At 72.2% G+C, this 229934-nt stretch carries 204 protein-coding genes, 2 tRNA genes and 4 pseudogenes (2 of these 210 cut by a window edge); 122 read left to right on the plus strand and 88 right to left on the minus strand.

Annotated features, from left to right (window positions below; all coding sequences use genetic code 11):
• On the minus strand, positions 1–95 hold the 5' end (the start) of the coding sequence (locus GA0070608_RS15020; RefSeq protein WP_091628374.1) for an SgcJ/EcaC family oxidoreductase. Its footprint begins 328 nt before the window's first position; the window shows 95 of its 423 coding nt (coding positions 1–95); it begins with the start codon at positions 93–95; the stop codon falls past the left edge of the window.
• Positions 96–264: 169 nt separating this feature from the next.
• Here GA0070608_RS15020 and GA0070608_RS15025 point away from each other — a divergent pair, with 169 nt between their 5' ends.
• On the plus strand, positions 265–1668 hold the full coding sequence (locus GA0070608_RS15025) for a chitinase (RefSeq protein WP_091635143.1): 1404 nt from the start codon (positions 265–267) through the stop codon (positions 1666–1668).
• A gap of 184 nt (positions 1669–1852) precedes the next feature.
• Here GA0070608_RS15025 and GA0070608_RS15030 read toward each other — a convergent pair whose 3' ends face one another.
• A complete protein-coding gene (locus tag GA0070608_RS15030; RefSeq protein WP_091628376.1) occupies positions 1853–2521 on the minus strand; it encodes a DedA family protein in 669 nt (222 codons plus the stop codon).
• A gap of 86 nt (positions 2522–2607) precedes the next feature.
• Complete coding sequence (locus GA0070608_RS15035; protein ID WP_091628378.1) at positions 2608–3210, minus strand: DUF1349 domain-containing protein; 603 nt, start codon at positions 3208–3210, stop codon at positions 2608–2610.
• 205 nt (positions 3211–3415) lie between these two features.
• Between GA0070608_RS15035 and GA0070608_RS15040 the strand changes: the two genes are divergently transcribed.
• Positions 3416–4756, plus strand: coding sequence for a M23 family metallopeptidase (locus GA0070608_RS15040; RefSeq protein WP_245715795.1), 1341 nt, complete (start codon positions 3416–3418; stop codon positions 4754–4756).
• Positions 4757–4871: 115 nt separating this feature from the next.
• Entirely contained in the window at positions 4872–6524 is a 1653-nt protein-coding gene (locus GA0070608_RS15045; protein ID WP_091628382.1) for an alpha-amylase family protein, read from the plus strand.
• Between the two features lie 209 nt (positions 6525–6733).
• Here GA0070608_RS15045 and GA0070608_RS15050 read toward each other — a convergent pair whose 3' ends face one another.
• Positions 6734–7729 (minus strand): helix-turn-helix domain-containing protein, encoded by a 996-nt coding sequence (locus GA0070608_RS15050; protein ID WP_218107514.1) that lies wholly within the window; start codon positions 7727–7729, stop codon positions 6734–6736.
• Positions 7730–7906: 177 nt separating this feature from the next.
• On the opposite strand from GA0070608_RS15050, the gene GA0070608_RS15055 reads away from it, so the two are divergent.
• Together GA0070608_RS15055 and fabG are read left to right on the plus strand one after the other, a co-directional pair.
• Complete coding sequence (locus GA0070608_RS15055) at positions 7907–10888, plus strand: S8 family serine peptidase (RefSeq protein WP_091628385.1); 2982 nt, start codon at positions 7907–7909, stop codon at positions 10886–10888.
• A gap of 152 nt (positions 10889–11040) precedes the next feature.
• Positions 11041–11799, plus strand: a complete 759-nt coding sequence (gene fabG, locus GA0070608_RS15060) for a 3-oxoacyl-ACP reductase FabG (RefSeq protein ID WP_091628387.1) — start codon at positions 11041–11043, stop codon at positions 11797–11799.
• A gap of 178 nt (positions 11800–11977) precedes the next feature.
• On the opposite strand, the gene GA0070608_RS15065 is transcribed toward fabG, so the two are convergent.
• Both GA0070608_RS15065 and GA0070608_RS15070 read right to left on the minus strand, forming a co-directional pair.
• Entirely contained in the window at positions 11978–12400 is a 423-nt protein-coding gene (locus GA0070608_RS15065; protein WP_091628389.1) for a hypothetical protein, read from the minus strand.
• Positions 12393–12788, minus strand: coding sequence for a hypothetical protein (locus GA0070608_RS15070; protein ID WP_091635152.1), 396 nt, complete (start codon positions 12786–12788; stop codon positions 12393–12395). The genes GA0070608_RS15065 and GA0070608_RS15070 overlap by 8 nt, the downstream gene beginning before the upstream one ends.
• A gap of 220 nt (positions 12789–13008) precedes the next feature.
• On the opposite strand from GA0070608_RS15070, the gene GA0070608_RS15075 reads away from it, so the two are divergent.
• Entirely contained in the window at positions 13009–13914 is a 906-nt protein-coding gene (locus GA0070608_RS15075) for a Gfo/Idh/MocA family protein (RefSeq protein ID WP_176733963.1), read from the plus strand.
• Between the two features lie 502 nt (positions 13915–14416).
• On the plus strand, positions 14417–15214 hold the full coding sequence (gene erm, locus GA0070608_RS15080; protein ID WP_091628392.1) for an ErmE/ErmH/ErmO/ErmR family 23S rRNA (adenine(2058)-N(6))-methyltransferase: 798 nt from the start codon (positions 14417–14419) through the stop codon (positions 15212–15214).
• Positions 15215–15336: 122 nt separating this feature from the next.
• Here the strand turns inward: erm and GA0070608_RS15085 are convergent, their stop codons facing one another.
• Positions 15337–15528: a DUF2795 domain-containing protein gene (locus GA0070608_RS15085; RefSeq protein WP_091628394.1), complete on the minus strand. Its 192-nt coding sequence runs from the start codon at positions 15526–15528 to the stop codon at positions 15337–15339.
• Positions 15529–15656: 128 nt separating this feature from the next.
• Here GA0070608_RS15085 and GA0070608_RS15090 point away from each other — a divergent pair, with 128 nt between their 5' ends.
• Complete coding sequence (locus GA0070608_RS15090) at positions 15657–16913, plus strand: erythromycin esterase family protein (protein ID WP_091628396.1); 1257 nt, start codon at positions 15657–15659, stop codon at positions 16911–16913.
• Positions 16914–17015: 102 nt separating this feature from the next.
• On the opposite strand, the pseudogene GA0070608_RS34295 reads toward GA0070608_RS15090, so the two are convergent.
• From GA0070608_RS34295 to GA0070608_RS15110, 5 genes and pseudogenes are all read right to left on the minus strand, one after another.
• Positions 17016–18152: pseudogene (locus tag GA0070608_RS34295) on the minus strand (MMPL family transporter); the annotation flags it as partial.
• 101 nt (positions 18153–18253) lie between these two features.
• Positions 18254–19265, minus strand: a pseudogene (locus GA0070608_RS34300) (MMPL family transporter); the annotation flags it as partial.
• A 38-nt stretch (positions 19266–19303) separates the two neighbouring features.
• Positions 19304–19849 carry a TetR/AcrR family transcriptional regulator gene (locus GA0070608_RS15100; RefSeq protein ID WP_091628400.1) on the minus strand — a complete coding sequence of 182 codons (546 nt, stop codon included), beginning with the start codon at positions 19847–19849 and terminating at the stop codon, positions 19304–19306.
• Between the two features lie 194 nt (positions 19850–20043).
• Positions 20044–20424, minus strand: a complete 381-nt coding sequence (locus tag GA0070608_RS15105; RefSeq protein WP_176733728.1) for a YccF domain-containing protein — start codon at positions 20422–20424, stop codon at positions 20044–20046.
• Between the two features lie 160 nt (positions 20425–20584).
• Entirely contained in the window at positions 20585–21019 is a 435-nt protein-coding gene (locus GA0070608_RS15110; protein ID WP_091628404.1) for a winged helix-turn-helix transcriptional regulator, read from the minus strand.
• A 166-nt stretch (positions 21020–21185) separates the two neighbouring features.
• On the opposite strand from GA0070608_RS15110, the gene GA0070608_RS33430 reads away from it, so the two are divergent.
• From GA0070608_RS33430 to GA0070608_RS15120, 3 genes are all read left to right on the plus strand, one after another.
• Entirely contained in the window at positions 21186–21359 is a 174-nt protein-coding gene (locus GA0070608_RS33430; RefSeq protein ID WP_245715796.1) for an isocitrate lyase/phosphoenolpyruvate mutase family protein, read from the plus strand.
• Between the two features lie 31 nt (positions 21360–21390).
• Positions 21391–22350, plus strand: a complete 960-nt coding sequence (locus tag GA0070608_RS15115) for a DNA polymerase domain-containing protein (RefSeq protein ID WP_091628407.1) — start codon at positions 21391–21393, stop codon at positions 22348–22350.
• Between the two features lie 208 nt (positions 22351–22558).
• Entirely contained in the window at positions 22559–24784 is a 2226-nt protein-coding gene (locus GA0070608_RS15120; RefSeq protein WP_091628409.1) for an outer membrane protein assembly factor BamB family protein, read from the plus strand.
• A 62-nt stretch (positions 24785–24846) separates the two neighbouring features.
• Here the strand turns inward: GA0070608_RS15120 and GA0070608_RS15125 are convergent, their stop codons facing one another.
• Positions 24847–25299 (minus strand): rhodanese-like domain-containing protein, encoded by a 453-nt coding sequence (locus GA0070608_RS15125; RefSeq protein ID WP_091628411.1) that lies wholly within the window; start codon positions 25297–25299, stop codon positions 24847–24849.
• A gap of 71 nt (positions 25300–25370) precedes the next feature.
• On the opposite strand from GA0070608_RS15125, the gene GA0070608_RS15130 reads away from it, so the two are divergent.
• Positions 25371–26378: a helix-turn-helix domain-containing protein gene (locus GA0070608_RS15130; protein WP_091628414.1), complete on the plus strand. Its 1008-nt coding sequence runs from the start codon at positions 25371–25373 to the stop codon at positions 26376–26378.
• Positions 26379–27067: 689 nt separating this feature from the next.
• Here GA0070608_RS15130 and GA0070608_RS15135 read toward each other — a convergent pair.
• The 4 genes from GA0070608_RS15135 to GA0070608_RS15150 all read right to left on the minus strand — a co-directional run bounded on the left by GA0070608_RS15135 (position 27068) and on the right by GA0070608_RS15150 (position 29961).
• Positions 27068–27142: transfer RNA gene (locus GA0070608_RS15135), tRNA-Arg, on the minus strand.
• 429 nt (positions 27143–27571) lie between these two features.
• The gene (locus tag GA0070608_RS15140) at positions 27572–28264 is read right to left on the minus strand and encodes a winged helix-turn-helix domain-containing protein (RefSeq protein ID WP_091628417.1); all 693 of its coding nucleotides are present in this window, start codon (positions 28262–28264) and stop codon (positions 27572–27574) included.
• A 201-nt stretch (positions 28265–28465) separates the two neighbouring features.
• Positions 28466–29131 (minus strand): DUF305 domain-containing protein, encoded by a 666-nt coding sequence (locus GA0070608_RS15145; RefSeq protein ID WP_091628420.1) that lies wholly within the window; start codon positions 29129–29131, stop codon positions 28466–28468.
• Between the two features lie 8 nt (positions 29132–29139).
• A complete protein-coding gene (locus GA0070608_RS15150; protein ID WP_091628422.1) occupies positions 29140–29961 on the minus strand; it encodes a thioredoxin-like domain-containing protein in 822 nt (273 codons plus the stop codon).
• Positions 29962–30061: 100 nt separating this feature from the next.
• On the opposite strand from GA0070608_RS15150, the gene argS reads away from it, so the two are divergent.
• The 9 genes from argS to GA0070608_RS15195 all read left to right on the plus strand — a co-directional run bounded on the left by argS (position 30062) and on the right by GA0070608_RS15195 (position 47858).
• Positions 30062–31726: an arginine--tRNA ligase gene (gene argS / locus GA0070608_RS15155; protein ID WP_091628424.1), complete on the plus strand. Its 1665-nt coding sequence runs from the start codon at positions 30062–30064 to the stop codon at positions 31724–31726.
• 117 nt (positions 31727–31843) lie between these two features.
• Positions 31844–33256, plus strand: coding sequence for a diaminopimelate decarboxylase (gene lysA / locus GA0070608_RS15160; protein WP_091628426.1), 1413 nt, complete (start codon positions 31844–31846; stop codon positions 33254–33256).
• An 8-nt stretch (positions 33257–33264) separates the two neighbouring features.
• A complete protein-coding gene (locus tag GA0070608_RS15165) occupies positions 33265–34578 on the plus strand; it encodes a homoserine dehydrogenase (protein WP_176733964.1) in 1314 nt (437 codons plus the stop codon).
• Positions 34579–34794: 216 nt separating this feature from the next.
• Entirely contained in the window at positions 34795–35844 is a 1050-nt protein-coding gene (gene thrC, locus GA0070608_RS15170; RefSeq protein WP_091628431.1) for a threonine synthase, read from the plus strand.
• A gap of 157 nt (positions 35845–36001) precedes the next feature.
• Entirely contained in the window at positions 36002–39307 is a 3306-nt protein-coding gene (locus GA0070608_RS15175; RefSeq protein ID WP_091628434.1) for an efflux RND transporter permease subunit, read from the plus strand.
• Positions 39308–39419: 112 nt separating this feature from the next.
• The gene (locus GA0070608_RS15180; protein WP_091628437.1) at positions 39420–40664 is read left to right on the plus strand and encodes an MFS transporter; all 1245 of its coding nucleotides are present in this window, start codon (positions 39420–39422) and stop codon (positions 40662–40664) included.
• A 79-nt stretch (positions 40665–40743) separates the two neighbouring features.
• Entirely contained in the window at positions 40744–41688 is a 945-nt protein-coding gene (gene thrB, locus GA0070608_RS15185) for a homoserine kinase (protein WP_091628439.1), read from the plus strand.
• A 296-nt stretch (positions 41689–41984) separates the two neighbouring features.
• Complete coding sequence (gene rho / locus GA0070608_RS15190) at positions 41985–44201, plus strand: transcription termination factor Rho (RefSeq protein ID WP_091628441.1); 2217 nt, start codon at positions 41985–41987, stop codon at positions 44199–44201.
• A gap of 159 nt (positions 44202–44360) precedes the next feature.
• Positions 44361–47858: a phosphodiester glycosidase family protein gene (locus GA0070608_RS15195; protein WP_091628443.1), complete on the plus strand. Its 3498-nt coding sequence runs from the start codon at positions 44361–44363 to the stop codon at positions 47856–47858.
• 60 nt (positions 47859–47918) lie between these two features.
• On the opposite strand, the gene GA0070608_RS15200 is transcribed toward GA0070608_RS15195, so the two are convergent.
• Positions 47919–48815, minus strand: a complete 897-nt coding sequence (locus GA0070608_RS15200; RefSeq protein WP_091628445.1) for a phosphatase domain-containing protein — start codon at positions 48813–48815, stop codon at positions 47919–47921.
• A 298-nt stretch (positions 48816–49113) separates the two neighbouring features.
• Here GA0070608_RS15200 and rpmE point away from each other — a divergent pair, with 298 nt between their 5' ends.
• Both rpmE and prfA read left to right on the plus strand, forming a co-directional pair.
• The gene (gene rpmE / locus GA0070608_RS15205) at positions 49114–49338 is read left to right on the plus strand and encodes a 50S ribosomal protein L31 (protein ID WP_091628448.1); all 225 of its coding nucleotides are present in this window, start codon (positions 49114–49116) and stop codon (positions 49336–49338) included.
• A 96-nt stretch (positions 49339–49434) separates the two neighbouring features.
• Positions 49435–50523 carry a peptide chain release factor 1 gene (gene prfA / locus GA0070608_RS15210; protein ID WP_091628450.1) on the plus strand — a complete coding sequence of 363 codons (1089 nt, stop codon included), beginning with the start codon at positions 49435–49437 and terminating at the stop codon, positions 50521–50523.
• A 13-nt stretch (positions 50524–50536) separates the two neighbouring features.
• Here prfA and GA0070608_RS15215 read toward each other — a convergent pair whose 3' ends face one another.
• Positions 50537–52087 (minus strand): GGDEF domain-containing protein, encoded by a 1551-nt coding sequence (locus GA0070608_RS15215; RefSeq protein ID WP_091628452.1) that lies wholly within the window; start codon positions 52085–52087, stop codon positions 50537–50539.
• 43 nt (positions 52088–52130) lie between these two features.
• Between GA0070608_RS15215 and prmC the strand changes: the two genes are divergently transcribed.
• The 4 genes from prmC to GA0070608_RS15235 all read left to right on the plus strand — a co-directional run bounded on the left by prmC (position 52131) and on the right by GA0070608_RS15235 (position 56592).
• The gene (prmC, locus tag GA0070608_RS15220) at positions 52131–53108 is read left to right on the plus strand and encodes a peptide chain release factor N(5)-glutamine methyltransferase (protein WP_091635158.1); all 978 of its coding nucleotides are present in this window, start codon (positions 52131–52133) and stop codon (positions 53106–53108) included.
• Positions 53108–53752: an L-threonylcarbamoyladenylate synthase gene (locus GA0070608_RS15225; protein ID WP_091628454.1), complete on the plus strand. Its 645-nt coding sequence runs from the start codon at positions 53108–53110 to the stop codon at positions 53750–53752. Before prmC ends, GA0070608_RS15225 begins: the two co-directional genes overlap by 1 nt.
• Entirely contained in the window at positions 53753–54364 is a 612-nt protein-coding gene (locus GA0070608_RS15230; RefSeq protein ID WP_091628456.1) for an arsenate reductase/protein-tyrosine-phosphatase family protein, read from the plus strand.
• 116 nt (positions 54365–54480) lie between these two features.
• A complete protein-coding gene (locus GA0070608_RS15235; RefSeq protein ID WP_091628458.1) occupies positions 54481–56592 on the plus strand; it encodes a transglycosylase domain-containing protein in 2112 nt (703 codons plus the stop codon).
• A gap of 13 nt (positions 56593–56605) precedes the next feature.
• Here the strand turns inward: GA0070608_RS15235 and GA0070608_RS15240 are convergent, their stop codons facing one another.
• On the minus strand, positions 56606–58099 hold the full coding sequence (locus tag GA0070608_RS15240) for an SDR family oxidoreductase (RefSeq protein WP_091628460.1): 1494 nt from the start codon (positions 58097–58099) through the stop codon (positions 56606–56608).
• A gap of 35 nt (positions 58100–58134) precedes the next feature.
• Between GA0070608_RS15240 and GA0070608_RS15245 the strand changes: the two genes are divergently transcribed.
• The 13 genes from GA0070608_RS15245 (at position 58135) to GA0070608_RS15305 (ending at position 69074) form a co-directional block, all read left to right on the plus strand.
• Positions 58135–59421, plus strand: a complete 1287-nt coding sequence (locus GA0070608_RS15245; RefSeq protein ID WP_091628462.1) for a serine hydroxymethyltransferase — start codon at positions 58135–58137, stop codon at positions 59419–59421.
• Positions 59418–59849, plus strand: coding sequence for a hypothetical protein (locus tag GA0070608_RS15250; protein ID WP_091628464.1), 432 nt, complete (start codon positions 59418–59420; stop codon positions 59847–59849). The genes GA0070608_RS15245 and GA0070608_RS15250 overlap by 4 nt, the downstream gene beginning before the upstream one ends.
• A 165-nt stretch (positions 59850–60014) precedes the next feature.
• Entirely contained in the window at positions 60015–60236 is a 222-nt protein-coding gene (locus GA0070608_RS15255; RefSeq protein WP_091628466.1) for a hypothetical protein, read from the plus strand.
• Complete coding sequence (gene atpB / locus GA0070608_RS15260) at positions 60237–61058, plus strand: F0F1 ATP synthase subunit A (protein WP_091628468.1); 822 nt, start codon at positions 60237–60239, stop codon at positions 61056–61058.
• A 92-nt stretch (positions 61059–61150) separates the two neighbouring features.
• On the plus strand, positions 61151–61378 hold the full coding sequence (gene atpE / locus GA0070608_RS15265) for an ATP synthase F0 subunit C (RefSeq protein WP_091628470.1): 228 nt from the start codon (positions 61151–61153) through the stop codon (positions 61376–61378).
• A gap of 31 nt (positions 61379–61409) precedes the next feature.
• Positions 61410–61937: a F0F1 ATP synthase subunit B gene (locus GA0070608_RS15270; protein WP_091628472.1), complete on the plus strand. Its 528-nt coding sequence runs from the start codon at positions 61410–61412 to the stop codon at positions 61935–61937.
• Positions 61937–62758, plus strand: a complete 822-nt coding sequence (locus GA0070608_RS15275; protein ID WP_091628473.1) for a F0F1 ATP synthase subunit delta — start codon at positions 61937–61939, stop codon at positions 62756–62758. The genes GA0070608_RS15270 and GA0070608_RS15275 overlap by 1 nt, the downstream gene beginning before the upstream one ends.
• 92 nt (positions 62759–62850) lie before the next feature.
• A complete protein-coding gene (atpA, locus tag GA0070608_RS15280) occupies positions 62851–64500 on the plus strand; it encodes a F0F1 ATP synthase subunit alpha (RefSeq protein WP_091628475.1) in 1650 nt (549 codons plus the stop codon).
• 10 nt (positions 64501–64510) lie between these two features.
• Positions 64511–65440, plus strand: a complete 930-nt coding sequence (locus tag GA0070608_RS15285; RefSeq protein WP_091628477.1) for a F0F1 ATP synthase subunit gamma — start codon at positions 64511–64513, stop codon at positions 65438–65440.
• Entirely contained in the window at positions 65440–66876 is a 1437-nt protein-coding gene (gene atpD, locus GA0070608_RS15290) for a F0F1 ATP synthase subunit beta (RefSeq protein WP_091628480.1), read from the plus strand. The genes GA0070608_RS15285 and atpD overlap by 1 nt, the downstream gene beginning before the upstream one ends.
• Before the next feature lie 213 nt (positions 66877–67089).
• Positions 67090–68232 (plus strand): LCP family protein, encoded by a 1143-nt coding sequence (locus GA0070608_RS15295; protein WP_091635161.1) that lies wholly within the window; start codon positions 67090–67092, stop codon positions 68230–68232.
• 89 nt (positions 68233–68321) lie between these two features.
• Positions 68322–68606: a F0F1 ATP synthase subunit epsilon gene (locus GA0070608_RS15300; protein ID WP_091628483.1), complete on the plus strand. Its 285-nt coding sequence runs from the start codon at positions 68322–68324 to the stop codon at positions 68604–68606.
• 12 nt (positions 68607–68618) lie between these two features.
• A complete protein-coding gene (locus tag GA0070608_RS15305; RefSeq protein ID WP_091628486.1) occupies positions 68619–69074 on the plus strand; it encodes a DUF2550 domain-containing protein in 456 nt (151 codons plus the stop codon).
• A gap of 362 nt (positions 69075–69436) precedes the next feature.
• Here GA0070608_RS15305 and GA0070608_RS15315 read toward each other — a convergent pair whose 3' ends face one another.
• Positions 69437–70009 (minus strand): cob(I)yrinic acid a,c-diamide adenosyltransferase, encoded by a 573-nt coding sequence (locus GA0070608_RS15315; protein WP_091628488.1) that lies wholly within the window; start codon positions 70007–70009, stop codon positions 69437–69439.
• On the opposite strand from GA0070608_RS15315, the gene murA reads away from it, so the two are divergent.
• Positions 70008–71450, plus strand: coding sequence for a UDP-N-acetylglucosamine 1-carboxyvinyltransferase (gene murA, locus GA0070608_RS15320; RefSeq protein WP_091628491.1), 1443 nt, complete (start codon positions 70008–70010; stop codon positions 71448–71450). The two genes, GA0070608_RS15315 and murA, sit on opposite strands and share 2 nt — an antisense overlap.
• 87 nt (positions 71451–71537) lie before the next feature.
• Positions 71538–72386: a 3-hydroxyacyl-CoA dehydrogenase family protein gene (locus GA0070608_RS15325; protein WP_091628494.1), complete on the plus strand. Its 849-nt coding sequence runs from the start codon at positions 71538–71540 to the stop codon at positions 72384–72386.
• A 33-nt stretch (positions 72387–72419) separates the two neighbouring features.
• On the opposite strand, the gene GA0070608_RS15330 is transcribed toward GA0070608_RS15325, so the two are convergent.
• Positions 72420–73604, minus strand: a complete 1185-nt coding sequence (locus GA0070608_RS15330) for an MFS transporter (RefSeq protein WP_091635164.1) — start codon at positions 73602–73604, stop codon at positions 72420–72422.
• Between the two features lie 118 nt (positions 73605–73722).
• On the opposite strand from GA0070608_RS15330, the gene GA0070608_RS15335 reads away from it, so the two are divergent.
• Positions 73723–74616 carry an ArsR/SmtB family transcription factor gene (locus GA0070608_RS15335; protein WP_245715797.1) on the plus strand — a complete coding sequence of 298 codons (894 nt, stop codon included), beginning with the start codon at positions 73723–73725 and terminating at the stop codon, positions 74614–74616.
• 77 nt (positions 74617–74693) lie between these two features.
• Here GA0070608_RS15335 and GA0070608_RS15340 read toward each other — a convergent pair whose 3' ends face one another.
• Together GA0070608_RS15340 and GA0070608_RS15345 are read right to left on the minus strand one after the other, a co-directional pair.
• Positions 74694–75539: an ABC transporter permease gene (locus GA0070608_RS15340; RefSeq protein ID WP_091628500.1), complete on the minus strand. Its 846-nt coding sequence runs from the start codon at positions 75537–75539 to the stop codon at positions 74694–74696.
• Entirely contained in the window at positions 75536–76384 is an 849-nt protein-coding gene (locus GA0070608_RS15345) for an ABC transporter ATP-binding protein (protein ID WP_091628503.1), read from the minus strand. Before GA0070608_RS15345 ends, GA0070608_RS15340 begins: the two co-directional genes overlap by 4 nt.
• Positions 76385–76534: 150 nt before the next feature.
• On the opposite strand from GA0070608_RS15345, the gene GA0070608_RS15350 reads away from it, so the two are divergent.
• On the plus strand, positions 76535–78541 hold the full coding sequence (locus tag GA0070608_RS15350; protein WP_091628505.1) for a protein meaA: 2007 nt from the start codon (positions 76535–76537) through the stop codon (positions 78539–78541).
• Positions 78542–78622: 81 nt separating this feature from the next.
• On the opposite strand, the gene GA0070608_RS15355 is transcribed toward GA0070608_RS15350, so the two are convergent.
• Both GA0070608_RS15355 and GA0070608_RS15360 read right to left on the minus strand, forming a co-directional pair.
• Complete coding sequence (locus GA0070608_RS15355) at positions 78623–78925, minus strand: DUF1540 domain-containing protein (protein WP_091628508.1); 303 nt, start codon at positions 78923–78925, stop codon at positions 78623–78625.
• Positions 78926–78984: 59 nt separating this feature from the next.
• Positions 78985–79908, minus strand: coding sequence for a polysaccharide deacetylase family protein (locus tag GA0070608_RS15360; RefSeq protein ID WP_091628512.1), 924 nt, complete (start codon positions 79906–79908; stop codon positions 78985–78987).
• Positions 79909–80590: 682 nt separating this feature from the next.
• Here GA0070608_RS15360 and GA0070608_RS15365 point away from each other — a divergent pair.
• Entirely contained in the window at positions 80591–81184 is a 594-nt protein-coding gene (locus GA0070608_RS15365; RefSeq protein WP_091628514.1) for a hypothetical protein, read from the plus strand.
• A 147-nt stretch (positions 81185–81331) separates the two neighbouring features.
• Here the strand turns inward: GA0070608_RS15365 and GA0070608_RS15370 are convergent, their stop codons facing one another.
• Positions 81332–81949 (minus strand): DUF4126 domain-containing protein, encoded by a 618-nt coding sequence (locus GA0070608_RS15370; protein ID WP_091628516.1) that lies wholly within the window; start codon positions 81947–81949, stop codon positions 81332–81334.
• 71 nt (positions 81950–82020) lie between these two features.
• On the opposite strand from GA0070608_RS15370, the gene nucS reads away from it, so the two are divergent.
• On the plus strand, positions 82021–82680 hold the full coding sequence (gene nucS / locus GA0070608_RS15375) for an endonuclease NucS (protein WP_091628518.1): 660 nt from the start codon (positions 82021–82023) through the stop codon (positions 82678–82680).
• Between the two features lie 28 nt (positions 82681–82708).
• Here nucS and GA0070608_RS15380 read toward each other — a convergent pair whose 3' ends face one another.
• Both GA0070608_RS15380 and GA0070608_RS15385 read right to left on the minus strand, forming a co-directional pair.
• Positions 82709–83386 (minus strand): class I SAM-dependent methyltransferase, encoded by a 678-nt coding sequence (locus tag GA0070608_RS15380; RefSeq protein ID WP_091628520.1) that lies wholly within the window; start codon positions 83384–83386, stop codon positions 82709–82711.
• Positions 83387–83454: 68 nt separating this feature from the next.
• Entirely contained in the window at positions 83455–84951 is a 1497-nt protein-coding gene (locus GA0070608_RS15385; protein ID WP_091628522.1) for an aldehyde dehydrogenase family protein, read from the minus strand.
• 275 nt (positions 84952–85226) lie between these two features.
• Between GA0070608_RS15385 and GA0070608_RS15390 the strand changes: the two genes are divergently transcribed.
• The 7 genes from GA0070608_RS15390 (at position 85227) to GA0070608_RS15420 (ending at position 91625) form a co-directional block, all read left to right on the plus strand.
• Positions 85227–85691, plus strand: a complete 465-nt coding sequence (locus GA0070608_RS15390) for an FHA domain-containing protein (protein WP_091628524.1) — start codon at positions 85227–85229, stop codon at positions 85689–85691.
• A gap of 99 nt (positions 85692–85790) precedes the next feature.
• On the plus strand, positions 85791–86849 hold the full coding sequence (locus GA0070608_RS15395) for an alpha/beta fold hydrolase (protein ID WP_091628527.1): 1059 nt from the start codon (positions 85791–85793) through the stop codon (positions 86847–86849).
• A gap of 133 nt (positions 86850–86982) precedes the next feature.
• Entirely contained in the window at positions 86983–88773 is a 1791-nt protein-coding gene (locus tag GA0070608_RS15400) for a 3-hydroxyacyl-CoA dehydrogenase family protein (protein WP_091628529.1), read from the plus strand.
• Positions 88774–88813: 40 nt separating this feature from the next.
• Positions 88814–89308, plus strand: coding sequence for a SigE family RNA polymerase sigma factor (locus GA0070608_RS15405; protein ID WP_091628531.1), 495 nt, complete (start codon positions 88814–88816; stop codon positions 89306–89308).
• The gene (locus GA0070608_RS15410; protein WP_091628533.1) at positions 89305–90357 is read left to right on the plus strand and encodes a hypothetical protein; all 1053 of its coding nucleotides are present in this window, start codon (positions 89305–89307) and stop codon (positions 90355–90357) included. The genes GA0070608_RS15405 and GA0070608_RS15410 overlap by 4 nt, the downstream gene beginning before the upstream one ends.
• Before the next feature lie 65 nt (positions 90358–90422).
• Positions 90423–90749 carry a hypothetical protein gene (locus GA0070608_RS15415; protein WP_176733730.1) on the plus strand — a complete coding sequence of 109 codons (327 nt, stop codon included), beginning with the start codon at positions 90423–90425 and terminating at the stop codon, positions 90747–90749.
• Positions 90750–90815: 66 nt separating this feature from the next.
• On the plus strand, positions 90816–91625 hold the full coding sequence (locus GA0070608_RS15420) for an alpha/beta hydrolase (RefSeq protein ID WP_091628537.1): 810 nt from the start codon (positions 90816–90818) through the stop codon (positions 91623–91625).
• A gap of 21 nt (positions 91626–91646) precedes the next feature.
• Here the strand turns inward: GA0070608_RS15420 and GA0070608_RS15425 are convergent, their stop codons facing one another.
• From GA0070608_RS15425 to mce, 5 genes are all read right to left on the minus strand, one after another.
• Positions 91647–92882, minus strand: a complete 1236-nt coding sequence (locus GA0070608_RS15425) for an AI-2E family transporter (RefSeq protein ID WP_245715798.1) — start codon at positions 92880–92882, stop codon at positions 91647–91649.
• Between the two features lie 269 nt (positions 92883–93151).
• Positions 93152–95404, minus strand: coding sequence for a coiled-coil domain-containing protein (locus GA0070608_RS15430; RefSeq protein WP_091628540.1), 2253 nt, complete (start codon positions 95402–95404; stop codon positions 93152–93154).
• A gap of 175 nt (positions 95405–95579) precedes the next feature.
• Positions 95580–96842, minus strand: coding sequence for a DivIVA domain-containing protein (locus GA0070608_RS15435; protein ID WP_091628543.1), 1263 nt, complete (start codon positions 96840–96842; stop codon positions 95580–95582).
• Positions 96843–97130: 288 nt separating this feature from the next.
• Positions 97131–98495, minus strand: a complete 1365-nt coding sequence (ccrA, locus tag GA0070608_RS15440; RefSeq protein WP_091628545.1) for a crotonyl-CoA carboxylase/reductase — start codon at positions 98493–98495, stop codon at positions 97131–97133.
• Between the two features lie 286 nt (positions 98496–98781).
• The gene (gene mce / locus GA0070608_RS15445) at positions 98782–99255 is read right to left on the minus strand and encodes a methylmalonyl-CoA epimerase (RefSeq protein ID WP_091628548.1); all 474 of its coding nucleotides are present in this window, start codon (positions 99253–99255) and stop codon (positions 98782–98784) included.
• 60 nt (positions 99256–99315) lie between these two features.
• Between mce and GA0070608_RS15450 the strand changes: the two genes are divergently transcribed.
• Both GA0070608_RS15450 and meaB read left to right on the plus strand, forming a co-directional pair.
• Positions 99316–100515, plus strand: coding sequence for an acetyl-CoA C-acetyltransferase (locus GA0070608_RS15450; RefSeq protein ID WP_091628551.1), 1200 nt, complete (start codon positions 99316–99318; stop codon positions 100513–100515).
• A gap of 137 nt (positions 100516–100652) precedes the next feature.
• On the plus strand, positions 100653–101588 hold the full coding sequence (gene meaB, locus GA0070608_RS15455; RefSeq protein ID WP_411970832.1) for a methylmalonyl Co-A mutase-associated GTPase MeaB: 936 nt from the start codon (positions 100653–100655) through the stop codon (positions 101586–101588).
• Between the two features lie 45 nt (positions 101589–101633).
• Here meaB and GA0070608_RS15460 read toward each other — a convergent pair whose 3' ends face one another.
• Entirely contained in the window at positions 101634–102278 is a 645-nt protein-coding gene (locus GA0070608_RS15460; protein WP_091628555.1) for a TetR/AcrR family transcriptional regulator, read from the minus strand.
• Positions 102279–102436: 158 nt separating this feature from the next.
• Here GA0070608_RS15460 and GA0070608_RS15465 point away from each other — a divergent pair, with 158 nt between their 5' ends.
• The 5 genes from GA0070608_RS15465 (at position 102437) to GA0070608_RS15485 (ending at position 109542) form a co-directional block, all read left to right on the plus strand.
• Complete coding sequence (locus tag GA0070608_RS15465; RefSeq protein ID WP_245715799.1) at positions 102437–104575, plus strand: ABC transporter permease; 2139 nt, start codon at positions 102437–102439, stop codon at positions 104573–104575.
• 163 nt (positions 104576–104738) lie between these two features.
• Positions 104739–105152, plus strand: coding sequence for an Asp23/Gls24 family envelope stress response protein (locus GA0070608_RS15470; RefSeq protein ID WP_091628561.1), 414 nt, complete (start codon positions 104739–104741; stop codon positions 105150–105152).
• A 106-nt stretch (positions 105153–105258) separates the two neighbouring features.
• The gene (gene icmA, locus GA0070608_RS15475; protein ID WP_091628564.1) at positions 105259–106947 is read left to right on the plus strand and encodes a coenzyme B12-dependent isobutyryl-CoA mutase large subunit; all 1689 of its coding nucleotides are present in this window, start codon (positions 105259–105261) and stop codon (positions 106945–106947) included.
• 270 nt (positions 106948–107217) lie between these two features.
• Positions 107218–108138, plus strand: coding sequence for a tetratricopeptide repeat protein (locus GA0070608_RS15480; RefSeq protein ID WP_091628567.1), 921 nt, complete (start codon positions 107218–107220; stop codon positions 108136–108138).
• An 87-nt stretch (positions 108139–108225) separates the two neighbouring features.
• Positions 108226–109542 (plus strand): arginase family protein, encoded by a 1317-nt coding sequence (locus GA0070608_RS15485; RefSeq protein WP_141719470.1) that lies wholly within the window; start codon positions 108226–108228, stop codon positions 109540–109542.
• 685 nt (positions 109543–110227) lie between these two features.
• Here GA0070608_RS15485 and GA0070608_RS15490 read toward each other — a convergent pair.
• Positions 110228–112192, minus strand: coding sequence for a penicillin-binding transpeptidase domain-containing protein (locus GA0070608_RS15490; RefSeq protein ID WP_091628570.1), 1965 nt, complete (start codon positions 112190–112192; stop codon positions 110228–110230).
• A 289-nt stretch (positions 112193–112481) separates the two neighbouring features.
• Here GA0070608_RS15490 and GA0070608_RS15495 point away from each other — a divergent pair, with 289 nt between their 5' ends.
• Positions 112482–117557, plus strand: a complete 5076-nt coding sequence (locus GA0070608_RS15495; RefSeq protein ID WP_091628572.1) for an NAD-glutamate dehydrogenase — start codon at positions 112482–112484, stop codon at positions 117555–117557.
• Positions 117558–117659: 102 nt separating this feature from the next.
• On the opposite strand, the gene GA0070608_RS15500 is transcribed toward GA0070608_RS15495, so the two are convergent.
• Together GA0070608_RS15500 and GA0070608_RS15505 are read right to left on the minus strand one after the other, a co-directional pair.
• On the minus strand, positions 117660–118346 hold the full coding sequence (locus GA0070608_RS15500; protein ID WP_091628574.1) for a class F sortase: 687 nt from the start codon (positions 118344–118346) through the stop codon (positions 117660–117662).
• 1 nt (position 118347) lies between these two features.
• The gene (locus GA0070608_RS15505; RefSeq protein WP_091635173.1) at positions 118348–119421 is read right to left on the minus strand and encodes a hypothetical protein; all 1074 of its coding nucleotides are present in this window, start codon (positions 119419–119421) and stop codon (positions 118348–118350) included.
• Between the two features lie 566 nt (positions 119422–119987).
• Between GA0070608_RS15505 and GA0070608_RS15510 the strand changes: the two genes are divergently transcribed.
• On the plus strand, positions 119988–121766 hold the full coding sequence (locus GA0070608_RS15510; RefSeq protein WP_091628577.1) for a glycoside hydrolase family 6 protein: 1779 nt from the start codon (positions 119988–119990) through the stop codon (positions 121764–121766).
• 111 nt (positions 121767–121877) lie between these two features.
• Here GA0070608_RS15510 and GA0070608_RS15515 read toward each other — a convergent pair.
• The 5 genes and pseudogenes from GA0070608_RS15515 to GA0070608_RS15535 all read right to left on the minus strand — a co-directional run bounded on the left by GA0070608_RS15515 (position 121878) and on the right by GA0070608_RS15535 (position 126152).
• Positions 121878–122233 (minus strand): annotated as a pseudogene (locus tag GA0070608_RS15515) (hypothetical protein).
• A gap of 88 nt (positions 122234–122321) precedes the next feature.
• Entirely contained in the window at positions 122322–122618 is a 297-nt protein-coding gene (locus GA0070608_RS15520) for a hypothetical protein (RefSeq protein WP_091628579.1), read from the minus strand.
• Positions 122619–122640: 22 nt separating this feature from the next.
• The gene (locus GA0070608_RS15525) at positions 122641–124299 is read right to left on the minus strand and encodes a sodium:solute symporter family protein (RefSeq protein ID WP_091628582.1); all 1659 of its coding nucleotides are present in this window, start codon (positions 124297–124299) and stop codon (positions 122641–122643) included.
• A gap of 244 nt (positions 124300–124543) precedes the next feature.
• On the minus strand, positions 124544–125548 hold the full coding sequence (locus tag GA0070608_RS15530; RefSeq protein ID WP_091628585.1) for a hypothetical protein: 1005 nt from the start codon (positions 125546–125548) through the stop codon (positions 124544–124546).
• 10 nt (positions 125549–125558) lie between these two features.
• Complete coding sequence (locus GA0070608_RS15535; RefSeq protein ID WP_091628587.1) at positions 125559–126152, minus strand: hypothetical protein; 594 nt, start codon at positions 126150–126152, stop codon at positions 125559–125561.
• A 155-nt stretch (positions 126153–126307) separates the two neighbouring features.
• Between GA0070608_RS15535 and GA0070608_RS15540 the strand changes: the two genes are divergently transcribed.
• The 9 genes from GA0070608_RS15540 (at position 126308) to GA0070608_RS15580 (ending at position 137141) form a co-directional block, all read left to right on the plus strand.
• A complete protein-coding gene (locus tag GA0070608_RS15540) occupies positions 126308–126727 on the plus strand; it encodes a Fur family transcriptional regulator (protein ID WP_091628590.1) in 420 nt (139 codons plus the stop codon).
• 32 nt (positions 126728–126759) lie between these two features.
• Positions 126760–128250, plus strand: coding sequence for a catalase (locus GA0070608_RS15545; RefSeq protein ID WP_091628592.1), 1491 nt, complete (start codon positions 126760–126762; stop codon positions 128248–128250).
• Between the two features lie 230 nt (positions 128251–128480).
• On the plus strand, positions 128481–130994 hold the full coding sequence (locus GA0070608_RS15550; protein ID WP_091628595.1) for a sensor histidine kinase: 2514 nt from the start codon (positions 128481–128483) through the stop codon (positions 130992–130994).
• On the plus strand, positions 130994–131413 hold the full coding sequence (locus GA0070608_RS15555) for a roadblock/LC7 domain-containing protein (RefSeq protein WP_091628598.1): 420 nt from the start codon (positions 130994–130996) through the stop codon (positions 131411–131413). Before GA0070608_RS15550 ends, GA0070608_RS15555 begins: the two co-directional genes overlap by 1 nt.
• Positions 131403–131792 (plus strand): DUF742 domain-containing protein, encoded by a 390-nt coding sequence (locus GA0070608_RS15560; protein ID WP_091628601.1) that lies wholly within the window; start codon positions 131403–131405, stop codon positions 131790–131792. The genes GA0070608_RS15555 and GA0070608_RS15560 overlap by 11 nt, the downstream gene beginning before the upstream one ends.
• A complete protein-coding gene (locus tag GA0070608_RS15565; RefSeq protein WP_091628604.1) occupies positions 131773–132375 on the plus strand; it encodes a GTP-binding protein in 603 nt (200 codons plus the stop codon). Before GA0070608_RS15560 ends, GA0070608_RS15565 begins: the two co-directional genes overlap by 20 nt.
• Positions 132376–132507: 132 nt before the next feature.
• Positions 132508–133545, plus strand: a complete 1038-nt coding sequence (locus GA0070608_RS15570; protein WP_091628606.1) for a lactonase family protein — start codon at positions 132508–132510, stop codon at positions 133543–133545.
• Positions 133546–133687: 142 nt separating this feature from the next.
• Positions 133688–135448: a substrate-binding domain-containing protein gene (locus tag GA0070608_RS15575; protein ID WP_091635177.1), complete on the plus strand. Its 1761-nt coding sequence runs from the start codon at positions 133688–133690 to the stop codon at positions 135446–135448.
• Positions 135449–135659: 211 nt separating this feature from the next.
• Positions 135660–137141 carry a sugar transferase gene (locus tag GA0070608_RS15580; protein ID WP_091628608.1) on the plus strand — a complete coding sequence of 494 codons (1482 nt, stop codon included), beginning with the start codon at positions 135660–135662 and terminating at the stop codon, positions 137139–137141.
• A 12-nt stretch (positions 137142–137153) separates the two neighbouring features.
• On the opposite strand, the gene GA0070608_RS15585 is transcribed toward GA0070608_RS15580, so the two are convergent.
• Positions 137154–138275 (minus strand): PP2C family protein-serine/threonine phosphatase, encoded by a 1122-nt coding sequence (locus tag GA0070608_RS15585; protein ID WP_091635180.1) that lies wholly within the window; start codon positions 138273–138275, stop codon positions 137154–137156.
• A gap of 96 nt (positions 138276–138371) precedes the next feature.
• Here GA0070608_RS15585 and GA0070608_RS15590 point away from each other — a divergent pair, with 96 nt between their 5' ends.
• Positions 138372–138905 (plus strand): MarR family winged helix-turn-helix transcriptional regulator, encoded by a 534-nt coding sequence (locus tag GA0070608_RS15590; RefSeq protein ID WP_091628610.1) that lies wholly within the window; start codon positions 138372–138374, stop codon positions 138903–138905.
• 85 nt (positions 138906–138990) lie between these two features.
• Here GA0070608_RS15590 and GA0070608_RS15595 read toward each other — a convergent pair whose 3' ends face one another.
• A complete protein-coding gene (locus tag GA0070608_RS15595; protein WP_245715800.1) occupies positions 138991–140229 on the minus strand; it encodes an ROK family protein in 1239 nt (412 codons plus the stop codon).
• Positions 140230–140305: 76 nt separating this feature from the next.
• Here GA0070608_RS15595 and xylA point away from each other — a divergent pair, with 76 nt between their 5' ends.
• From xylA to GA0070608_RS15615, 4 genes are all read left to right on the plus strand, one after another.
• A complete protein-coding gene (gene xylA, locus GA0070608_RS15600; protein WP_091628613.1) occupies positions 140306–141493 on the plus strand; it encodes a xylose isomerase in 1188 nt (395 codons plus the stop codon).
• Between the two features lie 11 nt (positions 141494–141504).
• Positions 141505–142971, plus strand: coding sequence for a xylulokinase (xylB, locus tag GA0070608_RS15605; RefSeq protein ID WP_091628615.1), 1467 nt, complete (start codon positions 141505–141507; stop codon positions 142969–142971).
• Between the two features lie 40 nt (positions 142972–143011).
• Entirely contained in the window at positions 143012–144112 is a 1101-nt protein-coding gene (locus tag GA0070608_RS15610; RefSeq protein ID WP_218107515.1) for a DUF5925 domain-containing protein, read from the plus strand.
• 108 nt (positions 144113–144220) lie between these two features.
• A complete protein-coding gene (locus GA0070608_RS15615; protein WP_091628619.1) occupies positions 144221–145645 on the plus strand; it encodes an MFS transporter in 1425 nt (474 codons plus the stop codon).
• Positions 145646–145710: 65 nt separating this feature from the next.
• Here GA0070608_RS15615 and GA0070608_RS15620 read toward each other — a convergent pair whose 3' ends face one another.
• The 5 genes from GA0070608_RS15620 to GA0070608_RS15640 all read right to left on the minus strand — a co-directional run bounded on the left by GA0070608_RS15620 (position 145711) and on the right by GA0070608_RS15640 (position 151987).
• Positions 145711–147387: a glycoside hydrolase family 13 protein gene (locus tag GA0070608_RS15620; protein WP_091628621.1), complete on the minus strand. Its 1677-nt coding sequence runs from the start codon at positions 147385–147387 to the stop codon at positions 145711–145713.
• Positions 147388–147448: 61 nt separating this feature from the next.
• Positions 147449–148492: a LacI family DNA-binding transcriptional regulator gene (locus GA0070608_RS15625; RefSeq protein ID WP_091628623.1), complete on the minus strand. Its 1044-nt coding sequence runs from the start codon at positions 148490–148492 to the stop codon at positions 147449–147451.
• A gap of 66 nt (positions 148493–148558) precedes the next feature.
• On the minus strand, positions 148559–149527 hold the full coding sequence (locus GA0070608_RS15630; RefSeq protein ID WP_091628625.1) for a carbohydrate ABC transporter permease: 969 nt from the start codon (positions 149525–149527) through the stop codon (positions 148559–148561).
• A gap of 1 nt (position 149528) precedes the next feature.
• Complete coding sequence (locus GA0070608_RS15635; RefSeq protein ID WP_091628627.1) at positions 149529–150578, minus strand: carbohydrate ABC transporter permease; 1050 nt, start codon at positions 150576–150578, stop codon at positions 149529–149531.
• A 68-nt stretch (positions 150579–150646) separates the two neighbouring features.
• On the minus strand, positions 150647–151987 hold the full coding sequence (locus GA0070608_RS15640; protein ID WP_091628629.1) for an ABC transporter substrate-binding protein: 1341 nt from the start codon (positions 151985–151987) through the stop codon (positions 150647–150649).
• 249 nt (positions 151988–152236) lie between these two features.
• On the opposite strand from GA0070608_RS15640, the gene GA0070608_RS15645 reads away from it, so the two are divergent.
• Positions 152237–153010 (plus strand): M23 family metallopeptidase, encoded by a 774-nt coding sequence (locus GA0070608_RS15645; RefSeq protein WP_091628631.1) that lies wholly within the window; start codon positions 152237–152239, stop codon positions 153008–153010.
• A gap of 161 nt (positions 153011–153171) precedes the next feature.
• Here GA0070608_RS15645 and GA0070608_RS15650 read toward each other — a convergent pair whose 3' ends face one another.
• The 5 genes from GA0070608_RS15650 to GA0070608_RS15665 form a co-directional block, all read right to left on the minus strand.
• Positions 153172–153666: a TspO/MBR family protein gene (locus tag GA0070608_RS15650; protein WP_091628633.1), complete on the minus strand. Its 495-nt coding sequence runs from the start codon at positions 153664–153666 to the stop codon at positions 153172–153174.
• A gap of 159 nt (positions 153667–153825) precedes the next feature.
• On the minus strand, positions 153826–153969 hold the full coding sequence (locus GA0070608_RS32640) for a GPGG-motif small membrane protein (protein WP_007464364.1): 144 nt from the start codon (positions 153967–153969) through the stop codon (positions 153826–153828).
• Entirely contained in the window at positions 153960–154736 is a 777-nt protein-coding gene (locus tag GA0070608_RS15655; protein WP_091628636.1) for a metallophosphoesterase family protein, read from the minus strand. The genes GA0070608_RS32640 and GA0070608_RS15655 overlap by 10 nt, the downstream gene beginning before the upstream one ends.
• A gap of 9 nt (positions 154737–154745) precedes the next feature.
• Positions 154746–155021 carry a hypothetical protein gene (locus GA0070608_RS15660; protein WP_091628639.1) on the minus strand — a complete coding sequence of 92 codons (276 nt, stop codon included), beginning with the start codon at positions 155019–155021 and terminating at the stop codon, positions 154746–154748.
• Positions 155018–155602 carry a nucleotidyltransferase gene (locus GA0070608_RS15665; RefSeq protein ID WP_091628641.1) on the minus strand — a complete coding sequence of 195 codons (585 nt, stop codon included), beginning with the start codon at positions 155600–155602 and terminating at the stop codon, positions 155018–155020. Before GA0070608_RS15665 ends, GA0070608_RS15660 begins: the two co-directional genes overlap by 4 nt.
• A 156-nt stretch (positions 155603–155758) precedes the next feature.
• On the opposite strand from GA0070608_RS15665, the gene GA0070608_RS15670 reads away from it, so the two are divergent.
• The 4 genes and pseudogenes from GA0070608_RS15670 (at position 155759) to GA0070608_RS15685 (ending at position 160016) form a co-directional block, all read left to right on the plus strand.
• Positions 155759–156472, plus strand: coding sequence for a dTMP kinase (locus GA0070608_RS15670; RefSeq protein ID WP_091628643.1), 714 nt, complete (start codon positions 155759–155761; stop codon positions 156470–156472).
• Between the two features lie 261 nt (positions 156473–156733).
• Positions 156734–157647, plus strand: a pseudogene (locus tag GA0070608_RS15675) (MurR/RpiR family transcriptional regulator).
• Positions 157644–158600: an N-acetylmuramic acid 6-phosphate etherase gene (gene murQ / locus GA0070608_RS15680; RefSeq protein WP_091628646.1), complete on the plus strand. Its 957-nt coding sequence runs from the start codon at positions 157644–157646 to the stop codon at positions 158598–158600. Before GA0070608_RS15675 ends, murQ begins: the two are co-directional and overlap by 4 nt.
• A gap of 432 nt (positions 158601–159032) precedes the next feature.
• The gene (locus tag GA0070608_RS15685; RefSeq protein ID WP_176733731.1) at positions 159033–160016 is read left to right on the plus strand and encodes a sigma-70 family RNA polymerase sigma factor; all 984 of its coding nucleotides are present in this window, start codon (positions 159033–159035) and stop codon (positions 160014–160016) included.
• Positions 160017–160088: 72 nt separating this feature from the next.
• Here GA0070608_RS15685 and GA0070608_RS15690 read toward each other — a convergent pair whose 3' ends face one another.
• Positions 160089–161063: a C40 family peptidase gene (locus GA0070608_RS15690; RefSeq protein WP_091628650.1), complete on the minus strand. Its 975-nt coding sequence runs from the start codon at positions 161061–161063 to the stop codon at positions 160089–160091.
• A gap of 544 nt (positions 161064–161607) precedes the next feature.
• Here GA0070608_RS15690 and GA0070608_RS15695 point away from each other — a divergent pair.
• Entirely contained in the window at positions 161608–162090 is a 483-nt protein-coding gene (locus tag GA0070608_RS15695; RefSeq protein WP_245715801.1) for a DUF6232 family protein, read from the plus strand.
• Between the two features lie 6 nt (positions 162091–162096).
• Here the strand turns inward: GA0070608_RS15695 and GA0070608_RS15700 are convergent, their stop codons facing one another.
• Both GA0070608_RS15700 and GA0070608_RS15705 read right to left on the minus strand, forming a co-directional pair.
• Positions 162097–162426 carry a DUF3817 domain-containing protein gene (locus GA0070608_RS15700; RefSeq protein WP_091628654.1) on the minus strand — a complete coding sequence of 110 codons (330 nt, stop codon included), beginning with the start codon at positions 162424–162426 and terminating at the stop codon, positions 162097–162099.
• Positions 162427–162452: 26 nt separating this feature from the next.
• Entirely contained in the window at positions 162453–162890 is a 438-nt protein-coding gene (locus tag GA0070608_RS15705; protein WP_091628658.1) for a hypothetical protein, read from the minus strand.
• A gap of 121 nt (positions 162891–163011) precedes the next feature.
• Here GA0070608_RS15705 and GA0070608_RS15710 point away from each other — a divergent pair, with 121 nt between their 5' ends.
• Genes GA0070608_RS15710 through GA0070608_RS15720 form a run of 3 tightly spaced genes read left to right on the plus strand, consistent with a single transcriptional unit; the run spans position 163012 to position 164228 of the window.
• Positions 163012–163338, plus strand: coding sequence for a DUF6158 family protein (locus GA0070608_RS15710; protein ID WP_091635183.1), 327 nt, complete (start codon positions 163012–163014; stop codon positions 163336–163338).
• Positions 163338–163658 (plus strand): hypothetical protein, encoded by a 321-nt coding sequence (locus GA0070608_RS15715; RefSeq protein WP_091628662.1) that lies wholly within the window; start codon positions 163338–163340, stop codon positions 163656–163658. Before GA0070608_RS15710 ends, GA0070608_RS15715 begins: the two co-directional genes overlap by 1 nt.
• A 33-nt stretch (positions 163659–163691) precedes the next feature.
• Positions 163692–164228, plus strand: a complete 537-nt coding sequence (locus GA0070608_RS15720; RefSeq protein ID WP_091628665.1) for a DUF1360 domain-containing protein — start codon at positions 163692–163694, stop codon at positions 164226–164228.
• A 116-nt stretch (positions 164229–164344) separates the two neighbouring features.
• On the opposite strand, the gene GA0070608_RS15725 is transcribed toward GA0070608_RS15720, so the two are convergent.
• The 3 genes from GA0070608_RS15725 to GA0070608_RS15735 form a co-directional block, all read right to left on the minus strand.
• Entirely contained in the window at positions 164345–164554 is a 210-nt protein-coding gene (locus GA0070608_RS15725) for a hypothetical protein (protein ID WP_091628667.1), read from the minus strand.
• A 26-nt stretch (positions 164555–164580) separates the two neighbouring features.
• The gene (locus GA0070608_RS15730) at positions 164581–164835 is read right to left on the minus strand and encodes a hypothetical protein (protein ID WP_091628669.1); all 255 of its coding nucleotides are present in this window, start codon (positions 164833–164835) and stop codon (positions 164581–164583) included.
• Between the two features lie 562 nt (positions 164836–165397).
• On the minus strand, positions 165398–166480 hold the full coding sequence (locus tag GA0070608_RS15735; RefSeq protein WP_091628671.1) for a 3-deoxy-7-phosphoheptulonate synthase: 1083 nt from the start codon (positions 166478–166480) through the stop codon (positions 165398–165400).
• Between the two features lie 303 nt (positions 166481–166783).
• Between GA0070608_RS15735 and GA0070608_RS15740 the strand changes: the two genes are divergently transcribed.
• The 10 genes from GA0070608_RS15740 to GA0070608_RS15785 all read left to right on the plus strand — a co-directional run bounded on the left by GA0070608_RS15740 (position 166784) and on the right by GA0070608_RS15785 (position 176645).
• Positions 166784–166999, plus strand: a complete 216-nt coding sequence (locus GA0070608_RS15740) for a hypothetical protein (RefSeq protein WP_091635187.1) — start codon at positions 166784–166786, stop codon at positions 166997–166999.
• Positions 167000–167112: 113 nt separating this feature from the next.
• Positions 167113–168405, plus strand: coding sequence for a M16 family metallopeptidase (locus GA0070608_RS15745; RefSeq protein WP_091628672.1), 1293 nt, complete (start codon positions 167113–167115; stop codon positions 168403–168405).
• Positions 168405–169751, plus strand: coding sequence for a M16 family metallopeptidase (locus GA0070608_RS15750; protein ID WP_091628673.1), 1347 nt, complete (start codon positions 168405–168407; stop codon positions 169749–169751). The genes GA0070608_RS15745 and GA0070608_RS15750 overlap by 1 nt, the downstream gene beginning before the upstream one ends.
• Before the next feature lie 258 nt (positions 169752–170009).
• Entirely contained in the window at positions 170010–171035 is a 1026-nt protein-coding gene (locus GA0070608_RS15755; protein WP_091628675.1) for an aspartate-semialdehyde dehydrogenase, read from the plus strand.
• 121 nt (positions 171036–171156) lie between these two features.
• On the plus strand, positions 171157–171597 hold the full coding sequence (locus GA0070608_RS15760; protein WP_091628677.1) for a PPOX class F420-dependent oxidoreductase: 441 nt from the start codon (positions 171157–171159) through the stop codon (positions 171595–171597).
• A gap of 345 nt (positions 171598–171942) precedes the next feature.
• Positions 171943–172359 (plus strand): CBS domain-containing protein, encoded by a 417-nt coding sequence (locus GA0070608_RS15765; protein WP_091628679.1) that lies wholly within the window; start codon positions 171943–171945, stop codon positions 172357–172359.
• A gap of 293 nt (positions 172360–172652) precedes the next feature.
• Positions 172653–173213: a hypothetical protein gene (locus GA0070608_RS15770; protein ID WP_091628681.1), complete on the plus strand. Its 561-nt coding sequence runs from the start codon at positions 172653–172655 to the stop codon at positions 173211–173213.
• Between the two features lie 137 nt (positions 173214–173350).
• Positions 173351–173728, plus strand: coding sequence for an SCP2 sterol-binding domain-containing protein (locus tag GA0070608_RS15775; protein WP_091635192.1), 378 nt, complete (start codon positions 173351–173353; stop codon positions 173726–173728).
• Positions 173728–175788 (plus strand): amylo-alpha-1,6-glucosidase, encoded by a 2061-nt coding sequence (locus GA0070608_RS15780; RefSeq protein ID WP_091628683.1) that lies wholly within the window; start codon positions 173728–173730, stop codon positions 175786–175788. Before GA0070608_RS15775 ends, GA0070608_RS15780 begins: the two co-directional genes overlap by 1 nt.
• Positions 175789–175895: 107 nt before the next feature.
• Positions 175896–176645, plus strand: a complete 750-nt coding sequence (locus GA0070608_RS15785) for a lysophospholipid acyltransferase family protein (RefSeq protein ID WP_091628685.1) — start codon at positions 175896–175898, stop codon at positions 176643–176645.
• A gap of 274 nt (positions 176646–176919) precedes the next feature.
• Here GA0070608_RS15785 and GA0070608_RS15790 read toward each other — a convergent pair whose 3' ends face one another.
• The 5 genes from GA0070608_RS15790 to GA0070608_RS15810 all read right to left on the minus strand — a co-directional run bounded on the left by GA0070608_RS15790 (position 176920) and on the right by GA0070608_RS15810 (position 181775).
• Positions 176920–177645 (minus strand): hypothetical protein, encoded by a 726-nt coding sequence (locus tag GA0070608_RS15790; RefSeq protein ID WP_091635197.1) that lies wholly within the window; start codon positions 177643–177645, stop codon positions 176920–176922.
• A gap of 73 nt (positions 177646–177718) precedes the next feature.
• The gene (locus GA0070608_RS15795; RefSeq protein WP_091628688.1) at positions 177719–178432 is read right to left on the minus strand and encodes a response regulator; all 714 of its coding nucleotides are present in this window, start codon (positions 178430–178432) and stop codon (positions 177719–177721) included.
• On the minus strand, positions 178405–179547 hold the full coding sequence (locus GA0070608_RS15800; RefSeq protein WP_091628690.1) for a hypothetical protein: 1143 nt from the start codon (positions 179545–179547) through the stop codon (positions 178405–178407). Before GA0070608_RS15800 ends, GA0070608_RS15795 begins: the two co-directional genes overlap by 28 nt.
• A 22-nt stretch (positions 179548–179569) precedes the next feature.
• Complete coding sequence (locus GA0070608_RS15805; RefSeq protein WP_091628693.1) at positions 179570–180748, minus strand: sensor histidine kinase; 1179 nt, start codon at positions 180746–180748, stop codon at positions 179570–179572.
• Positions 180749–180890: 142 nt separating this feature from the next.
• Positions 180891–181775 (minus strand): septum formation family protein, encoded by an 885-nt coding sequence (locus GA0070608_RS15810; protein ID WP_091628696.1) that lies wholly within the window; start codon positions 181773–181775, stop codon positions 180891–180893.
• A 244-nt stretch (positions 181776–182019) separates the two neighbouring features.
• On the opposite strand from GA0070608_RS15810, the gene GA0070608_RS15815 reads away from it, so the two are divergent.
• Positions 182020–182631: a hypothetical protein gene (locus tag GA0070608_RS15815; protein WP_091628698.1), complete on the plus strand. Its 612-nt coding sequence runs from the start codon at positions 182020–182022 to the stop codon at positions 182629–182631.
• 26 nt (positions 182632–182657) lie between these two features.
• On the opposite strand, the gene GA0070608_RS15820 is transcribed toward GA0070608_RS15815, so the two are convergent.
• Both GA0070608_RS15820 and GA0070608_RS15825 read right to left on the minus strand, forming a co-directional pair.
• A complete protein-coding gene (locus GA0070608_RS15820; protein ID WP_245715803.1) occupies positions 182658–183416 on the minus strand; it encodes an aminoglycoside adenylyltransferase family protein in 759 nt (252 codons plus the stop codon).
• Positions 183417–183791: 375 nt separating this feature from the next.
• Positions 183792–184934, minus strand: coding sequence for a trypsin-like serine peptidase (locus GA0070608_RS15825; RefSeq protein ID WP_141719471.1), 1143 nt, complete (start codon positions 184932–184934; stop codon positions 183792–183794).
• 92 nt (positions 184935–185026) lie between these two features.
• Between GA0070608_RS15825 and GA0070608_RS32645 the strand changes: the two genes are divergently transcribed.
• Positions 185027–185338, plus strand: coding sequence for a hypothetical protein (locus GA0070608_RS32645; RefSeq protein WP_176733732.1), 312 nt, complete (start codon positions 185027–185029; stop codon positions 185336–185338).
• 221 nt (positions 185339–185559) lie between these two features.
• Here the strand turns inward: GA0070608_RS32645 and GA0070608_RS15830 are convergent, their stop codons facing one another.
• A complete protein-coding gene (locus GA0070608_RS15830; protein ID WP_091628703.1) occupies positions 185560–186027 on the minus strand; it encodes an SRPBCC family protein in 468 nt (155 codons plus the stop codon).
• Positions 186028–186575: 548 nt separating this feature from the next.
• Between GA0070608_RS15830 and GA0070608_RS15835 the strand changes: the two genes are divergently transcribed.
• The 4 genes from GA0070608_RS15835 (at position 186576) to GA0070608_RS15850 (ending at position 188383) form a co-directional block, all read left to right on the plus strand.
• Positions 186576–186926, plus strand: a complete 351-nt coding sequence (locus GA0070608_RS15835; protein ID WP_176733733.1) for an ArsR/SmtB family transcription factor — start codon at positions 186576–186578, stop codon at positions 186924–186926.
• Positions 186926–187384, plus strand: coding sequence for an SRPBCC family protein (locus GA0070608_RS15840; protein WP_091635210.1), 459 nt, complete (start codon positions 186926–186928; stop codon positions 187382–187384). Before GA0070608_RS15835 ends, GA0070608_RS15840 begins: the two co-directional genes overlap by 1 nt.
• Positions 187381–187722: a hypothetical protein gene (locus GA0070608_RS15845; protein ID WP_091628705.1), complete on the plus strand. Its 342-nt coding sequence runs from the start codon at positions 187381–187383 to the stop codon at positions 187720–187722. Before GA0070608_RS15840 ends, GA0070608_RS15845 begins: the two co-directional genes overlap by 4 nt.
• A 142-nt stretch (positions 187723–187864) precedes the next feature.
• The gene (locus tag GA0070608_RS15850) at positions 187865–188383 is read left to right on the plus strand and encodes a pyridoxamine 5'-phosphate oxidase family protein (protein ID WP_091628707.1); all 519 of its coding nucleotides are present in this window, start codon (positions 187865–187867) and stop codon (positions 188381–188383) included.
• Between the two features lie 134 nt (positions 188384–188517).
• Here GA0070608_RS15850 and GA0070608_RS15855 read toward each other — a convergent pair.
• A tRNA-Arg gene (locus tag GA0070608_RS15855) sits at positions 188518–188590 on the minus strand.
• A gap of 165 nt (positions 188591–188755) precedes the next feature.
• On the opposite strand from GA0070608_RS15855, the gene GA0070608_RS15860 reads away from it, so the two are divergent.
• Positions 188756–189457: a hypothetical protein gene (locus GA0070608_RS15860; protein ID WP_091628709.1), complete on the plus strand. Its 702-nt coding sequence runs from the start codon at positions 188756–188758 to the stop codon at positions 189455–189457.
• Between the two features lie 54 nt (positions 189458–189511).
• Here the strand turns inward: GA0070608_RS15860 and GA0070608_RS15865 are convergent, their stop codons facing one another.
• Positions 189512–190549 carry an alpha/beta hydrolase gene (locus tag GA0070608_RS15865; protein WP_091628711.1) on the minus strand — a complete coding sequence of 346 codons (1038 nt, stop codon included), beginning with the start codon at positions 190547–190549 and terminating at the stop codon, positions 189512–189514.
• Between the two features lie 128 nt (positions 190550–190677).
• Complete coding sequence (locus GA0070608_RS15870; protein ID WP_091628715.1) at positions 190678–191094, minus strand: HPF/RaiA family ribosome-associated protein; 417 nt, start codon at positions 191092–191094, stop codon at positions 190678–190680.
• 378 nt (positions 191095–191472) lie between these two features.
• Between GA0070608_RS15870 and ssb the strand changes: the two genes are divergently transcribed.
• The 3 genes from ssb (at position 191473) to GA0070608_RS15885 (ending at position 195714) form a co-directional block, all read left to right on the plus strand.
• The gene (ssb, locus tag GA0070608_RS15875) at positions 191473–192231 is read left to right on the plus strand and encodes a single-stranded DNA-binding protein (protein WP_091628717.1); all 759 of its coding nucleotides are present in this window, start codon (positions 191473–191475) and stop codon (positions 192229–192231) included.
• A gap of 835 nt (positions 192232–193066) precedes the next feature.
• Positions 193067–194173 carry a cobalamin biosynthesis protein gene (locus GA0070608_RS15880; protein WP_091635215.1) on the plus strand — a complete coding sequence of 369 codons (1107 nt, stop codon included), beginning with the start codon at positions 193067–193069 and terminating at the stop codon, positions 194171–194173.
• Complete coding sequence (locus GA0070608_RS15885; RefSeq protein ID WP_091628719.1) at positions 194170–195714, plus strand: cobyric acid synthase; 1545 nt, start codon at positions 194170–194172, stop codon at positions 195712–195714. The genes GA0070608_RS15880 and GA0070608_RS15885 overlap by 4 nt, the downstream gene beginning before the upstream one ends.
• Positions 195715–195855: 141 nt before the next feature.
• On the opposite strand, the gene GA0070608_RS15890 is transcribed toward GA0070608_RS15885, so the two are convergent.
• The gene (locus GA0070608_RS15890; RefSeq protein ID WP_091628723.1) at positions 195856–196257 is read right to left on the minus strand and encodes a rhodanese-like domain-containing protein; all 402 of its coding nucleotides are present in this window, start codon (positions 196255–196257) and stop codon (positions 195856–195858) included.
• Positions 196258–196504: 247 nt separating this feature from the next.
• Here GA0070608_RS15890 and GA0070608_RS15895 point away from each other — a divergent pair, with 247 nt between their 5' ends.
• The 4 genes from GA0070608_RS15895 to GA0070608_RS15910 all read left to right on the plus strand — a co-directional run bounded on the left by GA0070608_RS15895 (position 196505) and on the right by GA0070608_RS15910 (position 200670).
• Positions 196505–197128 carry a uridine kinase family protein gene (locus tag GA0070608_RS15895; protein ID WP_091635218.1) on the plus strand — a complete coding sequence of 208 codons (624 nt, stop codon included), beginning with the start codon at positions 196505–196507 and terminating at the stop codon, positions 197126–197128.
• Between the two features lie 190 nt (positions 197129–197318).
• Positions 197319–198671, plus strand: coding sequence for a dipeptidase (locus tag GA0070608_RS15900; RefSeq protein WP_176733966.1), 1353 nt, complete (start codon positions 197319–197321; stop codon positions 198669–198671).
• A 77-nt stretch (positions 198672–198748) separates the two neighbouring features.
• Complete coding sequence (locus tag GA0070608_RS15905; protein ID WP_091628727.1) at positions 198749–198955, plus strand: hypothetical protein; 207 nt, start codon at positions 198749–198751, stop codon at positions 198953–198955.
• A 140-nt stretch (positions 198956–199095) separates the two neighbouring features.
• Positions 199096–200670, plus strand: a complete 1575-nt coding sequence (locus GA0070608_RS15910) for an ATP-dependent DNA ligase (RefSeq protein ID WP_091628729.1) — start codon at positions 199096–199098, stop codon at positions 200668–200670.
• A gap of 27 nt (positions 200671–200697) precedes the next feature.
• Here the strand turns inward: GA0070608_RS15910 and GA0070608_RS15915 are convergent, their stop codons facing one another.
• On the minus strand, positions 200698–201525 hold the full coding sequence (locus GA0070608_RS15915) for an SURF1 family cytochrome oxidase biogenesis protein (protein WP_176733735.1): 828 nt from the start codon (positions 201523–201525) through the stop codon (positions 200698–200700).
• A gap of 210 nt (positions 201526–201735) precedes the next feature.
• On the opposite strand from GA0070608_RS15915, the gene GA0070608_RS15920 reads away from it, so the two are divergent.
• Together GA0070608_RS15920 and GA0070608_RS15925 are read left to right on the plus strand one after the other, a co-directional pair.
• The gene (locus tag GA0070608_RS15920; RefSeq protein WP_091628736.1) at positions 201736–203157 is read left to right on the plus strand and encodes a cobyrinic acid a,c-diamide synthase CobB; all 1422 of its coding nucleotides are present in this window, start codon (positions 201736–201738) and stop codon (positions 203155–203157) included.
• Entirely contained in the window at positions 203154–203723 is a 570-nt protein-coding gene (locus GA0070608_RS15925; RefSeq protein ID WP_091628738.1) for a GNAT family N-acetyltransferase, read from the plus strand. Before GA0070608_RS15920 ends, GA0070608_RS15925 begins: the two co-directional genes overlap by 4 nt.
• A 109-nt stretch (positions 203724–203832) precedes the next feature.
• Here the strand turns inward: GA0070608_RS15925 and GA0070608_RS15930 are convergent, their stop codons facing one another.
• From GA0070608_RS15930 to GA0070608_RS15950, 6 genes are all read right to left on the minus strand, one after another.
• Positions 203833–204594, minus strand: coding sequence for an ABC transporter permease (locus GA0070608_RS15930; protein ID WP_091628739.1), 762 nt, complete (start codon positions 204592–204594; stop codon positions 203833–203835).
• Entirely contained in the window at positions 204591–205409 is an 819-nt protein-coding gene (locus GA0070608_RS15935; protein WP_091628741.1) for an ABC transporter ATP-binding protein, read from the minus strand. Before GA0070608_RS15935 ends, GA0070608_RS15930 begins: the two co-directional genes overlap by 4 nt.
• Positions 205409–205546, minus strand: a complete 138-nt coding sequence (locus GA0070608_RS32650) for a hypothetical protein (protein WP_176733736.1) — start codon at positions 205544–205546, stop codon at positions 205409–205411. Before GA0070608_RS32650 ends, GA0070608_RS15935 begins: the two co-directional genes overlap by 1 nt.
• Positions 205547–205577: 31 nt before the next feature.
• A complete protein-coding gene (locus GA0070608_RS15940; RefSeq protein WP_091628743.1) occupies positions 205578–206417 on the minus strand; it encodes a DUF4097 family beta strand repeat-containing protein in 840 nt (279 codons plus the stop codon).
• Positions 206418–206493: 76 nt separating this feature from the next.
• On the minus strand, positions 206494–207027 hold the full coding sequence (locus GA0070608_RS15945) for a YlcI/YnfO family protein (protein WP_091628746.1): 534 nt from the start codon (positions 207025–207027) through the stop codon (positions 206494–206496).
• Positions 207028–207135: 108 nt separating this feature from the next.
• Positions 207136–209268, minus strand: coding sequence for a transglycosylase domain-containing protein (locus tag GA0070608_RS15950; protein ID WP_091628749.1), 2133 nt, complete (start codon positions 209266–209268; stop codon positions 207136–207138).
• A 121-nt stretch (positions 209269–209389) separates the two neighbouring features.
• On the opposite strand from GA0070608_RS15950, the gene cobC reads away from it, so the two are divergent.
• Genes cobC through cobA form a run of 3 tightly spaced genes read left to right on the plus strand, consistent with a single transcriptional unit; the run spans position 209390 to position 212983 of the window.
• Positions 209390–210484, plus strand: a complete 1095-nt coding sequence (gene cobC / locus GA0070608_RS15955) for an Rv2231c family histidinol phosphate aminotransferase CobC (protein WP_091628751.1) — start codon at positions 209390–209392, stop codon at positions 210482–210484.
• The gene (locus GA0070608_RS15960; RefSeq protein ID WP_091635224.1) at positions 210484–211653 is read left to right on the plus strand and encodes a nicotinate-nucleotide--dimethylbenzimidazole phosphoribosyltransferase; all 1170 of its coding nucleotides are present in this window, start codon (positions 210484–210486) and stop codon (positions 211651–211653) included. The genes cobC and GA0070608_RS15960 overlap by 1 nt, the downstream gene beginning before the upstream one ends.
• Positions 211654–211699: 46 nt before the next feature.
• Complete coding sequence (gene cobA / locus GA0070608_RS15965; RefSeq protein WP_091628754.1) at positions 211700–212983, plus strand: uroporphyrinogen-III C-methyltransferase; 1284 nt, start codon at positions 211700–211702, stop codon at positions 212981–212983.
• Between the two features lie 145 nt (positions 212984–213128).
• On the opposite strand, the gene otsB is transcribed toward cobA, so the two are convergent.
• Positions 213129–215690, minus strand: a complete 2562-nt coding sequence (gene otsB, locus GA0070608_RS15970) for a trehalose-phosphatase (RefSeq protein ID WP_425413250.1) — start codon at positions 215688–215690, stop codon at positions 213129–213131.
• 38 nt (positions 215691–215728) lie between these two features.
• Positions 215729–217129, minus strand: a complete 1401-nt coding sequence (locus GA0070608_RS15975; RefSeq protein ID WP_091628759.1) for an alpha,alpha-trehalose-phosphate synthase (UDP-forming) — start codon at positions 217127–217129, stop codon at positions 215729–215731.
• Between the two features lie 338 nt (positions 217130–217467).
• Here GA0070608_RS15975 and ettA point away from each other — a divergent pair, with 338 nt between their 5' ends.
• The 4 genes from ettA (at position 217468) to GA0070608_RS15995 (ending at position 221071) form a co-directional block, all read left to right on the plus strand.
• The gene (ettA, locus tag GA0070608_RS15980) at positions 217468–219144 is read left to right on the plus strand and encodes an energy-dependent translational throttle protein EttA (RefSeq protein ID WP_091635229.1); all 1677 of its coding nucleotides are present in this window, start codon (positions 217468–217470) and stop codon (positions 219142–219144) included.
• A gap of 21 nt (positions 219145–219165) precedes the next feature.
• A complete protein-coding gene (locus tag GA0070608_RS15985) occupies positions 219166–219612 on the plus strand; it encodes an acyl-CoA thioesterase (protein WP_091628762.1) in 447 nt (148 codons plus the stop codon).
• Positions 219609–220334 carry a DUF8185 domain-containing protein gene (locus GA0070608_RS15990; protein WP_176733737.1) on the plus strand — a complete coding sequence of 242 codons (726 nt, stop codon included), beginning with the start codon at positions 219609–219611 and terminating at the stop codon, positions 220332–220334. The genes GA0070608_RS15985 and GA0070608_RS15990 overlap by 4 nt, the downstream gene beginning before the upstream one ends.
• 149 nt (positions 220335–220483) lie before the next feature.
• Positions 220484–221071: a type III secretion system chaperone family protein gene (locus GA0070608_RS15995; protein ID WP_091628764.1), complete on the plus strand. Its 588-nt coding sequence runs from the start codon at positions 220484–220486 to the stop codon at positions 221069–221071.
• Between the two features lie 52 nt (positions 221072–221123).
• Here the strand turns inward: GA0070608_RS15995 and GA0070608_RS16000 are convergent, their stop codons facing one another.
• From GA0070608_RS16000 to GA0070608_RS16010, 3 genes are all read right to left on the minus strand, one after another.
• A complete protein-coding gene (locus tag GA0070608_RS16000) occupies positions 221124–221552 on the minus strand; it encodes a globin (protein WP_091628767.1) in 429 nt (142 codons plus the stop codon).
• Between the two features lie 58 nt (positions 221553–221610).
• Complete coding sequence (locus GA0070608_RS16005; protein WP_091628769.1) at positions 221611–223005, minus strand: MFS transporter; 1395 nt, start codon at positions 223003–223005, stop codon at positions 221611–221613.
• Between the two features lie 230 nt (positions 223006–223235).
• On the minus strand, positions 223236–224288 hold the full coding sequence (locus GA0070608_RS16010) for a mechanosensitive ion channel family protein (protein ID WP_425413232.1): 1053 nt from the start codon (positions 224286–224288) through the stop codon (positions 223236–223238).
• 319 nt (positions 224289–224607) lie between these two features.
• Here GA0070608_RS16010 and GA0070608_RS16015 point away from each other — a divergent pair, with 319 nt between their 5' ends.
• A complete protein-coding gene (locus GA0070608_RS16015) occupies positions 224608–225621 on the plus strand; it encodes an RNA polymerase subunit sigma-70 (protein ID WP_091628775.1) in 1014 nt (337 codons plus the stop codon).
• Positions 225622–226284: 663 nt separating this feature from the next.
• Positions 226285–226818 carry an HNH endonuclease gene (locus GA0070608_RS16025; protein WP_091628780.1) on the plus strand — a complete coding sequence of 178 codons (534 nt, stop codon included), beginning with the start codon at positions 226285–226287 and terminating at the stop codon, positions 226816–226818.
• 59 nt (positions 226819–226877) lie between these two features.
• Here GA0070608_RS16025 and GA0070608_RS16030 read toward each other — a convergent pair whose 3' ends face one another.
• From GA0070608_RS16030 to GA0070608_RS16040, 3 genes are all read right to left on the minus strand, one after another.
• On the minus strand, positions 226878–227729 hold the full coding sequence (locus GA0070608_RS16030; RefSeq protein ID WP_091628783.1) for a class F sortase: 852 nt from the start codon (positions 227727–227729) through the stop codon (positions 226878–226880).
• Between the two features lie 12 nt (positions 227730–227741).
• The gene (locus GA0070608_RS16035; RefSeq protein WP_091628785.1) at positions 227742–228266 is read right to left on the minus strand and encodes a hypothetical protein; all 525 of its coding nucleotides are present in this window, start codon (positions 228264–228266) and stop codon (positions 227742–227744) included.
• Between the two features lie 88 nt (positions 228267–228354).
• Positions 228355–228810, minus strand: coding sequence for an Lrp/AsnC family transcriptional regulator (locus GA0070608_RS16040; RefSeq protein WP_091628787.1), 456 nt, complete (start codon positions 228808–228810; stop codon positions 228355–228357).
• 181 nt (positions 228811–228991) lie between these two features.
• Here GA0070608_RS16040 and GA0070608_RS16045 point away from each other — a divergent pair, with 181 nt between their 5' ends.
• A complete protein-coding gene (locus tag GA0070608_RS16045) occupies positions 228992–229891 on the plus strand; it encodes a tryptophan 2,3-dioxygenase (RefSeq protein ID WP_091628789.1) in 900 nt (299 codons plus the stop codon).
• Between the two features lie 20 nt (positions 229892–229911).
• Positions 229912–229934, plus strand: partial view of a kynureninase gene (kynU, locus tag GA0070608_RS16050; RefSeq protein ID WP_091628791.1) — the beginning only. It continues 1285 nt past the right edge of the window; only the first 23 of its 1308 coding nucleotides appear in the window; it begins with the start codon at positions 229912–229914; its stop codon lies off the right edge, out of view.

The following is a 229934-nucleotide window of genomic DNA, read 5'->3' on the forward strand; positions in this document are numbered from 1 at the left end:
GGGTCGATCTGTGCCTCCTGGGTCCGCGCGACGAGTTCGCGGATCTTCTTCTCGTCGGCCTCGTCGATGGGGGGAGCGGAGTTCGTGATGTCCATGGGGACAACCTAGAACCTGAACTTAGGTTGAGATCAACCCCACTTCCACCCGGACGGGGACAGTCCTGCCACGTCTGTGGCGGCGGGCCCTGGACAGAAACAGTTAACACTCCTAATAATGGGCGTCAATGTTGATGCCGGTGGATGCCGTCGGGGTGTGGAGGATGTCGTGAAAAGATCCAGGTCTCTGGTGTTCTCACTGGTCACAGCCGTGGTTGCGGCGCTCGGTGCGGTGTGGGTGGCGATGCCCGCGTTCGCTGCCGGAGTGACCGCCAGCTTCGTCAAGACGGCCGACTGGGGCTCGGGCTGGGAGGGGAAGTACACGATCACGAACGGGGGCGGGGCCACGGTCGACGGCTGGAATGTCGTCTTCGACCTGCCTGCCGGCACCACCGTCGGCAGCTACTGGGACGCCCTGCTGACCTCGTCGGGCCAGCGGCACACCTTCACCAACCGGTCCTGGAACGGCCGCATCGTTCCGGGCGCCTCGGTCTCGTTCGGCTTCCTCGGCAACGGGCCGGGCGCGCCCACCAACTGCCAGTTCAACGGCGTGCCGTGCGGCGGCGGTCCCACCCCCACCACCGCGCCACCCACCACCGCGCCGCCGACGACCGCGCCGCCGACCACCCCGCCCCCGACCACCCCGCCCCCGACGACCCCGCCACCGAACACCGGCCTGCCGAAGCACATCCTCACCGGGTACTGGCACAACTTCGACAACCCGGCGGTCGAGCTGCGGCTACGTGACGTGCCGGCCGAGTACGACCTCGTGGCGGTCGCCTTCGCCGAGGCCACCGCCACCCCCGGCGCCGTCACCTTCGCCGTCGACCCCGGCCTGTCCACCGCGCTCGGCGGCTACACCGACGCCGACTTCTCCGCCGACGTGCGCGCCCTACAGTCCCGGGGCAAGAAGGTGATCATCTCGGTGGGTGGCGAGACGGGCCGGGTGGCGGTCAACGACGCCGCCTCCGCCGCCGCGTTCAGCAACAGCGTCCACGCGCTGATCCAGCGGTACGGCTTCGACGGGGTCGACATCGACCTGGAGAACGGGCTGAACCCGACCTACATGGCGCAGGCGCTGCGCTCGCTGCGGGCCAGGGTGGGCGCCGGACTGATCATCGCCATGGCCCCGCAGACCATCGACATGCAGTCCCCGGGCGGCAGCTACTTCAAGCTGGCGCTCGACATCAAGGACATCCTCACCGTCGTGAACACCCAGTTCTACAACTCGGGCGCCATGCTCGGCTGCGACCAGAACGCCGCGTACGGCCAGGGGACGGTGAACTTCATCGTCGCGCTGGCCTGCATCCAACTGGAGGCCGGGCTGCGCCCGGACCAGGTCGGTCTCGGCCTGCCGGCCGGTCCCGGCGCGGCCGGTGGCGGCGTCGTCGCGCCCAGCGTGGTCAACGCCGCGCTGGACTGCCTGTCCCGGGGCACCAACTGCGGCAGCTTCCGCCCGCCGCGCACCTACCCGGGCATCCGTGGCGCGATGACCTGGTCGGTCAACTGGGACGTGACCAACGGCAACAACTTCGCCCGCACGATCGCCCCCCACCTGAAAACCCTCCCCTGACCCACCCTGACCCACCCTCGGCCCAGGCCCCCTCGGGGTCCTGGGCCGAGGCCGCCGCGCGATCTTGCAGTTGCGGCCCTGGCAAAAGCCGCATGTGCGGTCATACCCAGGACCACAACTGCAAGATCGCGCGGCGGGGGAGCCTCGCCGAAGGAGCCAGGGCGAGGGGGCCGCGGCGAGGGGGTCAGGGGGTGGCGTCGGCGTGGTCGCGGGAGTGGGTGCGGCGGCGGCGGGTTTTCTTGATCGCCCACCAGGCGATCGTGACGACGAAGATGGCGATGATGCCGTAGTCGAACCACTTGCTGTACTGCTCGATCTGCTGCCAGCGGGAGCCGAGGGCGTATCCCAGGCCGACGAAGAGCGCGTTCCAGATGCCGCTGCCCAACGTGGTGAACGCGATGAACTCCGGCAGCGGCATCCGGTTGGCCCCGGCGGGGACGGAGATCAGGCTGCGTACCACCGGCATCATCCGGCCGAACAGCACCGCCCACCGGCCGTGTCGCTCGAACCAGCGGTCGGCCTTCTCCAGATCGTCGCGGTCGACCAGGGGCAGCCGGTCGAGCCAGCGCTTGAGCCGGTCCTCACCGGCAGCCGCGCCCAGCCAGTACAGGACGAGTGCCCCGGCCAGGGAACCGACGGTGGCGGCGACCCACACCAGGACGACGTTGAACCGTCCCTCGCTGGCCAAATAGCCGGCCATCGCCAGGACGATCTCGCTCGGGATCGGCGGGATGATGCTCTCCAGGGCGACCAGCAGGGCCACCCCGATGGCGCCGGCGGCGTCGATGACTCCCGCCACCCAGCCGGTCAGGCCGCCGAGTCGGGTCGGGTCGACGTTCTCGGCGAGTGCCATCGCGATCCTTTCGGCCGGGTCCGGATCAGATTCTTCTACCCTGCGGCCCGGCCGTCACACCTGCCCGTGAGCCGGCCCACCCCGGTTCAGCCCTCCGCGTGCAGCGTCGCGTCGGCCGGCCCCCGGCGCCAGCCGGTGAACCGGACCCGCAGGCCCGCCCGGGTGGGGGAGCAGCAGTACGGCCCGGCCGTCGCCACCGCCTCCGGCGCGAGCGGGGCGAGCCGGACCAACCGCCACGGCTGGTCGTCGGGCCGGGCCCGGACGGTGAGCGCGTCGCGGCCCCGGCTGACCCGAACGGTCACCTCCCGCCCTGCCCACAGCGGCACCGGTGCGACCGACCAGTCGGATACCTCCCGGGTGACCACGGCGCCGACCTGCGGTTGGCCGTCGCTGACCTCCACCCCGGCCTTGACCCAGTTCCGCTCGTCGACCCGCACCAGCACGCCGGCCTGGTCGAACTGCTCGCCGTAGTCCAGGTTGAAGGCCACCTCCACCGCCTCGCCGACGGGAAGTGGCGCGAGCAGCGCCGGGGCGTCGTCGTGCACGAAGCCGTACGAGGTGTGCCGCCACAGGTCACTTCCGCCGGCCGGCTGCACCAGCAACTCGCCCGCCGGCCCGCGCTCGACCCGCACCGGCTCGTTGCACCACTCACCCTCGGCCCAGTCGACCGCTCGCTCCGCGTTGCCCATGCCGGCGACGGTACCGGTGGTGACCCACTGATCGCGCTGCGCGCCCGTTCGCTCTCGACAGGCGAGTGCTCCTGCCCGGGTCACCTTTTACCTGACTTGACGGGTTTCGGGATCACGTTGAAGGTAAGGCCCGACCGGGCCGAGCATGTTTGTCTATGCCGTGGATGTCCTGCCGGCGCCGGGACAGTAGAGAGAAGGGCATGGCGTGACTGGAGAGATGACGTGGAGGCGGCTGCGGGCGTTCGTGGTCGCCGCGGTCGTCCTGTGCGGACTGGCGCTCGTGCCGGCGCAGCCGGCGTCCGCCCAGAACGGCGCGATGATCCAGCCGGTGGGCGGGCGGGTCACCGGAGTGCTGGCGAGCAGGTGCGGCAGCATCGACAGTGACCACTACGGGGTGGACATCGCGGGAAACAACGGGATGGCGATCGGCGCCGCCTACCCCGGCACCGTCGTCGTCGCCGGCTGGGTCTCCGGTGGAGGCAACATGGTGACGGTCTCCCACGCTGGCGGCTACCAGACCCGATACCTGCACATGGCGCAGCAGCCCGCGGTCGTGGTCGGGCAGCAGGTCGGGCAGGGGCAGGTCCTCGGGTACGTCGGCAGCACCGGCAACTCCACCGGCCCCCACCTGCACTTCGAGATCCGGCGCAACGGCGCGGTGTACAACATCGCCCCGGCCTACTCCTGCGGCGGCACGGTCACCAAGGGCGCGGTCATCAACCTGTCGTTCCCGGACCTGGCACCACCGGCCGAACCGGTTCTCAACCGGTTCGCGTTCGTGAATTCGGCGGGTGTGTTGTACGTGAAGGATGGCGCGTACTCGTCGTGGCAGGCGGTCAATTCTGGTGGGGCGTCGAAGGTGGCGCTCAGTGGTAACTGGATCGGTTGGGCGCAGGGCGGGAACTTCTATGCCAAGGACGGTATCTACGGCGAGTGGCTCACCCTGGCCAGTGGTGGGCAGGTGCGGGACATCGCGGTGAGTGGCAACCGGTTCGCGTTCGTGAATTCGGCGGGTGTGTTGTATGCGAAGGATGGCGCGTACTCGTCGTGGCAGGCGGTCAATTCTGGTGGGGCGTCGAAGGTGGCGCTCAGTGGTAACTGGATCGGTTGGGCGCAGGGCGGGAACTTCTATGCCAAGGACGGTATCTACGGCGAGTGGCTCACCCTGGCCAGTGGTGGGCAGGTGCGGGACATCGCGGTGAGTGGCAACCGGTTCGCGTTCGTGAATTCGGCGGGTGTGTTGTATGCGAAGGATGGCGCGTACTCGTCGTGGCAGGCGGTCAATTCTGGTGGGGCGTCGAAGGTGGCGCTCAGTGGTAACTGGATCGGTTGGGCGCAGGGCGGGAACTTCTATGCCAAGGACGGCATCTACGGCGAGTGGCTCACCCTGGCCGGAGGCGGGCAGGTCGGCGACATCGCGGTCAGCGGTCACGACTGGTTCGCGTTCGTCGGCGGCGGGAACTTCTTCGCCAAGCAGGGCCTCTACGCCGGGTGGCTGACGATGGGCAGCGGCGGGCAGGTCGGCGACATCGACATCACCACCTGACGGCCACCCGACCGGGCGGGTGCGGGCGAGGGTGTGCCCGCACCCGCCCGGTCGGACGTCGCGCCGCCCGGCCCCGGTGTTTGCCGAGCGCCGGGATCGGAGACATAACCCCGGCATGGCTGACAGGTGGTACTCGGAGGCGGTCGTCTACTGCCTCGACATCGACACGTACGCGGACTCCGACGGCGACGGGGTCGGTGACATCAGGGGGCTGATCGGCCGGCTGGACTACCTCGCCCGGCTGGGCGTGACCTGCCTCTGGCTGCATCCCATCCACCCGTCGCCCAACCGCGACGACGGCTACGACGCGACCGACTTCTACAACATCGACCCGCGCTTCGGCACCCTCGGCGACTTCGCGGAGCTGCTGCACCAGGCGCAGAACCGTGGCATCCGGGTGATCATCGACCTGGTCGTGAACCACACCTCGAACGAGCACCCGTGGTTCCAGTCCGCCCGTTCCTCGCCGGACTCGCCGTACCGCGACTGGTACGTCTGGGCCGACCACGAGCCGAGCGACCGGCACCAGGGCATGGTCTTCCCCGGCGAGCAGCACGAGACGTGGAGCTACGACCGGACCGCCAAGGCCTGGTACTACCACCGGTTCTACAAGTTCCAACCGGACCTGAACTTCACGAACCCGGCGGTCCGCGAGGAGGTCAAGAAGATCGTCTCGTTCTGGCTCCAGCTCGGCGTCTCCGGCTTCCGGATGGACGCGGTGCCGTTCATCATCGAGCTGACCGAGCCGGGCAACCCGAACTCGCCGAAGGACTTCGAGTACCTCACCGAGCTGCGCCAGCACGTGCAGTGGCGCCGGGGCGACGCCGTCCTGCTCGCCGAGGCCAACGTCGAGCCCGACCAGCTGCCGACCTTCTTCGCCGACAGCGGCGGCTCGGGCAACCGGCTGCACATGCTCTTCGACTTCATGCTCAACGGGCGGCTGATGCTGGCCCTGGCCCGGCAGGACCCGGAGCCGATCATCGAGGCGCTGCGGGACACCCCGGCGCTGCCCGAGGGCGGGCAGTGGGCCACCTTCCTGCGCAACCACGACGAGATCGACCTCTCCCGGCTCACCGCCGAGCAGCGCAACCAGGTGTACGCGGAGTTCGGCCCGGACGAGAACATGCGCATCTACGACCGGGGCATCCGTCGTCGGCTCGCCCCGATGCTCGGCAACGACCGCCGCCGCATCGAGCTGGCGTACGCGTTGCAGTTCTCGCTGCGTGGCACGCCGGTGCTGCGCTACGGCGAGGAGATCGGCATGGGGGAGGACCTGTCGCTGCCCGGCCGGGAGGCGATCCGCACCCCGATGCAGTGGTCGTACCAGCCGAACGCCGGCTTCTCGACGGCCGACCCGGAGAAGCTGGTCCGCCCGGTGATCGACAAGGGCGAATTCTCGTACGAGAAGGTGAACGTGACCGCCCAGCGCGGTGACCAGAAGTCGCTGCTCGCCTGGTTCGAGCGGATGATCCGTACGCTCCGTGAGGCCCCCGAGGTGGGATCGGGCTCGACCACCCACATCGACGTGGCGATGCCGCCGGGGGTGCTGGCGCACCGGGCCGACGGTCGCACCGGCACGATGCTCTTCGTACACAATCTCGGTCCCGACGACGCCGAGGTGGATCTCAGCATGCTGGAGCCCGAGGCGGACCTCCCCGTCGACGTGCTCGTCGACCGCAACTACGGCGAGGTCGGCAAGCTGGACCGCCTCAAGGTGGCCGGCTACGGCTACCGGTGGATCCGCCTCTGCCGCGGTCGCGGCCTGTAGGAAGGGCTCCGTCCAGGGGGCCCGGTCGTCGTGCCGCCGTCCCCGGTCACCGGGCGGCGGCCGGCTGGTCGCCGTTCCCGGTCGCCGGGCCGGCTCGTCGCCGTCCCCGGTGGCCGGGTCGGCTCGTGGCCGTCCCCGGTCGCCGGGTGGCGGGTCGGCTCGGCCTGTCCCCGGTGGCCTCGCGAGGCTCGGCCGGCGGCGTCCGGGCGTCAGAGCCAGCCGCGGGCGGACGCCTCGGCGCCGGCCTGGAACCGGGTGGTGGCGCCCAGTCGCTCGATGACGGCGGCGATCCGGCGGGTGGCGGTACGGGCGCTGACCCCCAACTGGCGGGCGATGACCTCGTCCTTCAGGCCGGCCTTGAGCATCTGGAGCAGCAGCAGGTCCTCGTCGCTCGGCTTGTCGTCGGCCGGCGGGCGGGCGCCGCCGAGGGGCGTGGCCCGACCCCAGTAGGCCTGGAACAACTCGATCAGCGCGTCGAGCAGCCCCGAGGGATGGATCAGCGCGAGGTTGTCGTAGCCCCCACCGGTGAGCGAGATCGCGGCCACCCGCAGGTCCATGATCCGTAGCTTGAACGGCAGGCTGGGGAGCATCCGGGCCTGCTCGCCCGCCTCGACGAGCCTGCTCAGCACCTCGAAGCGGCCGGGGCGCCCCATCGACTCGGGGCAGTAGACGGTGCGGATGTCCACCCCCCTGGCGATCAGGTCCTCGGTCTCCGCGATCTCCACCTCGTTGGTGTCCGGGGTGCCGTGCACGTGCTTCATGTAGGGCGGGCGGTCGAGCACCCACAGGTGCGTGCGTACGGACGAGGTGAGTTCGTCCATCCGGCGGTCGACCGTCTCCCAGCCCGACAGCACCTCGACCCAACGCCCCGGATCGCGCAGCCGGGCTGTCTGGAACAGCTGGGTGAAGTCCGCGACGGCGGTCTGTACGCCGTCCAGCGCCGCTTCCGTCTCCAGCCGCCGCCGGGCGACGAGCGCGGTCAGCGCCGCCTGCGGACCCGTGGCCTCGTACCGGCCGGGCGCTGTCCGTCTCAGCAGGCCGAGCGTGTTCAGCCGGGCGACGGCGTTGCGTAGCCGGGCGGTGGTGACGCCCAGGGCGCCGGCGCTCTCCGACAGTGGTTGGTCGGGCTGGATCAGCAGGAGACGGTAGACCTGTTCGTCGAAATCGCTGATGCCCAGCGCACCCAGCACCGGATCGTTGCGCACATCCCACCTGCCCGTGACCATGTCGCCGACACGTGACGCGATTCGCCACGTGGCCGAAGACGTCATGAAGATATCTCGACTTCTTTCGGGCTGAGACGTTCACTACTCACCATCCCACCTGGCGATCTTGCCGGCGTGGACAGGCTCTCTCCGTCTCCAGCCCCCCAATGAGGAGCAATGGCCCGTAGGAAGCGACACATCTCCCGCTACGGCGCCGCGGTAGCCGCCGCGGCCCTGGCGATCACGATCAGCCCGGTCCAGGCATCCGCCCAGCCGACGCCTCCGGCGTCGCCGAGCGTCCTGCCCTCCGGTGCGAGTGGCAGCGGCACCTACATCGTCACCCTGGCCGACAAGCCGCTGGCAACCTACGAGGGCGGAGTCGCCGGAATCGCCGGCACCAAGCCCGGCAGGGGCAAGAAGGTGGACGTGGGCGCCGCCAACGCCCAGCGCTACCGCAGCCACCTGAAGGACAAGCACAACAAGGTGGCGCGAAGCGTGGGCGCCGAGGCGCTCAAGAGCAACTCCGTGGCCTCGAACAGCTTCGTCGCGGAACTGACCCGGGCACAGGCGGTGAAGCTGCTGATCACCGGTGGCGTGCTCTCCGTGGTGCCGGACCGGCTGCACAAGACCACCGACGACCGCAACTCCGTCGACTTCCTCGGTCTCTCCGGCCGCAAGGGCGTGTGGTCCACGCTCGGCGGCACGGCCAACGCCGGCAAGGGCGTCGTCGTCGGTGTGATCGACACCGGGGTCTGGCCGGAGAGCACGTCGTTCACCGCGCCGGCGCTCGGCGCGACCGCGCCCACGGCGGCCGACCCGTACCGGCCGTACCGTCAGGGCGCGACCACCGTCATGCACAAGGCCGACGGTGGCACCTTCACCGGCACCTGCCAGACCGGCGAGCAGTTCGCGGCGACCCTCTGCAACGAGAAGGTCATCAGCGCCCGCTACTTCGGGGACTCCTGGATGAAGTCCGTCCCCGCGGAGAAGCGGAAGGACTACGTCTCCCCCCGGGACGCGCAGGGGCACGGGACGCACACCGCAGGCACGGCGGCCGGGAACACCGCGGTCCCGGTCACCGAGCAGGGCGTCGACTTCGGGAAGATCTCCGGAGTCGCGCCGGGCGCGGCGATCGCGGTCTACAAGGCGCTCTGGCAGGGCACCACCGACCAGACGACCGGCGGGCACACGTCGGACATCATCGCCGCCATCGACCAGGCTGTCGCCGACGGCGTCGACGTCATCAACTACTCGGTGGGCAGCGGGTACGAATCGTGGCCCGACGACCCGACCCAGCTCGCCTTCCTCAACGCGGCGGCGGCGGGCGTCTTCGTCGCCGCGTCCGCCGGTAACTCCGGTCCGGACGCCTCCACGATGGACAACACCGCGCCGTGGAACGTGACGGTCGGCGCCAGCACGGTCGCTCCGTACCCGGCCAGCGTGCAGTTGGGTAACGGTGCCCGCTTCAACGGCACCAGCACCACGGTCGCGGCGGCGTTCGGACCCAAGCCGCTGGTCTCCTCCCGGGCGGCGAAGGCCGCCAACGTCACCGAGGCCGACGCCGACAACTGCATGGCCGACAGCCTCGACCCGGCGAAGGTGGCCGGCAAGGTGGTCGTCTGCCTCCGTGGCGTCATCGCCCGGCCGATCAAGTCCGCCGAGGTCGCGCGGGCCGGCGGCGTCGGGATGGTGCTGGGGAACCCGACTGACCAGGACCTCAGCGGGGACCTGCACAGCGTGCCGACCGTGCACATCAACTCGCCCGACACGCAGGCCGTGCTGGACTACGCGGCGACCGCGGGGGCGCAGGTGACCCTGCTGCCGACCGGCCCGAGCATGCCGTACCCACAGGTGGCGGCGTTCTCCTCGCGCGGTCCCTCGGAGCGCCACCCGGACCTTCTGAAGCCGGACATCGCGGCTCCCGGCGTCGCGATCCTCGCGGCCGTGGCCCCGCCGGGTGCCCAGGGGAAGAACTTCGACTTCTACTCCGGCACCTCGATGGCCGCGCCGCACATCGCCGGTCTGGCCGCGCTCTACCTCGCCAAGTACCCGGACTGGTCACCGGCGCGGGTCAAGTCCGCGATGATGACCACCACGTACGACACCAAGACCGCCACCGGGAAGCGGAGCAGCGACGTCTTCGCCCAGGGCGCGGGCCATGTCGACCCGGCCCGGATGCTCAACCCCGGCCTGGTCTACGACGCCTCGGAGCAGGACTGGCTGGGCTACCTGGAAGGGCTGGGCGTCCGGACCGGTTCCGGGGTCAAGCCGATCCAGGGCAGCGACCTGAACTACCCGTCCATCGGCGTCGGCAAGCTCTTCGGCACCCGGACGGTCACCCGCAAGGTCACCGCCGTCACCCCCGGCGTGTACCACGCCAAGGTCGACCTGCCCGGGTTGAAGGTCAAGGTGAGCCCCTCCACCCTGCGCTTCAAGAAGGCGGGGGAGACCAAGCAGTTCACCGTCACCATGGAACTCAAGTCGGCCCCCGCCGGCGTGCCGACCATCGGCTCGCTGACCTGGAGGGGCGGCGGCACCGCCGTACGCAGCCCGATCGTGGTGACCCCGCAGAGCGTGCTCGCGCCGGCCGAGATCCGCGGCACCGGCCCCGCCGGCTCGGCGTCCTTCGAGGTGACCCCGGCGCTCAAGAAGTTCCCGATCAATACCTACGGGATGGTGTCGGGGCCGTCGACGCCCGGCACGGTGAACATCAGCGACGTCTGGGGCAAGGACTTCCCGGTCACGGTGGCCCAGGGCACCAAGGCCGTCGAGTTCATCGCACGCGCGGACAACCCTCAGGCGGAGGTCGCCTTGATCGTCTTCCGGGTGGTGAACGGCAGTCTGGTCTTCCATGACTGGACCGTGCCGGCCAACGAGGCGTACCTCACCTTCGCCAGGCCGGAACCCGGCCAGTACCAGATGACGATCATCACCCTGGCGGACCTGCCGGGAACCACGGAAACGCCCTTCAAGGTCAAGGCGAACCTGGTCACCGGCAAGGGTGGGGTCGGCAAGCTGGCTGTGTCCCCCGAGAAGCCCAAGGTCACCCCGGGCACCCCGCTGACGCTCACGGCCACCTGGTCGGGACTGCCCACCGGGCGGCACACGGGCTACATCGAGTACCCGAACGGTGCCGGCACCGTGGTGAGCGTCAACTGACCTGACACCGTACGGGCGGCGGGGCCGGACAGCGATTGTCCGGCCCCGCCGCCATGTCGTCACCGCCCGGTTCCGGCCTCCCGCGTCCGGCCGGGACGGCGTACGGCTGGGTTAAGCTCCTTCGATCGAATGCAAGTTACCGGGAGGTAGGCATGTCGGAGGGGCAGCGGGTCGCCATCGTCACGGGGGCGGCGCGGGGGATCGGGGCGGCCACCGCCCGCCGGCTCGCGGCCGACGGCCTCGCGGTCGCCGTGGTCGACATCGAGGAGTCGGCGACCAAGGAGACCGTGGACGCCATCGCCGCAGCCGGCGGCCGGGCGCTCGGCGTCGGCGCCGACGTGTCCGACCGGACCCAGGTCGAGGCGGCCGTGCAGCGGGTCGCCGCCGAGTTGGGTGCCCCGGCGGTCCTGGTCAACAACGCCGGCGTGCTCCGCGACAATCTGCTGTTCAAGATGACCGACGCCGACTGGGACACGGTCATGGGCGTGCACCTGCGCGGCGCTTTCCTGTTCAGCCAGGCCGCCCAGAAGCACATGGTCGAGCAGAAGTGGGGCCGGATCGTCAACCTGTCCAGCACCTCGGCGCTGGGCAACCGGGGCCAGGCGAACTACGCGGCGGCGAAGGCCGGCCTCCAGGGCTTCACCAAGACCCTCGCCATCGAGCTGGGCCCGTACGGGGTGACCGTCAACGCGGTCGCGCCCGGCTTCATCGTCACCGACATGACCGCCGCCACCGCCGCCCGGATGAAGGTCGACTTCGAGGCGCTCCAGAAGCACGCCGAGTCCGAGATCGCGGTACGCCGGGTCGGCCGGCCCGAGGACATCGCGCACACCATCTCGTTCCTGGCCAGCGAGGGCGCCTCCTTCGTCTCCGGCCAGGTCATCTACGTCGCCGGCGGCCCCAAGTCCTAACCCCACCCCCGCCCACCCTGCCCCGCCCACCCTGTCCCCGCTCCCCGCCCCGCGCTCTCCTCGTCGATCTTGCAGTTGTGGCCCTACCTTTGCCGGCTTTGTCGCCTTTGCGGGGGCCGAAACTGCAAGATCGACGGGGTGGAGGGGTGCGGGGGCGGGGGTGGCGGGGGGTTGGGGGTCAGCGTGGGGTGGGGCGGCGGGTGTGCCAGAGCCAGAGCAGGCCGAGCACCGGCAGGACCAGCGGGATGTAGCCGTACCCGCTGCCGAACCGCGACCAGACCGTCTCGTCCGGGAAGAGTTCCGGGTCGGCGAGGCTGAGGATCCCGACGCCGAGCACCCCGGCCAGCTCCACGGCGCAGCACGCCAGGGCGACCCGCCGGCCGGCGGAACCGGCGCGGGCCAGCCCCACCGCCGCGACGATGTAGATGGCCGCGGCGAGGGCCGAGAGCAGGTACGCCACGGGTGCCTCGTCGAACTTCGTGGCGATCTGCAGGCCGGCGCGGCTCGTCGCGGCGATTGCGAAGAGCAGGTAGACCGCGATCAGCAGCCGTCCCGGGCCGGCGTTGGTCCGCTTCTGTTCCGGGGCGCGTACGTCAGCCACCCAGCACCTCCCAGGTCTGCTGGAGCCGTACGACGACCACCGGTGTGACCAGACAGACCGCGCAGACGATGGCCGAGCCCCAGCGCGTCGGCTCCATCCGGGCCAGCACCCAGGCCAGCGGCGGCAGGCAGACCAGCGTCGTCAGGTACCCGAAGAAGGCCCCCGGCTCGCCCGGCCGCTCGCCCCCGCCGAGGGCGACCAACGCCACCACCGCCAGCGCGAGCAGCGCCACCTCCAGCACGGCCAGGCCGGCGAACTGCAACCGGTCCGGCGCGCGGTGCCGCAGCGTGGCGACCAGTGCCCAGGCGGCGACGAGGAGCGACGACACGATCGAGGCGGTCGCGAGGAGCCCGTCCACCGGCGAACCCGCAGTAGCTGCGCTGGTCATCGGGGCCACCCGGGGCGCGGTTCGGTCACCGGCACAGCCTACTAACCCGTGTAGTACACCCTCTCACCCGCCGCCCCGTGACTGCCTTCCCGTTGCCTTCCCGTGACTGCCGCCCCGTGACCGCCGCCCATCGGTGTCGGGCGGGCGGGCACGGGAGCGGGCGACTAGCGTGGACCGGGGCCGCGGGTGCCGTGGCGTGACGACGACGGTGGGGGTTCTCGTGGTGCGGTTCGGGTTGTTCGGCACCGGTCACTGGGCGGCGAAGACACACGGTGCGGCGCTGTACGCGCACCCGGAGATCGAGTTCGCCGGCGTGTGGGGCCGGGATCCGCGCAAGGCCGCCGCGCTGGCCGAGCGCTACGGGGTGCCGGCGTTCGCCGACGCCGACGCGCTGATCGACGCCTGCGACGCGGTCGCTGTGGCCCTCCCGCCGGACGTCCAGGCCGACCTCGCGGTTCGCGCGGCCACCGCCGGCCGGCACCTGCTGCTGGACAAGCCGCTCGCGTTGAGCGTCGCCGACGCCGACCGGGTGGTCGACGCCGCGCAGGCGACGGGCGTCGCCTCGGTGGTCTTCTTCACCGGCCGCTACCAGCCGGACGTCGCCGGTTTCCTCGCCTCGACGGCCGCCGCCGGTGGATGGCACACCGCCAAGGCGATCCGGTTCGGGTCCATCTTCCAGCCCGGCAGCCCGTACGGGGCCTCGCCCTGGCGCCGCACGCACGGGGCACTGTGGGACATCGGCCCGCACGCGCTGTCGCTCATCCTGCCGGTGCTCGGCCGGGTCACCCGCGTCGCCGCGATGGACGGGCCGCGCGGGATCGTCCACCTGCTCCTCACCCACGACGGGGGTGCGACCAGCACGGTCTCGCTGACCCTGGACGCGCCGCAGGAGGCGGTGAGCCGGGAGTTCGTCTTCTACGGCGAGAACGGCGTCGAGAGCGTCCCGGACGGCGAGGGCGACTCGGCGACCGCGTTCGGAGTGGCGATCGACCAGTTGCTGGAGGAGATCGGGTCGGGCACCCGGGACCACCGCTGCGACGTGCGCTTCGGCCGCGAGGTCGTCGCCGTGCTCGCCGCCGCCGAGACCGCCCGTACCGAGGGTCGCACCGTCGACCTGCCGGGCTGAGGTGGGACGGTCGACCTGCCGGGCTGACGGTGGGAGAGTCCGCCTGGCGTCGCCGAGTGGCAGCGCCGTCGAGGCGGAAAAGCGGTCGCCTCCCGGGGCGGGCGCGGCTAGGGTCGCCGCATGTCCGCGTACGCTGTGATCGAAGAGGCCGGCACGCCGGCCGCCTTCGGGCCGCTGCTGGTGGCCCGCCCGCGAGTCCGGCGTCCGGCCCTGGCCGGCGCGACCCGCGACTGACCCCGCACCGCACCCGCGGCGCCACCGCACCGGCATCCCCGGGCGTGGCACCGCCCCCGCCACGAATCCTGGTGCCACCCCCGGGCTGAGTGCCGCCCGTCGGCGCCACCCCGGTCGTCCACCCGCCGTGGCGGGTCGCCGTGCGCCACCCTCTCCGCGTTCCGCGTCACGCACAGGGCCGTCCGAGTCCCCGAACCACTCGGACGGGCCCCGCTTGCGGCTGCCTGTCCGCTCCGTCGCCGCACGGCGACAGACAGGACGACGACACGTGGCGTCACGCCATACCCGAGCAACCGAACGCGACCGGTCCCGTCGCGTACTCTCCCAGAACTTCCTCGCCGACCCGGCCGCGATCGCCCGGCTGGTCGACGCCGCCCGTCCCGGGCCCGACCGGCTCCTGCTGGAGGTGGGCGCCGGCCGGGGCCAGCTCACCCGGCCGCTCGCCGCCCTCTGCCGGCACCTGACGGCGTACGAGGTGGACCCCGCCACCGGTGCCGAACTGGCCAGGGTCTGCGCGGCCCTGCCGAACGTGACGCACCGGCAGGTCGACTTCCTGACCGTCACGCCGCCACCCGAGGAGTTCGATGTGGTCGGCAACATTCCCTGGTCGCTGACCTCGGCCGTGGTGCGCTGGTGCCTGGCCGCGCCCGGCCTGCGCGTGGCCACCCTGCTCACCCAGTTGGAGTACGCCCGTCGGCGCAGCGGCGACTACGGCCGGTGGACCCGGCTGACCGTGCTGACCTGGCCGGAGTTCGGCTGGCGGCTCGCCGGACGGGTGCCCCGCACCGCGTTCCGCCCGGTACCGAGGGTGGACGCCGGCATCCTCCGGGTCCAGCGGCGGCCGGAGCCGCTGCTGGCCGCGTCGGCGCTGCCGGCGTACCGCCGGATGGTGGAGATCGGCTTTGACGGGGTCGGCGGCTCGCTCGCGGCCTCGCTGGCCCGGCATTATCCGCGGGCGCGGCTGTCGGCGGCGTTGCGGGCGACCCGGCTCGACCCGGCGACCCCGGTCGGGCACGTCTGGCCCGAGCAGTGGCTGGTGCTGTTCCGGCTGCTGCATGCCCGCTGACCGGCGGTCGTGCCGTGCCTACCGTCGCTGGCGCCTGACTCGCCGGCCGCCGTAGCGGGGCCGCCCGGCTCGGCTCTGGCGCCTCACTCGCCGGCCGCCGTGGCGGAGCTGTCCGGCTCGGCTCAGGCCAGCGGGTTCAGGGCCGCACCCAGCTCGGCGGGGGAGTCGAACTCCTCCGCCGGCAGGGCCCGGAGCGCCTGGAGCAGCTCCGTGCCGACCCCGTTCTCCTGGCCCCAGCGGACCAGATCCTCCCGGGAGACCGGGTAGTCGAGCCCGGCCAGATACTCCTGTAACTGCACGCCGGTGACGGTCATGCCGGCGGGCTACCCGCTCAGCCCGCCGGCACACCGCCCGCCCGGAGGTTCGCCCGAGCGGGCGGCAGGCTCGCCCACCGATCGACGGTCGGCGGTTTGTCCGGCGGCGCGCCGGGTAGCCGCCCGCCATGCTGGTTCAGCGGCTCGGCGCGCCGAGCGACTTCGACCCGTTGCTGGAGCGCGTACGAGACGCCCGGATCGTGATGATCGGCGAGGCGACGCACGGCAACTACGACTACTACCGGCTGCGCGAACAGCTCACCCGCCGGCTGATCGCCGAGTGCGGGTTCTCCTTCGTCGCCGTGGAGGGGGACTGGCCCGACTGTGACCGGGTGCACCGCTCGGTGATCGCCGCTCCGGGCGGGGCCGTCGACCCGCGTACCGCGCTGGAACGCTTCGAGCGCTGGCCGACCTGGATGTGGGCGAACGCCGAGGTGTCCCGGTTCTGTGCCTGGCTGAGGGCGTGGAACGTCGAGCGGCCCGAGGACGCCCGGGCCGGCTTCCACGGCCTGGACGTCTACAGCCTCTGGGAGTCCATGCAGGCGATCTTCGACTATCTCGGCGAGGAGGACCCGACGTCGCTGGAGGCGGCGCAGGACGCGTACCGCTGCTTCGAGCCGTACGGCAAGCGGGTCGAGGAGTACGGCATGGCCAGCCGGTTCGTCTCCGCCCGCTGCGAGGAGGAGGTCGTGCGGCTGCTGGCACGTACCCGCGAACAGGCCGCCGCCGACGGCCCGGACAGCTTCTCGGCCTGGCAGAACGCGGAGGTGGTGGCCGGCGCGGAGCGCTACTACCGGGCGATGGTGCACGGCGGGCCGGAGTCGTGGAACATCCGGGACACGCACATGACGGACACCCTGGACCGGCTGCTGGAACGCTACGGTCCGGGCGCGCGGGGGATCGTCTGGGCGCACAACACGCATATCGGCGACGCCCGGGCCACCGAGATGGCCGCCGACGGGATGGTCAACATCGGCCAACTGGCCCGCGAGCGGCACGGCGCGGACGAGGTGGTCCTGGTCGGCTTCGGCGGCTACCGGGGCACGGTCACCGCCGCGCCGCGCTGGGGCTCGCCGGCCGAGGCGATGGTGGTGCCACCGGCCCGCCCCGGCTCGGTCGAGCACCGGCTGCACGAGCTGATGCCCGAGCGGGCCGTGCTGGTCTTCGGCGGCGACGACCAGCCCGACTGGGTCACCGGGACCGCCGACCACCGGGCGATCGGGGTGGTCTACGACCCGTCCTTCGAGTCGTGGGGCAACTACGTGCCTACCCGGCTGGGGGAGCGCTACGACGCCTTCGTGTGGTGCGACGAAACCACCGCCCTGCACCCGCTGCCGGCCCTGACCACCCCAGGCGAAATGGAGACGTACCCCGCCGGCGTCTGACCGCGCTGCGGCCCCCGGCCTCGGTGATCATGCAGTTGTGGTGCCCGTTCCAGCCGGTTTCACCGGTGGTGTGGGGCACCACAACTGCATTGATCGAGTGGGTCAGGCCCGGGTTCCGACCTTCTCGTCGAGGTGGGCGCGCAGGCCCTCGCCCTCGATGTCGACGTTGGGCAGCGCCCTGTCCAGCCAGCGCGGGAGCCACCAGGCCCGCTTGCCGAGCAGTGACATCACGGCCGGCACGATCGTCATCCGGACCACGAAGGCGTCGATGGCGACGCCGACGGCGAGCGCGAAGCCCATCGACTTGATGACCGGGTCGTCGAGGAAGACGAAGCCGCCGAACACCGCGATCATGATCAGCGCGGCGGCGGTCACCACCCGGGCACCGTGCCCCATCCCGTTGATGGTGGCCTGCTGCGCGGTGTCACCGTGTACGAAGTCCTCCCGCATCCGGGAGACCAGGAAGACCTCGTAGTCCATTGCCAGGCCGAACAGGATGCCGATCAGCAGGATCGGCAGGAAGCTGACCAGCGGACTGGGCGTGTCCAGGCCGACCAGGTCGGCGAGGTGGCCCTGCTGGAACACCGCAACGGTGATGCCGAAGGTCGCGGCGACGGTGAGCAGGAAGCCCAGCGCGGCCTTCACCGGCACCAGCAGCGAGCGGAAGACCAGCATCAGCAGCAGCACCGAGAGCCCGACCACCAGCAGCAGGTAGACCGGCATGGCGTCGGTGAGTTTCTCGGAGACGTCGATGCCGACCGCGGTCGCCCCGGTCAGCAGCACGTCGACGTCGCGGAACTCGCCCACCGCTCCCCGGACGTCGTTGACCAGGGTCTCGGTGGCCTCGTCGGTCGGGCCGGTCTTCGGCACCACCCCGAGCAGCGCGGTACGGCCGTCCGGGCTGAGCTGCGGCGGAGCCACCGCGAGCACGTTGTCGGTGCGCTGGATCAGCGCGGTGACCTGCGGGACGGCGGCCGAGGTCGCCTGCGGGGTGTCCCCGGCGACGACCACCGCGAGGCGGCCGGTGAAGCCCGGCCCGAAGCCCTCGGTGATCAGGTCGCTCGACTCCCGGGCCGGCGAGCCGACCGCCGCCGCGCTCGCGTCGGGCAGCGCCAGCCGCATGTCGGGCGCGGGCAGCGCGAGCAGCCCCAGGCCGATCAGCCCGACCAGGATGGCCGGCACCCGGAACCGGGTGACGGCACGCGCCCAGCGGAACCCGAAGCCCGACCGGTCCTCGGCCGGCGAAGTGACCGCGCCGTTGGCGCCGTCCGCCTTGTCCCCGGCAGCTTTGTCCCCGGCCGCCTTGTTCCCGGTCGGTCCGTTCTCGGTCGGGATCGTCGAGCGCAGCTTGCGGGGGAGCACCCGGCGGCCGGCGAAGCCGAGCAGCGCCGGCTGGAGCGTGATCGCGACCAGCACCGCGATGGTGACCGTGCCTGCGGCGGCCAGACCCATCACGGTCAGGAACGGGATGTTCACCACGGCCAGCCCGGCCAGCGCGATGACCACGGTGGCGCCGGCGAAGACCACGGCCGACCCGGCGGTGCCGACGGCGCGGCCCACCGCCTCGTCCGGTGGCAACCCCTCGATCAGGTTCTGCCGGTAGCGGGAGGTGATGAAGAGCGAGTAGTCGATGCCGACCGCGAGGCCGAGCATCAGGGCGAGGATCGGCGCGGTGCTGCTCAGGTCGACCACGCTGCTGATCGCGAAGAGGCCGGCCATGCCGACGCCCACGCCGATCAGCGCGTTGAGCATGGTCATCCCAGCCGCCACCAGCGAGCCGAACGTGATCACCAGGACGATCGCGGCGACCGCGACACCGATCGCCTCGGTCGAGCCGACCTCCGGCGCGCTGTTGAGCACCTCGCCGCCGGGTGCGATCTCCCAGCCCTGGGTCTCGGCCCGCTCGCCGACCTTCTCGTACGCGTCGCGCTGGGCGTCGGTCACCTCGTCGGCGCCGGTGGCGAACTGGACCTGGACCAGCGCGTACCGGCCGTCCGGGGAGACCGCCCCCACCTGGAACGGGTCGACGGCGCCGACGACGCCGGGCAGTGTCGCGGCCTCCTGGGCGAGTTCCTTCACCACGGCCTGCCCCTGCGGACTGGCGAGCGCGCCGTCGGCGGGTGCCTTGACCGCGATCGTGCCGGTCGCGCCGCTGGCCGCCGGGAACTGCTCGGCGAGCAGGTCCAGGGCACGCTGCGACTCCGTGCCGGGCATGGTGAAGTTGTCGGCTATCGGGCCGCGCAGGGTCGCGGCGCCGAGGCCGAGACCCACGAGTACGACGAGCCAGATCGCCGCGACGAGTCGCCGCCGGCGCATCGAGCCCCGGCCGAGCCGGTATAGCAGGGTGGCCATGAGTTCCTTGTCCTCGGTCGTGGATGGTTGGGTACGGGTCAGTCGACGGGCTCCAGCGCCCGCCCGGTCAGTGCCAGCAGCGCAACGCGCAGTTCCTCGTCGGGTACGTCGATGAACTGCCCGCAGGTCTCGGAGATGCCGGCGAGCAGCACCAGCGCCGTGATCCGGGCGGACGGGCGTTCCGGGTGCCCGGCGAGCGCGTCGACCAGCCGCTCGGAGATCCGCTGGATGTGCGCGAAGGCGGGCTGCTGGAGCAGTTCCGGGAACTCGCCCCGGAGCAGGGCGATCTCGCGCCGGAACCGGACCGCGAGGTCGACGAAGCCCTCGGCGGCGACCCGCTGGGCGGCTGCGCCGCAGTGCGCGGAGATCCGCTCGTCGAGCGCCTGGAGAACCGCGATCGCCGGGGCCATCAGCTCGGTGAGAATGGCCTCCTTGTTGGCGAAGTGGTAGAGCACCGTCGCCTTGGAACAGCCCACCTCGCGGGCGATGTCCTGCAACGAGGTGCCCCGGTAGCCGGTCGCCGCGAAGCGTCGAGCCGCCGCCGCAAGGATCTCGTCGTGCGTCTCCGGAACCATCCGCGCCATGCCGGCCCACCTCCCCGACCAGCATGCCTGACCGATCGGTCAGCCCCTGACCGATCGGTCAGATCGATAGCGTGGCGTTCCCCACAAGCGCCTGAGGTTTAACCCTCCCCGGCCGCGTTGATCATGAGGCTATCGCCTGCGGAAAGCGCTCTCCAGGCCGATAACCTCATGATCAACGCAGTGGTGGGTGGGTGTCAGGGCGCGTCGACGACCTCGCGTCCGAGCGGCCAGAAGGCGGCCGGTACGAGTTTGAAGTTGGCGATGCCGAACGGGATGCCGACGACCGTGACGCACAGGGCGATGCCGGCGGCGATGTGGGACAGGGCGAGCCACCAGCCGGCCAGCACCACCCACAGGAGATTGGCCAGGCCGGAGGGGGCGCCGGCACCGGGCCTCGGCACCAGGGTCCGGCCGAAGGGCCACAACGAGTACACGGCCAGGCGCAGCGAGGCGACGCCGAAGGGGATGGTGACGACCAGCAGGAAACAGATCAGCGCGGCGAGACCGTAGCCGGCGGCGAGAACGAGGCCACCGCCGAAGACGAGCCACAGGACGTTCAGTACGAAGCGAATCACCCTTCCAGGATGCCCACGCCGTGCCACCCCGCGGCTGCCCCCGCCCTGCCCTGCCCCGGCCGTACGCCGAGGTGGGCGTGACGGGTCGCACGGTGGAACGTCACGGGTGCCTTCGGTCGCCGGTGGCACCCGTGACATTCCACCGGAGGCCGTCGGTGCGTCAGTCGGCTGCGCCGCGCGCCCGGTCGTACGTGGCCCGGGCATCGGCGATCGCGCTGCGGTGCCGTTCCGCCCAGTCGGTGAGGGCGACCAGCGCCCCGTGGAGTTCCAGCGCGATCGGCGTCGCCGTGTACTCCACCCTCGGCGGGACGGTCGGGTGGACCGTCCGGTGCAGCAGCCCGTCGCGTTCCAGGTTGCGCAGGGTCAGGGTGAGCATCCGGCGGCTGATCCCCTCCACACGTCGCTCCAGTTCCGTGAAGCGCACCGGGCCCTGGGAGGCGGCCACCAGGATGCCGATGCTCCACTTGCCGCCCACCCGGTCGAGCACCTCGCGTACCGTGCACGCCTTGGCCTGGCCGGGGGCGCAGGGCTCGCCGGCCGGCCCGCACGCCTGCGACGCCTGGCCGACGGTCACCTCGTTGTTCTCCTGGGACATGAAGGTGCCTCCTCTCGACACCGAAGGCGGCCCAGTCCATCGGCACCGGACTGGAGCTTAGAGCCGGGCCCCGGTCGGCCGAGATTCGGCGTGTGACCGACGACCTCGCCAGTCGGGCGACGGCGCTGCGTGGCCAGGACCGCCTGCGCGCCGTCCCGGACGTGGTGTGCGCGGCGGCGTGCTGCACCGGCCCGGTGACCCGCTGGTCCTGCCCAACGCCTGGGACGCCGGCTCCGCCTGCCAGGTCGCCGCCGCGCGGGGGCACCCGCGACGGCTGCTCGACGCCGTACGGGCCGGCGGCGATCCGTTCTTCGCGGATCGCCCCGCCGCGTCCGGTTGACCGCCGGCCCCCGGGCCGCGAAGGTGGTCGGATGAGTGGCGCTGACGAGACCCGTGACGGGGTGTCGCTGACCAACCTCGACCAGCCGCTGTTCGACGGGGCCGGCGCGACCAAACGGGACCTGGTCGACTACCTCGACGCGGTACGCGAGCGGATCCTGCCGCCGTTGCGCGGCCGGCCGCTGTCGGTGATCAGGGTACGGCCGGGGCAGCCGCCGTTCATGCAGAAGAACCTGCCGAAGTACACCCCGGACTGGGTGCCCCGCACGCCGGTCTGGGCCGAGGCGTCGCACCGCGAGATCTCGTACGCGCTCTGCGACGACCGGCGCACCCTGCTCTGGTTCGCCAACCAGCGCGCGGTGGAATACCACCCCACCCTGGCCACGGTCGACGACCTGCACCGCCCCACCCACATGGTGCTCGACCTCGACCCGCCGGAGGGCGACTCCTTCGGGCTGGCGGTTGCCGCCGCACGGCTGGTCCGGCAGGCGCTCGCCGACGCGGGGCTCGCCGGTGCGGTCAAGACCAGCGGGGCCAAGGGCGTGCACGTCTTCGTGCCGGTGGCGGAAGGCGCCACGGTGGAGGACATGGCCGCCGCGACCCGGGCCGTGGCGGCCCGCGCCGAACGACTGGACCCGGCGCTGGCCCCCACCGCCTTCATCCGCGAGGACCGGGGCGGCAAGGTGTTCGTCGACTCGACCCGGGCCGGCGGGGCGACCGTGGTGGCCGCCTACAGCCCCCGGCTGCGACCGGGCGTGCCGGTCTCCTTCCCGGTGGACTGGGCCGACCTGGGCGACGTCACCCCGGCGGACTTCACGATCCGTACCGTCCCGGCGCTCGTCGCCGACAGCGACCCGTGGGCCGAGCGGCTGCCCGCGCCGCAGCAACTCCCGGCGGACCTCGTCGCCCAGGGGCACACCATCCCGGTCGCCCGGGTGCAGGCCATGCACGAGGGCAAGCGCCGGGCCCGCGCCCGCCGCGCCGCCGGCTGACGTACGCGCGCCGCCGACCGCCCGGTCGGGACCGCGTGCCAGCCTGCGTGGGTACGGTGGCCAGATCATGCAAGGAATCGATCATTAAGTTCGTCATATTGACGATCCACTGCGGGATTTCCGGAGATGTGCAGGAGAACCGTTGGTTCGGCGGTTGGGGCCGTGCCAAACTCCCCGGCATTCTGACGGTCTCCGGAAGGAACAGAAGATGCCATCGCTGCCCGCCCCCGAACCTGCTCGCCTTCCGCTGGACCGCCGCAGGCTGCTCGGCCTGGGCGTCGGTGCCGTCGCTGCGGCGGCCACCGGCGCGGTGACCGGCGGTGCGCCCGCGGTGGCCGGCCCGCCCGGACACGGTGGACCGTGGTCTGCGGGGTTCGCACTGCTGGGTGACACGCAGATCGACGTGGACCTTCCTGAGCGGACCGAGGGCGTGCGCTGGGCGTACGAGCAGATCGCCGCTCGGAACCCGTCGATCGTCTGCCACGTCGGGGACATCGTCGAACACGGCTCCGTGGCCGAGTACGACACCTACTTCGGCACCATCCCGGTGGCGTTGCGTCCCAAGATCCGGCACGTGCCGGGCAACCACGACTGGCGATGGGACAGCACCGCCGGCGAGCGGTACGGCAAGCTGTTCGGGCCGAGCCGGTACTCGTTCGACTTCGACGGCCTGCACTTCGTCGCGCTGGACCCCAGCCACCTGCTTCAGGAACCGGGCGGGTTCGGCGAGTCCGGCATCCGGTGGCTGACCCGGGACCTGGACCGGGTCGCGCCCGGGGTCCCGATCATCCTGCTGTGCCACTTCCCGTTCGGCGGCGACAACTACTACGTCTCCGACCAGGAGCGGCTGCTGGAGCTGCTCGACCGCTACAACGTGCGGGCGGTGTTCGCCGGGCACGTGCACGCCGAGCAGGTGCAGCGGTTCAACGGGGTGACCCAGCTGGCGGTCGACGACACCCGCGGCTCAGCGATCTACTACTGGGTGCAGCGCACGGCCGGCCCTGACGGCCAGGTGCTGAAGGTGACCGCCGTACAGCGGGGCGCCGACGGCAGCGCCGAGTCCCGGTCGGTGCTGGACATTCCGGTCAGCGGGCCACGGACCGCCATCGCGCAGCGGCCCCAGGCGGTCTCACTCGACCCGGCCGGCGCCGCGCTGGCCGTGTCGGTGCGGCTCGCCCCGCACGTCCGCGCCGCCAACGTGAAGGCCCAGCTCTACCCGCAGCACACGTACGGGCTCAAGGACGCCGGCCAGTGGCGGAACCTGGCCTCCGACGGTGCCGGCCGCCGCTTCTCCGGCGGCCTGGACCTCACGTCGCTGCCGCCGGGCGAGCACCGGATGACCGTACGGGTCACCGACGCCGACGGTGCCTGGTACGAACAGACCCGCACCTTCGACCTTCCCGACACCGCCCGCCGGCTGCGCTGGAGTGAACAGCTCGGCGCGCCTGTGCAGGCCGGCCTGGCCGTCCGGGACGATCTGCTGGTCGCCGCCACCACCGACGGGACCGTGATCGGCGCCCGGCCCACCCGACGTGGGCTGTCCCGGCGCTGGCGGGAGCGGATCGGCCCGGTGCACGGCCGGCCGGCGTTCGCCCCCGACGGGAGGACCGTCTACGTCCCCTCCGACGACCACCGCCTCTACGCCCTCGACCCGGCCACCGGCCGGCGCCGGTTCACCCACGATGCCGGCGCACCGGTGCTCGGCAGCCCGCTGGTGACGACGGTCGACGGTCGTAGCGTGGTGGTGCTCTCCGCCGGGGCGACCCGGCAGGTCATCGACGCACGGACCGGCGGCACGGTCTGGAACGTGGCCGGAAAGGGCATGTTCGCCGGGCGCGCGGCCAGCGACGGCACCCGCGTCTACGCCGGCGCCGGGGACGGAAACGTCTACGCCCACGACGCCCGCACCGGTGCCGTGCTGTGGTCGTTCTCCACCACCACCCGTGCCACCGTCTACAGCCGCCTCATCTACGGCCCGTGGGCGGACAACCTGGAGGTGCTGCCCAACGGCCTGGTCCTGGTGTCCACCGTGACCAGCGCGTTCGCGCTGGACCCCGCGACCGGGGAGCTCCGCTGGTCGGTGGCCGGCTCCTACATCTACGCCCCGAAGCTCCTGCTCGACAACGGCGACGTGGTGATGTTCGACGACGGCGGTCGCACCGCCTCCCGGGTGGACCCGGCCACCGGCCAGGCCCGGTGGACCACCGGCCTCGGCGCCCGTCCGGTCAGCACCGGCGCGGCCATCCACGACGGCGTGGCGTGGATTCCCACCACCACCGGCCTGGTGGTCGCAGTCGACCTCACCACCGGATCGGTCCGGACCCGGTTGCAGCTGACCACCAGCGCGTACTGCTACAGCCCGCCGGTGGTCATCGGTGACATGCTCATGGTCGGCGACCAGGACGGCTTCCTGCACGGCATCGCCGTCAACTGACGCCCCGGTGGTCGCGGCACCGCCGCTGCCTGGTGCCCGCGTGGACGGCGGAGGCGGGTGCCTCAGCAGTCACACGAGGTCCCGACGGCAGTGAGATCGTCCACCGGGCGGCGGCGGATGCCGCTGGCGGTTCGCACGGGGAAACCCTCGCGGACCCAGTACTCGTAGCCGCCGAGCATCTCCTTGACCGGATATCCGAGCGTGGCGAAGGCGAGGGCGGCCCGGGTGGCGCCGTTGCAGCCGGGCCCCCAGCAGTACGTGACCACGGCGGTTCCGGCGGGGACCAGCAGTGCGGCCCGCGTCGGGATCTCGGCGGTCGGTAGGTGTACCGCGCCGGGCAGGTGCCCGCCCCGCCACGCGGCGGCGCCCCGGCTGTCCACCACCACGAGCCCGTCCACGCCGGCCTCCAGGTCGGCGTGGACGTCGCTCGCGTCGGTCTCGAAGCGCAGTCGGGTGGCGAAGTGGGCAACGGCCTGCTCGGCGGGCGCGGGAGGGACGGCGAACGCGTTCGACATGGAAGTGATCCTCGATCGGCGGACCGGCGCTGGACAGTGGCCCCCACGCCGCTGTCCGCTAACATCCCGCCATGCCTCCGCTCCGCCGTCCCGGCCCCGCCGTGTCGGTGCTCGCCTACGAGGGGATGTCGGCATTCGAGCTCGGCATCGTCACCGAGGTCTTCGGCCTGCCGCGCCCCGAGTTCGACATCCCGTGGTACGAGCTGACAATCTGCGCCGAAGAGCCGGGTGCGGTGCGGGTCCTCGGCGGGGCGAGCCTGCACACGCCACACGGCCTGGAGGTGTTCGCGGCGGCCGGCACGGTCATCGTGCCCGGTGTCCCCGACGTGTCGGCCGACCCGTCACCCGGGCTGGTCGCCGCGCTACGTCACGCGTGCCACCGGGGCGCCCGGATCATGTCCATCTGCTCGGGTGCCTTTGCCCTGGCCGGGGCGGGGCTGCTCACGGGCCGGCGCGCCACCACCCACTGGCGCTACGCCGAGCGGTTCCGTCGCCGCCACCCGGGTGTCGCGTTGGACCCCGACGTGCTGTACGTCGACGACGGCGTGGTGCTCACCAGCGCCGGCAGCGCGGCCGGGCTCGACCTGCGCCTGCACGTCGTCCGGCGCGACCACGGGGCGGGCATCGCCAACGCGGTCGCCCGGCGCCTGGTGACACCACCGCACCGCGACGGTGGGCAGGCCCAGTTCATCGAGGCCCCGGTGACTGCCGACCCGGCCGACGACCGCATCGCCGGGAGCATGGCGTGGGCGGTGGCGCACCTGCCCGACACCATCACCGTCGACACCCTCGCCGGCAGGGCGCACATGTCGGCCCGCACCTACCTGCGGCACTTCGCCCGGGCCACCGGCACCACCCCGATCAGATGGCTGATCAACCAGCGGATCCAGGCCAGCCTCGCCCTGCTCGAAACCACCACGACCCCGATCGAGAAGATCGCCGAGGCGGTGGGCTTCGACAGCGCGGTCACCTACCGCCACCACTTCGCGCACACCATGCGGACCTCGCCGTCGGCGTACCGGCGGGCGTTCCGCACCGGCGAGGCGGCGGGCCGGCGACCGTCATCGCGTACCGGCTGAGGTCCACCGCCCCTACGGGCGCGAGGCACAGCGGCTGGTGGTAGCTGCGCAACCAGTTGACCCAGAAGGGCAGAAAGGCCACGCCGACCGACCCCGAGCCGAACCGACCCCGAGCCGACGAGCAGGAGCCGCCGGGCGCTGAACGGTGGCGGCGCGGCGCGTTGCCGCGCCTGGTCCGCGGATTCGGGCGTACCGGTCACGGCGGCGTCCCCTGTGCGGCTGCCCTGTCGCAGGCCTGGGCCCGCAGCGCCCGCCGGAGGCCGGCCCGCCGGGTGCTGAGCAGCCCACGCAGCTCGGCGGGGCGGGTCCGCCTCGGCGGCGGCCGTCGCCCAGGTCGCCATCGCCGCCGGCCCCGGCGAGGTAGCGGTCCGTGCGGGCCACCGCGTCGTCGCGCACCTGGGTGCTCGGGTAGAGCGAGACCACCCGCATCTGCGCCGGTTCCGGCACGCGGGCGTGCCACAGACACTCAACGACGCTTCAGCGGGAGCGCCGCGAGGCGACCGGGACTGACGCTGCTCGAAGAGGGTCTGCTGGCCCACACCCCCGACGGGGCGCCGTGACAGCTGCCGGCCGAGTATGTGCCGGGACTGGCCGATCGTGGCCGCGGAAACGTCGGTGACGGCCGGACAAACGAACGAAGCCCCTGACCGTGATCATGCAGGTCAAGAGCTTCGTTTGGCTGGTTGTACTGGTGCCCCCGGCAGGATTCGAACCTGCGCCCCCGCCTCCGGAGGGCGGTGCTCTATCCCCTGAGCTACGGGGGCTCAGCGACTGGAGAAGACTAGCAAACGCCTTCCCGGAATGCCGAATCGGTATCCTGCGCCTGCCCTCGTGTCGCCCGCACCCCCGTGCCGCCCGCGCCTGACGCCACTCGGGCGGAATAGCGGGAGCGGCTACGCACGTAGTGGGCACGGGTGGAACACCATGGTTGTCTCCCGACGTGGGAGACAACCATGGTGTTCCACCCGTCAACTCCCGCCGGAGGTGGCTGGGAGTCCGGTCGGCTCCGGCTGCCACGCTCGGCTCCGTGCCTGGCATCCGGGCCTGGCATCCGTGCCCGGCATCCGTGTCCGGCATCCGGCGCCGGAGGGTGCAGGGTGCAGGGCGGTCAGCCGGCGGCAGCGGGGCGGTCGGGTGCGCGGCCGGCCGACCGTCGTGCCACCGCTCACCGTCAGGCGGTGACGGCGGGGCGGTCAGGCGGCGACGGCGCGGCCGCAGCTGGGCAGTGGGTGCAGCACGATGCGGCGGGGCAGGCGCCGGGGCCACTCGTTGCGGGGCCAGGAGCCGTCGACGATCAGGTGGACGGTCCGCTGTTCCTCGCCGCTGAGCCGCAGCACGAAGTCGCGGGGGAGGGGAGGGTCGACCGACGGCGTGGTGATCATGAAGCGTACCCGGCCACGGGACGAGACGGCGGAGATGATGTCCGCCGCCGGCATCGTGCCGCGCAGGCGTACCCGACCGATCCAGTAGACCTCGGCGAGGTGCTCCTGCCCGGCCCTGGTGATGGCCGGGTACTCGCTGCGCACCCAGCGCTCCACCGCGCCGACGCACAGCCCGCAGGCTCGCTCCCGGGGCTCCCGCGGACCCAACCCCCAGGCCCGCAGGTACGCCCCGACCGCCCCGGCGTCCATCGGCAGTTCGAAGCGGCGCTGGATTAGGGCGTGCAGGCTCTGTCGCGTCCACAGTTCCTCGTCCAGGCCCAACTGGTCGGGGTGGACGCCCCGCAGGACGTCGATGAGTTCGAGTTCCTGTTCGCGGCTGAGCGTTCCCGGCTCGCCCTGCCGCTGTCCGCGACGGACGGCTGCCACCGCCCCGTCACCGCCGATGGTGTGGCGCCGGCACCAACTGGTGACCGAACGCCGTGCGTCTCTCAGTGCAACCCCCACGTCCTGCGCAACGAGCCCGAATCGCAACTGGTCACGATATGTATGGAGAAAACTCTCTTAGTGTTGGAATCGGGCGGAAGGTGCATAAGGCTACGGACCCGAATGGACCGGACGTGGAGTGGTCGGAACGGCGAGAGGTCCGCGTCGGCCGGTGAAACCGGCGGCGACGCGGACCTCTCGACGGGCAGTGGCGGGGGCGGTTCAGCCGCCCAGCCGCTCCAGCGCGTGCTGGAGATTGGTGAGATCGTTCTGCTGGGTGTTCTTCATGGTTTGCGCGGTCTTGACCACGTCAGGCTCGTCGCTGACGTCGAGGATGCCGTCGATCATGTGGATGCCGCCCAGGTGATGCTTGATCATCAGTTGCAGGAAGAGGACGTCCAGCTCCCGGCCCTCGGCCGCGTGCAGCTTCGCCATCTCCTCGGGAGTGGCCATGCCCGGCATCAGCCCGTTCTTGACCAGGCCCGCGCCGTCGGACATCCACGACATCGACGGCTCGCTGCCCGACGGGTCGAGCCCCCACAAGCGCAGCCAGGTGTGCATGGTGCCGATCTCGCCCTGCTGGGCGGTGGCGATGTCGCCGCCGATGCTGCGTACCGCCGGGTCCGCGCCCTCGTCGAAGGCGATCAGGCCCATCTCCACCGCCTGCGCGTGGTGGGTCATCATGTCCCGGGCGAAGCCCGCCTCCGCGGAGGCGTCGCCCGGCCGGGTCAGCCGGGGCGTCAGCATGCCCCCGGCGTACCCGAGGAGCAGCCCGACCACGACGGCCAGGGCCAGCGCCGCGGTGCCCCAGCGGCGCGCGGATGGTCGCCGCTCCTCCGGAGCCGGGCTGGCCGGCTCGCTGGTTTCGATCGCGGTCGGGATGCTCATCGTTCTCCTCAACCCTGCGGCATCTGGGGGGCGTCATCGCGCGGGGTGGTGCCGGTGGCGGTGATGCCCTGGCTGCACAGCGCGGTCGGGCCCTCGACCGAGGCGTTGACCTTGAGCGCCTTGACGAACTCGTCGATCCGGGTGTCGTCGGCGTTGTCGACCTTGAGCTGGTAGCCCCACGCCTGGAGCGAGATCGGCTTGTCCAGCCCCTCGAACGGGCTGAGCATCATCTTCTCCTTGCCCCGTACCTTCTCGGCGAGCTTCGTCACCTGGTCGGCGGGCAGGTCGGGGCGGTAGGTGATCCAGATCGTGCCGTGCTCCAGGCTGTGCACCGCGTGCTCGTTGGCGATCTGGGCGGGGTAGACGTCGCCCATGCAGTTCTGCCAGGCCGCGTTGTGTGGCCCGGCCACCGGCGGGAGCACCGTGTAGGTGACGGGCCCCGTCGTGTGGTTGCCGCCCGAGACGAGCTCCTTGTCCTTCTCGCGGAAGTTGACGATGCCCTCGATCGCGTCCGCCCGGTCCTCCCAGGGCTTGGAGCCCTGGAACGTCGCCCAGGCGCCGTAACCGATGATCGACACGGCGAGCACTCCCACGGCGACGAAGAGCGCGATGGGACCCCAGGAACGGCCCTGGCTCACCTTCACCGGGGTGATCGGCTTGCGGCCCTTGCCGCCGGCACCGGGCCGGGAACCCGTCGGCTTGCCGGACCCGGTCTTGGCGCTGCCGGACCCGGCCTTGCCGCCGGCAGCCGGCCGGCCCGCCGCCGGCTTCTTGCCGGTGCTGACCACGGTCGGGCGGCGCTCGGGGCCACCCGGTGTGCTGATGCTCATGGTGCCTCGTCAGGTCGGTCGGTCGGGGGATCCGGCGGGCCGGTCTCACACACTGGGTCGCCGCCGCGGGTGCCGAGTCTACCCCCGATAACATGGATCGGTGACTCCCGCAGAACTCGCCGAGGTCGTCCTCTCCGCAGCCCACGCCGTCTTCACCGAGCGTGGCCTGGACCGCTCCGCCCTGCCGGAGGAGACGGTGGTCGAGCGACCTCGCAACCCCGAGCACGGCGACTACGCCTCCACGCTGGCACTTCAGCTCAGCAAGAAGGTGGGCGTCCCGCCGCGCGAGCTGGCCACGGCCCTCGCCGAGCAGCTCGGCCGGGCCCCGGGGATCAAGTCGGTGGAGATCGCCGGGCCGGGCTTCCTCAACATCCGGCTCGACGCGGCCAGCGCCGGCCAGCTCGCCCGGACGATCGTCGAGGCCGGCGAGGCGTACGGCCGCAGCGACCGGCTCGCCGGCCAGCGGATAAACCTGGAGTTCGTCTCGGCGAACCCGACCGGCCCGGTGCACATCGGTGGCGTCCGCTGGGCGGCCGTCGGCGACGCGCTCAGCCGGCTCCTGCGCGCCACCGGCGCCGACGTCGGCACGGAATACTATTTCAACGACGCGGGCTCGCAGATCGACCGGTTCGCCCGCTCGCTGCTTGCCGCCGCGAAGGGCGAGCCGGCCCCGGAGGACGGGTACGCCGGGGCGTACATCACCGAGATCGCCGACGCCGTCCGGGGGATCCGCCCCGACGTGCTGGAATTGGACGACGCCGCCGCCCAGGAGGTCTTCCGGGTCGAGGGCGTGACGCTGATGTTCGCCGAGATCAAGTCCTCGCTGCTCAGCTTCGGCGTCGAGTTCGACACCTACTTCAACGAGAAGGACCTGCACGACCGGGGCGAGCTGGACCTCGCCCTCGAACGGCTGCGCGAGCAGGGGCGGGTGTTCGAGTCCGACGGCGCGACCTGGCTGCGCACCACCGACTTCGGCGACGACAAGGACCGGGTGCTGCGCAAGTCCAACGGCGAGTGGACGTACTTCGCCGCCGACTGCGCCTACTACCTCGACAAGCGGGAGCGCGGCTTCGAGCGGGTCGTGATCATGCTGGGCGCCGACCACCACGGCTACATCGGCCGGATGAAGGCGATGGCCGCCTGCTTCGGCGACGACCCGGAGCGCAGCCTGGAGATCCTGATCGGCCAGATGGTCAACCTGGTCCGCGACGGTGCCCCGGTCCGGATGAGCAAGCGGGCCGGCACCGTGGTGACCCTGGAGGACCTGGTCGACGCGATCGGCGTGGACGCCTCCCGGTACGCGCTGGCCCGCTATTCCAGCGACTCCCCGATCGACATCGACGTCGAGCTGTGGACCCGGGCCAGCCGCGACAACCCGGTCTACTACGTGCAGTACGTGGCGGCCCGGACGGCCAGCGTGGGCCGCAACGCCGCCGAGGTGGGGCTGACCCGCGGCGACGCCGCCGCGTTCCACCCGGAACTGCTCGGCCACGAGAAGGAGAACGAGCTGCTCAAGGCGCTCGCCGAGTTCCCCGCCGTGGTGGCCGCGGCGGCCGAGCTGCGCGGCCCGCACCGGGTGGCGCGCTACCTGGAGGAGCTGGCCGGGGCCTACCACCGGTTCTACGACGAGTGCCGGATCCTGCCGCGCGGCGACGAGGAGACCACCGACCTGCACCGGGCCCGGCTCTGGCTCAACGACGCCACCCGTACCGTGATCGCCAACGGCCTGCGCCTGCTGGGCGTCTCGGCCCCGGAGAGGATGTAGACGGCTGATGCGAGCGCGAGGAGTGAGCTTGCGAGCCCCGCAGTCGCGAAGCGGAGAGGGTCTGCGAGCGCGAGGAGTGGGCCTGCGAGCCCCGCAGTCGCGAAGTGAGGACCGGTAATGCGGGCTCACGAGGCCGGTGCGCTGCACGGTGACATCGGCAGCCGGGGGCCGGCGTGGCTGCGTACCCCGGCCGACGTCAACGCCCTGGTGCCGCAGCTGTGGCCGCGCAACGTGGCGCGCGGCGCCGACGGCGCGCTGACCGTCGCGGGCCTTGGCGTCCGCGACATCGCGGCCGAGTTCGGCACCCCGGTGTACGTCCTCGACGAGGACGACCTGCGCTCGCGCTGCCGCGACTTCCGCAGCGCCTTCGACGGCGTCGACGTCTACTACGCGGGCAAGGCGTTCCTCTGCCGCGCGGTGGTCCGGATGATCGCCGAGGAGGGCCTGAGCCTCGACGTGTGCACCGGGGGCGAGCTGGCCACCGCGTTGTCGGCCGGGATGCCGCCCGAGCGGATCGGCTTCCATGGCAACAACAAGTCGGTGGCCGAGCTGACCCGGGCGCTGGACGCCGGGGTGGGCCGGATCATCCTCGACTCGTTCGACGAGATCGACCGGCTCACCGCGCTCGCCCGGGAGCGGGGCGTACGCCCCCGGGTGATGATCCGGGTCACGGTCGGCGTCGAGGCGCACACCCACGAGTTCATCGCCACCGCGCACGAGGACCAGAAGTTCGGCTTCTCCCTCGCGGGCGGGGCGGCGGCCGAGGCGGCCTTCCGGGTGCTCGACGAGGGCGTGCTGGAGTTGCGCGGCCTGCACTCGCACATCGGCTCGCAGATCTTCGACGCCAGCGGCTTCGAGGTCTCCGCCCGCCGGGTGCTCGCCCTCCAGGCGCAGATCCGCGACGCGCGCGGGGTGGAGTTGCCCGAACTGGACCTCGGCGGCGGCTTCGGCATCGCGTACACCACCCAGGACGACCCGGCGGCCCCGCAGGACCTGGCGAAGCGGCTGCGCCGGATCGTCGAGTCCGAGTGCGCGGTGGAGCGGCTGGCGGTGCCGCACCTTTCGATCGAGCCGGGCCGGGCGATCGTGGGGCCGGCCGTGTTCACCCTCTACGAGGTGGGCACGGTGAAGTCCGTGCCGGTGGGCGCGGGCGGTGACACGGCCGACGGGCGTCGTGCCTACGTGAGCGTCGACGGGGGGATGAGCGACAACATCCGCACCGCCCTCTACGACGCGTCCTACTCCGCGACGCTGGCGTCCCGGGCGTCGGCCGCCGGGCCGATGCTCGCCCGCGTGGTGGGAAAGCACTGTGAGTCCGGGGACATCGTGGTGAAGGATGAATTCCTGCCCGCCGACGTGCAGCCCGGAGATCTTGTCGCGGTGCCGGGCACCGGCGCCTACTGCCGGAGCATGGCCAGCAACTACAACCATGTGCCCCGGCCGCCGGTGGTCGCGGTGCGCGACGGCCGGGCGCGCCTGATCGTCCGGCGGGAGACCGAAGAGGACCTGCTGGCATTGGACGTGGGATGACATCACCTGTGCGCCTGGCACTGCTCGGCTGCGGCACGGTCGGTAGCGAGGTGGTCCGGCTGCTGCACGAGCAGGCCGCCGACCTCGCCGCCCGGATCGGCGCCCCGCTGGAGATCGCCGGCATCGCCGTACGCCGTCTCGGCCGCGACCGGGGCGACCTGCCCGTCGACCCGGCCCTGTTCACCACCGACGCGCTCGGCCTGGTCAAGCGCGACGACGTGGACGTGGTCATCGAGGTGGTCGGCGGCATCGAGCCGGCGCGGAGCTGGCTGGTGGAGGCGCTGCGTGCCGGCAAGAGCGTGGTCACGGCCAACAAGGCTCTGCTCGCCGAGGACGGCGCGGCCCTGCACGACGCGGCGGCCGACGGCGGTGGCGACCTCTACTACGAGGCGTCCGTGGCGGGGGCGATCCCGCTGCTGCGCCCGCTGCGTGAGTCGCTGCACGGCGACCGGATCAACCGGGTCACCGGCATCGTCAACGGCACCACCAACTTCATCCTCTCCGCCATGGACGCCACCGGCGCCGGCTTCGCGGAGGCGCTGGAGGAGGCCACCGAGCTGGGCTACGCCGAGGCCGACCCGACCGCCGACGTCGAGGGCTTCGACGCGGCGGCCAAGGCCGCCATCCTCGCCTCACTGGCGTTCCACACCCGGGTCGGCGCGGCCGACGTGCACCGGGAGGGCATCACCGAGGTCACCGCGGCCGACGTGGCCAGCGCCAAGGCGATGGGGTGCACCATCAAGCTGCTCTGCATCGCCGCCCGGGGTGCCGACGCCGCCGGCCGGGAGACGGTCAGCGTGCGGGTGCACCCGGCGATGATCCCGCTGAGTCACCCGCTGGCCAGCGTCGGCGACGCGTTCAACGCGGTCTTCGTCGAGGCCGAGGCGGCCGGGCCGCTGATGTTCTACGGCCGGGGTGCGGGCGGCGCGCCGACTGCCAGCGCGGTGCTCGGCGACGTGGTGGCGGTCTCCCGCAACCGGCTCGCCGGGGTGCGCTCGGCCAGCGAGAGCGCCTACGCCGACCTGGCGGTGCGGCCGATGGGGGAGGCGCTGACCCGCTACCACATCAGCCTGGACGTGGCCGACCGGCCGGGTGTGCTGGAGGCGGTGGCCGGGGTGTTCGCCCGGCACGACGTGTCGATCGCCACCGTGCGGCAGGGCCCGGCGGGCGGCGGCGCGGCCGGCCGGGGCGATGATGCCGACCTGGTCATCGTCACCCACGTGGCACCGGACGCGGCGCTCGCCGCCACCGTGGGCGAGCTGCGCGGGCTGGACATCGTCCGCTCGGTGGCGAGCGTGCTGCGGGTGGAGGGCGGCCTGTGACCGGCCGGCTCGCGGCCCAGTCGGTGTAGGCGGGCCGGCTCGCGTCCGGCGGTGGGAGCCGGCCGGTGACCGGCCGGCTCGCGGTCCCGGCGGGGCGGGCGCCTGCGTGTCTCGCCTGGTGGTTAACTGCGGGTGCGCCGGCGGGGACCCGGCGATGCTGGTCCAGGCTAACGGCGTACCCGGCTCGGCGGGGCGGTAGAGGCGAGGGAGAGCGACATGTGGCGGGGTCTGATCGACGCGTACCGGGACCGGCTGCCGGTCACCGACGCCACCCCGGTCGTGACCCTGCACGAGGGGAACACCCCGCTGCTGCCGGCGCCGGTGCTCTCCGCCCGGCTCGGCTGCGACGTGCACCTGAAGGTGGAGGGCGCGAACCCGACCGGCTCGTTCAAGGACCGGGGCATGACGGTCGCGGTCTCCAAGGCGGTCGAGGCCGGCAACAAGGCGATCATCTGCGCCTCCACCGGCAACACCAGCGCCTCCGCGGCGGCGTACGCGGCCCGGGCCGGCCTGACCTGCGCGGTGCTCGTGCCACAGGGCAAGATCGCGCTGGGCAAGCTGGCCCAGGCGCTCGTGCACGGGGCGAGGCTGCTCCAGGTGCAGGGCAACTTCGACGACTGCCTGGCGCTGGCCGCGAAGCTCGCCCAGGACTACCCGGTCGCCCTGGTCAACTCGGTCAACATCGACCGGCTGCACGGCCAGAAGACGGCCGCGTTCGAGATCGTCGAGGCGTTGGGCGACGCCCCCGACATCCACTGCCTGCCGGTCGGCAACGCCGGCAACGTCTCCGCCTACTGGATGGGCTACTCGGAGGAGCTGCGGGACGGCAACGCCACCCGGGCCCCGAAGATGTACGGCTTCCAGGCGGCCGGGGCCGCCCCGATCGTCAGCGGCCAGGTGGTCCGTGAGCCGTCCACGATCGCCACCGCCATCCGGATCGGCAACCCGGCGAGCTGGACCAGGGCGCTCGACGCCCGGGACTCCTCCGGCGGTCTGATCGCCGCCGTCACCGACCGGGAGATCCTGGCCGCGTATCGGCTGCTGGCCCGCGAGGTCGGGGTCTTCGTCGAGCTGGGCAGTGCGGCGAGCGTGGCCGGTCTGCTCCAGCAGGCCGCCGCCGGTCGGATCCCGGCCGGTTCGACGGTGGTCTGCACGGTCACCGGCCACGGCCTGAAGGACCCGGAGTGGGCCATCTCCACCGCGCCCGTACCCATCACCATCGCCAACGACCCGTTGGCCGCCGCCCGCTGTCTCGACCTCGCCTGACGTTTCCGGCGGGCGGTACCGGTCGACCTCGACGGCCGGGCCGCGGCGGGTGAATCCTGTGCGTCGGGCGGGGCGGGGCCGGCAGGGGGCGGTCAGGAGGGGTGGGGAAGAATCCATACCCCCGCCAATCGTCCTTTTCCAGGAGTGAGTCACGCCGATGTCGCTGCTCGCCAGATTCAGCCTCGCCAATCGAGGGCTGATCGCCCTAATCGCGGTGGTGACCACGCTGTTCGGGGCGTTCGCCGTACCGTCACTGAAGCAGCAGCTCCTGCCGTCGCTGGAGTTGCCGGCCGCGTTCATCGTGGCGGTCTACCCCGGCGCCGGGCCCGAGGTCGTCGAGTCACAGGTCACCGAGCCGATCGAGAACAGCCTCCAGGCCATTCCGGGGCTGGACAAGGTCACCTCGACCTCCCGTGAGGGAGCGGCGACCGTCCAGGTCCAGTACGAGTTCGGCACCGACCTGGACGACATCGTCAACAAGATGCAGACCGCGCTCAACCGGATCGACGCGCAGCTGCCGGAGGGGGTCGACCCGCAGGTCATCGCCGGCAGCACCGACGACCTGCCCGCGGTGGTGCTCGCCGCCTCCGGCGGTGCCGACCAGCGCGTACTCGTGGAGAAGCTGCGCGCCACGGTCGTGCCCGAGCTGGAGGCCATCGAGGGGGTGCGGACGGTCGACCTGACCGGCGCCCGCGACGACATCGTGGTGGTCACCCCGGACCCGGCCAAGCTGGCGGCGGCGAAGCTCCAGCCGACCGCCCTCGGCGCGGCGCTGAAGACCAACGGCGTGACGGTGCCGGCCGGTGCGGTGACCGACGGCACCCGCGCGCTTCCGGTGCAGGTCGGCACCCGGCTCGCCACGCTGGACGACCTGCGTGGCGTCGTGGTCGCGCCGGCGGCGGGCCGGGCGGCCCCGGTCCGCCTCGGCGACGTGGCCACCGTCGAGCAGCAGCTCGCTCCGGCCACCGCGATCACCCGTACCAACGGCAAGGACAGCCTGGGCATCGCGATCACCGCCTCCCCGGACGGCAACGCGGTGGAGATCTCCCACGAGATCCGGGACCGGCTCGCCGACCTGCGGGGGGCCTCCGGCGCCGAGCTGACCGTCGTCTTCGACCAGGCGCCGTTCGTCGAGAAGTCGATCGAGAGCCTGACCACCGAGGGCCTGCTGGGCCTGGTCATGGCCGTTGTGGTCATCCTGGTCTTCCTGCTGTCGGTACGCTCCACCGTGGTCACCGCGGTCTCCATCCCGCTCTCGGTGATGGTGGCCCTGATCGCCCTCTGGATCGGCGACTACTCGCTCAACCTGCTCACCCTCGGCGCGCTCACCATCGCGGTCGGCCGGGTGGTCGACGACTCGATCGTCGTGTTGGAGAACATCAAGAGACACCTGGAGTACGGCGAGCCGAAGCGGCAGGCGATCCTCACCGCCGTCCGCGAGGTGTCCGGCGCGGTGACCGCGTCCACCCTCACCACAGTCGCCGTGTTCGCGCCGATCGCGCTGGTGGGCGGCTTCGTCGGGCAGCTCTTCGCGCCGTTCGCGATCACCGTCACAGTGGCCCTGCTCGCCTCGCTGCTGGTCTCGCTGACCGTGATCCCGGTGCTCGCGTACTGGTTCCTGAAGCCCTCCGGCGGCACGGCGGACGACGCCGTGGTGCGCCGGGAGGCGGAGGAGAAGGAGCTGCGCAACCCGTTGCAGCGGGCGTACCTGCCGGTGATCAACTTCGCGACGCGCAAGCGGGCCACCCGGTGGATCACGCTGGGGCTCGGCCTGCTCGTGCTGTTCGGCACCTTTGGCCTGTCCCGTCAGCTGGAGACCAACTTCATCGACGACTCCGGCCAGGACACCCTGAGCATCACCCAGGAGTTGCCGGCGGGCACCGGGCTGGCCGGCACCGACGCGGCGGCCCGCCAGATCGAGGCGGTGCTGGAGCGCACCGAGGACGTCGAGACGTACCAGGTCACGGCGGGCGGCGGGGACAACCCGTTCGCCGGCGGCGGCAACAACGTCGCCAGCTGGTCGCTGGCCCTCGGCGACGGGACCGACGCCCAGCAGATGCGGGAGAAGCTGCGCCGGGAGTTCGACGCGCTGGGCCCGGGCGTCGGCGAGGTCAGCTTCGGCGCCGGTCAGGGCGGGGCGGCCGCCAACCAGATCGAGGTGGTCGTCCAGGGCGCCGACCCGGAGGCGTTGACCCGGGCCGCCGAGGAGGTCCGCTCCGCGATGGCCGGGCTGGCGGGCGTGGAGGACGTCTCCACCAGCCTCGCCACCCGGGTGCCGCGCGTCGACGTCACCGTCGACCGGGTCGCCGCCGGCCGGGTCGGGCTCACCGAGGCCGCCGTCGGCCAGGTGGTGGCCCAGGCGTTCCGGGGCGCGCCCCTGGGGCAGGTCACGCTCGACGACGGGCAGCGGGACGTGGTGCTGCGGTTCGCGGGCAAGCCGCCGACCACCGTGGAGGAGTTGCGCGCGATGCCGGTCGGGCCGGTGAGGCTCGACGCCATCGCCGACGTCACCCAGACCGAGGGCCCGCAGCAGGTGAGCCGGATCGACGGCGAGCGCAGCGTCTCCGTCACCGGTACGGCCACCGGCTCGAATCTCGGTGCCATCACCCAGGAGTTGCAGAAGAAGCTGGACGGCATCGACGTGCCGGGGGCGACCTTCGCCATCGGTGGGGTCAGCGCCGACCAGGCGGAGGCCTTCGCCGACCTGGGCCTGGCCGTGCTGGTGGCCATCGCGATCGTCTTCCTGATCATGGTGGCGACGTTCCGCAGCCTGGTCCAGGCGCTGATCCTGCTGATCTCCATTCCGTTCGCGGCGACCGGCGCGATCGGCCTGCTGCTGGCCACCGGCACCCCGATGGGCGTGCCGGCGCTGATCGGCGTGCTCATGCTCGTCGGCATCGTGGTGACCAACGCGATCGTGCTGTTGGACCTCGTCAACCAGTACCGGGCCCAGGGCATGGGGGTCCAGGAGGCGGTGGTCGAGGGCGGCCGGCGCCGGCTGCGGCCGATCCTGATGACCGCCGTGGCCACCATCTTCGCGCTGCTGCCGATGGCGCTCGGCCTCACCGGGGAGGGCGGCTTCATCTCCAAGCCGCTGGCGATCGTGGTGATCGGTGGTCTGCTCAGCTCGACGCTGCTCACCCTGATCCTGGTGCCGACGCTCTACGCGATGGCGGAGAACACCAAGGAGTGGTTCCGGTCCTGGCGGGCCCGCCGGTCCGGCGGGCCGGTCCCGGCGGCTCCGGCGGGTGACGGCGATCCGGCCGGCGCCAGCGGTCCGACGCCCGCCGCCGACCCGGTCCCGGTGTCCGCCGTGGGATCCGCGTCCGCCGCCGGTGCGGAGGCTGCCGACGCCCCGGCGTCCGGGCACCCGCCGTCGGGTGCGCTGTTGGACGGCACCGACCAGTTCGAGGTGCTGCGGCTACCGAAGAGCCGCAGGTCCCCGCTGCCGCCGACCGAGTAGCGGTACGTCCGCGAACGCCCCCGACGGGTCCCGCCCGCCGGGGGCGTTCGCGTTCGGTCAGGTACCCGCCGTACGCCCGGCCCGCCAGTCGCCGGCCGGTAGGGTCCCGAACGTGCCGTCCACCGTCTCGGTTCTCACCCGCAACCGAAACTTCCGCAACCTCTTCCTCGCCGAGCTGGTGGTTTTCGGCGCCGACTGGTTCGTCATGGTGCCGTTGCTGGTGCTGTTGCCGGGCCTGACCGGAAGCGGCGTCTGGGGTGCCCTGGTGCTCGCCGTCGACACCGGAATCGTGGCGTTGCTGCTGCCGTACACGGGCACGGTCGCCGACCGGTTCGACCGGCGGAAGATCATGATCATTTCGAACGTCGCGGCCCTGCTCGGCGTGCTGATGCTCTTCGGCGTGCGCAGCGCCGGGACGGCCTGGCTGGCGATAGCCGGGATCGGTGTGGTGGCGGTCGCCAAGGCGTTCTACTCCCCGGCTGCCCAGGCGGCCCTGCCCAACGTGCTCGACCCCGACGAACTGGCCGCCGGCAACGCCGTCGCCGGTTCGGCCTGGGGCACCATGACCGTCGTCGGCGCCTCCCTCGGCGGCGTGCTCAGCGCCGCCGCCGGCCCGTACGCCTGCTTCTGGGTGGCGGCCGTGGGCCTGGTGGTCGCCGCGGGCCTGACGACGCTGATCCGCCGGCCGTTGCAGGCTCCCCACGACGTCGATCGACCGGCGCAGCGGACCTGGCCCGCGATCCGCGAGGCGCTGGGCTACATCAGGCACCGGCCGAGGGTGCTGGCGCTGGTCACCGTCAAGTCGGCGGTCGGCCTCGGCAACGGCGTGCTGACGGTGTTTCCGCTGCTCGCAACGCTGTACGGCGTGGGCCCGGTCGGCACCGGGCTGCTCTTCGCGGTCCGTGGTGCGGGGGCACTCGTCGGGCCGATCCTGATGCGCCGGGTGCTGACCAACCGGGCCTGGCTGCTGCCCGGGCTGGCGCTGTCCATGTCCCTCTACGGCCTGGCCTACCTCGGCACCTCGGTCGCGAACTGGTTCCCGCTGGTGCTGGTCCTGGTCTTCGTCGCCCACTTCGCGGGCGGCAGCAACTGGGTGATGTCGAACTTCGCCCTGCAGGGCGAGGTGCCGGACCGGCTGCGGGGGCGTGTCTTCGCCACCGACATGATGCTGGCCACCCTGGCCATCTCGGTGAGCCAACTCGCGGTGGCCACCGTGGTGGACACGGTGGACGAGCGGGTGGTGCTGGCCGGTTGCGGCCTCGTCACGGTGGTCTACGCGGTCGGCTGGCGCATCGCCACCCGCCGGCTCTCGCTCACGGACCCGGCGCCTCAGCCGGCATCGAGCGTCGCCGGCTGACCGGCCGGCACCGGCGCGCCGTCCCGCCCATCCGGCGGGCGGAGACCGCGCCGTCGGTGCGGAGCCCTAGCATGAGCCCGTGCCGACGAACTTCACCTCCGGCCCGGTCCGGGTCCGGGTCCCCGCCACCAGCGCCAACCTGGGGCCGGGGTTCGATGCCCTGGGGCTCGCCCTGGCACTGCACGACGACGTGGCCGCCGAGGTGACGACGGAGGGCGTCACGGTGGCCGTGACCGGGCAGGGCGCCGGGGAGTTGCCGGCCGACGACCGGCACCTGGTCGTGCGCGCCATGCGGGCGGCCTTCGACATTCTCGGCGGGCAACCGCCGGGACTGGCGGTGGAGTGTGTCAACCGCATCCCGCAGGCTCGCGGGCTGGGCTCCTCGTCCGCGGCGATCGTCGCCGGCGTGCTGCTGGCGCGCGCGCTGGTCACCGACGGCGAGACCCGCCTCGACGACGACGACGCGCTGCGGCTCGCCGCCGAGATCGAGGGCCATCCGGACAACGTGGCGCCGTGCCTGCTCGGTGGCTTCACCCTGGCCTGGACGGAGCCGTCCGGCGCCCGGGCCGTGTCGCTGCCGGTCGCCGACGGCGTACGACCGATGGTCTTCGTGCCGGCGGAGCGTGGCCTGACGGCGACCGCACGCGCCGCGCTGCCGGCCACCGTGCCCCACGGTGACGCGGCGCTGAACGCCGGCCGGGCCGCGCTGCTGGTGCACGCGCTGACCGCAGACCCGGGTCTGCTGCTGCCGGCCACCGTCGACCGGCTGCACCAGGACTACCGTGCCGTCGGCATGCCGGGCAGTGCCGGCCTGGTGAAAGTGCTGCGTGCGGCGGGTGTGGCCGCTGTGATCAGCGGGGCGGGGCCGACCGTCCTGGCTCTGACCGAGCCGCCCGGGGGTTTCGATCCGGGAACAGGTTGGCAGGTCTGGCGGTTGGATCCAGACGGGCGCGGAGCACAGGTTGCCCGGGGTAGACTGGGACACGCAGAGCGGGACCCTGTTGCCGCAGGTCGGAAGAGTTGATTACGCTCTAGACTTAGCACAGCCGCGAAGCACGCGATCTCCCTGCGGGTCGGCGCACCCCCGAAGCTATCGGCGGTCAGCCCGTCACCCCTGCCTAGGCCCACGCCGCACCGCAGTCTTCACAGGTCGCCGCAGGCGGCGAGACCTGCTCACCGACGTTGGTGAGTCGGGAAACCGACCAGCTGCTGTGTCACAGACTCCCGCGACGCGTCCATGCGAGGCGGGTGCACCGAGGCCGCCCGGCCACCTAGCTTTTCGACTCCGGGCAGTCCCGGCCTATCGAGGGAAGGAATCCATTGAGCGACACCACCGACGTGACGTCGGATGTTTCCAACGTCGCTGGCGATGCCACCACCGCTGCCGCCCCCGCCCGTCGTCGGCGCAGCGGCACCGGCCTGTCGGCGATGCTGCTGCCGGAGCTGCAGAGCCTGGCCGCGTCGCTCGGCATCTCGGGTACGGCTCGTATGCGTAAAGGCGAGCTGATCAGCGCGATCTCCGAGCGGCAGGGCGCCGCCGCCGGGACCCCTCGACCGCGGGCCGAGGTCGCTGCCGCTGCCGCTCCCGCCCGTGGAGAGGTCCACGCCGAGGTCCGCGAGACCACCGAGCGGCCGAAGGCCGCACGGCGCACCGCGGAGCAGGCTCCGGCCGAGCCTGCGGCGGGCGAGACCGAGCCTCGTGGCCGGACCCGGCGCAGCCGGGCCGCCGTTGCCGAGGCTCGGGCCACCGAGGCTCGTCCGGCGGAGGCTCGGGCCACCGAGGCCCGTCCGGCGGAGTCGCACCCGGCGGAGGCTCGGGCCACTGAGGCTCGTCCGGCGGAGGCTCGGGCCACCGAGGCTCGTCCGGCGGAGACACGGGCCACCGAGGCTCGTCCGGCGGAGACGCGCACGGACGAGGCCGAGGCCACCGAGCGCGCCGACCGGGGCGAGAGCCGCGGGCGTGAGCGCGGTGACCGGGGCGAGCGTGCCGACCGCGGCGACCGTAACGAGCGGGGCGACCGTAACGAGCGGGGCGAGCGTGCCGACCGGGGCGACCGTGCCGACCGTGCCGACCGGGGCGAGCGTGCCGACCGGGGCGACCGCAACGAGCGTGCCGACCGGGGTGACCGTGCCGAGCGCGGCGACCGGGGCGAGCGTGCCGACCGGGGCGACCGTAACGAGCGCGGCGGCGACCGGGGCGAGCGTGCCGACCGGGGCGACCGCAACGAGCGCGGCGGCGACCGGGGTCAGCGCGTCGAGCGTGACAACAACAACGACGACGACGACGAGGGCGGCGGTCGGCGCGGTCGGCGCAGCCGGTTCCGGGACCGCCGGCGCGGCCGCGGTGAGCGTGTCGAGGGTGGCGGCGGCGACGGCGGGCGCGAGCCGCAGGTCGGCGAGGATGACGTGCTCGTTCCGGTGGCCGGCATCATCGACGTGCTCGACAACTACGCCTTCGTGCGGACCACCGGCTACCTGGCGGGCTCGAACGACGTCTACGTCTCGATGTCGCAGATCAAGAAGTACGGTCTGCGGCGCGGCGACGCCATCACCGGTGCGGTACGCGCCGCCCCGCGCGACGGCGAGCAGCGGCGGGACAAGTACAACCCGCTCGTGCGGCTGGACACCATCAACGGGATGGAGCCGGACGAGGCGAAGCACCGGCCGGAGTTCTACAAGCTCACGCCGCTCTACCCGCAGGAGCGCCTGCGGTTGGAGACCGAGCCGCACATCCTCACCACCCGGGTCATCGACCTGGTCATGCCGATCGGCAAGGGCCAGCGGGCGCTGATCGTGTCGCCGCCGAAGGCGGGTAAGACGATGGTGCTCCAGGCCATCGCGAACGCGATCACGCACAACAACCCGGAGTGCCACCTGATGGTGGTGCTGGTGGACGAGCGGCCCGAAGAGGTCACCGACATGCAGCGGTCGGTGAAGGGTGAGGTCATCGCGGCGACGTTCGACCGTCCGCCGCAGGACCACACCACGGTGGCGGAGCTGGCGATCGAGCGGGCGAAGCGCCTGGTCGAGCTCGGGCACGACGTCGTCGTGCTGCTCGACTCGGTGACCCGGCTCGGTCGGTCGTACAACCTGGCGGCGCCGGCCAGCGGCCGGATCATGTCGGGTGGTATCGACTCCACCGCGCTCTACCCGCCGAAGCGCTTCCTGGGTGCGGCCCGCAACATCGAGAACGGCGGCTCGCTGACCATCCTCGCCACCGCGCTGGTGGAGACCGGGTCCATGGCGGACACGGTCATCTTCGAGGAGTTCAAGGGCACCGGCAACGCGGAGCTGAAGCTGGACCGGAAGATCGCCGACAAGCGCACCTTCCCGGCCATCGACATCAACCCGTCCGGTACCCGTAAGGAGGAGGTCCTGCTCGCGCCGGAGGAGCTGGCCATCCTCCACAAGCTCCGCAAGGTCCTGCACTCGCTGGATTCGCAGGCGGCGCTGGACCTGCTGCTCGACAAGCTCAAGCAGACCCGCACCAACATCGAGTTCCTGATGCAGATCGCGAAGTCGACGCCGGGGGAGTGACCCTTTCCGGGTGAGACGATCGAGAAGGGCACGGCCACGAGGCCGTGCCCTTCTCGCGTCCCGCCTGCGGCGCGGACGGCCACCGGACAGCTGGAGTTTTCCTTCGGTTTGGCCGATGGGTATTGAAACTTCTATTCACTGTCCGGTTGACTGTCGCCCATGCGTACCCGCAGACGATCCGCCCGGCTCGCAGGCGTCCTCCTGCTGACGCCGTTGCTCACCCTGGCCGGCACCGTGCCGGCGACCGCCGGTGCGCCGACTTCGGCCACCGACCCCTTTGCCACCGCGGCCGAGGACGCACCGAGTGCCTCCTCGCACCCCACGGACTCCGTCACGCTCGCCGCCGATCCGGCCGCGGGCAGGTCGGCTGCCGCAGCCCCGACCGGCCTGGAGCCGGCCGGCGGGTTGGAGACCGCGAAGACCACCCGCCCGGTCGCCCCGGGTCTCGCCCTGACCTCCTTCGACCGGTACGACGCCGACGGCTGGCTGCGCGCCGACGCGCTCACCGCCGACCTCACCGGCGGCCTCACCGTGGACTACGTCAACTCCGGCGCGGTCAGCCGGGCCGAGCCGCTACGCGGCGCCGTCGATAAGGCCCGCGCGGTAGCCGCGGTCAACGGTGACTTCTTCGACATCAACAACTCCGGTGCGGCCCAGGGCGTCGGCATCCGCGACGGACAGCTGGTCCAGTCCGCGGTCAGCGGCCACCGCAACGCCGTCGCGATCACCACCGAGGGGCTCGGTCGGGTGATCGAGGTGAACTTCGACGGCACCGCGACGCTGCCCACCGGGCCGGTGACGGTGACCCAGTTCAACAACATGATCCAGGCGAACGGGATCGGCGTGTTCACGGCGCTCTGGGGGTCGTACACCCGGGAACGTGCGGTCGACGGCGCCGCTCGCGTCACGGAGGTCACGGTGGTCGACGGCCGCGTCGCCACCGTCGGTGGCACGGCCGGAAGCGGGCCGATCCCGGCCGGCACCACCGTGCTGCTCGGCCGTGACGCCGGCGCGGACGCCCTCGCCGGCCTGCGCCCCGGCGACCCGGTGACGGTCGCCTACCAGCCCAAGGCGTCCGACGGCAGCAGCCTGCACGCGGCAGTCGGGGGCAGCCATGTGCTGGTCCGCGACGGCGTGGTGCAGAGCATCGCCGACGCGTCGCTGGCCCCGCGTACGTCGGTCGGCTTCTCTGCCGACGGCCGTCGGATGATCATGATGACCGTGGACGGCCGGCAGGTCGACAGCCGTGGCGTCACCCTGACCGAGATGGGCCGGATGATGGCCGAACTCGGCGCGCACCACGCGCTCAACCTCGACGGCGGCGGCTCCTCCACGCTGCTCGCCCGGGAGCCGGGCGCGGCGGCCGTGCAGGTGGAGAACGGCCCGTCCGACGGCAGCGAGCGTGCCGTGCCCAACGGCCTGGCCATCTACGCGCCCAAGGGCAGCGGCCGGCTCACCGGCTACTGGCTGGAGACCGCCAGTGACCCGACCAGCGCCCCGGGCGTGGCGCCGGTGCGCGGCGGCCGGCCCGATCGCGTCTTTCCCGGCCTGACCCGACGGCTCACCGCCGCCGGCCACGACGAGACGTACGGCCCGGCGGCCGGCGCGCCGACGTGGCGGGCCAACCCGGCGGTGCACGGCATCGTCGACAGCAAGGGCCGCTTCCGGGCCCTCCTGCCCGGAAGCACCACGGTCACCGCCTCGCGGGGCGCGGCCCGTGGCACCCTCGACCTGACCGTGCTCGGGCCGCTGGCCCGGGTCGACTCCACGGTGGACCGGGTCGGTCTGACCGGCACGGACGGCAGCGCGCTGTTCGGCGTGGTCGGCTACGACGCCGAGGGCAACACCGCCCCGATCGAGCCCGCCGACCTGAAGCTCGACTACGACAAGGACCTGCTCCGGATCGCCCCGACCGCCGACGGCAACCTCGCCGTCACCGCCCTGCGGGACACCGGTTCGGCGCTGGTCACCGTCCACGTCGGCCGGAGCAGCACCGTCCTGCCGGTCACCGTCGGGCTCACCGACGTGCCGGTGGCCGGCTTCGACGACGCGGCGGCCTGGAAGTTCAGCCAGGCCCGCGCCAGCGGCGCGGTCGCCCCCGCGCCGGGCCGCACCGGCACGGGCCTGAAGATGACGTACGACTTCAGCCAGTCCACCGGCACCCGGGCCGCGTACGCCGACCCGCCGGCCTGGATCGAGGTGGCCGGCCAGCCGCAGGCGTTCGGCATGTGGATCCACGGCAACGGCACCGGGGAGTGGCCCAGCCTGCACCTGCACGACGCGCAGAACACCCAGCACGTCCTGCGCGGCCCGCTGATCACCTGGACGGGCTGGAAGTACGTCGAGTTCGCCGTGCCTGCCGGAGTGCAGTACCCGGTGCGGATCCGCCGGTTCTACGTGGCGGAGACCAACGCCGCCGCGCAGTACCGCAGCGAGGTCGTCATCGACGACCTGGTGGCGAAGGTGCCGCCGACGGTCGACGCGCCGGCCGAGACGCCGCGCACCGACCGGGTGGTGCTCCGCGACGGCACGGTCGACGGCGCGCCCTGGCGCTTCGCGGTCATGTCCGACGCGCAGTTCGTCGCGGCGAACCCGGACAGCGACCTGGTCGCCCAGGCCCGCCGTACGCTCCGCGAGGTCAAGGCCGCGAAGCCGGACTTCCTGATGATCAACGGCGACTTCGTGGACACCGCCTACCCGGCGGACTTCGCGCTGGCCAAGCGGCTGTTGGACGAGGAACTCGGCGGGGAACTGCCGTACTACTACGTGCCCGGCAACCACGAGATCATGGGCGCCCCGATCGCCAACTTCCGGGCCGCCTTCGGCGACACGGAACGGACCTTCGACCACCGGGGCACCCGGTTCGTCACGCTGAACTCGTCGACCGGCTCGCTGCGAGGCGGCGGCTTCGACCAGGTGCGGATGCTGCGCGAGGCGCTCGACTCGGCGGCCGGTGACCCGGCCGTCGGCTCGGTGGTCGTGCTGCACCACCACCCGCCGCGCGACCCGAGCCCGGCCAAGGCCAGCCAGCTCGGTGACCGGAAGGAGGCCGCGCTGCTGGAACAGTGGCTGGCCGACTTCCAGCACCGCACCGGCAAGGGGGCCGCGTTCGTCGGCGGGCACGTCGGCACCTTCCACGCCGACCGGGTCGACGGGGTGCCGTACCTGATCAACGGCAACTCGGGCAAGAACCCCTCCACCCCCGCCGACCAGGGCGGCTTCACCGGGTGGACGGAGTTCGGGGTGGATCCGGTGAGCCCGGCCGAGGCCGACCTGGCCCGGCGCAACCCGCTCGTCGAGGGCCCGCGCTGGGTCGCCGCCGAGTTCCACGCACACGTCGACGCGCTCACGCTGGCCGCCCCGGCCAGCGTCGCGGTCGGCGCGCCGGCGACGGCCACCGCCACGGTGACCCAGCCCGGCGGCCGTACGGTGCCGGTGGCGGCGCCGGTGAGCGCGGACTGGTCCGCCTCGCCGAACGTGCACATCGGCTCGATCCTCGGGCTGAGGCCCTGGCACGTGGCCCGCTTCGACCCGGCCACCGGCCGGCTCACCGCCCTGCGCCCCGGCGCGCAGGTCAAGCTGGCCGTCGCGGTCAACGGCACCACGGCCGAGGCCACCGTCACCCTGACGGCCGCCACCGCGGCCCCCGCCGCCTGAGGTGTGCGGAAGGGCACCTTCCTGATGCCTGGTGCACAGGAAGGTGCCCTTCCTACAACTTCAGAAGTCGCCCTCGGCGACCTGGAAGACGGTGAGGCCGAGGGCACGCCACATTCGCACCACCTGCTGGCGGTCGTCGAAGACGCCGACCACCCGGTAGCGGTTCCTGATCTCGTGCTCGTAGATCTCCCCCTTGACCACGGAGTCCTTTCGGTTGTCGCCGACGGCGCGCAGGTGCAGGTCGAGGTAGGGGACCTGGACGTGCCGGGCCAGCCACGCCTCGGTGGCGGCACGGGAAGTGGCGTCGCGGCCCGAACAGAACACCACCCCGTACCCGGCGTTGTGCATCGCCCGGATCGCCGCGATCACCGCCTGGTTCGGCTCGTCCTCGGCGACCCGGGTCATGTCGTACGGGCTGCGCGAGACGTTCAGCGCGACCGTGCCGTCGATGTCGACCAGGACGATCTCCGGTGGTTCGGTCGACGAGGCGTGCACGGTGGCGGGCCGCCCCGTTCGGGCCTGCGGCACGGGCAGCGGCAGCGTACGACCCTCCAGGTAGCGCTGGTGCAGCCGGCGGATCCACGCCTCGCCGACCCGGTCGGCCTCGGGTCGGGCGGCGTCGCGGCGCAGGCACTCCGCCAGCGGCACGTCGGTGAAGTCGTGCACCTCGAACTCGGCGCCGTACCGGGCGGCCAGGTCGGCCCAGTCGCGCAGGGTCCGGGAGCGCAGGTTGGTGTCGTCGACGCAGACGTCGGCCCGGGCCCGCAGCAGCGCCTCGACCTGGGCCCGCTGCACGACGGTGACCTGCCATTCCGCCCACTGGGTGAACAGCCGCTCGCCGTGCAGCATCCGGCGCAGGTCGTCCCGGTTCACCCGGACCACGGACGGCTGGAGCGTACGGGCGAAAGTGCTCTTGCCGGAGGCGGGCAGTCCCCGGGTGGCGATCAGGCGGGCCATCAGCTCCTCCGTGTCGTACGTCTTCGGCTCTCCCGCCGGGTTCGGCGTCGTGCCCCGGGCGGGGCACGACAGGACGGCGGCCGTGCCGGGTGAATGCCCGGCCGGGCGGCGGGAATGCGGGAGGTGAGGCGTGCGTTGTCGATGCCGGACCAGCCGTGCGGCCCGATTGCCGGGCCGGCGTACGCCCATGGCACACTGGTCAATCGGCCACCGGTTCCGGTTCACGCCCGAGCCCGTCGCAGGCCGCGACGGACACCGACGGCGACCCGGCGACCACCCACGAGAGGACCGAGGCGAGATGAAGCCCAACATCCACCCGGAGTACGTGACCACCGAGGTCAGCTGCTCCTGCGGTAACACGTTCACCACCCGCAGCACCGCCAAGGGCGGCTCGATCCACGTCGAGACCTGTAGCGCCTGCCACCCGTTCTACACCGGCAAGCAGCGCGTCCTGGACACCGCGGGCCGGGTGGCGAAGTTCCAGCAGAAGTACGCCAAGGTTCAGGCCAAGAAGGCCAAGTAGCTCCTCGTTCGGCGCCCGCGTCCGGTTTCGTGCCGGACGCGGGCGTCGTCCGTATTCCCCCCGATCCGGTCCTCGTCGTCGAAGGAGCCTCCCCGCATGAGCAGCGAGCGTCTGGCCGCCCTCCTCGACGAGTACGCCGAGTTGGAGAAGCGGCTGGCGGACCCGGCCATCCACACCGACCAGGGCGCCGCTCGCCGGGTCGGCCGCCGGTACGCCGAGCTGGTTCCGCTGCACAAGGCGGCCGGTGACCTTGAGCAGGCCCGCGCCGACCTGGCCGCCGCCCGGGAGTTGACCGCCGAGGACGTGTCCTTCGCCGCCGAGGCGGAGTCGATCGCGGCGGGCCTGCCGGCGCTGGAGGAGCGGCTGGCGGAGCTGCTGATCCCGCGCGACCCGCACGACGCCAAGGACGTGATCGTCGAGATCAAGGCGGGCGAGGGCGGCGAGGAGTCGGCGCTGTTCGCCGGCGACCTACTGCGGATGTACACCCGGTACGCGGAGCGGCGCGGCTGGCTCACCGAGGTGCTCGACGCGCAGGACTCGGACCTCGGCGGGGTGAAGGACGTCTCGCTGGCGATCAAGACCAAGGGCGTGCCCGAGGGCGGCAACGGTGTCTGGTCCCGGCTCAAGTGGGAGGGCGGCGTGCACCGGGTGCAGCGTGTCCCGGTCACCGAGTCGCAGGGCCGGATCCACACCAGCGCCGCCGGCGTGCTGGTGCTGCCGGAGGCCGAGGACGTCGACGTGACCATCGACCCGAACGAGCTGCGGATCGACGTGTTCCGCTCGTCGGGGCCGGGCGGCCAGTCGGTGAACACCACCGACTCGGCGGTCCGGATCACGCACGTCCCGACCGGCATCGTGGTGTCCTGCCAGAACGAGAAGTCCCAGTTGCAGAACCGGGAGCAGGCGATGCGGATCCTGCGCGCCCGGCTGCTGGCGGCGGCCCAGGAGCAGGCTGACGCGGCCGCTTCGGACGCCCGCAAGGCGCAGGTGCGCACCGTGGACCGCTCCGAGCGGATCCGCACCTACAACTTTCCGCAGAACCGGATCACCGACCACCGGATCGGCTACACCGCGTACAACCTGGATCTGGCCCTCGCCGGTGACCTGGACGGGGTCCTCGACGCCCTGGTCGAGGCCGACCGCGCCGCCCGTCTCGCCGGTGACACCGAGCTGACCCGCCGCTGACCGGTGCGCGAGGTCAGGAGGCGCGTGGGCGGGTCTTCGCGCGGAGCATCTCGCGGTCGGCGGCCTCGAAGGCGGTGCTGAGGGCGTCGCGCAGACCCGGGCCGCTGGCCCCCACCTCGGCGAAGCCGACGCTGACGCCGACCGGGGTGCCGGGCACCAGCGACTCCCAGTCCTCCGCGCGTACCGCGGCGTCGATCCGGCGGCCCACCTCGGCCGCCTCGGCCATCCCGGCGCCGGGGAGCACCACCACGAACTCGTCCCCGCCGTACCGGGCCACGAAGTCGCCCCGGCGCATCACCCGGTTGATCACTCCGGCGATGCGCTGGAGCACCAGGTCGCCGGAGTGGTGCCCGTGGCGGGTGTTGACGGCCTTGAAGCCGTCCAGGTCGCAGACGCCGATCACCACCCGGTCGCCGTGGGCGACCACGGTGGCGATGTAGCGTTCCAGCCGCCGCCGGTTGGGCAGCCCGGTCAGCGGGTCGGTCAGCGCCTCGCCCTCGAAGCGGGCCGCCTCGCGGCGCATCTCCTCGTGGTCGATCCGGGCGGCGATGCCGTCGATGTAGACGTCCCGGAGCCGGTCGTTGCGCTGGGCGGCCAGCCGGAACGCCAGCCGGTCGGCCCGGTGTGCTCCAGCGTGGTCGCCGGCGCTGGCCTGGGCGATGCTGCGCAGTCGGGCCGGTTCGGCCGCGCCCAGCGTCTCGGTGGAGACCTGGACGGTGTCGAGCCGGGCGGCGGCCTCGATCGGCCGTCCCTCGGCGACGGCCAGGCAGACCTGGCCGAGCTGGCGCATGTCGCGGGCCCGGGCGCTGTCGCCACCGTGGCCGAGCAGCCGGGCCGGGGCGGCCTCCGCGCCGACGTCCAGCCGGTCGCCGAGGGCCGCCCGCCGGGCGGCGGCGTAGCCGTACGCGGCCAGGCTGCTCGGGCGTAGCCTGCCGGCCCGTCCACCGCGCAGGAACCGGTCGAGGTCGGCGGCGACGTCCCGCAGCACCCGTAGGCAGCCGTCGCTGTCGCCGTTGTGGTCCAACGCCACCGCGTTGCGCAGCCGGATGCCGGGGGCGGCGAAGGTCTCCTCCGGAATTCCGGCGGCCGTGCCGAGCTGCCGGGCCCGTTCGATCGCGCCGAGGGCGTAGCCGTGGAAGCTGAGATACGAGTAGGCCATCGCCAGGTCGTGCCAGCCCCACGCGGTGTCCCGGTCGGGGTCGGCCACCGCACCCAGCGCCCGGGCGGACTTCACCAGGTGGGTGACGCAGCGGTCCAGTGCGCCCTGGTGGTGCGCGGCGAGCGCGGCCAGCGCGTTGAGGTGCCCGAGCAGGTAGGGCTCGGCGAGGTCGCGGACGGCGGTGGAGGCCTCCTCGACGGCCCGGGTGTACTCCGCCGTGCGTCCCAGGTTGATCACCGCGCAGAGGCGCTGGACCAGGGCGTCGGCCCGCGCGTACGGGTCGGTGGTGGTGGCGACGACCAGGTCGAGGATCGCGTACGCCTCGGCGGAGCGGCTGGACTCCTGGAGGGCCCGCGCGCGCGTGAGGGCGTCAACCTGGTCGGTGACCCGGTCGAGCCAACCCACCGCGACCTCCCTGTCGGTGTGCGTCCGGCCGCATCCGTTCGTGATGTCCGGCGCGACGCCCCATGATTATCTCGTGACCACCGTGCCGCAACACCCGTCCGAAGGGACGAGACAGCAGCGCCCTTCAGCGGCGCTGGCCCGGGCGTCCCGGGCCCTCGCCGACGCCGGCATCGCCTCGGCCCGGTCCGAGGCGGAGCAGCTGGCCGCGTACGTGCTGGCCGTGCCCCGGGGGCGGCTGGCGCTGGCCGACGACCTGACCGCCGAGCAGCTCGACCGGTTCGACGAGCTGGTCGCCCGGCGGGTCGGGCGGGAGCCGTTGCAGCATCTCACGGGCAGTGCCGGCTTCCGGCACCTGGAGCTGGCCGTCGGGCCGGGCGTCTTCGTGCCCCGCCCGGAGACGGAGCTGCTCGCCGGCTGGGGGATCGCGCAGGGCCGGGGGCTCGGCGCCGAGCTGGTGGTGGACCTGTGCGCCGGCTCGGGCGCGATCGCCCTCTCGGTCGCCCAGGAGCTGCCGGCGGCCCGGGTGGTGGCGGTGGAACGGTCGGCGGCGGCGCTGCCCTGGCTGCGGCGCAACGCGTCGGCCCGGGCCGACGCGGGGGACCGGCCGGTCGAGGTGGTGGCGGCCGACGTGACCGCACCCGATCTGCTCGCCGACCTGGTGGGCCGGGTCGACGTGCTGCTCTGCAACCCGCCGTACGTACCGTCGGACGTGGCGGTGCCCCCGGAGGTGGGCCGGCACGATCCGGCGACCGCGGTCTTCGGCGGCGCGGACGGCCTGGCGGTGATCCGTCCGGTGATCGCCCGGGCGGCGGCGCTGCTGCGTCCGGGCGGGGTGTTCGGCGTCGAGCACGACGACACACACGGCACGGCGGTACCCGAGCTGCTCGCCGCGGACGGCCGGTTCGAGGCGGTCGCCGGCCACCCGGACCTGACCGGACGGCCCCGCTTCACGACCGCGTCGCGGCGAACGGACGGCCAGCACGCCACCGCCGACGCGACGTGGCAGACTGACTCCTCGTGATGCTCTACGACTGCCGGTCGCCCGCCGACCGGGACCGCGGCATCGCCGCTGCCATCGAGGCGGTCAAGAACGGCGAGCTGGTCGTCCTGCCGACCGACACGGTCTACGGGATCGGCGCGGACGCGTTCACCCCGTACGCGGTCAAGGCCCTGCTGGACGCCAAGGGCGGTCGGCAGGTGCCGCCGCCGGTGCTGATCGGTTCCCGGCACACCCTCGACGGCCTGGTCTACTCGCTGCCCCAGGCGGCCCGGGACCTCGTTGAGGCGTTCTGGCCCGGCGCGCTGACCATCATCGTGACGCACTCACCGAGCCTGCGCTGGGACCTCGGCGACTCCTCCGGGACGGTGGCGGTGCGGATGCCACTGCACCCGGTGGCGCTGGAGGTGCTGCGCGAGACCGGCCCGATGGCGGTCGCCTCGGCCAACAAGACCGGCCAGCCGGCCGCCCTCACCGCCGACCAGGCCCGCGACCAGCTCGCCTACTCGGTGCGGGCCTACCTGGAGGCCGGGCCCTGCCCGGACCCGGTGCCGAGCACGATCGTGGACCTCACCGGCGAGGCGCCGCAGGTACTCCGGCAGGGCGCCGTCCCGCTGGAGAAGCTCCGCGACGTGGTGCCCGACATCCTCGCCGGCCAGGGGGTCTGAGTGCCTCCGTTCACCGTGCTGCACGTGTGCATGGGCAACATCTGCCGGTCCCCGATGGCCGAGCGGCTGCTGGTCCTCGCCGTCCGGGAACGGCTGGCCCGCCGCGAGGTCGACCCGGGTCGCGCCGACGAGCTGCTGCACAGCCACAGCGCCGGCACCGGCGGCTGGCACGCCGGTGAGGAGATGAACCCGCCGGCGTCCCGGCAGGTGACCTCCCGGGGCGGCAGCGTCACCGGCTTCGCCGCGCGCAAGCTGCGGTCGGACCACATCGACGCCGCTGACCTCGTCCTCACCGCCACCGCCGACCAGCAGGAGTACGTGGTGGCGCTGCGGCCCGACGCGGCGTCGCGCACGTTCGTGCTGGGCGAGTTCGGCCGGCTGCTCGCCGGGGTGGACGCCGCCGGGCTGCCGGCGGCCGAGGCGACCCCCGACGCGGTCCACGCGCGCGGCGTGGCCCTGGTGGCGACCGCCCACGCCGCCCGACTGGGCATCGTGTCGCTGCCCACCGACGATCTCGACGACCCGTGGGGGCGTGGCGACCAGTGCTTCAGCCGGGTCGCCGACGAGATCGAGGAGACCGTCCACCCTCTCGCCGCCGCGCTCCTGCCGTAACCCGCCCGAGGTACCCCCGCGCATGAGCTTCCTGCGGGTTTGGGGGAAAGGGGCGGTCAAGAGGGGTTTTCAGGTCATTCTGAGTGGGTCCTGACCGGCTCCTGCGGGGAGAGCTGATGACCCGGGCACGCCTCGACAAACTGTTCACCATACTGATCGCCGGCGTACTGGCCGGGCTGGTGCTCGCGGTGGCGGCCCTACCGGCCGCGCTGGTCTTCGGGATCGGGTTCTCGGCGCTCGCGGCGCCCTACTCGGAGCTGCCGAACACGCTGCGTACGCCGCCCACGGCCCAGCGCTCGAACCTCTACGCCAACGACGGCACCACCCTGATCACCTCCTTCTACCAGGAGGACCGGGTGGACGTGCCGCTGGCGGAGGTGGCGCCGGTGATGCGGCAGGCGATCATCGCCGCCGAGGACACCCGGTTCCACGAGCACAGCGGGGTCGACCTGCGTGGCGTGGTGCGGGCCTTCACCGTCAACCAGGGGGCCGGGGAGACCCGGCAGGGCGCGTCCACCCTGACCATGCAGTACGTCCGCAACGTGCTCAGCAACGACCCCCGGCTCAGCGAGCGGCAGCGCGCCGCCGCCACCGAGCTCAGCACCGCACGCAAGATCCAGGAGATGCGGTACGCGCTGACCCTGGAACGGGAGTTGACCAAGGACGAGATCCTCGCCCGCTACCTCAACATCGCCTACTTCGGCGCGGGCGCGTACGGGGTGGCCGCCGCGAGCAGGCGCTACTTCTCCAAGCCGCCGGCGGAGCTCACGCTGGCCGAGGCGGCGCTGCTGGCCGGCCTGGTCCGCTCCCCGCACACCGACGACCCGATCAACGGCGACGCGGACGCCGCGCTCGCCCGCCGGGCGCACGTGCTCGACCGGCTGGTGGATTCCGGCCAGGTTCCGGCCGAGGCGGCGGACCGGGCCAGGGCCGAGCAGTTGAAGCTGCGCCCCAGCCAGACGCCGAACGACTGCACGGCCGTGCCGGCGGAGCACAACGACTGGGCCTTCTTCTGCGACTGGTTCACCCGCTGGTGGAACGCCCAGTCGGCGTTCGGCGCGACGGTCGACGAGCGGCAGCTCACGCTGCGTCGGGGTGGCTTCTCCATCGTCTCCTCGCTCGACCCGGCGGTGCAGCGTGCCACCACCGAACAGGTCCGCCGCATCTACCCGGTGGACGACCGCCGGGCGGCGCCGACGGCGGTGGTGCAGCCCGGGACGGGCCGGGTGCTCGCGATGGCGGTGAACCGGAACTACGCCGTGGCCGCCAACCCGCGCGGGCAGAAGAACCACCCGAACACGGTCAACCAGCTGGTTGCCGGGGGCGGGGCGATCCAGGGCTACCAGGCCGGCTCCACGTTCAAGGTCTTCACCATGCTGGCCGCGCTGGAGTCCGGGCTGCCGCTGAGCACGGAGTTCGACGCACCGGAGCGGATCGTGACCGACTACGCGGCGAGCGGGGCGGCGAGCTGCGACGGGTACTGGTGTCCACGGAACGCCACCGACTCGATGGACGGCCAACACACCATGTGGACCGCGTTCGGCGAGTCGGTCAACACGTACTTCGCGTGGCTGACCGAGCGGGTCGGCGCGGACCGGGTGGTGGAGATGGCCGAGCGGCTCGGCATCGTCTTCCGGGCCGGGGACGACGCGCAACTGGCCCGCCACGGCGCGCGCGAGTGGGGGCCGTTCACCCTCGGCGTCTCCGCCACCACCCCGCTCGACCTGGCCGGCGCGTACGCCGCGGTGGCGGCGGAGGGCATGTGGTGCGCGCCGCTGCCGGTCGTCTCGATCGCGGACGCGGCCGGCCGCCCGATGGCCGCCGCCCGGCCGGACTGCCGGCAGGCGGTCGACGTGGACGTGGCCCGGGCGGCGGCCGATGCGGCCCGCTGCGCGGTCGGCGACCAGTCGATGTACCGGGAGTGCGACGGCGGCACCGCCGAAGGGCTGCGCCAGCAGGTCGGCCGGCCGGTGGCGGGCAAGACGGGCAGCTCGGACGGGTACGCGACGGAGACCGTGGTCGCCTTCACCCCGCAACTGGCGGTCGCCTCGATCGCCGCCAACCCCGACGACCCGCGCGACGCGGTCGGCCAGCGGGTGCAGGGGCAACTGGTCGAGGCGGTGGGGGAGGTGCTCGCCTTCGCGCTGCGTGACGAGCCGGTCCGCGACTTCGTGCCGCCCAGCGAGTCGACCGCCTTCCGGTTCACCGGCGCCCGCGCCGGCAACTGAGCCGGCGCCGGGTTCAGCGGCGTTCGGAGCCGGTGGCGGGGCGGTGGGCCGCCTGTTCGGCCTGGCGGGCGATGTTGCGGGCCATCCCACCGAAGACCACCGCGTGGAAGGGCGCCACCGCGCCCCAGTACGCGTGCCCGGGCAGCCCGCGCGGCAGGAACACCGCCCGCTGGTGGTAGCGGCTGCCCTCGCCGTCCACCCGGATCACCCGCATCTCCAGCCAGGCCCGGCCCGGCAGCAGCATCTCGGCGCGCAGCCGCAGCAGCTCGCCGGGCACGATCTCCTCCACCCGCCAGAAGTCCAGCGCCTCGCCGACCTGGAGGCGGTGCGGGTCGCGCCGGCCGCGACGCAGCCCCACGCCGCCGATCAGCCGGTCCAGCCAGCCCCGGATCGACCAGGCCAGCGGGAACGAGTACCAGCCGTGTTCCCCGCCGACCCCCTCGATGACCCGCCACAGGGCGTCCGGCCCCGCGTGCACCGCCCGCTCGCGTACGTCGGTGTAGGCGGTTCCGCCGGACCACTCCGGGTCGCTGGGCAGCGGCTCGGCCGGCGCGTCGGGGCCGCTCGCGGTCGACCAGCGGGTCTCGACCTCGCCGTCGCGGACCTTCGCCAGGGCCGCCGCGACCGCCCGGTCGAAGCCGGTCAGCCCCTCCGGTGGGTCGGGGACGTACACGGCGATGTCGTGCTCGCGGGCGACGGCCTCGTGGACCAGGCTCTCCACCAGCGGCCGGGCGATCGCGTTCGGCACCGGGGTGACCAGCCCGACCCAGTACGAGGAGAGCGCCGGCGTCAGCGGTCGCACCGGCACGACGGCCCGCCGGCGCAGGCCGGCCACCCGCGCGTACCGCTGCATCATGTCCTCGAAGGTGAGGATGTCCGGCCCACCGATGTCGAAGGCGCGGTTCACCTCCTGCGGCAGGCTCGCGCAGCCGACCAGGTAGCGCAGCACATCCCGCACGGCGATCGGCTGGATCCGGTTGTGGACCCAGCGGGGGGTGACCATGGCCGGCAGCCGCTCGGTCAGGTATCGCAGCATCTCGAACGAGGCCGACCCGGACCCGATGATCACCGCGGCCCGCAGCACCGCCGTCGGCACCCCGCTGTCGAGCAGGATCCGTCCCACCTCGGCCCGGGAGCGCAGGTGCGCCGACGGGACCTCCCGGTCCGCCGCCGGCTCCGGCCCGCCCAGGTAGACGATCCGGCGTACGCCAGCGGCCCGCGCGGCCTCGGCGAACCTGGTGGCGGCCTCCCGGTCGGCGGCCTCGAAGCCGGCCTGGCCGAGGGAGTGCACCAGGTAGTACGCGACGTCCACGCCCTCGAAGGCGGCCGGCAGCGTCTCCGGCCTGCGCAGGTCGCCCTCGGCGATCTCGGTCCGCGCCGCCCACGGCACGTCCCGCAGCCGTCCCGCCTTACGGGCCAGGCAGCGCACCGAGTGCCCCTCGGCCAGCAGCCGGGGCGCGAGGCGCCCGCCGATGTAACCCGTCGCTCCGGTGACCAGGCATCTCACGGCCTCCAGTGTGCGGCCCAATAGACTCTGGCGTTGTGGCTACTGAGACGGGCACCTTCTGGGGGCCGGACTTCGACCAGCTCCGCGCGACCGATCCGGAGATCGCCGGGGTGGTGCTCGGCGAACTGGACCGGCTCCGGGGCGGACTGCAACTGATCGCCAGCGAGAACCTCACCTCGCCGGCGGTGCTGGCCGCGCTCGGCTCGACCCTGACCAACAAGTACGCCGAGGGCTACCCGGGCCGGCGCTACTACGGCGGCTGCGCCGAGGTCGACCGGGCCGAGGAGATCGGCATCGCCCGGGCGAAGGAGCTCTTCGGCGCCGAGCACGCCAACCTTCAGCCGCACTCGGGCGCGAGCGCCAACCTGGCCGCGTACGCCGCGCTGGTGCAGCCGGGGGACACGGTGCTCGCCATGGACCTGCCGCACGGCGGCCACCTCACCCACGGCAGCCGGGTGAACTTCTCCGGCAGGTGGTTCCACACCGTCGGCTACACCGTCCGGCGGGACACCGAGCTGATCGACTACGACGAGGTGCGGGATCTCGCCCTCGCGCACCGGCCCAAGATGATCATCTGTGGCGCGACGGCGTACCCGCGGCTGATCGACTTCGCCCGGTTCCGCGAGATCGCCGACGAGGTAGGGGCGTACCTGATGGTCGACGCCGCGCACTTCATCGGGCTGGTCGCCGGCAGGGCCGTCCCGTCGCCGGTGCCGCACGCCGACGTCGTCTGTTTCACCACGCACAAGGTGCTGCGCGGGCCGCGCGGCGGCATGATCCTCTGCCGGGAGTCACTGGCCCAGCGCATCGACAAGGCGGTCTTCCCGTTCACCCAGGGCGGCCCGCTGATGCACGTCGTCGCCGCGAAGGCGGTCGCGCTGCGCGAGGCCGCCCAGCCCGAGTTCCGGGTCTACGCCGAGCGGGTGGTGGCCAACGCGCAGGCGCTGGCCGCCGGGCTGGCCGACGAGGGGATGCGCCCGGTCTCCGGGGGCACCGACACCCACCTCGCCCTGGTCGACCTGCGCGAGGTGGGCGTGACCGGCGCGGACGCCGAGGCGCGCTGCGACGCCGCCACCATCACCCTGAACAAGAACGCGATCCCGTACGACCCGCAGAAGCCGATGGTCGCCTCGGGCATCCGGGTGGGCACCCCGAGCGTCACCACCCAGGGCATGCGCGAGCCGGAGATGCGGCAGGTCGCGTCGCTGATCGCCCGTGCCGTGCGTACCGATCCGGCGGCCCCCGGGGGCGCCGACACCCTCGCCGGGCTCGCCGGCGAGGTCGCCGAGCTGGCCGCCGCCTTCCCGGCGTACGCCCGATGAGCGAGCCACGCGCGGGCGAGCCGGGCGCCATCCGGACCCGGCTGCCGCACCTGCGTCTGCCGCTGCTGGCCTGCGCGGTGCTCGCGCTGGTCGCGGTCCCGACCGCGGCGGTGCTGCGGGGGGCCACCGGCGCGGCCGGCGTGGCCGCCGGGATCGCGCTGGTCGTCGCCAGCTACCTGGTCTCCGGCGTCTCGGTGGCCTGGGCCGATGCCGTCAACCCTCGGATGATCATGTCGGTGGGGCTGGTCACCTACGCCACGAAGATCGTGGTCCTCGGGGTGGCGATGGCCGCTGTGGCGGCCACCGGCTGGCCTGGCCTGCCGGACATGGGGGTGGCGATCATCGCGGCCGTGGTGGTCTGGACGGGCGCCCACCTGGGCTGGGCCCTGCGTACGCCGCTGCCCACTTTCAAGCGACGCGATGAGTGAACGTTCTGTCGGATTGGCGTCCGGCATTTCGGGCTGCCGCGGCGGGCCACACGGGAGTAACCTGACCAACGACTTTCGCGCCCGCACCCACGGCCCGCACGCTGTCCGCAGTGTGGGGGGTGCCGCACACTCCCGCGCGTCCTGGCTGATATCGTTCGCCACGTCATGGCCGAAGACCCACACTCCCACCCCTCTGGCGAGCACTCGTCGGAGGGTGCGGCTGGGGCCGTTCTGGGCTATTTGCTCGCCGGCATCGTGGTGTGGGGTTTCCTCGGCTGGTTGGCGGAGCGATTCTTCGATCTGCGAACCGGTGTCGGGGTCGCCGTCGGCATGATCTTCGGCGCGGCCGGAGCGATTTACCTGATCATGAAGAGGCTCAGTGCTTGAGTGCCAGCACGCGAGGGTCTGTCGAGTGCGGAGGATGACACGGTGAGCGGACAGCTGGTCGTCGCCCAGGAGCTTCCCTGGCCCCCCAGCGTCGGAGATTTCTATCCGCCGGACGTGGCCGGGCCCTGGGTCACCAAGTTCGGCATCATGGTCTGGCTCGCGGTGGCGCTGCTGATCATCTTCTTCATGGTCGCCTACCGGAAGCCGACCCTGGTCCCCGGCAAGACCCAGTGGTACGCGGAGGCGGTCTACGGCCTGGTCCGCGACAACATCGCCAAGGAGCAGATGGGCGCGGCGGGCATCCGGTTCGCGCCCTACTTCACGGTGCTGTTCAGCTTCATCGTGCTGACCAACCTCTTCGCCATCGTGCCCGGGTTGCAGATCTCGCCGAACTCGCACATCGCCTTCCCGATCGTGCTCGCGGTGATCTCCTACGTGATGTACCTCTACATCGGCGCCCGCAAACACGGCCTCGGCAAGTACCTCAAGATGAGCCTGGTCATCCCGAACGTGCCGTGGCCGATGCACATCCTGCTGATCCCGATCGAGTTCATGCAGACGTTCATCGTCCGGCCGGTCACCCTGGCGCTGCGGCTCTTCGCCAACCTGTTCGCCGGCCACCTGCTGCTGCTGGTCTTCACCGTCGGCGGCTTCGTGATGCTCAACTCGAGCAGCCTGTTCATCCAGGTGACCTCGGTCTTCTCCTTCGTGATGGCGATCGCGATGGCCTTCTTCGAGGTGCTGGTCGCCGTGCTGCAGGCCTACGTCTTCGTCACGCTGAGCGCGAACTACATCGGAAGTTCGCTCGCCGACGAGCACTGATCGGGCTCGGCGGGTGACCTGACCCGACCAAGCTTCTGGTACCGACCGCGTACGCGTGAGACCTCACGCGTCGAACAGGAGGAATACCCGCAATGACTGTTCTTGCCGAAGTTGTTGGCAGCGTTAACACCATCGGCTATGGCCTCGCTGCCATCGGCCCCGGTATCGGTGTCGCGCTGGTCTTCGCGGCCTACATCCAGTCGAGCGCGCGTCAGCCGGAGTCCGCTGGCTACAACCGCACCTGGCTGATCCTGGGCTTCGCCCTGGTCGAGGCGCTCGCGCTCTTCGGCCTGGTGCTCGCCTTCGCCATCGGCGGCTGACGAGAGCTTTCTCCCGACCCGGAGGTCCGACATGTTCCTCGCCGCCGAAGGCGCGCACAACCCGATCCTGCCGATCTGGCAGGAGATGGTCATCGGGACCATCTCCTTCGCCCTGCTCTGCTTCGTTCTGCTGAAGTTCGTCATGCCCCGCATGGAGGCGATGTACCAGGCGCGGGTCGACGCGATCGAGGGTGGCCTCAAGCGGGCCGAGGCCGCCCAGGCCGAGGCGAACCAGCTGCTGGAGCAGTACAAGACCCAGCTCGCCGAGGTACGCAACGAGGCGGCCCGGATCCGGGACGACGCCCGGGCCGACGCCGAGGGCATCCGTCAGGACGTCCTCGCCAAGGCGCGGGAGGAGTCCGACCGGATCATCGCGGCCGGCAAGGAGCAGCTCGCCGCCGAGCGGGCCACCATCTCGCGCGAGCTGCGCACGGAGGTCGGCACGATCGCGGTCGACCTGGCCAGCAAGATCGTCGGTGAGTCCCTCGCCGACGAGGCGCGCCGCAAGGGCACCGTCGACCGGTTCCTGAACAACCTCGAGAGCGCGGGGGCCCGCTGATGCAGGCCGCCAGCCGGGAGTCGTACAAGATCGCGGCCGAGCGCCTCGACGCGTACGTCCGCGGCGCGGAGCCGTCGGCGGTGGCCACCACCGCCGCCGACCTCCTCTCCGTCGCCGACCTGCTGCGGCGCGAGCCGCGGCTGCGCCGGGCGCTCTCCGACCCGGCCCGCTCGGGTGCCGACCGCTCCGCCCTGCTCGGCGAGCTGCTGCGCGGAAAGGTCGGCGCCGAGGCGCTGGACCTGGTCGCCTCGCTGGTCGCCGGCCGCTGGTCGGCGCCCTCGGAGTTGCTCGGCGGCACCGAGCGGCTCGGCGTGGAGGCGCTGCTGGCCAGCGCCGACTCCGCCGGCGACCTCGGTGAGGTCGAGGACGAGCTGTTCCGCTTCGGTCAGGTCGTCTCCGGTGAGCCCGCGCTCTCCAACGCGCTGGCCGACCCGATCGCCCCGATCGGGCAGCGGGCCGGTCTGGTCCGCGAGTTGCTCGCCGGCAAGGCCCGCCCGGTCACCGTCAGCCTCGTCGAGGTGGCGCTGAGCGGGTTCGGGGGACGCTCCTTCACCGGGGCGCTCACCCGGCTGGTGGAGCTGGCCGCCGACCGGCGGGACCGGCAGGTGGCGTACGTGACCGCCGCGGCCCCGTTGAGTGAAGAGGACGAGCGCCGGCTGGGCGCGAGTCTCTCCGCGATATACGGTCGAGAGGTTTCCGTCAAGCAGACGGTGGACCCCTCAGTTCTCGGTGGCGTGAGCGTCCGGGTCGGCTCCGACCTGTACGACGGCACCGTCCTGCGCCGCCTCAACGAGAGCCGCAACGCGCTCACGAAGCGCTGAGAAGGCCCTGCCGCCTCAGTGCCCTGAATAGACGCCATTCGGACCGGTCGGTACTAGGTATCCCGGGCCCCTGATACTTAAGGAAGCAGAGGATGGCCGAGCTGACCATCTCGACGGATGAGATCCGCGGCGCCCTGGAGCGCTACGTCTCCTCCTACTCGTCCGAACTCTCCCGCGAGGAGGTCGGCACCGTCGCCGACACCGGCGACGGCATCGCCCACGTCGAGGGTCTCCCCTCGACCATGACCAACGAGCTGCTGGAGTTCGAGGACGGCACCCTGGGCGTGGCGCTGAACCTCGACGTCCGGGAGATCGGTGTCGTCGTTCTCGGTGACTCCGCCAAGCTCGAAGAGGGGCAGCGCGTCAAGCGCACCGGCCGGGTGCTCTCCGTGCCGGTCGGCGACGCCTTCCTCGGCCGCGTGGTCAACGCGCTCGGCCACCCGATCGACGGGCTCGGCGACATCGCCAACGAGGGCTTCCGCGAGCTGGAGCTCCAGGCCCCGAACGTGATGGCCCGGCAGTCGGTCGACGAGCCGCTGCAGACCGGTCTCAAGGCCGTCGACGCCATGACCCCGATCGGCCGCGGCCAGCGTCAGCTGATCATCGGCGACCGGAAGACCGGCAAGACCACCGTCGCGCTGGACACCATCCTCAACCAGCGGGACAACTGGCGCTCCGGCGACCCGAAGAAGCAGGTTCGCTGCATCTACGTCGCCATCGGCCAGAAGGCCTCCACGATCGCCTCGATCAAGGGCGTCCTGGAGCAGGCGGGCGCGATGGAATACACCACCATCGTCGCCTCCCCGGCCTCCGACCCGGCCGGCTTCAAGTACCTCGCCCCGTACACCGGCTCGTCCATCGGGCAGCACTGGATGTACGGCGGCAAGCACGTCCTGATCGTCTTCGACGACCTGAGCAAGCAGGCCGAGGCGTACCGCGCCGTGTCCCTGCTGCTGCGTCGCCCGCCGGGCCGCGAGGCGTACCCGGGTGACGTCTTCTACCTGCACTCCCGCCTGCTGGAGCGCTGCGCGAAGCTCTCCGACGCGCTGGGTGGCGGCTCGATGACCGGCCTGCCGATCATCGAGACGAAGGCCAACGACATCTCGGCCTTCATCCCGACCAACGTCATCTCGATCACCGACGGCCAGATCTTCCTGGAGACCGACCTGTTCAACCAGGGCGTCCGGCCGGCCATCAACGTCGGCACCTCGGTCTCCCGGGTCGGTGGCGCCGCGCAGGTGAAGCCGATGAAGAAGGTCGCCGGTTCGCTGCGGCTCAACCTGGCCCAGTTCCGTGAGCTGGAGGCGTTCGCCGCCTTCGCCTCCGACCTGGACAAGACCTCCCGGGCCCAGCTGGACCGCGGTTCCCGCCTGGTCGAGCTGCTCAAGCAGTCGAACTACTCGCCGTACCCGGTGCAGGAGCAGGTCGTCTCGGTCTGGGCCGGCACCGAGGGCAAGCTGGACGACATCCCGGTCGGCGAGATCCGTCGCTTCGAGTCGGAGTTCCTCCAGTACCTCCGCCACAAGCACGAGGGTGTGCTGGCCAGCATCGCCGACCACCAGTGGAACGACGACATCGTCGGCGCCCTGGACGCCGCCATCGCCGACTTCAAGCAGGTCTTCCTCGGCAAGGAAGACGAGCGGCGGATCAACGACGCCCCGGCCGCGCCGTTGGAGGGTGAGGAGAACCGCGAGACGGTGACCCGCTTCCGCGACGGCGCCAGCCAGGCCGAGAAGCGGTAAGGGCTGATTCATGGCGGCCCAGGTACGCGTTCTTCGTCAGCGGATCCGCTCGGCGAAGGGGATGAAGAAGATCACCAAGGCGATGGAGCTCGTGGCGACGAGCCGGATCGCCAAGGCCCAGGCCCGGGTGGCGGCGTCCCTGCCGTACGCCCAGGCCGTCACCGGTGTGCTCACGGCACTGGCGTCCAACGCGCGGATCGACCACCCGCTGCTCACCGCGCGTCCGCAGGTGCGGCGGGCGGGCGTCCTGCTGGTCACCTCCGACCGTGGCCTCGCCGGTGGTTACAGCTCCAACGCCATCAAGATGGCCGAGTCGCTGATCGCCCGGCTCCGGGCCGACGGCAAGGAGCCGGTGCTCTACGTCATCGGGCGTAAGGGCGTCGGGTTCTTCCGGTTCCGGGACCGGCCGATCGAGGCCAACTGGACCGGGTTCTCGGAGCAGCCGACCTTCGCCGACGCCCGTACCGTTGGTGAGACGCTGATCAAGGCGTTCACCGCCGGCGCGGACGACGTCGACGGCGGCGCCGGGGCGGACGGGGTGCGCGGGGTCGACGAGCTGCACATCGTCTACACCGAGTTCCACTCCCTGATGACCCAGACCCCGGTCACCAGGATCATCGGTCCCATGCAGGTGGAGGACCGGCCGCGCGCCGAGGGCGCGCTGCCGGCGTACGAGTTCGAGCCGGACGCGGAGGCGCTGCTCGACGCGCTGCTGCCGAAGTACATCAACACGCGGATCTACGCGGCGTTGCTGGAGTCGGCGGCGAGCGAGTCGGCGGCCCGTCGGCGGGCGATGAAGAGCGCCACCGACAACGCCGAAGAGATGATCGAGAAGTACACGCGTGAGATGAACTCGGCCCGCCAGGCCGGGATCACCCAGGAGATCAGTGAGATCGTCGGCGGCGCGAACGCGCTGGCCGCGTCGGGAAGTGAAGTGTGATGACTGCCCCAGTAGAGACCAAGACGGCCACGGGTCGCGTGGTCCGGGTCATCGGCCCGGTCGTCGACGCCGAGTTCCCGCGCGACGCCATGCCGGCCCTGTTCAACGCCCTGCACGTGGACGTGACGCTTTCCGGCGGCGAGAAGACGCTGACCCTGGAGGTCGCCCAGCACCTGGGTGACAACATGGTCCGCGCCATCTCGATGCAGCCGACCGACGGCCTGGTCCGTGGCACCGAGGTGCGCGACACCGGCTCGCCGATCACCGTTCCGGTGGGCGACACGGTCAAGGGCCACGTGTTCAACGCGATCGGCGAGTGCCTGAACCTCACCGAGGGTGAGACGCTCCAGCCGGACGACCACTGGGGCATCCACCGCAAGGCCCCGGCCTTCGCGGACCTGGAGCCGAAGACCGAGATGCTGGAGACCGGCATCAAGGTCATCGACCTGCTCGCCCCGTACGTCAAGGGCGGCAAGATCGGCCTGTTCGGCGGTGCCGGCGTGGGCAAGACGGTGCTCATCCAGGAGATGATCACCCGGGTGGCCCGGAACTTCGGTGGTACGTCGGTCTTCGCCGGCGTGGGTGAGCGCACCCGTGAGGGCAACGACCTCATCGCCGAGATGACCGAGTCCGGCGTCATCGACAAGACCGCGCTGGTCTACGGCCAGATGGACGAGCCGCCGGGCACCCGGCTGCGGGTCGCCCTCTCCGCGCTGACCATGGCGGAGTACTTCCGTGACGTGAAGAAGCAGGAGGTGCTGCTCTTCATCGACAACATCTTCCGCTTCACCCAGGCCGGTTCGGAGGTCTCCACCCTGCTCGGCCGGATGCCGAGCGCGGTGGGTTACCAGCCGACCCTGGCCGACGAGATGGGCGAGCTCCAGGAGCGGATCACCTCCGTCCGGGGCCAGGCCATCACCTCGATGCAGGCGATCTACGTGCCGGCGGACGACTACACCGACCCCGCCCCGGCCACCACGTTCGCCCACCTCGACGCGACCACCAACCTGGAGCGGTCGATCTCCGACAAGGGCATCTACCCGGCCGTGGACCCGCTGGCGTCCTCGTCCCGGATCCTCGCCCCGGAGTTCGTCGGCGCCGAGCACTTCGCGGTGGCGACCGAGGTGAAGCGGATCCTGCAGAAGTACAAGGACCTGCAGGACATCATCGCCATCCTCGGTATCGAGGAGCTCTCCGAGGAAGACAAGATCACCGTGCAGCGCGCGCGGCGGATCGAGCGCTTCCTGTCGCAGAACACCTACGCGGCGGAGCAGTTCACCGGCGTGCCGGGCTCGACGGTCCCGATCGAGGAGACCATCGAGGCCTTCAAGAAGATCAGCGAGGGCGAGTACGACCACTTCCCCGAGCAGGCCTTCTTCATGTGCGGTGGTCTGGAGGACCTGGAGCGCAAGGCTGCGGAGCTGATGAAGGACTGACCTGTCGGTCCTGACGAAAGGCCGCCCCGGCACTGCCGGGGCGGCCTTTCGTATAATTCTCCGACCAATGGTCGCCGATGTCCGGTTCGGTGCGCTCGGCGATCATGACGCGGGCGAGGTACCGTCGATCCGCCCACTCATCGCGTGGGCGTCGAGCTGTGCAACCAGTCGGCTGCTTGCGCCCGTCTCCTGATCGTGGGCGTGACGAAGGAGATGATCGTGGGTAAGTCGGGCAAGGGCGGCGGCAGGTCGTCCAGGTGGTCGGGGGTGCCGCGCTGGGCCCGGGCCTGCACGGTGTTCGGTGCCGTCCTGATGCTGCTCAGCGGCGCGGTGCTGGTGGGCGCCGAGGCGCTGATGGCCCGCTACGAGGGTGCCGTCGGCAAGGCCGACCTCTTCGGCGACCAGGCCGCCGGCGCGAAGGAGCGCAAGAGCGACATCAAGGGCCCGCTCAACATCCTGTTGGTGGGCATCGACCCGCGCAACCCGGAGATGCCGCCGCTGGCCGACTCGGTCATGGTGCTGCACGTGCCGGCGGAACTGGACCGGGCCTACCTCTTCTCGATGCCGCGCGACCTCGTCGTGGAGATCCCCAAGTTCAGTCAGGCGGAGTTCAACGGCGGCACCGACAAGCTCAACGCGGCGATGTCGTACGGCAGCCGGGTGCCCGGCGCCAACCCGGACACGGCCCGCGGCTTCGAGTTGCTGGCGACGACGGTGCAGAACGTCACCGGCATCAAGCGCTTCGACGCCGGCGCGATCATCAACTTCAACGGCTTCAAGAAGATCGTCGACGCGATGGGTGGCGTCACCATGAACATCGAACGCGAGGTGCGCTCGGAGCACCGCGAGCCGGACGGCAAGCACCGCAAGGGCAACCCGAACGGTGAGGGCTACGTCGGCCCGCAGGCGGTCTACGCGAAGGGCAGCCAGCACCTCAACGGCTGGCAGGCGCTCGACTACGTCCGGCAGCGCTACCCGAAGAACGGCGTCCCCGACGGCGACTACGGGCGGCAGCGGCACCAACAGCAGTTCGTCAAGGCCATGGCGGGGCAGGCGCTCAGCGCCGACGTGGTGACCAACCCGGTCAAGCTGGACCGGGTGCTGCGGGCGGCCGGGCAGTCGCTGATCTTCAGCGGCCGGGGCAACAGCGTGGTCGACTTCGGCCTGGCGCTCAAGAACATCCGGCCGGAGACGATTCAGATGATCAAGCTGCCGGGCGGCTCGGTCACCGAGAACGGAAAATACCAGGGCGAGAAGTTCCAGCCGGCCGTGGACGACTTCTTCGCCGCCCTCCAGAAGGAGCAGCTGGACGCGTTCCTGGTGGAGCACCCCGACTTCCAGAACAAGGCGAAGTAGCCGTGGCGCAGGTCTCGCCACCCGCGTTGGGGGCAGGTCGGCGGCACGACTAGACTTTCGACAATCCGCCGCCGCAGCAAGGAGACAGCGTGGCAAAGCAGCTTCACGTCGAGCTCGTAGCCGTCGAGGAGAAGGTCTGGTCCGGCGAGGCCGAGATGGTCGTCGCCCGCACGACCGAGGGCGAGCTGGGTGTGCTGGCGGGGCACGCGCCCCTGCTCGGCCAGCTTGCCGAGCCCGGCCAGGTGCGCATCAAGCTTCCCGGCGGCGAGCAGGTCTCCTACGAGGTGGCCGGCGGCTTCCTCTCGGTGACCGCCGAGCGCGTAACCGTCCTGGCCGAGAGCGCCACCCCGGTTTCCGCCGCACAGAGCCGCTGAGCCGAAACGCCGATGGAGATCGTCGGAGGGATCGGAATCGGCGTCGCCGTCATCCTCGGCGCACTTCTGATCCTCTTCGCCCGGCGGGCCGTCGTCACCCGCAGCGGGGGCATCATCCGGCTCGGCGTCCGGACCTCCACCATGCTCGACGGCCGCGGCTGGTCTCCCGGCTTCGGCCGCTTCGTCGGCGACGAACTCCGCTGGTACCGGCTGTTCAGTTTCGCCATCCGACCCACCCGGGTGCTCTCCCGCAAGGAGTTGGCCGTCGAACGGCGGCGGCTTCCCGAGGGGCAGGAGCGCCTCTCGATGCCCGCCGACTGGGTCATCCTCCGCTGTACGAGTGACCACGCCCCGGTGGAGATCGCCATGGCCCGGTCCACCGTCACCGGGTTCCTCTCCTGGCTCGAGGCCGCCCCTCCAGGGGCGGTCTCGCCACGTCTGGCCTCCCAGGACTGGCCCGCCGCCTGACGGCCGCCGCGCCCGCTCCTCATCGTCTCCCGTGTCTCAGGGCTTCTCACCTGACGCCGTTACCGGTTCGGGGAGGCCACGAGTTCGACCTCGTACCCCCGGTTGTCGGTGAGGTAGCGGCGTAGTTCTGCGGGCCGCCGGCGTGGGGATGGCGGTCCGGGAAGAACAGCGACCAGCCGTAATCCGGCGCGGCCTCGACCAACCGGTGCACGGCCGCCGGCGACCCGACTGGAACGGCGTCCAGCCCAGCTCGCCGAGCAGCCAGCCTCAGCTATGAATAACCGCGGTCAGGTCGGGCACCCAGACCTCGACGTGGTGCAGCGTTCCCACCGGAGCATCCGGTGGGAACGGAGGCCGCACGGTCAGCGGTCACCGCCCGGCACCCATAGCACATCTCCGTCGGGATTTGCCGTTCTTGACAGGATGAACAGCAGGTCAGAGAGCCGGTTGAGATACTTTGCCGGGAGCGAGCCGGTCCGATCGGGGTCGTGTGCGACCAGGGCCCACGCTGCCCGCTCGGCGCGTCGGGCGACCGTTCGCGCCACGTGCAGCAGCGCCGCACCCGCGGTGCCGCCGGGGAGGATGAAGGAGTCGAGCTTGCTCAGGCGTGCGTTGTACTCGTCGCACCAGCCCTCCAGGCGCTCGACGTACGCCTCGGTGACCCGCAGCGGCGGGTACTTCGGATCCGGCTCGACCGGGGTGGACAGGTCTGCGCCCACGTCGAACATGTCGTTCTGGATCGAGGCCAGGACGGCCCGCAGTTCGTCGTCGAGTTGCCCCAGGGCGAGCGCCACGCCGATCGCGGCGTTGCACTCGTCGACGTCCGCGTACGCGGAGATGCGCGGATCGGTCTTCGGCACCTGCTCGTTGTTGCTCAGCCTGGTCATGCCGGCATCGCCGGCCTTGGTGTAGATGCGCGTGAGGTGGACGGCCATGACGCACAGCCTACGGATACCGGACCTGACGATCCCGGAGCGCCCGGGCGGCACCGCCGTCCGGCCGGCGGGGGTTGGCCCCGGCGACGCCGGTGACCCGGCGGTCAACGACGTCGACGTCATCCGGGTGCGCGGTGACGCACGCCTGGCCGGCACGGTGCACGTCGTCGGCGCCAAGAACTCGGCGTTGAAGCTGATGGCCGCAGCGCTGCTCGCCCCGGGCCGCAGCGTGATCACCAACGTCCCACGGATCACCGACATCGCCATCATGGGCGAGGTGCTGCGCCGGCTCGGCTGCGGCGTCCGCTTCGACGCCGACGACCCGGTCGACCCGATGGTCGCGTACGGCGGGGTGCCCCGGTCCCGGTCGGTCGTCATCGACGTGCCCGAGCAGCCCGGCGCGGAGGCGGACTACGACCTCGTCCGCCGGCTGCGCGCCTCGATCTGTGTACTGGGCCCGCTGCTGGCCCGACGGGGATACGTGCGGGTGGCCCACCCCGGTGGGGACGCCATCGGCTCGCGGGGTCTGGACATGCACATCTCCGGGCTGACCCGGATGGGCGCCGAGATCTCCGGCGAGCACGGCTTCGTGATCGCGTCGGCGCTGCACGGGCTGCACGGTGCGGAGATCGTGCTCGACTTCCCCAGCGTCGGGGCGACGGAGAACCTGGTCATGGCGGCGGTGCTGGCCCGGGGGCCGAGCATCATCGACAACGCCGCCCGGGAGCCGGAGATCGTCGACATCTGCACCATGCTGAACCAGATGGGCGCCCGGATCTCCGGAGCCGGCACCTCCACCCTGCACATCGAGGGGGTGCCCGGGCTGCGGCCGGTGCGGCACGCCACGGTGGGGGACCGGATCGTGGCCGGGACCTGGGCGTTCGGCGCGGCGATGACCCGCGGGGACGTCACGGTGACCGGGGTGGAGCCGGCGTTCCTGGAGGTCGCGCTCGACAAGCTGGTCTCCGCCGGTGGGCTGGTGGAGACCCGGGGCGACGCGTTCCGGATCCGGGTGGACGACCGGCCGAAGGCGGTGGACGTGGTCACGCTGCCGTACCCGGGCTTCGCCACCGACCTGCTGCCGATGGCGATCGGGCTGGCCGCGGTCAGCGACGGGGCCTCCCTGATCACCGAGAACATCTTCGACGGCCGGTTCATGTTCGCCAACGAGATGATGCGGCTGGGCGCGGACATCAAGACCGACGGCCACCACGCGGTGGTCCGGGGCCACGACCGGCTCTCCGGCGCGCCCGTCCGCGCCACGGACATCCGGGCCGGCGCGGGGCTGATCATCGCCGGGCTCTGCGCGGAGGGGGTCACCGAGGTCTCCCACGTGCACCATGTGGACCGGGGCTACCCCGACTTCGCGGCCGACCTGCGCGCGCTCGGGGTCGAGGTGGAGCGGGGCACGGCACCGGAGGAACCGGACCTGACCATCTGAGCCCCGTCGCCCCGACACGCCTTAGCACCCGTTCAGGCCCGCCGACTAGGGTGCTGGCAGACACTCAATCAGGCGAGGGAGAAGCAGATGGCGGGTCGACTCGCGGTCGTCGGGGCCGGGCTGATGGGCTCGGGCATCGCCCAGGTTGCGGCGCAGGCGGGCTGGCAGGTGACGCTGCGGGACCTGGACGACGCGGCCACCGGGCGGGGCATTGACGGCATCCGGAAGTCGCTGACCAGGTTCGCCGAGAAGGGGAAGATCGAGGCGTCCGAGGTCGAGGCGACGCTGGGCCGGATCACCCCGACCACCGACCTGGAGGCGGCAGCCGACGCGGACATCGTGGTCGAGGCGGTCTTCGAGCGGCTGGAGATCAAGCACGAGGTGTTCCGCGCGCTGGACAAGATCTGCAAGTCCGACGCGGTCCTCGCGACCAACACGTCGGCCATCCCGGTGACCCAGATCGCCGCGGTGACCGAACGACCGGAGGCGGTCGTCGGCACCCACTTCTTCTCGCCGGTGCCGATGATGAAGCTCTGCGAACTGGTACGCGGCTACAAGACCAGCGACGAGACCCTGGCGACGGTGAAGACGTTCGCCGAGGAGATCGGCAAGACCGTCGTGGTGGTCAACCGGGACATCGCGGGCTTCGTCACCACCCGGCTGATCGCGGCCCTGGTCGTCGAGGCGGTCAAGCTGGTCGAGTCGGGTGTGGTGTCGGCCGAGGACCTGGACACCGCCTGCCGGCTCGGCTTCGGCCACGCCATGGGCCCGCTGGCCACCACCGACCTGACCGGCGTGGACGTGCTGATGCACGCCTCGAAGAACATCTACACCGACACGGCGGACGAGAAGTTCTTCCCGCCGGAACTGCTCCAGCGCATGGTCACGGCCGGCGACCTCGGGCGCAAGACCGGCAAGGGCTTCTACACGTACTGACATGCAGTCGGGGACGCGACGTTTCCCGGCCGCTCAGCGGACCGCCTCCACCGGCGCGGGGGCGGTCCGCCGCAGCCCGGCGGTGAGCACGAGGGTGGCCGCCAGCGACGCCGTGGCGAGTAGCGCGACGGCCCAGCTCACCGGGACCAGGTCCGCGACCGTGCCGGCGAGCACGGCACACAACGCCTGCGTGGCCAGCATCCCGTTGGTGTGCAGGCCGAGCACCTGACCTCGGATCTCAGCGGGGGAATGGACGATCAGCCGCTCCTGCAGCGGCAGCCCGGCCGCGAAGCCTGCTGAGCCGACGACCGCAACGACCATGGCCAGCGGCAGCGCCGGCGACAGCGCGAAGGCCAGGTAGGGCAGGGCGAGCAGCAGCCGTAGGGCGGGGACCAGTCGGTCTCGCCAGGCGGGCGACAGGAACCGCCCCACCACGATGTCGCCCGCCAGCATGCCGAGGGCCGCGGCGGCGTAGAGGAAACCAGCCCGGTCCCCGGCGTAGGGCACGAACAGCGCCTCGCAACCGACAACCAGGCCGCCCGGTACCCACAGGTTGAGTAGGAGCGACCGGCGGCCGGGATCCGCCCACAGTTCCCGGTTCACCCTGAGCGTGCGCCCGACCGTCGTCCTGGTGGTGGTCCGGGCCGGGCGCTCAGACAGCCCGAACCACCCGACCGCCGCTGCCACCACCCGCAGCACCGCCGCGAGCAGGAACACCTCGTACGGGGTCAGCCAGACCAACAGGACGCCGGCCAGTCCGAACCCGGCGATCTGCATCGCCCCGACGCTCATGTTCATGGTGGACCTGCCCAGCACGTAGGCGTCGGCTGGCAGGATGTCGGTGAGCAGTGCCCACCGGGCCCCGGCGGTGATCGAGCCGACGTACGCGCCGGTGAAGAGGACCGCGAACCGGGCCCACAGCGGCAGGCCGGGCACGGCCTGTAGCGCCGCTCCGGCGGCGACCAGCACAGCGGTGAGGGTCAGCGCCCGGCGGGGCGGCACGCTGTCCGCGGCCGACAGCAACGTCAGGCTGCCGAGCACGCCGGCGAGCGGTGCGCCGAACATGCTCAGCGCGGTGAGCAGCGCCGAGCCGGTCGACGCGTAGGTCAGCGCGCCCAGCGCCAGCGCCGACGTCGTGTGCGCCGCGATCCCCGCGCAGTTCGCCAGGAACAGGTTGCGGAACTCCCGGACCGCGAACAGATCTGCGTACGTTCTCACGGGCATCATCGTGTGAGGCGCCGGCTGGATCTCATAGAGTTACGTCTGGAGGCAAAACGTGGGCGTCTGGCAGGTGCCGTCGGACCTACTCGCGCGGAGCCGTTTCACGGTTTCGCCGATGGTCGACACGATCGCCGCGCTGCGCGTGCTGCTCGGCCCGGGTGCCCCGTGGCAGCGGGTCTGGCGAGGGCGTCACGTCGAGGCGTTCCGACGGATGCTGGCCGGTCGGCCGGTGGTCCGGGCGCTGCTGCCCGCGTCGTTCCAGCCCCGGTGGACCGCGGACTTCCTCACCGTCGCGCCCGCCTCGCCAGAACCGACGTTCGCGGCGGAGTTGGCGGCCGTCGGGCGGTTGTCCGACGAGCGGATCCGGGCCGACCTGCGTGCCACCCGCCCGGAGCCGCTCGCCGCCGAGTTGCTGGCGGACGGTCTCACCGGGCAGGTGGTGGAGCTCCTCGACTGGGTCTGGACGCACACCGTCGAGCCGGAGTGGCCGGAGCGGGAACGCCGGCTCCGGGCGGACATCGTGGCCCGCACCACCGCGTTGAGCGCGGGCGGCTGGGCCGGGGTGTTCGCCGACCTCAACCGCAACGTGCGCTGGCTGGGCGACGGCCGTCTCCAGGTCAACGACTACCCGGAGCTGCCGCTGTCGCTGGACGAGGCCGAGCAACTGGTCTTCCTCCCGGCGCACTGCCGTCGCGGCTGGGTGGTCTGGGACAAGCCGACCCGGTTCGGGATGGTGTATCCGGTACGCGGGATCCTGGTCGATCCCACCTCACCGGCACCCGACGGGCTCGCCCGGCTGATCGGCGCAAACCGGGCCAACATCCTGGCCAGGCTGGACACGCCGCTGAGCACCTCGCAGCTCGTGGCGGTGACCGGGCTGTCCCTCGGGACGGTGAGCGACCACCTGCGGGTGCTGCTGGACGCGGGCGCAGTCGGCAAGCGGCGGTCCGGGCGCGAGGTGCTCTACTGGCGTACGCCGCTCGGCGTCGCGCTCGCCGCCGGCGGGTGAGCGAGGTCGAGCGGCCCGCCCGCTGCGCTGTCCGTGCCGGCGGCCCGCTGGCGGCGCGGAGGGCTGCCCCGTCCGGGTCAGCCGTCGCGCTTGGTCGTCCAGCGGAACGTGGTCAGGCAGAGCACCAGACCGATCACGCACCACGCGACGAGCACCAGGGCGACCCGGCCCAGCTCGAACGAGCCGGCCGGCTCAAGGGCGCCGAAGGCATCCGGCAGGAAGACCGAGCGCAGGCCCTGGCACATCCACTTCAGCGGGAAGAACGCCGCGACCTGTTGCATCCATGCCGGCAGTTCGGTGAAGACGAAGAACACCCCGGAGATGAACTGGAGCACCAACGCGATCGGGGTGACCACCGCCGAGCCGCTGCGGGCGGTGCGGGCCAGCGACGAGATGGCGATGCCGCACAGCGTGCAGGCGGTGACGCCGAGCACCGACACCCAGCCGAAGGTCAGCCACTTCGTGGCGGTGCCGGGCAGCTTCAGGTCGAACATCGCCGCCGAGACCGCGATCAGCAGAACCGTTTCGGCGATGCCGATCGCCACCACCATGAGCACCTTGCCGGCGAACCAGACCCAACTCGGCATCGGCGTGCCCCGGTAGCGCTTGAGCACCCCCCGGTCCCGCTCGATCGGGATCCAGATGCCGAGGTTCTGGAAGCTCACCGTCATCAGGCCGGTGGCGATCATGCCGGTGATGAAGTATTGCGTGTAGCTGACCCCGGGGGCGATCTCGTCGCCGAAGATCGCCGCGAAGATCAGGATCATGATGACCGGGAAGCCCATCGTGAAGACGACGGACTCCCGGCTGCGCAGGAACTGGGTGATCTCCAGCCGGCCCTGACGCAGGGCGAGGGCGGCCGGGCCGGGCCGTCGGGCCGGTGCCGTGCTGGCCAACGCGGCCGGCTTCGTCGTGGTGGTCATCGATGTCCGATCATCCGCAGGTAGATGTCCTCCAGGGTCGGCCGGGTCACCGTCAGGCCCGGGACCTCACCGCCGAAGCGCGCGGCCAGCTCCGCCACCAGCGCCGTCGGCGTCGCACTCTCCGCCGTCTCCCGTGCCCCCTCCGGCATACGCCAGGAGACCGTCGCGAGGGCCTCCCGCCGGTTGCCCAGCTGGTCGGGCGCGGCGACCTCGACCAGTTTGCCGCCCGCGATCACGCCGACCCGGTCGGCGAGGGCCTCGGCCTCGTCGAGGTAATGGGTGGTGAGCACGATGGTGGTGCCGGCGGCGGCCAGGTCGCGGATCAGCTCCCAGAACTCCCGGCGGGCCTCCGGGTCGAAACCGGTGGTCGGCTCGTCCAGGAAGAGCAGCTCGGGGCGGCCGACGATGCCGAGCGCCACGTCGAGCCGGCGCTTCTGCCCGCCGGACAGGGTGTGCGTACGGGCCTTCGCCTTGGCGGCCAGCCCGACCCGCTCGATGACCTTGTCCGGGTCCTCCGCGCCGGCGTAGAAACCGGAGAAGTGGCGCACCACCTCGGCGACGGTCAGCTCGTCGAACTCGCCGGTGCCCTGGAGCACGATGCCCACCCGGGAACGCCAGTCGGCGGCCGGCCGGGCCGGGTCGCTGCCGAGGACGTCGACGTCGCCGGCGTCGCGCCGCCGGTAGCCCTCCAGGATCTCCACGGTGGTGGTCTTGCCGGCGCCGTTGGGGCCGAGGAGGGCGAAGACCTCGCCGCGGTGGACGTCGAGGTCCACGCCCGCCACGGCGGCGTTGTCGCCGTACGCCTTGCGTAGCCCCCGCACGGAGATCGCCAGCTCGTCATGCATGGGTCAAGTGTGCGACCTGGCCGTGGTGGCGGGCCGGCCGGGGTGTGGTGGTCGCGCCCATGTCGGGTGCTTCGCACCCGGGTTTCCACTCCATGGAGCTGTGTGGTTTTCCACAGCTGCGGTGACTGAACGGTAACTTAGACTCCCGCCATGGATGAGAAGGCTCTCCCCGGCCGGCTGCCCGAGCGCGACCGCCCGTGGGTGATGCGCACCTACGCCGGGCACAGCTCGGCCGCCGCGACCAACGCGCTCTTCCGCCGCAACCTGGCCAAGGGGCAGACCGGGCTGTCGGTCGCCTTCGATCTGCCGACGCAGACCGGCTACGACCCCGACCACGAGCTCGCCACCGGTGAGGTGGGCCGGGTGGGCGTCCCGGTGGCGCACCTCGGCGACATGCGGGCCCTCTTCGAGGGCATTCCGCTGGCCGACATGAACACGTCCATGACCATCAACGCGCCGGCGATGTGGCTGCTCGCCCTCTACGGCACGGTCGGCGCGGAGCAGGGCGCGGACTTGTCCCGCTGTGCCGGCACCACCCAGAACGACATCATCAAGGAGTACCTCTCCCGGGGCACCCACATCTTCCCGCCGGCCGCGTCGCTGCGGCTCACGGCCGACATCGTCGCGCACACGCTGAAGACGATGCCGAAGTGGAACCCGGTCAACATCTGCTCCTACCACCTCCAGGAGGCCGGTGCGACGCCGGTGCAGGAGGTCGGCTTCGCGCTCTCCACCGCTGTCGCGGTGCTCGACGCGGTCCGTGACTCGGGGCAGGTGCCGGCCGAGCGGATGGGCGACGTCGTGCAGCGGATCTCCTTCTTCGTCAACGCCGGGGTGCGCTTCGTCGAGGAGATCGCCAAGATGCGCGCCTTCGGCACGCTCTGGGACGAGATCACCCGCGAGCGCTACGGCGTGCAGAACCCGAAGCAGCGGCGGTTCCGGTACGGCGTACAGGTCAACTCGCTGGGCCTCACCGAGGCGCAGCCGGAGAACAACATCCAGCGCATCGTGCTGGAGATGCTCGGCGTGACCCTCTCCCGGGACGCCCGGGCCCGCGCCGTCCAGCTGCCCGCCTGGAACGAGGCGCTCGGCCTGCCCCGGCCGTGGGACCAGCAGTGGTCGCTGCGGATGCAGCAGGTGCTCGCGTACGAGTCGGACCTGCTGGAGTACCCGGACCTCTTCGAGGGCTCGCTCGTGATGACCGCGCTGGTCGACGAGATCGTCGCCGGGGCGCGGGCGGAGCTGGACAAGGTGCTGGAGATGGGTGGCGTCGTCGCCGCCGTGGAGACCGGCTACCTCAAGAGCGCGCTGGTCGCCTCGCTGGCCGAGCGGCGTCGCCGGATGGAGGCCGGCACCGACGTGGTGGTCGGCGTCAACCGGTTCACCGAGACCGAGTCGTCCCCGCTGACCGCCGCCGGTGCCGAGGCCGTCGAACAGGTCGACCCGGCGGTCGAGGCGGCGGCCACGGCCTCCGTACGCCGGTGGCGGGCCGGTCGGGACGACGCGGCGGTCGACGCCGCGCTGGCCCGGCTGCGCGCGGACGCCGCGACCACGACGAACCTGATGCCGGCGACACTGGAGTGCGTGCGGGCCGGGGTGACCACCGGCGAGTGGGCCGGCGCGCTGCGGCAAATGTTCGGCGAGTACCGGGCGCCCACCGGTCTGGCCGGCGCCACCGGGGCCGGCGGGGACGCCACCCTGGCCGCCGTCCGGGAGCGGGTCGCCGCCACCGCCCGTGAGCTGGGCAGCGGCCGGCTCCGCCTGCTGGTCGGCAAGCCCGGTCTCGACGGGCACTCCAACGGCGCCGAGCAGATCGCGGTACGCGCCCGCGACGCCGGCTTCGAGGTGATCTACCAGGGCATCCGGCTGACCGCCGGGCAGATCGTCGCCGCCGCCGTGGAGGAGGACGTGGACCTCGTCGGCCTCTCGGTGCTCTCCGGCTCACACCTGGCGGCGGTGCCGGCGGTGCTGGACGGCCTGCGCGCCGCCGGCCGGCCGGACCTGCCGGTGGTGGTCGGCGGAATCATCCCGGCCGGCGACGCGGAGCAACTCCGGGCCGCCGGGGTGGCCCGGGTCTTCACGCCGAAGGACTTCGCCCTGACCGGGATCATCGACGAACTGGTCACCGTGGTCCGCGAAACCAACGGCCTGCGCTGAAGGCGTAAGGAAGGGCCCCTTGTCAACGCCCGGCGTTGAGGCGGGCGGTTCCGAGAAGCCCTTCCTTACACTTCGGGGCGGTCAGCGGCTGACGTAGGTCATGCAGTCGGCCATGTCGTTGTCCGGACCGACCTTGATCGCCGGTGCGTGGCACTCCAGCTGCTCGTTGTGCCGGCAGTCCGCGCGCTGGCAGGCGCCGACCTGAGCGGTCATGCCACCGTCCACCCCGCCCCGGACCGCCGGCATCTCGATGAAGGTGTGGCAGTGCGCGTGGTCCGGGCTGCCGATCGTGATGGCGAAGGCATGACAGTCGTTGGTGTGGTTGTACGAGCAGGCCGCGACCACACACTCCTGGACGCGGGGCATCTCCATTGCTGCGGTCATGAGACCTCCTCTAGAGTCTTGCCCCAATTTTAGGCATTTGTGGCTATCCCGAGGCTGATTCAGCCCAGCCCGAGCACCTCCGAGAGCGGGGCCGGCTCAAGACCGCGCTCGGCCAACCCGGCCAGGATGTGCGGCAGCGCCTCATCCGTCATCGGCGCGTTCGCCTCAGTCACGTGCAGGATGATCACCGAGCCGGGACGCACCCCGTCCAGCGATGCGCGCACCACCGGCCGCCAGGACTTTGCGAACGGGTCACCGCTGACCACGTCGCCGTCCACCACCGTCACCCCCAACGGTGCCAGCGCGGCCAGCGCCTTCCGGTCGTGGCACAGGCCGGGGAAGCGGAAGTACCGGGTCTGCCGCCCTCCGTACGCGGCCACCACGTCGAACGTCCGGGCCACGTCGGCGGTCATCTCCCGCTCGGCGATTCGGGGCAGTCCGTAGCAGTCCGGAGTGAAGGCCAGGTGCCCGTACGTGTGGTTGGCCAACTCGAAGCGCGGGTTCCCGGCGAGCCGGCGGGTCACGTCCGGGTACTGCTCGACCCACTTGCCGGTGAGGAAGAAGGTGGCGGGCACCCGCTCCCGCTCCAGCAGGTCGATGATCTTCAGGTTCGCGTACGACCGCACAGCGCCACTGCGTAGTTGATTCCGCATCGCGTCCGTCATGTCGGCGTCGAACGTGAGCGCCACCTTGTTCCCCGTACGCGGCCCGTGGTCGACGACGGGTGGCCTGGTCCCGGGCGGGGTCGCGCCGGGGGCCGTCGCGGCGGGTGTGCCCTCCGGCGCTGCCGACGCCGGTGGGGTCGGTGCGTTCGGTGTGGTCGGGGCCGTCGGGGCCGCCGGGCCTCGTGCCGCCTCCGGGATCCGGATGAAGCCGGCGCTGGCCGGGGCGCGGAGGGGGATCGGGACGGCGAGTAGGGCAGCCGCGGCGACAACGGCGGCAAGGGTCGCGACGAGCGGAACGCGGGGGATCTTCACGTGCACCGGGAGATGATGTCAGTGCCGGCTGGTCTGCGTGTGCCCACATCGCCAGCCCTCCCCCTCACGCCCTCCCTCCCCCCTCCCGCGCCTCCCCTCCCGCGCCTCCCCACCTTCTCCCCGCGCGATCTTGCACTTTCGGCCCATCGTTTGCGCGCTTTGCGGGGAATGTCGGGACCAAAAGTGCAAGATCGCGGAGGAATCGGGGGCGGGCGGGGGAGGGGCGGGGGCGGAGGGGCGTTCCGGACCAAGTTTCAGTCACCTGCTCGTCCGCGATCCGTCCGCTCGTGTGTCGATGCACTGTCTGGGCGTGGTGTCCGGTTTCGGGATGTGACCGGGGGCATCGTGGGGGCGGAATCGTGGCCGGCCCGGAGTCGTTACACCATGCGTACGGCTGAGTAAGGGCACACCGCCCCGGCAGGTTGGTGTGCCGGGCCTCGGAATGATGGTGGGCCGCCGGTCGTTACACATGGTCGCGGCCGACGTGAGGGCATCCCCCCGCCCCGTGCAGCCCGGACCGTCGGGCCACCCGGCCTGAACCTCCCGGCCCACCCGGCCGGTCCTGAACTTTCCGGTGGCAGACGCCGGACATCCCCCAGTTTGTTGAGCGCCGGACGGTGCTTGCATCCGCGCGTGTACCCGGTCCCCCTCGGGTGTGCGGGTGCCAACCCCCGAATGGAGCATCCTCATGAACTCGATCATCCGTAACAGTGTTCTTGGTATTGCCGGTCTCGCGTTCGCTGGTGGTGTGGCTGCTGGCCCGCTGACCGACACCCCCACCCCGGCCGTGGACGCCGCGCCCGTCGCGGCGGCGGTGCAGGCTGACAAGCCGGCCGTCGACACCGGCAAGCTGATCCCGCACGGTGTGCAGGGCGCGCAGTCGCGGATCGACCTGTCGGACGAGCAGGTCGCGAGCACGAAGGCGATCATCGCGGCGACGAAGAAGGCCGGTATGGACGAGCGGGCCGCCGTGGTGTCGATCGCGACGGCGTTGCAGGAGTCGAAGTTGGAGAACCTGGGTCATCTGGGTGACCGCAACGACCACGACTCGCAGGGTCTGTTCCAGCAGCGTCCGTCCTCGGGTTGGGGCACGGTCGAGCAGATCACCGACCCGGAGTACTCGACGACGGCGTTCCTGAAGGGTCTGAAGCAGGTCGACGGCTGGCAGGACATGCCGCTGACCAAGGCCGCCCAGACCGTGCAGGTGTCGGCGTACCCCGACCACTACGCCCAGTGGGAGCAGCAGGCCGCCGACCTCGTCGCCAAGCACTGGAACAGCTGACCCACCCGAACAAGCTGACCCACCCGAACGACAACGCTGGCCGTCACCCGAACCCGGGTGCCGGCCAGCGGCGTGTCCGACACCGTCGGTGGGGCGGCGGCCGAGGACCCGGCAACGCCCGGGAGCGCCGTGGCGGGACGTACCCGGTCAGACGCGGAAGCCGGCGGCCCGCGCCGCCTGACGCTCCCGGCGGCGTACGGAGCGGCGGCGCAGGAACCAGAAGAGGAAGACGACCAGCCCGAGCAGGAACGCCAGCACCAGTACCGGCAGGATGATCGCCACGACCGACATGACCACGCTGGTGGCGTCCTCGGCGGTGCTGGCAACCGGCGCGCCGACGCCGGCCGTGGTCGCGTTGATGACCGGTCGGGCGGCGGACTTCAGCAGGTGCACGCCGAAGGCGATCAGCACCCCGGTCACCACCGGGACCCACTGGCTCGACGAGAAGAAACTGCCCGGGTCGCTCACCGTCACCGTCTCCGAGGACGAGCCCGCGCCGAACGCCAGGCCGCCGGCGGTCGGCCGGACCACGGTCTGCACCACGTCGTTGACGTGGTCGACCACCGGCACCTTGTCGGCGACGACCTCGACGACCAGCAGCACCGCCAGGATCGCGATCACCCAGCCGTTACCCAGCCACTGCCATCCGCCGGGCAGGTCGATCAGGCTGGTGTAGCGGGCCAGGAGACCCATGGTGAGCAGGGGGATGTATGCGTTCAGCCCTGCCGAGGCGGCGAGACCGGTACCGGTGAGAACTTCGAGCACCGTCTCAGCATCGCACCGGCACGCCAGTGCCGCTCGGTGGCACCGCCCGGGGTCTCGGTTACCCTCGTCGGGTGCGGTTGGTCATTGCGAAGTGCTCGGTGGACTATGTCGGACGGCTCTCGGCCCATCTGCCGCTGGCCACCCGGTTGCTCATGGTGAAGGCGGACGGGTCGGTGTCGATCCACGCCGACGACCGGGCGTACAAGCCGTTGAACTGGATGAGCCCGCCCTGCCGGTTGGAGGAGGCCCCCGGCGTCTGGCGGGTCGTCAACAAGGCGGGCGAGGAACTGCGGATCACCCTGGAGGAGATCTTCCAGGACACCTCGTACGAGTTGGGTGTCGATCCGGGCCTGCGCAAGGACGGTGTGGAGGCGCACCTCCAGGAGTTGCTGGCGGCCAACCCGGAGACCCTCGGTGCGGGGTTCACGCTGGTCCGCCGGGAGTACATGACCGCGATCGGTCCGGTCGACCTGCTCTGCCGGGACGGTAACTCCGGCGCGGTCGCCGTGGAGGTGAAGCGGCGCGGCGAGATCGACGGCGTGGAGCAGCTCACCCGATACCTGGAACTGATGAACCGGGACCCGCTGCTCGCCCCGGTCGTCGGCGTCTTCGCCGCGCAGGAGATCAAGCCGCAGGCCCGGGTGCTCGCCGCGGACCGTGGTATCCGCTGCGTGGTCGTGAACTACGACAAGCTGCGTGGCATCGAGCGCGACGAGCTCACCCTCTTCTGACGCGCCTGGCCGGCCCGGCCCCCGGGCGTCACCGGGACGGGTTCGCCGGTCCGTCCGCGCGGACGGCGATCAGCGACTTGGGCAGGCCGGCGACCCGCTCGACGAGGATCTGCGAGTCGGGGAAGTAGTGCCGCATCTGTGAGCGGTCGAGCAGTTCCGTCCAGAGCACCTGGTGGATGGCGGACTCGTGGGTGCGGGTCGGCTTGTGCCCGAGCGGCCAGTGGCGGGCGAACGCGGTGCGCAGCCGTACCGGAAGGAACTGCATGCCCGGCGCGATCCAGTGCGGTTCGATGGGGAAGTAGCGGTAGGGCGTCTGCACCCAGTGCCGGTCGCCGAGACCGCGCACGGCGTCGGCGAAGCGCAGCCGCCGCTCGTGCCCGCCGACGTGCTCCACCACGGAGTTGGAGAAGACCAGGTCGTAGCGGCGCGCGGTGATCCGGGCCGGCAGGTCGCAGGCGTCGGCCCGGTCGACCTCCGCCCACCCAGGGACGTCCGCCGGCGGTCGCTCCAGATTGACCACGTGTACGCGGGCCGGCCGCACGTCCGCGCGGGTCCAGGTGCCGAGCCGGCCGCCCAGGTCGATGACGTGCATCTTCTCCAGGTCGGGGAACGTTCGGGCCAGCCAGTCGGCACGGCGACGCCGCTGCCGGGCACTCCACGACCGGTCGCTGTCGACGAGGTGGAAGCGCAATCGATGGGGGCGCATTTAACGCAATGTACTGCTCCCACCACGTTGGACACACGCGGGGGCGGTCATGATCGGTTATCTGACAGTCACCGGCCGTAGATGACCTTGATGGCCTTGACAAGTCGGGCGACGTCGGCCGGCGTCCGCTCGAAGGTCGTCGAGGGCAGCAGCGACCGGGCCCGTCGTCGGGTGATGGCCTTGGCGCGGCTGAACTCGCGCAGCCCGTCCTCGCCGTGGATGCGCCCGAAGCCGGAGTCGCCGACGCCGCCGAACGGCAGGGTCGACATCCCGGCGAAGGTCAGCGCCGAGTTCACCGACGCCATCCCCGAGCGCAGCCGCCGGGCGATCGCCACCGCGTGCCGCCGGCCGAAGACCGAGCCGCCCAGGCCGTACGACAGGGCGTTGGCCCGGGCGACGGCCTCGTCGGCGTCGCGCACCCGGTTGATGGTCAGGGTCGGGCCGAACGTCTCCTCGCGTACGGCGGCGGAGTCCTCCGGGACGTCCACCAGCACGGTCGGCCGCACGTACGGCGGCTGCACCGCGTCCGCGCCGCCGAGCACCGCCCGGCCGCCCCGGGACAGCGCGTCGTCGATGTGCCGGCGGATCACCTCGACCTGGCTCGGCATGGTGATCGGGCCGATGTCGGCGTTGTCAGGGCCGACGGTCAACCGGCCGGCCCGCTCGACCACCTTGCCAACGAAGGCGTCGAAGACCGGCTCGACCGCGTAGACCCGCTCGATGCCGATGCAGGTCTGGCCGGCGTTGGTCAGCGCGCCCCAGACGCACGCCTCGGCGGCGGCGTCCAGGTCGGCGTCGGCGTCGACGATCATCGCGTCCTTGCCGCCCGCCTCCAGCAGTACCGGCGTCAGCGACTCGGCGCAGGCCGCCATCACCTTGCGGGCGGTCGCCGACGAGCCGGTGAAGGCCACCTTGTCCACTCCGGAGCGGCAGAGCGCGGCCCCGACGTCGCCGAGCCCGTGCACCGCGGTGAACACCGGCTGCTCCGGGACCACCTCGGCGAACGTGTCGACCAGCCACTGCCCGACGGCGGGGGTGTACTCGCTGGGCTTCAGCACCACCGCGTTGCCTGCCGCCAGCGCGTACGCGGCGGAGCCGATCGGGGTGAAGACGGGGTAATTCCACGGGCCGATCACGCCGACGACGCCGTACGGCTGGTATTCGAGGTGGGCGGAGAACTCGGCGAGGACGAGCCGCGAGCGGACCCGGCGGGGGCCCAGCACCCGACGGGCGTTGCGGGCCGCCCAGTCGACGTGCTCGACGGCGGTGACGACCTCGACGACGGCGTCGGCGACCGGCTTGCCGCCCTCGGTGTGCACCAGCTCGGCGATCTCCTCGATCCGCCGGGCGAGGAGGCTGCGCCAGCGCAGCAGCCGCTCCCGGCGCCCGCCGAAACCGAGCCCGGCCCACCACTCGCCGGCCGCGCGGGCCCGGTCGACGGCCCGTCCGACGTCCTCGGCGGTGGCGACCGGCAGGCGTCCGGCCTCCGCGCCGGTCGCCGGGCTCGTCGAGACCAGTCGGCCGTCCTCGATGATCGGGGTACCCGGGACATGCACAGCCGTCATGGCGGAAGTCTAGACCCGAGGATTACTCGTCGGTAGGGCCGCGGCGGCCGGTACCGCCCGCCGGTCCGGCCTCGTCCGGCGGCGTGGCGCTGGGACGGGGTGGACGGGCGGTGGTCGGACTTGTGATGATTCTTGCGCCGGTGCGCGCCCGAACCGCCGAACGCGAGGTGTCCGGCCGGGGGCGCGGAGGTGACCACGCGGCGGTGTAGGGCGACTACCGTGTGATGGCAAGCTGACGCGTGGGGTGACCGCGTGGGGTGGAGGCTGACTTGTCCATGGAGGAGCATTCGGAACTCAGGCCGTTGTTGACGGTGGCTGGCGGGTCGATGCGGGGGCTGAGCTTTCGGGTCGGCCCCGAGCGGCAGGTCATCGGCCGGGCGCCGACCGCCGACATCGTGGTGTACGACGGGCACCTGAGCCGCCGGCACGCCGAGATCTGGCTGACGGGCGAGGGGGTGGCCCTGGCGGATCTGGGCTCCACCAACGGCACCTGGCTGAACGACCGGCGGATCATCGGCGTGGAGCGGCTGGCCGACGGGGACGTGGTCCGGCTGGGCCGCACCGAGTTGCGGGTCTTCGACCCGGGCGTGGCGCGGACCGACCCGGTGGGGTTCAGCTTCGGCGAACCGCGCCGGGACCGACGCCCGACCCTGCCGTTGCCGATCGCGGCGCCGCCGGTACCCGGCGTCGACCCGGTGCCGCCGGTGGCGATTTCGGCGGTGCTGTCCGCGCCGTCCTGATCGACGCCGACGGCGGATGCCGGCGCACACCTCCCGGTGCTGGAAGGTGGCGGGCCGGCCCATGGACGCGTCCGCTGCCGTGATGGCAGCATCCGGCGGATGGAAACCGGACAGCGGCTGGTGTCGGCGAACGGAATCACCCAGGCGGTACGGGTGGCCGGGCCGCCGGACGGCGTTCCCGTGCTGCTGATCCACGGCAACTGCTCGTCGGCGGCCTTCTGGGAACCGCTGGTACGGCGACTGCCGGCCACGATCCGGGTGGTCGCGCCCGACCTGCGTGGCTACGGGCTGAGCGACACCGCCCCGGTGGACGCGACCCGGGGGCTGACCGACTTCGCCGACGACGTCGCCGCGTTGCTCGACGAGCCGTCCCTCTTCACGCCCGGCACCCGGCCCGTGGTGGCGGGGCACTCGCTCGGCGGTGGGGTGGCCATGCGGCTGCTCGTCGATCACCCGGACCGGGTGGGTGCGCTGCTGCTCGCCGCGCCGGTGTCGCCGTACGGCTACGGCGGCACCCGGGACCTGACGGGGACGCCGACCACCCCCGACTTCGCCGGTACCGGCGGGGGCACCGCCAACCGGGACTTCGTCGAGCGGCTGGCCGCCGGTGACCGGGGCGCGGACGACCCGACCAGCCCACGCGCCGTGCTGCGGGCCACCTACGTGGCGGACCCGGCCTCGCTGGGCGACGACGAGGAACTGCTGCTGGACAGCCTCCTGTCCACCGCGACCGGCGACGACAACTATCCCGGCACGGCGGCGGCGTCGGCGAACTGGCCCGGCACCGCACCGGGACGGCGTGGAGTGCTCAACGCCCTCTCCCCGGCGTACTTCCGGATCGCCGACGAGTTGGTCGCCGTGGCCGCCAAGCCGCCGATCACCTGGATCCACGGAGACGCCGACGTGATCGTCTCGGACACCGCGATGATGGACCTGGCCCACCTCGGCTCGCTGGGTGTGCTGCCCGGCTGGCCAGGGGCGGAGGCCTGCCCGGCGCAGCCGATGGTGGGGCAGACCCGGGCGGTGCTGGAGCGTTACGCGGCGGCCGGCGGGGCGTACCGCGAGGTGCTGCTCCCCGGCTGCGGGCACAGCCCGCACCTGGAACGACCGACCGAGTTCGTCGCCGAGCTGCTGAGGCTGACCGGCAGGGTGGGCTGACCGGGCGAGCGCGACCCGCGGGGCTCGTGAAATTTCCCACGGCGACTCGACAACGTAACGTCACATGGCAGACTCGCGCGCATAACCTTAATGGCCGTTCATGCGGCCGTGTGGAGTAATGAGGAGGCTGGTCGTGGCGCGCGATTTCACCAGCGTGGGCGTTGTGGGTCTGGGAACCATGGGCGCCGGCATCGTCGAGGTATTCGCGCGCAACGGGGTCGACGTCGTCGCGGTCGAGGTCTCCGGGGACGGGCTGGAGCGCGGCCGGGCCATCCTCACCGGGTCGACGGACCGGGCCGTGGCCAAGGGCAAGCTCGCCGAGGCCGACCGGGACGCGCTGCTGAGCCGGGTCCGGTTCGAGGTCGGGCTGGACGCGCTGCGCTCGGTGGACCTGGTCATCGAGGCGGTGCCCGAGCACCTGGACCTGAAGCAGCGGATCTTCGCCGAGCTGGACCGGGTCTGCAAGCCCGAGGCGATCCTGGCCACCAACACCTCGTCGCTGAGCGTCACCGAGATCTCTGTTGCCACCACCCGGCCCAACCAGGTGATCGGCATCCACTTCTTCAACCCGGCCCCGGTGATGAAGCTGGTCGAGGTGGTCCGCACGGTGGTCACCTCCGCCGACGTGGTTGCCGACGTGGAGGCGCTCTGCAAGCGGCTCGGCAAGGTCGACGTCACCATCAGCGACCGCGCCGGTTTCATCGCCAACGCGCTGCTCTTCGGCTACCTCAACCACGCCGTCGGCATGTTCGAGGCGCACTACGCCACCCGCGAGGACATCGACGCCGCCATGAAGCTCGGCTGCGGCCTGCCGATGGGTCCGCTGGCGCTGATGGACCTGATCGGCCTGGACACCGCGTACGAGATCCTCGACACCATGTACCGGCGCGGCGGGCGGGACCGCCGGCACGCCCCGGTGCCGCTGATCAAGCAGATGGTCACCGCCGGGCTGCTCGGTCGCAAGTCCGGCCGGGGCTTCTACACCTATGAGCGGCCGGGCTCCCCGGTCGTCGTACCCGACGAGCGGACGCCGGTGGCGACGGAGGCCGCGGCCGGCGACGGCGCCCGCGCTATCGCGAAGGTCGGTATCGTCGGATCCGGGACGATGGCCACCGGCATCATCGAGGTCTTCGCGAAGGCCGGCTACGAGGTCGTCTCGGTGACCCGGGGCGCGGAGAAGTCCGCCAGGGTCTTCGAGGCGGTCAAGACCTCGCTCAACAAGGGCGTGGTGCGCGGCAAACTCAGCGAGGCCGACCGGGACGCCGCGCTCGGCCGGATCAACTGGTCGGCGACCCTGGAACATCTCGCCGACGTCGACCTCGTCGTCGAGGCCGTGGTCGAGGAGCTGAGCGTCAAGAAGGCCCTCTTCGCCAGCCTCGACGAGATCTGCAAGCCGGGCGTCGTGCTCGCCACCACCACCTCGTCGCTGCCGGTGATCGACGTCGCGATGGCCACCCAGCGGCCCGCCGACGTGGTCGGGCTGCACTTCTTCAACCCGGCACCGCTCATGCCGCTGGTCGAGGTCGTGGAGACCATCCGCACCTCGGCGGAGACCACCGCCACCGCCCGCGCGGTCTGCGCGGCGCTGGGCAAGACGGGTGTGGTCTGCGGCGACCGGTCCGGCTTCATCGTCAACGCGCTGCTCTTCCCGTACCTCAACGACGCGGTGAAGATGCTGGAGGCGAGCTACTCCACCGCCGACGACATCGACCACGCGATGAAGCTGGGCTGCGGCTACCCGATGGGCCCGTTCGAGCTGCTCGACGTGGTCGGCCTGGACGTCTCGCTGGCCATCCAGCGGGAGCTCTACCTGGAGCTGCGCGAGCCGGGCTTCGCGCCCGCGCCGCTGCTGGAGCATCTGGTCACGGCCGGCTACCTGGGCCGCAAGAGTGGTCGTGGCTTCCGCGACCACACCCGTCGCTGAGCGGGTCAACACCGGCGGCCGGTGACGGCGTCTGGATGGTGTGACCTTCGAGGAGTACGTCAGCAGCCGGGGCCCGGCCCTGATCCGGCTGGCCCGGCTGCTGACGGGTGACGAGCACCGGGCCGAGGACCTCACGCAGGACGTCCTGGCCCGCGCGTACGTGCACTGGCGGCGGATCGCCCGGGTCGACCGGCCGGACGTGTACGTGCGCCGGATGCTGGTCAACGCCAACAACTCCTGGTGGCGTCGGCGCACGAACCGGGAACTGGCCACCGCCGACTTCGCGGAACGGCCGCAGCGCGGCGACCTGAGCGGCGAGACAGCCGAGCGGGACGCCCTGTGGCGCCTCGTCCTCGCATTGCCGAACCGCCAGCGGGCGGTGCTCGTGCTGCGCTACTACGAGGATCTCGACGACGCGACCATCGCCCAGATCCTCGGCTGCTCGCCGGTCACCGTCCGCACCCACGCCATGCGGGCGCTCATCCACCTCCGGGAGCGCTACGGCGTCCCGGCCACGAACGGGAGTGGGCTGTGACCGACCTCGACCAGCGGATCGTACGGACGCTGCGGGAGCGCGCCGAGGGAACGGTCGACACCGACCGGTTGACGGCCCGTGCCGTCGCCGGGGGGAGAGCCCGCCGCCGTCGTCGCCGGGTCGGCGGAGGCGTCGCGCTGGGCCTGGTGGCGGCGCTCGGGTTCACCGTCGTCACCGGCACCGGGCTGCCGGAGCGGGTACGCCCACCGGACGCCGCCGCACCGGCCGTCGCCACCGCCGCGCCGCCCCGGCTGGCCAGCGTCCCCGGTGCCGCCGCTGCCCCCGATCTGGTCGGCACGGATCCGCAGGCACTGCACTTCGGCTTCGACCCGGCCCGGGCCCGCTACCTGGGCTGGCAGGTCGGGGCCGGCGTGGAGAGCGCCCGCATCGATGTCGGCGGTGGCCGAGCGGTGACCGTCGAGCTGGCCCGTTCCGTCGCCGCGCTGCGACAGGGCGGGCTGGAGGGGCTGCCGCAGGGGGTCGCCGACATGACCGTCGAGGCGGCCTTCGACGGCACCGACCGCCCGCACCGGGCGGGCGTCCCCACGCCCACCTGGGTCCGGCTCTGGCAACCGGCCCCCGGCCTGTACGCCCGGGGCGCCGTGACCGCCGTGACCGCTGAGGAGATCGAGGTGGCGGTCGGTGCCCTCCGGCTGGGCGAGGCGCGCCGCTGCGTCGCGCCGGTGCGGCTGACCGCGCTGCCAGGCGGCGCCCGGCTGAAACGCTGCACGGTTGACGCGGGAGCCTTCCCCGCCGCTCTGAACATGTCATTGATGGTGGCCGGGGCCGGGGAAGCGCTGATCCACGTCGCGTTCGACTACGCGCGCTCGATCGCCACCGACCGCACGTCGGGAAACCTGACGATCGACGGACGCCCGGCCTACCGCTATCCGCAGGGCGGCCAACTGGAGCTGCTCGGCATCCCGAAGGCCCACCTGATCGCCAACTTCGGCTGGCCGTACGAGGGCTTCACCGAGGCGGACGCCGCTGTCCTGCTGGGCGGGGCGAAGGTCGCCTCGGATGCCGCCGACCCGCAGACCTGGGACTGACCGTCGCCCGGGCCGGCCCGCCCGCCGCGGGCCGGCTCCGGCGTCGGCCCGTACGCTTGGCAAGCGTGAGCCCTCGTCGCAACCGACCCCGCCGCGATGAGTCCGCGCACCTCGACTCCGACCGGGCCCGCCAGGGCGTCGCCTCGGTGCAGCAGTGGCGCGACGGCGACTGGCAGGTACGCGGGATCAGCGGCGGCGCGTCCACCAAGACGTACCGCTGCCCGGGCTGTGACCAGGAGATCCGGCCCGGGGTGGCGCACCTGGTGGCGTGGCCGGCGGACGGGCGGGGCGACCTGACCGACCGGCGGCACTGGCACAGCGGGTGCTGGCGGGCCCGGGACCGGCGCGGGCCGGCCGTCCAGCGCGGTCGCGGCGGCCCTCGGTACGGCTGAGCGATCTGGATCACGCTGTTTCGGCCCCGCCCGGCGCTTCCCGCCCGCACCGGCGAGACTGGAGGGGTGAGCACACCGATCCGCGCGTCCTCCATCCTGCCCGGCCACCGCGAGGACATCGAGCTGCACACCGCGGACGGTCTGCGGCTGGTCGGCGAACTGGCCCGGCCGCTGGACCGCGAGCCGGTGGGCACCCTCGTCTGCCTGCACCCGCTGCCGACGCACGGCGGGATGATGGACAGCCACGTGTTCCGCAAGGCGGCGTGGCGGCTGCCGGCCCTGGCCGACCTGGCGGTGCTCCGCTTCAACACCCGGGGGACCAGCAGCCTGCGCGGCACCAGCGAGGGGGCCTTCGACAACGCGGTCGGCGAACGCTTCGACGTCGCCGCCGCCATCGAGTACGCCGAGTTCCACGAGCTGCCGAACGTCTGGCTGCTCGGCTGGTCGTTCGGCACCGACCTGACCCTGAGGTACGGCTGCGACCCGGCCGTCGTCGGGGCGATCCTGCTCTCCCCGCCGCTGCGCTACTCCGAGTCGGCGGACCTCGACCACTGGGCGGAGTCCGGCAAGCCGCTGACCGCGCTGGTGCCCGAGTTCGACGACTACCTGCGCCCTGACGAGGCCCGGGAGCGCTTCGCGGCGGTGCCGCAGGCCGAGGTGGTCGGGGTGCCCGGCGCGAAGCACCTCTGGGTCGGCGACGCCGAGACCGTGCTGGACGAGGTGGTCCGCCGGGTGAACCCGGCCGCAGCCGTGCCGCTGCCGACCAGCTGGGACGGCCCGATGGAGACCGGCGACGTCAGCGCGTACGCCGACCGCACGGTGGCCTCCTTCGCGGACCGCCCGGTGCCCGGCCCGCCCGCCGGCCGGGCCGGCTGATCCGCCTCGCCGCCGGCCGGGTCAGCGGGACTCCTGCCGGGGCAGGAGAACCTCCCGCAGGATGAGCTGGAACGCGGCCACCGCCGGGATCGCGATCAGCGCGCCCACCACGCCCAGCAGGGAGACCCCGAGCAGGGCGGCGACCAGGGCGGCCACCTCGTTGACCGACACCGACCGGCGCATGATCTTGGGGTAGATCAGGTAGTTCTCCACCTGCTGGTAGATCAGGAAGAACACCGCACACGCGATGCCGACCGGCAGGTCGGTGGCGAAGCCGACCAGGCTGACGATCACCGCGCCCAGGGTCGCGCCGATCTGTGGGATCAGGTCCGTCACCGCGACCACCACGGCCAGCGCGAACGGGTACGGCAGCCCGACGATCAGCGCGAAGACGTATGTGGAGATCCCGGCCAGCACCGCGATGCTGAGCGCGCCGACCATGTACGCGCCCACCTTGGTCAGGATCTCGTCCCCGATGAGCCGTACCCGTTCCCGGCGGGAGCGGGGCACCAGCGAGTAGCCCAGTTCGCGGAGCCGGTTGAAGTAGGCCAGGAAGTAGATGGTCAGCACCAGCACGGTCAGCCCCCGGAAGACCGTGCCGAAGACCAGTTGGGCACCGCCGAGCACCCCGCCGAGGGCCTGACCGACCGTGTCGGCGTTCGCCGCGCTCTGCACCCGCTCCATCAGGTCGTACCGCTCCACGAGGTCGTTGACCGCCTCGTTGCGGCGCAACGACTCCAGGTAGCTCGGCAGTTGGTCGATGAACTGCCCGGTCTGCGTCACGATCGGCGGCACCAGGGCGAACACGCCACCGCAGAGAAGCAGCACGACGGTCAGCGCGACCACCGCCACGGCGGCCCCGTGCGGCACCCCCCAGGACCGTAACCGGACCACGGCGGGGTGCAGGCCGACGGCGAGGAAGAGCGCGATGACCACCAGGACCAGGATCCCGGTCGCGTTGCGCAGGCCCAGATAGAGGGTGTACGCGAGCAGCACCCCGGCCGCCCCGGTGAAGCCGACGAGGAAACTGCTGCGCTTCAGTGGCCGCCCAGGCGTACCGAACCGGCTCGATCCGTTCGCCACCGGCTCGTCGTCACCCGTCGGACCCGTCACGCCTGTCGGATCCGTCGCGCCCGTCGCGTCGAGGGCGGGTCCGGGCGCGGTGGCGTGCTCCGGCTTCCGGTTCGTGTCGCCCGGTCCCGGGGCGGTGCCGGGATCCCGGTCGCCACTCGACGCCGTCGGTCCGTCGTCTGCCATCGGACCTCCCTGATCGACTCCCGCCGGACGCCCCGACCATGGGCACCACCTTGCGGATTCCACACGGGAGCGTACGCCGCAGGCCCGCCCTATCCACCCGGCGCGGCCGTGCCACCAGAAACCGACCGCCGACATCCCGTCCGAGCCCGAGCGGGCGCTCGGCAGCCCGAACACTGAGATCTTGGGACGAAACGGCCCCTGGAGGGGCCCGATTCTTCCAAGATCCGCCGGTGACCCGGGTCGCCGGATGGTGACCCGGGTCGGGGCGGTCAGTCCTTCTCGACGACGACCTTGCTCGGCTTGGCGCTGCGTTCGTCCGTGGTCGGTTTCGCCGGCCGCTTGCCGTTCTCGCCGGTGCTGGTGATCTTCCTCGGCGTGGCGCTCCGGCCGCCCTCGCCGGGCACCGCCGCAACGGTCGGCTCCCCGTCCACGCCGGCACTGGCCGTGTCCCCGTCGACGGTGGTCACGCTCGCGACCCTGCCGTTGTCCGGCTGCCCGGCGTCGGCCGGCTCGATCCGGCCCTTGGCCGGTTGTCCGGCGTCTGCCGGCTCCACCTTGGCAGCGGCGGGTTTCCCGCCCGAGGGGGAGCTGGCCGCCGCGGAGCCCGACGCCCCGCCCGTCGTGCCCACGCCTGCCGGGGTCTTGTCCGTGGTGCCCACGCCTGCCGGGGTCTTGTCCGTGGTGCCCACGCCTGCCGGGGTCTTGTCCGTGGTGCCCACGCCTGCCGGGGTCTTGTCCGCGTCGGGACGGGGCTTCCCGCCGTTCGCCGTGGCCGGCGTCAGCTTGCCGCCCGCCAACACCGGGGCGGCCGAGACGCTGCCGTCGGTCCCGCTCGGCCGGTCGGCCGTGTCGCTCCTCCCACCCGGCCGGTTGGCCGCGCTGAGCAGGCCCAACCGCAGTTCCGCCACCTGGCGCTGGAGATCGTCGGACTCCTGCCGGGAATTCCAGGTCTCCTGCCGCAGGTCGGCCAGTTGCTGCTGGGCCTGGGCGATCTCCAGCATCACCTGGGCGAGCTGCTGACGGCCGGCGGCGGCCTCCTGCTGCGTGGCGGCGAGGTGCTGCTGGGTGGTGGCCAGGTGCTGCTGCGTCGTGGCCGCGTACTCCTCGAACTGACGTCGCGACGTCGCGACGTGCTCGTCGGCCTTGCGGCGCTTGTCGGTCGACTCCGACTCGGCCCGGCCGAGCAGCGTCGCGGCCTCCTCCTCGGCCTGTCGGCGCATCGTCAGTGCGTCCTGCTCGGCGGCCTGGCGGACGGCCGCCGCACCCTGCTCGATCTCGTCCTTCCGGGCGGTGTATTCCGCCTCCAGCGTGGCGCGGCGTGACTCGAACCCGGACTCCAGCTCGTCGTGTCGACCCTTGTGCTGCTTCTCCAACTCGGCGAGGCGGGTCTTGTACTGCTGGTCCAGCTCGTCGCGGCGCTTGGTGAACTCCTGTTCGGCTGCCGTGCGGCGCTGGGTCAGCTCGCGGTCCGCGGCCTCACGCCGGCTGTTGACCTCCTGCTCCACCCCGGCCCGCCAGGTGCCCAGCTCCTGCTGCGTCTGGGCCCGGGCGTGCTGCACGTACGCCTCGGTCTCGGTGCGCATCCGCTGTACGTACGCCTCGGTCTCGGCGCGGCTGCGCTTGGCCGTCTCGGTCGCCTGGGTGGTGAGCCGCTCCGCCTCCTGGTGGGCCTTCTCCCGGGTGGCCCGCCCGGCGTCGGCGGCGCCGTCGATGATCTGCTTGGCATCCCGCTGTGCCTTGGCGTGGGTGGCCCGGCCGGCCTCGGTGGCCTGATCGATCAGGCGCTTGGACTCCTGCTGGGCCTTGGCGTGCACCTCCTTGGCGGCCTCGCGGAGCTGGGTGGCCTCCTGTTGGGCCTTGGCGTGCACCTCCCGGGCCGCCTCGCGCAGCTTGGTCGCCTCCTGCTGGGCCCGGTTGTGGATCTCCTTGGCCGTGTCCCGGAGCTGGGTGGCCTCCTGCTGGGCCTTCGCCATCGCCTCCTGGGCGGCCTTGCGGAGCCTGGCGGCCTCGTCCTTGGCGGTCCTGAGCGCGGCGTCCGCCTCGGCCCTGCGGGCAGCGGTGTGCCGCTCCTCCTCCGTCCGGCGGGCGGCCAGCGCGATCTCGAAGTCCTTGAGGGCGGTGGCGGCCTGCTCGCGGGCCTCCTCGACGATGTGTTCGGCGGCGCCCCGGCGTGCTTCGATCTCCTCGTTGGCGGCCACCAGGATCGCGTCGGCCTGTTCCTCGGCGAGGGTGAGGATCTGCTCCACCCGGGGGCCGAGGTGCCGGTAGGAGACGTTCTCCAGCGCCCCGGACGACTTACGTGCCTGGGCCAGGTCCCGCTGGAGCACCTCGACCTGACCGGCCAGCTTGTGGATCTGTGTGTAGGCCTGTTCCCGTTCGGCGGCCAGGGCCGCGATCTCGTGCTCCGCGCGAGCGACGTACCGGTCGACCTGTGGTTTTACATACCCCCGCAGAGCGGACTCGAAGCTGGGCTCCGTGGTCACGTCCCCGCCGAGTGCGAACAGTTCCTCGCCGTGCGACATGCCCCCATCCTCACACGCATCCAGTCCGGCTGGGGCGATACGGACGCCCCGGATAGGACCTACTTCACTAATGACACGCCCGGGCATTTCCCTTGGCCTACAAACGCATACGGCGCGGGGCACGCCGGTCACCCGGTGTAACCCCGCGCCGTAGATCATGCCCCGGTCGGTTGGGTCAGTTGGACGTCTCCGCGGTCACCCGCTCGCCGGCGCCGTCGGTCTTCGCCGCCTCCGGCCTGGGCTGCGCGGCCGGGGGCGTGGCGGGCACGCCCGGCACGATGCCGGCGAGGCCGGAGAGCATCTGGCCGAGCTGCGAGGTGACGGCGTCCTTCTGCCGGGTGAGGTCCTCGACCTCGCGGCGGGCCGCCTGGGTGGTCAACTCGGCCTCGGTGCGCGCCTCGGTGAGCAGGCGCTTCGACTCGGACTTCGCCTCGGTGAGCGTCTTGTCGGCCAGCGCCTTGGCCTTGTCGACCGTCTCGTTGGCGGTGCGCTCCGACTCGACCCGGCGGGCCTCGGCGCGCTGCTCGATCTCCTTGGCCCGCTCCTGCGCGGCGTGGGCCCGCTGCTCGGCCTCGCCGACCAGCTTCTGGGTCTGGGAGACCTGGGCGGCGTGCCGCTCGGACTCCTCGCGCTCGGCCTTCTCCCGGCGCTCGGCGAGCTGGAGATCCAGGGCCTGGAGGTCCTTGTCGCGCTTGTCGCGGGCGTCGGTGAGCAGCTTGGTCGCCTCGGCGCGCTTCTCCTCGGCCTCGCGGGCGGCCTTCGCCCGTTGCTGGGTGATCTCCCGTTCGGCGGTGGCCCGCAGGGTGGCGACCTCGCGCTCGACGGTGGACTTCAGCTCGGCGACCTCGTGGGCGGTGACCGTGCGCAGCTGCTTGGTCTCCCGGTCGGCGTCGGCGCGCAGCGTGTCGGCCTCGCGCCGGGCCTGGACGCGGACCTCGGCGGCCTCCCGCTCGGCGGCGGTGCGGACGCTGCCCGCCTCCCGCTCGGCGTTGGCCTTCATCGCCGCCGCCTCGGCGCGCGCCTTGTCGGTGATCTCGCGCGCCTCGAGGCGGGCGGCGGAGAGAATGCCCTCCGACTCCCGCTTGGCCTCGTTGCGGTGGTCGTTGGCCTGCTCCTCGGCCAGCCGGAGGATCTGCTCGACGCGGGTGCCGAGGCCGGAGAGGGTGGGCCGGCTGTTCTCCTCGAGCTGCTTGTTGGTGTCGGCGAGCTTCTGCTCCAGCGCGCTCATGCGCTGCTCAGCCTGGCGGAGCCGCCGCTGGGCGTCGTTCATCCGCTGCTCGGCCTCGGCGCGGGCCTGCTCGGACTGGGTCAGCGCGGCCGTCATCCGGCCGATGAAGTCATCGACCTGATGGGGGTTGTAGCCGCGCAGGCCCATGGTGAAATCGGGCTGCGAGTTCGCGTTATCGAAGAACGCAAGAGGGGAGGACTGCTGGGGCATTGGGACATACTCGCAGACCCCCCAGGGTGCTTCGCAAGAGCGGTCCCGAGCTTTCCTGTCCTCTTTACATGGTCAACTTCGGGTCGGCGGATCACCGGACAGATCGCCGATCTTGGCAGCTCCCGGGCGGGTCGGACGGCACGGAGCGTGACATCGAAAAAGGGCCGCGGGAGTGCCCGCGGCCCTTTGTCGTGCCATGGTCCGGGTCACTCGAATGAGTGTCCGTCGCCCTCGGCGGAAAGACAATCGCCGTTCACCGCAATGGTTGCCGGAGCGTCATCCGTCGGGTCAGTGGCCGCGGAACCGGTTGATCGCATCCTCGTGCCGGGAGCGCAGCTCGCGGTCGCGTACGCCGAGGCCGTCCGACGGGGCGAGGCAGCGGACGCCGACCTTGCCCTGGTGCGCGTTGCGGTGCACCTCGTACGCGGCCTGGCCGGTCTGCTCCAGCGCGTAGGTCTTCGACACGGTGGGGTGGATCCTGCCCAGCGACACCAGCCGGTTGGCCTCCCACGCCTCCCGGTAGTTGGCGAAGTGGCTGCCGACGATCCGCTTCAGGTGCATCCAGAGGTAGCGGTTGTCGTACTGGTGCTGGAAACCGCTGGTGGAGGCGCAGGTGACGACGGTACCGCCGCGCTTGGCCACGTAGACGCTCGCGCCGAAGGTCTCCCGGCCCGGGTGCTCGAAGACGATGTCCGGGTCGTCGCCGCCGGTCAGCTCCCGGATCCGCTCGCCGAAGCGCCGCCACTCGTCCGGGTCCTGGGTCTGCTCGTCGCGCCAGAACCGGTAGCCCTCGCCGGTGGCCTCGGACCGGTCGATGACCAGCTCGGCGCCCATCTTCCGGCACAGCTCCGCCTTGTCGGGGGAGGAGACCACGCAGACCGGGATCGCCCCGCCGTTGAGCGCCATCTGGGTGGCGTAGCCGCCCAGGCCGCCGGAGGCGCCCCAGATCAGCACCACGTCGCCCTGCTTCATGTTCGCCCCGTGGTGCGACACCAACTGCCGGTACGCGGTCGAGTTGACCAGGCCGGGGCTGGCCGCCTCCTCCCAGCTGAGGTGGCGCGGCTTGGGCATCAGCTGGTTGGCCTTGACCACGGCCAGTTCGGCCAGGCCGCCGAAGTTGGTCTCGAAGCCCCAGATCCGCTGCTGCGGGTCCAGCATGGTGTCGTCGTGCCCGGCCGCGTCCTCCAGTTCCACCGAGAGGCAGTGCGCGACCACCTCGTCACCGGCCTTCCACCGGGTCACCCCGGGCCCGGTGCGCAGCACCACGCCGGCCGCGTCCGAACCCACCACGTGGTACGGCAGGTCGTGCCGGCGGGTCAACTCCGACTGCCGGCCGTAGCGCTGAAGGAACTTGAAGGTCGACAGCGGCTCGAAGATGCTGGTCCAGACCGTGTTGTAGTTGATCGCGCTGGCCATCACCGCGACCAGCGCCTCGCCCGGCGCCAGTTCCGGCGTCGGCACCTCCTGCACGTGCAGCGCCTTGCGCGGGTCCTTGTCCCGGGTGGCCAGGCCGTCGAACATCCGGGTCTCGTCGGCGCGCACCACGACGCCGCGGTACGACTCGGGTACCGGCAGACCGGCGATTGCGGCGAGCTCCCGTTCCGGTTGGTCGGAGCCCTCCACCGCCATGATCGCTTCGAGGATGTCCTGCACGTCGACCTCCCGTTCGTCCGCACCCCGCGCACGCGGGCCTGGGTGCTGCCATCGTCGGCGTCGGTGCGGCCAAACCACCATGTCGGCATCCGACACATCCGGTACCGGCCGCACTCCGGTGGGACGGGACGTTACTGAACGGTAGCTAAAGTCGGAAGTCCTCTGTGAAAAACTGCATTGGCCGATGCGTGGAGGTGTCCGGGTGGCGGCCGGACCACGCACCGTCGCGCTCGGTGGGGGAGGGCTGACCGGCCCCCGCCCGGATGGCGGGGGCCGGCGGCGCAGGTCAGTGCGTGGCGGCGGGCTCGACGAGCTCGACCAGCACCCCACCGGCGTCCTTCGGGTGGACGAAGTTGACCCGCGAGTTGGCGGTGCCGCGCTTCGGGGTGTCGTAGAGCAGCTTCACGCCGCGCTCGCGCAGCTTCGCGCAGGCGACGTCGATGTCCGCCACGGTGTAGGCCACCTGCTGTACGCCCGGGCCCTTGCGGTCCAGGAACTTGGCGATGGTCGACTCCGGGCTCAGCGGGGCGAGCAGTTGCACGCAACCGCCCTCGGCGTCCGGGCCGACGGCCAGCATCGCCTCGCGGACGCCCTGCTCGGCGTTCACCTCGGTGTGTACGCAGCGCATCCCGAAGGTGCGCTGGTAGAAGTCGATCGCGGCGTCCAGGTCGGCCACCGCGACCCCGACGTGGTCGATGCGGCGCAGGCCGATGTCTGTGACATAGTCGGCAGCGGTCTCGACGGGGGAGTTCTCAGCCATGGCGCTAGTCTGACCGAACAATCGTTAAGGCGTACAGGTCGGCACCCCTCGGAGGCAGGCATGGCTTCGGTGATCGTCAGCGGCGCGCGGACCCCGATGGGGCGCCTGCTGGGCAACCTCAAGGACCTCCCCGCGACCAGACTCGGTGGCGTCGCCATCAGGGCGGCGCTCGAGCGGGCCGGCGTCGCCCCCGAGCAGGTCCAGTACGTGATCATGGGGCAGGTGCTCCAGGCCGGCGCCGGCCAGATCCCCGCCCGTCAGGCGGCGGTCGAGGCGGGCATCCCGATGTCCGTGCCGGCGCTGACAGTCAACAAGGTCTGCCTCTCCGGCCTGGACGCGATCGCCCTCGCCGACCAGCTGATCCGCGCCGGCGAGTTCGACATCGTCGTCGCCGGCGGCATGGAGTCCATGACCAACGCCCCGCACCTGCTGCTCGGCCAGCGCGGCGGCTACAAGTACGGCGACGTGGTGATCAAGGACCACATGGCGCTCGACGGGCTCACCGACGCCTGGGACTCCTGCGCGATGGGGGAGTCCACCGAGCGGCACGGCGAGCGGCACGGCATCACCCGTACGGAACAGGACGCGTTCGCCGCGGCCAGCCACCAGCGGGCCGCCGCCGCGCAGAAGAACGGCCACTTCGCCGACGAGATCACCCCGGTGGTCATCCCGCAGCGCAAGGGCGACCCGCTGGTGATCAGCGAGGACGAGGGGATCCGTCCGGACACCACCGTCGAGTCGCTGGCGAAGCTGCGTCCGGCGTTCGCCAAGGACGGCACGATCACCGCCGGCAGCGCCTCGCCGATCTCCGACGGCGCCGCCGCCGTGGTCGTGATGAGCAAGGCCAAGGCCAAGGAGCTGGGGCTGACCTGGCTGGCCGAGATCGGCGCGCACGGCAACGTCGCGGGCCCGGACAACGCCCTGCACTCACAGCCGTCCAACGCGATCCAGCACGCGCTCAAGAAGGGCGGGCTGGGCATCGAGGACCTGGACCTCATCGAGATCAACGAGGCGTTCGCCCAGGTCGGCATCCAGTCCACCCGTGACCTCGGGGTCAGCCCGGACAAGGTCAACGTCAACGGCGGGGCGATCGCGCTGGGCCATCCGATCGGCATGTCCGGCGCCCGGTTGGTGCTCACCCTCGCGCTGGAGCTCAAGCGCCGGGGCGGCGGCACGGGCGCGGCGGCGCTCTGCGGCGGCGGCGGCCAGGGCGACGCCCTGATCATCCACGTCCCGGCCTCCGGCGAGAGCGGTCAGTGACCGCAGGCCGGCCGATTCCGTAGCAGCCGACGACGGCGAGCCCCGCAGTCGCGAACAGAGGCAGGACAGTGAGCGAGATCGTCGACAGCGGCCCGGCGGCAGCCGTACCCACGGTGCGCCGTAGCCGGGACGTGCCGATGCTGGTCGAGCGGGCCCGTGCGGGTGATCCGCGCGCGGTGGCCCGGCTGATCACCCTGGTCGAGTCCGGCGACGAGACGCTGCCGCGGATCGCGGCGGCGCTCGCGCCGTACGCCGGCCAGGCCCAGGTGGTCGGGCTGACCGGCTCGCCGGGGGTGGGCAAGTCGACCACCACCAACGAGCTGGTCCGGGCGCTGCGCGCCCGGGGGCACCGGGTGGGCGTGTTGGCGATCGACCCGTCCAGCCCGTTCACCGGCGGGGCGATCCTCGGTGACCGGGTCCGGATGCAGGACCACGCCACCGATCCGGGCGTCTACATCCGGTCGATGTCCAGCCGGGGTCACCTCGGCGGGCTGTCGGCGGCCACGCCGCAGGCGGTCCGGGTGCTGGAGGGCGCCGGCTGCGACGTGGTGCTGGTGGAGACCGTGGGCGTCGGGCAGGCCGAGGTGGAGGTCGCCTCGCTGGCCGACACCACGCTGGTGCTGCTCGCCCCGGGCATGGGCGACGCGATCCAGGCGGTCAAGGCCGGCATCCTGGAGATCGCCGACGTCTTCGTGGTCAACAAGGCCGACCGGGACGGCGCCGACGCGACCGTGCGCGACATCCAGGGCATGATCGCCCTGGGCGAGCGCGGGCCGGGCGAGTGGCGACCGCAGGTGGTGCGCGCGACCGCCGTGCGGGGCGAGGGCATCGACGACATCGCCGCCGCCATCGACAAGCACCGTGGCTGGCTGGTCAAGCACGGCGAGCTGCGCCGTCGCCAGGAGGCGCGGGCCGCCGCCGAGGTCGAGGCGATCGCGCTGGGCGTGCTCCGCGCCCGGATCGGCTCCCTGCGCGATGGTACGGAGCTGCCGGCGCTCGCCGCGAAGGTGGCCGAGGGCGCCCTCGACCCGTACGCGGCGGCCGACGAATTGCTCGCTCAACTCGGCGCCTGAGGCGTCTTCCGAATCAGGCTGGTTCTCTTCCGAACCAGGTCGGTCTCACAAACCCACGTCGGTGAGCGGGTTGGGGGTTCTGGGCTGGCTGACCGGGGCCAGCAGCATGCCGGCGATGGCATCGGCGAGGAAGTCGCCGACCGCCAGCCAGCGCGGGTCCTGCCCGTCCTGTTCGGCCCGGGCCTCGACCTCGGCGGTGGCCGTCATGACGATGCGGGCGATCAGGGCCGCCCGGCCGGCCACCACCCCCGGGTCGAGATGCGCCAGGCGGGACGCCAACGAGGCTCGGGTCCGCAGGCCGACGATGCCGGTCTCGGACGCCTCACGCATCAGGACGCGCATGGTCGGGTCGTGCAGGGCCTGGCCGAGGAAGCGGGCCCGCCAGCTCGGCCGGGGCAGGCCCGCCAGCACCGCCATGGACGGCTGCACGAGGCTGCGTACGTCGCCGAGCACCGAGTCGGGTTGTTCCGACATCGCCCGGCGGGGTTCCTCGAGGGCGTCCACGTGCCGGGCGATCAGGGCGCGCAGCAGTCCCTCCCGTCCGCCGAAGTAGTAGTGCACCGCGGAGTGGTTGGTGTTGCCCGCCGCTTCGGCAACCCTGCGGTCGGAGACCTGGGCGATTCCCGTCTCGGCGAACAACCGTTCGGCGGCGTCGAGCAGCGCGGTGCGGGCTGCCTCTGACCGTGCCATGAGCCGGCCTCTCCTCGTGGTTCGGGGCGCAGATGTGGCGCAGGTCAAACCTAGTCGTTTCGCGTCCTTCGACCTGAGCGACCTAGACTGCGTAAGTCACGTGACTTACGTCTGGGTGCTGGCGCAGCTTCACACCCACTGTCTGAAACCTCCGGAGCATGCCTGTGCAGCACTCGACCGAACCGGCAGCCGCCGAGCCGAACGCCGCAGATCGCAAGGAGCGGATCATCCGCTCGGTCTTCCTCTTCGTCATGCCGTTCCTCATGGTCACGATGATGTTCGCGACCTACGTGGCGACGATGCACTCGCCGCACCCTCGGCAGATGCCGGTGGCGGTGGTCGGCAGCGGCGCTGAGGCGCAGGCGATCGTCGACGCGCTGAACGCCACACCCGGCGAACCCGCGGCGGCCCGGTTGGTCGCCTCGCGGGACGCCGCGCTGGATCTGCTGCGGGATCAGGAGATCAGCGGCGCGTTGCAGCCGCCGGCCGCCGGCTCGGACCAGGCGACGATCTTCACCGCGACGGCGGCCGGGGCCTCCCGGGCCGCCACGGCCCAGCAGCTTCTCGCTCCGGTCGCCGTACAGCAGGAGTGGACGTCCACGACCGAGGAGATCGCGGCGCTGCCCGAGAACGACAGGGCCGGCATCGCGGTCCTGTTCGCCGCGATGGGCATGATGCTCGCCGGCTACGTACCGCTGAGCCTGCTCCTGATGGCCACGCCCCACCTGCTGCGCCTACGGCGGTTCGTCCCGCTGGTGGCCGGCTGGTCGGCGCTGACCAGCACGGTCATCTGGCTGATCCTCGGCCCGGTCGTCGGTGCGGTCGACGGCCACTACCTCACGTTCCTCGGCGTCGGCATGCTCGCGACCGGTGCCGTCGGTCTCGCCCAGCTGCTCTTCACCAAGTTGATGGGGCCGATGGCGGTCCTGCTCGGGATGCTGCTCTACGTCGTGTTCGGCATGCCCGCGTCGAATCTGGCGCTGCCGATCGACACGATGCCCGGGTTCTTCCAGTTCCTGCACGGGGTGCTGCCCCTGCCGGCGGCCGGCGAGGCGCTGCGGTCGGCCCTCTACTTCGACGGCCGCGGCCTGGTCGGTCACCTGCTGACGCTCGCCGCCTGGATCGTCGTCGCCGTGCTGCTCTGCCTGCTGAAGGAGCGCGGCGGGGCCGCCATCCCGCAGGCGCCGCAGGTCGACGGTCCGGACACGCCGCTGCCGGCGCTGGCCGGTGGCCCGCTGCGGTCCAAGCGGTTCCGGTATGTGACGGTGGCAGCGTTCCCGCTGAGCATCATGGTCGTCGTGGTGGGCCTGATGAGCTTCTCCATGCACAAGCCGGAGCCCCACGACATCCCGGTGGCGGTGGTCGCCGCCGTCCCGGAGCAGGCAGAGCGGGCCGCCGCGGGGCTGCGGGCCGGCCTGGACGGCGTCGCCGACATCTCGGTGGCCGCATCGGTGGACGAGGCGAGAGAGCAGATCCTCGCGCAGGACCTGGTCGCCGCGTACGTGCTGCCGTCGGCGCCGGGCGGCGAGGCCACGCTGTACTCGTCGTCGGCCGCCGGGTCCAGCCAGCACATGATGGTGCAGACGATGTTCCAGCAGATCGCCGCCGGGCAGCAGACGCCGCTGGCGCTGACCGACGTGGCGCCGCTCAGCAAGACCGACACGATGGGCAGCAACAGCCTGTACGTCGGCATGTCGTGGATCATGTCCGGGTTCCTGATGCTGGCCGTGCTCCGGGGCGGGGCGCCGCACCTGCGTCGACTGCGCCAGTTCCTCCCGATCCTCGGAGGCTGGGCGATCGGCATGTCCGTCTGGCTGTGGCTGCTGTTCGACGTGATCATCGGTGCGGTCAACGGACACGCCCTGGAGATGATCGGCTTCGGCGCCTTCACCATCTTCGCCGTGTCGCTGGTGACCGGGGTGTTCACCCGCACGTTCGGCCTCGCCGCGATCATCCCGGTGATGGTGGTGCTGATGATGGCCGGTGTGCCCGCCTCCGGCGGCGGCCTGTCGGTCTACATGGTGCCGGAGTTCTTCCGGACCCTCCAGGGCGTCCTGCCGCTGCCCGCCGCAGTGGACACGGCCCGGTCGCTGGTCTACTTCGACGGGGTCGGAGTCGGGCGGAACCTGGCGGTCGTCGCGGTCTGGGCGGTGGTCGGCCTGCTGCTCAACCTCGGCGTGGACCGATGGCTCAGGCGCCGGGAGAGGGCGGCCGGTGGGACCTGGCCGCAGCCGGCGTCGGGCACGCCCGGTGGGATGAACGGGATCGGCGAGTTGGAGCCGGTGAGGGCGAGCTGAGCCGGCTGAGTCCGGCCGCGCGACCTGGTACCGGTCCAGGCGGCATGCGTCCTCGCCCTGGACAGACGGCTCGGCGCCTGACGCGTCCACTACGGACGGCTCTCGCCTAGTACGCTCGCACCGCCCCGCCGACGGCGCGGGGCGGTGCGACGGTGGGGAGATCATGGCTGACGAGGCGACGCGGGAGCTGACGGTGACGCCGGACGCGGTGGCGGGCGGGAGCACGCTCGTCTCCGACGAGGTGGTGGAGAAGATCGCGGTCGCCGCCACCCGCTCGGTGCCGGGAGTGGTCGAGCTGGGCGGCGACGTGGCCCGGTTCTTCAACGCGGTGCTCGACAAGGTCGGGCTCGACAAGGTCGGCGATGCCCGGCGGGGCTGCTCGGCGCACGTCACGAACGGCGCGGCCGTGGTCAACCTGGTCATCGTGATCGAGGCGGGCCGACCGGTGCCGCAGGTGACCGAGGCGGTCCGGGCGAAGGTGACCGAGGCGGTCGAGGCGTACGGGCTGCGGGTCGACGAGATCAACATTCGGGTCGACGACGTCGCCCTGGGGGATCCGGGCGTGCCGACCGCCTGACGTACCGGCAGCTCAGGTTACCGACTGGTACGACATTCCTTAGCGATCGTTCAGGCTGGGCTTTACACTCGACGTGCAGACGAGGACTCGAGGAGGAGCCCCGCGGATGAACGCCGACGAGATCGCTGCCGGACGAGCACGCTGGCAGGCCCGCTACGACGCCGCGCGCAAGCGGGACGCCGACTTCACCACGCTCTCCGGGATGCCCGTCGACCCGGTCTACGGCCCCCCGGAGGGAGTCGCCCACCCGGGCTTCGAGCGCATCGGCTGGCCGGGCGAATACCCGTACACCCGGGGTCTGCACCCGACCGGCTACCGCGGGCGGACCTGGACGATCCGGCAGTTCGCCGGCTTCGGCAACGCCCAGCAGACCAACGAGCGCTACAAGATGATCCTGGGTGCCGGCGGTGGTGGCCTGTCGGTCGCCTTCGACATGCCCACCCTGATGGGCCGGGACTCCGACGATCCGCAGGCGCTCGGCGAGGTGGGCCACTGCGGCGTCGCCATCGACACCGCCGCCGACATGGAGGCGCTCTTCGAGGGCATCGACCTGGCCGGGGTGACCACGTCGATGACCATCTCCGGGCCGGCCGTGCCGGTGTTCTGCATGTACCTGGTGGCCGCAGAGCGGCAGGGCGCCGACCTGTCCACGTTGGACGGCACGTTGCAGACCGACATCTTCAAGGAGTACATCGCGCAGAAGGAGTGGCTCTTCGACCCGGAGCCGCACCTGCGCCTGATCGGCGACCTGATGGAGTACTGCGCCCGGGAGATCCCGCGCTACAAGCCGCTCTCGGTCTCCGGCTACCACATCCGCGAGGCCGGCTCGACCGCCGCGCAGGAGTTGGCGTACACCCTCGCCGACGGGTTCGGCTATGTCGAGCTGGGGCTCTCCCGGGGCCTGGACGTCAACGTCTTCGCGCCCGGCCTGAGCTTCTTCTTCGACTCGCACGTCGACTTCTTCGAGGAGATCGCCAAGTTCCGGGCCGCCCGCCGGATCTGGGCCCGCTGGCTGCGCGACGTCTACGGCGCGACCAGCGAGAAGGCGCTCTGGCTGCGGTTCCACACGCAGACCGCCGGGGTTTCGTTGACCGCCCAGCAGCCGGTCAACAACGTGGTGCGTACCGCCGTGGAGGCGCTCGCGGCGGTGCTCGGCGGCACCAACTCGCTGCACACCAACGCTCTGGACGAGACCCTGGCGCTGCCCACCGACGAGTCCGCCGAGATCGCCCTGCGTACCCAGCAGGTGCTGATGGAGGAGACCGGGGTGACCAACGTGGCGGATCCGCTGGGCGGGTCGTGGTACGTCGAGGCGCTCACCGACAAGATCGAGGCCGAGGCGGAGGAGATCTTCGCCCGGATCCGGCAGTTGGGCGGGGAGGGCCCGCACCAGATCGGCCCGATGACCTCCGGCATCCTGCGCGGCATCGAGGACGGCTGGTTCACCGGCCACATCGCCGAGTCCGCCTTCGTCTACCAGCAGGCGCTGGAGAAGGGCGACAAGAAGATCGTCGGGGTCAACTGCCACACCGGCACGGTCACCAAGGACCTGGAGATCCTGCGCATCTCGCACGAGGTGGAGCTGGAGCAGCGCCGGGTGCTGGCCGAGCGGAAGGCCGGTCGCGACGAGGCCGCCGTCAAGGCCGCGATCGAGCGGATGGTGACCGTCGGCCGGACCGACGGCAACATGATCCCGGCCATGCTCGACGCCGTCCGCGCCGAGGCCACCCTGGGCGAGATCTGCGACGCCCTACGCGCCGAGTGGGGCATCTACCGCGAACCCGCCCGCTTCTGACCCCGTCACTCCCCACCCCACCCCCCACCCCACCCCACCCCCGCGATCTTGCACTTCTTGCCCCGGTAAATGCCGCGAATGCCGCGTACCGAGGGCCGCAAGTGCAAGATCGCGGAGTGCTGGGCGGGCGGGTGCGGGGAGGGACGGGGAGGGGTGAGGGCAGAGGTGAGGGCAGGGGCGGGAGCAGGCGTGGGGGCAGGGGTGAGAGTCGCAACTGTCGCCGTCGCGGTTGATCTGAGTTCGGCGGGTTGCGTGCGAGACTAGGTAACCATGAGCGACCCACGGATCACCTCGTCGATCTTCACCCGCGGCGCGGTCGACCTCAGCGCGCTGCGCACCCCCGCACCGACCCCCGCCCGCCCCGCCGCCCCGGCCCAGTCTGTCCCCTCCGCCGAACTGCCCGGCACCGCCGCCGGTGGCGGCGTAGCCGTCATCGACGTGAGCGAGGCGACATTCCAGTCCGAGGTTCTTGAGCGCTCGCTCACCACACCGGTGGTCGTGGACTTCTGGGCCGAGTGGTGCGAGCCGTGCAAGCAGTTGTCCCCCGTGCTGGAGCGGCTGGCCGCCGAGGCCGGCGGCGCCTGGGTGCTCGCCAAGGTCGACGTGGACGCCAATCCGCGGATCGCCCAGATGTTCCGGGTGCAGGGCATCCCCATGGTCTACGCGGTGGTCGGCGGCCAGCCGATCGACGCCTTCTCCGGAGTGGTGCCCGAGGCGCAGCTGCGGCAGTGGCTCCAGGCGGTGCTCAAGGCGGGTGGCGTGAGCGTCGCCGAGCCGGAGGACCCGCGCCTCGACGAGGCCGACGACGCCCTGATGAGCGGCGACCTCGACGCCGCCGAGCAGGCGTACCGCAAGATCCTCGCCGAAACGCCGGCGGACGCCGCAGCGGAGGCGGGCCTTGCCCAGGTCGGGCTGGCCCGCCGGGTGGCCGGAGCCGACCCGGGCACGGCGATCACGGCCGCCCAGGCGAACCCCGACGACGTCGAGGCCCAACTCCTGGCCGCCGACATCGAGGTGCTCAGCGGTCAGGCCGAGGCGGCGTACGCCCGCCTGGTGGGCCTGGTCCGCCGCACCGCCGCCGAGGAGCGGGAGAGGGTACGCCAGCACCTGGTCAGCCTCTTCACGGTCGCCGGGCCGGAGGACCCTGCGGTCGCCTCGGCCCGTCGGGCCCTGGCCAGCGCCCTGTTCTGAGCAGCACGCCCTGTTAGTGAGCACCTAGCACGCCAGCGCGGGCCGGCGTTCCGGCCGGCCCGCCCGACACCTCGAGGACGGGAGCCCATGATGCGCCGGATCGCCGTCCTCGACGCGCCCAGCAACCTCGGCCTGCGCCCACCCACGTCCACCTCGGTCCCCGGCTGCGTGAAGGCCCCGGGCGCGCTGCGCGACCAGGGGCTGCTCGCCCGGTTGCGGGCCCGCGACGCCGGCTGCCTCACCCCGCCCCGCTACGACCCCGGCGACTGGCGGCCCGGCGACGGGGTCTGCCACGCCCGGGAGATCGCCGACTACTCGGTGCTGCTCGCCGAGCGGATCGGCGCCATCATCGACCGGAGCGAGTTCCCGCTGGTGCTCGGCGGCGACTGCTCGATCCTGCTCGGCTCGGCGCTGGCCATGCACCGGCTCGGCGAGGCGGTCGGCGGGCGCATCGGGCTGGTCTTCGTGGACGGCCACTCCGACTTCCGGCACCCCGGCAACGCCTCCTACGTGGGCGCGGCGGCCGGCGAGGACCTCGCGCTGGTAACCGGGCGGGGGCAGGCCGACCTGGCCGCCATCGAGGGGCGACGGCCATACTTCCGGGACATCGACGTGGTGGTGCTCGGCATCCGGGCGCAGGACGAATACCGCCTCGACCTCCAGGCCGCCGGGATCACCACCCGGCCGGTGCCGACGCTGCGCGCCGAAGGCGCCGCCCGTACGGCACAGTGGGCGCACGAGCAGCTCGCCGACTGTGCCGGCTACTGGGTGCACATCGACGTGGACGTGCTGGACCCGGCCGTGATGCCGGCCGTCGACGCCCCCGACCCGGGCGGGATCGCCTTCGCAGAGCTGGAGATCCTGCTCGCCGGGCTGGTCGACACCCCACACTGCCTCGGCGTCGAACTGACCGTCTTCGACCCCGACTATGACCCGGACGGCGCGTACGCGGCCGAGATCGTCAACACCGTGGTCGCCGGGCTGCGCCCGGTCTCCGCGCCGACGGCGTCGCCGCCCCGACTGCTGCCCGGCCCGTCGGCGTCCGCCGTCTCGTCCGTCCCCTCGGCGCGGCGGCGCAACGGCCGTCCCGAGGTCACGGTCACGCCGGCTGCCACCCCGGCCTTCGTCCCCGTACTAGTCCCGGAGAACGGCGGCGACGACCGTCACCCGGTCTCCGCGCAGGAGCGTGTCGAGGACGTTCCGCCAGCCCCGCTCGGGCCACCCGGTCCGGTAACCCCGGTGGCGGCCACCTCCGACGGCCCGGCCATACCGGAACCCGTCGGCCCGCCCGCCTCCGTCGGCCCGGGCCTGCTGCGCCGTGCGCCGCTCGCGGGCCTCGACCCGGACGACACGCTGCCCGCACCCGAGGACGGCACCTCGCCGTCCGCCGCCGGCATCACCTGACCGACCGCGCGTCCCCGGTCCGGACGGTCGGCCGCGTTCGCCGCAGCCCGGGGATGTCGTCCGCCATCTGGCTGAGCGGCGTGGTCAACGGTGTGTGTCAACGGCGTCCGTCAACGCCATACGTCGGGGCCGTTCGTCCGTCTCGACTGTCCCTGGCGGCTGCCGTGCCGGTCTTCACCGCCCCCGGCGGCTGCCGTGCCGGTCTCCACCGCCCCTGGCGGCTGCCGTGCCGGTCTCCACCGCCCCTGGCGGCTGCCGGTCTCCACCGCCTCTACCGGGTCGCCCTCGCCACGGCCCGCTGGACGTGAGTGTTTGGCCGCCTGTCGAGCTGCCCCATCTGTGCGCCCGGCCCGCCGAACCGGTTGGGGGACGGCCGGTGGCAGTCGGGGAGGGTTGGTGGCGTCTGCGCGAGCCCGGGTGGGGTTGTGACACGTCGTTTCCGGGACGTGCACCCCTCGACTGGCGTCTGCACGAGCCCGGGTAGGGGCGGGGCGATGGCACTCGATGACCCCCACCGGTGGAACCTGATGGGTGTCACCGCCGGGGTTGGCATCCATCAGGTTCCACTGGTGGGAGGACACCGGAAGTGCCTCCGGTCGCGTCTATGCCTGCCCCGTCTGTCGGGGCAGCTCGATAGCGCCGGCAGCTCGATAGCCGGCTGCCGGCGATCAAGGGGAACGCCTGGTCAGCGTGGGAGGGCGCGGAGGAAGCGTTCGGCGGCGGGAACGGCGGTGGCGGTGCTGGCCCCGCCCTTCTCGACGAAGACCGCGAACGCGACGTCGCCCTGCCAGCCGACGAACCAGGCGTGCGTGTTCGCCGGGTTGTCGTCGTACTCGGCGGTGCCCGTCTTGCCGTGCACCGGCGCGCCCGGTACGTCCCGCAGCGCGCTGCCGCTGCCGGCCGTGACCACCTCCCGCATCATCGCCTTCACTGCCTCGACCGACTCCGGCTTGAGCTGCGGGCCGGGGGCGGCGGGCTGGGCCGGGGCCGGGTCGAGAACCAGCTTCGGCTGCTCGAAGCGACCCCGGGCGACCGACGCGGTGGCCGACGCCATGGCCAGCGGGCTGACCACCGTGGTGCCTTGGCCGATGGCGGCGGCGGCCTGCTCGGTCGCGCCGCCGTTCGCCGAAACCTTGCCGGTGAAGGCGTCCAGGCCGACGTCCCACTGCCCCTCCAGCCCTAGGGACCGGCCGGCCACGGCCAGCCCGTCGGGGCCGAGCTTCGGTGCCAGCGCGGCGAACGCGGTGTTGCAGGACTTGGCGAAGTCGGTGCGGAACGGCACCGGCCCCAGCTCGAAGTTGTCGGAGTTCTTGAACGATCGGCCGTCCACGGGGAGCGTCTTGGGGCAGTCCACCGTCGTTTCCGGCGTCACCGCGCCCCCGTCGAGCAGGCCGAGTGCGCTGACCATCTTGAAGGTGGAGCCCGGCGGGACCTGGGCGGTGAAGGCCAGGTTCTCCCCGGCCGCGCCGGGACCGTTGGCCGCAGCGAGCACCGCTCCGTCACTGATCCGTACCGCCACCAGCGCCGCCCGGCGCTTCTCGCCGCGCAGGGCGGTGTCGGCCGCGTTCTGGGTGGCCACGTCGAGCGTGGTCTTCAGCGGCTGCCCCGGCTGCGGCTCGCTGCGGAACACCTCGGTGCCGGTGGGTGCCAGCGTGCCCTCCGGGCCGGGGCGCTCAACGATCACGGTCAGCCCCGGTGTGCCGCGCAGCCGCTCGTCGTGGCGGCCCTGGAGGCCCCCGTGGCCGACGAGGTCGCCGGCCTCGTACCGGTCGGGGTGCTTGGCGAGGTCGTCGGCCTGGGCCTGGTCGACGGAGCCGAGCACCGCCCGGGCGAACTCGCGGGTGGGCGCGAGGTCGAGCTTGTCGCTGCGGAACTTCGTGCCCGGCAGGTCGTGGACGCGCGGTTTGATCTGCCGGTACGCCTCCTCCCGCAGGGTCACCACCTCGACGAACGCGCCCGGGTCCGCGTCGGCGAGCCGCTTGGGCAGGCCGGACAGGTCGACCGGCGGGGTGATCGCCGGCCGGATCGCCCGGAAGGCCGCGTCCAGTTTCCGGGTCAGGCCCGGAAGGTCGGTGACCTCGCTCGGCTGGAGCCCGACCCGCACCACGGGCCGGGGCGCCACGATCGGCTGGCCGGCGCCGTCGAGCACGGCGGCCCGGGTGGCGGTGTCGCGGCGCAGCCCGAGCCGGTCGCCCCGGGTGAGCTGCTCCTGCACCAGCTGTGGCTCCCAGATCACCCGCCAGTCGTCGTCGCCGCCGCGGGTGAGCCGCACCTGACGGTCGTACGTCCAGCGGGTCTGGCCCGTCAGGGCCCAGTCGACCTTGATCACCGCGGTCGCGACGTCCTTGGTCACCTTCCCCTCGCCCTGGCGGGTCAGCGTGGGCGGCGTGGCGGCCAGCTCGCCGGAGAGCTCCTTGATCTCGCGGGCGACGTCGGCCGCGGGCACCTTGGAGCCGGTCGGGTCGACGAAGCCGACGGCCTGGAGGTCGCCCGAGCGCCAGCCGGCGAGGAACGCGTCGACGCTGCGCTCCGGCCCGTCACCGCCCGAGCACGCGGTGAGGGCGCCGGCCGCGAGCGTGGTCGCGGCGAGCAGTGCCAGCGACGGGCGGAGCCGGTTGCGGCGGGGGCGGTGCGGGTACGACAGGCGCATGGGAAGCGGCTCTCCGATCTCGGAACTGTCCTGCACGGTAGTACGGCGTCGCCGTCCGCACCGTCCCCCCTCGCCCGAGACGTGCGGAAAGGGGGTCGGTGACGGGGTGATGAACGACTGGAGGCGGGGTACTCCCGAACCGGCCAACCTCGTACCCGCAACGGGTGAAAGGACGAAGTCCGGATCCGGACGTCCGCACTGTGGTCCGCCGAGCAATGGGCGGAAGGGCAGGGCCTAGGCTGGGCGTCAGAGTGACCCACAACGCGGTGGGTCGAGGGGAGTGGCACCGATGGACCGGCGTCCGGCGATCAAACCGGGACCCGACCTCCGGCAGGATGACACCAGCCGGGACGACAGCTTCGATTCGGTAACCGACGGGGACGGCTTCGGCCGGCTCGACACAGGGGTGACCGGGATGACCGGTTCGAGTATCGACACACTTTACGATCTGGGCCTGCCCGCTGACGCGCTGGTCGACGTGGAGGAAGACGAACTCGACGAGCCGGTACCCAACGCGGAACGCCTGGTCGCCCAGGCCGTTGCGCTGGCCGGTGACGATCACGACGCGGCGACTTTGGTCAGCCGCTTCTGGCGGTTCGCGCCGGACGAGGAGCTGATCGGTTTCACCGCCGAGGAGATGCTGGAGGCGGCCCGCGCGCACCGCGACCTCGCCCAGCAGCGGGTGCCGGGCGAGTTGAAGCTGCGCATCCACGAGCCCGACGCCGACCAGCACCACACCGTCATCGAGATCGTCACCGACGACATGCCGTTCCTGGTCGACTCGGTGACCGCCCTGCTCAACTCGCACCACCTGGACGTGCACCTGCTGGTCCACCCGCTGGTGGTGGTCCGGCGCGAGCCACTGGGTCGGCTGGTCGAGGTCTCGGCCGACGTCGAGCCCGACGACGCCATCGACGGCGACCTGGTCGAGAGCTGGATGCACATCGAGGTCGACCCGGTACGCGACACCGCCGAGCGGGACAAGGTGCGCCGGGAACTGCACCGGGTCCTCACCGACGTGCGGGAGGCGGTGGAGGACTGGCCGAAGATGCGCCAGCGGGCCCTCGCCCTCGCCGACGAGCTGGCCGCCGCACGGACGTCGGACAACCGGCCGCCGGTGCCGGAGAAGGACATCACCGACTCGGTGGAGCTGCTCCGCTGGCTCGCCCACGACCACTTCACCTTCCTGGGCTACCGGGAGTACCGGCTGGCCGACACCGACGAGCCGGCGGCCGAGGACGGCGAGCACCGCAGCGGGCAGGCCCTGGAGGCGGTTCTCGGCACCGGACTGGGCATTCTGCGCCAGGACTCCCCGGAGGCCCGGCCGCTGTCTTCGATGACGCCCGAGGCGCACGACAAGGTCATCGAGAAGCGTCTGCTGATCATCACCAAGGCGAACTCGCGGGCGACCGTGCACCGTTCCGCCTACCTCGACTACATCGGCTTCAAGATCTTCAACGAGGCCGGCGAGGTGGTCGGCGAGCGGCGCTTCCTGGGCCTGTTCTCCACGGCCGCGTACCGGACCAGCGTGCAGGAGCTGCCGGTGGTCCGCCGCAAGGTGGCCGAGGTGCTGGACCGCTCCGGCCTGAGCCAGCGCAGCCACTCCGGCAAGGACCTGCTCCAGATCCTGGAGACCTATCCGCGCGACGAGCTGTTCCAGATCAAGACCGAGGACCTCTACCACGCGGTGATCGGCGTGCTGAGGATGGCCGGCCGCCGGCAGTTGCGGGTGTTCCTGCGCCGGGACGCGTACGGGCGGTTCATCTCCTGCCTGATCTACCTGCCCCGGGACCGTTTCACCACCCAGAACCGGCTGCGGATGCAGGACATCCTGCTCCGCGAGCTGAACGGCGTCGGGGTCGACTACACGACCCGGGTCACCGAGTCGATGCTCGCCCGGGTGCACTTCATCGTCCGGACCGACCCGACCAGGGTCCCGGGCGACATCGACGCCGACCTGCTCGCCGAGGAACTGGCCGACGCCACCCGGCTCTGGGACGACGACTACCGGCTGGTGCTGGAGCGCAAGCTCGGCGACGAGCAGGCCAAGCACCTGTTCACCCGGTACGCCGACGCCTTCCCCGAGGGTTACAAGGACGGCCACACGCCGTACGAGGCGATGAAGGACCTGGCGAAGCTGGAGCTGCTGGAGGAGCCCGGCCAGCTGGAGATGCACCTGTTCCGCAAGCAGCTCGCGCCGCGGGCCGGCGGGCGGGGGCCGGACGTCGACGAGGCGATGGACGTCCGCTTCAAGGTCTACCGCTACGGCGCGCCGATGATGCTCTCCGCCGTGCTGCCGGTGCTGCACTCGCTCGGCGTCAAGGTGGTCGACGAGCACCCGCACGAGGTGGACCGGATCGACGGTCGGGTCTACCTCTACGACTTCGGGCTGCGGCTGCCCGAGGGGCACCAGGAGCTGGCCGAGGTGCGCCCGCACGTGGAGAACGCCTTCGCGGCGGCGTGGCGGGGCGAGGCCGAGGTGGACGGCTTCAACGAACTGGTGCTGCGCGCCGGTCTCACCTGGCGGCAGGTGGTGGTGCTGCGCGCGTACGCGAAGTACCTGCGCCAGGCCGGCACGGTCTTCTCCCAGGAGTACATGGAGTCGACCTTCATCGCGTACCCGAGGGTCGCCGCCCTGCTGGTGGAGCTGTTCGAGGTGCGGTTCGCGCCCGGCGCGGACGGCCACGAGCAGCGGCAGCAGCGTAGCGCCGAGCTGGTCGGCGACATCCGAGCCGCGCTCGACGACGTCGCCAGCCTCGACCAGGACCGGATCCTGCGCTCCTACCTGACGATGATCCAGGCGACCCTGCGCACCAGCTTCTACCAGAAGCGCGAGGGCGGGCGGCCGAAGTCGTACGTGGCGCTCAAGCTGGACCCGCAGGCGATTCCGGACCTGCCGGCGCCGCGGCCGAAGTTCGAGATCTTCGTATACTCGCCGCGCTTCGAGGGCGTGCACCTGCGGTTCGGGCCGGTGGCCCGGGGCGGGCTGCGCTGGTCCGACCGCCGCGAGGACTTCCGCACCGAGGTGCTCGGCCTGGTCAAGGCGCAGATGGTGAAGAACGCCGTGATCGTGCCGGTCGGCGCCAAGGGTGGCTTCGTGCTCAAGCAGAAGCCGGGGGACCGGGACGAGGCGGTCGTCTGCTACAAGGAGTTCATCTCGGCGTTGCTGGACGTCACGGACAACATCGTCGCCGGCGAGATCGTCCCGCCGGAGGACGTGGTCCGGCACGACGGCGACGACCCGTACATGGTGGTCGCGGCGGACAAGGGCACCGCCTCGTTCTCCGACATCGCCAACGAGATCTCCACGGCGCACCAGTTCTGGCTCGGTGACGCGTTCGCCTCCGGCGGTTCCGCCGGGTACGACCACAAGAAGATGGGCATCACCGCCCGGGGCGCCTGGGAGTCGGTGAAGCGGCACTTCCGCGAGCTGGGTCACGACACCCAGACCAAGGACTTCACCGTGGTCGGCGTCGGCGACATGTCCGGCGACGTGTTCGGCAACGGGATGCTCCTGTCGGAGCACATCCGGCTGGTGGCCGCGTTCGACCACCGGCACATCTTCCTCGACCCGGACCCGGACGCCGCCACCTCGTACGCCGAGCGGAAGCGACTGTTCGATCTGCCCCGCTCGTCGTGGGAGGACTACGACCCGAAGCTGATCTCGGCCGGTGGCGGGGTGCACCCGCGTACCGCCAAGTCGGTGCCGATATCGGCGCAGGTCCGCGAGGTGCTGGGCCTGGCCGACGACGTGACGCAGCTCTCCCCGCAGGAGCTGATGAAGGCCATCGTGACCGCGCCGGTCGACCTGTTCTGGAACGGCGGCATCGGCACGTACGTGAAGGCGTCCAGTCAGACCAACGCTGAGGTGGGCGACAAGTCCAACGACGCGATCCGGGTGGACGGCAGGAACCTGCGGTGCCGGGTGGCCGGCGAGGGCGGCAACCTGGGCTGGACCCAGCTCGGCCGGATCGAGTACGCCCAGACCGGCGGGCGGATCTACACGGACTTCATCGACAACGCGGCCGGGGTGGACTGCTCCGACCACGAGGTGAACATCAAGATCCTGCTGAACACGGCGGTCGCCGACGGCGCGTTGACCGTGCCCGAGCGGGACGAACTGCTCGCGGGGATGACCGACGAGGTCGCCGAGCTGGTCCTGCGGGACAACTACGACCAGGCACGGGCGATCAACAACGCGCAGGCGCAGGCCGCCTCGCTGCTGCCGGTACACCGGCGGATGATCTCCGAGTTGGAGCGTTCCGGGGCGATGAACCGTGCCCTGGAGGCGCTGCCGCCGGACGACGAGCTGGCGGTGCGCACCGAGTCCGGGCTGACCGCGCCGGAGTTCGCGGTGCTGCTCGCGTACGTCAAGATCGTCCTTGAGACGGAGATCCTGGCCGAGGGGCTCGCGGACGAGAAGTGGACGACCGACGTCCTGGTCAACTACTTCCCGACGCCGATGCGTGAGCGGTTCGCCGACCGGATGGGTCAGCACCGGCTGCGCCGGGACATCGTGACGACGGTGCTGGTCAACGAGGCGATCAACCGGGGCGGCATCTCGTTCGTCTTCCGGGTGGTCGAGGAGACGGCCGCGCCGGCGGCGGACGTCATCCGGGCGTACGTGGTGGTCCGCGAGGTGTTCGGGCTGGGCGCGCTCTGGGACGCGGTGGAGGCCCTGGACAACAAGGTCGACCCGGAGTTGCAGACCAGCGTGTACCTGGACACCCGGCGGCTGGTCGACCGGGCGGTGCGGTGGTTGGTGACCAACCGCCGTTCGCCGATCGACGTGCCGGCGGAGATCGCCCGGCTGCGCGACGGGGTGGCCCGGCTCCTGCCCGACCTGGAGGAGCGCTTCCACGGCAGCGAGCGGGAGTCGCTCGCTGCGCACATCGACTCGCTCACCGAGCGGGGGCTGCCGCGCGACCTGGCCGAGCAGGCGACCCGGCTGATGTACAGCTTCGGTCTGCTCGACGTGGTGGAGACCGCGGCGAGCAGCGGGCGGGACGTCGGCGAGGTGGCCTCGGTCTACTTCGTGCTCTCCGACCGGTTCCGGGTCGACTCGCTGCTGTCGAAGATCTCCCTGCTGCCGCGGGAGGACCGCTGGCAGACGTTGGCCCGGATGGCGCTGCGTTACGACCTGTACGCCGCGCTGGCCGCGCTGACCGTGGAGGTGCTCGACTCCACCTCCGAAACTCTCTCGCCGCAGGAGCGGGTGCTCCAGTGGGAGCAGTCGAACGCCACCTCGATCCACCGTGCCGAGCGGGCGATGGGCGAGTTCGACGAGTCCCGGGCGGATCTCGCCGCCCTGTCGGTGCTGCTGCGCCAGATCCGCACCCTGGTGCGGACCTCCGCCGCCACCTGACGCGTACGGCACACGGTCCGGCCGGTCGGTTTCCCGACCGGCCGGACCGCGTCGTGTCGTCCATGGAGGGCTTGCGGCGTGTCGCGCTGTTGCCTGCTGGCCTCACGCCGGCATGGAAGCGAAGACGACCACGTTGTCCGGGTAACTGCCGGCGGCCTCGTCGAAGACTCCGCCGCAGGTCACCACCCGCAGCCCGGGCCGGTCGCCGGGACCATAGACCTGCTCGGTCGGGAACTCGGTCTTCGGGTACGCCTTGACCGACTCGACCGTGAAGGTGGCCTGCTGCCCGTCCTCGCGGGTGACGGTGACGGTGTCGCCCGGTTGCAGGGCGCCGAGGGAGAAGAAGACCGCCGGCCCCATCTCCGCCGAGTCGACGTGCCCGACGATGACCGCGTTGCCGATCTCACCCGGGCTGGGCCCCGGCTCGTACCAGCCGGCCAGCTGCGCCCGCTCCAGCGGCGGCACCTGGACGGTGCCGTCCGGGTTGGTGCCGAGCGACATGATCGAGGCGTCGACCCCGATCCGGGGGATGGTGATCGTGGTGGGGGCGGAGCGGGCCAGGCCGGTGGCGGCGGCGACGTCCGGGTCCGCGCCGGGGGAGGGCACGTCGGCGGCCGCCGGCCCGGTGCTGGCGGGCGCGGCCACCGGCTGCGGGGGGCGGGGAGCGGGCACGGACTTGAGCGAGGCGCCGACCAGGCCGGCGCCGACCAGGGCGAGCACGACGACGACGGCCGCGCCGGCGGCACGCCACGGTCTCCCGTGACGGCCGCCGGCCGGTGTCGCCGTCATGTCAGACGAAGGACTCATCGGTCCGACGCCGGCGCATCAGCACGAGGCCGCCCAGGGCAGCCGCGCCGATCAGGCTCGCCCCACCGGCGGCCAGGCTCCGGTCGGTGCCGGCGCTCACGCCACCGTCACCACCGTCGACCCCACCGCGCGGCAGGACGACCAGCTCGCCCTCGCCGCACGAGCCCTTGAGCTCGTAGCGGCCCGGCTTGGCGTCCTCGGAGACCCTGGCCTCGCCGTAGTAGACGAAGTCCCGCTTGTGCTCCCAGCGGTCCTTGTCCTTGCCGTAGCCCCCGGACTCCTCGTCCGACCAGCCGTTGTCGCCCTTGCCGCCACGCTCGTCCGAGCCACGCTCGTCCGAGCCCCACTTGTCGTGGTCCTTGCGGTCGCGCTCGTCCGAGCCGCGCTCGTCCGAGCCCCACTTGTCGTGGTCCTTGTCCGAGCGGCCCTCGTGGTCCTTGCGGTCCCGCTCGTCCGAGCCCCACTTGTCGTTGTTCTCGCGGCCCTCGCGGTCGGACTTGTCGTGGCCCTTGTCGCCGCGGTCACCCTCGGCGTCCTGGCCGTGCTCGTAGCCCTTCCAGTCGCGCTCGCCCTCGCCACCGGCGTCGGCGGCGCCGCCGCCCTGGCCGTTGGCCTGCTCACCGTTGGTGGGCGGCTGCGGCTTGGCGGTCTCGTCCTTGCCGTTCTCGCCCTTGCCGTGGTCCTTGTCCTTGTCCTTGTTCTCGTGGTCCTTGCCCTTGTCGTGGTCCTTGCCCTTGTCCTTGTCCTCGTGTTCCTTGCCCTTGTCGTGGTCGCGGGAGTTCTCCTCCCCGCCACGCCAGTCGCCCCGGTCCTCGGCCGGCTTGAGCTTCACCTTGCCGGTGACCTTCGACCAGACGAAGGCGTGCTCCTGCCGCTCCGAGCAGATCTCGAGCAGCTTGACCGAGTCGCCCGCCTTGACGACGTGCGGCTTGGCGTAGACCTTGCCTTCGGCGTCGTGGTGGCCGTCCGCGAACGCGATCCCCGGCGTGAACACGAGCAGGGAGGCACCACCGAGGGCAGCGCCCGCAACGACCTTCCCGAGCATCTTGTTTGCCATGACCTGCGTCACTCCATCCCTGTTGTCCTGAGCTCGGCGACAACCGAGCTACCGACGACGTTAGACCGTTTCACGAGTTATGAAGGGAAAAATTCGTGTTCTGATGCTTCGCGGAGCTAGAGGCAGTAAAGGCGTTACGAGGCTTTAACGGCTTGTCGCCACTCGCGGGTGGTTGCCGCCCCTCGGCGCCCGCAGGGGTGCGGTCGTACGGCTCGCGCCGCGGGGCTCGCAACGTCCCCTCCCGTCAGCCCCGGGAGCGCCAGAGAGGTCCACCGGCCCCTCGTGACCCATCGAGGCATTGCCATGGAAGCGCTCCCATGCAAGAATCGCTGCACGCGGTTCGGGGAGCCACAACCGCGCAGGCAGGAGTCGAGGGCACCGGTCCTCCGGACGACATCCCGCCTCCCGGTCGGCCACCGTCGCCGGCCGGACCACCACCAAACGCCCGTCCGGGTCGGGCACCCCCCGAAGAACCCGTGGCGCCGGCGGACGTCCGCGCAGGACGTCCATCGGGCCGTATCGCCGGGCCGTTCGCGGATCCGGTCTCGTCCAAGGAGATCAGTGGCATGAATGTGTGGAGAAGGCTGTCCGGCCCCCGCCGGGCCCTCGCGCTCGGTGGCGCGGGCGCTCTGGTCGCGGGCGGGCTGGTGACCCTGCCGGTCACCGTGGCGCACGCCGCCACCCAGTGCGACGTGTCGTACGCGACCAGCGACTGGCAGGGCGGGTTCACCGCCACCGTCAACATCAAGAACATCGGCGACGCCCTCAACGGCTGGACGCTCGGATTCACCTTCCCCGACGGGAACCAGCGGGTGCAGCAGGGCTGGTCGGCCCGCTGGACGCAGACCGGTCAGAACGTCACCGCGCAGAGCGAGTCCTGGAACGGTGCGGTGGCCAGCGGCGCCACGGTGAGCATCGGCTTCAACGGGGCCTGGAGCGGCAGCAACCCCAAGCCCACCACGTTCACGCTCAACGGCGTGACCTGCAACGGCGGCGGCCCCAACCCCACCACCCCGCCGCCCACCACCGCCCCGCCGACGACGCCGCCGCCCACGACGCCGCCGCCGACCACCCCGCCCCCCGGCCAGAAGGTGGACAACCCCTACCTGAACGCCCAGGGGTACGTGAATCCGGAGTGGAAGGCCAAGGCCGAGTCGGTGTCGGGTGGCAGCCGGGTGTCGAACAACCCGACCGCCGTCTGGATCGACCGGATCGCCGCCATCAACGGCACTCCGGACAGCAGCTCCAATGGCGCGATGGGCGTCCGCGACCACCTGGACGAGGCGCTCGAGCAGGGTGCGAAGTACATCCAGTTCGTCATCTACAACCTCCCCGGCCGGGACTGTGCCGCGCTGGCCTCGAACGGTGAGCTGCGCGCTGACGAACTGCCCCGGTACAAGGCCGAGTACATCGACCCGATCGCCGCGATCCAGCGTGACCCGAAGTACGCCGGCCTGCGGATCGTCAACATCATCGAGATCGACTCGCTGCCGAACCTGGTGACGAACACCTCCGGCAACCCCGGCGGGACCGCGATGTGCGACACGGTCAAGGCCAACGGCGCCTACGTCAACGGCGTCGGGTACGCACTGTCGAAGCTGGGTGCGATCGGCAACGTCTACAACTACATCGACGCCGCCCACCACGGCTGGATCGGTTGGGACAGCAACTTCAGCCCGACCGCGCAGATCCTGAAGGACGCCGCCGTCGCCTCCGGCAGCACGGTGAACAACGTCCACGGCTTCATCGTCAACACCGCCAACTACTCGGCGCTGCGGGAGCCGTACGTCAAGATCACCGACGCGGTGAACGGGACCAGCGTGCGGCAGTCCAAGTGGATCGACTGGAACTTTTATGTGGACGAGCTCTCGTTCGCCCAGGCGTTCCGCAACGAACTGGTCGCCAAGGGCTTCGACTCGAAGATCGGCATGCTGATCGACACGTCCCGCAACGGCTGGGGCGGCTCCGCCCGGCCCACCGGCCCGGGCGCGACCACCAGTGTGGACACCTACGTCAACGGCGGTCGGGTGGACCGGCGGATCCACGCCGGCAACTGGTGCAACCAGGCCGGGGCCGGCCTGGGCGAGCGCCCGAAGTCCGCGCCGGAGCCGGGCATCGACGCCTACGTCTGGGTGAAGCCCCCGGGCGAGTCGGACGGCTCCAGCAGGGAGATCCCGAACAACGAGGGCAAGGGCTTCGACCGGATGTGCGACCCGACCTACACCGGTAACGCCCGCAACGGCAACAGCATGAGCGGTGCCCTGCCGGACGCCCCGATCTCCGGTGCCTGGTTCGCCGCGCAGTTCACGCAGCTCATGCAGAACGCGTACCCGCCGCTCTCCTGACCCCGGCGCCCACCCGCCGCTGGCAGTAGGTGAGGCGCTCCAGCGGCAGGTTCCCCGGGCCCCCGGCCCGACCGTCCGACGGTCGGGTCGGGGGCCCCTCGCGTACGCCGGTCAGGGCACCGTCTTCTCGATCGCCGCGCGACCCAGCTCGGCCAGGTCCCGGCGGGCCCGTTCGACGTTCTCCGGCGTGGGGTCCTGCCCCGGGCCGCCACCAGGTCCTCCGGCTCCCAGGGCTGCTCCGCCCCGGTGCGGATGTGCTGTGGTGCCGCGCCGCTGGCGTACGGCTCGCCGATCAGTTCGTCGCCCCGCGCGTCGCCGCCCGGCCGGTCCCCGGGGCCGGCGAACGACGGAGTGTCGCGGTCGGCGCCGCCACCGGTCATCAGCTGCGGGATGCCGATGTCGTCCTCGACCGCCGCGGCCACCTCCGGGCTCTCCTCCAGCGGTCGGTCCCGGTCACGATCCGTCATGTCGCTGCCCTCCTGTCGCCAGGTGGTCTCCTGATCCTGCTCGCGTACCCGGCAGGACGGTGCCCATGCCGGGCACCGGCGGGGCGGCTCAGCGCTCCTCGTCGGAGGTTTCCGGCGGGTGGACCGGGTTACGCCACTGCCAGAGCAGCATCAGCACGCCGAAGACGAGCATTCCGAGGCCCGCCCAGAGGTTGATCCGGACCCCCTGCGCCTTCTCAAGAGCGGAATCGCCGTCGAAGACGCCGATCAGGGTGACGATCGCCCCGTACGCGGTGAAAAGGCCACCGATCACCCGGCGGATGTCGAACAGCCGGGCGGCGGCCGAGCGGCGACGGGCCTCGTCGGTGGCCCTGACCGACCGGTCGTGCGGTTCGAGGTTGTCCATGCTCACGGCCGAGCACCCCTTCCTAGAAGAACGGCACGTAGAGGAGGAGGGACAGCGCCACCACGATCACGCCGAGGAGCACCGGCGAGCGCCACCAGACGGCGTCTGAGCGCAGCAGGTCGCCCTGCACGTCGACGGCGCCCATGCCGTAGACCAGCCCGTGCAGGTCCTCGTCCCGTTTCTTCCCGGTGAACGGGGTGACCACCACGGCGACGACGGCCGCCGTGACGAACGCGATGCCGGCACCCCAGAAGCTCTCCTCCAGGTCCGAGTTGAAGTGCACCACCCCGGCCTTGTAGAGCAGGTAGGTGGCCAGCGCCGCCAGGGTGCCCAGGAGCAGGGAGAGGAAGCCGGCCGCCGCACTCATCCGCCGCCAGAACATGCCGATGATGAAGGTGGCGAAGAGCGGCGCGTTGAACATCGAGAACAGCGCCTGGATGTAGTTCATGATGTTGCTGAACCCGGCGGCGATGAACGCCGTGCCGATGCCGACCAGCACGCCGCCGACGGTCGCCCAGCGGCCGATGCGGATGTAGTACTCGTCGGGACGGTCGCGGCGGACGTACTGCTGCCAGATGTCGTAGGTGAACACGGTGTTGAAGCCGCTGACGTTCGCCGCCATGCCGGCCATGAACGACGCGACCAGGCCGGTCACCGCGATCCCGAGTACGCCGTTGGGGAGCAGGTCGCGCATCAGCAGCGGGATCGCGTTGTTGTAGACCAGGTCGCCGCTCTCCGCGCCGAGGCCCTGCACCGTCACCAGCGCCACCAGGCCGGGAATCACCGTGACCACCGGGATGAGCAGCTTCGGGTACGCGGCGATGATCGGCGTCCGGCGGGCGGCGCTCATGTTCTTCGCCGACAGCGCGCGCTGCACCTCGGCGAAGTTGGTCGTCCAGTAGCCGAACGAGAGCACGAAACCGAGGCCGAAGACGATGCCGATCCAGTGCGCGCCGAGCGGGTTGTCGGTCGTCCCGGTGTCCTGCCAGGTGTGCAGCCCCGCCTCGCCCAGCTTGGACTCGCGCACCGCGTCCATCAGGCCGGCGACGCCGCCCACCTTGACCAGACCCAGGATCGTGATCGGCAGCAGGCCCGCGATGATCACGAAGAACTGGAGCACCTCGTTGTAGATCGCCCCGGAGAGCCCACCCACGGTGATGTACGCCAGCACGATCAGCGCACCGATCACGATGGCCACCCAGAGCGGCCAGCCGAGCAGCGCCTGCATGATCAGTGCCAGGGCGTACAGGTTCACCCCGGCGATGAGCACCTGGGCGACCGCGAAACTGAGCGCGTTCAACAGGTGGGTGGGGCGGTTGAACCGCAGCCGCAGGTACTCGGGCACGCTGCGGACCTTGGAGCCGTAGTAGAACGGCATCATCACGATGCCGAGGAAGACCATCGCCGGCACGGCGCCGATCCAGTAGTAGTGCAGCGTCATCGCGCCGTACTGGGCGCCGTTGGCGGCCATGCCGATGATCTCCAACGCCCCCAGGTTGGCCGAGACGAAGGCGAGGCCGGTCACCCAGGCCGGCAGTGAGCGGCCGGAGAGGAAGAAGTCGACGCTGGTCCGGATGGCCCGTCGGGCGGCGAAACCGACCCCGAGCACCGTGACGAAGTAGAGCGCCAGGATGCCGTAGTCCAGGACGTTCATGTTCAGCCGCAGGCCATCGCCGTCCATCCCGGTAACCCTTCGTCAACCGTCCGCGCCGGATGAGTGCGCGCCGCCCCAATTACCCCGAATGCGCAGTTCCACGCCTGCGGCGGCGAAACCTCCACGACCCGACCGCACCCCCCACTCCCGCCCGTGATGTCAGAAAAGGGCCTCCTGCACCCGGGGCGTCCTTCCAAGCCCCGCCCCGGATCGGGGCTGGACGTGCGGAGGCGCCCCCGGCCGGTCGGCCGGGGGCGCCTGTCGGAGCCGGTCAGCGCCCGAGCACCCGGTCCAGGAAGTCGCGGTAGTGGCGGACGGCCATCCGGAGCTGCTCGGTGTCGGCGGAACCGGCGTCCTGCCAGCCGCCCAGCTTGTTCTTCTGGGCGGACAGCGCCGAGGAGAGTGCCTGGATGGCCTCGTCGACCAGCGACTGGGCCTCCCCGGCCGCAGCGCGGGGGTCGTCCACGAACCGCAGCTGGACATCCCGCCAGCGGTCCCGGAAGCCCTGCGCCATCCCGGGGTCGAGGAGGCTGGCAGGCTCGGCGGCCACCGTCGAGCCCGCCGGCCGGTCGGTTCCGGCGGACCCCAGCGCCCCGGTGTCCGTACGCCTGGCCGGCGTGTGTTCGGCGTCCGGGTCGACCATGGCGGGCGTGGCGCTGCCGTACCCGGCGGCGCCGGCCGCGCCGCCCTCCGGGTCTCCGGCCTGCCCGGCGAGGTCGGCCCGCCGCTCGGGCCGGCCGTCGACGGCGTCCGGGGGCAGCATCTCCGCGCCGGCCCGGCGGGCCTCCCGGCTGTCGGGCCGGTCGTCGCCGAGCCCGACGGACCGGTGGAACTCTGCGGTCGGGTCCGCCCGGCGGCCCTCCCGGGGGCCGTTCACGGCGCCGTCGCCCGGCTGTGCGGTCGACTCCGTACGCGGGTCGGGCTCGTCCTCCGGGAGTGGGCTGGCCAGCGCGGACGCGGCGACCGCGCCGCCGACGCTGGTGGCGCCGAAGGCGGTCGGCACCGGTCCCGGCTCGTGGAACTCGGCCCGGTCGCCGTCGTCGTCCCGGGAGTCGTTCGACCCGGTCCTGTCGGTGTTCCGGCCGTGCGGCGGTGCGGCGTTGGTCCGGCTCCGCTCGTCGGCGACCGCCGGATCGTCGAAGGTGCCCCGGTCGTCGAGGGCATCCTCGGGTACGTCGGTCCGGCCGGCCCGGTCGCCCGGAGGCGGCACCGGCACCGGCTCGGAGCGGACGGCCTCGGGGTGCTCGTTGCCCACCCGCTGCTCTTCCTGACGCATGGTCATCCTCCTAGCGGCTCGTGGCGTCGTGCTGGGTGTCCGGGTTGGGCTGCTCGGCCGGTCGGGCCGCGACCGGCTCCTCGCCGAGCAGGTCGGCGAAGAGGGCGCGGTAGTGGACGACGGCCTGGCGGAGCTCCTCGGTGCTCGCCTCGCCCCGGGAGTTGCGCAGGTGGATCTCGTGGGCGTCGCGGTAGTGGCCCAGGGTGCGGGCGTGCTCGACGGAGAGGTGGGCGATCTGGTCGGAGAACTCGCCGGTGGGGTAGCCCCGTTCGGCGATGAGCCGGCTGACCAGTTCGTCCGCGTCGCCGACGGTCTCGGCGGGGGAGTCGACGAAGCGGACCTGGAGTTCCTCCCACGCGGCGGTGTACCGGGCCCGGGACTCCGGGGCCAGCGGGGTGAGCGTGAGTTCCGCGTGGCGGCGTTCCCGTTCCCGCAGCTCCCGCTCGGCGGCGGTCCGGCTGTCCTGCTCGGCGACGGTGCGGTCGTACTCGGGCCCGAACCGCGACCGCAGCGCGCGGCGGCGGGCGTACGACCGGGCGGCCACGGCCACGGCCGCGATCACCAGTACGACGAGAACTATGACGATTACCTGCGTGGGCGACATGGCTCCTCCTTCGTCAGGTGGTATTCCCTCCACTCACTGATCGCCAATCCCGTTCCGGGGCACTTTCCTGATTCCCCGCCGCGACATGACGAGTCACACAGAGTGAGTGACCGCCAAAACTTGACTCGTTCCAGAAAGCGCGCTTGGGTGGGGTGATGCCGGTCCGGTCCGACGCCGAACGCCTACGGGCGGCGGGGCTGCGTGTCACGCAGCCCCGGCTCGCGGTGCTCGCGACGGTGCGCGACCGGCCGCACCTGGATGCCGACACGATCACCCGACTCGCCCGGGCCCGCCTCGGGCGGATCTCGGGCCAGGCGGTCTACGACGTCCTGCGCGCGCTCACCGGCGCGGGCCTGCTGCGCCGGTTCGCCCCGGCCGGCGGGCCGGCCCGGTACGAGTGGGGCGGGGACGACCACGACCACCTGGTCTGCCGGGACTGCGGCGCGATTGTCGACACCCGGCGCAACCGGGCCCCCGGGCCCTGCCTCGACCCCGGGGCCTCCGCCTTCAAGGTGGAGTTCACCGAGGTCACCTACTGGGGCCGGTGCCCCCGGTGTCAGTCGCAGCACGACTGACGCCAGCCCGCCATACGATCAGGAGGAGAGCCATGAGCGACCCGCAGGCCAGCAAGCCGATCCTCACCACCCGTCAGGGTCACCCCGTGCACAACAACCAGCAGCAGCGGACGGTCGGCTCGCGCGGCCCGGCGACGATGGAGAACTACCACTTCCTGGAGAAGATCAGCCACTTCGACCGGGAGCGGATCCCGGAGCGGGTGGTGCACGCCCGCGGCTTCGTCGCGCACGGCGAGTTCGAGGCGTACGGGACGATCGGCGACCAGCCGGCGTCGAGGTACACCCGCGCCAAGCTGTTCCAGAGCAAGGGCAGGAAGACCCCGGTCACCATCCGCTTCTCCACCGTGATCGGCGGCCGGGACTCCTCCGAGGCGGCCCGCGACCCGCGTGGCTTCGCGGTGAAGTTCCGCACCGAGGACGGCAACTGGGACATGGTGGGCAACAACCTCCAGGTCTTCTTCATCCGCGACGCGATCAAGTTCCCCGACGTGATCCACTCGCTGAAGCCGGACCCGGTCACCTTCCGCCAGGAGCCGAACCGGATCTTCGACTTCATGTCGAACACGCCCGAGTCGATGCACATGCTGACCTGGCTCTTCTCCCCGTACGGCATCCCGAAGAACTACCGGACGATGCGCGGCTCCGGGGTGAACACCTATCGCCTCGTCAACGCCGAGGGCGAGGGCGTGCTGGTCAAGTTCCACTGGATGACCCAGCAGGGTGAGCACAACCTGACCCAGGCCGAGGCGGACGCCATCCAGGCCACCGACCTGGGCCACGCCTCGAAGGACCTCTACGAGGCGATCGAGCGCGGCGACCACCCGAAGTGGGAGCTCAACGTCCAGGTGATGAGCGACGACGAGCACCCGGAGCTGGACTTCGACCCGCTCGACGACACCAAGATCTGGCCGGAGGAGGACTTCCCCTACCTGCCGGTCGGCATGATGACGCTCAACCGCAACATCACCGACCACCACGACGAGAACGAGCAGATCGCCTTCGGCACCGGCGTGCTGGTCGACGGCATCGACTTCTCCGACGACAAGATGCTGGTCGGCCGGACGTTCTCCTACTCGGACACCCAGCGCTACCGGGTCGGCCCGAACTACCTCCAGCTGCCGGTGAACCGGCCGCGCGAGGACGTGCGGGTCAGCACCAACCAGGGTGGCGGCCAGATGTCGTACGGGGTGGACAACCGGGGCGGCAACCCGCACATCAACTTCGAGCCGTCCTCGGTCGCCGGCCTTCAGGAGGCCGACGAGTCCTACCGGGAGTACCGCCCGTTCGTCTCGGGCCAGGTCATGAAGGCGCCGATCGAGCGGCAGAACAACTACGCCCAGGCCGGCCGGCGCTTCCGCGAGATGGCCGACTGGGAGCGGGACGACCTGATCCTCAACCTCACCACCCTGCTGGCGCAGTGCGACAAGCACATCCAGGAGAAGATGGTCTGGCACTTCAGCCAGTGCGACGAGGACTACGGCCGTCGGGTCGCCGAGGGTCTCGGCATCTCCGTCAACGCCTGATCCGCGCCACCCACGAACGCCCCGCCGGCCTCCGGCGGGGCGTTCGTCGCCTGTGGACGTCCATCGGGTAGGCCCGACGCGACGGACGGTAGTGCATCGGGCGAGGATTACGTATCCTGCCCAAGGCGTCCGCCGGACCGCCCCCGCACCGAGGGCCGGGACCGTCCGATCACGACGCTGCCCGGCCGGTGCCGGCACCCCCGCAGCCACACCTTCCGGGCGAGGTCTGATTGAACACCCGCGACTGGCCGATCCGCTCCAAACTGACCGCATTGGTCGTCGTGCCGGTGACGGCGCTGCTGGCACTCTGGATCTTCGCCACCACACTCACCTTCGGGCCCGCCCTCGACCTGCTCGCCGCCCGGACCCTCCTCTACGACCTCGGCCGCCCCGGCGAGACCGTGGTGGCCGAGCTGCAACGGGAGCGCCGGCTCTCGGTGGTCCAGTTGGCCGGCGACGGCGTCGCTCCCGGGCTCGCCGAGCAGCGGCAGCGGACCGACCGGGCGGTCGCGGAGCTGCACCGCCGGGTCGGCGGGGAGGAGCTGCGCGACGCCGCCGACGACTTCCTCGACGCCCGGCTCGACCAACTGGTCACCGCGCTGGAGGCGCTGCCCGTCGGGCGGGGGTTCATCGACCGGCGGGCGGTGGACCGGGCCGGCGCGGTCGGCCTCTACAGCGGGATGATCAACTCGGCCTTCGAAGCGTTCTCCGCCATGGCCAGCCTGCCCGACCGGGACCTCAACCGGGAGGTGCTCGCCGTCACCGCGCTCGGCCGCTCCCGGGAGCTGCTCGGGCAGACCGACGCCCTGCTCGCCGGGGCGTTCATCGCCGGCCGGTTCGCCGACGGCGAGCACCTCCAGCTGGTGCAGACCATCGGCAACCAGCGGTTCCTCGCCGAGACGGCGGTCGCCGACCTGCCGGACGCCGAGCGCGCCGCGTTCCAACGGATGACCGAGGGGCCGGCCTTCGGACGGTTGCGGACGATGCAGGACGCGCTGGTCGGTGTCGGGTCGTCCACCCGGCCGGCGGTGGACCCGACGGCCTGGCAGGAGAGCTACCAGGCGGTGCAGCAGACGATGCGGGACTTCGAGCTGGCGCAGGCCGACCTGCTCGCCGACCGGTCGGTGCCGACGGCCGTGCGCATCCTGGTCCGGCTCGGCGCCGCCGGGGTGTTGGGTCTGGTCGCCGTCGTGCTCTCGGTTCTCGTGTCGCTGCGGGTCGGGCGTAGCCTCGCGCACCGGCTCACCGGCGTACGCACGGCCGCGCTGGAGACGGCTGAACGCCGGCTGCCGGAGGTGGTGGCCCGGCTGCGCCGGGGCGAGCAGGTGGACGTCGCCCGGGAGGCGCCCCCGCTGGAGTACGGCGCCGACGAGATCGGCCAGGTGGCGCGGGCGTTCACCGAGGTGCAGCGCACCGCGGTCCAGTCGGCCGTCGACGAGGTCACCCTGCGCCGGGGGCTCAACGAGGTGTTCCTCAACATCGCCCGGCGCAGCCAGGGGCTGGTGCACCGGCAGCTCGCGCTGCTCGACCGGATGGAGCGGCACACCGAGGACCCGGACGAGTTGGCCGAGTTGTTCCGCGTCGACCACCTCGCCACCCGGCTGCGGCGGCACGCCGAGGACCTGGTCATCCTGGCCGGCGCGGCCCCCGGGCGGGGCTGGCGCAACCCGGTCGCGACGGTCGACCTCATCCGGGGCGCGATCTCCGAGGTCGAGTCGTACGACCGGGTCGACATCACCGCCGTGGCACCCGCCGGCGTGCTGGGGCGGTCCGTCGGCGACGTGATCCACCTGCTCGCCGAGCTGATCGAGAACGCCACCGCGTTCTCCCGGCCGCAGACCCGGGTGGAGGTCTCCGGGCAGCACGTGGCGAACGGCTACGTGGTGGAGGTCACCGACCGGGGCCTGGGCATGTCCGACGCCGCGCTGGAGGAGACGAACCGGCGGCTGGCCCGCTCGCCCGACTTCGAGCCGACCGAGACCGCCCGCCTCGGGCACTTCGTGGTGGCCCGTCTCGCCACCCGGCACGGGGTCCGGGTGCGGCTGCGCCCGTCCGACGGCGGCGGCCTGACCGCCGTGGTGCTCATCCCCGCCGACCTGGTCACCGACGAGCCCTCCCTGCCGCCGACCGGCGGCCCGCCGGTGACGCGCCCGTCCCCGGCGACGTCGGAGGATCGGCGGCTCGCCCGGGCGAGCCGGCTGGGCACGCTGCCCCGCCCGGCCCGTTCCGCCGAGTCCGCCCCGGTGACCTCCACCTCTGCCCCGGCTCCCGCTCCCGCCTCTGCCCCGGCCTCTGCCCCGGCCTCTGCCCCGGCCTCTGCCCCGGCCTCTGCCTCTGCCGGCGCCCCGGCCCCGGGTGGTCCCGCCCCCGTCGAGGCGGTCGGCGAGATCGACGGGCTGCCCCGTCGGGTGCGCCAGCGGCCTCCGGCGGTCCGGCCCCGACAGCCCGGGGGGCAGCCGCCCGCCGGGGACGCCTCAGGGCGGCTCGCCGCGCTGGACGGCCCGATGTGGCAGCCGGCGATCGAAAGCCCGGCCCCGCGCAGCCCGGAGGAGGCCCGCCGGATCATGTCCGCTCTGCAGGCCGGCACCGCGCGTGGCCGGGCGACGGCCACCGGGACGTCCCCGGAGCGGGCCGCTGCCGTCGCCGACGACCGGCAGGGCCTGCCGGTCGACGCCCCGAGCCCGACGCCGGCCGAGCGGCCGGCGGACCCCGAACCCATGACCGCGACTGAGAGGGACGCCTGATGCATCCGACGAGGCAGAGCGCCGATCTCGACTGGTTGCTCGACGAACTGGTGGAACGGGTGCCGCCCGCCCGCCAGGCGGTGGTGCTCTCGGCCGACGGGCTGCTGATCGGTTCCTCCGCCGGCATGGACCGTGCCGACGCCGAGCACCTGTCCGCGCTGGCGTCCGGCTTCTCCAGCCTGGCCCGGGGCACGAGTCGGCAGGTGGACGGCGGGGCGGTCCGGCAGACCGTGGTGGAGATGGAGTCCGCGTACCTCTTCGTCACCGCGGCCGGACAGGGCGCCTGCCTTGCCGTGGTCAGCGACGCGGACGCGGACATCGGCCTGGTGGCGTACGAGATGGCGATGCTGGTCACCCGGGTCGGGGAGAACCTGAGCGCCCCCGCCCGGTCGACGGCGAGGGCCGCCGATGCGGGCTGAGTCGCCCGGACCACAGCACGAGTGGCTGGACGACGACGCCGGCCCGGTCGTGCGGCCCTACACCCTCACCGGCGGCCGGGTCCGGTCTGCCGCCGACGGGTTCGACCTGGTCGCGTACGTGCTGGCCGAGCCGGCCGCCGACCCGACGATCCATCCTGAGCTGCACCCCGAGCACCGGCGCCTGGTGGCGCTGGCCGCCCGGCCGGTCCCCGTCGCGGAGCTCGCGGCCGACCTCGACCTCGCGGTGGGCGTGGTCCGCGTCCTCCTCGGCGACCTGCTGGCGCGGGGGCTGGTCGCGGTGCACCAGCCGACGCCCGCCGCGTACCTGCCCGACGACGACATTCTCAAGGCGGTGGTCAGTGGACTCCGTGCGCTATGACCGAACCGGATCCGGCCCCCGGATCCCGCTCGCGTTGAAGATCCTGATCGCCGGAGGGTTCGGCGCCGGCAAGACGACGCTGGTGAGCGCGCTCAGCGAGGTCCGGCCGTTGCAGACCGAGGAGGTGCTGACCGGCGCCGGCATCGGCACCGACGACCTCTCCGGCGTCGAGGAGAAGTCGACCACGACGGTGGCGATGGACTTCGGCCGGATCACGATCAACGACGACCTCCAGGTCTACCTGTTCGGCACCCCGGGCCAGGACCGGTTCTGGTTCCTCTGGGACGAGCTGGCGTTCGGGGCGCTCGGTGCGGTGGTGCTCGCCGACACCCGCCGGCTGGCCGACTGCTTCCCGTCGATCGACTACTTCGAGCAGCGGGGCGTTCCGTTCGTGGTGGGGGTGAACTGCTTCGACGGCGGCCGCCGGTTCAGCCTGGAGACCGTACGTGAGGCGCTGGACCTCGACCCCGACGTGCCGCTGGTGCTCTGCGACGCCCGGGACCGGCAGTCCGGCAAGGAGGTGCTGATCGCGCTGGTCGAGCACGTGGCCCGGCAGCGCGGCGAGCCGGTGTCGGCGGCCTGAGCCGTCGCGGCGGCGGTCCGGCGGTCGTCTCCCGGCGACCCGCCGCGATTCGGCGCGGTTTTTCGGGCTAAGCGGCCGGCCCAGCGGGAAGGCTGGTGGGATCGGCGGAGGAATCGGCGGAGGGCGGACCCGGTGACAGGTCAGGGCGAGATCGTCCACATCGGCGGCTACACGGCACACAGCGGGGGCCGGGGCACCGGCATCGTCGCGGCGCGGCGGGACCCGGGCTCCGGTGAGCTGACCCCGCTCGGCACCGTCGCGGTCACCCCCTCGCCCTCCTTCCTCACCCGGCATCCACGGCTGCCAGTGCTGTACGCGGTGAACGAGCTGCCCGACGGACAGGTCAGCGCGTTCGCCGTCGACGCCGACGGCGGCCTCACCTCGCTCGGCACCCGGCCCACCGGCGGCGCGGAGCCCTGCCACCTGGCGGTCGCCGGGGGCGGCGGCCACCTCGTCGTCGCCAACTACGGCGGCGGCAGCGTGACGGTGTTCCCGCTCGACCCCGACGGGGTGCCCGGCGAGCGCAGCGACCTGGTGGAGCACGAGGGGCACGGGCCGGACCCGGAGCGCCAGGACCGCGGGCACGCCCACATGGTGAGTCCCGACCCGGGCCGGGGCCCGCTGCTCGCGGTCGACCTGGGCACCGACTCGATCTACCGCTACGACCTGGACGGCGCCTCCGGTCGGCTGGTGCCCCGGGCACCCCGGGTGCGGACGACCCCCGGCGCCGGTCCCCGGCACCTGGCCCGGCATCCCGACGGGCGGCGCTGCTGGGTGGCGGGGGAGCTGGACGGCTCGGTCACCGCCTACGAGCTGACCGGCGACGGTGCGTTGCACCAGCGGGGCCGCGTCGAGGCCAGCGACCGGACCGGGCACGTCCAGCCCTCGGAGATCGCGGTCGGCCCGGACGGGCGCTTCCTCTACGTCGCCAACCGGGGGGTGGGCACGGTCGCGGTCTTCGCCGTCACCGGCGGTCTGCCGGAGCTGGTCGCCGAGGTGGACACGGGCGGGGAGTGGCCGCGGCACTTCGCCCTGGCCGGGGAGCACCTCTACGTCGCCGACGAACGGGCCGACATGATCCGGGTCTTCCGGGTGGACGCGACCACCGGCGTCCCGGCTCCGGTCGGGGAGCCCGTGGCGGTGTCGAGTCCCACCTGTGTGCTGCCCTGACCAGCAGTCATGCACACGGCATCAACACGGCGGGGCGATGTCGTCACTCAGTGTCGTAATGTGACGATCAACTATTTCTGCTGCGTAACTTTCGTCCGAACGGCCGTGGCAGTCGTCCCGACGGGTACGCAAGATGGTCAGCGTGTCAGCAGGCCGCCATCGCATGCGTAGGAGTATTCACGCAGCCACCGCCGCCGCTGCCGTGGGCGTCCTCGCCGTCACGGCCGGCGGCTGGTTCGGCTACCAGCAGCTGGCACAACCAGACTGCTCGGGGCGGGTCGAGCTCTCCGTCGCGGTCGCCGGTGAACTCGCCCCGGCCATCGACGCCGCCGCGGCCGAGTGGGTGAAGGGCGGCGCCGCGGTGGGCGGCACCTGCATCGCGGTGAACGTCTCGGCGTCCGATCCGGTGGACGTGGCCGCCACGGTCGCCGCCAAACACGGCGCCACCCTGGCCGGCGTGGGGCAGGCCAGCGGCACATCGGTCAGCCCGGACGTCTGGGTGCCCGACTCCTCCATGTGGCTGCTGCGGCTCAAGACCGGCGGCGCCACCGCGTTCGAGCCGGGCAACGGGGCGTCCGTCGCGCGCAGCCCGGTGGTCGTGGCGATGCCGGAGCCGATCGCCACCCGGCTGGGCTGGCCGCAGAAGAAGTTCAGCTGGACCGAGCTCCTCCAGCAGGTGCAGAGCGACAAGCCGCTGCGCACCGGGATCGTCGAGCCGACCCGCGACGCCGCCGGCCTGTCCGGCCTGCTCTCGCTGACCGCCGCCGCCAGCGCCACCGGCGGCCCCGACGCCGAGAAGGAGAAGGTCGCCGCGCTGCGGGCGCTGGCCACCGACCGTTCGGCGCTGCGGCCGGACCTGCTCGCCAGGTTCCCCACCGCCTCGGATCCCACGACGATCGCGAGCAGCCTGGGTGCGGCGGCGCTCTCGGAAGAGGACGTGATCCAGTACAACAGCAAGAAGCCGCCGGTGCCGCTGGCCGCGCTCTACCTGGAGCCGGCGCCCGCACCGCTGGACTACCCGTACGCGGTGCTGCCCGGCATCGAGCCGGCCAAGGCGTCGGCGGCGCGGGTGCTCTACGAGGTGCTCACCACCGACGGCTTCCGCGACCGGCTGGCGAGTCACTCGCTGCGGGCCCCGAACGGTGACTGGGGCGCGGGCTTCGACGCGCCGCAGGGCGCGCCCAGCCCGGCCGGCGGCGTGCCGGCACCGCCGGCCAACGGCGGCGGTTCGGCTCCTGCCGGGCTCGACCCGCAGTCCATGGACCGTGCGGTGTCCAGCTGGTCGATCGCCACCCAGTCCGGTCGGATGCTCGCCGTCATCGACGTCTCCGGCTCGATGAAGGAGAAGGTGGCCAACGCCGGCAACGCGACCCGGCAGCAGGTCACCGTCGAGGCGGCCCGGCGCGGGCTGAACCTCTTCGACGACTCCTGGTCGATCGGGCTGTGGACGTTCTCCACCGAGTTGGTGGGCTCCCGCGACCACCGGGAACTGGTCGCCATCGGGCCGCTGTCCCGCCAGCGTGGCAGGCTGGAGCAGGCGCTGGGCTCGATCCGCTCCTCGAGCGGCAGCACCGGCCTCTACGACACCGTGTTGGCGGCGTACCAGCAGGTGCAGGACAACTGGGAGCCCGGCCGGGTCAACTCGATCGTGCTGTTCACTGACGGCAAGAACGAGGACAGGAACGGCATCACGCAGCAGAAACTGCTGGGCGAGCTTGACAAGATCAAGGACCCGGAGCGGCCGGTGCAGGTCGTGATCATCGGTATCGGCGGTGACGTGAGCAAGGCCGAGCTGAAGTCGATCACCGACGTCACCGGCGGCGGCGCCTTCGTCACCGAGGATCCGACCAAGATCGGCGACATCTTCCTGAATGCGATAGCACTGCGCAAGGCCCCGGCCTGAGCTGCTACACAGCGCAAGGCGGGCCCGTCGCAACGGAATCCGGTGCTGTGGGCCCTGTACCGGGGAAGGGTTCCTCGGGAAAAGTGACGGTAATGCGTCCGAAGCAATCAGCGACCAGGGTTGTCGGGGCAGGATGTCGTAGTGCCCCTACGGCCGGCCCTCGACCCAGGCCCGGTGGACGGGCCGTCGGCGACCGAAGTGGGGAGGGCCGGTGACCTCAGCGACGCTGTTGACGCCCGCCAGAACGTCGTCGAGACCGGACGAGACACGGCCGGGGCCGGCCCGCACCCGAGAGCGTGCCTACGTCCGCTCACTGGTGGTGCTGGACACCACCGTCCTGACCGTCGCGGTGCTCGTCGGGTACGTCGCCCGGTTCGGCGACGACGCCCCCGGCGGCTCGAAGATCCCGTACATTCTGGTCGCCCCGGGGCTGGTCCTCGCCTGGCTGGTCTCGCTGCGGGTGCTGCGCTGCTACGACGACCGCGTCCTCGGCTACGGCGCCGACGAGTACCGGCGGGTCAGCACCGCCAGCCTGCGCCTCGCCGGCGGCATCGCGATCGCCGGCTACATCGCCGACGTCGGCGTCTCCCGGGGATTCCTCGGCATCTCGTTCGCCGTCGGCATGCTCGGCCTGGAGGTGGCCCGGTTCGCCGCCCGCAAGCGGCTGCACCGGGCGCGGTCCGAGGGCACCGGCTGGTCGCGCAAGGTGCTGGTGGTCGGCGACACCGCGCACGTGCTGGAGCTGGTGCACACCCTGCGCCGCGAGCCGTACGCGGGCTACCAGGTGGTCGGCGCCTGCATCCCGGACGCGCTGCTCGCCCCGGTCGCGCAGCGGCTGGGCGACGTGCCGGTGGTCGGCTCGTTCCGGGGCATCCCCGAGGCGGCCACCGCCATCGGCGCGGACACCGTCGCGGTGACCGCCTCCGGCGAGTTGACCGCCACCCGGCTACGCCGCCTGGGCTGGCAGTTGGAGGGCACCGGCATCGACCTGGTGGTGGCCCCGGCGCTGACCGACGTCGCCGGCCCGCGCATCCACACCCGGCCGGTCGCCGGCCTGCCACTGATCCACGTCGAGGCACCGGAGTTCCGCGGGGCCCGCAAGCTGGTCAAGGGCTTCGTCGACCGGGCCGCCTCCTCGGTGGCCCTGACGCTGCTACTGCCGCTGCTGGCCGTCATCGCGCTCGCCATCAAGATCGACAGCAGGGGGCCGGTGCTGTTCCGGCAGACCCGGGTAGGGCAGGGCGGGCGGGAGTTCGGCGTCTACAAGTTCCGCACCATGGTCGTCAACGCCGACGCCCTGCTGGCCGAGCTGGCCGCCCGCAACGAGACCGACGGCCTGATGTTCAAGATGCGCCACGACCCACGCGTGACCCGGGTCGGGCGGCTGCTGCGCAAGTGGTCGCTGGACGAGCTGCCGCAGCTGGTCAACGTCCTGCTCGGGGACATGAGCCTGGTCGGTCCCCGTCCGCCGCTGCCCTCCGAGGTGGCCCGCTACGACGGGGACGTGGCCCGCCGGCTGTTGGTCAAGCCCGGCATGACCGGGCTCTGGCAGGTCAGCGGCCGGTCCGACCTGAGCTGGGAGGACGGCATCCGGCTCGACCTCTACTACGTGGAGAACTGGTCGCTCGCGGCCGACCTGACGATCCTCTGGAAGACCTTCGGCGCGGTGGTCAACAGCCGCGGGGCGTACTGAGCGGCCGGGCGCTCAGTCCTGCGGTCCCGTCCAGTCCAGGCACACCACCACCGCGTCGTCGACCAGGTCGCTGGCGACGAACGCGCGCAGGTCACCGATCAGCGAGCGGACGGCGTCCAGCGGCTCCATCGCCCGGGTCCGGCTCAGGAACCGGTCCAGCGCGGTCTCGCCGTACCGGACATCCTGCCCGACGGCGTCGACGACGCCGTCGCTGACCACGAAGAGCCGGTCGTTGCGGCACAGCTCGAAGTGCTGCTCCCGGTAGTCGGTGGCCTCGAACATGCCGAGCGGGAACTGCGCCTCCAGCGGCAGCTCCTGGATCTTCCCGTCGCGCAGCAGCACGAGGCGGGGCGACCCGGCGTCGACCACGGTGAGTTGCCCCGAGCGCAGGTCCAGGTGCATCAGCAGCGCCGCCAGGTGCTGGCCGCCCCGGTGCAGGTCGTAGACCGCCTGGTCGGCGAGGGCCGCCTGGTCGGCGAGGCCGAGCCCGGACCGGCGGGCGTTGCGCAGTGCGTGGGTGGCGAGCGAGGTGAGCATCGCGGCGGCCACCCCCTCGCCCGTGCCGTTGATGGTCGACAACCAGACCCGGGTGCCGTCGTCGGACCAGTCGAAGCTGTCACCGCGCACCGCGTACGCCGGTTCCAGCTGCCCGGCGAGGCTGAACGACGGACGGATCCGGCTGCGGCCGGGGAGCATCTCCCACTGCATCTCGGCGGCGAGGGTGAGCCGCCTGCTGCGGTGCGCGGACCGGTACACGTCCGTGCCGTAGGTGACCGCGCTGATCTCGTGGGCGAGCGCGGTGGCGATCTCCGTCAGTTCGTCGAGCGGGGCCGGCGCGGGGCTCACCACCAGCACGCCGCGGCGTTCGCCGCGCATGGACACCGGGAGGTATCCGGTGCCGTCGGCGAGGGTCGGGATCTGGTGGTCGAAGCAGCGCCAGGCGGGGTGCCCCGGCGCGGTGACGGGCTCGTCCCCGACGAGCGGCAGCAGCGCCGCGAGCCGGTAGTCGACCTGGAGCAGGTCCACCCGGGTCACGCCGTAGCCCGCGGCCAGGACGTCGGCGATCCGGTCCAGCAGGAGGTCGGCGGGCGCCTCGTGGAGGACACGCCGTGCCTGGTTGACCGGTTCGCTCATCATCGCTCCTTCGTCACGCGCCCAGACCAGCGGATCCGGAGTAGTCTCGGGCCCACCATGGCGCAAGTGCACGGTCCCCACGGACCAGAGACGAGTATGGCTGTCGAGCTCGACGCGGTGGCCGATGCCCTGCTGACCGTCTGGGAGGCGGCGCGGGAGCGGACGACCAGCCGGGTCTCCGGCGCGCAGTTACGCGCGATCATGTTGGTCGAGCAGCACGACGGGATCAACCTCCGCCGCCTGGCCACCGGGCTCGACATGCTGCTCTCCTCCGCCAGCCGGCTCTGTGACCGCCTGGTGGCGGCGGGCATGCTGGAACGCGAGCCCGGCCGGTTCGACCGGCGGGAGATCTCGCTGCACCTCACCCCGGAGGCCCGCCGGCTCCTCGCCGAGTTGCGCGACGACCGGCGCCAGCAGCTCGCGGCGATCCTCGCCGACATGACCCCGCAGGGGCGGCAGGACCTGCTGCGGGGCATGCGGGAGTTCGACGAGGCGGCGCGTCACCGCAACGCGTCCGTGCAGTCCGTCGAGGCGACCGGCCCCTGGCCGGGTGTGCCGCTGGAGCACCCGGTCGGGCTGCCGACGCAGGAGCGGCCGGCGACCGGGCCGAGGGTGGCCAGGACGGCCTGACCCCGGCGGAGGGGGCCACCCGGGCGAGGCGGAGTTCGGCCTCGGCGAACCGGGCGACGGCGAGCGTGCCCACCGGCCGGAGGGCTCAGCTCGGGCGGGCCAGCCAGCCGGCCGGGTGGGCGAGGATCCGGCGTACCACCGAGCCGGCCCCGCCGACGGCCGCGGCGGTGGCACCGAGCGTCGCCGGGCGGACGGTGACCGGTGACCAGGCCGCGGTGAGCACCCGCCGGGAGATCTCGGCGAGCACCGGCGGGCGCAGCCACGGCGCCAGCGGGGCATAGCCGCCGCCGAGCACCACGGTGTCCAGGTCCAGCAGGTTCACCACGCCGGCCACGGCGACGCCCAGGGCGGTCCCCGCCTCGGCCAGGGCCCGTCGCACGGCGGGGTCGCCGGCCTCGGCCAGTTCGGCCAGCCGGGTGGTCGCGGTGTCCGCCGGGAGGTCCGCGCCGGCCAGGCCGGCCGCCGCGAGGATCGCCTCCTGACCGGCGTACGTCTCCAGGCAGCCCCGGCCGCCGCACCGGCAGGTCGGACCGTCGGGCCGGACCGGGAGGTGACCGATCTCACCGCTCCAGCCGCGCGTGCCCCGGAACAGGGAGCCGTCGAGCACGATCCCGGCGCCGACGCCGACCTCGCCGGAGACGTGCAGGAAGCTGGCCCGGCCGGCCGGCCCGGCGTGCAGCTCGCCCAGCGCGGCGAGGTTGGCCTCGTTGTCGACCACCAGCGGCGGGACGCCGTCGACGTGCGTGGTCAGCGGCGTCCCCTCGGCGAGCAGCGCAGGGACGGGCACGTTGCGCCAGCCGAGGTTCGGTGCGAGGCGGACCAGGCCGGCGGCGTCGACCAGGCCGGGCACCGCGAGGGCCGCACCGGCCAGGGTGAGCCCTTCGCGGGCGACGTCGGCGCGGGCGCGGGCGGCCAGGTCGGCCAGCCGGGCGAGCGCCTCGGCGGGGGAGACGGGCCGCAGGTCGGCGCGGTGCACGGTGTGGTGGCGGACCCGGCCGGCGAGGTCGACCACGCAGGCGGCCAGGTAGTCGACGTTGACCTCCAGGCCGAGCCCGGCCGGGCCGTCCGTGGCGAGCACCAGGCCCCGGGACGGCCGTCCCGCGCCGGCCCGTGGCGTCGGCTCCGCCTCGGCGACCAGCCGGCCGGCGAGCAGGTCCTCCACCACGGCCGAGACGGTGGCCCGGGTGAGGCCGGTGTCGGCGGCCAGCTCGGCCCGGGAGGGCGGTCGGTCGGCGGCGGCGATCCGGTCGAGCAGCAGAGCGAGGTTCCACTCGCGCAGGCTGCCCTGCCGCACCGCCCCGGGCGGGGCGTCGGGTCGGGTCACCCCTTGACACTGCCACAGGTCGATCAAATAATTCAATCACTGAACAAATAGCGGACGACACCTCCGGAGGTCTGCCATGGCACCCCGTCCCGCTCCCGCCGACAAGTTCTCCTTCGGCCTCTGGACGGTGGGCTGGCAGGCCCGCGACCCGTTCGGCGACGCCACCCGGCCCGAGCTGGACCCGGTCGAGGCGGTGCACCGGCTCGCCGGGCTGGGGGCGTACGGGATCACGTTCCACGACGACGACCTGGTGCCCTTCGGCGCGGACGCCGCCACCCGCAACCGGCACGTGGCCCGCTTCCACAAGGCGCTCGACGAGACCGGCCTGGTGGTCCCGATGGTGACCACCAACCTCTTCACCCACCCCGTCTTCAAGGACGGCGGTTTCACCAGCAACGACCGCGACGTCCGGCGGTACGCGCTGCGCAAGGTGCTGCGCAACGTCGACCTCGCCGCGGAACTCGGTGCCCGCACCTTCGTCATGTGGGGCGGCCGGGAGGGCGCCGAGTACGACCTCGCCAAGGACGTCCGGGCCGCGCTGGACCGCTACCGGGAGGCCGTCGACCTGCTCTGTCAGTACGTCGTCGACTCCGGCTACGACCTGCGCTTCGCCATCGAGCCCAAGCCGAACGAGCCGCGCGGCGACATCCTGCTGCCCACCGTCGGGCACGCCCTGGCCTTCATCTCCACCCTGGCCCGCCCCGAACTGGTCGGGCTCAACCCGGAGGTGGGTCACGAGCAGATGGCCGGCCTGAACTTCGCCCACGGCATCGCCCAGGCGCTCTGGCAGGGCAAGCTGTTCCACATCGACCTCAACGGGCAGCGCGGCGTCAAGTACGACCAGGACCTCGTATTCGGCCACGGCGACCTGCTGAACGCGTTTGCCCTGGTCGACCTGCTGGAGCACGGCGGCCCCGGCGGCGGGCCCGCCTACGACGGTCCCCGGCACTTCGACTACAAGCCCTCGCGCACCGAGGACATGACCGGCGTCTGGGCGTCGGCGGAGGCGAACATGCGCACCTACCTCCTGCTCAGGGAACGGGCGGCGGCGTTCCGCGCGGACCCGGAGGTCGCCGAGGCACTGGCCGCGAGCCGGGTCGCCGAGCTGGGCTCGCCGACGCTGGCGCCGGGGGAGGGCCACGCCGAGCTGCTCGCCGACCGTTCCGCGTTCGAGGAGTTCGACGTCGACGGGGCCGCCGCGAAGGGCTTCGGTTTCGTCCGGCTCAACCAGCTCGCCGTCGAGCACCTGCTCGGCGCCCGCTGAGGCCGCCGCCGATGGCGATCGTCGCGGGGGTCGACTCCTCGACCCAGTCCTGCAAGGTCGTCGTCCGGGACGCGGAGACCGGCGCCCTGCTCCGGCAGGGCCGGGCGCCGCACCCGGACGGCACCGAGGTCGACCCGTCGGCGTGGTGGTCCGCGCTGGGTGCGGCGGTCGACGCCGCCGGCGGGCTGGCCGACGTGGCGGCGGTCTCCGTCGCCGGCCAGCAGCACGGCATGGTCTGCCTCGACGAGGCGGGCGGCGTGGTCCGGCCGGCGCTGCTGTGGAACGACACCCGCTCCGCCAGGGCCGCCGCCGAGCTGGTCGAGGAGGCCGGCGGCGGGGAGGCCGGCCGCCGGTTCTGGGCGGACGCGGTGGGTAGCGTGCCGGTGGCCAGCTTCACCGTCACCAAGCTGCGCTGGCTGGCCCGGCACGAGCCGGAGTACGCGGCCCGGGTGGTGGCGGTCTGCCTGCCGCACGACTGGCTGACCTGGCGGCTGGCCGGCGCGCCCGGCCTGGCGGCGCTGCGCACCGATCGGGGCGACGCCAGCGGCACCGGCTACTGGTCCCCGGCCACCGGCGGCTACCGGCCCGACCTGTTGCAGCGGGCGTTCGGCCGGCGGCCACACGTGCCGACCGTGCTCGGGCCGGCGGAGCCGGCCGGCGCGGTGCGTCCCGCCGCGTTTCCCGGTGTCACCACGCGCCGCCCGCTGCCCGACGGGGCGCTGCTCGGCCCCGGCACGGGGGACAACGCCGCCGCCGCGCTCGGCGTCGGCGCGGGCCCCGGCGACGTGATCGTCTCGATCGGCACCTCCGGCACCGTGTTCAGCGTCGCCGACGCCCCGAGCGCCGACCCGGTCGGCACGGTCGCCGGTTTCGCCGACGCCACCGGCCGCTTCCTGCCCCTGGTCTGCACGCTCAACGCGGCCCGGGTGCTCGACGCGACCGCGTCGATGCTCCGGGTCGACTCCGACGAGCTGGCCGGGCTGGCGCTCTCCGCACCGGCCGGCGCGGACGGGCTGGTCATGGTGCCCTATTTGGAGGGCGAACGGACGCCCGACCGGCCGTTGGCGTCCGGGGCCCTGCACGGGCTGACCCTGCGTACCTCGACGGCGGCCCACCTGGCGCGGGCCGCTGTCGAGGGGCTGCTCTGCGCCCTCGCCGACGGGCTCGACGCGCTCACCGCCCAGGGGGCCACGGCACGCCGGGTGATCCTGGTCGGCGGCGGTGCCCGCTCGGCAGCCGTACGCCGGATCGCGCCGCAGGTCCTCGGGGTGCCGGTGGTCGTCCCGCCGCCCGGCGAGTACGTCGCCGACGGCGCCGCGTGCCAGGCCGCCTGGGTCGCCCTCGGCGGCGCGGCGCCCCCCACCTGGTCGGTCCGCGGCACCGAGGAGTACGCCGCCGCCCCCGTCCCCGCCATCCGCGAGCGGTACGCCGCAGCCCGCGAGCACTTCCTCGACCGGGTCGATGCCGTGGCGGGGTAAAGGACTGTACGGGCGCGTCCCGGCTCGCGATCATCGACGGATGCGAACCACCCCCGCAGCAACGGACGAGGCGCCCGGAATCCCCTCGGTGCTCCAGTACGACGACGCGGACACCCCCTGCGACGTCATCGACGCGTTGGTCCTGGCGGACTTCGTCACCGGCCGGCATCCGTGGTCGCACACGGCCCGGCTCTCCCGGGTGCGCCCCGACGCGCCGCTGACCGCCCCCGACGGCCGGGTGCTGCGTACGGCGGTGGAGAACCGGCAACGGTCCCGACTGTTGGCCGGCAACGGCTGGACGGCCCGGGTGGTCACCTGGAAGGGGCGGGGCGCCGAGGTGACGGTCACGGCGGTGTCCGAGGAGGTCGGCCGGGCGGCCCTCGACCAGATCGTCGACGGCGCCGCCGAACCGGACGACCCGGGCGCCGGCCGGATCGGTTTCTGGCACCACAACCCTCGCCGGGGCAGTCAGCGGGACGTGCGTTCCATCGCCGCACCCGAGTGGGCGCAGATCCGGCCGAACTACGCGGCGTCGGCGCGCACCGCGCTCGACGGGCTGATGGCGATCACCCCGGAGCAACTCGCCGGCCGGCTGGTGCTGCTGCACGGGGCACCCGGGACGGGAAAGACCACCGCGCTGCGCGCCCTCGCCCGCCAGTGGCGCGACTGGTGCCAGGTCGACGCCGTGCTCGACCCCGACGTGCTCTTCGCGGACCCGGCGTACCTGTCCGAGGTGGCGGTCGGGGACGAGGACGGCGAGCAGGGGACCGGCCGCCGGTGGCGGCTGCTCATCCTGGAGGACTGCGACGAGCTGATCCGGGGCGAGGCGAAACAGGCTACCGGCCAGGCCCTGTCCCGGCTGCTCAACCTCACCGACGGGCTGCTCGGCCAGGGGCGGGACGTGCTCGTCGCGATCACCACGAACGAGGACCTGTCCCGCCTGCACCCGGCGGTGGTCCGCCCTGGGCGTTGCCTGGCCCGGATCGAGGTGGGCCCGCTGCCGTACGAGGAGGCGACCGGCTGGCTGGGGGCGTCGGCGGAGGTGCCGCCCCAGGGCGCCACCCTCGCCGAGCTGTATGCGCTGCGGGCGGGCACACCGGTCGCGCCCGCCGTCCCGCCCGCGATCGGCGGCTATCTCTGAGTGGCCCGGCGGTGGCCCGGCGGTGGCCCGGCGGTGGGCCCTGCCGCCCGCGTCGACGAACCGCGCGTCGTCACCCGCTCGTGACCTGATCCTGGTTGGCTGCCGCACATGACCTTGACCAGGGGCGGGCCGGCGCGGGCCCGGGGCGGGACGCCCGCGCACCGGTTCTACAGCGTCGTGGTCTTCGTGCTGCTCGCCTCGCTGGACAACGTGGCAATCGGTCTGGTGCCCCCGCTGTACGGGCCGATCTCCGACGCCTTCGACGTGCCGCAGCGGCTGCTCGGCCTGGTCACCGCCGCGAGCTTCCTGGCCAGCGCGGTGGCCGCGGTCGGCTGGGCGTACGTCGGTGATCGCACGAACCGTAAGCCGCTGCTGATGGTCGGCACCCTGATCTGGGCGCTCGGTACGGGCGGCAGCGCGATGGCGGTGAACTATCCCGCCTTCCTGGCCGCGCAGATCCTGGCGGCGGTCGGGTTGGGCGCGGTCGGGTCCGTCGGGTTCTCGGTCGTCACCGACCTGATCTCGCCCCGCCGCCGGGGGCTGGTGATGAGCTTCTGGGGGCTGTCCCAGGGCATCGGCACGCTGGCCGGCACGCTGGTCGGCGGGCTGCTCGGGGCCGCCGACTGGCGGCGACCGTTCCTGCTGCTGACCGTGGTCGGCCTCGCGGCGACCGCCGCCTACCTGTTCACCTACGACATCCGTCGCGGGCAGAGCGAGCCGGAGCTGGCCGCCGCGCTCGCCACCGGGGCCGAGTACGACTACCGGATCAGCCGGGCGGACCTGCCGAGGATTCTGGGTCGGCGGACGAACCGCTGGCTGATCCTCCAGGGCCTCACCGCCCAGGCGGCCTTCGGGTCGCTGGTCTGGCTGCCGGTGCTCTTCGCCGAGCGGGCCGAGGACCAGGGCTACTCGGCTGCCACCGCCGTGATCGTGGGCAGTGTCTTCGCCACCCTGTTCCAGCTCGGTGGGGTGCTCTCCATCGTGGGCGGGCTGGTCGGCGACGCGCTGCAACGGCGTACGCCCCGGGGCCGGGCGCTGGTCGCGGCGGTCGGCATCCTCGCGGCACTGCCGTTCTACCTGGTGCTCTTCTTCGTGCCGGTACGCATCGATGTGCCGGACGGCGCCGGCGCCGGGGCGGTGGTCCGGGCGGTGCTGGCCAGCGTGGTCACCGAGCCGACGGTCGGGCTGAGCCTGCTCACCGCCGTGGTGGCGCTGGCACTCACCTCGGCCAACTCGCCGAACTGGTTCGCCCTGATCGCCGACGTCAACCCGCCTGAGCACCGGGGCACCGTCTACAGCCTGGGCAACCTGGTCAACGGGGTCGGCCGGGCGGCCGGCAACGGGCTGGTCGGGGTGGCCTTCCACGGCCTGCGGGCGGCCTTCCCGCCACCGTTGAACTACGCCGTCGGGCTGGCGGCCTTCCAGCTCTTCTTCATCCCGACGGGCATCATGTACTGGCTGGCCTCGCGAACCTCGCCGGACGACATATCCAACGTCCACGAACTACTGCACAACCGCGCCGAGCGGCTGTGAGGAAGGGCCCCTCGTCGACGCCCGCCATGCGTCAACGAGGGGCCCTGCCTTACACAGCTACGGCGTCAGGCCGAGCGGATCCAGACCGTCACGTCGGTGGGGACGGCGCCGTCGGCGTCCAGGGGGGCGCTGGCATGCACCAGTTCGGCGCCGGTGGGCACCGGCACGGCGGCGTCGCCGAAGTTGGTCAGCACGGTCAGCGCGCCGTTGCGGAACGAGAGCACCTCGTCGCCGGAGGCGAGCCACTCCAGCGGGCCCTCGCCGAGGCGGTGCTCGCGGCGCAGCCGCAGCGCCGTCCGGTACAGCTCGTACGTCGAGCCGGGCGTGTCCCGCTGCCGGTCCAGGGCGTACTCCGCCCAGAGCGACGGCTGCGGCAGCCAGCTCGCGTCGGTCGGCCCGAAGCCGTACGACGGGGCGTCGGCCTCCCACGGGATCGGCACCCGGCAGCCGTCCCGACCCCGCTCGGTGTGTCCGCTACGCGCCCAGGTCGGGTCCTGCCGGGACTCGTCGGGCATCGTGGTGTGCTCCGGCAGACCCAGTTCCTCGCCCTGGTAGAGGTAGGCCGAGCCGGGCAGGGCGAGCATCAGCAGGGTGGCCGCCCGGGCCCGGCGCAGGCCGAGTGCGGCGTCCGGCTGCGGGTCGCCGATGCCGATGCCGTTGGGCCGCTTGCCGCCGATCGGCAGCCCCAACCGGGAGGCGTGCCGGACCACGTCGTGGTTGGACAGCACCCAGGTGGTCGGTGCGCCGACGGCGTCGGTGGCCTCCAGCGAGCGGGTGATCACGGCGTACTGGGCCGGCGCGGTCCAGGCGGCGAGCAGGTACTCGAAGTTGAACGCCTGGTGCATCTCGTCCGGGCGGACGTACCGGGCCAGCCGCTCGGCCGGCTCGACCCACGCCTCGGCGACCAGGATCCGCTCGCCCGGGTAGCCGTCCAGCACCCGCCGCCAGTCCCGGTAGATCTCGTGCACGCCCTCCTGGTCCCACATCGGCGGGCGCGGCTTGTCGATTTCCGGGCCGGAGAGGATCTCCTGCGGCTCCTGCCAGTCGGCCAGGTCGGTCTGCTTGATCAGGCCGTGTGCCACGTCAACGCGGTAGCCGTCGACGCCGCGGTCCAGCCAGAATCGCAGCACCTCCAGGAACTCCTCCCGCACCTGCGGGTTGTCCCAGTTGAGGTCGGGCTGGCCGGAGTCGAACAGGTGCAGGTACCACTGGCCGGGGTGGCCGTCGGTCTCGGTGACCCGGGTCCAGGCCGGCCCGCCGAAGACGCTCGTCCAGTCGTTCGGGGGCTGCGCGCCGTCGGGGCCCGACCCGTCGCGGAAGACGTAGCGGTCGCGCTCCGGGCTGCCCGGCGCGGCGGCGAGCGCCGCGGCGAACCACTGATGCGCCGACGACGTGTGGTTGGGCACCAGGTCCACGATGACCCGCAGCCCGCGCGAGTGCGCCTCGGTGATCAGCCGGTCGGCGTCGGCGAGCGTGCCGAAGAGCGGGTCCACGTCCCGGTAGTCCGCCACGTCGTACCCGGCGTCGGCCTGCGGCGACGGGTAGAACGGCGACAGCCAGAGTGCGTCCACGCCCAGTTCGACGAGGTGGTCCAGGCGGGCGGTGATGCCGGGGAGGTCACCGACCCCGTCGCCGTCGGAGTCGGCGAATGAGCGCGGGTAGACCTGGTAGATGGTGGCCCTGGTCCACCAGCCGGTGGCCGGGTCGGCGGGCGTGTCCTGGTGCGTCGGGTTGCTGTTCAGGGCCTTCTCCCGTGTGTAGAACCGGACGGTCGGATGCTGCCGGGGACGTCGGCGGTCCCCGTTAGTGTGCCCGGGGCGGTGCGGTCGATTCGCGCACGATCAGCCGAGTGGGCAGGATCACCGGTGAGCCGGGCGGGTCGGGACGACGCCTGACCGGCGGTGCGGGGGGCCCGCCGTGGAGCGGGTCGAGCAGGATCCGCGCGGCGAGCCGGCCCTGCTCCGCCGCGGGCTGGGCGATCGTGCTCAGCCCGAGGGCGCTGGCCAGGTCGTGGTCGTCGACGCCGATCACGCTGACGTCCTGTGGCACCCGCAGGCCGGCGTCGCGCAGCGCCGTCATCGCCCCCATCGCCATCTCGTCGCAGGCCGCGAAGATCGCCGTCGGTGGGTCGCCGCGCCGGAGCAGCTCCTCGGTGGCCCGGGCGCCGCCGCCGATCGTGAACTGCGACTCCACGTCGAGGTAGGGGTCGGGGGTGATCCCGGCGTCGCGCAGCACGTCCCGGTAACCCCGACGCCGGTCGAGGTGGGTGGTGTAGGCGAGTTCGTCCGGGTCGCCGGTTATGTGGGCGATCCTCCGGTGACCCAGGTCGAGCAGGTGCCGGGTGGCGGTCCGCGCGACGCCGACGTCGTCGATGCGTACGCAGGGCCAGCCGGGCACCGGCGTGCCGGAGCTGATGGTCACTCCGGGCAGCTCCAGCCTGGTCAGGGCGGTCAGCTCGGCGGGGCGCAGCGGCGTGGCGACCAGCATCACCGCGTCCACCCGTTTGTGCAGGTCGGCGGTGCGAAGCACCCGCTGACGGGTCTGCTCCCGCCCGCCGAGGTTGTAGAGCAGCAGGTCATAGCCCGACTGCTGGAGGAAGTCCTCGACCGCCTCGACGACGGTCCCGAAGAACCACCGGGTGATCCGCGGGACCACGACGGCGATCGTGCCGGTGCGTCCGCCGGCCAGCCGCGAGGCGCTCGGCGAGACGGCGTACTCCAGTTGCTCGGCCGCCGCGAGCACCCGGCGCCGGGTCGCGGCCGAGACCGTGGGCAGCCCCCGCAACGCCCGGGACACGGTGGCGGTGGAGACCCCGGCCAGGCGGGCGACGTCGTCGATCCTCGTCACGCTACCCCCCGCTTCGCTCCGCCCAACTCCGCCGCCGCCGGTGACCCGGCGGCGGCGGAGACACTCTCAGCCCTTGACGCTGCCGGCGAGCAGGCCGCGCACGAAGAAACGCTGGAGGGACAGGAAGACGATCAGCGGTACGACGATCGAGATGAACGCGCCGGCGGTGAGCCGCTGCCACTCGTTGCCCCGGGTGCCGGCCATCTCGGCCAGCCGGACGGTGAGCGGGGCGGTCTCGTTGCCGCCACCGGCGAAGATCAGCGCGACCAGCAGGTCGTTCCAGACCCAGAGGAACTGGAAGATGCCGAACGCGGCCAGTGCCGGGGTGATCAGCGGCAGCACGATGCTGCGGAAGATCTTCGGGTGGGTGGCCCCGTCGACCCGGGCGGCCTCCATCAGGTCACCCGGGAGCTGCGAGATGAAGTTGTGCAGCAGGAAGACGGCGAACGGCAGTGCGAAGCAGGTGTGCGCGAACCACACCTGTGCGAACTTCTGTTCGTCGACCAGATCCCAGGCCGGCATGACGGTGATCCCACCGACGGTGACCCCGGTGGAGAAGAACTTCAGCAGCGGCACCAGCGCCATCTGTAGCGGCACGATCTGCAGCGCGAAGATCGCGATGTACATCCAGTCCCGGCCCCGGAAGTTGATCCAGGCCAGCGCGTACGCGGCCAGGGCCGCGAAGGCGAGCGGGAAGAGCACCGACGGGATGGTGATCGCCAGCGAGTTGATGAAGTAGCTGGCGAGCTGCCCGGACGACGAGGAGCTTCCGAACAGCACCTCCTGGTAGTTCTCCAGGGTGAACGACGGGTCGGTGAAGAAGGTCCACCACCCGCTGCTCTTGATCTGGTCCTCCGGCCGGAACGAGGAGATGAACAGGCCGAAGGTGGGGATGGTCCAGACCATCGCGATGACGATCGAGACGAGGGTCGCGGTGCGACTGTTCAGCCGCTTGCGGACCCGCCCGGCGGTGCTGGTCGGGCGGCCGTCGGTCTTCTGGGTGCCGGTGGCGACGGTGGGCGTTGCGGTGGTCATCTCAGCCCTCCCGCTGCTGACGGAGGTTGCGGATCTGGTAGATCACGATCGGGACCACCAGGATGAACAGGAACACCGCCAGGGCCGAGCCCTGCCCGTTCTGGCCGTACCGGAACGCCTGGTTGTACATCTCGTTGGCGATCACGCTGGTGTCGTAGTTGCCGTTGGTGGACGTCCGGACGATGTCGAAGACCTTGAGGGTGGCGATCGACAGCGTCACCACGACCACGATCAGCGCCGGCTTGATGCTCGGCATGGTGATCCGCCAGAACATCTGCCAGGGGGTGACTCCGTCGAGCCGGGCCGCCTCCACGATGTCGGCGGGGATCGCCTTGATCGCGGCGGAGAGCACCACCATGGCGAAACCCGCCTGGATCCAGACCATGATCACGATCAGTAGCAGCGTGTTCAGCGGCGACTCCAACAGCCACTGCTTCGGCTCGCCGCCGAGACTGACCACGATCTGGTTGAGCAGGCCGATCTGTTGCTCTCCCTCGCCCCGGTAGGCGTAGACGAACTTCCAGATGATGCTCGCGCCGACGAAGGAGATGGCCATCGGCAGGAAGATCAGCGACTTGGCCACCGCCTCGAACCGGGCCTTGTCCACCATGATGGCGTAGAGCAGGCCGAACGAGGTGGCGATCAGCGGGACGAGGAGCACCCAGACCAGGGTGTTGATCAGCACCCGGACGATCGAGTCCTCAGAGAACATCCAGCCGTAGTTGCGCAGTCCGACCCAGTCGTTGCCGTTCGCGTCCATGAACGACAGCAGCGTGGTGCGGACGGCCGGGACCACCAGCCCGATGGTGAGCAGCAGCAGTGTCGGCAGCAGGAAGAAGAGCGCGAACATGCCCTCCCGCGGCTTGCGCCGGCGGGGGAGCGGGGCGCCGCTCGCGGAGGCGGCGACGAGCTGCCCCTCCCGGCGGCGGGCGAACCAGGCCGGCACCACGTCGAGGAGCAGGAGCAGACCGCCCACCACCGCGACGAAAGCGATCAGCCCGTACATCAGCATGAGGAACTTCGGCTGTTCCGCAGCGAAGTCGAACTCCATCGACCCTCCCAGGTCTTTGATCAGCCGGTGGGCCGGCCCACGTCAGCGGACCGGCCCACCGGTTCAGATCACTTCCAGCTGCTCTCGATGCCGTTCAGCACCGTCGCGGTGTCCTTGCCGTTGATCCAGTCGATCATGCCCTTCCAGAACGTCCCCGCACCGACCGGCGCCGGCATCAGGTCAGAGCCGTCGAAGCGGAAGACGGTGGTCTTGTCCTGGAGGATCTGGACGGAGAGCTTGTCGATCGGGTTGGCGACGTTGGCCGGGTCGAGCTTGTTGTTGGCCGACACCCAGTCACCGATCTTGGCGCGGCTGTTGGCGTACTCGCCGGAGGCGAGGTAGGTCTGCACGGCCTGGACCTCGGGGCGGTCGGCGAAGGCCACGGTGAACTCGCCACCGCCCAGCACCGGCTTGCCCTTGCTGGCGTCGATCGCCGGGAAGTAGAAGGCGAAGACGTCGCCGTCCTCGGCCACCTTGGTGCCCTTCGGCCACTGGTTGGCGTAGAAGGACGCCTGGCGGTGCAGCGCGCACTTGCCGGTGGTGATCGGCAGACCGGCCTCGCCGAAGGCGGTGGTGGCGATGCTCTTCACGCCGCCGTAGCCGCCGTTCATGTACTTCTCGTTCTTGAGGATGGTGCCGGCCTTGTCCACGGCCTCGACGACCTTCGGGTCGTTGAACGGGATGCCGTGGCTGGTCCACTGGTCGTAGACCTCGGGGGTCTGCGTCCGCAGCATCACGTCTTCGATCCAGTCGGTGGCCGGCCAGCCGGTGGCGTCACCGGACTCGATGCCGGCGCACCACGGCTTGGTGCCGGCGGCGGCGATCTGGTCGCTGAGCTTGATCAGCTCGTCCCAGCTGGTCGGGGTGGTCCAGCCCTTCTCCTTGAAGGTCTTCGGCGAGTACCACACGAAGGACTTCACGTTGGAGCCGAGCGGGGCGCCGTAGAACTGGCCGTTGACGGTGCTGTACTTCAGCCAGTCGGCCGGGTAGTTCTCCTCGGCCGTCTTCTTGGTCTCGGCGCCGACCGGCTTGAGCTTGCCCGAGTCGACGAAACGCTTGACCAGACCCGGCTGCGGGATGAACGCGAGGTCGGGGGCGTTGCCGCCGTCGACCCGGACACCGAGCTGGGCTTCGAACTCGGCGCTGCCCTCGTGGTCGATCTTGATGCCGGTGCAGTCCTCGAACTGCTTCCAGGACTGGGCGAGGCGGTCGGCCTCGATGTCCCGGATGGACGAGTAGATCGTGACCTTCTTGCCGTCGTTGTCGCCGTACTTCTCATATGCGGCGCACTCCGCGGAGCCCGCGTTGCTGCTCTTCTTGTCGTCGCCGGTGCCGCAGGCGGTGGCGCTCAGCGCCAGCCCCAGCACGCCGGCGATCGCGAGAGCCTGGCGTGAACTTGCAAACGCCATGCCGTTCTCCTTCCTTGCCGGCGCGTGCAGGATTCGAACCCCGCGCCGGTCCGATGGGCGTCACCCACATGTAAGCGCTTGCATGTGGCGTGGTCCACCCCTAACCGGACACGGGGAAGTAACAATCAAGAAACCTGTGGCCGGCTTTTGGGCGCGCTCCCACACGGGAATTCGACCTCTTTCCATCGATGGCGTTTTCTGACACGCTGAAAGCAGGAAATCGAAGGATTTCGACATAGGAGGTGCTGGATGGGCAAGCGGTGGTTGGGCCTGCTGGCGGCCGGTCTGCTGGTCGCGGGCGTGTTGGTCCCGGCGGCGCCGGCGATGGCCGCCCCGACGTTCAAGGTCCCGTTCCCGTGTGGGCAGTCCTGGTCCGGCCAGACCCGGACCGGCCACAGTCCGGCGTACGCGGTGGACTTCAACCGCACGAACGACCTCGGCGACCCGGTGGTGGCGAGCGCCCCGGGCACCGTCGACCGGGTCACGGATCTCGGCGGCACCAGTTACGGAAAGTACGTCCGGATCAACCACGGCGGCGGGTACAGCACCTACTACGCCCACCTCAACGGTTTCAACGTCTCTGTGGGGCAGGCCGTCGGCTACGGGAAGGTGATCGGCTGGGTCGGCAGCACCGGCGGCTCAACCGGTCCGCACCTGCACTACGAGCAGCGGCTCAACGGCGCCGACATCCAGGTCCGGTTCAACGGCTCGCTCGCCCTCTACTGGGGCACGAAGAACTACGGCAGCGACAACGGCTGCGGCAGCGGCACCGGCTCCGGCACGGTCAACACCGCCGGGACGGCGCTGACCGTCCGCTCCGGCCCGGGCACCGGCTACGCCGCGGTGGGCACCGTCGCCGACGGCGCCAAGGTCACCATCCAGTGCCAGACCAGCGGCACCAGCGTCACCGGGACCTACGGCACCAGCACCATCTGGGACCGGATCGGGTCGGGCCGCTTCATCGCCGACGCGTACGTCTACACCGGCTCCGACGGCTACATCCCCGGCGTGCCCCGCTGCTGAGCGGGCGACGGGGCCCCGGCTTCACCGGGGCCCCGTGCGTCGTCCGGCCCCGCCGCCCGATAGGGGTAGGGGTCCGCCGTCACGCCTGGAGCACGCGACCTGTCGTCAGGTCGGAGCGCTCGCTCCGCCAGGCGCTCGGCCCGCCACCGGCCGGGGAGGGCTCAGCTGTTCAGGCGCCAGACGGCGAAGTTGAGTGCGGCGGCGAAGGTGACCCACGCCCAGTAGGGCAGCATCAACAGCGTCGCCGGGCGGGACACCCTGCGGAAGAGCACGATCGTCACGCCGATCGCCACCCACATCAGCAGGACCTCCGCGAACGCCAGCCCGTAGCGACCGGCGCCGAAGAAGAGCGGGGTCCAGATCGCGTTCAGCACCAGCTGGGCGATCCACGCCCAGAGTGCCGGGCCGAAACCGACCCGCCGCCAGACCAGCCAGCCGGCCACCGCGATCATCGCGTAGAGCAGGCTCCAGACCGGTCCGAAGAGCCAGGACGGCGGGGCCCAGGCGGGCTGTTCGAGGCTCGCGTACTCGGCCGAGGTGCCCTGCACGCCGAGCCCGCCGATCGCCGCGGCGACGAACACCGCGGCCCCGAAGCCGAGCAGGGCCCACCGCTGCCGGGCACCGCCCGTCCGTTCAGCGCTCCGTGACATCTGCATGGCCGGGATATCTCCGCCGGAGGCGGCCGGTAAACCCGTGGTCACCCTCCAGGCGGCACGACACCGAGGTCGTCATGCCCGGATGCTCCTGTCGGGAGGACGGAGTTCCGGTCACGACGACCCCGGTGGGTCCTTGGACGGCGGCCTGTAGCCGCCTCGTCAATTGAAGATGCTCACACCACCCGGCCCGACGAGCAGGCCGACCACGATGAGGACGATGCCCCACAGGATCTGCCGCCGGAACAGCGCGAGAATACCGGCGACCACGAGTACGACTGCGAGAATCCAGAGAATCAGCTCCATGTTTGCTGAATACCCGAGCCGCCGACGCCGGAAACCTGTGCCTGATCGAGGTTACCGCCCAGGTGGAAGATGCTGTACGCCTGCTTGATCACGGGGTGGGCGACGTTGCGGACGCGGACCCCGCCGGGCGTGGTGCCGCGCTCGGTGCCGGCGTGCGCGTGCCCGTGCAGGGCCAGCGCGGTCGGTGCCGAGTCGATCGCCTGACCGAGCTGGTACGAGCCCAGGAACGGATAGATCTCCAACGGCTCACCGGCGAGGGTGTCCGGCACCGGCGAGTAGTGGGTGAGCGCCACCAGCACGTCGCAGTCCAGCCCACGCAGCGCGGCGGAGAGGGCGTCCGCGCTCTGCGTGGTGGTCCCGACGAACGCCTTCATCTCCGGCTCGCCGAAGTCGCTGGCGCACCGGCCGGCGAACCCTCCGCCGAACCCCTTCACCCCGGCGACACCCAGCCGGCCGCCGGGACAGTCCAGCACGATGCCGTCGCCCTCCAACACGGTGATCCCGGCGTCCTTGAGCACCTTGACCACCTGCGGCACCTGGTCGCACTGGTGGTCGTGGTTGCCCAGCACGGTCACCACCGGCACGCCGAGCCCGCCGAACTCGGTGGCCACGCACCGGGCCTCCGACTCGGTCCCGTGCCGGGTAAGGTCACCGGCGAGCAGCAGTACGTCAGCGTGTTCGGGCAGTTCGTCGAGGGCCGGCCGGAACCGGCCGACCACGTCCTTGTCCAGATGCACGTCGCCCACGGCGGCGATCCGGATCACCATGGAACCTCCTCAGGGCAGTTGCTCGATCTCCGTGGGCGCCTGCGTGCGGATCACCCCGATGTCGCTGGTGATCGGCACGTCCGGGAACCGTTCGGCCACCCGGCGCAGGATCTCCTCCCGGCGGTGCGGGCTCTCCACCTCGCCGTAGAGCACGAGGCCACGCTCCCGGCGGACCACGGTGATCCCCTGTTCGGCCACGTCCGGGTCCTCGGCGAGCAGCCGGTGGATCTCCGCCTCGACGTACTCGTCGGGCGGTCCGGTGGCGATGTCGCGGTGCTCGGTCACGGTGTCCCCTCCCCCTGCGGGGTGCCGGGGTGCGGCACCACCTCCAGCCGGTCCAGCAGCACCAGGAACGCCTCCGCGTACGGCGAGTGCTGCGTCTCCTTGCGTACCCGTTCCCAGTCGATCTGCTCCCGCAGGGAGCGGGCCAGCGGCAGACCCCGGGCGAAGTCGCAGTAGTGCTGCGAGAAGCTCAGCAGCTTGTGCACCATGAGTTGGGTGGCCGAGAGCACCGGCATGTGGATCGCGTCGACGGGCCGGATGACCGTGTCGGCGAACGTCTCCTCGGTCACCGGCGTCTCGATCGGCCGGTGGATCAGGTCCACCATCCGACCGCCGTCGAAGACCTTGACCAGCCAGTCCTCGGGCGGATGCTCAGCGGCGAAGCCCGCCGCGACCAGCGCTTCCAGGGCGCGTTCCACGTCGAGCTCGCGGATCAGGAAGTCGACGTCGTGCTCGCTGGAGTGACCGCCGTGGGCGTACACGGCGAAGCTGCCCCCGAGCGCGAAGGGGATCTCTTCCTGCTTGAGCACGGCGGCGACCTTCTTCAGCGTGTGCACCAGGCTCTCGTCCCCGCGCTCTGCCATTGGCGTCTCCCGTCATGGTGGTGGGCGGCTGATCCGACTCCGGTACCCGGCATCGCGCTGGGCCACACCTGGCAGGAGGCCACGGTCGGGGTCAACCGGGAGCACGAGGCACAAATCTCCGGTAGACGCGGGCGTGGGTCGGATAGCCTGTGCAGAGTGTCCAGATCACCGGAGGCGCGGCGCGGCAGGGCCCGGTTGCGCGCCGTCGCCCTGATCGGCATCGACGGCTCGGGCAAGACCACCCAGGCGCACCGGCTCGCCGACGTGCTCACCGAGGCGGGCCGCCCCGCCACCTACCACCGCAACGCCGGCGGCCGGCGCTGGCTCGGCCGCCTCGCGCACCGCCTCGGCCGCCCGGACGCCCAGCGGCTCGTCGGGCGCAGCGGGATGCTGGCGGTGGAGTCGGTGCTCCGCTGGCTGGCCATCGCCGCAGCCCTGCTCAGCTGCCTGGCGACCGGCCGGGTCGCGGTGATGGACCGCTACTCCGCCTGCCAGTACGCGAGCATCCGGGCGCACGGGGGCCAGCGCTGGGAACGGCTGGCCCGGGCCGGTTACCGGATGTTCCCGCGACCGCAGGTGACCTTCCTGCTGACCGTCGATCCCGCCGAGGCGTACCGGCGGATCGAGCAGCGCGGCACCGACCACGAGAGCATGCGATACCTGACCGCCGCGCACACCGCGTACCGGACGCTGCCGGAGTATCCGACCTTCGTGGTGGTCGACGCCGGGCGCCCCCCGGAGGAGGTCTCCCGACAGATTCAGGCCCACCTCGCCGGCTGGCTGGCGGCCGACGGGCGCGGCGGCCGGCCCGCCGTCGGGCCCGCGCCGCCGGGCGCGGAGTCGGTCCCGGTCGGCCGGCTGACCGCCTGATCCGACGGCGCACGGGCCGGGCCGTCCCGCGCCCGTCCGGTGCGGGGGCATCGCCGGGGGCGGCGAGGTGGCATCGTCTACCCGAGGGACGCGGGAGGACCGGCGGCGGCCGTCCGGCAGTTCGGGCCGGCGCCGAGGGAAGGCGACGGCCTCCGGGGGGTACGGCACGCCGGCCGAAACGGCGTGTCGGGGCAGGCGGTACTTTCTTCAATACTCCGCGTCATGGTTGACGCTCACGCTTCGTGAAAGTAAGTTTCATCCGTGGCGAAGAGTCCGAAGATTTCTGCGAGTCACGAGCAGGGTGGGCTGATCGTCCACATCAGCGGCCTGCTCCCGTCGTTGTCGCCGGCCGAGCAGCGGGTCGCCCGGCTGGTGGTCGCCGACCCGGCCGGCGCCGCGCGTCGGACCATCACCGACCTCGCCACCGCCGCCGAGACATCCGAGGCGACGGTCATCCGGTTCTGCCGGTCGGTCGGCATGGACGGCTACCCGCAGCTGCGGATCCGGCTTGCCGCCGAGGCCGCCCGCCGGGTCGAGCCGCCGGACGCCCGGGTGGTCGGCGGCGACATCCCGCCCGGGGCGGACCTCGCCCAGATCATCGCGACCATCGCCTTCAACGACGCGCGGGCCGTCGAGGAGACGGCCGAGCAGCTCGACCCGGCGATCTGCGAGCAGGTCGTCGACGCCATCGCGGGGGCTGGCCGGATCGACGTCTACGGGGCGGGCGCCAGCGGCTTCGTCGCCTCGGACTTCCAGCAGAAGCTGCACCGCATCGGCCGCACCTCCTTCTACTTCCCGGACGTGCACACCGCGCTGACGTCGGCCGCATTGCTCGGGCGGGGCGACGTCGCGGTTGGCATCTCGCACACCGGCACCACCTCCGACGTGATCGAGGTGCTGGAGCAGGCCCGGGCCCGGGGGCGGCGACGGTGGCGCTCACCAACTTCCCCCGCTCGCCGATCACCGAGGTGGCCGACTTCGTGCTCACCACGGCCGCCCGCGAGACCACCTACCGCTCCGGTGCGATGGCGAGCCGGCTGGCCCAGCTCACCGTCGTCGACTGCCTCTTCGTCGGGGTGGCCGCGCGCAACCGGTCCCGGGCCAGGAAGGCCCTCGAAGCGACAGCCGAGGCGGTCCGGTCGCACCGGGTCGGCCCGGGACGGAGGCGGTCATGACGGCGGGCGCGGTAGAACCCCACGAGGTGACGTCCCCGGTGGCGGCCCGACCGGTGATCCGGGTCGGTGCGCCGACGGAGCGGCGTAACCCGCTCAGCATGGACCTCGACCTCATGTCGACCCGGGACGTACTCACGGTGATCAATGAGGCGGACCGGCGGGTGCCCGGCGCGGTCGCGGACTTCCTCGACGAGATCGCCGCGACAGTGGACCTGGCGGTGACCGCCCTGCGCGGCGGGCACCGGGTGCACTACTTCGGCGCCGGCACCTCCGGCCGGCTCGGCGTGCTCGACGCCGCCGAGCTCGCGCCCACCTTCAACTCGCCCCGGCACTGGTTCTGCGCCCACATCGCGGGCGGGCCGGAGGCCATGTGGCGGGCGGTCGAGGACGCCGAGGACGACGACCGGGGAGGTGCGGCCGAGGTCGCCGACTGCGTACGGGCCGGCGACCTGGTGGTCGGACTCGCCGCCAGCGGACGCACACCGTACGTCCTGGGGGCGCTCGCCGCGTCGAGGGCCAAGGGAGCCTCGACCGTGCTGCTCTGTGCCAACCCGGAGGCGGAGGCCGCCAGGTCGGTGGACGTCTTCATCGGCGTGGACACCGGTCCGGAGGTCGTCACCGGGTCGACCCGGATGAAGGCGGGCACCGCGCAGAAGTTGGTGCTGAACACGTTCTCCACGGCCGTGATGGTCCGGCTGGGCCGGGTCTACTCGAATCTCATGATTGACATGGTGGCCACCAACGCCAAGCTCCGAGGTCGGATGATCTCGATCCTGATCGAGGCCACCGGCTGCTCGGAGGAGATCTGCCGGCGGGCCCTCAACGAGGCCGACGGCGACATGAAGGCGGCACTGGTCTCGCTCGTCTCCGGGGTGGAGGTGTCCGCCGCGCGGGCCGCCCTGGCCCGCTCGGCCGACCAGGTCCGCGTCGCCCTGGCCCTGCTCGCCTCCTGATCCCACCCCGCTCCCACCTCCGCTCTGCGAGCCCCGTCACGTATCGGCATGCATCCGGGGCGCGGATTGTTCACCGAGGGGTGGGGTAATACCACGGGCGTGGATGAACCGATCCGTCCACCGGCGCGTAGCTGGCAGTGACCAGGATCGCAGCGTGACGGTGACCCGGGTCGCTGTGTCTTCGGCGTGGCGGTGCTGCCATGGACCGGGAGACGGCGACACGTCGATCCGCCGCCCCTGACGTGGTGCCCACCGGAGAGCCGCCACCTGGGGTGCTGACAGCAAACATGGATCGCGCTCTCAGCGGATTGTCAGGCATTCGTGACAGTTTCGACTCACGACATGGAATCCCCGACGCGTCTCAACTGTTGTGTAGGTGTCAGCACCGGTGGGCACAGCGGAAGTTACGGGGGAGGGCTGATGGACGTGGGGATGGCAAGGAACCGGGCAACCGGCGCGAGCGAGGGGACCGTGGGCAACGTGGACAAGAAGATCGGCATGCGAACCGACGAGGTTGCCGAGGAGCGCGACCTGGTCGGCGTCTACCTTCACGAGATCTCCCGGACGCCGCTGCTGGACGCCGCCAGAGAGGTCGACCTCTCCAAGGCGATCGAGGCCGGCCTCTACGCCGAGCACCTGCTCGGCGAGGACCGCGCCGACGTCGACCGGGACGACCTGGAGAAGCTGGTCGCCGAGGGCGAGCGGGCCAAGGATCTCTTCATTCGGGCCAACCTGCGGCTGGTCGTGTCGATCGCCCGCCGTTACGTCCGCTCGGGCATGCCCATGCTGGATCTGATCCAGGAGGGCAACACGGGCCTGGTGCGGGCGGTCGAGAAGTTCGACTACGTGCGCGGCTACAAGTTCTCCACCTACGCGACCTGGTGGATCCGCCAGGCGATCAGCCGGGCGATCGCCCAGCAGGAGCGCACCGTGCGACTGCCGGTGCACCTGGTCGAGGACGTCAACCGGATGCGCAACGTGGCCCGGCAGCTCACCCGTGAGCTGGGCAGCGACCCGGAGCCGGAGCAGATCGCGGCGGCCCTCGGGGTCACCGTCGAGCGGGTCAACGAGCTGGTCCGCTGGTCGCAGGACACCGTCTCGCTGGACACCCCGGTGGGCGACGACGGCGACACCAGACTCGGCGACCTGGTCGCCGACAGCGACGCGCCCTCGCCGGAGGAGATCGTCCTCACCGGGCTGGAGCGGCAGCGGATCGAGGGCCTGCTCAACCACCTCGACGACCGTTCGGCCGGCATCATGCGGGCCCGCTACGGGCTGGAGGACGGCCGGGAGCACTCGCTCACCGAGGTGGCCTCGCGGTTCTCGCTCTCCCGGGAGCGGATCCGGCAGCTGGAGATCCAGGCGCTCGGCCGGCTCCGCGAGCTGGCCCGGGCCGAGGGACTTCAGGCGGCCTGAGCGAGCTGGGAACAACGGCGAACGGCCGGCGTCCGACAGGGGGACGCCGGCCGTTCGCCGTTTCGGGTGCGGTCAGCGGACCCGGCCGTAGCCCTGGATGGGCATCAGGTTCATGCCCCGTTTGAGCACGTTGCGGCCGGCGCTCGGCGCGTCGATCACCTGGCCGTCGCCGACGTAGAGGCCCATGTGCCCGAGACCGCTGTAGAAGACGAGGTCGCCGGGCCGAAGTTCGCTCCGGCTGATGTGGGCGACAGCGCCCCACTGCATCCGGGTGTTGTGCGGCAGCGACTTGCCGGCCGCCCGCCAGGCCGCCGAGGTCAGGCCCGAGCAGTCGTAGCCGTTCGGCCCGTCGGCGCCCCAGACGTACGGCTTGCCGAGCGCGCCGTACGCGTACCGCACGGCGACGCCGGCCCGGCCGGAGACCGCCGGCGCGTCCTTCGCGCTGTCGGGCCGTGCGGCCGGCTTCTCCGTGGCCCGGCCGTACGCCTGCCGGCGCAGCTCGTAGAGCTCGGCCAGGTCGCGCTCGATCCGCTTCTTCGCGGCGGTCATCTCGCGGGCCTGGGCCGCCTGCCGGCCCAGCGTGACCTCCAGCCGGGTCTTCTCGTCGAGCAGCCGGCGCTGGTTGCCGGTGAAGTTCGTGATCTTCTCCTGCCGCTGCCGGGCGAGCTGGTCGAGCATGCCGATCCGGTCCAGCAGGGTGTCGGCGTTGCCGGGACGCAGCAGCGCCTCCGCGGTGGTCAGGTTGCTGCCGGTCTTGTACGCGGTCACCGCCATCTCGCCGACGTCCGCCCGGCTCCGTTCGGTCTCCTGCTCCAGCGGACCGATCCGGCGCTGTACCTGTGCCACGGCGGCCTGGTTGGCCTTGGTCTCCTCCCGGAGCTTGTTGTGCGCCTCGACGACGTGTTCCAGCTGGTTGGAGGAATTCTCGATCCGCCGGGTCAGCTCGGCGGGGGACGGTTCGGCCCGGGCGGGTAGCGCCGGTGCGAGCAGCGTTGCCGACACCACGGCGACCGCCAGGGCGCGCAGCGTGTATCTGAGGGACGACAAGAGCGGAAGGCTCCTCTCCCACCGGCCGCCGTGGGCTGCTGACGCCCCCGACGACACCGGGCCGGTGCTGTCCGGGTGGACGGCGATCGACCGGGCCGACCCGGACAACCTAACCCGGGGCAGGAGTTATGCGCAGTTGAAGCAGGGTCGAATGTTGGCCGAGTGACGGAAATTGTTGATCACCGGCGGGCGCGGTGCGTGATCGACTTCTCCGGACTGCCGCAGGGGGCATCGCGGCTATTGCCGGTGATCGGGCGTTTGTCCTATTCGTCGTTGTCGACGTATGCCGTCGGAACCTGAGCCGTTATGACCGACAAGCCGGACTTGGCGGTCGGAACAGCCTGGCCGCGCCACCGGTCCTCTCGGACGCGAGCGGAAATCGCCGTCCGGGCTGGCACGTGCGCCACACAATGAAGCGCGCAGCCGGGAATCCCGTCGACCGGCACCGATGCGAGACCGTCGACGGGAGCCGACCCCGGCACCAGCCGCGGGAGGTAGAACCATGAACCCTCAAGGCGCCACCCGACAGACGCGGTCACCGGGAGTGGCCGCGGGAAAGAACACCCTGCTCTACGCCCGGCCCGGGATCATCGTGACGGTCGACCGGTTCACCGTCGGACGCAACAGCTGGCAGGTCACCGAGCTGACCCACCTGCACACCGGACGCGGCCCGCACGACCGCGTCGCGGTACGCGCCGTCGCGGTCACCGGCGCCATGATCGGCGGCGTCGGCCTGCTGCTCGGCTTCAGCGGCGGGCTGCAACGGCTCACCGCGGGGGCGTACCTCATCCTGGGCGTGGTGTTCCTGCTGCCGGTGCTGGTCGCGGTGCTGGGGGACCGGTGGCGACCGCCGGCGTACGAGCTGTGGGGCCGGTGGCGGGGCGAGCGGGTGCTGCTGTTCAGCAGCGACGACGAGCGGCAGTTCGGCCAGGTCACCCGAGCCCTGCGCCGGGCCCGGGAGATGAACCGGTACGGCGGCTGGGAGGATCCGCTCGCCTCGGCCGACCCGTGGCGGCCCAACCGGTGACCGGCGTCAGCCGGCGACCGGCTCCGGGGTGCGCTCGGACTGCTCCGCGGTCACCCAGGAGCTGACCCGGCGCTCGGCGTAGAAGGAGACGAACGGCACCGTGCCGGCCAGCATCACCAGGACCATCCGCTTCAGCGGCCAGCCGGCCCGGCGGGACAGGTCGAAGGCGGCCACCAGATAGAGCATGTAGAGGAAGCCGTGCGCCTGACCCACGGTTTCCACCAGGATCGGGTCGTCGAAGCCGTACTTCATCGGCATGCCGATCACGACCAGCAGGATCAGCGCCACGCCGACGATCCAGGCGATGACTCGGTAACGGGTCAGAGCTGCGCCCACCGTCGTCCGTCCTTTCGGGCCCGGCCTCAGCCGGGGTAGTCACCGGGCTTCGCGCCCGGGTTGTCGTTCAGCCATTGCAGGTAGTGGTTGTAGGCGGCCAGGTCGCCGTCCCCGCCGCCGACGGCAGCCGCGGACACGCGGGCGACCCGCACGGGTGGGCGTACGACCGGGCGCGTCGCGGCGGCCTCCGGAGCGTCCGCCGGCTGCGTCCCGGCGGCGGCCGACGCCTCCCCGGGCGCGTCGGCCGGCGCCGCCGGCCCACGCAGCGTGTGCCGGACCTCACGCCACCAGACGAAGACCACGAAGCCCGCGAAGATCGGCCACTCGACCGCGTAGCCCCAGCTGATCGCGTTGCCGGCGGCGGCCCGGCTGACCTGCCACCAGCCCAGCCCCAGGAAACCGGTGACCAGCACGACCATGGCCACGTGACGCGCGATCCACGCCGGGGTCCAGAGCCGTTTCATGGCATCGAGAGTACCGGGGGCCGCCGGGCTCTCCGACGCGGTGTCGTAGTCGCGGGATGGTTTGGTGCCATCCGGTGTGGGCATCCGTCTAGACGCGAGCCCAAACCAGACCAGGGGGTCGATCATGACTGGATCTGTACGGCAGGACGACTTCGGCAGCCCGGAGCAGCGGATGCCCGAGTGGGACGGCGACCACGTCCACGACCGGGCCTCTGGCGAGGCGGACCCGCCCGACGGCGACCTGCTCGGCGTCGACCCCGCCGAACTGGGCGACGAGGACCTGATCCGGGAGATGCACAGCCTGCACCGCACCCGCCTGGACACCCTGCGGCACGCGGCGGACTCCGCGCTCGCCAACCACCTGCGGCGCACCGCCGAACTGGAGACCGAGTACCTCGCCCGGCACCCCGGCCGCGAGGTCGACCCGAGCCGGCTGCGGGACGCGTGATGGCGTCCGCCGAGCGCGGGATGTCCGCGCCGCCGGAGGTGGTGTTCAACACCGCCACCGACCCCGACCGGGCGTCGGCGTGGCTGCCCGAGCCGCTGCGGGCCGACGGCAGCCCGGCGGACGAGATCAGCGGGGAGGAGTTGCGGGCCCGGTGGAGCGCCGCTGAGGAGTGGTCGGCCGAGATCCGGGTGGAGCCCGGCCAGGCCGGTGGTGCCCGGATGCGGCTCGACCTGACCGGTGGGCCGGACGCCGAGCGGCTGGCCGACGAGGCGCTGGACAACCTCGCCCGTGAGGTGGCCGACAACCTGCAGGCCGGCTGAGCCGGACCACGCCCCGAGACATCGAGGAGACCGGTGATCGACCTGAGGGAGAAGGTGGCGCGGCTGCGCCAGGCGTACGCGCCGCACGAGCACCGGCCGCTGGGCGGGTACCTGGCGGCGATGGGAACCTACGCCGGGGTGACCGCCGGCATCGCCGCCCTGGTCAGGGTGACCGGTCGCCCGGTGCCCGAGCGCCCCGCCACGGCCGACGTGGTGCTGCTCGGCATCGCCACTCACAAGCTGAGCCGACTGCTGTCGAAGGACGCGGTGACGAGCCCGCTGCGGGCGCCGTTCACCCGGTACGACAAGCCGATCGGCAGCGGTGAGGTGATGGAGCAGGTCCGTGACCAGGGCAGCTCCACCCGGCACGCGATCGGAGAGCTGCTGAGCTGTCCGTTCTGCCTTGCCGTCTGGGTCGCCACCGGGCTCACCGGCGGGCTGGTGCTCGCCCCCCGGCTGACCCGACTGGTGGCCACCGCGCTGACCGCCGTGGCCGTCTCGGACTTCCTCCAGATGGCGTACGCGGTGGCCCAGCAGGACGCCGAGGGCGGCGACCACGACGAGGACTGACGGCGTACACGAAGGGGGCCGGCGCGCAGCCGGCCCCCTTCGTCGTGTCGTTCCCTGCCCTGCCGTCGCCTCGCGTCCTCGCCGGAGCGTCAGACGGTGCTGTGCCGGCCGCGGGGTCAGGTCGGCGTGGTGCCGTGGTCCTCGCCGGCCCAGCCCCGGGAGGCCTCCGGCTCGCGCTCGTCGGCGTCCGCCCCGGTGATGATGTCCCGGTCGACCGCGGTGCGATCGTGTTCGTCGGCGAAGTCGGGCTCCGGCAGGGTGTCCCGGCCCCCGGGGGGTTGACCGAGCGCCGGCGTCTTCTCGTGCTGTTCCTCGTGGTGGGACATCTCGCTCTCCTCACTGCCTCGGGACGTCAGGTGACCGAACCGCCGAGCAGGTCGGCCACCTCGTCCACGGCGTAGGTGCCCTCGGGCAGGGCGGCGATGCGGGTGAGGAGCTGCGCGGGGAGCTCCGCGACGACGGCCCGGCGGTAGATGTCGGCCTGACTGATCCGCTCCTGGCCGTGGTAGAGATCCTCGAGCAGTTCGTCGAGGCGCCGGGTGTCCGGCTCCTCGATCACGGGCGCTTCGGTCACGGTCACGTCGGTCACGGGTGCGTCGTCGGTCACGTCGGTCGGCTACCCGCGTCCGAATCGGTCAAACGTCACCGCGCCGCCGGCCGCCGCGCCGGGTTCGGCGTGACGCGGTTGGCCGTCAGGCTGTGACGGCGGTCATGGCGGAGGCCGGAACACCGGCGGCGGGTCGCCCGTTGAGTGAGGTGTCGGTGTGTCCAGTGTCCCCGGGCCTCACCTAACTGCCTTCGCGGAATACCGTCCGGCTGGAGCCGCGTCGTGCCACTCGCCGAGAGGCGACCTGCACACCGACACCGGTGCCGCCCCCGAGCCCACAGGGCCCGGGGGCGGCACCGTCTGCCCCCACCTCCCCGCCCGGCCGTCCCGCCCTCCCGCCCCCACGCATCGCCTCCCCGCCACCCGGCTCCCACCGCCCTCCTCCCGGTGATCATGAGGTGGGCGGCAGGAACGGAGATCGACTTCGCCGCCAACCTCATGATCACCGGGGCGGGGCGGGGCGGGGCGGGGCGGGGCGGGGCGGGGCGGGGCGGGGCGGGGCGGGGCGGGGCGGGGCGGGGCGGGGCGGGGCGGGGCGGGGCGGGGCGGGGCGGGGCGGGGGTCAGGCGGGGGCGGGGGTGGGGCGGCGGGTGCGGACGGCGGCGGCCAGGTGGGTGAGGACCTCCTCGGTGGAGTCCCAGCCGATGCAGGCGTCGGTGACCGACTGGCCGTACGTCAGCTCGCGGGTCGGATCGAGGTCCTGGCGGCCGGGGAGCAGGAAGCTCTCCAGCATGATCCCGACGATGCCGCGCTGGCCGGCGTCGAGTTGGGCGGCCACGTCGGCGGCCACCCTCGGCTGGTTGCGGTGGTCCTTGCCACTGTTGGCGTGGCTCGCGTCGATCACCACACGCTCGGGCAAATTGGCCGCCCGCAGCAGGTCCAGGGCGCCGGCCACCGACTCCGCGTCGTAGTTGGGCCGCCCACCGCCGCCGCGCAGCACCAGGTGCCCGTCGGCGTTGCCCCTGGTGTGCAGGATCGCGGGCGTGCCGGAGACGTCGATGCCGGGGAAGACGTGCGGTACGCCGGCGGCCCGGATGGCGTCCACGGCCGTGCCGATGCTGCCGTCCGGGCGATTCTTCATGCCGATCGGCATCGACAGGCCGGAGGCGAGCTGCCGGTGCACCTGGCTCTCGACCGTCCGCGCGCCGATCGCGCCCCACGCCACCGTGTCGGCGATGTACTGCGGGGTGATCGGGTCGAGGAACTCGCAGCCGACGGGAAGCCCCAGGCGCAGCACGTCGAGCAGGAGCGCGCGGGCGGTACGCAGGCCGGTGTTGACGTCGCCGGAGCCGTCCAGCCCGGGGTCGTTGATCAGGCCCTTCCAGCCCACCGTCGAGCGCGGCTTCTCGAAGTAGACCCGCATCACCACCAGCAGGTCGTCGGCCACCCGGTCGGCGGCGGCGCGGAGCCGGTGGGCGTATTCCAGGGCGGCGGCCGGATCGTGCACCGAGCACGGGCCGACCACCACCAGCAGGCGGTCGTCGGCGCCGTCCAGCACCCGGCCGACCGCGCGCCGCCCGGCCAGTACGGCCGAGGCGAGCGTGTCGTCGAGGGGTAACTCGTGGTGCAGCAGGGCCGGGGTGGTCAGCGGCACGACACGGTCGATCCGCTGATCGCTGACCCGATCGGTCTCCGGGGTCGTCACGGTGGGAGTCCTTCCGCCGACCGTGCCCGGGGCCGGTGCCCGGGTCGAGCCGGCTGCTCGTACGCAAAAAGGCAGGAGCGAGAGCTCCTGCCCGGCCGGCTCGAAATGGGTGACGTCAGATCATGGTGAAGTCACCGGCGTGCGAGCCGGCTGCCTAAACCATCGATACGAACGTGTCACGCGGCCAGCGTACCCGACCGCGCCCGAAGGTCCACCCCGGTCGTCCACCTCACGCGGCCACCAGGCGGGTCCGGTCGCGATCATGCGGCGTGCCGACGGCGCCGGCGGGGTATGGGGGATGTCATGAATCACGAACAGAGCGATCAGGCACGGGTGGAGTCCCGCGCGCACCTGCTGCCCGAGGAGGCGGCGGCCGGCAGCGACGACCCCCAGGCGCAGGCGGAAGCCATCCTCAGGGAGTCCGACATCCGGGAGGAGGACCGCAACGCTGCCCCCGACACCGTGCTGGAGCGGCGTACCTCCGATCAGACGGTGACCCCCATCGAGCCCCCGGACTGAGGCACGGCGTCCCGGGCCCGCCGCGAGCGCCAGACGCGGCGGGCCCGACGCTCGGCTCCTCGCCGCGAGCGGCGTGGTCCCGTTCCACGCACCTGATCAGATAGCGTCGTGCCATGCCCGACAGCGGTTACCCCTGGCCCATCGAGACCACCCGACTGGACAACGGCCTGCGCGTGGTGGTGAGTGAGGACCGCACCGCCCCCGCGGTCGCTGTGAACCTCTGGTACGACATCGGCTCCCGGCATGAACCCGAGGGGCAGACGGGCTTCGCCCACCTCTTCGAGCACCTGATGTTCGAGGGCTCGGTCAACGTGGCGAAGACCGAGCACATGAAGCTGGTGCAGGGCTCGGGCGGCTCGCTCAACGCCACCACCAACCCGGACCGCACCAACTACTTCGAGACCGTTCCCGCCGAGCACCTGGAACTGGCGCTGTGGCTGGAGGCGGACCGGATGGGCGGCCTGGTCCCCGCGCTGACCCAGGAGACGCTGGACAACCAGCGGGACGTGGTCAAGAACGAGCGGCGCCAGCGCTACGACAACGTGCCCTACGGCGACGCCTGGCTGCGGCTGCTGCCGCTGCTCTATCCGCCCGGGCACCCCTACCACCACGCCACGATCGGGTCGATGGCCGACCTGAACGCCGCCGACCTGGGCACCTTCCAGGCGTTCCACCGGACGTACTACGCGCCTGACAACGCGGTGCTGACCGTGGTGGGCGACGCCTCGGCCGCCGAGGTCTTCGCGTTGGCCGACAAGTACTTCGGCGCGATCCCGCCCCGCGCGCAGATCCCGCCCGCGCCGGACGGCCGGACCGTCCCGTCCGCCGGCCGGCCGGTCGTGGAGACGGTCACCGCCGACGTGCCGGCGCCGCGCGTCTACGTCGCGCACCGCACCCACCCCTTCGGCAGCCCGGGCTACGACGTGATGACGGTGCTCGCCACCGTGCTCGGCAGCGGTCGGGGCAGCCGCCTCTACCAGCGCCTCGCCGACGGGGAGCGGATCGCTCAGCCCGATCTGGTCGGGGCGTACGGGGTGGACCTGGCGCACGCCCCCGCACCGCTGATCGCCACCGCCACGGCCCGTCCCGGGGTCAGCGCCGAACGGCTGACCGCCGGGCTGGCCGAGGTGGTCGACGAGTTGGCCACCGTCCCGGTCACCGTCACCGAACTGGACCGGGCAAAGTCCCTGCTGAGCACCTCGTGGTGGCGGCAGATGGCCACGGTGGACGGCCGGGCGGACACGCTCGGGCGCTACGCCACCCAGTTCGGCGACCCGGCGAAGGCCGCCGAGCGGCTGCCGGCCTGGCTCGCGGTGACCGCCGAGCAGATCGCGGAGGCCGCCGCCGAGGTGCTCGCCGCCGACGACCGGGTGACCCTGACCTACCTGTGCGAGGAGAAGCCCTGATGACGCTGATCGCTGACCGTCCCGGGCCGGGCGCCGCCCGCCCGTACCGGTTCCCGCAGGTGATCCGCCGTACGGTGGCCGGTGGTCAGGTGGTCGCCGCACACCTGCCCGGGCAGAACCTGGCGGTGGCGCTGCTGCTGCTCGACGGGGGCGCCGGCCGCGAGCCGACCGGCAAGGAGGGGCTCGGCGCGGTGCTCGCCAAGGCCTTGGAGGAGGGGACCGCGCGACGCGACGCGACGGCGTACGCGCTGGCGATCGAAGGGCTCGGCACCGAGCTGGTGGCCGGGCTGGACTGGGACTCCTTCCAGGTCAGCGTGCAGGTGCCGGTGGAGCGGCTGAGCGCCGCCGTGGAACTGCTCGCCGAGGCGGTGCGTACCCCGAAGCTGGACCCGGACGACGTCCGGCGGGTTCGCGACGACGAGGCGACCGCGCTGCGGATGGACTGGGCCAACCCTGGCCCACGCGCCGACGCGGCGCTGCGCGCGGACCTCTTCGGCGCCGGGAACCGCTGGGGCCGCCCCATGTACGGCGACCCGGAGTCGGTGGCCGCCCTGGACGTCGAGGACGTCACCGTCTTCCACTCCGAGTGGTTCATCCGCCCCGGCACCCTGATCGTCGCCGGCGACCTGGACCGGCTCGACCTGGACGCGCTCGGCGCGACGGCGTTCGCCGGTACCGGCGGCGGGCCGGTCGACCGGGGCGGCCCGATCGAGGTGCCGACCCGCCCCGGCCGGCGGATCATCCTGGTGGACCGGCCCGGCTCGGTGCAGTCCACGTTGCGGCTGGGTCACCCGTCGCCGCACCGCGCCCACCCCGACCACGTGCCGATGACGCTCGCCGGCACGGTGCTCGGCGGGGCGTTCACCTCCCGGCTCAACCACCTGATCCGCGAGGTGCGCGGATACACGTACGGCATCCGGGGCGACTTCGCCTCGTCCCGCCGGTTCGGCCGGTTCGGGGTCAGCTCCAGCGTGCAGACGGCCGTCACCGCGCCGGCCATCGTCGAGGCGGTCGGCGAGATCACCCGTACCCGGGAGACCGGGGTGACCGAGGACGAGCTGGCGGTCGCGCGCTCCTGGCGGGCCGGGCAGCTCTCGGTCGAGTTGCAGAGCCCCCGGGCGATCGCCGCCGCGCTGACCACCCTGGTCGTGCACGACCTGCCGGACGACTACCACGCCCGGTTGCGGGACTCGCTGCTCGCCGCCGACGTCGCGGAGGTCTCCGCGGCGGCTGCCGCGCACCTGCGCCCGGAGGAGCTCGCCCTCGTGGTGGAGGGCGACGCCGCGGTGATCCGCGACGAACTCGTCGCCACCGGCCTGGGCGATCTGGTCGACCACGCCTCCTGACCGGCCGGGGCGGTGTGACGTGGGTCGCGCCGCCCCCGGCCGGCGCCGCGGCTCGGCCGGGGCGGGTAGCCGTGGATGCTTCGGCGAGCAGCCCCGCCGGCCCGCGATTCTTCCGGGCCACCGGCCCGTCCGGCGGTGTCGTTTCCGTCCCACCCGCCGTCCCGGTGACCGGGGCCACGGCCGGTCCTGGCCCGAGCCCGACCCGGGCGGTGGGAAAGCGTTGCCGGTCGGGCCGTCGGGCTGGGTAGCCTCGCGGGCATGAGGATCGGCATTGTGGGGGCCACCGGCCAGGTCGGTGGCGTGATGCGGCAGGTGCTGGTGGAACGGGAGTTCCCGGCGGAGCAGGTGCGGTTGTTCGCCTCGGCGCGGTCGGCCGGGCGTACCCTGCCCTGGCGGGACGGCGAGGTGACCGTGGAGGACGCGGCCACCGCCGACTACTCCGGGCTCGACATCGTGCTCTTCTCCGCCGGCAAGAGCACCGCGAAGGAGCTCGCGCCACGGGTCGCCGCCACCGGCGCCGTCGTCATCGACAACTCCTCGGCGTTCCGCACCGACCCGGAGGTGCCGCTGGTCGTCGCCGAGGTCAACCCGCATGCCGCCGCCGTACGCCCCAAGGGGATCATCGCCAACCCGAACTGCACGACGATGGCCGCGATGCCGGTGCTGCGCCCGCTGCACGCCGAGGCGGAGCTGGTCAGCCTGGTCGTCTCGACGTACCAGGCGGTCTCCGGCGCCGGCCTGGCCGGCGTCGCCGAACTCGACGAGCAGGTCCGAAAGGTCGCCGAGCACGCCACCGGGCTCGCCTTCGACGGCGCGGCCGTGGAGTTCCCGGCCCCCCGCTCGTTCGCCCGGCCGATCGCGTTCAACGTGCTTCCGCTGGCCGGCTCGATCGTCGACGACGGCAGCTTCGAGACCGACGAGGAGCAGAAGCTGCGCAACGAGAGCCGCCGCATCCTGGAGATCCCCGGGCTGCGCGTCTCCGGCACCTGCGTCCGGGTGCCCGTTTTCACCGGGCACTCGCTCCAGATCAACGCCCGGTTCGCCCGGCCGATCACCCCGCAGCGGGCCCGTGAGCTGCTCGACGGCGCTCCCGGCGTGGTGCTCGCCGACGTGCCCACCCCGTTGCAGGCGGCCGGCCAGGACCCGACCTACGTCGGCCGGATCCGCGCCGACGAGACCGTCGAGCACGGCCTCGCCCTGTTCTGCGCCAACGACAACCTGCGCAAGGGTGCCGCGCTCAACGCGGTGCAGTTGGCGGAGCTGGTCGCCGCCGAGCGCCGCTGACCGACGCGCCTTCCCGGGCCTCCGCCGGTTTCGGCGGGGGCCCGTCGCGTCGGCGTAGGGCGCGGGCGGGCGTGGGCTGTGGTTCGATGGGAACGCCGTGACCGGTCGAGCGGAGGTTGCCGTGACGGACGACGAGACCCAGCGGGCGTTGACGGAACTGATCGCCGGCCACCGGCTGGGGGTGCTGGCCACGCTCAGGCGGGACGGACGCCCCCAACTGTCCACCGTCATCTACGCCTCCGACAGCGAGGCGGCACTCATCCGGGTCTCGGTGACCGACGGCCGGGCCAAGACCGCCAACCTGCGCCGGGACCCGCGCGCCTCCTTTCACGTCAGCAGCGCCGACGGCTGGGCGTACGCGGTCGCGGAGGCGCGCGCCGAGCTGACGCCGACGGCCACCGATCCGGACGACGCGACCGTGGCGGAACTGGTCGACCTCTATCGGGCGATCCAGGGTGAGCACCCGGACTGGGCCGACTACCGGCGGGCGATGGTCGCCGAGCGCCGCCTCGTGCTCCGGCTGCACGTCGAACGCCTCTACGGCGCCCCGCCACGCGCCTGACTCCAGGGGGTGCGGCCCTCTCCCGGACTTCAGTTCTAGGGAGAGGGCCGCACCCATTCTGCGTGGGGTCAGGCCGCCGGCAGGCTGGTGAACACCAGCGGCCCGGACGGTGCGGGAGCACCGCCGTTGGGGTAGCCCCAAACGCGCTGTTGCCCGCCGAGGTGCTGAGCCGGAAGCCCACCGTGTACGTCCCCGGCGGCAGGTCGCGGAAGTGCACCGGCAGCGACACGACGCCCGGATCACCGGCGCGGCGGCCAAGGCTGACCGGCCCGCCCTGGGGCGCGTCGCGTTACCCCGTCCGGTCGGCGGGTAGACGACCCGTGCCGACACCGAGAGGGGAGCACCATGACAACGGTCGGAGAGTTCATGACGACCCGGTTGGTGACGATGGACGGCAACGACACGCTGACCGCCGCGGCGCAGGAGATGCGCGACAGCGCCATCGGCGACGTGGTGGTGACTGATGGAGACAGGGTCATCGGCATCGTGACGGACCGGGACATTGCGGTCCGGGGCGTGGCGGAGAACATGGATCCGAACGCGACTCCGCTCAACCGGATCACCAGCAAGGACGTGATCACGGTCAGCCAGTACGACGACGCGGTGGCCGCCGCCGACCTGATGCGGACCTACGCCGTCCGCCGGCTGCCGGTGATCGACGACGGGCGGCTGATCGGCCTGGTCTCGATGGGCGATCTCGCCGTGGAGCGGGAACCGCAGTCGGTGCTCGCCGACATCAGCGCCGACGAACCCAACAACTGACCGTCTGCCGTGGCGCGCCGGCTTCCCGGGGTGGGAGCCGGCGTGGCGGCTTCAGTGAAGTGACCTGACCGACGTGCTCACTCCCCGGCGGCGGTGCTCGTCCGACGCGCTGACCAGGTGCGGACCGCCGGGGCTATGATCTTGCGATGCCAGCTCAACCCCCCGCACCAGGCCGGATTCCTCCGACCGGATGGCGACCCGTCCACGGAGGTCCCGCCGGGAACAACCCCGGCGGGGCGTCGCCAGTCCCCGTCCCGACGGCGGGAGCCTGGTCGGTCGGCAGGTCCGTCGGGATGACGCTGCTGCTGGTTCTGATGGGCGCCGTGTTCGTCGGGCTCAACACCGGCGTCGCGTACGTCGCCATCGGCACCAAGGTCGTCCCGATCATCACCGGGGTGATTCTCTGCCTGGTCTTCGTGATCGCCGTACGTCTGCTGCATCGGGCCGCGTGGCTGGCCTTCCTCGCGTTTGCTCCGGCCCTGTTCGTTCTCGTGGGGTCGGTGCAGTTCGCCCCGGAGGCGGCGCTGGAGCGCCGCGGCGTACGTCAGGAGGTGGCCATCGTCGACGTCGAGGTCACCGGCAAACGGCACGCCTTCACGCTCCAGGGCGCCGACGGTCGCCTCGACGAGCCGCTGGTCTATCAGGGCAGCAACCCGAGCTACCAGGTCGGCGACAGGCTCGCCGTGCTCACCGATCCGGACGGGAAGGTCGAAGTCGAAGCCGCCGACCGGGTCGACTCCAGCGGCATGCTGGGGATGCTGATTCTCGGCTGGGTCGGCTGGACCTTCATCGCGCTGCTCGCCGGATGGCGCGGCCACGTCCGTCGCCGGAAGGGCCGGTTCGACGACTGGTGATCCAGGGGCGCCGCCTCGAACGCGGCCAGCCCCGGCAGGCGAGACAGCTCCCGACTCACCCGATCCGGGTGAGGTTGGCCCCGTAACGGGCGGGGACCCCTGCTCCGGACGTTGACGACGGGGGAGGAGTGGACCCGATGGTGGACGCGACGACGAGGTTCTTCGAGGACCTCGACCGGCGGGAGTACGAGCCTCTGCTGGCGAAGTCCTCCGGCACCCTGCGCTGGGACCTGCACGAGGGTGCGCGGACGACGCACTGGCTGGTGCGGATCGACCACGGGCGGGTCCAGGTGAGCCAGGAGGACCAGGAGGCCGACGCGGTGGTCGGGACCAGCCCCAAACTCTTCGACGACCTCGCGACCGGTCGGGAGGACGGGATCGCGGCGCTGCTGCGGGGAGACATGACGGTGACGGGGGACCCCCGACTGGTGGTGCAGTTGGAGCGGCTCTTCCCCAGCCCGCCGGACTCCCGGGGCCCACGCCGGCGTTTCGAGGCCCACGGGGAGGTGCGGTGATGGCACAGAGCAACACGGTCCGGATCCTGGACGGCAGCACCTTCGTGGTGTCGGAGGACACCGGGGACATCGAGGCGACGCCGAGCGAGCCGACCGGGTTCTTCGCCCTGGACACCCGGTACCTGTCGACGTGGGTGCTGACGGTCAACGGGGAGCGGCTCAACCCGCTCTCGTACGACGATCTCCAGTACTACGAGGCCCGGTTCTTCCTGGTGCCGGGGATGGCGACGCACTACATCGACGCCAAGTTGTCGATCATCCGGGAGCGGACGGTGGGAAACAGCTTCCAGGAGCAGCTCACCATCCTCAACCACGACGAGAAGCCGGTAGACCTGGAGATCAGAATGGACGCGGCGGCCGACTTCGCCGATCTGTTCCAGATCAAGGACGAGATTCTCAACAAGAAGGGGGAGCTCTACACCGAGGTCGAGTCCGATCGGCTACGGCTGGGCTACCGGCGGGGCAACTTCATCCGGGAGACGACGATCTGCTCGTCCCCGCCGCCGCGGTACGACAGCAAGGGCTTCGCCTACTCGATCCATCTCGAACCCAACGAGCAGTGGGAAGCCCAGATCGACGTCACGACCGCGGCGCCTTCCATGGGTGGTCGGGACCTGCGGATGGCGCTGCGGGAGCAGACCGCGGATCGGCTGGCCCTCCAGCACGATCTGGAGGAGTGGGTCGCCAGGGCCCCCAAGGTGAACAGCCAGCATGGTCGGGTCGCCTCGACGTACCGGCGCAGCCTTATCGACCTGGCCGCGCTGCGCTTCTCGCCGCTCTCCCTCGGCGGCGCGTCGTTGCCGGCCGCCGGCCTGCCCTGGTTCATGACCATGTTCGGCCGGGACAGCATCCTGACCTGCCTCCAGACGCTGCCGTTCACGCCGGAGCTGTCGAAGACCACACTGCGGGTCCTGGCCTCGTTGCAGGGCTCGCGGTTCGACGACTTCCGGGACGAGGACCCGGGTCGGATCCTGCACGAGATGCGGTACGGCGAGACCGCCGCCTTCGAGGAACAGCCGCACTCGCCGTACTACGGGTCGGTGGACGCGACCCCACTGTTCCTGGTGCTGCTCGACGAGTACGAGAAGTGGAGCGGGGACACGGCGTTGGTCATGGAGTTGGAGCGGGAGTGCCGCGCCGCGCTGAAGTGGATCGACGACTACGCCGACCTGGTCGGCACCGGCTACATCTGGTACGAGCGGCGCAACACCGACACCGGCCTGGAGAACCAGTGCTGGAAGGACTCCTGGGACTCCATCTCCTACCGGGACGGCAAGCTGCCGCCGTTTCCCCGGGCCACCTGCGAGGTGCAGGGGTACGCGTACGACGCGAAGCTGCGGGCCGCCCGACTGGCCCGCGAGTTCTGGGGCGATCCGACGTTCGCCGACCGGTTGGAGCGGGAGGCGGCGGCGCTGAAGGAGCGCTTCAACCGGGACTTCTGGGTGGAGGACGGCGGATACTACGCGCTCGCCCTGGACCCGGACGGACGCCAGTGCGACGTGCTGAGCTCCAACATCGGTCACCTGCTCTGGAGTGGCATCGTCGACCACGACCGGGCTGAGAAGATCGCCGAGCACCTGATCGGGCCCCGGCTCTTCACCGGTTGGGGGGTGCGGACGCTGGCCGAGGGCGAGGTCCGCTACAACCCGATCGGCTACCACAACGGCACGATCTGGCCGTTCGACAACTCGTTCATCGCCTGGGGACTGCGCCGGTACGGCTTCGCCGAGGAGGCGGCGGTCATCGCCAGCGGCATCCTCGACGCGGCCACCTACTTCGAGGGCCGGCTGCCGGAGGCGTTCGGGGGCTATCCGCGCGAGCTGACCAAGTTCCCGGTGGAGTATCCGACGGCGTGCAGCCCGCAGGCCTGGTCCACCGGCACGCCGTTGCTGCTGCTGCGCACGATGCTCGGCCTGGAGCCGCACGAGGGACACCTGGCGGTGGAGCCCCGGCTGCCGATCGGGATGGGCCGGATCGAGGTGCTGGACATTCCGGGCCGGTGGGGTCGGGTCGACGCGTTCGCCCGAGGCCGCCTCGACCTGCACCGGCTGAGCGATTGACCGCTGGTCCCGTCCCCACGACCGCCGGCCCGTGCTTGTACCGGGCTGGCCGGTCGCGGGCGTGGCGGGCTGGGACGGGGTCCAGGCGGGCAGGGTAAGTTCGCGCCATGCCGGAACTCGTGTACCCGCCCGTGATCGCCGCCGCCAAGACGATGTTCCGGGTCCTCGACCTGAAGATCACCATTGAGGGCGCCCACCACATTCCGCGTACCGGCGGGGCGGTGCTGGCCAGCAACCACGTCAGCTATCTGGACTTCATCTTCTGCGGGCTGGGCGCGCAACCCGCGAAGCGGCTGGTGCGGTTCATGGCCAAGAAGTCCGTCTTCACGCACAAGGTGTCCGGCCCGCTGATGCGTGGGATGCGGCACATCCCGGTGGACCGGCGGGCGGGCGCCGGGTCGTACGCGACGGCGGTCAGCGCACTGAAGCGCGGCGAGGTGGTCGGCGTCTTCCCGGAGGCGACGATCAGCCGGTCGCTCACGGTCAAGGACCTCAAGAGCGGGACCACCCGGATGGCGTCCGAGGCCGGTGTGCCGGTGCTGCCGGTGGCGCTGTGGGGCACCCAGCGGCTCTGGACGAAGGGCCGGCCGCGCACCCTCACCCGCCGGCACACCCCGATCACCATCCTGGTGGGCGAGCCGATGCAGCCGGCCGACTATCCGGACGCCAACGCGATGACCGTCGACCTGAAGGTGCGGCTCACCGCGTTGGTCGACCGGGCACAGCGCGACTACCCCGACGCGCCCGCCGGCCCCGACGACGCTTGGTGGCTCCCGGCGCACCTGGGCGGCACCGCGCCAACGCTGGAGGAGGCCGCCGCCCTCGACGCCCCCGGCCGCCGAACCCCGACACCCTGACAAGGCACCCCTCCCCCTCCCCGCCCCGCCCCGCCCCGCCCCGCCCCGATTCCGCGATCTTGCACTTTTGGCCCCGGCATGCCACGCAAAACACGCAAAAGGTGGGCCGAAAGTGCAAGATCGCCGTGCGGAGAGGGACGCGCGGAGAGGGGCGCGCGGAGCGTGAGGGGGAGGGGCGTGCGGAGCGTGAGGGGGAGGGAGCGGGGCGGGGGGCGGCGCTGGGTATCTCAGCGGGTACGGGGCCACTGTGGAGGGGCCGCTCGTACCGTCGGCTTCATCGGTGTCCGGATGCTGCGCCGGCTGCGGGCCCGTGCCACCCACGGTCGAAGCGCCCCCGCCGGTAGTAGTCGTCCCTGGAGTGGAACTCCACCGGCAGGGACCCGGGCAGGGTGATCCGGGTTTCGCCGGCCCCCGGACCGGCCCCGGCCCGCACCGCCAGCACGTCCTGCTCGGGCGGCGACAGTTCCACCAGCTCAGGGTGGGTCAGCCGGAACCCGGCCACCGTCCGGCGCACCCGGCGGGTCAGCTCGGTGACCTCCCCGGCAGGCCCGGTGAGACCGAGGGCCGGTTGTTGGATGGTGCGCAGCGCGTCGCAGACCACCAGCAGGTGAACGTGCTCTCCCGGCCCGGCCGTCAGCAGTTCCAGTCGGGACGGCCACTGCCAGCGGATCTGGCCGCTGACCAGCCCCGGCAGCCGGACACCCCGACGGTGCCGCGCGCCGTCACCGGCCCTGCCGACCAGGGTGAGCTGCGGCCCGCCGCCGACGTACGCGATGCGCCGGTCGGTGACGGTGACCGTCACCGGTTCGGGCAGGGTCCACTGCTGCCGGGCCTCCGTCGGGCCGAGCAGGTGCCCCGACGCGTGCAGCCGGTGCCGGGTGAGCACCTGCTCGCCGGCCTCGACGATCAGCTCGTGCCGCCGGTCCAGCACCGGTGCCACGTCGTCGTCCGCGTCGAAGCGGTGCGGGGAGATGAAGAAGGGGGACGCGTCACCGTGCATCGTCATGACCTCCGCTGCCGACGGCCTCTCCGCACGAGCGTCGCCGATTCGCGACCGACTGTCATGACGCCCGTTAGGGGGTCGGCCGGTCGTAGGAAGCCTGTGACCGGTAGATGCCGATCTCCTCCGGTCGGACTAGGCCGTCCTCGATCGCCCGGGCGAGCAGTGCCGCCTTCGTGGCGGCCGGTCGCCCCGCCCGGGTGTACTTTATCCGCGCCCGGTCGACGTACTGCTTGACGGTGTGCTCGCTGATCCGCATCCGACGGGCCACCGATGCCTTCGACATCGACTGGAACCACAGCAGCAACGCTTCACGTTCCTTGTCGGACAGGGCGGGCCGGTCCGGCCGGGGGTCGCCCACGATCGCCCCGGCGAGCGCCGGCGGCACGTACGGGCGGTCGCTGGCGGCGGCCAGCACGGTGGCCACGCAGTGCTCCCGCCCCTCGTGCTTGGCCAGGAACGCGACCGCCCCAGCGTCCAGGGCGGCGAGCATCGTCTGCGGATCGGTGTGCTCCGAGTAGACCACCACCCGCCGGCCGGCCGCGCTCAGCTCGGCGAGCTTGTCCAGGGCCATCCGCCCGTGCAGCCGTAGGTCGAGCAGGAGCACATCGGCACCGGGGGCGGCCCGCAGCACGGCGTCCGGGTCGTCGCCGGTCGCCAGCACGATCAGCCGGGGCTCGGCGGAGAGCCAGACGCGTACGCCCTCGATGACGACCGGATGGTCGTCCACGATCGCCACGCCGACGTGCCGCCCGCCGGTCACCCCTGCCACCGGGTCTGCGCCCATCTGATCTCCCCGTCCCGCTCGTAGAGGTACTCCACCCGCCCGTCGTCGCCCAAGGGCCCGGCGCTGTCGGGACCGGCCCGGTCGGGCGTGACCAGACTGACCACCACCTCGTCGGGACCGGCGACCACCGTCAGCCGGGCCCAGCCCCGGGCGTCGGCCAGGGTCGCGGTGAGCGGGTCGGCCAGCCGGCGGCGCACCTCCACCGGCAGCGGCGGCGGGCTGCCGATCGTCACCAGGTCGATCGGCAGCCCGTTGCGCTCCGCCAGGTCGACGGCGGCCCGCAGCTCGTGCAGCAGCGGGTCGGGCACGTCGTCGGACTCGGCGATGAGCCGGCGCAGCCGGGCGGCGGCCAGCACGGCCCGCCGCTGCACGTCCGCGTCGGCCGGGTCGGCCCGCCCGTCGGCCAGCTCCGCGAGGACCTCCTCGGCGGCGCCGCTGGCCAGCGTGAGGCGGGCGCGCCGCTCCCGCCGGGCCCGTTCGGCGGCGTCCCGTTCGGCCTCCGCCGCGTGGGCCGCCGCCGCCGTGCCGGCCCGCTGCCGGGCCAGCCCTGCGATGGCCGTGCTGCCCACGAAGACCGCCACCGGCAGCGTCGAGGTGCCGTAGACGTACATCGCGTACCGGGCCAGGTCGGCGGGGGCGGTCGCGCCGTGGCCGAGCACCCCGGCCAGCGCGATCAGCGAGTGCGCGCCCAGCAGGGCGATCAGCCCGGACGCCCGCCGCCCCCAGACCGCCAGCACGAAGAACCAGCCGAGGGTGCCCCACACCCAGTTCCCGGCGGTGAAGAGCTGCTGCTCACCGGCTGCGGCGAAGACCACCGCATCGACCAGCAGCAGCAGCACGGCCACCGGCCAGGCCGGCAGCGGCGCGCCGCGCAGCAGCCGGAAGCCCGCCAGCACGCCGGTCGCCGCGACGAGCAGCCAGCCGGCGAGGACCACCGCCGGGGCCGCCAGCTCCGCCCGGGCGCCCAGCGCCGCAGGCAGCGCGATGGCCGCATGCCAGGCCAGCGCGATGACCACCGCCGCGATCCGGGCGCCGCGGTCGGAGGCGTCGGCCACTGCGGCGGCCGGGTCCGCCGGCGGCCGGCTTCCGTCAGGTGTACGCGCCGCGGGCAGCACCGTTGTCGGCGGGGTCGCCGTCTCAGTCGGCACCGGACCACTCCAACCGGATCCGGGTGCCGGCGCCGGGCCGGGAGTGGATCTCGACGTGCCCGCCGACCGTGGACATCCGGCCGCGTACCGACTCGCGCAGCCCGTACCGGTGCGTCGGAACGCCGGCCGGGTCGAAGCCGGGACCGTCGTCGGTGAGCTCGACCACGACGGTGTCGGCGACCCGGGCCAGCCGCAGCGCGGCGGTCGCGCCCGGCGCGTGCCGGACCACGTTGGACAGTGCGGCGTAGGCGCTCTCGGCGAGCGCCTCCGCGACCGGCGCCGGCACCGCACAGGCCGCCAGTTCGGTGGTGACCGGCAGCTCGGGCAGCCGGGCTCGCACCGCCCGCAGCCGCTCGTCCAACAGCACCGGTCCCTCGGCGGGAGCCGTCCGCGCGTCGGCCAGCGCGGTGAGGGTACGCAGGTCGGCGGCGCACCGTTCGCGCAGCGCGGCGGACGGGCCGGCCACCGCGCCCAGCCCGACCATGGTCAGCGTGGCCAGCGCCGTGTCGTGCAGGTCCCGGTTCTGCCGCCGTTCCGCCTCCCGGGCCCGCCGGGCGACCAGCGCCTCCCTTGTGAGCCGCTGGTGCGCGACGAACGTGTCGTCGGCCCGGCCGAGGCGCCGCCGCATGATGGCGGTCATCACCGCCGCGCAGGCCGTCTGCACCAGCAGCGTCGCGGCGTGCGCGGTGGCCTCGTCGGGGTGGCCGGCGGAGTGCGCGCCGGCCGCGTAGGCGGCGGTGACCAGCAGCCCTGCCGGGACCGACCAACGCGCCGGGGCGGTCGCCTGCGCGCTGATCACGGTGGTGCTCGCGAGGATCGCGATCCAGCTTCCCTCGCCGGGCAGCACCTCCGGGGCCACCAGCACCGGGATCGCCAGGCAGGTGGCGGTGGTCGCGGCCACGTCGCCGACCACCATCCAGCGATCGATGCCGCGCCGCAGCGCGCGGACGCCGTACCAGAGCGACCAGGCGGTCAGCGCCGCGATGGCCGGGAACAACAGGGCGGGCTCGACGGGCGGCGTGCGCACCGACAGGGCGACCACCGCGCCGACCAGGCCGCAGGTCAGCCGCAGCAGCGCCGGCATGCGGGTGAAGATGAGGGCGAACGCGCCACCGGCCGGGCTGTCCAGCGTGGTCGGCGACGTGCTCGGGGCGGCAACGGCCGGCATCGGGGGAGAGGCGTCCTTCTGCGACAACGACCCGGTCGGGTCCGTGCGGCGGAAATCGACGTTGGAGAATAGCATGGGTGGCGGCCCGCAATCACCCTCGGTACGTGCCGTGTCGCCGGTCGGTCAACCCGCCGTCCCCGTGTCAGTTGACCGGCAGGGCCTTCGTCCCACCACCGGCGATCGACCGGGTCAGCTTCTTCCCGCTGGACCAGTACCAGCAGCGGACCCCCCGGTCGCCGCGCGCCCACGCCTCTTCCGACGGGAACCGGTACGTGCTCCCCGTGCGGTACCGCAGCATGCGGTCGACCGGCACCTTCGCGTAGCGGGCGATGACCGACCGGCACTTCGTGTGGACGGCGTCCTCGTCCTTCGTCGCGTCCTCGTAGGACGCGTTTGGGGCCATCCAGACGCCGACGTACTCGTAGCGGTGGACCTTCGTGCACGGGACGGTCAGCAGGTGCCCCCACTCGCCCGCCTCGGCGCAGCCGTGCCTGAGCGGGGTGGACGCCCGCAGCGCGCCCCGGAGGCTGCCCGCCCGGTTGACGGCCGCGTCGCCGGTGTCGTCGAGCGGGTTGAGCTCGAACAGGTCGCACCGGTACCACCGACTGCCGCCCGCCCAGCCGGCCGGCGACGTGGGCGCCACCTGCACCGTCAACCGGCCGTCGCGCCAGTCGCCGCCGACGAACTCCTTGGCCTTGGCGTCGCACTCGGTGAACGCGGACCGCATCGCCGCCGACCCGACGCGCGGCGGGATCGGACGGGCGGCGAGGTCACCGGTGAACGTGCCGATGTGGAACGTCTCGACCAGGTGCGCCTTTGCACAGTCGACCGGCTGGTGGCTGGTGAGGTATGCGGTCGGCTCGGCGTTCACGTGGCACTCACCGGCCCGCGGCGCGAACTGGCGGGCCTCGGCCACCGGCCGCCAGTCGTCGGTCAGGTCCCCGTCCGTGCCGGGCGGGTTGCCGCACCCGCTCAGCGCCGTCGCGACCAACACGGCCGAAGCCGTGACGCCCAGCACGCGTCGCATGTGGTTCTCCCCGTTTCCCCGTGACAACCGGCGCAGCATATGGCACCTGGGGCGTCCCCGATGCCCGCTGTCGCCCGCCGCCGAAGTGGGAGCGCCCGCATCATGCGCAATACCGGACAGCGCGGCGATGGGCGGCGACGCGGGATCCGGCACGGCAGCGCACCCGTCGTCAGCGCACCGGAGATGTTGGCCGGCGGTGCTATTTTCACGCCATCGCCGCCTTCACAGCAGCCGGGAGCCCACCGTGAAGAAGAGGTACGTCGGCCTGCTGGCCGTCATCGTGGGGACGGCATTCCTCGCCGTCATCGGTACCCTGGGCGGCTGGTACCTGGCTGACGGCACCGCACCCGGACCGGCTGACCCCACGGCGTCCGGACCGGCCGCGCCCTCCGCCGCCGCTACCGGCGGAACCGGCAGCCCCTCGACCGGGTCCCGGACCTCCGGCCCCGCCTCATCGGAGTCACCGTCGAAGGAGCAGCCCGCGGCCCGGACGTACCAGATCGACCGGCTGGTCTACGACCAGGCGGGCCTGACCGTCAGGCTGGTCAGCGCCGAGGTCACCGGCGGCAAGCTGCGACTGAACCTGAGGTACCGCAACGGCTCGAAGGTCGCGTGGCCGGTGAGTTGCCCGACCGTCGAGGTCGACCGGATCTCCTCGGAGATCGTCCTGCCGGACGGTCGGAGTGTGCGTCCCGAGTCCACCTGGTGCGCCACGACGCGGGCCGGCGAGTCCTTCAGCATCGCGGCGGGCGAGCAGGTGGACAGCTGGGGTGCCTTCCCGGTGGCTCCGGAGGCCGGGTCGTCCTTCGAGCTGACCTGGTACGACTTCCCGAGTCTCGACGTGCGGCTCCGCTGACCGTCCCCGGCAGGATTCGAGCCCGCTTACCGTTGACGCAGCCGGTCGATCTCGGCGAGGACCCGGTCTGCGTGCGGGCGTACCTGGGCCCTCAGCTCGTCACTCCAGCTCTCCTCGGAGTATCGGCGGTTGAGGTACAGCTCCTTGGCGTGTTGCAGGACGGGGCGGTGCTCTGGTGGGAGTCGGGCCAGCGCCCAGTCCGCGGCAGCGTCCTTCGATCTGATCTGGCCGGTGGCGAGGGTGGTCCAGATACGGGCGAAGGTCAGCAGGACGTTGCGGGTGTCGTCGTCCAGGTCCTGGAGCAGGCCTGGGATGCCCGCCACGGTCGCACGAACCAGGTCCGTGTGCGGAACCGGATCGAGGACCCGCGCCGGTGGCGGACCGGTGAGGGAATGATCGCCGGCCAGCACCATCGTGATCAGCAGGGCCAGGTCCGGCATCGGTTCCGGCTGAGGCGGCCCGCTGGCCTCGAACTCGTGGCGTAGCCACTCGCCGTACAGGAAGTCGCAGCTCGGCGGGAAACGCCACGGGCGCACCTCCGACTGAACGACCACGGCGAGTTCAACGGGGCGAGCCTGGTTCGGGGAACCGGAGATTCTGAAGAGTCCCTCGAGGAGATCCCGCCGTTCCTGATCGTTCATGCACCGACGGGAGACGACGAGAACGTCCACGTCACTGGCCGGTTTGAGGCCGCCAAGCACCGAGGAGCCGTGCAGGTAGGTGCCGACGACCTCGGAACCCAGCACCTGGCCGACCAGCCCGACGATCTCCTGAATCTGATCCACCGTGCCAGTGTCGGCCATCGTGCGGATGGAGTGCATCGACGTTTTCAGTCAGCGCGGCCTGCACTCCGCTGCCGCTCCGCTCTGGCACGTGCGACACGCCCTGCGGCTGGTGCGAACCACGGGAGTTTCACGGGCCGCCGCGGCACGACAGCCCTTGAGTGGGGAGGTGCTGGGCCGGTTCGCCCAGCAGGCCGGCCCGCGCGGCGTAGGGGAGCGCACGCCGGTCACGCCGGCGAGGTGGGAGACGTCGGCGTATCGGGGGGATTCGTCCGCCCCTTGGGGGCAGAGTCGGACGGGGGATGCCCGGCCGGCCGGTCCGACCGGGCATCCTACTTCCGGGCTGAGCGCCATTTCGGCGGCGGTGCTCCGGTCAGATCATGAGGCGGGAGTGTAGTCCTTCACCTCGTTGTAGAAAGCGCTCGTGCTCAACCCGTAGTAGGGCGAGAACATGAATCCCTTCGCGTTGTCCACCATGAAGCTGTTGTGCCCGTTCACCAGGCCGGATTCGCCGTTGAAGCCAGACAGCCAGTAGCCGCCCGAGGATCCGCCGTTCATCTGGTTCTGCATGAAGATGATGCTGGCTCCAGCGTCGAATGAATGACTGTCGGCCCGCCACAGAAGTTCCCCGTTGAACGGCGCGTCGGCCGGGTATCCGAAAGCGGTGACAGCCGGATAATAGGGCAGGCTGAAGGCGATGCCCTGCGCGCCCACCACATTTTGGATCAGCTTGTCAGCGCGGAATTGCATGATCGCTGCACCCACGTCACTGTGCTGCGTTTTGTGGTCGACCCAGGCGCGATCGGCGAACAAGGCAGTGGCGTACCAGATGCCGTAGGGGGCGACAGGGTTCCCGGAAGAAAGCAGGGTGTAGTTCGGTACGAAGATCCAGTTGCGAGCCCAGGCACCACCACTGCCACCACCGTGCACGCAGTGGCCGGCGGTCCACACCAGCGCCTTGCCGGGGCTGGTCACCACCCCGGCCGAGCAGACCGCGTCCTGCCCGCCCATGGTGAAGAAGACCTTGCCCATTGTCCGGGCCACCTTGTGACCCGTCGGGTAGTCGGGCCGGTAGGTGTTGGGGCCGGTGACCGGAGGTGGCTCGATGGGCGGGATGGCGTTGGGGGCCACGACATCGTTCACGGTGGTCGTGGCGGCCTCCGCCAGGGGTTCGACCGTCGGGGCGGCCGGTGGAACGATGACAGGCTTCTGGGCGCGATCGATCCCGGTCCCGGCCCGGAGGGGGGTGGGCTTCACGGTCTCACGCAGCACCGTCTCCATCGGGCGGGCGTTGCGCATCCGCTCCGGAGTCCAGTACTCGGTCAGTACCCGGTTGCGGGCGGCAGGGTCGGTACCCTTGGCCTTGCGGGCCACATCGGGGCTGAGCTGGGCCGGAGCGCTGGCCGCCGATCCCGTCTGCGCCGACGAGGGGTCAGCCGCGCCTGCCGGCCCCGCCGCCGAGGCCACGGCCACAGAGAACGCTGTGATCACGATGAGACCGCGGCGCAAATTTTGGAGCATGCTACCTCCGGGTGCGAGAAATGATGATCCAAAACTAGGCCACCGGATGCCGCCGAACTGTCGCCCGCCGGACTATTGATCATCGGGATTCAGTGGACATCGACAAGCATGATGTGCGGTTGTTGGCGTCGAATCCGATTACATGGGAGAAAACGTCCTTTATGGGTGCGGGTTTCCGTCGGCGCCCGAACAAAATTGTCATGAAGGCGACATCCCTGGTTTCAGGCTGGCCAGGTGGAACCCGTGAGCACGTACGCGTCCACAAGCACCTTGCCGGCAATCCACAGGTTCACGTCACTGGCGGTCTGGGCGGTGGCAACGAGCATGGCTGCGGAAGCCATCCCGGACAGAGCTTGCAATCGAAGTGTCAGGCGGCATTTGGCAGGCACGCTGGCGGGCCGTGAACACACCCCACCTCGTCGCTCCCGTCCGTGCCGGAGCCCTCGTCGAACGCGACCCCTCGTCGAACGCCCCGAAGCCCAGGCAGCCTGAACGACCTCACCAGTTCCACTGATCCTGGCAACTGGTCCGCCATCATCCGATGGGACTCGTGATGACGGGGGTGCGAATGCTCGACCCGCTCCCTCGACGGCGTGGCCGGACCCGAGGCCCAACCCGACCCGAGTCAGTCAGCCGCCTCGACGTACGACGCCAGATTGGCCAGCGAGGAGGCGATCCCGGCCTCGTGGACCGCTTGGTCGATGCCGGGTGGCACGTCCGTGGCGGTAACGGTCACCTCGGTCCCCGTACCGGTGGGAGCGAAGTGCCAGGTCATCGTCATGGTGCCCGCGTACGACGGATCGTCAGCCTCGAACACGGCCCGCTGCACCACGCGCTCCGGTGGCACCAGGTCGGCAAACCCCACGTCGACGACATCCGTCGCAGCTGACGTCTTGCCGGGGCTGCCGGCGGAGTCGAGGTACGTGAGGACCATCCGGAACCCGCCACCGGGCCGAGGATCCCACCGCTCGATTCGCCCGCGCATGCCGTCCGGTGCCAGCCAGGCCTCAAGCGACTCCCGGTCGAGCAGGGCGCCGTAGACGGTCGCCGGTGGTGCCGCGATCACCCGGCTGGCGCGGTCGGTTCTTACCATGGCCCGATTCTAGGACTGAGCACACCGGCGGCCAGGTCGAGATGGTGCCAGCACAGCGCACACAGCTCCCGCGTCGGACGCCGGTGTCATGGCGAGCCATGCCAGCGACGGTCCACAGGGGTGTCTATCTGTCCTGGTAGGCACCCCTATGGCTGCCGATAGGTGCTTAGTGGTGCCGCCCAATCCCCAGGCGGTCCGGGCTCACATCGGGCTCACCCGCCGCCTTCAAAGAGCGCAGACGCCTCTGGGCAACGTTGCAGCCGGCAGCAGGTAACCACCGCTTCATCGAAGCGGGGGAACTCAAACGCTCCGCGCCCGGCCTCGTTGCGCTCCTTGGGGTGCCGGTAAGAACGTCGCCAGCCGCAAACGAGGAGTGCAGCGTCCGTCGACGGGTGGCGGGGGCGTTCGGCGATGTGCCGGGCGACCGAGTCGACGCCGGGGCGGGCGGACCGGCCGGAGCGTGACGGGAGCAGGGCGGGCGGCAGCACCGAGTCATTGGTTAAGGAAGCACTTGACTATAGAGGTGCACTGCCCGCACAGTTAAGAACATGCCTAACTATGGCGGATCGCTGGACCGGGTCTTCCAGGCGCTCACGGATGGGACCCGCCGGGTGATGGTGGAGCGCCTGATCCGCGGGCCGGCGTCGGTCAGCGAACTGGCCGGGCCACTGGAGATGTCGCTACCGGCGGTCATGCAGCACGTCCAGGTGCTGGAAGCCTGCGGGCTGGTCAGATCCGAGAAGATCGGCCGCGTCCGCACCTGCCGCATCGAGCCGGACGTGCTGCGGGCGGCCGAGGACTGGCTTGCCGAACAGCGCACCTCCTGGGAACGGCGCCTGGACCGACTCGGCGACCACCTGCTCGATGACCCCGGCACACCGGAGCAAGGGAACTTGTGATGATCGACCGTTCTGTCACGCACGCCACGTTCACCCTCGAACGTCTCTACCTGGCCCGGGCGGCCCGGGTCTTCGCCGCCTGGGCCGACCCGAAGGTGAAGGCCCGGTGGTTCTCCACGCCCGACGCCGACCACGAGCTGGACTTCCGGATCGGGGGCCGGGAGGTCAACCGCAGCCGCCCGGACAGCGGCCCATCGTTGACCTTCGAGTCGTTGTACCGCGACATCGTCCCGGACGAGCGCATCGTCTACAGCTCTGTGCTGCACGTGGGGGAGGACCTCGCGGCGGCGTCGCTGACGACCGTGGTGTTCTGCCCGGCCGAGGGGGGCACGCGACTGGTCCTCACCGAGCAGGGCACCTTCCTCGATGGCCGTGAGGAGCCCTCCTGGCGGGAGTTCGGCACCGGCGACTGGCTCGACGCGCTGGGCGTCGCGCTGGGTGCGGGAGGGCCCGGGTGAGCCTGCGGCCGTCCCCCTCGAAGTGGTGGGTGCTGGTGTTGCTGGGCGGAGCGTTCTTCATGACCATGCTGGACGGCGCCAGCCTTCTGACCATTGCCCTGCTGGTCTTCGGAGCGGGCATGGGCACCGCCACCGTCTGTGCACAGATCGCCGCGTTCACCGGTGTCGCCGAACGGGACTCCGGGCTGGCCGCCGGGCTCGCCAATACCTGCTTCGCCGTCGGCACCGCCCTCGGGGTGGCCATCGCGGCAGCGTTGTCGCCGCGCACGCACCCACGCCTGGGACCGCCGCGCCGCAGACGCTGGTTCCCGGTCAGCAGGCCGCGTTCGGCGTGGTAGGCCTCGTCGCGGCACTGGGCGTGGTCATCGCTCTGACCCTGCTCGGCAAACGATCGGCACCCGTCACCAAGGAGACCGCGGTGCCTCCCGTTGACCAGATCGTGTCCGACCGCACTCCCATCTGATTCATCGAGGAGTTTCCATGCCTGGCCGTGACCCAGTTGCCGAGCTCGGCCCCTTCAGCGATTCGGGCGCCGACGCGACCCCCTGGCCGACCGTACTGCGTGAGCTCCAGCAGGCGCGACTGTTCTGGCTGTCCACCGTTCGCCCCGATGGTCGGCCCCACGTGACACCGTTGTTGGCCGTCTGGACCGGCGGCGCCCTGTACTTCGCCACCGGCGACCAGGAGCGCAAGACGCGTAACCTCCACGGCAACCGCCACTGCGTCATGACCACCGGCACGAACGTCCTGGACGGTCTCGACATCACCATCGAGGGACGTGCCGAGTTGGTGCGCGACCCGGCTGAACGCGGCACCACCGCCGACGCCTACGAGGGAAAGTACGGCGACCTGCTGACGAGCCCGGACGGCACCTGGCACGGCCTCGGTGACACGATCCGCTCCGGCGAGGTCCTGCTGTACCGCGTCGACCCGGAGACCGGATTCGCCTTCGGAAAGGGCGAGGCGTACAGCCAGACCCGCTACCGCTTCCCGCACTGACCGTCGGATTCCACGGACTCCGCGCCGCCGGGCTGGAGCCCGGCGAACAGGCCATGATCGTTCTCAGCGCCAACGGCTGTACCGATGTCCATACCGACGCCAATTGCAGCCGATGCGGTCGAGAGTAGTACCTGTGCGCCCGGCAGGATTCGAACCTGCGGCCTTGGGATTAGAAGTCCCCTGCTCTATCCGCTGAGCTACGGGCGCGCGCGTGCGTGTCGCGCGAGAAGGGTACCGCCGGCCACCGGGTGACCGGTGGAACGGGTGGTCGCGTTCCACGTCGCGGATCAGGGTCGCACGCGCCCCCGACGCCGGTCATCCGGGTTCCGCCGTCCGCGCGGCCCGAACAGCGGCGGGTCGTACCCTCGGCTGGTGCTGCTTGACCCGGACACCGAGAACGACGTCGCCTCCGAACTGTGCCAGCTCCTCGGCCGCGCGATCCTGCCCATCCGCCGGACCGACGCCGGGGTGGGGGACGGCGACCAGGGCGAGGGCACCGCGTTCCTCTTCACCGGGCAGGGGCGGGAGTATCTGCTGACCGCCGACTCCCTCACCGTCGCCGGGGCGGGGGAGATCGGGCTGCGGGCGAGCGTGACCGAGCCGGCCGGGGTGGCCGCCGATGCCGTGGCCCTGCCCGACTTCGCCGCCGGGTGGCGGCACCACGAGGATCTCGGTGTCGCCGTCATGCCCACCGTCGGCCTGCACGAGCACGCCGACGGGGAGGGCTGGCGGTGGCGTACCCAACAGGTGCCGGACGGAATCGCGGCCGACCGGGATTCGATCACCCGGATGGGCACGGAGCCGGGCTCCGCCGTCGTGCTCGCCCACGGCGTCGGCGTGGGCGGCAGCCGCCCGCTGGAGGTGGCGATCGAGCGGGTGGCGCGGGTGGACGACGCCGTCCGGCTGATGGCGGAGCTGCCGGCCGGCTATGTCGGCGCGCCGGTGTTCGGGGTGCGGGCCGGCGGTGACGGCGAGGTGGGGCTGCGGTGCCTGGGGCTGGTGCTGCCGGCCCGCGACGGCGGCCACCCGCTGGCCACCTTCGACCGCATCCGGGAGGCCGTCGTCGGGTCGTGAGGCCGGCGACGCTGCATGCGGCCAGCGACGCGACGCGGAGCCGACTGCGGGCGCTCAGCCACCCTGCGCGGGGTAGTTCGCCGGGCCGGCCTCGTCCGCCGGCTGCCGGCTCGCCGGTGGGCGCTCCCCGACGCGGACCGTCGGCCCGGCGTCGAAGAACGCGTCGGCCCAGCGTCCGACCTCCTCGAAGACCTTTTCGCGTACGGCGGGGCCGGAGAGCGTGAGGTCGTGCATGCCACCGTCGAAGCGCGCCAGGGTGACGTGCCGGCCGAGGCGGGGCGCCCAGCGGACCATGTGCTCGACGTCCAGGACGGCGTCGGCGAGGGCGGCCGACTCGTGCCACTTCTTGCCCTTGAACGAGCGGGTCGAGCAGGCGAGCAGCACCGGCACCTGGATGTCCAGGCCGGCGCGGAGCTGCCGCTGGGCGGTGCGGACGGCGTTCAGCCAGCCGGCCCGGACGGGGAACCCGGCGAGCGGCTTCCACGTCAGGTCGTAGTTCCACTCGCCGTGGTGCTCGGCGTGGAGGCTCTCGCTGTAGACCGTGCCGAGCCCGAACGGCAGGACCCGGCGCGGCGCCCGGCGGGCCAGCCGGCCAACGGCCGCCGCGAGGGGCCGGCGCACCAGCCACGGGGCGTTGATGTCGAAGAACGGGCTGTTCAGGAAGAGCCCGTCGATGACCCCGGCGTCGCGACGGGCGTGCGCCCAGAGCGGCATGATCAGGCCGCCGGTGGAGTGGCCCATCGCGAGTAGCGTGTCGTGCCCGTCGTCCGCACGGATGATCTTCGCGGCGGCGTCCAGCTCGGGGAAGTGGTCGCTGAGGTCACGGCAGAAGTTCGGTGTCTGGTGGGGCAGCAGGCTGCGGCCGTACTTGCGCAGGTCGAGGGCGTAGAAGTCCCAGCCCCGCTCGGCGAAGAAGTCGCCGAGGTGGCCCTGGAAGAAGTAGTCGGTGAAGCCGTGCGTGTAGAGCACCGCCCGACCCGTCGGGCGGTCGGCCCGGCGACGGACCAGGGTGGCGACCACCGGGCCCTCGTCGTCGGTGCCCAGGTCGATCGTCTGCCGCTCGTACGGCGGGCCCAGCACGTCCGGTTCCACGACTGCGACGGTACGCCGGGAAGCTACCGGACGGTAGCCCAACGCCCGGCCTGTCCGCGCCCGGCCTGTCCGCGCCCGGCGCGGCCCCGTCCGCCCGCACCCGGCGGACGGGGCCTCGGGTGTACGCCTCAGACGGTTTCGGCCTCGGCGCGCGTCGGGTCCGTGTCGGGCTCGGCCTCGGCGACCGGCTGGGGGACGTCGCGCAGGTGCTTGTTGTGCCGCGGCTCCTGCTTCGTCTTCGAGTCGTTCAGCTTCCGCCGCAGGTCGTCGCGGACGTCGTTGAGCGCGGCGTGCAGGTCCTCCTCGGCGGAGGTGGTGACGATCTTCTGGCGGCCGGCGATCCAGCACTCCAGGGTGACCTTCTGGCCCTTGGCCTCGCGGTCCTTGACCATCACCTCAAGCTCGGTGGCGTCGGCATGGAAGCTGGCCAACCGGGCGTCGAGCGTGGCGAACTGCTCCGCGATCCAGTTCCGGTCGCCCTGGGAGAACCCCGCGCCGACCCGCAGGCACTCCGCCACGGTGGCCGGGTTCGCGACGGCGCTCATCGCCGCACCTGGCCGGAGACGATGGCGGTTGCGGTGCTGGTCATCTTCATGATCGCTGACCTCTCGTTCGTCGTGCTGTCGGCGGTGCGGTTGATCGAATCCATACCCCGCCGCGCTCCGTCCGGAACGTGACGTGTCACCCGGCCCGTCGGCCGGCGCCGCCGGAAGCTCCGCCGGCCTCCCGATCATCGAGCCGATCGTGCGGGATCCCCAGGGCCACCCGGCCCTAGCACACCGGGACCTTGATCAGGTCTTTGTCCACAGGCGGCCCGGTTGTCCACAGGCCGGCGTACGGCGCTGGCGGTGCTCGCGCCGAAGGCTCAGGCTCGGCACCGAGTCGACTCGCGATGACAAGCCCGATCTCCCCCTGGAGGGACGATGTTCGACACCTACGTCACGATCGTGGGCAACGTGCTGACCGCGCCGGAATGGCGTCGTACCACCCAGAGCGGCACCCTGGTGGCCAACTTCAAGGTCGCCTCGACCGCCCGCCGACTCGACCGCGACAGCGGTCGCTGGGTCGACGGCAACAGCCTGCGCGTCCGGGTCAACTGTTGGCGCAAGCTCGCCGAGGGGGTGGCGTCCTCGGTGATGGTCGGCGACCCCGTGGTGGTCTGCGGCCGGCTCTACACCCGCGACTGGACCGACGACGCCGGCAACCACCGCACGCTCTACGAGTTGGAGGCGGTCGCCGTCGGTCACGACCTGGCCCGGGGCCGCAGCCGGTTCCAGCGCAACCGGCCGACGATGACGACCAGCACGGTCGAGGACATCGAGGCCGAGCACCGCGTGCACGGTGAGGCGACCGAGCCGGTCCCCGACGGGGACGCCCCTGCCCTGCCGGACCGCCGACCGCTCGACGACGAGTTCGAGCCCGACTTCGACGCGTACCCCGCCGGGCGTGGCCTGCCGGCCGCCGTCGACGGGTCGCTCGACCCCTTTGACGATCCGATGGACGACGCCCACGGCGAGGAGCCCGACGTCCCGGAGCCGCAGACCGACGGCCCGACGCCGATGTCCGGCCCGTCGGAGGTGCGGGCGGGGGAGCCGGGCTTGTCGTCCGAGGAGTCCGAGGCGGGCGTCTCGCAAGCCGGCCGTGGCCGCCGGGGCCGGGGGCGGGTGCCGCAGCCCGCGTGACCACCGGGCCGGGGGCGAGTGCCGCAGCCCCCCAGGCCCACCGGGTACGGGCGACACGACGGGGGCGGGGTGGCGGCGGCCGTGCCGTCGTCACCCCGCGTGTCTCCCACGGTGCTCCGGCGGGCGGCGCTTCTGTGGGCGGTGCTTCGGTGGAGGGTGCTTCTGTGGGCGGTGCTTCGGCGGGCGGTGCTTCGGTGGAGGGTGCTTTGGTGGGGGACTCCGGCGGGCGGCGCTTCTGTGGGGTGGCGATCGGATCGCCCCACCGGTACAGGGGCGCCGGCGGACTGGCCTGAGGGCGCGGCCCGACCGCGGCTTTGGCATGCGTGATCGTTTGCACGTCGACCGGGCATCCGCCGACATTTTGTCCGGCCCGACGTCAGACGATCACGGGCGTCGTGGGCCTGCGGGTGCCGGCGTCCGGCCGCCCCGCCCGTTTGGTCGTCGCTCGGTCCCGCCCGCTGTTTGGTTGGTTGCTCCGCCCGCCCGCCCGCCCGCCCCTGCTCCGCCCGCCCGCCCGCCCCTGCTCCGCCCGCCCGCCCCTGCTCCGCCCGCCCGCCCGCCCGCCCCTGCTCCGCCCGCCCGCCCGCCCCTGCTCCGCCCGCTCTGCTCCGCCCGCCCTGCTCCGCCCGCCCTGCGCCGCCCGCCCTGCGCCGCCCGCCCTGCGCCGCCCGCCCCTGCTCCGCCCGGCCGCCCGGCCGCCCCTGCTCCGCCCGGCCGCCCGGCCGGGCGCGGTTCGAGGCGACCGGGGGCGGCGACGGTCGGGACGTGGGTGCCGGGTGTTCGGCTGGGGACCGGCGGGCGCTCGGCTAGGCTGGCCGGCCGGAGGTGGTGGCGGGTGCGACAGGCGACGCCGGTGGCGACCGTGGCGGGACTGGTCGCGGGGTACGCCCTCGACGCGCTCCTCGGAGATCCCCGCCGGTATCACCCTGTGGCCGGCTTCGGCCGTGCCGCCGGGGCCCTTGAACGGCGGATGCATCGCCCGGACCGGGCAGCCGGGGCGGCGTTCACCGCGCTGGCCGTCGGTGCACCGGTGCTGCTGGGGGTGGCCGCCACGGTCGCCACCCGACGTCGGCCGGTTGCCCGGGCGGCCCTGGTCGCGGCCGGTACCTGGACGGTGCTGGGCGGGCGTACCCTGCGGCATGAGGCCACCGTGATGGGGCGTGCGCTGCGCGCCGGTGACCTGCCAGCGGCCCGGCAGCGGCTCGGCCACCTCTGCGGTCGGGACCCGTCCGCGCTCGACGAGCCGGAGTTGGCCCGCGCCACCGTCGAGTCGGTGGCCGAGAACACTTCGGACGCGGTCGTCGCCCCGCTGCTGTGGGGTGCCGTCGCGGGGCTGCCCGGCCTGCTCGGTTACCGCGCGGCGAACACCCTCGACGCGATGGTGGGCCACCGCTCGCCCCGGTACGCCCGGTTCGGCACCCCTGCCGCCCGCCTCGACGACCTGCTCAACCTGGTGCCCGCGCGACTGACAGGCCTGCTCACCGTCGCGGTCGCGCCCACCGCGCACGGCGACCGGGAACGGGCGTGGCGGGTGTGGCGCCGGGACCGCAACGACCACCCCAGCCCGAACGCCGGGCAGTGCGAGGCGGCGATGGCCGGCGCCCTCGGCGTACGGCTGGGTGGGCGCAACGTCTACTTCGGGCGCTCCGAGGTGCGCCCGTTCCTCGGCGACGGCCCTCGGCCCGAGGCGCGGCACCTCAAGCGGGCCGCCCGGATCTCGGGCGCGGTCGGGCTGGCCGCGCTCGTGCTGGCCGCCGCGTACCCGCTGACCCTCGGCCGGCTGGCGGGCGCCGTCGGCCGGCGCGCCGCGGGCCGGGTCACCTTCGGGCGGCGTGCCGCGGGCCGGGTCACCTTCGGGCGGCGCGGCCTGGGCCGGGGCACCGCCGGAGGGCACCTCGCCGGAGGCGTCGGGGGCGGGGCGGGGCGGGGGAGCGAGCGGTGAGTGGCGGTCTGCTGGTCGCCGGCACCACCTCTGACGCCGGCAAGAGCGTGCTCACCGCCGGCATCTGCCGCTGGCTGCACCGGCGGGGTGTGAAGGTGGCGCCGTTCAAGGCGCAGAACATGTCCAACAACTCCGCTGTCGTCGTGGGCCCGGACGGCCGGGGTGGCGAGATCGGGCGGGCACAGGCGATGCAGGCCGCCGCCTGCGGTATCGCTCCCGACCTGCGGTTCAACCCGGTGCTGCTCAAGCCCGGCAGCGACCTGGCCAGCCAGGTGGTGCTGCTCGGCGAGGCGGTCGACACGGTCACCGCGGGCAACTTCCGCGAGCTGCGTCCCAGGCTTGCCGAGACGGCGTACGCGGCGCTCGCCGAACTGCGGGCGGCGTACGACGTGGTGATCTGTGAGGGTGCGGGCAGTCCGGCGGAGATCAACCTGCGGGCCGGCGACTACGTGAACATGGGTCTGGCCCGGCACGCCGGCCTGCCGACGATCGTGGTCGGCGACATCGACCGGGGCGGGGTCTTCGCGTCGATGTTCGGCACCGTCGCCCTGCTGGACCCGGCAGACCAGGCGCTGATCGCCGGCTTCGTGATCAACAAGTTCCGGGGCGACCTCGGTCTCCTCCGGCCGGGGCTGGACATGCTGCGCCAGGTGACCGGCCGCCCGACGTACGGGGTGCTGCCCTGGGCGCTCGATCTCTGGCTCGACGCGGAGGACTCGCTCGCGTACGGCCGGGTCCTCGGTCGCCCGGCGGCCCCGCGCGGCACCGACTGGCTGGATGTGGCCGTGGTCCGGCTACCCCGGATCAGCAACGCCACCGACGTGGAGGCGCTCGCCACCGAGCCGGGTGTTCGGGTCCGGCTGACCGTCGAGCCGGCCGAACTGGCCGCCGCCGACCTGGTCGTGCTGCCCGGCTCGAAGTCGACCGTGGCCGACCTGGCCTGGCTGCGGCAGACCGGCCTGGCCGACGCCGTACTGGCGCACGTGGCGGCGGGCCGGCCCCTGCTCGGCATCTGCGGCGGCTTCCAGATGCTGGCCCGGGCGATCCACGACCCGGTGGAGAGCCGGCAGGGGAGCGTGCCGGGGCTGGGCCTGTTGCCGATCGAGATCACCTTCGACCCGCGCAAGACTGTCCGGCAGTCGGTCGGCACCGCCGGCGACGACGTCCCGGTCCGTGGCTACGAGATCCACCACGGGTACGTGTCGCACGCGGATCCGGCGCTGACCCCGCTGCTGACCTGCGCGGACGGCAGCGGCGAGGGCGCGGTGGTCGGTGCCGTGCACGGCACCCACTGGCACGGAGCCTTCGAGTCTGACGGGTTCCGCCGACGGTTCCTGACCGAGGTGGCTCGGCTCGCCGGCCGGACCGGCTTCACGGTGGCTCCCGACACCGCCTTCGCCGCCGCCCGTGAGCGCTCCCTGGATCTGCTCGGCGACATGGTCGAGGAGCACCTGGACACCGACGCCCTCTGGCGTCTCGTCGAGTCCGGCCCGCCCGCCGATCTTCCCTTCATCCCACCCGGAGCCCCACCCCTCCCCTGAGACCCCACTACCCCACACCGCCGCACCGCCCTCGTAAAGGGTGATCAAGAGGTTTGCGTCCTGTGAAGCCGCGAATCATGACGCAAACGTCTTGATCACCGATGCGGCTGACGGCGGTGGTTGGTTGGCGAGCCTGTTGGGTCAGTAGCGGATGTCGGCGGGGCGGTCGGACATGGGCAGCGCCGCCTCGCGCCAGGCCTGCACCCCGCCGATCATGTCGGTCGCGTGGTGCAGCCCGAGCGCCCGCAGGCTCGCCACGGCGAGGCTGGAGCTGTAGCCCTGGCGGCAGACGACCACGATCCGCTGGTCGTATCCCATGGCCTCGGGGATCCGCCAGGCGCTGGCCGGGTCGAGTCGCCACTCCAGCACCGTCCGGTCGATCACGATGGCGCCGGGCAGGTCGCCCTGTTCCCGTCGCTGCCCGTCGGTGCGGGTGTCGACCAGCAGTGCTCCGGTACGGACCGCCTCGACGGTCTGGTGCGGGGTCAGCCGGCGTACCCCGGCGCGGGCCTGTTCCAGGAGGGCGTCAACGCCCGGACTCATCACGCTGTGGGACACCAGCAGATCATCCCGTCCTGTCCCGGGCCCCGCCCGACGAACGCCCCGGCCCACCCGACGACCGCTCGTTCGGGCGACCCCCGATCGGAGTGCCCGTGCCTGGGCCCGTGCCCGTGCCCGGACCAGAGATCCGGCCCGCACGTCGGTTGAGGAACCTGGCGTGCGCATCGGCCAGGGAGCCGGCCCGCGCGTCGGCCGCAGACCCGGCCTGGTTACCGTCGGCCGTGTGGCGGTGGCGGTGGCGGTGGTCGAGGCGTACGACCGGGTGGCCCGGCGGGTGCTCGACGGGCCGGCGCGGTTGGGACGGACCCGGCTGGTGGCGGTGGACGGGCCGAGCGGCGCGGGCAAGAGCGTGTTCGCGACGCGGCTCGCGGACGCCCTCGCAGCCCTGCCCGGCGGCAGCCCGCCGCCGGTGGTGCACACCGACGACCTGCTCGACGGCTGGGACGACCAGTTCACCTTCTGGCCCCGACTGGAGGAGGGGGTGCTCGGGCCGTTGCGCGCCGGACGGCCGGGGGCGTACCGCCGGTACAGCTGGGTCCGCCGGTCGTTCCTGCCACGTCCGGTGCCGGTCCCGGTCGCGCCGGTGCTCGTCATCGAGGGGGTGAGCGCGGCGCGGGCCGCCGTGGTTCCGGACCTCGCCCTCGCCGTCTTCGTCACCGCCCCGGCGTCGTTGCGGCTGGCCCGGGCGGTGGAGCGGGACGGTCCGGGGATTCTGCCGGAGTTGCGTCGCTGGCACCGGGGGGAGCGGTCGTACTTCGCCGCTGACGGCACCGAGGCCCGGGCGGACCTGGTAGTCGACGGCGCCCCGGGCCTGCCGCACGACGCCGACCGCTACCACGTACGCCGCCGCTGAGACTGCGACATCGCCGACCGCTGCCATGTGCGCCGCCGCTGAGGTCTTCGGGCGGGGCGACATCGTCGGCCGTCACCCGCGTGCGCCGTCGCTGAGGCCAGCGGACGGGCTGGGATCGGCCCGCCGTGCCAGGCTCGGGGCGGGCGGTCGGTAAGGCCGGCATACGATGCCGGTCATGACCACACCGATCATGTCCGAGTCCGAGGTCCGGATCGCCGTCGAGCGGGAGCTGCCCGGTGTACGTGCCGATCTGGAACGTCTCGTCCGCATCCCCGGCATCGCGTTCGAGGACTTCGACCACTCGCACGTGGAGCGTTCCGCCGAGGCGGTGGCCGAGCTGCTGCGCGGCTGCGATCTCGACGTCAGGATCGTGCGCTCCGGTGGCCAGCCGGCGGTCATCGGGAAGAAGGCGGCTCCGCCCGGGGCGCCGACGGTGCTGCTCTACGCCCACCATGACGTGCAGCCGGTCGGCGACCTGACGCTGTGGGAGTCGGACCCGTTCGAGCCGGTGGAGCGGGACGGCCGCCTCTACGGCCGGGGCGCCGCCGACGACAAGGCCGGCATCATGGCGCACGTCGCGGCGCTGCGCGCGTACGGTGACGCGCTGCCGGTCGGCGTGGTGCTCTTCATCGAGGGCGAGGAGGAGTACGGCTCCGACTCGCTGGAGCGGCTGCTCGCCGAGCACCGTGACGAGATCGCGTCGGACGTCATCGTGATCGCCGACTCCGCCAACTGGGACATCGGCGTACCGGCGCTGACCACCTCCCTGCGCGGCATCGTCAACTGCTTCGTGGAGGTGCGCACCCTCGACCACGCCGTGCACAGCGGCATGTTCGGCGGCGCGGTGCCGGACGCGCTGACCGCCCTGGCCCGGCTGCTGGCGACCCTGCACACCGACGCCGGCGACGTGGCCGTCGACGGGCTGGTCGCCCGGGAGGGCGCGAGCGTCGAATACCCCGAGGACCGGTTCCGCGTCGAGGCCGGGCTGGCCGAGGGCGTGAGCCTCATCGGCACCGGGCGGATCACCGACCGGCTCTGGACCAAGCCGGCCCTCGCGGTGCTCGGCATCGACGCCCCGGCCACCGGCGAGGCGCCGAACGCCCTGGTGCCGGCTGCCAAGGCCAAGCTGAGCGTACGGCTGGCGCCGGGCGACGACCCGAAGCGGGCGTACGAGGCCCTGCGTGCCCACCTGGAGAAGCACGCCCCGTGGGGCGCCCAGGTGCGGGTCATCTTCGAACACGACGGCGACCCGTGCGTCATCGACGCGTCCGGGCCGATGTTCGACGCGGCGCGCTCGGCGTTCCGGACCGCCTGGGACGGCACCGACCCGGTGGACCTCGGCATCGGCGGCTCGATCCCGTTCATCGCCACCTTCCAGGAGATGTTCCCGCGGGCGGCGATCCTGGTGACCGGGGTGGAGGACCCGCAGGCCCGGGCGCACGGCCCGAACGAGAGCCTGCACCTCGGCGAGTTCGCCCGGGTCTGCCTGGCCGAGGCGCTGCTGCTGGGGAAGGTCGCCGAGGCGGGCGTCGACGGGCGTTAGGTGTCGGAACCGTAACTTCCGGGTCGATGTGGGTGTTTGCGGTGTGTCGGCCGTGACGTTGCTATAGCCTCTCGAACATGCGTACGAACGAGGTGATGGGCCGGCTTGAGGCCGCAGTCAGCGCACTGGGGGACGTCGAGGTCTCCGCGTGGCCCGAGGACACGCTCAAGGAACAGCTCGGTGACCTGTCGGCCGCGCTGGTCGCGCTCGACACGGTGCTCTCCCGGGTGGCGGAGGAGATCCGCGCCCGCGGCCTGCGCATCGAGGAACCCGTCTCCGCCTGACCCACCCACCGTCTGACCGCCCTGTCGGCCCTGGTCACCAGGATCATCAGGCCGGCGCCGAGCAGCGCGGTGAAGGGTGTCTGGCGGCCGGGCACGGCAATGCCCGGCTGATGTCGGGGGTGGCTGGCAGGATGGAACCCGTGCGGTTCCTCGACCTGGCAGCCACCTCCGCCGCCGTCGGCGCCACCCGGTCCCGGCGGGCCAAGGTGGAGCTGCTCGCCGCCGCGCTGCGGGCGCTCGATGAGCGCGAGGTCCCGGCGGGGGCCGGCTGGCTGGCCGGCGAGCTGCGCCAGCGGCAGACCGGGGTGGGCTGGGCGAGCCTGCGTGACCTGCCGCCGCCGGCCGCCGAGCCGACCCTGACGGTGGCCGCCGTCGATGCGGCCATCGACGAGATCGCGTCCGTGCACGGGCCGGGTTCCCAGGCCCGCCGCCGGGCACTGCTGGGCGCGCTCTTCGCCGCGGCCACCACCGAGGAGCAGCGGCTGCTCACCGGCCTGTTCAGTGGCGAGCTGCGCCAGGGCGCGCAGGCGGGGCTGCTCGCCGAAGCGGTGGCCTGGGCCGCCGCCGTGCCGGTCGCCGCCGTACGCCGGGCGTTGCTGCTCGCTGGCGACCTGCGCGGGGTCGCGGTCGCCGCGCTCGACGGGGGCGCGGCGGCGCTGGCTGCCTTCGGCCTCCAGGTCGGTCGTCCGCTCGCGCCGATGCTGGCCCAGAGCGCGCCCTCGGTGGACGAGGCGCTCGCGGCCACCGGCACGCCCGCCGTGGTCGACGTGAAGCTCGACGGCATCCGGATCCAGGTCCACCGCTCCGGCGACGACATCGCCGTGTTCAGCCGCAGCCTGGACGACATCACCGCCCGGGTGCCCGAGGTGGTCGCCGCCGTGCGGGCGCTGCCCGCCCGCGAGCTGGTGCTCGACGGGGAGGCGATCGGGCTCGACGAGACGGGCCGCCCGCTGCCCTTCCAGGAGACGTCGAGCCGGGCGGCGCGGCGCAGCACGGCGGGCGGCACCGGCCGCGCCCCGGTCGCCCCGGCCGTGCGCGCCACCGCCGGCGAGACGGTGCTCACGCCGTACTTCTTCGACCTGCTGCACCTCGACGGCGACGACTTGATCGACCTGCCCGGTCGGGAACGCTGGGCCGCGCTCGACGCCGCGGTCGACGCCTCGCTGCTGGTCGGCCGGATGGAGGTCGACGGCCCCGAGCGGGCCGGCGAGGCGTTCGCCGCCGCGGTCGACGCCGGCCAGGAGGGGGTCGTCGTGAAGGCGCCCGACGCCCCATACGACGCCGGCCGGCGGGGCGCCGCCTGGGTGAAGGTGAAGCCCCGGCACACCCTCGACCTGGTGGTGCTCGCGGTGGAGTGGGGCAGCGGCCGGCGTGCGGGCTGGCTGTCCAACCTGCATCTCGGCGCCCGCGACCCGCGCACCGGCGACTTCGTCATGCTCGGCAAGACGTTCAAGGGCCTCACCGACGAGGTGCTGCGCTGGCAGACCGAGCGCTTCCTGGCCCTCGCCGTCGAGCACGGCGACTGGGAGGTGCGGGTCCGCCCCGAGCAGGTGGTCGAGATCGCCTTCGACGGGGTGCAGACCAGCTCCCGCTATCCGGGCGGGATGGCGCTGCGCTTCGCCCGGGTGGTGCGCTACCGCGACGACAAGACGGCGGCGGAGGCCGACACCATCGACGCCGTACGCGCCATCCACGCCGGCCGCGTCACGGGCTGAGCGAGCGGGACCGGCTGGCGGGAGCGGTCAGGCGGCACCCTGTGACGCGGGTTCGGCGGCCCGGTCGACGGGCCGCTTCGGCCCCACGCCCGCCAACCTGCGGGCCTCCCGGCGGGCCACCCAGCCATAGCCGAACAGGGTCATCACGGCGAAGATCCACCACTGCACGACGTAGCCGAAGTTCTGCCAGTTGTTGGTGTATCCGACCGGCACCTGCTTGAAGATCGGGTCGGCAGCCGGGGTCTGCTCGTCCAGCAGCAGGTACGCCCCGTGCACCGGGTAGGGCAGTTCCTGGGCCAACCGGGGCACGCCGATCCGCCGCGTCTCCAGCTTGCTGTCGCGCCGGGTCACGGGGACCGAGCCGCTCTCGCTCAGGCGCACCCGCCCCGTCACGGTGATCTCGCCGGGCGGGAGGGCCGGCACGTCCGGCTGGACGGTCGCGTCGCCGCCCCGCGCCGGCGGGATCCAGCCCCGGTCCACCAGCACGGCCGTGCCGTCGGCCAGGACGAGCGGGGTGACCACCTCGAAGCCGACCTTGCGGTCCACCGAGCGTCCCCGCACCAGGACCACGTTCGCCGGGTCGTAGCGGCCGGTCACGGTCACCCTGGTCCAGGATTTCTCCGCGGCGGGGGCCGGGCCGGCCGTGCCGTTGCCGCCGGTCGGGGCGGGCAGCACGTCACGCAACGGCACCGGGTCCATCCGCAGGCCGGCGTCGATCCGTTCGTTGATCTCCGTGCGGCCGTGGTAGCGGTCCAGCTGCCAGTTGCCGAGCAGCACCATCACCGCCGAGGCGACCAGGGTCAGCGCGAGAATGCCCAGCCAGCGCGGCGTCAACAGGAACCGGTACACGACCACGAGGCTACCCCTGTGACCGGAGGCACTCGCTTCGACAGCCCTCTTTCGGGCCCGGGCGGGCGCCGACAGGCCAGCTCGGCCGCGCCCGGACACCGCCGACAGGCCGGCTCGGTGGCGGCCACCCGCCGGCCGCTTGGGCTATCGTCACGCGGGCGGACCGGGCGGTCGGCCCGCCGCAGGGTCCCCCCGCCGCCCCGCAGGGAGTCGATGATGACCGTCGTGCCGCGCCTGGTGCTCAGCGCGCCGTCCTCCGGCCACGGCAAGAACGCGCTGGCGATCGGGTTGCTCGCCGCGTTCGCCGACCGGGGCGTCGACGTCGCCGGGTTCAAGGTCGGCCCCGACCACGTCGACGCCGCGTACCTCGGGCTGGCCACCGGCCGCCCCGGTCGTGTCCTCGACCCCCGGCTGGTCGGACTCGGCCGGATCGCCCCGCTCGTCGGCCACGGCGCGGCCGGCGCCGGGCTCGCGGTCGTGCAGGGCAGCATGGGGCTGTACGACAGCCTCGCCGGCCGCCCGGAGAGCGAGTCGACGGCCGCCGTGGCCACCGCGCTGCGCAGCCCGGTCGTGCTGGTGGTCGACGTGGCCGCGACGGGGCAGTCGGTGGCCGCCCTGGTGCACGGCTTCCGGTCGTACGACGAGCAGCTCTGGCTCGGCGGGGTGATCCTCAACCGGGTGGCGTCCGCCCGGCACGAGGAGTTGCTGCGCGCGGCGCTCGACGACATCGGCGTGCCGGTCTACGGCGCGCTACGCCGCCAGGACCTGCCGTCCGTGCTGCCCGCCCGCCGGTACGGGGCGGTGCCCGCGCTCGCCCGCACCGGCGAGGCCACCCGGGCGGTCCGCCGGCTCGGTGAGACGGTCGCCGCCGCCGTGGAGCTGGACCGGCTGATCGGCCTGGCCCGCTCCGCGCCGCCGCTGCCCGTGCCGCCCTGGACGCCGGAGGAGGCCGGGCGGGAGGACGGCGGGCCGGCACAGGTAGGTCCGGGCCTCGGGCCGCGCCCGGTGGTGGCGGTCGCCGGCACGTCGGGCGGCAGCTACAGCCACGCCGAGACCGCCGAGCTGCTCCGAGCGGCCGGCGCCGAGGTGGTGACGGTCGACCCGCTGCACGACGAGGCGCTGCCCGCCGGCACCGGCGCTCTGGTCGTCGGCGGCGGGCTGCCCGAGTCGTACGCCGAGCAACTCTCCGCCAACCGCCGGCTCTGCATCGCGGTCGCCGAGTTGGCCCGCGCCGGGCGGCCCGTGGTCGCCGAGGGTGCCGGCCTGCTCTGGCTGGCCCGGGAACTGGACGGGCTGCCCATGTGCGGCGTGCTCGACGCGGTGGGGACGCGCCGGGACGGCCTGGTGACGGGTTACCGGGAGGCGACGGCGCTGACCGACAGCCTGGTGGCGCCGGCGGGCACGGTGGTGGCTGGGCACAAGGAGCATCGCAGCGTGCTCACCCCACGCGCCGGGGCGCGGGCGGCGTGGAGCTGGGACGGTGGGGCACCCGAGGGCTTCGTCTGGCGGCGCGTGCACGCCTCGCAGTTGACCCTGCACTGGGCGGCGTACCCGCTGCTGGCCGCCCGGCTGGTGGACGCGGCGGCGGACGCGGCGGCCGACCCCGCGACCGCCCGGTCGGGCGGGGTGACCGGGTGATCGGTCAGGTGGCGGTCCGCCGCTTCCCGCCGCTGACGGTCTCCACACCTCGCACCGAGGTACGCGCGCTGACCGGAGCCGACGCGGCGGCGGCCGACGAGGTCTTCGCCGACCGGCAGACCCAGCGGTGGCTGCCGCTGGCCGACCCCTCCGGTCAGATCGACGGGCTGGCCTGGTGCACCGAGCTGGCCCGGCAGCGGCGCGACAGCGGCGACGGCGACCACTACGCGGTGGTACGCCGGGAGGACGACCGGGTGGTGGGCTGCCTCTGGACCCGGCGTACCGACTGGGGCGCCCGGTGCACCGAGGTCTCCTACGCGATCGCGGCGCACGCGCGGGGCTTCGGCCTGGCGGCCGAGGCGGTCGACGCACTCGCCATCGCACTGATCCTCGAACACGGCTTCCAGCGCGTCGAGATGCGGGTCGCCCCCGGCAACCTGGCCTCCCGCCGGGTCGCCGAGAAGGCCGGCTTCAGCTACGAGGGCCTGCTGCGCAACGCCGGCTTCGTCCGGGGCGGCCGGGTGGACCTGGAGGTCTGGTCCCTGGTCTCCGCCGACCTGCGCTGACGGTCCAGACGGGTGGGCGGCTCATGGTGCACGGCCGCCGGGGCGACTCCGGTGTCCAGATGGATCACCGAGGCCGCCCTGGTGCCACTGCCGTCAGGCGTGGCTCCTACTAGGCGATCTTGCGGCGGTAGGTGACGGTGGCGAAGGCGTACGCGACGACGAGGATGCCGACGCACCAGGCGAGGGCGATCCAGATGTCGGTGCCGACCGGCTGCTGTGAGTACAGGTCGCGGATGGCGTTGACGATGGAGGTCACCGGCTGGTGCTCGGCGAAGGCGCGCACCGGGCCGGGCATGGTGTTGGTGGGTACGAATGCGGAGCTGAGGAACGGCAGGAAGATGAGCGGGTAGGAGAACGCGCTGGCGCCGTCGACGGTTTTTGCGGTGAGGCCGGCGATGACGGCGAGCCAGGTCAGGGCCAGGGTGAACAGGGTCAGGACGCCGGCGACGGCGAGCCACGCGAGGATTCCGGCCCCGGAGCGGAAGCCCATGAGCAGGGCGACGAGCGTGACGACCATGAGTGAGATCAGGTTGGCGATGAGTGAGGTCAGCACGTGTGCCCACAGCACGGACGACCGTGCGATCGGCATGGACTGGAATCGTTCGAAGATGCCGCTCTTCATGTCCAGGAAGAGCCGGAACGCGGTGTAGGCGATGCCCGACGCGACGGTGATGAGCAGGATGCCGGGCAGCAGGTAGTTCACGTACGATTCGGAGCCCGTGTCGATTGCGCCGCCGAACACGTACACGAACAGCAGCAGCATGGCGACCGGTGTGATCGCGGTGGTGATGATGGTGTCGACGCTGCGGGTGATGTGGCGTAGGGATCGGCCCAGCAGGACGGCGGTGTCGCCGAAGAAGTGCGTGGTCATCGTTGTTCCCTGCTCGTCGGTACCGATGCTGCGGTCATTGCGGGCTCGCCGTCCTTACCGGCGCCGACGAGCGTGAGGAAGACGTCTTCGAGGGTCGGTTGTTTCTCGACGTATTCGACCGTGGCGGACGGGAGGAGCTGCTTGAGTTCGGTGAGGGTGCCGTTCACGATGATGCGGCCCTCGTGCAGGATCGCGATGCGGTCGGCGAGCTGCTCGGCTTCGTCCAGGTACTGGGTCGTGAGCAGCACTGTCGTGCCCTGCGAGGCGAGTTGCCTGACGGCCTGCCACACCTCGATGCGCGCCTGAGGGTCGAGGCCGGTGGTCGGTTCGTCGAGGAAGATGACCGGCGGGTTCCCGATGAGGCTCATCGCGATGTCGAGGCGCCGGCGCATGCCTCCGGAGTATGTCGACGCCTTCCGGGTGGCCGCGTCGGTCAGTGAGAATCGCTCGAGCAGCTCATCCGCGATGGTGCCCGGGTGCCTGAGGTGCCGTAACCGGGCGACCAGGACGAGGTTCTCCCGCCCGGTGAGGATCTCGTCGACGGCCGCGAACTGCCCGGTGAGGCTGATCGACTCCCGCACCTTCGCCGCCTGGGTGGCGACGTCGAAGCCGTTGACGCTGGCCGCCCCCGCGTCCGCCTTGAGCAGCGTGGAGAGGATCTTCACGACCGTGGTCTTGCCGGCCCCGTTGGAGCCGAGCAGGGCGAAGATGCTGCCCCGCGCCACGTCGAAGTCCACGCCCCGCAGCACGTGCAGTTTCTGGTAGGACTTTTCCAGGCCGCGCAGGCGGATCGCCGGGACTTGCTGTGTCGTCATCAGACGGCCCTCTCTTCGTTTCCGGTGTCTTCCCCGGCGACTTCGCGGATCGGTGTTCCGTTCGCCGCGACCTGGCCGCCGGACAATGTCCCCAGCCCTCCTGCGGTGATCGGCGGGCGGGATCGGGTGATGGTCATTGGTCTCTTCACCTCGGGCGCCAGAAGTGGATCAGGAGCGGTGGATGGTGATGTCGCCGTACGAGGTGCGGGCCCGCACCTCGACGGTCTCGTCGGTCTCTTCGGGTCGGGTGGCGTTCTCCATCAGGTTGCGCACGTGACCGAATCCGGTGTTCACCTCCAGCCAGGCGGCGGTGCCGTCGGCGATGCCGATGTCCAGGTCGCCTGCGGCGGTCTCGAGTACGACGGGGCCACGGCGCACCTCGCCGAGGCGGATGCCGCCGTTGGATGTCTTCGCGTCGACGCCGGCACCGGCCCGCCCGATGTCGATGGCGCCGTTGGCGTTGCGCACCCGTACGTCGCCGGTGACGACGTCGATCGCGGTGTCGCCATTGGAGTTCTTGACCTCTGCGGCGCCCTCGATCTCACCGACCTGGATCTTGCCGGAGCCGGTGGAGATCTCGGCGCTGCCCAAGATGTCGTCGGCGGTGATGTGACCGACCCCCGTGTGCAGGCGTAGCGGGCCGGTTCGTTCGAGCCAGATGTCGCCGGTGGTCTTGATTCGGCACTCCCCGAGCCGGCCGGCGCAGCGGAAGCCCCCCATCAGCAGGTGGGCGGAGAGCTGGGAACCGCTGGGCAGTTCGATGGACACATCGACCGACCTGCTCTTCTTGGAGAAGTCGAAGGCGCGCCTCGGGCCGGTGACCTGGAGTGTGCCGTTGGCGTAGTCGATGCGGATCTCCGCAGCGGCTCTCACGTCGGACTCGTCGGACTCGTCGCTGGGGCGGACCTCGACGACGGTGTCGGTGCGGTCGCTCGCGGTGATCCGCACCTCGCCGACGCCGAATTCGAGCGTGACGGAGATCGGTTCGGGCGTCTCGTAACTGGGCATGGTTGTCCCCGCATCATGGGTGGGTGAGCCGTCCCCGCAGGTCGGGGGCGTGAGGTGAGAAGAGCGTGCGGTGCGGCTAACGCACCCAGCCGGTGAAGCCCTGCCTGGCCCGTTTCCCGCCGCCGCGTGGCTCGGGACGCTGGTCGCGCTCGGAGCGCTGCAAGCCGGCGGCGGCCGCCCGGACCAGCCAGGCGTTGACCGAGCGCCCCTCCTTGGCCGCGGCCTGTTCGACCGCGGCCTTGAGCTGCTCGGGCAGGCGTACGTTGATCCGGGCGGCGGGGCCATCCTCGGCGACCAGCAGGTCGCTCTCCGGCCCGCCGTGGGCGGTCACCGCAGCGTCTTCGGCCGCGAAGTCGAGCTGCTCGGCGGGGGGCGAGGTCACGACGAAGTTCGGATCGCGACCGCGCAGGCGCAGCTCCACCGAACCCGGAGCCAGGTCCCGGGTGATCTCGTCGGCGGCGGCCGACAACGCCTCCAGCAGCGTCATCCGGATCGCCGATTCGAGCGACCCGGCCAGGCGCTCGGCCAACGCACGCGCCTCGTCACCGCCGGCTTCGGCAAGCGTGCCGAACTCGCGTCCGAGGTTGCTCACATACGGGGTCAAGTCCATGGTGCCATGGTGGCACAACAATGGCACCATGGGCAAGCCATCTTGGCTCACCGATGTGCCGGGCGTCCGTGCGAAACCCGTGCTCTTCCGTCCGCTCTGGCGTCCCGGTCAGCCGACGATGCGGTCCGAGGGCGGGGTGAACTGGCGGGTGGGCTGGCCCTTGAGGCCGTCGCGGAGGGTCTCGGCCACCGCGCTGATCGGGATCTGTGACTGGCCGTCGCCGACCGCGTTGAACGGGTTGTCCGGGTCGGAGATGAAGCTCGCCGCCGCCAGTTCCGGTGTGTAGCCGACGAACCAGGCCGACCGGGTGCTGTCGGTGGTGCCCGTCTTGCCCGCCACCGGGCGGCCGACGGTGCCCCGCACGCTGTCCGCGGTCGACCAGCCACCGCAGCTCCCGCGGGCCGGGGTGTCGCCGGTCGGGCAGCGGGCGGCGTCGGTGGCGGCGCGCGCGGCGTCGGCGTCCACCACCTGCCGGCAGCGCGGCTTGGCGATCTCGCGTTCGATCCCGGAGACGGTCTTCCAGGTGGCCGGCGTGCCGTCCCGGTTGTAGATCGCCTGCACCGGGATCGCCTCGCAGTAGCGGCCGTCCGCGGCGATCGCGGCGTACGCGTTGGCCATCTCCAGCGGCGTGGCGTCGGAGACGCCGAGGGTGAACGCGCCCCACTGTTTCGCCCTGGCCGGGGAGGCGTGCTCCCGGTCGACGTCGGTGCGCCAGCGCAGCCCGAGCTGCTCGGCGAGGCGGACCGCCTTGTCCGCGCCGACCTGCTCCTCCAGCCACACGAAGTACGTGTTCACCGACTTGCCGAAGCCGGACCACATGGTCTGGTTGCCGCTCATCGCGCCGCTGGCATTGGACGGCGCCCAGCCGTCGTAGACCTCGGATCGGTACCGGTGCGGGGCGTTGAACGAGGTGGACAGCGGCATGCCCGCGTTCAGCGCGGCCAGCATCGGGAACATCTTGAACGTCGAGCCGGCCTGGTAGCCGGGCAGGTCGCCGCCGCCGAGCAGGGGCGCCACCGTGTTCGGGTAGTTCGCCTTGACCTTCGGCCCGGCCTCGGGGTTGGAGCTCAGCCCGTTCTCGCTCAGGTCCAGCGAGTACGTCCGGTTCACCGCCATCGCCTTGACCCGCCCGGTGCCGGGTTCGGAGACCACGATGCCGTTGGCGAACGGGCTGCCGGTGTTCTCCTTGCTGCCGACGTTCTGCTCGGCCGCCTGCTGGATCTTCGGGTCCAGGCTGAGCACGATCCGGTAGCCGCCCCGGCGCAGCTTGTCCATCCGCTCCAGGCGGTTCTCCCCGAACGCGGGCTGCGCGCTCCACCAGTTCTTCAGGTAGTCGCAGGCGAAGCCCCAGCTGTTCCACTTCTCGGGCACCGAGGCGCAGTCGTTCGGCGGATAGGTCAGCTTCAGCCGGATCGGCTCGGTCTTCGCCTGCGTGGCGGCGTTCGGTGAGAGGTAACCGAGCTGCGCCATCCGGTCCAGCACGTAGTTGCGCCGGCCGGTGGCGTCCTTCTGGTCGGAGCTGGCCGGGTCGTACTCGGACGGGGACTTGACCAGACCGGCGAGGGTGGCCGCCTCGACCGGGGTGAGGTCCTTCGGCGCCTTGGAGAAGAAGATCTCGCTGGCCGCGTAGATGCCGTACGCGCGGTGCCCGAAGTACGCGGAGTTGAGGTAGCGCTCCAGGACCTGCTCCTTGCTCAGTTCCTTCTCCAGGTCCATCGCCATCCGCATCTCCCGGACCTTGCGCAGGCTGGTCTGCTGGGTGGCCTCCTGCACCTCCTTCGGTGTCTTGGCGCTGTCCCGCAGCGCCATCCGCACATACTGCATGGTGAGGGTGGAGGCGCCCTGGGAGACACCGCTGGAGCGGGCGTTCGCCACGAAGGCGCGGGCGACGCCCTTCGGGTCGACGCCCCGGTGCTGGTAGAAGCGGTTGTCCTCGGCGGCGACGATCGCCTGCTGCATGTGCGGCGAGATGTCGGCCAGCTTCGTGTACTGCCGGTACTCCTCGTAGAACATCGTCAGCACCGTTTTGCCGTCCGGCGCGTAGACGTACGACGTCTCGGCCGGCAGCGCGGTGGTGAGGATCTTGGTTTTGTGCTCCATGGCGTGCGCCGTGACCTTGGCGCCGAGGCCGGTGGCGGCGGCCACCGGGTACGCCACGGCGGCGACCACGACGCCGGCGATCAGTCCGGCGCGGAGAAGGGGAACGAGACGACCAACGGCAGCGAGGGGTCGATTGCTCACCTGGCCAAGTTATGACATTTCCGATTCATACCTGAGAAATATTCATAAACACCCGTGTGGTGATGCTGCCCACGCCGGGATCCGCTGTCGCGCGCGCCACCTTCCCGGCAGGATCGCGGACATGCGTGGTCAGCCGACCGAGACCCTTCCCGAGCCCGAGCCCACCCGCCCCGAACCCGACCTCACCCATCACGGTGACGCCGAGGTGGGTGAGGGGCTGGTCGACCTCGCCGTCAACGTGCGGCGCGACGCCATGCCGGACTGGCTGGCCGACCCGATCACCGCCGCGCTCGGCGACCTCGCCGCGTACCCCGACCCGGGGCCGGCCCGGGCCGCCGTCGCGGCCCGGCACGGCCGCCCGCCCGCCGAGGTGCTGCTGACCGCCGGCGCGGCCGAGGGCTTCGTGCTGCTCGCCCGGGCGCTGCGTGGCGTGCGCCGGCCGGTGGTGGTGCACCCGCAGTTCACCGAGCCCGAGGCGGCGTTGCGCGCGGCCGGGCACCAGGTGGAGCGGGTGCTGCTCGACGCGGAAGACGACTTCCGCCTCGATCCGGCCCGGGTGCCGGCCGACGCCGACCTGGTGATGATTGGCAACCCGACCAACCCGACGTCGGTGCTGCACCTCGCCGCGGACCTGGCCGCCCTGGCCCGGCCCGGCCGGGTGCTGGTGGTCGACGAGGCGTTCGCCGACACCACCGTCGCCCCCGGCGTGGCCGGCGAACCGGAGTCGCTGGCCGCCCGGCGGGACCTGCCCGGCCTGCTGGTGGTCCGCAGCCTCACCAAGACCTGGGGCCTGGCCGGCCTGCGGATCGGCTACCTGCTCGGCGAGGCCGCGCTGTTGGAGCGGCTGGCCGCCGCCCAGCCGCTCTGGGCCGTCTCCACCCCGGCCCTGGCCGCCGCGTCGGCCTGCGCCACGCCCGTCGCCGTCGCGGCCGAGCGCGCCATCGCCGCCCGGCTCGCCGCCGACCGCGACCACCTGGTCGCCCGCCTGTCGGCCCTGCCCGGCGTACGCGTCGCCGGCCGCCCCGCCAGCGCGTTCGTGCTGGTGCACCTGCCCGGCGCCGCCGACGTGCGGCTCACCCTGCGCCAGCGCGGCTGGGCGGTGCGTCGCGGCGACACGTTCCCCGGCCTCGGCCCGGACTGGCTGCGGATCGCCGTCCGCGACCCGGCCACCACCGACGCGTTCACCGAGGTACTGGCGGAGATCCTGGAGACATGATGCTGGAGACAACGATCGCGGCGATCAGGCCGCCGGACGAGTCGGCGATGGCCGCCGCCCGGGAGTTGCAGGGGCGGCTGACCAAGCCCGCCGGCTCGCTCGGTGCCCTGGAGGAACTCTCCGTACGCCTCGCCGGCCTGGCCGGGCACTGCCCGCCGCCGCTGCCCGAGCCGGCCGCGGTCGCGATCTTCGCCGGTGACCACGGCGTACACGCCCAGGGGGTGACACCCTGGCCGCAGGAGGTCACCGCGCAGATGATCGGCAACTTCCTCGCCGGCGGCGCGGTGGTCAACGCGTTCGCCCGGCAGGCCGGCGCCTCGGTCACCGTGGTCGACGTCGGTGTGGCCACCCCGCTCCCGGCCGCCGACGACCCGTCGACCACCCCGGCCGCCGGCACCCCGCCAAGCGCCGATGGTCCGCGCGCCGACGGTTCGGTCGCCGCGCCGGGGGCGGACGTCGTCGGCACCCTGCCGAGCCGCGACGTCCCCCGGCTGGTCGCGGCGAACGTCCGTCCCGGCACCCGGGACCTGGCGGTGACCGCCGCACTCACCCGCGACGAGGCCCGCGCCGCGGTGGAAACCGGCATCCGGGTGGCCGACGACCTGATCGATGCCGGCGCCGGCATCCTGCTCACCGGGGACATGGGCATCGGCAACACCACGCCGGCCGCCGCCCTGATCGCCGCGTTCGCCGGCATCGACCCGGCCCAGACGACCGGCCGGGGCACCGGGGTCGACGACCCGACGTACGCCCGCAAGGTGGACGTCGTGCGGGCCGCGCTGCGCCGGCACGCCCCCGACCCGGCCGACCCGCTGGGCGTGCTGGCCGCGGTCGGCGGCCTGGAGCACGCCGCGCTGGCCGGCCTGATCCTGGGCGCCGCGGCCCGCCGGACGCCGGTGCTGCTGGACGGGGTGATCGCGGTCTCCGCGGCGCTCGCCGCGGCGGCCTTCGCCCCGCACGCCGTCGCCGCCATGGTGGCCGGACACCGCTCCGCCGAGCCGGGAGCCACGGTCGCGTTGCGCCGGCTGGGCCTGGAACCGCTGATCGACCTCGGGCTGCGTCTCGGCGAGGGCACCGGCGCGCTGCTCGCGTTGCCGGTGGTCACCGGCGCGGTCCGGGTGCTGCACGAGGTCGCCACGTTCGACTCGGCGGGAGTGGCCGAGAAGTGAGCGGGCGGGGCGGGCCAACCATCCGGCCCGACGGCGAGGGGGCGGCGTGAGCGGCAACCCGTACCCGCTCGGCCTGCGGCTAGCCGGCCGACGGGTGGTCGTGGTGGGCGGGGGAGTGGTGGCCACCCGGCGGGTGCCGGCCCTGCTCGACGCCGGCGCACACGTCCTCCTCGTCGCGCCGGAGCTGACCCCGGCGCTGCGTGCGCATGCCGACGCCGCCCGGCTGGACTGGGCGCCGCGCCGGTTCGCCCCCGACGACCTGGACGGCGCGTGGCTGGTCCAGGTCGCGATCGACGACCCGATCGCCGCCGCGTCGGTCAGCGCCGCCGCCGCCGAGCGACGCATCTTCTGCGTACGCGCCGACGACCGCTTCTCCGCCACCGCCTGGACCCCGGCGGTGACCCGGCAGGGGCCGGTGACCGTCGCGGTGCTCGGCGGGGGCGACCCGCGCCGCTCGATGGCCGTCCGCGACGCGATCCGCGACCTGCTGGATGTGAGGAAGGGCCCCCTGTCAACGCCTGCGGTAGAGGAAGGGTCCCTTCCTCACACCCGGGTCGGGCGGGTTGCGCTGGTTGGTGCGGGCCCTGGAGATCCGGAGCTGATCACCGTCAGGGGCTGGCGGCTGCTCACCCGGGCTGACGTGGTGGTCGCCGACCGGCTGGTGCCCGGGTTGCTCCTCGACGAGGTACGGGCCGACGCCGAACTCGTGGACGCCTCCAAGATCCCGTACGGTCCGTCCCGCGCGCAGGAGGAGATCAACCAGATCCTGGTGGACCGGGCCCTGGCCGGGAAGCTCGTGGTCCGGCTCAAGGGCGGCGACCCGTACGTCTTCGGCCGGGGCGGCGAGGAGTTGCTGGCCTGCGCGGCGGCCGGTGTGCCGGTGACCGTGGTGCCCGGTGTGACCAGCTCGATCGCGGCCCCGGCGGCAGCGGGCATCCCGGTCACCCACCGGGGCGTGGCCCACGAGTTCACCGTGGTCTCCGGGCACGTCGCGCCCGACTCGCCCGACTCCCTGGTCCGCTGGGACGCGTTGGCCGGGCTGCGCGGCACGCTGGTCGTCCTGATGGGGCTGAAGAACCTCGCGGCGATCACCGCGACGCTGGTCGCGCACGGCCGGCCGGCGGAGACACCGGCCGCCGTGGTGCAGGAGGCGACGACCGGGGCGCAGCGGGTGCTGCGGTCCACCCTCGGCACGGTGGCCGCCGACGTGGTCGCCGCGGGGCTGCGTCCGCCCGCGGTGGTGGTGCTGGGGGACGTGGCCACCGCCCTCGCCGGGGCTGGTCTTGAGGGATTTCCGGGGAGCCCGCCCGCTCCGGGCGGTCAGGCTTGATCCCTCCGCGAGTCAGCTCCCCGGAAATCCCCGGTGGGCGTTGTCCGTGGGCGGGCTCGGGTCCGTTCGGGTTGGGTCTGATCCCGTGGGATGAGCGACGGCGGCCGGAGAAGGAACTCTCCGGCCGCCGTCGGTGCTGGTCAGGTCACTGCTTGAGCATGTTGTCCAGCAGCAGGGCGCAGCGGATCAGACCGAGGTGGCTGTAGGCCTGCGGGTGGTTGCCCAGCCCGCGCTCGGCCAGCGGGTCGTACTGCTCGGGCAGCAGACCCGTGGGGCCGGCGGTGTCCACCATCTGCGAGAACAGCTCCTCGGCGTCGGTACGCCGCCCGGTGCGTAGGTACGCCTCGATGAGCCACGCCGTGCAGATGTGGAAGCCGCCCTCGCGCCCGGGCAGGCCGTCGTCCCAGTGGTAGCGGTAGACGACCGGGCCGCTGCGCAGATCCGCCTCGATCCGCAGGACGGTGGAGAGGAAGCGCGAGTCGTCACCGGGGAGCAGGCCGGACAGCCCGATCCACAGCGACGAGGCGTCCATGTCCTCGTCGCCGTACGCCACGCTGTAGGCCTCGACGGTCTCGTGCCAGCCGTACTCCAGCACGTTGGCAGCGATCCGGTCGCGCAGTTCCACCCATTCGGGCCGGTCCTCGCCGCCGTGCTGGCGCATCACGTGCAGCGCCCGGTCGACGGTCATCCAGCACATCACCTTGGAGAAGATGTGGTGCCGCGGGGGGAGCCGGGCCTCCCAGATGCCGTGGTCGGGCTCGTGCCAGCGGCGGCGGACCGCCTCGACCATGTTCTCCAGCACCCGCCACTCGTCCTCGCGGACGGTGCCGCGGGTGTCGGCCACGGCCGCGATGAGGTCCGCGATCGGGCCGAAGACGTCGAGCTGGAGCTGATGGTTGGCGAGGTTGCCGACCCGGACGGGCCGCGAGCCGGCGTAGCCGGGCAGGGTGTCGATGACGGCCTCGGCGCCCAGCTCGTAGCCGTCCACCGTGTAGAGCGGGTGCAGCCGCTCCGGGTGCCCGCCGGTGCGTTCGATGCACCCGTCGACCCAGCGCAGCAGCGCCTCGGCCTCCTCGATCGACCCGAGGTCGACCAGGGCCCGCGCGGTCATCGACGCGTCCCGCAGCCAGCAGTAGCGGTAGTCCCAGTTGCGGACCCCGCCCAGCTCCTCAGGCAGCGAGGTGGTCGCGGCGGCCAGGATCGAGCCGGTGGCCTCGTGGCAGAGCCCGCGCAGGGTCAGCGCGCTGCGGACCACCATGTCCCGGGCGGTGTTCGGCAGCCGCAGGGTGGCCACCCAGTCCTTCCACGGCTGCTCGGCCAGGGCCTGCCGCTCGTGGACGGGGAGCCGGTGGTGTTCCAGGCTGTGCGTGGCGAAGCGCAGCTCCAGCACGACCTGCCCGCCGGCGGCGGAGAGGTCGACGACCGCCTTGGCCGTCTCGTAGCCACCGTCGTTGGTGACCTGCCACTCGACCCCGGGGGAGTAGAGCGCGACCGGCTCGTTGGAGCCGAGCACGAGCAGGCCGTCGCCGATCGGCTGCAACTGCACTGCGACCTGGCCGAACTCGGGCCGGGGCGCGAACTCCAGCCGGGCCCGGCCGGAGCCGGTGAGCACCCGGACGAGAGTCGAGTCGCCGGTGACGACGGCCGGGCCGTCGGGCGTGGTCTCCTTGGCCGGCTTGTCCAGCCAGTCGGTGACGGTCAGGCCCGACCACCGGGTTTCGACGGTCATCGTCCCCGAGCGGTAGCGCTGGCCGAGCGGGATGCCCCCGCGTTCCGGCGCGACGCTGAAGTGCCCGGCCGGGCTGCCGCCGACCAGGTCGGCGAAGATCGCCGCCGAGTCGGGCTTCGGATGGCAGAGCCAGGTGACCTTGGCCTCGGGGGTGAGCAGGGCCACCGTCCGCCCGTTGGCCAGCATCGAGTGCCGCTCGATGGGCACCGCCCGCTCGCCGAAGAGCCAGTGCCGGCGGGTCTCCAGCAGCAGACCGAGGGCGCGGGCGGCCTCGATCGGCTCGGCGACCCGGTAGTCGGCCCTGGTGTCGCCGGGGCCGATCTTGATGCCGACGTCCGGCCCGTGCAGGTTGCCGAAGGCGTTCTCGTCGGTGACGTCGTCGCCGATGAAGAGCACCGCGCTGGCCGAGAGTTGGGTGCGCAGCTGGTCGACGGCCGTGCCCTTGTGGGTGGCGACCACCGACAGCTCGATGACCTCCTTGCCCTGGGTGACCGTGACGTCGTCCCAGGTGGCGGGGCCGCTGCGGACCGCCTCGATGGCCGCCGCCGCGATCTGGGGGGCCACCCCGCGGGTGTGTACCGCGACGCTCGCCGGCTTGCGTTCCAGCCGGATGCCCGGATGGGCCGAGGCGATCTCACGCAACGCGTCGCGCAGCCGGGTGCGGACCGCGATCAGCTCGGGGGAGAGCCGCTCGACGAAGCCGATGTCGAACTCGGAGCCGTGGCTGCCGACCAGGTGGACCTCGCTGGGCAGCCGGGAGAGCGCGGCCAGGTCGCGCAGGGCCCGCCCGGAGACCACCGCCACGGTGGTCTGGGGCAGGGCGGCGAGCGCCCGGACGGCCGCCACCGATTCCGGCAGCGGTACGGCCTTGCTCGGGTCTTCCACGATCGGCGCCAGGGTGCCGTCGTAGTCACAGGCGATCAGAAGCTGGGGTACCCGGGCGATCCGGCCGATGGCCGCGCGCAGTTCCGGGTCCATGGTGCCGGCCGCCGGGGTGATGATGTCGTTGGCGGCGTTCACGCGTCCTCCGATTGAGGCACACCGAGCTCGGTGAGGAACGACTTCGCCCAGTGCCCCACATCGTGGGTGCGTAGGTGGCGCTGCATTGTCCGCATTCTGCGGCGGGCCTCCGGCTTCTCGACATGCACGGCCCGCAGCAGGGCGTCTTTGACCGCGTCGGGGTCGTGCGGGTTACACAGGAACGCCTGACGCAGCTCGGTGGCGGCGCCGGCGAACTCGCTGAGCACGAGTGCACCGCCCTGGTCGGCGCGCGATGCGACGTACTCCTTGGCTACCAGATTCATTCCGTCTCGCAGCGGAGTCACCATCATCACGTCGGCGGCGGCGTACATCGCGGCGAGTTCAGTGCGACTGTACGACTGATGCAGATAATGCACCGCCGGCACGCCGACCCTGCCGAATTCGCCATTGATCCGACCGACTTCGCGCTCCACCTTCACGCGTAGTGCCTGGTAGTGCTCCACGCGCTCGCGGCTGGGCGTGGCGACCTGCACCATGACCGCGTCGGGAACTGTCAACTTTCCGTCAGCGAGCAGTTCGCGGAAGGCCTTCAGCCGCAACTCGATGCCCTTGGTGTAATCCAGCCGGTCGACGCCCAGGATGATCGTCTTCGGGTTGCCCAGTTCCGCGCGGATCTCCTTCGCGCGGGCCTGGATCGCCGGGTCGGCGGCCAGCCGTTCCATCTCCTTCGTGTCGATGGAGATCGGGAACGCGCCGGCCTTCACCTGGCGGCCGTCGACCTGGATCATCTGCCCCTCGTAGCGGAGCCCGAGCAGGTGCCGGGCCAGCCGGACGAAGTTCTGCGCGGCGAGGCGCTGCTGGAACCCGACCAGGTCGGCGCCGAGCAGACCGCGCAGGATCTCGGTGCGGAACGGCATCTGCATGAACAGCTCGATGGGCGGGAACGGGATGTGCAGGAAGAAGCCGATCCGCAGGTCCGGCCGCAGCTCGCGGAGCATCGCCGGGACGAGCTGGAGCTGGTAGTCCTGCACCCAGACCGTCGCCCCCTCGGCCGCGACCTCCGCCGCGGCCTCCGCGAAGCGTGCGTTGACCAGGCGGTACGCCTCGCGCCAGCGGCGCTTGTAGGCCGGCGTCTCGACCGCGTCGTGATAGAGCGGCCAGATCGTCGCGTTGGACTGGCCCTCGTAGTAGCGCTCCAGTTCCTCCGCGCTCAACGGCACCGGGTGCAGCCGGATGCCCTCCAGGTCGAAGGGCTCGGGAGCGGCGCCGGTGCCGCCGGCCCAGCCGACCCAGGTGCCCTGGTGCTCGGCGAGGACGGGGTGCAGTGCGGTCACCAGCCCTCCGGGGCTGCGACGCCACTGCCGTCCCTCAGGGGTGCTCACCTCGTCGACGGGTAGCCGGTTCGCCACTACGACAAAGGAGCTGCGGACGGTCACGTTCGGCCACCTCCGGGTGCTGACGGGTCAACCGCGAATGAGCGTACTGAGCGTAGCTGCGGCGTCTGGGGCCCCGTGCCGGAGTCACCTACCCTTCCCACGATGGTCCAACCCGTGACGTGATCTTGTCGATACCCCTGCTCGGAAAGCAGGGGTGTCGCGGCGCGTCGGGGCCGTCGGGGCGGGGTGATGTGGGCGCGACGGCGCGTACCTGTCAGGATTGACGATGGCGTGCGTGCGTGCGGCCGGTCAGCGGCCGGCGGCGGCGGGCGGAGCTCGAAGCCCGCATCCCGCGCCCGCCGGCCCCCAGTCGCAACCTTACGGAGGTAGCCCGCACCGTGGCCCAGTACATCTACGTCCTGGAAAAGGCGCGCAAGGCGCACGGCGACAAGGTCGTGCTCGACAACGTGACGCTGAGCTTCCTGCCGGGTGCCAAGATCGGTGTGGTCGGCCCGAACGGCGCCGGTAAGTCCAGCCTCCTCAAGATCATGGCAGGGCTGGACAAGCCGAGCAACGGCGAGGCTCGGCTGATGCCCGGCTACACCGTCGGCATGCTCGCCCAGGAGCCCCCGCTCAACGACGCCAAGACCGTCCTCGGCAACGTCGAGGAGGCGGTCGCCGAGACCAAGGTCAAGCTGGAGCGGTTCAACAAGATCGCTGAGCAGATGGCCACCGACTACTCCGACGAGCTGATGGAGGAGATGGGCCGGCTCCAGGAGGAGCTGGACCACCTCGACGCCTGGGACATCGACTCCAAGCTCGAACTGGCCATGGACGCGCTGCGCTGCCCGCCGCCGGACGCCGACGTGACCCAGCTCTCCGGTGGTGAGCGCCGCCGGGTGGCGCTGTGCAAGCTGCTGCTGGAGGCGCCCGACCTGCTGCTGCTCGACGAGCCCACCAACCACCTGGACGCGGAGAGCGTCTCCTGGCTGGAGCAGCACCTGGCCAAGTACGCCGGCACCGTCATGGCGATCACGCACGACCGGTACTTCCTGGACAAGGTGGCCGGCTGGATCCTGGAACTGGACCGTGGCCGGGCCATCGGCTACGAGGGCAACTACTCCACCTACCTGGAGAAGAAGGCCGCCCGGCTGGCCGTCGAGGGGCGCCGCGACGCCAAGATGAAGAAGCGGCTCACCGAGGAGTTGGAGTGGGTCCGCTCCAACGCCAAGGCGCGGCAGACCAAGTCCAAGGCCCGCCTCGACCGGTACGACGAGATGGCCACCGAGGCGGAGAAGACCCGCAAGCTCGACTTCGAGGAGATCCAGATCCCGCCGGGCCCGCGCCTGGGCAGCACGGTGATCGAGGCGCAGAGCCTGAGCAAGGGCTTCGGCGACCGGCTGTTGATCGACAACCTGTCGTTCTCGCTGCCGCGCAACGGCATCGTCGGCATCATCGGCCCCAACGGCGTCGGCAAGACCACGCTGTTCAAGACCATCGTCGGGCTGGAGGAGCCGACCAGCGGGGACGTCCGGGTCGGCCCCACCGTCTCGCTGTCGTACGTCGACCAGAACCGGCAGGGCCTCGACGGCGACAAGAGCGTCTGGGAGGTCGTCTCCGACGGCCTGGACTACCTCATGGTGGGCAAGGTCGAGATGCCGTCGCGGGCGTACATCGCGGCGTTCGGGTTCAAGGGACCGGACCAGCAGAAGCCGACCAAGGTCCTCTCCGGCGGCGAGCGCAACCGGCTCAACCTGGCGCTGACGCTGAAGATCGGCGGCAACGTGATCCTGCTCGACGAGCCGACCAACGACCTGGACGTGGAGACCCTCTCCAGCCTGGAGAACGCGCTGCTGGAGTTCCCCGGCTGCGCCGTGGTCATCTCCCACGACCGGATGTTCCTCGACCGGGTCTCCACGCACATCCTGGCCTGGGAGGGTGACGACGAGGACCCGGCGAAGTGGTTCTGGTTCGAGGGCAACTTCGAGGCGTACGAGAAGAACAAGATCGACCGTCTCGGCGCGGAGGCGGCCCGCCCGCACCGGGTGACCTACCGCAAGCTGACCCGTGACTAGCAGGGCGGACCGCTGCCGATCATGAGCGACCGTTTTGTCTACCACTGCACGCTGCGGTGGTCCGACCTGGACGCGTACGGCCACATCAACAACTCGCGCTTCCTGACCCTCTACGAGGAGGCGCGGGTGGCGTTGATGTTCGCCGGCGGCCGGGCGTGGGGAGTGGGCTCGTTCGCCGACGGCGTCGTGATCAGTCGGCACGAGATCGACTACCTGCGCCCGGTCGAGTACGCGCTCGGCCGGGCCACCGCGGAGGCCGCCCCCACCGTTCGCATCGAGCTGTGGGTGGAGGAGATCCGGGGCGCGTCGTTCACCGTCGCCTACGAGCTCTTCGACGGCGAGGTCCTGGCCAGTCGCGCCCGCTCGGTGCTGGTGCCCTTCGACCTGACCCGGCAGCGGCCCCGGCGGATCACCCCGGAGGAGCGGACGTTCCTGCTCACGTACGCGTCGCAGGGCGGGGTGGCGTGACGGCGACCGCCGGGCCGACCGGGCCGGCGGAGGCCGGTGCCGGCGGCGCGGTCGCCGGCGGGCACGGGATCGCGGACGCCGCCGACGCGGGGGCCTTCCTGGCCCGCCTCGTCCGGCTGGACCGCGACGCGCCGGTCCGACTCCGGTCAGCCGGCACGACGGGGCGTACGGCCCTCTGGGGGCGCCTGCCGTGGGGCGTACTGGTCGTCCGTACGGTGGCAGGCGACGGCCCCGGCGACGCGACGGTCCCGGCCGGCGAGCTGCTGGCCGAGTTGGCGGGCGGCGGCGGGGCCCTGCCGGCGCGGCGGGACGAGCGGTGGCGGTGGCCGCTGCCGCCCGCCGCGAGCCGGCGGGTGGAGACGCTGCCGGGCGGGGAGCTGCGGCGGATCGCGGCGGCGGCGGCGGGTGCCCTGCGTGACGCCAGCACGCGGGGCGTGGCGGGGCGTGCGGTCGGGCAGCGGGCGCTGCGCGACGCGCTGCTCGACCACGTGCCGGTGGTGGTCACCCCCGAAGACCCGCCCGGCGAACCGGTCGAGGTGACCCAGCGGATGGTCCAGGGACTGGTCCGGATGGGCTTCCTGGGTGCCGCCGAGGGGTCCGCCGGGGCGGTCGGCGGGGGCGACGTCCAGGTGCGGGCGGTCGGCCGATGGGTCGGTCTGGTGGGACCGTACGGAGCGATCTGGTCGCAGAAGGCCACCGATCTTGCCCTGCGGCCCGTCTGAGTTCATCCGTTCGGATGACCCGTGGTCATTCTTCTGTCCTGGTGCTGCCGTTGGGGGGGTGCTTCAACCCGGCTGTCCGGGTACCGTCCATCCTCGGATCCAACGCAACGTAGGCGACTGGATCCGCTGGGGAGTGAGGTGCGCAAGCGATGCCGTGGTGGTCATGGCGCCCCGGTCCCGCCAACGGCGGCGGCGACCCGGAAAGGCGGAGCGGGATCACAGTGGAGAGCACCGTCCGGGTCGGGCCACCGACCCCCCGTCAGCCGGGAGACGACTGCCCGCCGACGGAACGAGCCGTGATCGCGGAGATGCCCGCCACGGTCGAGCCGGTCACTCTGCGTCGTGTCTGCGACGCACTCGACATGCTCGACGTGCGCCATCTGGCCGACGGCGACGGCAACCTGCTGGCCATGTGGGAGCGGCACGCCGTGCTGGTCACACTGGAGGGTCCGGAGGACGAGATCCTGGTGATGCGGGCCCGTCCGCATGCGACGGTGCCGCCGGACTGGGCCGACCGCGCCTACCGGGTGGTCAACGAGTGGAACCACACCCGCCGCTTCTGCAAGGCATACATCGGCGACCCGACCGAGCGCGGCCAACTGCCGATCTACGCGGAGTTGCAGGTGCCGTTCGGTGCCGGGGCGCACGACGCGCTCCTGGTCGAGATGCTCGACTGTGGCGCGGCGGTCGCCACCAGCTTCGTGGACTGGCTGCACGACGAGGGCGCCCTGCTCTGACCCGCCCGACGCACGTCCGGGCGTCCACCGGGACGCCCGGACGGCCGGCGTGTCAGGCCGGCCCCGCCGGGTCCTCCATCGCGTTGACCATGAAGTAGGCGGACCGCTCCAGGTAGTCCCACAGCGCGGTGGCGATCTCCGGCGGCAGGTCGAGCCGGTCGACGGCTCGGCGCATGTGCAGCAGCCACGCGTCCCGCTCGGCGGCGCCGATCCGGAACGGCGCGTGGCGCATTCGCAGCCGCGGGTGCCCCCGCTGCGCCGAGTACGTGTTGGGGCCGCCCCAGTACTGCATGAGGAACAGGGTCATCCGGTCTGCGGCGGGGCCCAGGTCCTCCTCGGGATACATGGGGCGCAGCAGCGGGTCGGTGGCGACCCCGGCGTAGAACTCGTCCACCAGCTTGCGGAAGGTGGGCTCGCCGCCGACCGCTTCGAAGAGGGTCATCGACGCACCAGGACGGTCTGACTCACCTGCGGCATTCACCGTTCCATCCTGCCAGGTGCCGCGCCGGGCGTCCGGAGGGTGGCGGCTGTGGGCCGGGTCACCGTGTGCCGCTGGTGTCCCGCCGCGCCGGGGCGACCGCCCAGTCGTCCGGCGACCCGCCGCGCCGTTCGTCCTCGGCCGGCCGCCGCGCCTTCGCCGGGCTGAAGAGGCCGTCCGGCCCGCCCGCCTGGGCCGCCGCGATCGCCGCGTCGATCGTCGAGCGGCTCGGCCAGCGCAGGGCGGCGAGCGTCATCAGCAGCACCCCGACGGCGCTCCACACCCCGACCACGAGCGGGATGGAGTATCGCTCGGCCAGCAGCCCGGTGATCAGGACGGCCATGCCCTGGATGACCTGGACACCGGTCGCCATCACGCCGAAGGCGCGGGCCCGGAAGCCGTCGGGCAGGGCCCGGACGAAGAGCCCGTTGGCCACCGGCAGCATGCCGGCGACGGCGAACCCGCAGGCCGCGGCGAGCAACGCCACCACCAACGGCGGCGGGTCGAGCAGGGCCGGCACCAGGGCCAGTGGGGAGAGCACCGCCAACGGTCGCATCAGGCTCAGCCGGCGGTCCGGCCCGAAGGCCCGGCTGACGATCAGGCCGCCGAGGATGAAGCCGACGGGGTTCGCGGCCATGATGATGGCCTGGGCGGCGCCGGCGTCCAGGCGGCCGGCATGCTCACTCGCCCAGGCGGCGGCGAGGCCCTCCGGCACCACCGAGAAGAGCATGGCGGCGAAGACCAGCAGGGCGATGGACCGCAGCACCGGGGTGCCGAACACGATCTGGAAGCCCTGCGCGGTCTCCCGCAGCAGGTGGCTGCGGTGCGCGGCGGTCATCGCCGGCGGTCGGTCCGCCACGCCGAAGCGGACCAACGCGGCGGACAGGGCGAAGGTCGCCGCGTTCACCAGGAGCGCGGCGGTCGGGTTGAACGCGGCGATGGCGGCGCCCGCCAGATAGCCGACGACCTGGGCGGCCTGGCCGACGCTGCTGATCATCGACAGCCCGACCACCAGGCGGTCCCCGGTGAGGAGCAGGGGGATCAGCGCCGACTTGGCGGCCTGGCTCGGTGGATTGGCGAGCGTGGTGGCGAAGAGCAGGGCCAGGATCACCGGGACGGGCATGCCGGGGATGGCGATGCCCACCATCAGCACCATCCGGACGACGTCGCAGATCACCATGACCTGCCGGTAGCGGTGCCGCTCCGCGAGCGTGGCGAGCAGGGGGCCGCCGACCAGCCAGGGCAGGTAGCTCACCGCGAAGGCGGCGGCGGAGAGCGCGACGGACCGGGTCTCCTCGTAGACCAGCAGGGTGACCGCGGCCTTGGCGACGTAGTCGCCGATCCAGGAGAGAGCGCTCGCCGAGAAGACAGCGCCGTATTCTCGATTGGCGAACACCTCGCGGAAGGTTGCCGGTCCTTCCGGGGATGGTCGCTCGTCGGGCACCGTCGCCTCCATCGTTCCCCTGGGCAGGCCACTCGTGATGGAAGGCCCGGGAACCGTCGTCAGATGTGCGGATCAGCGAGGACGTGATCACGCTCCGGGGAGCGCGTGCACCGGATTTTGCCCGATCGTCCGACGAGTGGCTAGGGCGAAGGGGTTGATCGTCGCATCTCCGACTGAACGAACGGACGATACCCGAGGGGCCGCCCGGCCCGCGACCCCCGACGGTCGTCGCCCCGGGCGTCTCAGGTGGCGCCGCCCTGCCCGGTCTCGCCGGGGGTACGGATCGGGACGCCGGGATAGAACCGGGCGGCGGCGATCTTGGCGGTGATGCCGGAGTTCTCCAGCGACTCGGCGAGCCGACGACGCAGCTCCCGGCCGACGGCGAACTGCCCGTCGGCAGTCGTCTTGACCACCGTGCGGATGACCGCGCCGTCGACCGTCATCTGCTCGACGCCCAGCACCTCCGGTGCTTCGACGATCTCCGGGGCCAGGTCGGGGTCCATCGCCACCGAGGCGGCGGCGGTCCGCAGCACGGCCGTGGCCTCCTCGGTGCCGGCGAAGCCGATCGGCAGGTCGACCACGACCAGGGCCCAGCCCTGGCTCTTGTTGCCCACCCGGACGATCTCGCCGTTGCGGATGTACCAGAGCACGCCCCGCCCGTCGCGGACGGTGGTGACCCGCAGCCCGACCGCCTCCACCACGCCGGTCGCCTCGCCGAGGTCAACGGTGTCCCCGACGCCGTACTGGTCCTCGATCAGCATGAACAGGCCGGCGATCAGGTCCTTGACCAGGCTCTGCGCGCCGAAGCCGAGGGCCACGCCCGCGATGCCGGCGCTGGCCAGCAGCGGGGCCAGGTCGAAGCTGAACTCCTTGAGGATCATCAGCAGCGCGATTCCGAAGATGAACGCGGTGCTCATGCTGCGCAGCACCGAACCGATCGCCTCGGCCCGCTGCCGGCGCCGCTCCGGGACGAACTCGCCCGGCTCGACGGCGGCGCTGGGGATCCGCTCGCGCAGCGGTCGCAGCATGGTCGGTACGCCCGCGTCGGTGGTGGTACGCACCAGGCGGCTGATCGTCCGGTGCACCAGCCACCGGGCGGCTACCGCCAGCAGCACGATCATCATGATCCGCAGCGGCTTGAGCAGGATCCAGTAGCTGCCCTCGGCGAACCACACCGAGCCGGTCATGTCGAAGACGCCCTTGCAGAGGACGTCGTCCAGGCAGGTCGGCGACGGATCGGGATCCGGCGCCTCGACGACGGGCAGGGCGAGCGGCGTCAGGCTGGCAGCGGTCACGTTGTCTTCGTACCCCACGCGGCCGGGCCGGATCCCGCCGACCCTCCGCGTCGTGACCCGGCCCGGCCCCCGTCGGGAGGGCCGCGCCGTCGGACGCGGGCGAACCGGTCGTCCTCATCGCCCACGCCCGCAGGAGCGGCTGGCGCACCTGTGCCACGCCACGGCGATGAGGGACAGGAGAACCCAGGGCCAGCGTTTCGAGAGGGCTTCCCGCTTCGCCGCGGGGCACTCCGGTCATGCCGACCGCCCTAGTGATGAGTTGTCGCGCCCGTACCCGTCACACCTGTGACGGGACACGACGAGGCGGAAGGATGACGTGATGAGAGCGGACACGCGGTTGGAGGAGCTGGGCGTGAGCAGGCTGGGCGGGAGCGGTCTGGGCGAGGTCGACGAGCCGGCGTTCTCGGGGCTGGCGGAGCGGCACCGGCGGGAGCTGCACGTGCACTGCTACCGGATGCTCGGGTCGTTCGAGGACGCCGAGGACACCGTGCAGGAGACGTTCCTGCGTGCCTGGCGGCGGCGGGAGACCTTCGAGGGGCGGTCGACGTTCCGGGCCTGGCTGTACCGGATCGCCACCAACGCCTGCCTGGACCTGCTCGCCAAGTGTCGCCCGGAGCCTGCGACCGGCGGCGAGGTGCGGTGGCTACAGCCCTACCCGGATCGGTTGCTCGACGAGCTGCCCGCGGGCGAGGCGGACGAGCCGGAGACCGTCGCCGTCGCGCGGGAGACGATCGAGCTGGCGTACCTGGTCGCGGTCCAGCACCTCGCGCCGCGCCCGCGGGCCGTGCTGATCCTGCGGGACGTGCTCGGCTGGCCGGCGAAGGAGGTCGCGGAGCTTCTCGGGGACTCCGTCAACTCCGTGAACAGTGCGCTGCAGCGGGCCCGCGCCGGCATGCGGGAGCACCTGCCCGCCGAGCGGCAGGACTGGACCGGCGGCGAGGAGGACGCCGGGACGCGTGAGCTGGTGCGCCGCTTCACCGACGCCAGCGTGGCCACGGACATCGACCGCCTCACCGCGATGCTGCACGACGACGTCCGCTGCTCGATGCCACCCACGCCGGGCCTGTACGTCGGCCGCGACTCGGTGGTGAACAACTGGATCGACGACGGCTTCGAGGGCATGACGGGTCTGCGGGCCGTCCCCACCTCCGTGAACCGGCAGCCCGCCGTCGCCTTCTACCACTGGCGGAAGCGGGAGGGCGCGTACCTGCCGCTGACGATCGACGTCCTGCGCGTCACCGGCGGAGCGATCACCGAAATCACCACCTTCCACGACGACCAGTTCCCGCGGCTCGGGCTGCCCGAGCGCCTGCCGGCAGACGGCACGGAGTAGTCCCGGTGCGGACGCTCGCGCTGCGCGGTGGCGCGCGTGTCGCGGTGGTCGCGGCCGAGTGGCGCGACGCGTTCGGGGTCGTCACCCGCGGGCGGGTGCAACTGGAGTTGCGCGACGGGCGCGGAGCCTCCGCACCCGGACCGATTGACGACCCCGCAACGGGACTACGCGCGGCGCAAGGGCGTGTGTACTAACGGACACCCGGTGCTGCCACCCTCCATTCCAGGTTCTTTTCCTTGGTCGTGGGAGGTTGGGGAAGGGCTCAGTGATCTTCAATTGCCCTTGATCCAAACTGTAAGCTCCAAGAGGGCTTCCCGCTCAACCTCAGGCACGCTAGTGATCTTGGGCCGCCTTGATCAAATTCATCGAGCTGAATGCGTAAGCATGATCATCGGGCACGGATCCGGCACAACCGAGATTCAAAACGGGGGTAAGACATCGAGAGGAGTTGAGGGGGCCAGCCCTGCTCAGAGGCGAGATCTGCCCCTTTCCGGGCGTTGCCTAAGCGGCTTCCGACATTAGTACGTGCAATCCGGGGTCCGATCAGGGACGATGGGCGCACGGACGTCGGTGATCCGACCGGCGTCGGCCGTGGTGGGTCGCTGTGCCCGTTCCCGGTCGGCGGTGGTGAGCAGGGGCCGCTGAACCGGGAGGGTGAACGCGATGCCTGACATACGACCCACGGTGGGCTCCGGTGCGCTGGTCCTCAACGCCACCTACGAGCCGCTGTGCGTCGTGTCGGTACGTCGTGCCGCCATTCTCGTGCTCTCCGCCAAGGCGGTCTGCGTCGCCGACGGCGACGGCATCCTGCACAGCGCCCGCGACGCGCTGCCGGTGCCGTCGGTCGTCCGGCTCACCCGTTTCGTGCGGGTGCCCTACCGCACCCACGTCGGGCTCTCCCGCCGCGCCATCTTCGCCCGGGACGGCTGGCGCTGCGCCTACTGCCGGGGCCCCGCCGAGACCATCGACCACGTCTTCCCCCGCAGCCGGGGCGGCCGGCACGCCTGGGAGAACGTCGTCGCGGCCTGCGCCCGGTGCAACCACACCAAAGGCGACAAGACGCCGGCGGAGTTGGGCTGGCGGCTGCACGCGCTGCCGGCGGCCCCGAAGGGCACCGCCTGGCGGGTGCTCGGCCACCGGGCGCCGGATCCCCGCTGGGCCGACTGGCTCGACCTGCGCGAGCCCGAGGCCGCCTGACCGACCGGCACGCCCCGGGCGCAGCAGGCGGTGCCGACGGCCCCCGCTGGTGCGGCCGGTCACCCGGTGCGGGCCCGGACCAGGGACGCGAAGACCACCACGTTGTCGGCGTACCCGGTCTCCCCGCCCACCCAGCGCCCGCCGCAGGTGATCAGGCGCAGCCGGGGGCGGCTGAAGTCCCCGAAGACCTCGCCCGCCGGCAGTTGGTCCTTGTCGAAACGCTCGACCGAGTCCACCTCGAAGACCGCCACCGAGCGGTCCTGCCGGGCGACCTCGATCCGGTCCCCGTCCCGCAGGTCCCGCAGCTTGTGGAAGACCGCCGGCCCGGTGGTCGTGTCGACGTGTCCGACGATCACCGAGGGGCCGTACTGCCCGGGGGTCGGCCCCTGGTCGTACCAGCCGGCCTCCTGGGCGCGGGCGGCGTCCGGCACCGCGATGCTGCCGTCCGGGGCGATGCCGACGCCGTGCACGGGCGCCTCAACGTCGATCGGGTCGATGGCGATGCCGACCGGCCGGCTGGCGGGCAGCACCGGGAACTTCTTCGGCGCGGGCCGCAGCCCGGCGAGGAAGCGTTCCGGCAGCACGCTCACGCCGGCGATCCGCTCCACGCCGAGCATCGTGACGATCAGCGCCATCAGCGTCCCGATCACCAGGACCGGCAGGCCGGGACCCCGGCCGGAGCCAAGCCGGCGACGGCCGGCCGGAACCCGGCGGTACCGGGGTCGGGCGGGCAGCGGTCCGGCCGCCGGGTCGGTGGTGGCGACGCTCGCCGATACCGCCTCCCCGGCCACCCGGCGCAGCCGCCGGGAGGCCGCGGCCGCCGCCCGGCGGGACGCCCGCAGCGCCCGCCGGGTGGCCGCCCGGACCCGGCCCGGATCCGATCGCCTGGTACGCCTCTGGGAGCCGGTCATGGCGACGGCGGGTCAGGAACCGGCCCCGGTCCGGCGGCGGTTGCCGAAGAAGCCGAAGCCCACGGCCAGGCCCACCACCGCGAGGCCGCCGACCAGCAGCATGGTGCCGGTGCCCGAGGCTCCGGCGGTGCCGCCGCCCCCGGTCGCCGGGCCCTTGCTGGGCTGCTCCATGTTCAGCACGGTCAACGTGGTGGTCGCGGTCTTGCCGTTGTCGCAGCGCAGGTCGACCGGGTAGTCGCCGGGCTGCTTGTTGCCCGGGATGGTGACCTGGCCGGTCAGGAAGCCGTTGTCCGGCCGTAGCACCACCGGGCCGCCGAACGCGTCGGAACGGACGCTGGCCTGGCGGTTGTTGGCGTTGTCGCAACCGGCCCGGATGTTGACCCGGGTGCCGGCCTGCGCGCTGTTGGGCACCACCTCGACGAAGGTGTTCTCACCCGCCCAGGCGGGTGCGACGGTTGTCAGGACGAACGCCCCGACCAGGCCCAACACGGTCAGGGCGCGGGTCAGGGCACGTTGGAACGCTGTGAGCACCGGCATGATCCCCCCTTCCGGTGACGAACACCGGAATCCTCCCCGGGCAACAGGGCCTGCTTTCCCGCTGGCCGGGGGGCAAACCCGGGGCGGGTCAGCGGGGCCGGTCGGCCGAGGGTGACGGGGTGACGGGCTGCCACTCCAACGGGGTGGACAGCACCATCGTGCTGGACGGCTGGCCGTACGGGGCGAGCCGGTCGATGACCCCCTCGAAGTCGCCGATCGAGCCGGCGGCGACCTTGAGCATGCTGCACGCGTCGCCGGTGATGCGGTGGATCTCCAGGATCTCCGGCCAGCCGGCCACGTCCGGATCGTGCAGGATGCACCGCGACCCGTAGCAGGACATCCGGATCAGCGCGACCACCGTGCGGCCGGCCCGGGTCAGGTCGACGCGGGCGTGGTAGCCGGTGATCACCCCGGATTCCTCCAGTCGGCGTACCCGCTCCGCGACGGCCGGCGGCGACAGGTGCACCCGCCGGGAGAGTTCGCTGAAGGAGAGCCGTGCGTCGGCCTGCAGTTCCCGCAACAGCGCCCAGTCCATGTCGTCCATGAGCCGACCTTACTTTCTCGAAGCCGAAACCGGCTCATGCCTTTCGCGCCGCAGGTCAGACGGGGTGAGTGCCGTTGATCCGGCATTCCATTCGGGGGTTCCGCCGAGAGAACATGTCTGTCATCCCGAAACCGGACGGCCGACGGCCGTCCCGGGTGACGCAGAGCAGAGGGAGGCACCGGTGGAGCAGACCGACCTGCGCGTACCCGCCCAGGCGGCAGTGCGCCCGGCGACCCCGAGCCAGCGCGCGGTCCGCGCCGCCCGCAACGGCGGCGAACCGACGCTGGAGTTCACCGAGCGGGTGCCGTACGACACGTACGTGCAGGCCAGCACGCTGCACCGGTTGCAGCAGCCGCTGAGCGACGACCCCGGCGAGATGTCCTTCCTGATGGTCAGCCAGATCATGGAGCTGTACTTCGGGCTGACCTGCCACGAGTTGCGCGACGCGCAGCGGCTGCTGCGGGCGGACCGGGTGTGGGACGCGCTGGCCCCGCTGCGCCGTGCCACGCTGCACCTGGAGGGGCTCAACGCGGCCTGGAAGGGGCTGCGCTGGATGACCCCGGCCGACTTCAACCGGTTCCGCAACCTGCTGGGCGAGGGCTCCGGCTTCCAGTCGGCGATGTACCGCCACCTGGAGTTCCTGCTCGGCCTCCGCGACGAGACGCTGATCCGGCCGTTCCGCCGGCAGAGCGACGTGTACGCCGACCTGCGGGCCACCCTGGCGGCGCCGAGCCTCTGGGACGACGTGCTCGCCCTGCTGGCCCGGCACGGCCACGACCTGCCGGCCGACCTGCTCGACCGGGAGTTCACCGTCGAGCACCAGCCGCACGCCGCCGTGGAGGCGGCCTGGGTGCGGATCTACGCCGAGCCCGGCCCGGAGAACCACCTGCGGATGTTGGGCGAGGCGCTGACCGAGGTGGCCGAGCAGTTCGGCGACTGGCGGCAGCACCACGTCAAGGCGGTGCAACGGACGATGGGCGCCAAGGTCGGCAGCGGTGGCTCCGCCGGACTGGCGTGGTTGCAGCGCAGCATGGCCCGGGTGGTCTTCCCCGAGCTGTGGTCGGCCCGGACAGCGATGTGACCCGAGAGCGAGAGAACCCCATGAACACCCCCGCACCCGAGTC

It is taken from the genome of Micromonospora peucetia (assembly GCF_900091625.1).
Taxonomy (GTDB): Bacteria; Actinomycetota; Actinomycetes; order Mycobacteriales; family Micromonosporaceae; genus Micromonospora; species Micromonospora peucetia.

Coding starts and splice junctions, on each gene's coding strand:
- GA0070608_RS15805 (WP_091628693.1), bottom strand. CDS start 180,748: ATGCCGGCCGTTGCCGCCCCGAGCACGTCGCCGACCACGCTGGACAGC.
- GA0070608_RS15225 (WP_091628454.1), top strand. CDS start 53,108: ATGCTCTACGACTGCCGGTCGCCCGCCGACCGGGACCGCGGCATCGCC.
- GA0070608_RS15505 (WP_091635173.1), bottom strand. CDS start 119,421: ATGGCAAACAAGATGCTCGGGAAGGTCGTTGCGGGCGCTGCCCTCGGT.
- GA0070608_RS15835 (WP_176733733.1), top strand. CDS start 186,576: ATGCCTAACTATGGCGGATCGCTGGACCGGGTCTTCCAGGCGCTCACG.
- GA0070608_RS15305 (WP_091628486.1), top strand. CDS start 68,619: ATGGAGATCGTCGGAGGGATCGGAATCGGCGTCGCCGTCATCCTCGGC.
- xylA (WP_091628613.1), top strand. CDS start 140,306: ATGGCACCCCGTCCCGCTCCCGCCGACAAGTTCTCCTTCGGCCTCTGG.
- GA0070608_RS15500 (WP_091628574.1), bottom strand. CDS start 118,346: ATGACGGCGACACCGGCCGGCGGCCGTCACGGGAGACCGTGGCGTGCC.
- GA0070608_RS15250 (WP_091628464.1), top strand. CDS start 59,418: ATGAGCGAGCCACGCGCGGGCGAGCCGGGCGCCATCCGGACCCGGCTG.
- lysA (WP_091628426.1), top strand. CDS start 31,844: ATGCGGGCTCACGAGGCCGGTGCGCTGCACGGTGACATCGGCAGCCGG.
- GA0070608_RS15745 (WP_091628672.1), top strand. CDS start 167,113: ATGCCCGACAGCGGTTACCCCTGGCCCATCGAGACCACCCGACTGGAC.
- GA0070608_RS15365 (WP_091628514.1), top strand. CDS start 80,591: ATGAACTCGATCATCCGTAACAGTGTTCTTGGTATTGCCGGTCTCGCG.
- meaB (WP_411970832.1), top strand. CDS start 100,653: ATGCTGGTCGAGCGGGCCCGTGCGGGTGATCCGCGCGCGGTGGCCCGG.
- GA0070608_RS15035 (WP_091628378.1), bottom strand. CDS start 3,210: ATGGGCAACGCGGAGCGAGCGGTCGACTGGGCCGAGGGTGAGTGGTGC.
- GA0070608_RS15425 (WP_245715798.1), bottom strand. CDS start 92,882: ATGGCAGACGACGGACCGACGGCGTCGAGTGGCGACCGGGATCCCGGC.
- GA0070608_RS15630 (WP_091628625.1), bottom strand. CDS start 149,527: ATGACCACCGCAACGCCCACCGTCGCCACCGGCACCCAGAAGACCGAC.
- ssb (WP_091628717.1), top strand. CDS start 191,473: ATGTTCGACACCTACGTCACGATCGTGGGCAACGTGCTGACCGCGCCG.
- GA0070608_RS16040 (WP_091628787.1), bottom strand. CDS start 228,810: ATGGACGACATGGACTGGGCGCTGTTGCGGGAACTGCAGGCCGACGCA.
- cobC (WP_091628751.1), top strand. CDS start 209,390: ATGCGTGGTCAGCCGACCGAGACCCTTCCCGAGCCCGAGCCCACCCGC.
- GA0070608_RS15285 (WP_091628477.1), top strand. CDS start 64,511: ATGGCGGCCCAGGTACGCGTTCTTCGTCAGCGGATCCGCTCGGCGAAG.
- prfA (WP_091628450.1), top strand. CDS start 49,435: ATGAGCAGCGAGCGTCTGGCCGCCCTCCTCGACGAGTACGCCGAGTTG.
- GA0070608_RS15655 (WP_091628636.1), bottom strand. CDS start 154,736: ATGGTGATCCGGATCGCCGCCGTGGGCGACGTGCATCTGGACAAGGAC.
- otsB (WP_425413250.1), bottom strand. CDS start 215,690: ATGGACCCGGAACTGCGCGCGGCCATCGGCCGGATCGCCCGGGTACCC.
- GA0070608_RS32640 (WP_007464364.1), bottom strand. CDS start 153,969: ATGGAGCTGATTCTCTGGATTCTCGCAGTCGTACTCGTGGTCGCCGGT.
- GA0070608_RS15930 (WP_091628739.1), bottom strand. CDS start 204,594: ATGACCACGCACTTCTTCGGCGACACCGCCGTCCTGCTGGGCCGATCC.
- GA0070608_RS15795 (WP_091628688.1), bottom strand. CDS start 178,432: ATGGGCGCAGACCCGGTGGCAGGGGTGACCGGCGGGCGGCACGTCGGC.
- GA0070608_RS15585 (WP_091635180.1), bottom strand. CDS start 138,275: ATGAGCGAACCGGTCAACCAGGCACGGCGTGTCCTCCACGAGGCGCCC.
- GA0070608_RS15350 (WP_091628505.1), top strand. CDS start 76,535: ATGGATGAGAAGGCTCTCCCCGGCCGGCTGCCCGAGCGCGACCGCCCG.
- GA0070608_RS15530 (WP_091628585.1), bottom strand. CDS start 125,548: ATGCGTCAGGAAGAGCAGCGGGTGGGCAACGAGCACCCCGAGGCCGTC.
- GA0070608_RS15275 (WP_091628473.1), top strand. CDS start 61,937: ATGCAGGCCGCCAGCCGGGAGTCGTACAAGATCGCGGCCGAGCGCCTC.
- GA0070608_RS15715 (WP_091628662.1), top strand. CDS start 163,338: ATGGCGTCCGCCGAGCGCGGGATGTCCGCGCCGCCGGAGGTGGTGTTC.
- GA0070608_RS15685 (WP_176733731.1), top strand. CDS start 159,033: ATGGCAAGGAACCGGGCAACCGGCGCGAGCGAGGGGACCGTGGGCAAC.
- GA0070608_RS15465 (WP_245715799.1), top strand. CDS start 102,437: ATGCCTGTGCAGCACTCGACCGAACCGGCAGCCGCCGAGCCGAACGCC.
- GA0070608_RS15725 (WP_091628667.1), bottom strand. CDS start 164,554: ATGTCCCACCACGAGGAACAGCACGAGAAGACGCCGGCGCTCGGTCAA.
- GA0070608_RS15940 (WP_091628743.1), bottom strand. CDS start 206,417: ATGCCCAGTTACGAGACGCCCGAACCGATCTCCGTCACGCTCGAATTC.
- GA0070608_RS15070 (WP_091635152.1), bottom strand. CDS start 12,788: ATGACCAGCGCAGCTACTGCGGGTTCGCCGGTGGACGGGCTCCTCGCG.
- GA0070608_RS15200 (WP_091628445.1), bottom strand. CDS start 48,815: ATGGCCCGCCTGATCGCCACCCGGGGACTGCCCGCCTCCGGCAAGAGC.
- GA0070608_RS15750 (WP_091628673.1), top strand. CDS start 168,405: ATGACGCTGATCGCTGACCGTCCCGGGCCGGGCGCCGCCCGCCCGTAC.
- murQ (WP_091628646.1), top strand. CDS start 157,644: ATGACGGCGGGCGCGGTAGAACCCCACGAGGTGACGTCCCCGGTGGCG.
- GA0070608_RS16015 (WP_091628775.1), top strand. CDS start 224,608: ATGAGAGCGGACACGCGGTTGGAGGAGCTGGGCGTGAGCAGGCTGGGC.
- GA0070608_RS15890 (WP_091628723.1), bottom strand. CDS start 196,257: ATGAGTCCGGGCGTTGACGCCCTCCTGGAACAGGCCCGCGCCGGGGTA.
- GA0070608_RS15555 (WP_091628598.1), top strand. CDS start 130,994: ATGCATCCGACGAGGCAGAGCGCCGATCTCGACTGGTTGCTCGACGAA.
- GA0070608_RS15645 (WP_091628631.1), top strand. CDS start 152,237: ATGGGCAAGCGGTGGTTGGGCCTGCTGGCGGCCGGTCTGCTGGTCGCG.
- GA0070608_RS15590 (WP_091628610.1), top strand. CDS start 138,372: ATGGCTGTCGAGCTCGACGCGGTGGCCGATGCCCTGCTGACCGTCTGG.
- GA0070608_RS15870 (WP_091628715.1), bottom strand. CDS start 191,094: ATGAGCGCCGTCGCGAACCCGGCCACCGTGGCGGAGTGCCTGCGGGTC.
- thrC (WP_091628431.1), top strand. CDS start 34,795: ATGTGGCGGGGTCTGATCGACGCGTACCGGGACCGGCTGCCGGTCACC.
- GA0070608_RS15145 (WP_091628420.1), bottom strand. CDS start 29,131: ATGAGCATCCCGACCGCGATCGAAACCAGCGAGCCGGCCAGCCCGGCT.
- GA0070608_RS15325 (WP_091628494.1), top strand. CDS start 71,538: ATGGCGGGTCGACTCGCGGTCGTCGGGGCCGGGCTGATGGGCTCGGGC.
- GA0070608_RS15535 (WP_091628587.1), bottom strand. CDS start 126,152: ATGTCGCCCACGCAGGTAATCGTCATAGTTCTCGTCGTACTGGTGATC.
- xylB (WP_091628615.1), top strand. CDS start 141,505: ATGGCGATCGTCGCGGGGGTCGACTCCTCGACCCAGTCCTGCAAGGTC.
- GA0070608_RS16005 (WP_091628769.1), bottom strand. CDS start 223,005: ATGGAGGCGACGGTGCCCGACGAGCGACCATCCCCGGAAGGACCGGCA.
- GA0070608_RS15755 (WP_091628675.1), top strand. CDS start 170,010: ATGAGGATCGGCATTGTGGGGGCCACCGGCCAGGTCGGTGGCGTGATG.
- GA0070608_RS15920 (WP_091628736.1), top strand. CDS start 201,736: ATGACCGTCGTGCCGCGCCTGGTGCTCAGCGCGCCGTCCTCCGGCCAC.
- GA0070608_RS15740 (WP_091635187.1), top strand. CDS start 166,784: ATGAATCACGAACAGAGCGATCAGGCACGGGTGGAGTCCCGCGCGCAC.
- GA0070608_RS15430 (WP_091628540.1), bottom strand. CDS start 95,404: ATGTCGCACGGCGAGGAACTGTTCGCACTCGGCGGGGACGTGACCACG.
- GA0070608_RS15130 (WP_091628414.1), top strand. CDS start 25,371: ATGCCTCCGCTCCGCCGTCCCGGCCCCGCCGTGTCGGTGCTCGCCTAC.
- GA0070608_RS15470 (WP_091628561.1), top strand. CDS start 104,739: ATGGCTGACGAGGCGACGCGGGAGCTGACGGTGACGCCGGACGCGGTG.
- GA0070608_RS15830 (WP_091628703.1), bottom strand. CDS start 186,027: ATGGTAAGAACCGACCGCGCCAGCCGGGTGATCGCGGCACCACCGGCG.
- atpD (WP_091628480.1), top strand. CDS start 65,440: ATGACTGCCCCAGTAGAGACCAAGACGGCCACGGGTCGCGTGGTCCGG.
- GA0070608_RS15840 (WP_091635210.1), top strand. CDS start 186,926: ATGATCGACCGTTCTGTCACGCACGCCACGTTCACCCTCGAACGTCTC.
- GA0070608_RS15960 (WP_091635224.1), top strand. CDS start 210,484: ATGCTGGAGACAACGATCGCGGCGATCAGGCCGCCGGACGAGTCGGCG.
- GA0070608_RS15785 (WP_091628685.1), top strand. CDS start 175,896: ATGCCGGAACTCGTGTACCCGCCCGTGATCGCCGCCGCCAAGACGATG.
- GA0070608_RS15480 (WP_091628567.1), top strand. CDS start 107,218: ATGAGCGACCCACGGATCACCTCGTCGATCTTCACCCGCGGCGCGGTC.
- GA0070608_RS15935 (WP_091628741.1), bottom strand. CDS start 205,409: ATGACGACACAGCAAGTCCCGGCGATCCGCCTGCGCGGCCTGGAAAAG.
- fabG (WP_091628387.1), top strand. CDS start 11,041: ATGTCGGAGGGGCAGCGGGTCGCCATCGTCACGGGGGCGGCGCGGGGG.
- GA0070608_RS15490 (WP_091628570.1), bottom strand. CDS start 112,192: ATGCGCCTGTCGTACCCGCACCGCCCCCGCCGCAACCGGCTCCGCCCG.
- GA0070608_RS15355 (WP_091628508.1), bottom strand. CDS start 78,925: ATGACCGCAGCAATGGAGATGCCCCGCGTCCAGGAGTGTGTGGTCGCG.
- GA0070608_RS15435 (WP_091628543.1), bottom strand. CDS start 96,842: ATGCCCCAGCAGTCCTCCCCTCTTGCGTTCTTCGATAACGCGAACTCG.
- GA0070608_RS15450 (WP_091628551.1), top strand. CDS start 99,316: ATGGCTTCGGTGATCGTCAGCGGCGCGCGGACCCCGATGGGGCGCCTG.
- GA0070608_RS15520 (WP_091628579.1), bottom strand. CDS start 122,618: ATGGACAACCTCGAACCGCACGACCGGTCGGTCAGGGCCACCGACGAG.
- GA0070608_RS15540 (WP_091628590.1), top strand. CDS start 126,308: ATGCCGGTCCGGTCCGACGCCGAACGCCTACGGGCGGCGGGGCTGCGT.
- GA0070608_RS15615 (WP_091628619.1), top strand. CDS start 144,221: ATGACCTTGACCAGGGGCGGGCCGGCGCGGGCCCGGGGCGGGACGCCC.
- GA0070608_RS15770 (WP_091628681.1), top strand. CDS start 172,653: ATGACGCTGCTGCTGGTTCTGATGGGCGCCGTGTTCGTCGGGCTCAAC.
- GA0070608_RS15110 (WP_091628404.1), bottom strand. CDS start 21,019: ATGTCCCAGGAGAACAACGAGGTGACCGTCGGCCAGGCGTCGCAGGCG.
- GA0070608_RS15055 (WP_091628385.1), top strand. CDS start 7,907: ATGGCCCGTAGGAAGCGACACATCTCCCGCTACGGCGCCGCGGTAGCC.
- murA (WP_091628491.1), top strand. CDS start 70,008: ATGACGCACAGCCTACGGATACCGGACCTGACGATCCCGGAGCGCCCG.
- GA0070608_RS15195 (WP_091628443.1), top strand. CDS start 44,361: ATGCGTACCCGCAGACGATCCGCCCGGCTCGCAGGCGTCCTCCTGCTG.
- mce (WP_091628548.1), bottom strand. CDS start 99,255: ATGGCTGAGAACTCCCCCGTCGAGACCGCTGCCGACTATGTCACAGAC.
- GA0070608_RS15775 (WP_091635192.1), top strand. CDS start 173,351: ATGGTGGACGCGACGACGAGGTTCTTCGAGGACCTCGACCGGCGGGAG.
- GA0070608_RS15985 (WP_091628762.1), top strand. CDS start 219,166: ATGAGCGACCGTTTTGTCTACCACTGCACGCTGCGGTGGTCCGACCTG.
- GA0070608_RS15790 (WP_091635197.1), bottom strand. CDS start 177,645: ATGCACGGTGACGCGTCCCCCTTCTTCATCTCCCCGCACCGCTTCGAC.
- GA0070608_RS16025 (WP_091628780.1), top strand. CDS start 226,285: ATGCCTGACATACGACCCACGGTGGGCTCCGGTGCGCTGGTCCTCAAC.
- atpE (WP_091628470.1), top strand. CDS start 61,151: ATGACTGTTCTTGCCGAAGTTGTTGGCAGCGTTAACACCATCGGCTAT.
- GA0070608_RS15335 (WP_245715797.1), top strand. CDS start 73,723: ATGGTCGACACGATCGCCGCGCTGCGCGTGCTGCTCGGCCCGGGTGCC.
- GA0070608_RS15235 (WP_091628458.1), top strand. CDS start 54,481: ATGACCCGGGCACGCCTCGACAAACTGTTCACCATACTGATCGCCGGC.
- icmA (WP_091628564.1), top strand. CDS start 105,259: ATGAACGCCGACGAGATCGCTGCCGGACGAGCACGCTGGCAGGCCCGC.
- GA0070608_RS15610 (WP_218107515.1), top strand. CDS start 143,012: ATGCGAACCACCCCCGCAGCAACGGACGAGGCGCCCGGAATCCCCTCG.
- GA0070608_RS15030 (WP_091628376.1), bottom strand. CDS start 2,521: ATGGCACTCGCCGAGAACGTCGACCCGACCCGACTCGGCGGCCTGACC.
- GA0070608_RS15390 (WP_091628524.1), top strand. CDS start 85,227: ATGGAGGAGCATTCGGAACTCAGGCCGTTGTTGACGGTGGCTGGCGGG.
- GA0070608_RS15295 (WP_091635161.1), top strand. CDS start 67,090: ATGATCGTGGGTAAGTCGGGCAAGGGCGGCGGCAGGTCGTCCAGGTGG.
- rpmE (WP_091628448.1), top strand. CDS start 49,114: ATGAAGCCCAACATCCACCCGGAGTACGTGACCACCGAGGTCAGCTGC.
- GA0070608_RS15385 (WP_091628522.1), bottom strand. CDS start 84,951: ATGACGGCTGTGCATGTCCCGGGTACCCCGATCATCGAGGACGGCCGA.
- GA0070608_RS15340 (WP_091628500.1), bottom strand. CDS start 75,539: ATGACCACCACGACGAAGCCGGCCGCGTTGGCCAGCACGGCACCGGCC.
- GA0070608_RS16035 (WP_091628785.1), bottom strand. CDS start 228,266: ATGCCGGTGCTCACAGCGTTCCAACGTGCCCTGACCCGCGCCCTGACC.
- prmC (WP_091635158.1), top strand. CDS start 52,131: ATGTCCGGCGCGACGCCCCATGATTATCTCGTGACCACCGTGCCGCAA.
- GA0070608_RS15115 (WP_091628407.1), top strand. CDS start 21,391: ATGAGTGGCGCTGACGAGACCCGTGACGGGGTGTCGCTGACCAACCTC.
- atpA (WP_091628475.1), top strand. CDS start 62,851: ATGGCCGAGCTGACCATCTCGACGGATGAGATCCGCGGCGCCCTGGAG.
- GA0070608_RS15270 (WP_091628472.1), top strand. CDS start 61,410: ATGTTCCTCGCCGCCGAAGGCGCGCACAACCCGATCCTGCCGATCTGG.
- GA0070608_RS15825 (WP_141719471.1), bottom strand. CDS start 184,934: ATGCTCCAAAATTTGCGCCGCGGTCTCATCGTGATCACAGCGTTCTCT.
- GA0070608_RS15640 (WP_091628629.1), bottom strand. CDS start 151,987: ATGGCGTTTGCAAGTTCACGCCAGGCTCTCGCGATCGCCGGCGTGCTG.
- GA0070608_RS15945 (WP_091628746.1), bottom strand. CDS start 207,027: ATGGACTTGACCCCGTATGTGAGCAACCTCGGACGCGAGTTCGGCACG.
- GA0070608_RS15705 (WP_091628658.1), bottom strand. CDS start 162,890: ATGAAACGGCTCTGGACCCCGGCGTGGATCGCGCGTCACGTGGCCATG.
- GA0070608_RS15255 (WP_091628466.1), top strand. CDS start 60,015: ATGGCCGAAGACCCACACTCCCACCCCTCTGGCGAGCACTCGTCGGAG.
- GA0070608_RS15100 (WP_091628400.1), bottom strand. CDS start 19,849: ATGGCGCGGATGGTTCCGGAGACGCACGACGAGATCCTTGCGGCGGCG.
- GA0070608_RS15635 (WP_091628627.1), bottom strand. CDS start 150,578: ATGGAGTTCGACTTCGCTGCGGAACAGCCGAAGTTCCTCATGCTGATG.
- GA0070608_RS15090 (WP_091628396.1), top strand. CDS start 15,657: ATGCTGGTTCAGCGGCTCGGCGCGCCGAGCGACTTCGACCCGTTGCTG.
- GA0070608_RS15315 (WP_091628488.1), bottom strand. CDS start 70,009: ATGGCCGTCCACCTCACGCGCATCTACACCAAGGCCGGCGATGCCGGC.
- GA0070608_RS15765 (WP_091628679.1), top strand. CDS start 171,943: ATGACAACGGTCGGAGAGTTCATGACGACCCGGTTGGTGACGATGGAC.
- GA0070608_RS15460 (WP_091628555.1), bottom strand. CDS start 102,278: ATGGCACGGTCAGAGGCAGCCCGCACCGCGCTGCTCGACGCCGCCGAA.
- GA0070608_RS15850 (WP_091628707.1), top strand. CDS start 187,865: ATGCCTGGCCGTGACCCAGTTGCCGAGCTCGGCCCCTTCAGCGATTCG.
- GA0070608_RS15120 (WP_091628409.1), top strand. CDS start 22,559: ATGCCATCGCTGCCCGCCCCCGAACCTGCTCGCCTTCCGCTGGACCGC.
- GA0070608_RS15395 (WP_091628527.1), top strand. CDS start 85,791: ATGGAAACCGGACAGCGGCTGGTGTCGGCGAACGGAATCACCCAGGCG.
- GA0070608_RS15995 (WP_091628764.1), top strand. CDS start 220,484: ATGCCGTGGTGGTCATGGCGCCCCGGTCCCGCCAACGGCGGCGGCGAC.
- GA0070608_RS15900 (WP_176733966.1), top strand. CDS start 197,319: ATGTCCGAGTCCGAGGTCCGGATCGCCGTCGAGCGGGAGCTGCCCGGT.
- GA0070608_RS15175 (WP_091628434.1), top strand. CDS start 36,002: ATGTCGCTGCTCGCCAGATTCAGCCTCGCCAATCGAGGGCTGATCGCC.
- GA0070608_RS15665 (WP_091628641.1), bottom strand. CDS start 155,602: ATGGCAGAGCGCGGGGACGAGAGCCTGGTGCACACGCTGAAGAAGGTC.
- GA0070608_RS15125 (WP_091628411.1), bottom strand. CDS start 25,299: ATGTCGAACGCGTTCGCCGTCCCTCCCGCGCCCGCCGAGCAGGCCGTT.
- GA0070608_RS15905 (WP_091628727.1), top strand. CDS start 198,749: ATGCGTACGAACGAGGTGATGGGCCGGCTTGAGGCCGCAGTCAGCGCA.
- GA0070608_RS15780 (WP_091628683.1), top strand. CDS start 173,728: ATGGCACAGAGCAACACGGTCCGGATCCTGGACGGCAGCACCTTCGTG.
- GA0070608_RS32650 (WP_176733736.1), bottom strand. CDS start 205,546: ATGACCATCACCCGATCCCGCCCGCCGATCACCGCAGGAGGGCTGGGG.
- GA0070608_RS15525 (WP_091628582.1), bottom strand. CDS start 124,299: ATGGACGGCGATGGCCTGCGGCTGAACATGAACGTCCTGGACTACGGC.
- GA0070608_RS15560 (WP_091628601.1), top strand. CDS start 131,403: ATGCGGGCTGAGTCGCCCGGACCACAGCACGAGTGGCTGGACGACGAC.
- GA0070608_RS15485 (WP_141719470.1), top strand. CDS start 108,226: ATGATGCGCCGGATCGCCGTCCTCGACGCGCCCAGCAACCTCGGCCTG.
- GA0070608_RS15650 (WP_091628633.1), bottom strand. CDS start 153,666: ATGCAGATGTCACGGAGCGCTGAACGGACGGGCGGTGCCCGGCAGCGG.
- GA0070608_RS15345 (WP_091628503.1), bottom strand. CDS start 76,384: ATGCATGACGAGCTGGCGATCTCCGTGCGGGGGCTACGCAAGGCGTAC.
- GA0070608_RS15810 (WP_091628696.1), bottom strand. CDS start 181,775: ATGCGACGCGTGCTGGGCGTCACGGCTTCGGCCGTGTTGGTCGCGACG.
- GA0070608_RS15495 (WP_091628572.1), top strand. CDS start 112,482: ATGGACCGGCGTCCGGCGATCAAACCGGGACCCGACCTCCGGCAGGAT.
- GA0070608_RS16030 (WP_091628783.1), bottom strand. CDS start 227,729: ATGACCGGCTCCCAGAGGCGTACCAGGCGATCGGATCCGGGCCGGGTC.
- GA0070608_RS15510 (WP_091628577.1), top strand. CDS start 119,988: ATGAATGTGTGGAGAAGGCTGTCCGGCCCCCGCCGGGCCCTCGCGCTC.
- GA0070608_RS15150 (WP_091628422.1), bottom strand. CDS start 29,961: ATGAGCATCAGCACACCGGGTGGCCCCGAGCGCCGCCCGACCGTGGTC.
- GA0070608_RS15545 (WP_091628592.1), top strand. CDS start 126,760: ATGAGCGACCCGCAGGCCAGCAAGCCGATCCTCACCACCCGTCAGGGT.
- GA0070608_RS15380 (WP_091628520.1), bottom strand. CDS start 83,386: ATGCGCCCCCATCGATTGCGCTTCCACCTCGTCGACAGCGACCGGTCG.
- GA0070608_RS15085 (WP_091628394.1), bottom strand. CDS start 15,528: ATGACCGTCACCGGCGTGCAGTTACAGGAGTATCTGGCCGGGCTCGAC.
- GA0070608_RS15045 (WP_091628382.1), top strand. CDS start 4,872: ATGGCTGACAGGTGGTACTCGGAGGCGGTCGTCTACTGCCTCGACATC.